The sequence below is a fragment of the Rhizobium sp. RHZ01 genome (assembly GCF_014851595.1).
Lineage (GTDB): Bacteria > Pseudomonadota > Alphaproteobacteria > Rhizobiales > Rhizobiaceae > Rhizobium > Rhizobium altiplani.
Genome location: NZ_JACUZZ010000002.1, coordinates 1 through 224,201, shown reverse-complemented (window position 1 = coordinate 224,201; position 224,201 = coordinate 1). Strand labels below are relative to the sequence as shown.

General features: G+C 61.2%; 225 protein-coding genes, 1 tRNA gene and 1 pseudogene (1 of these 227 running past the window's edge). 137 read left to right on the top strand and 90 right to left on the bottom strand.

Features of this window, described 5'->3' with window-relative positions; all coding sequences use genetic code 11:
- Both IB248_RS03895 and IB248_RS03890 read left to right on the top strand, forming a co-directional pair.
- On the top strand, positions 1-890 hold the 3' portion of the coding sequence (locus tag IB248_RS03895; RefSeq protein WP_018857666.1) for an ABC transporter permease. 85 nt of this gene lie to the left of the window's left edge; the window shows 890 of its 975 coding nt (coding positions 86-975); the start codon falls outside the window, past its left edge; its stop codon occupies positions 888-890.
- A gap of 66 nt (positions 891-956) precedes the next feature.
- Positions 957-1,976 carry a zinc-binding alcohol dehydrogenase family protein gene (locus IB248_RS03890; RefSeq protein WP_192240353.1) on the top strand — a complete coding sequence of 340 codons (1,020 nt, stop codon included), beginning with the start codon at positions 957-959 and terminating at the stop codon, positions 1,974-1,976.
- Here IB248_RS03890 and IB248_RS03885 read toward each other — a convergent pair.
- Both IB248_RS03885 and IB248_RS03880 read right to left on the bottom strand, forming a co-directional pair.
- On the bottom strand, positions 1,973-2,695 hold the full coding sequence (locus tag IB248_RS03885; RefSeq protein ID WP_192240352.1) for a copper homeostasis protein CutC: 723 nt from the start codon (positions 2,693-2,695) through the stop codon (positions 1,973-1,975). The two genes, IB248_RS03890 and IB248_RS03885, sit on opposite strands and share 4 nt — an antisense overlap.
- A 32-nt stretch (positions 2,696-2,727) precedes the next feature.
- The gene (locus tag IB248_RS03880) at positions 2,728-3,921 is read right to left on the bottom strand and encodes a LysR family transcriptional regulator (protein ID WP_025658779.1); all 1,194 of its coding nucleotides are present in this window, start codon (positions 3,919-3,921) and stop codon (positions 2,728-2,730) included.
- A 420-nt stretch (positions 3,922-4,341) separates the two neighbouring features.
- Between IB248_RS03880 and IB248_RS03875 the strand changes: the two genes are divergently transcribed.
- From IB248_RS03875 to IB248_RS03850, 6 genes are all read left to right on the top strand, one after another.
- On the top strand, positions 4,342-5,250 hold the full coding sequence (locus tag IB248_RS03875) for an ABC transporter substrate-binding protein (protein WP_169679149.1): 909 nt from the start codon (positions 4,342-4,344) through the stop codon (positions 5,248-5,250).
- A gap of 65 nt (positions 5,251-5,315) precedes the next feature.
- Positions 5,316-6,482 carry an ABC transporter permease gene (locus IB248_RS03870; protein WP_025658777.1) on the top strand — a complete coding sequence of 389 codons (1,167 nt, stop codon included), beginning with the start codon at positions 5,316-5,318 and terminating at the stop codon, positions 6,480-6,482.
- Positions 6,479-7,423, top strand: coding sequence for an ABC transporter ATP-binding protein (locus tag IB248_RS03865; protein ID WP_192240351.1), 945 nt, complete (start codon positions 6,479-6,481; stop codon positions 7,421-7,423). Before IB248_RS03870 ends, IB248_RS03865 begins: the two co-directional genes overlap by 4 nt.
- Positions 7,420-8,169: an ABC transporter permease gene (locus tag IB248_RS03860; protein ID WP_062373454.1), complete on the top strand. Its 750-nt coding sequence runs from the start codon at positions 7,420-7,422 to the stop codon at positions 8,167-8,169. Before IB248_RS03865 ends, IB248_RS03860 begins: the two co-directional genes overlap by 4 nt.
- 47 nt (positions 8,170-8,216) lie before the next feature.
- Positions 8,217-8,612: a VOC family protein gene (locus IB248_RS03855; protein WP_025658774.1), complete on the top strand. Its 396-nt coding sequence runs from the start codon at positions 8,217-8,219 to the stop codon at positions 8,610-8,612.
- Between the two features lie 9 nt (positions 8,613-8,621).
- The gene (locus tag IB248_RS03850) at positions 8,622-11,072 is read left to right on the top strand and encodes a glycoside hydrolase family 2 protein (RefSeq protein WP_192240350.1); all 2,451 of its coding nucleotides are present in this window, start codon (positions 8,622-8,624) and stop codon (positions 11,070-11,072) included.
- Between the two features lie 119 nt (positions 11,073-11,191).
- Here the strand turns inward: IB248_RS03850 and IB248_RS03845 are convergent, their stop codons facing one another.
- Positions 11,192-11,584 (bottom strand): PRC-barrel domain-containing protein, encoded by a 393-nt coding sequence (locus IB248_RS03845; protein ID WP_018857676.1) that lies wholly within the window; start codon positions 11,582-11,584, stop codon positions 11,192-11,194.
- A gap of 247 nt (positions 11,585-11,831) precedes the next feature.
- On the opposite strand from IB248_RS03845, the gene IB248_RS03840 reads away from it, so the two are divergent.
- Together IB248_RS03840 and pgi are read left to right on the top strand one after the other, a co-directional pair.
- Positions 11,832-13,532: a long-chain fatty acid--CoA ligase gene (locus IB248_RS03840; RefSeq protein ID WP_192240349.1), complete on the top strand. Its 1,701-nt coding sequence runs from the start codon at positions 11,832-11,834 to the stop codon at positions 13,530-13,532.
- Positions 13,533-13,670: 138 nt separating this feature from the next.
- A complete protein-coding gene (gene pgi / locus IB248_RS03835; protein WP_192240348.1) occupies positions 13,671-15,305 on the top strand; it encodes a glucose-6-phosphate isomerase in 1,635 nt (544 codons plus the stop codon).
- 78 nt (positions 15,306-15,383) lie between these two features.
- Here pgi and IB248_RS03830 read toward each other — a convergent pair whose 3' ends face one another.
- Positions 15,384-15,668, bottom strand: coding sequence for a BON domain-containing protein (locus tag IB248_RS03830; RefSeq protein ID WP_018857679.1), 285 nt, complete (start codon positions 15,666-15,668; stop codon positions 15,384-15,386).
- Between the two features lie 159 nt (positions 15,669-15,827).
- Between IB248_RS03830 and IB248_RS03825 the strand changes: the two genes are divergently transcribed.
- A complete protein-coding gene (locus IB248_RS03825) occupies positions 15,828-16,628 on the top strand; it encodes an alpha/beta hydrolase (RefSeq protein ID WP_192240347.1) in 801 nt (266 codons plus the stop codon).
- A 6-nt stretch (positions 16,629-16,634) separates the two neighbouring features.
- Here the strand turns inward: IB248_RS03825 and IB248_RS03820 are convergent, their stop codons facing one another.
- Positions 16,635-17,561, bottom strand: coding sequence for a carbohydrate kinase (locus tag IB248_RS03820; protein WP_192240346.1), 927 nt, complete (start codon positions 17,559-17,561; stop codon positions 16,635-16,637).
- A gap of 90 nt (positions 17,562-17,651) precedes the next feature.
- Positions 17,652-18,341 carry an orotate phosphoribosyltransferase gene (locus IB248_RS03815; protein WP_192240345.1) on the bottom strand — a complete coding sequence of 230 codons (690 nt, stop codon included), beginning with the start codon at positions 18,339-18,341 and terminating at the stop codon, positions 17,652-17,654.
- Positions 18,342-18,580: 239 nt separating this feature from the next.
- On the opposite strand from IB248_RS03815, the gene IB248_RS03810 reads away from it, so the two are divergent.
- The gene (locus IB248_RS03810) at positions 18,581-19,852 is read left to right on the top strand and encodes an MgtC/SapB family protein (RefSeq protein WP_192240344.1); all 1,272 of its coding nucleotides are present in this window, start codon (positions 18,581-18,583) and stop codon (positions 19,850-19,852) included.
- A gap of 40 nt (positions 19,853-19,892) precedes the next feature.
- Here IB248_RS03810 and IB248_RS03805 read toward each other — a convergent pair whose 3' ends face one another.
- Entirely contained in the window at positions 19,893-20,543 is a 651-nt protein-coding gene (locus tag IB248_RS03805) for a TetR/AcrR family transcriptional regulator (protein WP_192240343.1), read from the bottom strand.
- Positions 20,544-20,756: 213 nt separating this feature from the next.
- Here IB248_RS03805 and IB248_RS03800 point away from each other — a divergent pair, with 213 nt between their 5' ends.
- Complete coding sequence (locus IB248_RS03800) at positions 20,757-21,239, top strand: anthrone oxygenase family protein (RefSeq protein ID WP_026371833.1); 483 nt, start codon at positions 20,757-20,759, stop codon at positions 21,237-21,239.
- A gap of 43 nt (positions 21,240-21,282) precedes the next feature.
- Here IB248_RS03800 and pyrC read toward each other — a convergent pair whose 3' ends face one another.
- The 6 genes from pyrC to IB248_RS03770 all read right to left on the bottom strand — a co-directional run bounded on the left by pyrC (position 21,283) and on the right by IB248_RS03770 (position 26,530).
- Positions 21,283-22,323, bottom strand: coding sequence for a dihydroorotase (pyrC, locus tag IB248_RS03795; protein ID WP_192240342.1), 1,041 nt, complete (start codon positions 22,321-22,323; stop codon positions 21,283-21,285).
- An 89-nt stretch (positions 22,324-22,412) separates the two neighbouring features.
- A complete protein-coding gene (locus IB248_RS03790) occupies positions 22,413-22,763 on the bottom strand; it encodes a DUF805 domain-containing protein (RefSeq protein ID WP_192240341.1) in 351 nt (116 codons plus the stop codon).
- A 117-nt stretch (positions 22,764-22,880) separates the two neighbouring features.
- Positions 22,881-23,507 carry a nucleoside triphosphate hydrolase gene (locus IB248_RS03785; protein ID WP_192240340.1) on the bottom strand — a complete coding sequence of 209 codons (627 nt, stop codon included), beginning with the start codon at positions 23,505-23,507 and terminating at the stop codon, positions 22,881-22,883.
- Positions 23,504-24,286: an ATP-binding cassette domain-containing protein gene (locus tag IB248_RS03780; RefSeq protein ID WP_018857689.1), complete on the bottom strand. Its 783-nt coding sequence runs from the start codon at positions 24,284-24,286 to the stop codon at positions 23,504-23,506. Before IB248_RS03780 ends, IB248_RS03785 begins: the two co-directional genes overlap by 4 nt.
- Position 24,287: 1 nt before the next feature.
- A complete protein-coding gene (locus IB248_RS03775; protein WP_018857690.1) occupies positions 24,288-25,352 on the bottom strand; it encodes an ABC transporter permease in 1,065 nt (354 codons plus the stop codon).
- A 152-nt stretch (positions 25,353-25,504) separates the two neighbouring features.
- Positions 25,505-26,530: a sugar ABC transporter substrate-binding protein gene (locus IB248_RS03770; RefSeq protein WP_018857691.1), complete on the bottom strand. Its 1,026-nt coding sequence runs from the start codon at positions 26,528-26,530 to the stop codon at positions 25,505-25,507.
- Positions 26,531-26,763: 233 nt separating this feature from the next.
- Here IB248_RS03770 and IB248_RS03765 point away from each other — a divergent pair, with 233 nt between their 5' ends.
- Positions 26,764-28,011, top strand: coding sequence for an ROK family transcriptional regulator (locus IB248_RS03765; RefSeq protein WP_018857692.1), 1,248 nt, complete (start codon positions 26,764-26,766; stop codon positions 28,009-28,011).
- Complete coding sequence (locus tag IB248_RS03760; protein WP_062372941.1) at positions 27,995-28,477, top strand: RbsD/FucU domain-containing protein; 483 nt, start codon at positions 27,995-27,997, stop codon at positions 28,475-28,477. The genes IB248_RS03765 and IB248_RS03760 overlap by 17 nt, the downstream gene beginning before the upstream one ends.
- A gap of 3 nt (positions 28,478-28,480) precedes the next feature.
- Here IB248_RS03760 and IB248_RS03755 read toward each other — a convergent pair whose 3' ends face one another.
- From IB248_RS03755 to IB248_RS03740, 4 genes are all read right to left on the bottom strand, one after another.
- Positions 28,481-29,518: a 4-hydroxyproline epimerase gene (locus tag IB248_RS03755; RefSeq protein ID WP_169679183.1), complete on the bottom strand. Its 1,038-nt coding sequence runs from the start codon at positions 29,516-29,518 to the stop codon at positions 28,481-28,483.
- A gap of 760 nt (positions 29,519-30,278) precedes the next feature.
- Positions 30,279-30,647: a hypothetical protein gene (locus IB248_RS03750; protein WP_018857695.1), complete on the bottom strand. Its 369-nt coding sequence runs from the start codon at positions 30,645-30,647 to the stop codon at positions 30,279-30,281.
- Between the two features lie 197 nt (positions 30,648-30,844).
- Positions 30,845-31,168 carry a hypothetical protein gene (locus IB248_RS03745; protein WP_192240339.1) on the bottom strand — a complete coding sequence of 108 codons (324 nt, stop codon included), beginning with the start codon at positions 31,166-31,168 and terminating at the stop codon, positions 30,845-30,847.
- Between the two features lie 101 nt (positions 31,169-31,269).
- A complete protein-coding gene (locus IB248_RS03740; protein WP_112665803.1) occupies positions 31,270-32,256 on the bottom strand; it encodes a GlxA family transcriptional regulator in 987 nt (328 codons plus the stop codon).
- 118 nt (positions 32,257-32,374) lie between these two features.
- Here IB248_RS03740 and IB248_RS03735 point away from each other — a divergent pair, with 118 nt between their 5' ends.
- From IB248_RS03735 to IB248_RS03725, 3 genes are all read left to right on the top strand, one after another.
- Positions 32,375-32,947 carry a cysteine hydrolase family protein gene (locus IB248_RS03735; protein ID WP_192240338.1) on the top strand — a complete coding sequence of 191 codons (573 nt, stop codon included), beginning with the start codon at positions 32,375-32,377 and terminating at the stop codon, positions 32,945-32,947.
- A gap of 175 nt (positions 32,948-33,122) precedes the next feature.
- Positions 33,123-33,593 carry an aminoacyl-tRNA deacylase gene (locus IB248_RS03730; protein WP_026371835.1) on the top strand — a complete coding sequence of 157 codons (471 nt, stop codon included), beginning with the start codon at positions 33,123-33,125 and terminating at the stop codon, positions 33,591-33,593.
- A 518-nt stretch (positions 33,594-34,111) separates the two neighbouring features.
- Positions 34,112-35,305: a succinylglutamate desuccinylase/aspartoacylase family protein gene (locus IB248_RS03725; protein WP_192240337.1), complete on the top strand. Its 1,194-nt coding sequence runs from the start codon at positions 34,112-34,114 to the stop codon at positions 35,303-35,305.
- A 173-nt stretch (positions 35,306-35,478) separates the two neighbouring features.
- On the opposite strand, the gene IB248_RS03720 is transcribed toward IB248_RS03725, so the two are convergent.
- The 3 genes from IB248_RS03720 to IB248_RS03710 form a co-directional block, all read right to left on the bottom strand.
- Positions 35,479-35,555: transfer RNA gene (locus IB248_RS03720), tRNA-Arg, on the bottom strand.
- Positions 35,556-35,677: 122 nt separating this feature from the next.
- A complete protein-coding gene (locus IB248_RS03715; RefSeq protein ID WP_192240336.1) occupies positions 35,678-37,201 on the bottom strand; it encodes a HAMP domain-containing sensor histidine kinase in 1,524 nt (507 codons plus the stop codon).
- 156 nt (positions 37,202-37,357) lie between these two features.
- Positions 37,358-39,358, bottom strand: coding sequence for a methyl-accepting chemotaxis protein (locus tag IB248_RS03710; RefSeq protein ID WP_192240335.1), 2,001 nt, complete (start codon positions 39,356-39,358; stop codon positions 37,358-37,360).
- 447 nt (positions 39,359-39,805) lie between these two features.
- Here IB248_RS03710 and rpmH point away from each other — a divergent pair, with 447 nt between their 5' ends.
- The 4 genes from rpmH to yihA all read left to right on the top strand — a co-directional run bounded on the left by rpmH (position 39,806) and on the right by yihA (position 42,945).
- Positions 39,806-39,940: a 50S ribosomal protein L34 gene (rpmH, locus tag IB248_RS03705; protein WP_016552555.1), complete on the top strand. Its 135-nt coding sequence runs from the start codon at positions 39,806-39,808 to the stop codon at positions 39,938-39,940.
- Positions 39,941-39,961: 21 nt separating this feature from the next.
- Entirely contained in the window at positions 39,962-40,363 is a 402-nt protein-coding gene (gene rnpA, locus IB248_RS03700; RefSeq protein ID WP_007802014.1) for a ribonuclease P protein component, read from the top strand.
- The gene (gene yidC / locus IB248_RS03695) at positions 40,363-42,159 is read left to right on the top strand and encodes a membrane protein insertase YidC (protein WP_112665965.1); all 1,797 of its coding nucleotides are present in this window, start codon (positions 40,363-40,365) and stop codon (positions 42,157-42,159) included. The genes rnpA and yidC overlap by 1 nt, the downstream gene beginning before the upstream one ends.
- A gap of 126 nt (positions 42,160-42,285) precedes the next feature.
- Positions 42,286-42,945, top strand: a complete 660-nt coding sequence (gene yihA / locus IB248_RS03690; protein ID WP_018857704.1) for a ribosome biogenesis GTP-binding protein YihA/YsxC — start codon at positions 42,286-42,288, stop codon at positions 42,943-42,945.
- A 52-nt stretch (positions 42,946-42,997) separates the two neighbouring features.
- Here yihA and IB248_RS03685 read toward each other — a convergent pair whose 3' ends face one another.
- The 3 genes from IB248_RS03685 to IB248_RS03675 form a co-directional block, all read right to left on the bottom strand.
- Entirely contained in the window at positions 42,998-43,555 is a 558-nt protein-coding gene (locus tag IB248_RS03685; protein ID WP_192240334.1) for a fasciclin domain-containing protein, read from the bottom strand.
- Between the two features lie 127 nt (positions 43,556-43,682).
- Entirely contained in the window at positions 43,683-44,402 is a 720-nt protein-coding gene (locus tag IB248_RS03680; protein WP_018857706.1) for an anti-sigma factor, read from the bottom strand.
- Positions 44,399-44,938 carry a sigma-70 family RNA polymerase sigma factor gene (locus IB248_RS03675; RefSeq protein ID WP_192240333.1) on the bottom strand — a complete coding sequence of 180 codons (540 nt, stop codon included), beginning with the start codon at positions 44,936-44,938 and terminating at the stop codon, positions 44,399-44,401. Before IB248_RS03675 ends, IB248_RS03680 begins: the two co-directional genes overlap by 4 nt.
- A 134-nt stretch (positions 44,939-45,072) precedes the next feature.
- On the opposite strand from IB248_RS03675, the gene argB reads away from it, so the two are divergent.
- Complete coding sequence (gene argB, locus IB248_RS03670) at positions 45,073-45,960, top strand: acetylglutamate kinase (RefSeq protein ID WP_018857708.1); 888 nt, start codon at positions 45,073-45,075, stop codon at positions 45,958-45,960.
- Between the two features lie 33 nt (positions 45,961-45,993).
- Here argB and IB248_RS03665 read toward each other — a convergent pair whose 3' ends face one another.
- The gene (locus IB248_RS03665) at positions 45,994-46,767 is read right to left on the bottom strand and encodes an isocitrate lyase/phosphoenolpyruvate mutase family protein (RefSeq protein ID WP_192240332.1); all 774 of its coding nucleotides are present in this window, start codon (positions 46,765-46,767) and stop codon (positions 45,994-45,996) included.
- Positions 46,764-47,843 (bottom strand): trifunctional transcriptional activator/DNA repair protein Ada/methylated-DNA--[protein]-cysteine S-methyltransferase, encoded by a 1,080-nt coding sequence (locus IB248_RS03660; protein ID WP_192240331.1) that lies wholly within the window; start codon positions 47,841-47,843, stop codon positions 46,764-46,766. Before IB248_RS03660 ends, IB248_RS03665 begins: the two co-directional genes overlap by 4 nt.
- Positions 47,844-47,944: 101 nt before the next feature.
- On the opposite strand from IB248_RS03660, the gene IB248_RS03655 reads away from it, so the two are divergent.
- Together IB248_RS03655 and IB248_RS03650 are read left to right on the top strand one after the other, a co-directional pair.
- Positions 47,945-48,652: a pyrimidine 5'-nucleotidase gene (locus tag IB248_RS03655; RefSeq protein ID WP_025658745.1), complete on the top strand. Its 708-nt coding sequence runs from the start codon at positions 47,945-47,947 to the stop codon at positions 48,650-48,652.
- A 109-nt stretch (positions 48,653-48,761) separates the two neighbouring features.
- On the top strand, positions 48,762-49,385 hold the full coding sequence (locus IB248_RS03650) for an EF-hand domain-containing protein (RefSeq protein ID WP_018857712.1): 624 nt from the start codon (positions 48,762-48,764) through the stop codon (positions 49,383-49,385).
- A gap of 49 nt (positions 49,386-49,434) precedes the next feature.
- On the opposite strand, the gene IB248_RS03645 is transcribed toward IB248_RS03650, so the two are convergent.
- Entirely contained in the window at positions 49,435-50,301 is an 867-nt protein-coding gene (locus tag IB248_RS03645) for an LOG family protein (protein ID WP_018857713.1), read from the bottom strand.
- Between the two features lie 181 nt (positions 50,302-50,482).
- On the opposite strand from IB248_RS03645, the gene dapD reads away from it, so the two are divergent.
- The 3 genes from dapD to IB248_RS03630 all read left to right on the top strand — a co-directional run bounded on the left by dapD (position 50,483) and on the right by IB248_RS03630 (position 53,277).
- Complete coding sequence (gene dapD, locus IB248_RS03640) at positions 50,483-51,343, top strand: 2,3,4,5-tetrahydropyridine-2,6-dicarboxylate N-succinyltransferase (RefSeq protein ID WP_018857714.1); 861 nt, start codon at positions 50,483-50,485, stop codon at positions 51,341-51,343.
- A 157-nt stretch (positions 51,344-51,500) separates the two neighbouring features.
- Positions 51,501-52,694 (top strand): succinyl-diaminopimelate desuccinylase, encoded by a 1,194-nt coding sequence (dapE, locus tag IB248_RS03635; protein ID WP_192240330.1) that lies wholly within the window; start codon positions 51,501-51,503, stop codon positions 52,692-52,694.
- Complete coding sequence (locus tag IB248_RS03630; protein ID WP_062371269.1) at positions 52,681-53,277, top strand: hypothetical protein; 597 nt, start codon at positions 52,681-52,683, stop codon at positions 53,275-53,277. Before dapE ends, IB248_RS03630 begins: the two co-directional genes overlap by 14 nt.
- Positions 53,278-53,289: 12 nt before the next feature.
- Here IB248_RS03630 and truA read toward each other — a convergent pair whose 3' ends face one another.
- From truA to IB248_RS03610, 4 genes are all read right to left on the bottom strand, one after another.
- On the bottom strand, positions 53,290-54,090 hold the full coding sequence (gene truA, locus IB248_RS03625; protein ID WP_192240329.1) for a tRNA pseudouridine(38-40) synthase TruA: 801 nt from the start codon (positions 54,088-54,090) through the stop codon (positions 53,290-53,292).
- Positions 54,090-55,025, bottom strand: a complete 936-nt coding sequence (gene fmt, locus IB248_RS03620; protein ID WP_192240328.1) for a methionyl-tRNA formyltransferase — start codon at positions 55,023-55,025, stop codon at positions 54,090-54,092. The genes truA and fmt overlap by 1 nt, the downstream gene beginning before the upstream one ends.
- Before the next feature lie 124 nt (positions 55,026-55,149).
- On the bottom strand, positions 55,150-55,668 hold the full coding sequence (gene def, locus IB248_RS03615; RefSeq protein ID WP_025658739.1) for a peptide deformylase: 519 nt from the start codon (positions 55,666-55,668) through the stop codon (positions 55,150-55,152).
- A 97-nt stretch (positions 55,669-55,765) separates the two neighbouring features.
- Positions 55,766-57,262: a globin-coupled sensor protein gene (locus tag IB248_RS03610; RefSeq protein ID WP_018857720.1), complete on the bottom strand. Its 1,497-nt coding sequence runs from the start codon at positions 57,260-57,262 to the stop codon at positions 55,766-55,768.
- 195 nt (positions 57,263-57,457) lie between these two features.
- Here IB248_RS03610 and IB248_RS03605 point away from each other — a divergent pair, with 195 nt between their 5' ends.
- The 3 genes from IB248_RS03605 (at position 57,458) to IB248_RS03595 (ending at position 62,192) form a co-directional block, all read left to right on the top strand.
- Positions 57,458-58,684, top strand: coding sequence for a DNA recombination protein RmuC (locus tag IB248_RS03605; protein WP_192240327.1), 1,227 nt, complete (start codon positions 57,458-57,460; stop codon positions 58,682-58,684).
- A gap of 48 nt (positions 58,685-58,732) precedes the next feature.
- A complete protein-coding gene (locus IB248_RS03600; RefSeq protein WP_192240326.1) occupies positions 58,733-59,632 on the top strand; it encodes a ribokinase in 900 nt (299 codons plus the stop codon).
- 220 nt (positions 59,633-59,852) lie between these two features.
- Positions 59,853-62,192: a methyl-accepting chemotaxis protein gene (locus tag IB248_RS03595; protein WP_113470572.1), complete on the top strand. Its 2,340-nt coding sequence runs from the start codon at positions 59,853-59,855 to the stop codon at positions 62,190-62,192.
- Positions 62,193-62,265: 73 nt separating this feature from the next.
- Here the strand turns inward: IB248_RS03595 and ptsN are convergent, their stop codons facing one another.
- The 6 genes from ptsN to lptC all read right to left on the bottom strand — a co-directional run bounded on the left by ptsN (position 62,266) and on the right by lptC (position 67,459).
- Entirely contained in the window at positions 62,266-62,730 is a 465-nt protein-coding gene (gene ptsN / locus IB248_RS03590; protein ID WP_007529605.1) for a PTS IIA-like nitrogen regulatory protein PtsN, read from the bottom strand.
- Positions 62,731-62,793: 63 nt separating this feature from the next.
- Positions 62,794-63,369, bottom strand: coding sequence for a ribosome-associated translation inhibitor RaiA (gene raiA, locus IB248_RS03585; protein ID WP_025658734.1), 576 nt, complete (start codon positions 63,367-63,369; stop codon positions 62,794-62,796).
- 252 nt (positions 63,370-63,621) lie between these two features.
- Positions 63,622-65,181, bottom strand: a complete 1,560-nt coding sequence (rpoN, locus tag IB248_RS03580; protein WP_192240325.1) for an RNA polymerase factor sigma-54 — start codon at positions 65,179-65,181, stop codon at positions 63,622-63,624.
- A 156-nt stretch (positions 65,182-65,337) separates the two neighbouring features.
- Complete coding sequence (gene lptB, locus IB248_RS03575) at positions 65,338-66,120, bottom strand: LPS export ABC transporter ATP-binding protein (RefSeq protein WP_018857727.1); 783 nt, start codon at positions 66,118-66,120, stop codon at positions 65,338-65,340.
- 39 nt (positions 66,121-66,159) lie between these two features.
- The gene (locus IB248_RS03570; protein WP_192240324.1) at positions 66,160-66,780 is read right to left on the bottom strand and encodes an LptA/OstA family protein; all 621 of its coding nucleotides are present in this window, start codon (positions 66,778-66,780) and stop codon (positions 66,160-66,162) included.
- A gap of 13 nt (positions 66,781-66,793) precedes the next feature.
- Positions 66,794-67,459, bottom strand: a complete 666-nt coding sequence (gene lptC / locus IB248_RS03565; RefSeq protein WP_025658730.1) for an LPS export ABC transporter periplasmic protein LptC — start codon at positions 67,457-67,459, stop codon at positions 66,794-66,796.
- 212 nt (positions 67,460-67,671) lie between these two features.
- Here lptC and sppA point away from each other — a divergent pair, with 212 nt between their 5' ends.
- The 4 genes from sppA to IB248_RS03545 all read left to right on the top strand — a co-directional run bounded on the left by sppA (position 67,672) and on the right by IB248_RS03545 (position 70,470).
- On the top strand, positions 67,672-68,622 hold the full coding sequence (gene sppA / locus IB248_RS03560; protein ID WP_192240323.1) for a signal peptide peptidase SppA: 951 nt from the start codon (positions 67,672-67,674) through the stop codon (positions 68,620-68,622).
- 30 nt (positions 68,623-68,652) lie between these two features.
- Entirely contained in the window at positions 68,653-68,952 is a 300-nt protein-coding gene (locus IB248_RS03555; RefSeq protein WP_003544934.1) for an integration host factor subunit beta, read from the top strand.
- Positions 68,953-69,074: 122 nt separating this feature from the next.
- Positions 69,075-69,407, top strand: coding sequence for a hypothetical protein (locus IB248_RS03550; protein WP_018857731.1), 333 nt, complete (start codon positions 69,075-69,077; stop codon positions 69,405-69,407).
- A 157-nt stretch (positions 69,408-69,564) separates the two neighbouring features.
- Positions 69,565-70,470, top strand: a complete 906-nt coding sequence (locus IB248_RS03545; RefSeq protein ID WP_018857732.1) for a S1C family serine protease — start codon at positions 69,565-69,567, stop codon at positions 70,468-70,470.
- Here IB248_RS03545 and IB248_RS03540 read toward each other — a convergent pair.
- Together IB248_RS03540 and IB248_RS03535 are read right to left on the bottom strand one after the other, a co-directional pair.
- Positions 70,464-70,919, bottom strand: a complete 456-nt coding sequence (locus IB248_RS03540; RefSeq protein WP_025658727.1) for a GNAT family N-acetyltransferase — start codon at positions 70,917-70,919, stop codon at positions 70,464-70,466. The genes IB248_RS03545 and IB248_RS03540 overlap by 7 nt on opposite strands.
- A gap of 45 nt (positions 70,920-70,964) precedes the next feature.
- A complete protein-coding gene (locus IB248_RS03535; RefSeq protein WP_169679215.1) occupies positions 70,965-71,417 on the bottom strand; it encodes a carbon monoxide dehydrogenase subunit G in 453 nt (150 codons plus the stop codon).
- Between the two features lie 120 nt (positions 71,418-71,537).
- On the opposite strand from IB248_RS03535, the gene IB248_RS03530 reads away from it, so the two are divergent.
- The 5 genes from IB248_RS03530 (at position 71,538) to IB248_RS03510 (ending at position 77,306) form a co-directional block, all read left to right on the top strand.
- On the top strand, positions 71,538-72,644 hold the full coding sequence (locus IB248_RS03530) for a class I SAM-dependent methyltransferase (protein WP_192240322.1): 1,107 nt from the start codon (positions 71,538-71,540) through the stop codon (positions 72,642-72,644).
- The gene (locus IB248_RS03525; protein WP_026371839.1) at positions 72,634-73,494 is read left to right on the top strand and encodes an RNA methyltransferase; all 861 of its coding nucleotides are present in this window, start codon (positions 72,634-72,636) and stop codon (positions 73,492-73,494) included. Before IB248_RS03530 ends, IB248_RS03525 begins: the two co-directional genes overlap by 11 nt.
- Positions 73,491-73,994 carry a signal peptidase II gene (lspA, locus tag IB248_RS03520; RefSeq protein ID WP_192240321.1) on the top strand — a complete coding sequence of 168 codons (504 nt, stop codon included), beginning with the start codon at positions 73,491-73,493 and terminating at the stop codon, positions 73,992-73,994. The genes IB248_RS03525 and lspA overlap by 4 nt, the downstream gene beginning before the upstream one ends.
- A 56-nt stretch (positions 73,995-74,050) precedes the next feature.
- Positions 74,051-76,321, top strand: coding sequence for an ATP-binding protein (locus IB248_RS03515; protein ID WP_192240320.1), 2,271 nt, complete (start codon positions 74,051-74,053; stop codon positions 76,319-76,321).
- 109 nt (positions 76,322-76,430) lie between these two features.
- Positions 76,431-77,306: a GNAT family N-acetyltransferase gene (locus tag IB248_RS03510; protein ID WP_018857739.1), complete on the top strand. Its 876-nt coding sequence runs from the start codon at positions 76,431-76,433 to the stop codon at positions 77,304-77,306.
- A gap of 54 nt (positions 77,307-77,360) precedes the next feature.
- On the opposite strand, the gene IB248_RS03505 is transcribed toward IB248_RS03510, so the two are convergent.
- The gene (locus IB248_RS03505; RefSeq protein ID WP_169679223.1) at positions 77,361-79,646 is read right to left on the bottom strand and encodes an NADP-dependent malic enzyme; all 2,286 of its coding nucleotides are present in this window, start codon (positions 79,644-79,646) and stop codon (positions 77,361-77,363) included.
- 111 nt (positions 79,647-79,757) lie between these two features.
- On the opposite strand from IB248_RS03505, the gene mutS reads away from it, so the two are divergent.
- The 4 genes from mutS to murJ all read left to right on the top strand — a co-directional run bounded on the left by mutS (position 79,758) and on the right by murJ (position 87,375).
- Positions 79,758-82,490, top strand: a complete 2,733-nt coding sequence (mutS, locus tag IB248_RS03500) for a DNA mismatch repair protein MutS (protein WP_192240319.1) — start codon at positions 79,758-79,760, stop codon at positions 82,488-82,490.
- Between the two features lie 3 nt (positions 82,491-82,493).
- On the top strand, positions 82,494-82,769 hold the full coding sequence (locus tag IB248_RS03495) for a hypothetical protein (RefSeq protein WP_113470564.1): 276 nt from the start codon (positions 82,494-82,496) through the stop codon (positions 82,767-82,769).
- Between the two features lie 105 nt (positions 82,770-82,874).
- Entirely contained in the window at positions 82,875-85,784 is a 2,910-nt protein-coding gene (locus IB248_RS03490; RefSeq protein ID WP_113470563.1) for a [protein-PII] uridylyltransferase, read from the top strand.
- A gap of 10 nt (positions 85,785-85,794) precedes the next feature.
- The gene (gene murJ, locus IB248_RS03485) at positions 85,795-87,375 is read left to right on the top strand and encodes a murein biosynthesis integral membrane protein MurJ (protein ID WP_192240318.1); all 1,581 of its coding nucleotides are present in this window, start codon (positions 85,795-85,797) and stop codon (positions 87,373-87,375) included.
- Between the two features lie 3 nt (positions 87,376-87,378).
- On the opposite strand, the gene IB248_RS03480 is transcribed toward murJ, so the two are convergent.
- A complete protein-coding gene (locus IB248_RS03480) occupies positions 87,379-87,804 on the bottom strand; it encodes a D-Ala-D-Ala carboxypeptidase family metallohydrolase (protein ID WP_018855102.1) in 426 nt (141 codons plus the stop codon).
- A gap of 401 nt (positions 87,805-88,205) precedes the next feature.
- Here IB248_RS03480 and IB248_RS03475 point away from each other — a divergent pair, with 401 nt between their 5' ends.
- From IB248_RS03475 to IB248_RS03395, 17 genes are all read left to right on the top strand, one after another.
- Positions 88,206-88,601 (top strand): VOC family protein, encoded by a 396-nt coding sequence (locus tag IB248_RS03475; protein ID WP_192240317.1) that lies wholly within the window; start codon positions 88,206-88,208, stop codon positions 88,599-88,601.
- A gap of 97 nt (positions 88,602-88,698) precedes the next feature.
- A complete protein-coding gene (trpS, locus tag IB248_RS03470; protein WP_018855104.1) occupies positions 88,699-89,763 on the top strand; it encodes a tryptophan--tRNA ligase in 1,065 nt (354 codons plus the stop codon).
- Positions 89,764-89,864: 101 nt separating this feature from the next.
- Positions 89,865-90,290 (top strand): cupin domain-containing protein, encoded by a 426-nt coding sequence (locus IB248_RS03465; protein ID WP_018855105.1) that lies wholly within the window; start codon positions 89,865-89,867, stop codon positions 90,288-90,290.
- Between the two features lie 82 nt (positions 90,291-90,372).
- Complete coding sequence (locus IB248_RS03460; protein WP_007789346.1) at positions 90,373-90,864, top strand: universal stress protein; 492 nt, start codon at positions 90,373-90,375, stop codon at positions 90,862-90,864.
- 110 nt (positions 90,865-90,974) lie between these two features.
- Positions 90,975-91,541 (top strand): NifU family protein, encoded by a 567-nt coding sequence (locus IB248_RS03455; protein WP_018855107.1) that lies wholly within the window; start codon positions 90,975-90,977, stop codon positions 91,539-91,541.
- 102 nt (positions 91,542-91,643) lie between these two features.
- Positions 91,644-92,303, top strand: coding sequence for a tRNA (adenosine(37)-N6)-threonylcarbamoyltransferase complex dimerization subunit type 1 TsaB (tsaB, locus tag IB248_RS03450; RefSeq protein ID WP_018855108.1), 660 nt, complete (start codon positions 91,644-91,646; stop codon positions 92,301-92,303).
- Positions 92,300-92,800, top strand: coding sequence for an N-acetyltransferase (locus tag IB248_RS03445; RefSeq protein ID WP_192240316.1), 501 nt, complete (start codon positions 92,300-92,302; stop codon positions 92,798-92,800). Before tsaB ends, IB248_RS03445 begins: the two co-directional genes overlap by 4 nt.
- Positions 92,801-92,837: 37 nt before the next feature.
- Positions 92,838-93,266 carry a Fur family transcriptional regulator gene (locus IB248_RS03440; RefSeq protein ID WP_007789354.1) on the top strand — a complete coding sequence of 143 codons (429 nt, stop codon included), beginning with the start codon at positions 92,838-92,840 and terminating at the stop codon, positions 93,264-93,266.
- A 29-nt stretch (positions 93,267-93,295) separates the two neighbouring features.
- Entirely contained in the window at positions 93,296-94,093 is a 798-nt protein-coding gene (locus IB248_RS03435) for a lysophospholipid acyltransferase family protein (RefSeq protein WP_192240315.1), read from the top strand.
- Between the two features lie 48 nt (positions 94,094-94,141).
- Complete coding sequence (gene miaB, locus IB248_RS03430; RefSeq protein WP_192240314.1) at positions 94,142-95,551, top strand: tRNA (N6-isopentenyl adenosine(37)-C2)-methylthiotransferase MiaB; 1,410 nt, start codon at positions 94,142-94,144, stop codon at positions 95,549-95,551.
- A gap of 19 nt (positions 95,552-95,570) precedes the next feature.
- Positions 95,571-96,620 carry a PhoH family protein gene (locus IB248_RS03425; protein WP_025658708.1) on the top strand — a complete coding sequence of 350 codons (1,050 nt, stop codon included), beginning with the start codon at positions 95,571-95,573 and terminating at the stop codon, positions 96,618-96,620.
- Positions 96,620-97,135 (top strand): rRNA maturation RNase YbeY, encoded by a 516-nt coding sequence (ybeY, locus tag IB248_RS03420; RefSeq protein WP_192240313.1) that lies wholly within the window; start codon positions 96,620-96,622, stop codon positions 97,133-97,135. The genes IB248_RS03425 and ybeY overlap by 1 nt, the downstream gene beginning before the upstream one ends.
- Positions 97,132-98,283, top strand: a complete 1,152-nt coding sequence (locus tag IB248_RS03415) for a hemolysin family protein (protein WP_026371511.1) — start codon at positions 97,132-97,134, stop codon at positions 98,281-98,283. The genes ybeY and IB248_RS03415 overlap by 4 nt, the downstream gene beginning before the upstream one ends.
- 76 nt (positions 98,284-98,359) lie before the next feature.
- Positions 98,360-99,961 (top strand): apolipoprotein N-acyltransferase, encoded by a 1,602-nt coding sequence (gene lnt, locus IB248_RS03410; RefSeq protein ID WP_192240312.1) that lies wholly within the window; start codon positions 98,360-98,362, stop codon positions 99,959-99,961.
- A gap of 152 nt (positions 99,962-100,113) precedes the next feature.
- Complete coding sequence (locus IB248_RS03405; RefSeq protein WP_018855116.1) at positions 100,114-100,533, top strand: helix-turn-helix domain-containing protein; 420 nt, start codon at positions 100,114-100,116, stop codon at positions 100,531-100,533.
- 182 nt (positions 100,534-100,715) lie between these two features.
- A complete protein-coding gene (gene metK, locus IB248_RS03400; RefSeq protein WP_018855117.1) occupies positions 100,716-101,969 on the top strand; it encodes a methionine adenosyltransferase in 1,254 nt (417 codons plus the stop codon).
- The gene (locus tag IB248_RS03395; protein ID WP_192240311.1) at positions 101,966-102,667 is read left to right on the top strand and encodes a tRNA (guanosine(46)-N(7))-methyltransferase TrmB; all 702 of its coding nucleotides are present in this window, start codon (positions 101,966-101,968) and stop codon (positions 102,665-102,667) included. Before metK ends, IB248_RS03395 begins: the two co-directional genes overlap by 4 nt.
- Before the next feature lie 6 nt (positions 102,668-102,673).
- Here the strand turns inward: IB248_RS03395 and IB248_RS03390 are convergent, their stop codons facing one another.
- Together IB248_RS03390 and IB248_RS03385 are read right to left on the bottom strand one after the other, a co-directional pair.
- Positions 102,674-102,931 (bottom strand): DUF1150 family protein, encoded by a 258-nt coding sequence (locus IB248_RS03390; RefSeq protein WP_007799651.1) that lies wholly within the window; start codon positions 102,929-102,931, stop codon positions 102,674-102,676.
- Between the two features lie 49 nt (positions 102,932-102,980).
- Entirely contained in the window at positions 102,981-103,412 is a 432-nt protein-coding gene (locus IB248_RS03385; protein WP_062371331.1) for an Hsp20 family protein, read from the bottom strand.
- A 260-nt stretch (positions 103,413-103,672) separates the two neighbouring features.
- Here IB248_RS03385 and IB248_RS03380 point away from each other — a divergent pair, with 260 nt between their 5' ends.
- Entirely contained in the window at positions 103,673-104,617 is a 945-nt protein-coding gene (locus tag IB248_RS03380; RefSeq protein WP_025658701.1) for a nucleoside hydrolase, read from the top strand.
- Between the two features lie 30 nt (positions 104,618-104,647).
- On the opposite strand, the gene grpE is transcribed toward IB248_RS03380, so the two are convergent.
- Positions 104,648-105,268, bottom strand: coding sequence for a nucleotide exchange factor GrpE (grpE, locus tag IB248_RS03375; protein WP_018855122.1), 621 nt, complete (start codon positions 105,266-105,268; stop codon positions 104,648-104,650).
- A gap of 219 nt (positions 105,269-105,487) precedes the next feature.
- Between grpE and IB248_RS03370 the strand changes: the two genes are divergently transcribed.
- Positions 105,488-105,922, top strand: a complete 435-nt coding sequence (locus IB248_RS03370; RefSeq protein ID WP_018855123.1) for a GFA family protein — start codon at positions 105,488-105,490, stop codon at positions 105,920-105,922.
- Positions 105,923-105,927: 5 nt separating this feature from the next.
- Here IB248_RS03370 and hrcA read toward each other — a convergent pair whose 3' ends face one another.
- Positions 105,928-107,016, bottom strand: coding sequence for a heat-inducible transcriptional repressor HrcA (gene hrcA, locus IB248_RS03365; RefSeq protein WP_018855124.1), 1,089 nt, complete (start codon positions 107,014-107,016; stop codon positions 105,928-105,930).
- 175 nt (positions 107,017-107,191) lie between these two features.
- Here hrcA and rph point away from each other — a divergent pair, with 175 nt between their 5' ends.
- The 4 genes from rph to hemW are packed head-to-tail and all read left to right on the top strand — an operon-like array spanning position 107,192 to position 110,186.
- Positions 107,192-107,911 (top strand): ribonuclease PH, encoded by a 720-nt coding sequence (rph, locus tag IB248_RS03360; protein WP_062371335.1) that lies wholly within the window; start codon positions 107,192-107,194, stop codon positions 107,909-107,911.
- Complete coding sequence (locus IB248_RS03355) at positions 107,908-108,324, top strand: VOC family protein (protein WP_018855126.1); 417 nt, start codon at positions 107,908-107,910, stop codon at positions 108,322-108,324. Before rph ends, IB248_RS03355 begins: the two co-directional genes overlap by 4 nt.
- A gap of 7 nt (positions 108,325-108,331) precedes the next feature.
- Entirely contained in the window at positions 108,332-108,976 is a 645-nt protein-coding gene (gene rdgB / locus IB248_RS03350; RefSeq protein ID WP_025658695.1) for an RdgB/HAM1 family non-canonical purine NTP pyrophosphatase, read from the top strand.
- A 34-nt stretch (positions 108,977-109,010) separates the two neighbouring features.
- Positions 109,011-110,186, top strand: coding sequence for a radical SAM family heme chaperone HemW (gene hemW / locus IB248_RS03345; protein ID WP_018855128.1), 1,176 nt, complete (start codon positions 109,011-109,013; stop codon positions 110,184-110,186).
- On the opposite strand, the gene IB248_RS03340 is transcribed toward hemW, so the two are convergent.
- Complete coding sequence (locus IB248_RS03340) at positions 110,183-111,100, bottom strand: DMT family transporter (protein WP_192240310.1); 918 nt, start codon at positions 111,098-111,100, stop codon at positions 110,183-110,185. The two genes, hemW and IB248_RS03340, sit on opposite strands and share 4 nt — an antisense overlap.
- A 214-nt stretch (positions 111,101-111,314) precedes the next feature.
- Here IB248_RS03340 and gcvA point away from each other — a divergent pair, with 214 nt between their 5' ends.
- The 4 genes from gcvA (at position 111,315) to IB248_RS03320 (ending at position 116,391) form a co-directional block, all read left to right on the top strand.
- Positions 111,315-112,199, top strand: coding sequence for a transcriptional regulator GcvA (gene gcvA, locus IB248_RS03335; RefSeq protein ID WP_169679247.1), 885 nt, complete (start codon positions 111,315-111,317; stop codon positions 112,197-112,199).
- A 136-nt stretch (positions 112,200-112,335) separates the two neighbouring features.
- Positions 112,336-114,513, top strand: coding sequence for a TonB-dependent siderophore receptor (locus IB248_RS03330; RefSeq protein ID WP_192240309.1), 2,178 nt, complete (start codon positions 112,336-112,338; stop codon positions 114,511-114,513).
- A gap of 4 nt (positions 114,514-114,517) precedes the next feature.
- On the top strand, positions 114,518-115,267 hold the full coding sequence (fhuF, locus tag IB248_RS03325) for a siderophore-iron reductase FhuF (RefSeq protein WP_113470555.1): 750 nt from the start codon (positions 114,518-114,520) through the stop codon (positions 115,265-115,267).
- The gene (locus tag IB248_RS03320) at positions 115,264-116,391 is read left to right on the top strand and encodes an ABC transporter substrate-binding protein (protein ID WP_192240308.1); all 1,128 of its coding nucleotides are present in this window, start codon (positions 115,264-115,266) and stop codon (positions 116,389-116,391) included. The genes fhuF and IB248_RS03320 overlap by 4 nt, the downstream gene beginning before the upstream one ends.
- Here the strand turns inward: IB248_RS03320 and IB248_RS03315 are convergent.
- The 5 genes from IB248_RS03315 to mutM form a co-directional block, all read right to left on the bottom strand.
- The gene (locus IB248_RS03315) at positions 116,388-117,467 is read right to left on the bottom strand and encodes a saccharopine dehydrogenase C-terminal domain-containing protein (RefSeq protein WP_169679255.1); all 1,080 of its coding nucleotides are present in this window, start codon (positions 117,465-117,467) and stop codon (positions 116,388-116,390) included. The two genes, IB248_RS03320 and IB248_RS03315, sit on opposite strands and share 4 nt — an antisense overlap.
- A gap of 121 nt (positions 117,468-117,588) precedes the next feature.
- Entirely contained in the window at positions 117,589-119,136 is a 1,548-nt protein-coding gene (gene dnaA, locus IB248_RS03310) for a chromosomal replication initiator protein DnaA (RefSeq protein WP_026371516.1), read from the bottom strand.
- 836 nt (positions 119,137-119,972) lie between these two features.
- Entirely contained in the window at positions 119,973-120,251 is a 279-nt protein-coding gene (gene rpsT / locus IB248_RS03305) for a 30S ribosomal protein S20 (protein WP_016552476.1), read from the bottom strand.
- A gap of 185 nt (positions 120,252-120,436) precedes the next feature.
- Positions 120,437-121,210, bottom strand: coding sequence for an enoyl-CoA hydratase (locus tag IB248_RS03300; RefSeq protein ID WP_018855136.1), 774 nt, complete (start codon positions 121,208-121,210; stop codon positions 120,437-120,439).
- A gap of 14 nt (positions 121,211-121,224) precedes the next feature.
- Positions 121,225-122,115: a bifunctional DNA-formamidopyrimidine glycosylase/DNA-(apurinic or apyrimidinic site) lyase gene (gene mutM / locus IB248_RS03295; RefSeq protein WP_112641833.1), complete on the bottom strand. Its 891-nt coding sequence runs from the start codon at positions 122,113-122,115 to the stop codon at positions 121,225-121,227.
- Between the two features lie 151 nt (positions 122,116-122,266).
- On the opposite strand from mutM, the gene ubiE reads away from it, so the two are divergent.
- The 9 genes from ubiE (at position 122,267) to IB248_RS03250 (ending at position 133,184) form a co-directional block, all read left to right on the top strand.
- Positions 122,267-123,043: a bifunctional demethylmenaquinone methyltransferase/2-methoxy-6-polyprenyl-1,4-benzoquinol methylase UbiE gene (gene ubiE, locus IB248_RS03290; protein ID WP_018855138.1), complete on the top strand. Its 777-nt coding sequence runs from the start codon at positions 122,267-122,269 to the stop codon at positions 123,041-123,043.
- A 56-nt stretch (positions 123,044-123,099) separates the two neighbouring features.
- Positions 123,100-124,674, top strand: coding sequence for a 2-polyprenylphenol 6-hydroxylase (ubiB, locus tag IB248_RS03285; RefSeq protein ID WP_018855139.1), 1,575 nt, complete (start codon positions 123,100-123,102; stop codon positions 124,672-124,674).
- 89 nt (positions 124,675-124,763) lie between these two features.
- A complete protein-coding gene (locus tag IB248_RS03280) occupies positions 124,764-126,347 on the top strand; it encodes an aromatic amino acid lyase (protein ID WP_192240307.1) in 1,584 nt (527 codons plus the stop codon).
- Between the two features lie 30 nt (positions 126,348-126,377).
- Positions 126,378-127,760 (top strand): amidohydrolase family protein, encoded by a 1,383-nt coding sequence (locus tag IB248_RS03275; protein ID WP_192240306.1) that lies wholly within the window; start codon positions 126,378-126,380, stop codon positions 127,758-127,760.
- Positions 127,757-129,022: a Zn-dependent hydrolase gene (locus IB248_RS03270; RefSeq protein ID WP_192240305.1), complete on the top strand. Its 1,266-nt coding sequence runs from the start codon at positions 127,757-127,759 to the stop codon at positions 129,020-129,022. The genes IB248_RS03275 and IB248_RS03270 overlap by 4 nt, the downstream gene beginning before the upstream one ends.
- Positions 129,022-130,119 carry a DUF917 domain-containing protein gene (locus tag IB248_RS03265; protein WP_169679264.1) on the top strand — a complete coding sequence of 366 codons (1,098 nt, stop codon included), beginning with the start codon at positions 129,022-129,024 and terminating at the stop codon, positions 130,117-130,119. Before IB248_RS03270 ends, IB248_RS03265 begins: the two co-directional genes overlap by 1 nt.
- Before the next feature lie 4 nt (positions 130,120-130,123).
- Positions 130,124-130,453: a TfoX/Sxy family protein gene (locus IB248_RS03260; protein ID WP_018855144.1), complete on the top strand. Its 330-nt coding sequence runs from the start codon at positions 130,124-130,126 to the stop codon at positions 130,451-130,453.
- 54 nt (positions 130,454-130,507) lie between these two features.
- Positions 130,508-132,169: a urocanate hydratase gene (locus IB248_RS03255; protein ID WP_192240304.1), complete on the top strand. Its 1,662-nt coding sequence runs from the start codon at positions 130,508-130,510 to the stop codon at positions 132,167-132,169.
- 136 nt (positions 132,170-132,305) lie between these two features.
- The gene (locus tag IB248_RS03250) at positions 132,306-133,184 is read left to right on the top strand and encodes a DMT family transporter (protein WP_112824782.1); all 879 of its coding nucleotides are present in this window, start codon (positions 132,306-132,308) and stop codon (positions 133,182-133,184) included.
- Between the two features lie 24 nt (positions 133,185-133,208).
- On the opposite strand, the gene IB248_RS03245 is transcribed toward IB248_RS03250, so the two are convergent.
- Positions 133,209-134,489 (bottom strand): MFS transporter, encoded by a 1,281-nt coding sequence (locus IB248_RS03245; protein ID WP_192240303.1) that lies wholly within the window; start codon positions 134,487-134,489, stop codon positions 133,209-133,211.
- Positions 134,490-134,586: 97 nt separating this feature from the next.
- Here IB248_RS03245 and IB248_RS03240 point away from each other — a divergent pair, with 97 nt between their 5' ends.
- Positions 134,587-135,459: a LysR family transcriptional regulator gene (locus IB248_RS03240; RefSeq protein WP_018855148.1), complete on the top strand. Its 873-nt coding sequence runs from the start codon at positions 134,587-134,589 to the stop codon at positions 135,457-135,459.
- Here the strand turns inward: IB248_RS03240 and IB248_RS03235 are convergent, their stop codons facing one another.
- On the bottom strand, positions 135,460-136,365 hold the full coding sequence (locus IB248_RS03235) for a LysR family transcriptional regulator (RefSeq protein WP_113470547.1): 906 nt from the start codon (positions 136,363-136,365) through the stop codon (positions 135,460-135,462). It abuts the gene before it with no gap.
- A 126-nt stretch (positions 136,366-136,491) separates the two neighbouring features.
- Here IB248_RS03235 and IB248_RS03230 point away from each other — a divergent pair, with 126 nt between their 5' ends.
- Positions 136,492-137,256 carry an SDR family oxidoreductase gene (locus tag IB248_RS03230; protein ID WP_192240302.1) on the top strand — a complete coding sequence of 255 codons (765 nt, stop codon included), beginning with the start codon at positions 136,492-136,494 and terminating at the stop codon, positions 137,254-137,256.
- Positions 137,257-137,388: 132 nt separating this feature from the next.
- Positions 137,389-138,126, top strand: a complete 738-nt coding sequence (locus IB248_RS03225) for an SDR family oxidoreductase (protein ID WP_018855151.1) — start codon at positions 137,389-137,391, stop codon at positions 138,124-138,126.
- 128 nt (positions 138,127-138,254) lie between these two features.
- On the opposite strand, the gene IB248_RS03220 is transcribed toward IB248_RS03225, so the two are convergent.
- Together IB248_RS03220 and IB248_RS03215 are read right to left on the bottom strand one after the other, a co-directional pair.
- Positions 138,255-139,625 carry a PepSY domain-containing protein gene (locus IB248_RS03220; RefSeq protein ID WP_192240301.1) on the bottom strand — a complete coding sequence of 457 codons (1,371 nt, stop codon included), beginning with the start codon at positions 139,623-139,625 and terminating at the stop codon, positions 138,255-138,257.
- 63 nt (positions 139,626-139,688) lie between these two features.
- The gene (locus IB248_RS03215; RefSeq protein WP_192240300.1) at positions 139,689-140,096 is read right to left on the bottom strand and encodes a DUF2946 family protein; all 408 of its coding nucleotides are present in this window, start codon (positions 140,094-140,096) and stop codon (positions 139,689-139,691) included.
- A 123-nt stretch (positions 140,097-140,219) separates the two neighbouring features.
- Between IB248_RS03215 and coaBC the strand changes: the two genes are divergently transcribed.
- Positions 140,220-141,425, top strand: a complete 1,206-nt coding sequence (coaBC, locus tag IB248_RS03210; protein ID WP_192240299.1) for a bifunctional phosphopantothenoylcysteine decarboxylase/phosphopantothenate--cysteine ligase CoaBC — start codon at positions 140,220-140,222, stop codon at positions 141,423-141,425.
- Here the strand turns inward: coaBC and IB248_RS03205 are convergent.
- A complete protein-coding gene (locus IB248_RS03205) occupies positions 141,418-142,227 on the bottom strand; it encodes a class II glutamine amidotransferase (protein WP_192240298.1) in 810 nt (269 codons plus the stop codon). The genes coaBC and IB248_RS03205 overlap by 8 nt on opposite strands.
- Before the next feature lie 259 nt (positions 142,228-142,486).
- Here IB248_RS03205 and IB248_RS03200 point away from each other — a divergent pair, with 259 nt between their 5' ends.
- From IB248_RS03200 to otsA, 6 genes are all read left to right on the top strand, one after another.
- The gene (locus IB248_RS03200) at positions 142,487-143,398 is read left to right on the top strand and encodes a pirin family protein (RefSeq protein ID WP_192240297.1); all 912 of its coding nucleotides are present in this window, start codon (positions 142,487-142,489) and stop codon (positions 143,396-143,398) included.
- Between the two features lie 449 nt (positions 143,399-143,847).
- Positions 143,848-144,525, top strand: coding sequence for a FadR/GntR family transcriptional regulator (locus IB248_RS03195; protein WP_192240296.1), 678 nt, complete (start codon positions 143,848-143,850; stop codon positions 144,523-144,525).
- The gene (locus IB248_RS03190; RefSeq protein WP_192240295.1) at positions 144,522-145,814 is read left to right on the top strand and encodes an MFS transporter; all 1,293 of its coding nucleotides are present in this window, start codon (positions 144,522-144,524) and stop codon (positions 145,812-145,814) included. The genes IB248_RS03195 and IB248_RS03190 overlap by 4 nt, the downstream gene beginning before the upstream one ends.
- A 147-nt stretch (positions 145,815-145,961) precedes the next feature.
- Positions 145,962-147,425, top strand: coding sequence for a carboxypeptidase (locus IB248_RS03185; protein WP_192240398.1), 1,464 nt, complete (start codon positions 145,962-145,964; stop codon positions 147,423-147,425).
- An 89-nt stretch (positions 147,426-147,514) separates the two neighbouring features.
- Positions 147,515-148,309 carry a trehalose-phosphatase gene (gene otsB / locus IB248_RS03180; RefSeq protein WP_026371517.1) on the top strand — a complete coding sequence of 265 codons (795 nt, stop codon included), beginning with the start codon at positions 147,515-147,517 and terminating at the stop codon, positions 148,307-148,309.
- Between the two features lie 41 nt (positions 148,310-148,350).
- Positions 148,351-149,727, top strand: a complete 1,377-nt coding sequence (gene otsA, locus IB248_RS03175; protein ID WP_192240294.1) for an alpha,alpha-trehalose-phosphate synthase (UDP-forming) — start codon at positions 148,351-148,353, stop codon at positions 149,725-149,727.
- Between the two features lie 8 nt (positions 149,728-149,735).
- Here otsA and IB248_RS03170 read toward each other — a convergent pair whose 3' ends face one another.
- Positions 149,736-150,638: a LysR family transcriptional regulator gene (locus IB248_RS03170; RefSeq protein WP_192240293.1), complete on the bottom strand. Its 903-nt coding sequence runs from the start codon at positions 150,636-150,638 to the stop codon at positions 149,736-149,738.
- 182 nt (positions 150,639-150,820) lie between these two features.
- Here IB248_RS03170 and betC point away from each other — a divergent pair, with 182 nt between their 5' ends.
- Together betC and IB248_RS03160 are read left to right on the top strand one after the other, a co-directional pair.
- Positions 150,821-152,335, top strand: a complete 1,515-nt coding sequence (gene betC / locus IB248_RS03165; protein ID WP_018855161.1) for a choline-sulfatase — start codon at positions 150,821-150,823, stop codon at positions 152,333-152,335.
- 54 nt (positions 152,336-152,389) lie between these two features.
- Positions 152,390-152,599, top strand: a complete 210-nt coding sequence (locus IB248_RS03160) for a TOBE domain-containing protein (protein ID WP_018855162.1) — start codon at positions 152,390-152,392, stop codon at positions 152,597-152,599.
- Between the two features lie 3 nt (positions 152,600-152,602).
- Here the strand turns inward: IB248_RS03160 and tsaA are convergent, their stop codons facing one another.
- Positions 152,603-153,124, bottom strand: coding sequence for a tRNA (N6-threonylcarbamoyladenosine(37)-N6)-methyltransferase TrmO (tsaA, locus tag IB248_RS03155; protein WP_192240292.1), 522 nt, complete (start codon positions 153,122-153,124; stop codon positions 152,603-152,605).
- Positions 153,125-153,178: 54 nt separating this feature from the next.
- Positions 153,179-154,762 (bottom strand): peptide chain release factor 3, encoded by a 1,584-nt coding sequence (locus tag IB248_RS03150; protein WP_018116811.1) that lies wholly within the window; start codon positions 154,760-154,762, stop codon positions 153,179-153,181.
- Between the two features lie 90 nt (positions 154,763-154,852).
- On the opposite strand from IB248_RS03150, the gene dut reads away from it, so the two are divergent.
- Together dut and IB248_RS03140 are read left to right on the top strand one after the other, a co-directional pair.
- The gene (gene dut / locus IB248_RS03145; protein ID WP_018855164.1) at positions 154,853-155,323 is read left to right on the top strand and encodes a dUTP diphosphatase; all 471 of its coding nucleotides are present in this window, start codon (positions 154,853-154,855) and stop codon (positions 155,321-155,323) included.
- On the top strand, positions 155,320-156,222 hold the full coding sequence (locus IB248_RS03140; protein WP_192240291.1) for a GNAT family N-acetyltransferase: 903 nt from the start codon (positions 155,320-155,322) through the stop codon (positions 156,220-156,222). The genes dut and IB248_RS03140 overlap by 4 nt, the downstream gene beginning before the upstream one ends.
- A gap of 1 nt (position 156,223) precedes the next feature.
- Here IB248_RS03140 and IB248_RS03135 read toward each other — a convergent pair whose 3' ends face one another.
- On the bottom strand, positions 156,224-156,694 hold the full coding sequence (locus IB248_RS03135; RefSeq protein WP_025658657.1) for an Lrp/AsnC family transcriptional regulator: 471 nt from the start codon (positions 156,692-156,694) through the stop codon (positions 156,224-156,226).
- Positions 156,695-156,797: 103 nt separating this feature from the next.
- On the opposite strand from IB248_RS03135, the gene IB248_RS03130 reads away from it, so the two are divergent.
- Positions 156,798-157,694 carry a DMT family transporter gene (locus tag IB248_RS03130; RefSeq protein WP_192240290.1) on the top strand — a complete coding sequence of 299 codons (897 nt, stop codon included), beginning with the start codon at positions 156,798-156,800 and terminating at the stop codon, positions 157,692-157,694.
- A gap of 32 nt (positions 157,695-157,726) precedes the next feature.
- Here IB248_RS03130 and IB248_RS03125 read toward each other — a convergent pair whose 3' ends face one another.
- Positions 157,727-158,245 carry a DNA starvation/stationary phase protection protein gene (locus tag IB248_RS03125; RefSeq protein ID WP_018855168.1) on the bottom strand — a complete coding sequence of 173 codons (519 nt, stop codon included), beginning with the start codon at positions 158,243-158,245 and terminating at the stop codon, positions 157,727-157,729.
- A 206-nt stretch (positions 158,246-158,451) separates the two neighbouring features.
- Between IB248_RS03125 and IB248_RS03120 the strand changes: the two genes are divergently transcribed.
- Complete coding sequence (locus tag IB248_RS03120) at positions 158,452-159,069, top strand: LysE family translocator (RefSeq protein ID WP_018116817.1); 618 nt, start codon at positions 158,452-158,454, stop codon at positions 159,067-159,069.
- 132 nt (positions 159,070-159,201) lie between these two features.
- On the top strand, positions 159,202-160,164 hold the full coding sequence (cysK, locus tag IB248_RS03115) for a cysteine synthase A (protein ID WP_018855169.1): 963 nt from the start codon (positions 159,202-159,204) through the stop codon (positions 160,162-160,164).
- A 48-nt stretch (positions 160,165-160,212) separates the two neighbouring features.
- Here cysK and IB248_RS32170 read toward each other — a convergent pair.
- The 9 genes and pseudogenes from IB248_RS32170 to rsmI form a co-directional block, all read right to left on the bottom strand.
- A pseudogene (locus IB248_RS32170) lies at positions 160,213-161,742 on the bottom strand (YifB family Mg chelatase-like AAA ATPase).
- Positions 161,743-162,008: 266 nt separating this feature from the next.
- Positions 162,009-162,956, bottom strand: a complete 948-nt coding sequence (gene gshB, locus IB248_RS03105) for a glutathione synthase (RefSeq protein ID WP_018855176.1) — start codon at positions 162,954-162,956, stop codon at positions 162,009-162,011.
- A 96-nt stretch (positions 162,957-163,052) separates the two neighbouring features.
- Positions 163,053-163,562: a cupin domain-containing protein gene (locus IB248_RS03100; RefSeq protein ID WP_192240289.1), complete on the bottom strand. Its 510-nt coding sequence runs from the start codon at positions 163,560-163,562 to the stop codon at positions 163,053-163,055.
- A 99-nt stretch (positions 163,563-163,661) separates the two neighbouring features.
- Positions 163,662-164,759: a sn-glycerol-3-phosphate import ATP-binding protein UgpC gene (locus IB248_RS03095; RefSeq protein ID WP_192240288.1), complete on the bottom strand. Its 1,098-nt coding sequence runs from the start codon at positions 164,757-164,759 to the stop codon at positions 163,662-163,664.
- An 11-nt stretch (positions 164,760-164,770) separates the two neighbouring features.
- The gene (gene ugpE, locus IB248_RS03090) at positions 164,771-165,613 is read right to left on the bottom strand and encodes a sn-glycerol-3-phosphate ABC transporter permease UgpE (protein WP_018855178.1); all 843 of its coding nucleotides are present in this window, start codon (positions 165,611-165,613) and stop codon (positions 164,771-164,773) included.
- A 9-nt stretch (positions 165,614-165,622) separates the two neighbouring features.
- Positions 165,623-166,504: an ABC transporter permease subunit gene (locus IB248_RS03085; RefSeq protein ID WP_018855179.1), complete on the bottom strand. Its 882-nt coding sequence runs from the start codon at positions 166,502-166,504 to the stop codon at positions 165,623-165,625.
- Positions 166,505-166,580: 76 nt separating this feature from the next.
- Positions 166,581-167,879, bottom strand: coding sequence for an extracellular solute-binding protein (locus IB248_RS03080; protein WP_192240287.1), 1,299 nt, complete (start codon positions 167,877-167,879; stop codon positions 166,581-166,583).
- 87 nt (positions 167,880-167,966) lie between these two features.
- Positions 167,967-168,371, bottom strand: a complete 405-nt coding sequence (locus IB248_RS03075) for a YraN family protein (protein WP_192240286.1) — start codon at positions 168,369-168,371, stop codon at positions 167,967-167,969.
- A complete protein-coding gene (rsmI, locus tag IB248_RS03070; RefSeq protein ID WP_018116830.1) occupies positions 168,361-169,263 on the bottom strand; it encodes a 16S rRNA (cytidine(1402)-2'-O)-methyltransferase in 903 nt (300 codons plus the stop codon). Before rsmI ends, IB248_RS03075 begins: the two co-directional genes overlap by 11 nt.
- A 270-nt stretch (positions 169,264-169,533) precedes the next feature.
- Here rsmI and dnaN point away from each other — a divergent pair, with 270 nt between their 5' ends.
- The 7 genes from dnaN (at position 169,534) to IB248_RS03035 (ending at position 174,492) form a co-directional block, all read left to right on the top strand.
- Positions 169,534-170,652, top strand: coding sequence for a DNA polymerase III subunit beta (gene dnaN / locus IB248_RS03065; RefSeq protein WP_169679308.1), 1,119 nt, complete (start codon positions 169,534-169,536; stop codon positions 170,650-170,652).
- Between the two features lie 117 nt (positions 170,653-170,769).
- Entirely contained in the window at positions 170,770-171,363 is a 594-nt protein-coding gene (gene pmtA / locus IB248_RS03060) for a phospholipid N-methyltransferase PmtA (RefSeq protein WP_018116832.1), read from the top strand.
- 4 nt (positions 171,364-171,367) lie between these two features.
- The gene (locus tag IB248_RS03055) at positions 171,368-171,955 is read left to right on the top strand and encodes a histidine phosphatase family protein (protein ID WP_018855184.1); all 588 of its coding nucleotides are present in this window, start codon (positions 171,368-171,370) and stop codon (positions 171,953-171,955) included.
- A gap of 1 nt (position 171,956) precedes the next feature.
- Positions 171,957-172,649, top strand: a complete 693-nt coding sequence (pyrF, locus tag IB248_RS03050; RefSeq protein WP_113470531.1) for an orotidine-5'-phosphate decarboxylase — start codon at positions 171,957-171,959, stop codon at positions 172,647-172,649.
- A 27-nt stretch (positions 172,650-172,676) separates the two neighbouring features.
- On the top strand, positions 172,677-172,964 hold the full coding sequence (locus IB248_RS03045; protein WP_018855186.1) for a DUF1330 domain-containing protein: 288 nt from the start codon (positions 172,677-172,679) through the stop codon (positions 172,962-172,964).
- Positions 172,965-173,076: 112 nt separating this feature from the next.
- Positions 173,077-174,057 (top strand): complex I NDUFA9 subunit family protein, encoded by a 981-nt coding sequence (locus IB248_RS03040; protein WP_192240285.1) that lies wholly within the window; start codon positions 173,077-173,079, stop codon positions 174,055-174,057.
- 282 nt (positions 174,058-174,339) lie between these two features.
- Complete coding sequence (locus tag IB248_RS03035) at positions 174,340-174,492, top strand: hypothetical protein (protein WP_007799501.1); 153 nt, start codon at positions 174,340-174,342, stop codon at positions 174,490-174,492.
- Positions 174,493-174,598: 106 nt separating this feature from the next.
- Here IB248_RS03035 and IB248_RS03030 read toward each other — a convergent pair whose 3' ends face one another.
- The gene (locus tag IB248_RS03030) at positions 174,599-175,396 is read right to left on the bottom strand and encodes an undecaprenyl-diphosphate phosphatase (RefSeq protein WP_018116837.1); all 798 of its coding nucleotides are present in this window, start codon (positions 175,394-175,396) and stop codon (positions 174,599-174,601) included.
- Positions 175,397-175,645: 249 nt separating this feature from the next.
- Between IB248_RS03030 and IB248_RS03025 the strand changes: the two genes are divergently transcribed.
- Genes IB248_RS03025 through IB248_RS03015 form a run of 3 tightly spaced genes read left to right on the top strand, consistent with a single transcriptional unit; the run spans position 175,646 to position 178,371 of the window.
- Positions 175,646-176,338 carry a glutathione S-transferase family protein gene (locus IB248_RS03025; RefSeq protein ID WP_018116838.1) on the top strand — a complete coding sequence of 231 codons (693 nt, stop codon included), beginning with the start codon at positions 175,646-175,648 and terminating at the stop codon, positions 176,336-176,338.
- A gap of 12 nt (positions 176,339-176,350) precedes the next feature.
- Positions 176,351-177,499: a tRNA epoxyqueuosine(34) reductase QueG gene (gene queG / locus IB248_RS03020; RefSeq protein ID WP_062371407.1), complete on the top strand. Its 1,149-nt coding sequence runs from the start codon at positions 176,351-176,353 to the stop codon at positions 177,497-177,499.
- Entirely contained in the window at positions 177,499-178,371 is an 873-nt protein-coding gene (locus tag IB248_RS03015; RefSeq protein WP_192240284.1) for an SDR family oxidoreductase, read from the top strand. Before queG ends, IB248_RS03015 begins: the two co-directional genes overlap by 1 nt.
- A 7-nt stretch (positions 178,372-178,378) precedes the next feature.
- Here IB248_RS03015 and IB248_RS03010 read toward each other — a convergent pair whose 3' ends face one another.
- Entirely contained in the window at positions 178,379-179,593 is a 1,215-nt protein-coding gene (locus tag IB248_RS03010) for an MFS transporter (RefSeq protein WP_062371411.1), read from the bottom strand.
- Positions 179,594-180,189: 596 nt separating this feature from the next.
- Between IB248_RS03010 and IB248_RS03005 the strand changes: the two genes are divergently transcribed.
- From IB248_RS03005 to IB248_RS02975, 7 genes are all read left to right on the top strand, one after another.
- Positions 180,190-180,552: a septal ring lytic transglycosylase RlpA family protein gene (locus tag IB248_RS03005; RefSeq protein WP_018116842.1), complete on the top strand. Its 363-nt coding sequence runs from the start codon at positions 180,190-180,192 to the stop codon at positions 180,550-180,552.
- 153 nt (positions 180,553-180,705) lie between these two features.
- Complete coding sequence (locus tag IB248_RS03000; RefSeq protein ID WP_192240283.1) at positions 180,706-181,995, top strand: RsmB/NOP family class I SAM-dependent RNA methyltransferase; 1,290 nt, start codon at positions 180,706-180,708, stop codon at positions 181,993-181,995.
- 340 nt (positions 181,996-182,335) lie between these two features.
- A complete protein-coding gene (locus IB248_RS02995; protein ID WP_062371415.1) occupies positions 182,336-183,616 on the top strand; it encodes an imelysin family protein in 1,281 nt (426 codons plus the stop codon).
- A 47-nt stretch (positions 183,617-183,663) separates the two neighbouring features.
- Entirely contained in the window at positions 183,664-185,202 is a 1,539-nt protein-coding gene (locus IB248_RS02990; RefSeq protein WP_192240282.1) for a di-heme oxidoredictase family protein, read from the top strand.
- Positions 185,202-186,299 carry an imelysin family protein gene (locus IB248_RS02985; protein WP_192240281.1) on the top strand — a complete coding sequence of 366 codons (1,098 nt, stop codon included), beginning with the start codon at positions 185,202-185,204 and terminating at the stop codon, positions 186,297-186,299. Before IB248_RS02990 ends, IB248_RS02985 begins: the two co-directional genes overlap by 1 nt.
- A 4-nt stretch (positions 186,300-186,303) precedes the next feature.
- Complete coding sequence (locus tag IB248_RS02980) at positions 186,304-187,392, top strand: DUF1513 domain-containing protein (RefSeq protein WP_169679325.1); 1,089 nt, start codon at positions 186,304-186,306, stop codon at positions 187,390-187,392.
- Between the two features lie 61 nt (positions 187,393-187,453).
- A complete protein-coding gene (locus IB248_RS02975) occupies positions 187,454-187,906 on the top strand; it encodes a TspO/MBR family protein (protein WP_018855196.1) in 453 nt (150 codons plus the stop codon).
- On the opposite strand, the gene IB248_RS02970 is transcribed toward IB248_RS02975, so the two are convergent.
- Positions 187,903-188,478: a dienelactone hydrolase family protein gene (locus tag IB248_RS02970; protein ID WP_113160466.1), complete on the bottom strand. Its 576-nt coding sequence runs from the start codon at positions 188,476-188,478 to the stop codon at positions 187,903-187,905. The two genes, IB248_RS02975 and IB248_RS02970, sit on opposite strands and share 4 nt — an antisense overlap.
- A 44-nt stretch (positions 188,479-188,522) precedes the next feature.
- A complete protein-coding gene (locus IB248_RS02965) occupies positions 188,523-189,599 on the bottom strand; it encodes a GH25 family lysozyme (RefSeq protein ID WP_192240280.1) in 1,077 nt (358 codons plus the stop codon).
- A 241-nt stretch (positions 189,600-189,840) separates the two neighbouring features.
- On the opposite strand from IB248_RS02965, the gene IB248_RS02960 reads away from it, so the two are divergent.
- The 3 genes from IB248_RS02960 to guaA all read left to right on the top strand — a co-directional run bounded on the left by IB248_RS02960 (position 189,841) and on the right by guaA (position 192,581).
- Complete coding sequence (locus tag IB248_RS02960; RefSeq protein WP_025658634.1) at positions 189,841-190,290, top strand: PaaI family thioesterase; 450 nt, start codon at positions 189,841-189,843, stop codon at positions 190,288-190,290.
- Positions 190,287-190,925 carry a 5'-methylthioadenosine/S-adenosylhomocysteine nucleosidase gene (locus IB248_RS02955; RefSeq protein ID WP_018855200.1) on the top strand — a complete coding sequence of 213 codons (639 nt, stop codon included), beginning with the start codon at positions 190,287-190,289 and terminating at the stop codon, positions 190,923-190,925. Before IB248_RS02960 ends, IB248_RS02955 begins: the two co-directional genes overlap by 4 nt.
- A gap of 93 nt (positions 190,926-191,018) precedes the next feature.
- Entirely contained in the window at positions 191,019-192,581 is a 1,563-nt protein-coding gene (guaA, locus tag IB248_RS02950; protein WP_018855201.1) for a glutamine-hydrolyzing GMP synthase, read from the top strand.
- A gap of 32 nt (positions 192,582-192,613) precedes the next feature.
- Here guaA and IB248_RS02945 read toward each other — a convergent pair whose 3' ends face one another.
- Positions 192,614-193,177 carry a methylated-DNA--[protein]-cysteine S-methyltransferase gene (locus IB248_RS02945; protein WP_112666254.1) on the bottom strand — a complete coding sequence of 188 codons (564 nt, stop codon included), beginning with the start codon at positions 193,175-193,177 and terminating at the stop codon, positions 192,614-192,616.
- A gap of 260 nt (positions 193,178-193,437) precedes the next feature.
- Here IB248_RS02945 and IB248_RS31520 point away from each other — a divergent pair, with 260 nt between their 5' ends.
- The 5 genes from IB248_RS31520 (at position 193,438) to ybaK (ending at position 195,875) form a co-directional block, all read left to right on the top strand.
- Positions 193,438-193,575 carry a hypothetical protein gene (locus tag IB248_RS31520; protein WP_246779201.1) on the top strand — a complete coding sequence of 46 codons (138 nt, stop codon included), beginning with the start codon at positions 193,438-193,440 and terminating at the stop codon, positions 193,573-193,575.
- 129 nt (positions 193,576-193,704) lie between these two features.
- Complete coding sequence (locus IB248_RS31515) at positions 193,705-193,926, top strand: hypothetical protein (protein WP_246779200.1); 222 nt, start codon at positions 193,705-193,707, stop codon at positions 193,924-193,926.
- Positions 193,927-193,991: 65 nt separating this feature from the next.
- Positions 193,992-195,047, top strand: a complete 1,056-nt coding sequence (locus tag IB248_RS02935; protein ID WP_018855204.1) for a succinylglutamate desuccinylase/aspartoacylase family protein — start codon at positions 193,992-193,994, stop codon at positions 195,045-195,047.
- Positions 195,048-195,398 (top strand): ArsC family reductase, encoded by a 351-nt coding sequence (locus IB248_RS02930; RefSeq protein WP_018855205.1) that lies wholly within the window; start codon positions 195,048-195,050, stop codon positions 195,396-195,398. It abuts the gene before it with no gap.
- A 3-nt stretch (positions 195,399-195,401) separates the two neighbouring features.
- Entirely contained in the window at positions 195,402-195,875 is a 474-nt protein-coding gene (gene ybaK / locus IB248_RS02925) for a Cys-tRNA(Pro) deacylase (RefSeq protein ID WP_018855206.1), read from the top strand.
- Between the two features lie 2 nt (positions 195,876-195,877).
- On the opposite strand, the gene IB248_RS02920 is transcribed toward ybaK, so the two are convergent.
- Positions 195,878-196,327: a MarR family winged helix-turn-helix transcriptional regulator gene (locus IB248_RS02920; RefSeq protein WP_113470521.1), complete on the bottom strand. Its 450-nt coding sequence runs from the start codon at positions 196,325-196,327 to the stop codon at positions 195,878-195,880.
- A gap of 77 nt (positions 196,328-196,404) precedes the next feature.
- Between IB248_RS02920 and IB248_RS02915 the strand changes: the two genes are divergently transcribed.
- Together IB248_RS02915 and IB248_RS02910 are read left to right on the top strand one after the other, a co-directional pair.
- The gene (locus tag IB248_RS02915) at positions 196,405-197,121 is read left to right on the top strand and encodes a glutathione S-transferase family protein (protein ID WP_192240278.1); all 717 of its coding nucleotides are present in this window, start codon (positions 196,405-196,407) and stop codon (positions 197,119-197,121) included.
- A 119-nt stretch (positions 197,122-197,240) separates the two neighbouring features.
- The gene (locus tag IB248_RS02910) at positions 197,241-198,494 is read left to right on the top strand and encodes an aminopeptidase (RefSeq protein ID WP_192240277.1); all 1,254 of its coding nucleotides are present in this window, start codon (positions 197,241-197,243) and stop codon (positions 198,492-198,494) included.
- Here IB248_RS02910 and IB248_RS02905 read toward each other — a convergent pair.
- A complete protein-coding gene (locus tag IB248_RS02905) occupies positions 198,442-199,350 on the bottom strand; it encodes an EamA family transporter (RefSeq protein WP_192240276.1) in 909 nt (302 codons plus the stop codon). The genes IB248_RS02910 and IB248_RS02905 overlap by 53 nt on opposite strands.
- 100 nt (positions 199,351-199,450) lie before the next feature.
- On the opposite strand from IB248_RS02905, the gene IB248_RS02900 reads away from it, so the two are divergent.
- Positions 199,451-199,933 (top strand): MarR family transcriptional regulator, encoded by a 483-nt coding sequence (locus IB248_RS02900; protein ID WP_192240275.1) that lies wholly within the window; start codon positions 199,451-199,453, stop codon positions 199,931-199,933.
- Between the two features lie 66 nt (positions 199,934-199,999).
- On the opposite strand, the gene IB248_RS02895 is transcribed toward IB248_RS02900, so the two are convergent.
- A complete protein-coding gene (locus IB248_RS02895; RefSeq protein ID WP_112666261.1) occupies positions 200,000-201,109 on the bottom strand; it encodes an endonuclease/exonuclease/phosphatase family protein in 1,110 nt (369 codons plus the stop codon).
- 86 nt (positions 201,110-201,195) lie between these two features.
- Positions 201,196-202,785, bottom strand: coding sequence for an exodeoxyribonuclease VII large subunit (gene xseA / locus IB248_RS02890; protein ID WP_018855213.1), 1,590 nt, complete (start codon positions 202,783-202,785; stop codon positions 201,196-201,198).
- A gap of 217 nt (positions 202,786-203,002) precedes the next feature.
- On the opposite strand from xseA, the gene IB248_RS02885 reads away from it, so the two are divergent.
- Positions 203,003-203,341, top strand: a complete 339-nt coding sequence (locus IB248_RS02885) for a hypothetical protein (RefSeq protein WP_192240274.1) — start codon at positions 203,003-203,005, stop codon at positions 203,339-203,341.
- Positions 203,342-203,391: 50 nt separating this feature from the next.
- Positions 203,392-203,628, top strand: coding sequence for a hypothetical protein (locus IB248_RS02880; protein ID WP_018855216.1), 237 nt, complete (start codon positions 203,392-203,394; stop codon positions 203,626-203,628).
- A 3-nt stretch (positions 203,629-203,631) separates the two neighbouring features.
- Here the strand turns inward: IB248_RS02880 and IB248_RS02875 are convergent, their stop codons facing one another.
- The gene (locus IB248_RS02875; RefSeq protein WP_018855217.1) at positions 203,632-205,473 is read right to left on the bottom strand and encodes a hypothetical protein; all 1,842 of its coding nucleotides are present in this window, start codon (positions 205,471-205,473) and stop codon (positions 203,632-203,634) included.
- Positions 205,474-205,628: 155 nt separating this feature from the next.
- Here IB248_RS02875 and IB248_RS02870 point away from each other — a divergent pair, with 155 nt between their 5' ends.
- Positions 205,629-206,642, top strand: a complete 1,014-nt coding sequence (locus IB248_RS02870; RefSeq protein WP_192240273.1) for a glycosyltransferase — start codon at positions 205,629-205,631, stop codon at positions 206,640-206,642.
- Positions 206,639-207,016, top strand: coding sequence for a GtrA family protein (locus tag IB248_RS02865; RefSeq protein WP_018855219.1), 378 nt, complete (start codon positions 206,639-206,641; stop codon positions 207,014-207,016). The genes IB248_RS02870 and IB248_RS02865 overlap by 4 nt, the downstream gene beginning before the upstream one ends.
- Positions 207,017-207,018: 2 nt before the next feature.
- Here the strand turns inward: IB248_RS02865 and IB248_RS02860 are convergent, their stop codons facing one another.
- Positions 207,019-208,005: a Gfo/Idh/MocA family oxidoreductase gene (locus IB248_RS02860; protein ID WP_192240272.1), complete on the bottom strand. Its 987-nt coding sequence runs from the start codon at positions 208,003-208,005 to the stop codon at positions 207,019-207,021.
- A 179-nt stretch (positions 208,006-208,184) separates the two neighbouring features.
- Between IB248_RS02860 and IB248_RS02855 the strand changes: the two genes are divergently transcribed.
- The gene (locus IB248_RS02855) at positions 208,185-209,135 is read left to right on the top strand and encodes an aldo/keto reductase (protein ID WP_192240271.1); all 951 of its coding nucleotides are present in this window, start codon (positions 208,185-208,187) and stop codon (positions 209,133-209,135) included.
- Between the two features lie 12 nt (positions 209,136-209,147).
- Positions 209,148-209,591 carry a GNAT family N-acetyltransferase gene (locus IB248_RS02850; RefSeq protein WP_192240270.1) on the top strand — a complete coding sequence of 148 codons (444 nt, stop codon included), beginning with the start codon at positions 209,148-209,150 and terminating at the stop codon, positions 209,589-209,591.
- On the opposite strand, the gene IB248_RS02845 is transcribed toward IB248_RS02850, so the two are convergent.
- Positions 209,581-210,198, bottom strand: a complete 618-nt coding sequence (locus tag IB248_RS02845) for a hypothetical protein (RefSeq protein WP_025658617.1) — start codon at positions 210,196-210,198, stop codon at positions 209,581-209,583. The genes IB248_RS02850 and IB248_RS02845 overlap by 11 nt on opposite strands.
- 158 nt (positions 210,199-210,356) lie before the next feature.
- On the opposite strand from IB248_RS02845, the gene IB248_RS02840 reads away from it, so the two are divergent.
- Complete coding sequence (locus tag IB248_RS02840; protein ID WP_018855224.1) at positions 210,357-210,851, top strand: ferritin-like domain-containing protein; 495 nt, start codon at positions 210,357-210,359, stop codon at positions 210,849-210,851.
- A gap of 39 nt (positions 210,852-210,890) precedes the next feature.
- Here IB248_RS02840 and IB248_RS02835 read toward each other — a convergent pair whose 3' ends face one another.
- Positions 210,891-211,781, bottom strand: a complete 891-nt coding sequence (locus tag IB248_RS02835) for a LysR family transcriptional regulator (protein WP_018855225.1) — start codon at positions 211,779-211,781, stop codon at positions 210,891-210,893.
- A gap of 125 nt (positions 211,782-211,906) precedes the next feature.
- Between IB248_RS02835 and IB248_RS02830 the strand changes: the two genes are divergently transcribed.
- Positions 211,907-212,902: an aldo/keto reductase gene (locus IB248_RS02830; RefSeq protein ID WP_192240269.1), complete on the top strand. Its 996-nt coding sequence runs from the start codon at positions 211,907-211,909 to the stop codon at positions 212,900-212,902.
- A gap of 101 nt (positions 212,903-213,003) precedes the next feature.
- On the top strand, positions 213,004-213,363 hold the full coding sequence (locus tag IB248_RS02825) for a nuclear transport factor 2 family protein (protein ID WP_018855227.1): 360 nt from the start codon (positions 213,004-213,006) through the stop codon (positions 213,361-213,363).
- A gap of 279 nt (positions 213,364-213,642) precedes the next feature.
- Here IB248_RS02825 and pheT read toward each other — a convergent pair whose 3' ends face one another.
- From pheT to IB248_RS02790, 7 genes are all read right to left on the bottom strand, one after another.
- Entirely contained in the window at positions 213,643-216,066 is a 2,424-nt protein-coding gene (gene pheT / locus IB248_RS02820; protein WP_192240268.1) for a phenylalanine--tRNA ligase subunit beta, read from the bottom strand.
- 15 nt (positions 216,067-216,081) lie between these two features.
- Positions 216,082-217,164, bottom strand: coding sequence for a phenylalanine--tRNA ligase subunit alpha (gene pheS / locus IB248_RS02815; protein ID WP_018855230.1), 1,083 nt, complete (start codon positions 217,162-217,164; stop codon positions 216,082-216,084).
- A gap of 274 nt (positions 217,165-217,438) precedes the next feature.
- Positions 217,439-217,843 (bottom strand): 50S ribosomal protein L20, encoded by a 405-nt coding sequence (rplT, locus tag IB248_RS02810; RefSeq protein ID WP_007798644.1) that lies wholly within the window; start codon positions 217,841-217,843, stop codon positions 217,439-217,441.
- Between the two features lie 39 nt (positions 217,844-217,882).
- On the bottom strand, positions 217,883-218,086 hold the full coding sequence (gene rpmI, locus IB248_RS02805; RefSeq protein ID WP_007529267.1) for a 50S ribosomal protein L35: 204 nt from the start codon (positions 218,084-218,086) through the stop codon (positions 217,883-217,885).
- Between the two features lie 231 nt (positions 218,087-218,317).
- A complete protein-coding gene (locus IB248_RS02800; protein WP_192240267.1) occupies positions 218,318-219,670 on the bottom strand; it encodes a HAMP domain-containing sensor histidine kinase in 1,353 nt (450 codons plus the stop codon).
- A complete protein-coding gene (locus tag IB248_RS02795) occupies positions 219,667-220,332 on the bottom strand; it encodes a response regulator transcription factor (protein ID WP_192240266.1) in 666 nt (221 codons plus the stop codon). The genes IB248_RS02800 and IB248_RS02795 overlap by 4 nt, the downstream gene beginning before the upstream one ends.
- 5 nt (positions 220,333-220,337) lie before the next feature.
- The gene (locus tag IB248_RS02790; protein ID WP_026371523.1) at positions 220,338-220,883 is read right to left on the bottom strand and encodes a hypothetical protein; all 546 of its coding nucleotides are present in this window, start codon (positions 220,881-220,883) and stop codon (positions 220,338-220,340) included.
- Positions 220,884-221,136: 253 nt separating this feature from the next.
- Here IB248_RS02790 and IB248_RS02785 point away from each other — a divergent pair, with 253 nt between their 5' ends.
- Positions 221,137-221,520 carry a hypothetical protein gene (locus IB248_RS02785; protein WP_018855235.1) on the top strand — a complete coding sequence of 128 codons (384 nt, stop codon included), beginning with the start codon at positions 221,137-221,139 and terminating at the stop codon, positions 221,518-221,520.
- 251 nt (positions 221,521-221,771) lie between these two features.
- On the opposite strand, the gene infC is transcribed toward IB248_RS02785, so the two are convergent.
- Positions 221,772-222,308, bottom strand: a complete 537-nt coding sequence (gene infC, locus IB248_RS02780; RefSeq protein ID WP_025658610.1) for a translation initiation factor IF-3 — start codon at positions 222,306-222,308, stop codon at positions 221,772-221,774.
- A 179-nt stretch (positions 222,309-222,487) separates the two neighbouring features.
- On the opposite strand from infC, the gene IB248_RS02775 reads away from it, so the two are divergent.
- Entirely contained in the window at positions 222,488-223,288 is an 801-nt protein-coding gene (locus tag IB248_RS02775) for an alpha/beta hydrolase (RefSeq protein ID WP_018855237.1), read from the top strand.
- A 150-nt stretch (positions 223,289-223,438) separates the two neighbouring features.
- Entirely contained in the window at positions 223,439-224,038 is a 600-nt protein-coding gene (locus IB248_RS02770) for a transglutaminase-like cysteine peptidase (RefSeq protein WP_018855238.1), read from the top strand.
- Positions 224,039-224,201: the final 163 nt, after the last annotated feature.

Genomic DNA, 224,201 nt, shown 5'->3' with positions numbered 1-224,201 from the left:
TGGCCTTCCTCTGGATCGTTCTCGGATTCGTCACAGCCAGCTTCTGGACGCCGCTGAACATTTCCAACCTGCTGCGGCAGGGCGCAATGACGGCCATTCTGGCGCTCGGCCAGACGTTCGTAATCATCACCGCGGGCATCGACCTTTCGGTCGGCGCGATCGTCGGATTCTGCACCGTTATCCTGGCTTGGCTGCTGCAAGCAGGCGTGCCGGTCTGGGCGTCCATCCTGATCACACTGCTGATCGGCGTCGGCATCGGGGTATTCCACGGCTTCGGCATCGTCAAGATGGGACTGCCGCCCTTCATTATCACGCTGGCAACGCTGACCTCGCTGCGCGGCATCGGACTTTTGATCACCAATGGTTCGACGATCAACATCGTCAACGAGCCCTTCACGAACTTTGCCCGCGCCGACTTCCTTGGCGTGCCGAGCCTATTCTGGATGGTTATTCTTGTTGCAGTCCCGTCCTACGTCTTCCTGCATCTCAGCCGTTGGGGGCGCTATCTTTTCGCCGTCGGTTCGAACCGTGAAGCGGCCCGCCTGTCGGGTGTCCGGGTGAACGGCATCATCTATCTCGCCTACATTCTCTCGGCGACATTTGCTGCCTTCGTTGGTGTTCTGCTTGCTTCCCGTATCGCGATTGGCAACGCCACGCAGGCGGACGGATGGGAACTGCAGGCGATCGCTTCGTCCGTTATCGGCGGCACCAGCCTGTTCGGCGCCATCGGCTCCGTGCACGGTCCGCTCATCGGCGCTTTCATTCTGGCGACCATCAACAACGGTGCGAACCTGCTGAACGTCAATTCGTTCTGGCAGCGCATCATCACCGGCCTGCTGATCATCGTCATCGTCTACTTCGACCAGCTGCGCCGCCGCCGCACGCCGTAAGCCGGCAGCGAGACAGGGAGCCGGCCCAAAGGCCGGCTTCTTCCATCTAGGGAATGCGAGATCATCATGAAAGCAGTGCTCTGCCAAGAACCTGGCGTCCTCGAACTCGTGGAACGCCCCTCACCCGGCGCGCCTGAATCCGGCTGGGTACGGCTTGCGGTGAGCCATGTCGGAATCTGCGGCACGGACTACCACATTTTCGAGGGCAAGCACCCGTTCCTGGAATATCCCCGCGTGATGGGGCACGAGATCTCGGCGACGGTTGTCGAAGCGGGCGAAGGCGTTGCCATGGCGGTCGGAACGCCTGTGGTCGTCAACCCGTATCTCTCTTGTGGCACCTGCGTCGCCTGCCGCCAAGACAAGCCGAATTGCTGCACCAATATCAAGGTGCTTGGCGTTCACACCGACGGTGCTTTCTGCGACGAAATCACGGTGCCTGCCGGCAATCTCTATGCGATGAAGGGCGTGAGCCTGGAAGCTGCAGCCACAACGGAGTTTCTGGCAATCGGCGCCCATGCCGTTCGCCGTTCGATGGCGCCGACCGGATCACGCTCGCTCGTCATCGGCGCCGGCCCGATCGGGCTCGGGGCCGCAATCTTCTCGCGGATATCAGGGAATGAGGTCACATTGCTCGACACCAGTCAGGAACGACTGCAGATGGCCGTTGATCGGTTCGGCTTTTCCTCTAGCATCGTTGCAGGCGAAGGTGCCGCCGATGCTGTCAGGGCGATGACTGGCGGCGACGGTTTTGACGTCGTTTTCGATGCCACCGGCTATGGCCCATCGATGGAGAAAGCCTTCGGCTTCGTCGCCCATGGCGGCGCGCTGGTGCTGGTCAGCGTCGTGAAGGACGATATTCGCTTCTCCGATCCGGAGTTCCACAAGCGCGAAATGATGGTCATCGGCAGCCGCAACGCGACCCGCGTGGACTTCGAACATGTCGCGGATTCGATCGCCAAGGGCCTCGTACCGGTCGAGCAGTTGATCACCCACCGTACGACTTTGGAGAATGCGCCACGGGACCTGGCACGCTGGGCTCATGAAAAGAGCGGCCTGATCAAAGCGGTCATCAAGGTCGGCGCTTAAAGCGCGTCGATCGCCGCCCGCATCTGGCGAACGACGTCGGCATCCGTCCGGTTCGTTGTCGCTGCTTCGAAGCCGAAGGTAACCGCCCGTGGGTCGATGCTGTCGACCCGTGAGCTGCAGGAGGCGTGAACCTCGCTTGTGCCGGTGGCCCGCAGTATCTCAGCGACGTTGCCTGGACGCACGCCACTGCCGGGCATGATCGAGATACGGCGAGCCGCCTTGCAGGAGAGACGGCTCAGCATTTCCAGGCCGTCGATCGCCTTCGGCACACAGCCTGACGTCAGGATGCGCTCGCAGCCGAGTTCGATCGCCTGTTCCAGTGCTGCACCGGGATCAGGGACGAGATCGAAGGCACGGTGGAGGGTCGATCCAAGTCCCGCGGCACGCGCCCTTAGCCGGCTGATCAGAGGCATGTCCAGCCTGCCGTCCTGGCGATTGGCGCCGATGACGACGCCGGCAAGGCCGAAGGCGCGCACGGCATCGATATCGGCCATCATCGCCTCTTCGTCAGCCGCATCGAACACGAAAGGGCCGGCGTGCGGGCGGATCATTGCATAGACCGGAATGGGCGCAGCGGCGGCAGCTTTCATCAGCCCGGCGACCGGCGTCAGCCCGCCAAGCTCCAGCGCCGAGCAGAGTTCGATACGGCCCGCACCGCCGGCAATTGCAGCCGCAAGCCCCTGCGGGCTGTCCACGCACACTTCCAGCAAAACGCTCACGCTCGAATCTCCTTGTCCGCCGCGCCGTCCATTTAAGCGAAAGCGTTTTCTTGCGCGACGGGTTCGGCAATTATTTCGGCAACGGCGGCGACAATCACGGCACTTGCGTCAGCCGAGGCTTTCCGATGGTTGAAGGCGACGTGATAGGACATCGGGATGGACTCCTCAAGTTCGACGATGCGAACCTTGTCGGCAATGGGCATGGCGCTGACGCGGCCAAGAAACGAGATATAGCCATGGTTGGCGACAAGGTCGACGATCACAGGCAGAGAGTCGGCGGCAGTGATATCCTGGTTGCGGTGCCTGCGATTGGCAGTGCGCTCGTGGCTTAGCGCCATCGTGGCGTGTCCAAGCCCCGTCCTCGAACTCGGCGTGCAGATCGCGTGACCCTCGACAAGCTCGGCCACTGTCCGCTCTCGGCTTTGCAGCGGTGCTATCAGGACCATCTCGGTCTTCAGCAACTCGCGATGCTGGAAGCGCTCAAGACCAAAAACGGAGTCGAGAATGGCAACGTCGATCCGGCCGGATTTCAAAGCTTCCCGCAAGTCATCCGCCGTCATCAACACCAGAGACAGGGCATTCTTGCTGCGGCGGGCGTTCCATTCGGCGACGAGAGCGCCAAGGCATCGTGCAACCCAACTTTCCGATCCTGTCGGAATGATCGAACCGATGCGCAGCGCCCGCGCCGTGCGCTGATAGCGTTCGTCAGCGGACGCTTTCAGATCATTCCACTCCTGCGTGATGGCCTGCAAGATGGCATAGATCCGGCTACCCTGCTCTGTCAGCGCGGAGCCATTAGCCTGCCGCTCGAAGAGGCGATGACCGAGCGCCTTCTCCAAAGTCGCGATCTGAAGCGAAAGCTGCGGCTGACCGAGCTTCAGCCGTCGCGCCGCCCGGTTGATGCTGCCTTGGTCAGCGACCTCAAGGAACCGCTCCATCGTGGTGATCTTGATCGGCAGACGCGACGGTTCGTTGGTCCCCATCCAGTTCGCGAGCTCTTCAGCTGCCCGCACGATCGGGGCGAGCTTTTCGCGCACGTCGTTGCTGGCGAGGAGCGTCGCAAGCTCGCCGGAGCTGCGCTCTGTCAGCTTCAGGGCAAGCTCCGTTTCGAGATTGCGGACGGCGGTCGAGACTGTCGATGCTGCAAGCGAAAGGCTTCGTGCCGTCTCTCTGACCGAACCCGATGTGAGCACGTGACTGGCGACAAACAACGTGCCGAGCTGCAATCGCTGTCTCCGTAACAATATGAAAAATCGAACGATATGATGTGTTCGCGAAAAAAGATATCCCTGTCGGGAAATCCGGCGGCTATCGTTCCCGCCAAGAACAAAACCGGGCTGGACAGCAGGAGTGCTGAAGAGCACCGGACATCTGCGGAAACACGCAAGGGAACAAAAACAAATCGCGACAGCGATGGAAAAGGAAATGCATTTTCGCGCAAGCATTTGCATTCACCGCCATAATCGCGCCGCGACCGCAAAACTGGAGAGGCTTGCATCGATTTTTCGAACGCGAACGCTATTTCCATGACGCACGTATTTCCGGCATGATCGCAGCCAGACTGCTTTCGCCGGTGATTTTATACGTGGAAGGCTCCCGCCAGGGCCTGCCACGAGGTCAAACGGTGTAAATCAAGGGGACAATCCATGTTGAAGAAATTCGCTCTTGCCGTCACGCTTTCCGCCTTTGCGGCAGGGGCGGCCCATGCTGCAGACGTCGTCGTTTCATCGAAAATCGATACTGAAGGCACGCTGCTTGGCAACGTGATCGTGCTCGCGCTCAACGCAAACGGCATCAAGACGCAGGACCGTGTTGCGCTTGGGACGACGCCGGTTCTTCGCAAGGCAATCACATCAGGCGAAATCGACATCTATCCGGAATATACCGGCAATGCCGGCTTCTTCTTCAACAAGGCCGACGATGCAGCCTGGAAGAACCTCGAACAGGGCTACGAACTGGCCAAAAAGCTCGATTACGATGCCAACAAGATTGTCTGGCTGGCGCCTTCCCCCGCCAACAACACCTGGGCGCTCGCGGTCCGCAACGACGTCGCCGGCCCGAACAACCTGAAGACCATGTCGGACTTCGGCAAGTGGGTCGCAGGCGGTGGTGCGGCGAAGCTCGTGGCTTCCGCCGAGTTCGTCAACTCGGCTGGCGCGCTTCCGGCATTCCAGACGACCTACGGCTTCACGCTGAAGCCAGACCAGGAAATCGTCCTTTCGGGCGGTGACACGGCCGCGACCATCAAGGCGGCAGCCGACCAGACGAACGGCGCCAACACCGCCATGGTCTATGGTACAGATGGTGCGATCCAGGCCGCGGAACTGACGGTTCTCGAGGACGACAAGAACGTCCAGCAAGTCTATGCGCCGACCGCGATCATCCGCGAGGAAGTGCTGAAGGCAAACCCGAAGATCGAGGAAGTGCTCGCACCGATCTTCAAGAGCCTGAACGCCGATGAACTGCGCAAGCTGAACGGCAAGATCCAGGTCGACGGCGAACCGGCGAAGTCGGTTGCCGAAGGCTTCCTGAAGGAAAAGGGCTTCCTGAAGTAATCTCGTTGCCCGATGCTCCGCCTGCCCACGGGCGGAGCATCCTTTCGACCGGACAGGATGGATCGATGGAAGAAACCTTAGCGGTCCGCAAACTGGACCGGCTCGGCGTGGTGCTGGTGACAACAGGCGTTGTCGCAACTGCGCTCCTGCCTTTCATCTATGTGAAGGCAAACCGCATCGCCGCCGGAAAGCCCATGCTGCTGACGCAGCTACTCAATCAACCCTCCGCCCTCATCCTGACGATCCTCCTGCTGGCCACGGCCTTTGCCGTACTTTTTCTTCAAAATGCGCTGCTGCGGCTGGTTATCGCCACCCTTTGTTTTGCTGCGCTGCTCGCGACCATTGGATTTGCAGCTTCGGCATTCACGCCACCGGCCAGCAATGCCGCGCGCATGACGCCGGGCGGTGGGTTCTGGGTGCTGTTTGCGGTGATCGGGCTCGTCGTTTCGGACGCGCTCGTGAAGATCAAGCTTACGCCGTGGATGCGTATTGCGGCCCTTGTCGCCTACACCGGATTGCTCGGCATCTTCCTGGCTTCCGGACTGCTCGACGATCTCTCGATCATGAAGGAATTCGCGACCCGATCCGCGCAGTTCTGGACGGAAGCGGTCGCCCATTTGCTGTTGGCACTCGGCTCACTGGCGATCGCCATCGTCATTGGCCTGCCGCTCGGCATCCTGTGTTTCTGGGTTCCAAAGTTGCGTGCCGTCGTCCTGCAGGGCCTCAGCCTCATCCAGACGATCCCGAGCCTTGCGCTCTTCGGCATCCTGATGCTGCCGCTCGGCTATCTCGCGACGCACCTGCCCGCCGCCGCCTCGATCGGCATTCGCGGCATCGGCGCCGCGCCGGCGCTGATCGCGCTTGTCCTTTATTCTTTGTTGCCGATCGTGGCCAACACCGTCGTCGGTCTGCAGGGAGTCGATCCCTCGGTACGTGACGCAGCGGCTGGCATGGGATTGACGCGTCGCCAAATTCTGACCGGCATCGACTTGCCGCTTGCCTTTCCCGTCATTTTGACGGGCATTCGTATCGTCCTGGTGCAGGCGATCGGCTTGGTGACGGTCGCGGCTCTGATCGGCGGTGGCGGCTTCGGCATCTTTATCTTCCAAGGGCTCGGTCAAACAGCCATGGACCTCGTTCTGCTCGGCGCCGTGCCGACCGTCTTCTTCGCCTTTTCTTCGGCCGTCATCCTAGATGCGGTCATCGACAGCATACGGGGATCCGCCGCATGAGCATGATCGAAATCAGGAACGTCACCAAGCGCTACGGCACGGCGGCCGTCGTCGACAACGTCTCGATGGAAGTCGAAAAAGGTTCGATCACGGCTATTGTCGGCACCTCCGGCTCGGGCAAATCAACGCTGATGCGGATGATCAACCGTCTCGTGCCGATCACGTCGGGCGAGATCTTCGTCGGCGGGCGGAACATCATGGACGTCCCGGTGACAGAATTACGCCGCAAGATCGGTTACGCGATCCAGGGGCACGGCCTCTTTCCGCATCGAACCGTTTCGCAAAACATCGCGACGGTGCCGCAGCTTCTTGGCTGGGATACGGCGAAAATCAAGAGCCGCGTCGAGGAACTGCTCGGTCTGTTCAACCTCGATCCCGCGGCCTTTGCCGAGAAATATCCGCATCAGCTGTCCGGTGGCCAGCAGCAACGTGTCGGCGTTGCGCGGGCGCTGGCGGCGGAGCCGGAACTGCTGTTGATGGACGAGCCCTTCGGCGCGCTCGATCCAGTCATCCGCGGCAAGGCGCAAGACGATCTGCTGGCGATCCAGAAGCAGTTCGGTACGACCGTCGTCCTCGTCACGCACGACATGGACGAAGCCTTCCACCTCGGCAACCAGATCGCCGTGATGAGCGCCGGCAAGCTGCTGCAATGCTCGACGCCGGAAAAGATCCTGACCGAGCCAGCCGATCCCTTCGTGCAACAATTGACCGGCACCTCCGACCGGGCGCTGAAGCTGATGTCGCTGCTGCCGCTGAAGGAAAGCATGGAGCCGGCAAAGTCAGGCCTCGCTTACGCATTGCCGCAGTCGCTCAGCCTGCGAGATGCCCTGGCAGAGATGATCTGGCAGGGCGTTGGCGAAGCCGCCGTCCAGAATGCGGACAAGGCGCCTGTCGGCTCGATCTCGATGACGCGATTGCTCGAACTGGGCCGGAAGGCATGAAGCTCGTCCTTGCGAACCTCTTCCGTGCTGCCGCACTGGTACTGCTGCTGATCCTGTTGTTCCGGACGGAGTGGCTGTCCTTCCTGCTCGTACCATTGACGAGCAACAATGCGCCGGCGGTCTATACCCAAAACAGCCTTCCGCATCTTGCCGCCTCGCATCTGTTTCTCGTGGCGATCTCGATCGTCGGCAGCGCCGTTCTCGCGATCCTCGGCGGGATATTCGTCACCCGCAAAAGCGGCGAGGACTTCCTGCCGCTGTCCCGGGCGATCGCCAATGCCGGCCAAACCTTCCCGCCGGTGGCAGTGCTCGCCCTTGCCGTGCCTGCAACCGGCTTCGGCGCCGGGCCAACGTTGATCGCGCTCTTTCTCTACGGCCTCCTGCCGATTTTCGAAAACACCGTCTCCGGCCTCAAGCAAGTCTCTCCCTCCGTGCTGGATGCCGCCGACGGCATGGGCATGAATGGCACGCAGCGGCTCTTTCAGGTGGAATTGCCGCTTGCCCTGCCGCTGATCCTCGAGGGTCTGAAGGTTGCGACCGTCATCAACATCGGCACGGCAACGATCGGCTCGACGGTGGCCGCCAAGGGCTTGGGCGAAGTCATCATTGCCGGGCTGATCTCCGACAATACCGCCTTCATCCTGCAAGGCGGCCTGATCGTCGGCCTGATGGCGGTGTTGATCTATGATGCGATGGGGCTGATCGAAAACGCCATCACTGAAAGAATTGGCTTGCGCCCGGCATGAGGCGACGGCTACCAAGGCTGCCGTGATATCGGCAATGGGAGGCAGCCTTGGCCAAGATGATCCACTCCATGATCCGCGTTCTCGACGAGGCGCGCTCGGTCGAGTTCTACGGCAAGGTCTTCGGCCTCAAGGTCGCCGATCGTATCGATTTCGACACCTTCACCCTGATTTACATGAGCAATGACGAGACCGGCTTCGAGCTGGAGCTGACGGTCAATAAGGGGCGCATCGAGCCTTATGACCTCGGCAACGGCTACGGGCATCTTGCCCTCTCGGTTCAGGAAGTGGAGATGGAGCACAAGCGTCTGACGGAGGCGGGATTGAACCCCGGCAAGATCGTCGAGCTCAATCGCGACGGCAAGTTGCTGGCGCTGTTCTTTTTCATCACAGATCCCGACGGCTACAAGATCGAAGTCCTGCAGCGTCACGGCCGTTATCTCTAAGAGCTTCACATGATTGAAAAGACCGAATTGAACCGTGGCTGGACGCTCTCCTGCAACGTTGCCGGTCGACGCGACCTGCCGGCCGAAATTCCTGCACAGGTGCCGGGTTGCGTACATCTCGACCTTCTGGCCAACCGTCTGATCCCGGACCCCTATCTCGACGTCAACGAGATCACCAACGACTGGATCGGCAAGGAAGACTGGACCTATCGCTGCAGCTTCGATGCAGCGCCGGATGCCGGAAAAGTCCAGGGACTGGTGTTTGAAGGCCTCGATACGGTCGCGACGATCGTGCTGAACGGCGAAGAGTTAGGCCGCACCTTCAACATGCACCGCACCTATCGCTTCGACGTGTCGGAGCGGCTGAAGCAGGGCGCGAATGAACTCGTTGTGACCTTCCGCTCCCCTTATGCCTACGGCGCCGAGATGGAGGCGCATTACGGTTACCGGCCGAATAACTATCCCGGCCCTGGCAACCTGATGCGCAAGATGGCCTGCAACTTCGGCTGGGACTGGGGTCCGACGCTGGTGACCTCGGGGATCTGGAACCCGGTGCGGCTGGAAAGCTGGGAGCGGGCGCGGCTTGCGGAGACGCGGGTTTCGGCGACGCTTGCAGGCGGCGAGGGGCTCGTGACGGTTCGCGCTCGTATCGAGCGCCGCGACGGCGCTGGCGCGAAGATCGTCGCGAGCATTGCCGGCGTCAGCCACGTCGCCGAGTTGGCGGAAGGAGCCGATGCGGTCGAGTTCCAGCTGACTGTTCCAGCGCCGCAGATCTGGTGGCCGCATCACCTTGGCGCACAGCCACTCTACCCGCTGCAGGTCGAATTGCGGAATAACGTAAGCGACGACTTACTCGACAGCTACTCTAAGCAGATCGGCTTCCGCTCCGTCAGACTCGACACAGCACCCGATGAACACGGCTCCGCCTTTACCTTCGTCATCAACGACGTGCCGCTTTTCCTCTGCGGCGCCAACTGGATTCCGGACGACTGCTTTCCGCCACGGGTAACCGCCGAGCGTTATGCTTCCCAGATCGAGGAGGCGAAGGCTGCAAACATCAATCTGCTGCGCGTCTGGGGCGGCGGCATCTTCGAGCGAGACGAGTTCTACGAGACCTGCGACCGCGCGGGGATGCTCGTTTGGCAGGACTTCCTGTTTGCCTGCGCCTCCTATCCGGAAGAAGAACCGTTGCACAGCGAGATCGAGGCGGAGGTGCGCGACAATGTGGTGCGCCTGATGCCACATCCGTCGCTGATTGTCTGGAACGGCAACAACGAGAACATCTGGGGCTTCGACGAATGGGGCTGGCGCCCGATCATCAAGGAGGGCGTAAGCTGGGGGCTCGGCTACTATCTCGATGTTCTGCCAAAGCTCTGCGCCGAGCTGGACCCAGATCGGCCGTATTATCCGGGCAGCCCCTACTCCGGGACAATGGAGATCGAGCCGAACGCGGACGAGCACGGCTGCAAGCATATCTGGGATGTCTGGAACGATGTCGGCTACGAGGTCTATCGCAACTACATCCCTCGCTTCTGCTCGGAATTCGGCTGGCAGGCGCCTCCGAACTGGGCGACGATCGAGGAAAGCGTCCATGACACGCCGCTGACACCTGTTTCGAACGGCGTATTCCATCATCAGAAGGCGACACAGGGCAACGACAAGCTGATCCGCGGTCTCGCCGGGCATCTGCCGGTGCCACGGACGATGGACGACTGGCATTTCGCGACGCAGCTCAACCAGGCACGCGCCATCCGCTTCGCGATCGAGCACATGCGCTCGCACCGCGCCATCTGCAAGGGCGCCGTCGTCTGGCAGTTCAACGACTGCTGGCCAGTGACCTCATGGGCGGCGCTCGACTCGGCAGGACGGCGCAAACCGCTCTGGTATGCGATGCAACAGGCATTCGATCCCAGACTGCTGACCATCCAGCCACGCAATGGCGGGCTGGCAGCCGTCGCCGTCAACGAGCGCACGCTGTTCTGGCGGGCGAAGATATCGGGCAAGCGCCTGCGGCTTGATGGTACGGTGCTCGCCGAATTCGAGTTCTGGCGGCTGCTCTGCGACCGCTTCGAAGCGAAGGAGTTTCCGCTGCCGGCGGATATCGCAACGCCGGACAATGCCGGTGACGAGCTGATCGTCGTGCAGATGCTCGACCGGCGCGCATTCCATTATTTTGTCGAGGACATCGATTTGAAGCTCCCGGCACCGCGGGCGTCAATCGAGCTAACTGCCACGACGGATGGATATGCGGTGAAGGTGACAGCGGAGACCCTGCTGAAGGACCTTTGCCTGATGGCCGACCGGCTCGATCCTGATGGCGTCGTCGATTCGATGCTGGTAACGCTGCTGCCGGGGGAAAGTCACATATTCGCGCTACGGACTGCAAAAGCGATGTCGGTAAGCGACATCAGCATTGGCACCGTGTTGCGCTCCGCCAACGATCTCGTCGCCACACACTGAAAAGGCCCCGTCTGCGACGGGGCCAATCCAGGTCGTTTTACCACGCCGCGCGCCAAGTGGGCAGAGTGCGGCGCAGCGCATCTACGCGCGATCAAGGGACCGCGCGTGTGCGGACGACGTTACATCCAGTAGGGAGGCACGCCGTAGTAGTCGTAAACTCGGCGGCCATTATCGTTGTACCAGGTGTCGTCATCGTCCGCATAGCTCGGCGCGCCCTCGATCTGATCCTTCGTCAGATCGATGCGATAGCCGTCCAGCTGGGTATCGTAGGTCAACTTTTCCCACGGCAGCGGATAGTGATCGTGGCCGATGCCCAAGAAGCCGCCGAACTCGAGTACGGCATAGGCAACGCGGCCATCCTGCTTGCCGAGGATCAATCGTTCAATAGAGCCAATATGCTTGCCATCGGCTCCATAGACGCGGGTGCCTTCCACGCGGTCGCTGGCAATCAGTGTCGGTGTGTCCTTCACATTTGGGTCACGGCGGGTTTTGTCAGCGTCCTGATGCAGCATGGTGCACCTCCTTTTGTTTCCTCGTGGTTGGCCCACGGAGAAAAAACGCTGCCCCGCACTCGATGTTCCCAATTTACTCACAGCAACCGCCAATACATGATTATTGACGTTTACGTTAAGGTTAGTGTAGCTCTATTCTCAGCTTGAACCATTCAGGCGATGACATAAGCTGCCGCGTTGGAAGATGGAGGATCGTCCAATCGGCTTGCCGGTGGGACCGGCCGGCAGCGACAGGGAGAGAGACCATATGAATAGCATTTCCGTCCATCCAGGCGGTGCGAAGCCCGAAAAGCCCTGGCTTGCGACCTATCCCAACAGCGTGCCGGCAGAGCTTCCACCGCCGGAATACGAATCGCTTGCGGAACTGCTCGAGAAATCCTGCGCGCGCTATGCCAATCGCATCGCCTTTTCCAGCATGGGCAAGACGCTGACCTATGGCGAGCTTGAGAGCCAGACCCGCAAGATTGCAGCGTGGCTGCAGAGCATCGGCCTCGAGAAGGGTGACCGCGTTGCCGTCATGATGCCGAACGTTCTGCAGAATCCGGTCGCCGTTTACGGGATCCTGCGGGCCGGCTTCGTGGTCGTGAATGTCAATCCGCTCTACACACCCCGCGAACTGGAACATCAGCTGCGCGACTCGGGCGCCAAGGCCATCTTCGTGCTCGAAAACTTCGCGCGAACGGTCGAGCAGGTACTGGTCAAAACCGATGTGCGCCATGTCGTCGTCACGTCGCTCGGCGAGATGCTGGGCGCCAAGGGGCTGATCGTCAATCTGCTCGTGCGCAGGGTCAAGAAGCTCGTTCCTTCATGGTCTATTCCGCAGCACAAGACCTTCAAGCAGGTGCTCGCGGAAGGTGCCGGCCAACCTTTCAAACTTGTAAGCCTGACGGGGGGCGACATCGCCTTTCTGCAATATACCGGTGGCACGACCGGCATTGCCAAGGGCGCGGTGCTGACGCACCGGAACCTGCTCTCCAACAAGCTGCAGCTCGAACTGTGGCTGCGATCGGCTTTCGACAAGAAGCCGCGCCCAGAGGTTCTGAACTTCCTGTGTGCCCTGCCGCTCTATCATATCTTCGCACTGACGGTGAATTCGCTGATGGGCATGTCGCTCGGCGCCCACAATATCCTCGTCGCCAACCCGCGCGATATTCCGGCGCTGGTCAAGGAATTCGGCAGGGTGAAGGTCCACATCTTCCCCGGCCTCAACACACTCTTCAACGCGCTGATGAACAACGCCGATTTCGCCAAGCTCGACTTTTCCTCCATCGTGATGTCGCTCGGTGGCGGCATGGCGGTGCAGCGACCGGTCGCCGAGCGCTGGATGAAGATCACCGGCTCCCATATCACCGAAGGCTATGGTCTCTCCGAGACATCGCCGGTCGCCACCGCCAACCGCTTCGATTCGGCAGAGTTCACCGGTTCCATCGGGCTACCGATTCCATCCACCGATCTCGACATTCGCGACGAGGACGGCAATTCGCTGCCGCTTGGTGAGATCGGCGAGATTTGTATCCGCGGCCCGCAGGTGATGGCTGGTTACTGGAACAAACCGGAGGAGACCGCCCGCGTGATGACGCCGGACGGCTATTTCCGCAGCGGCGACATGGGCTTCATGGATGCGCGCGGCTACACCAAGATCGTCGACCGGAAGAAGGATATGATCCTTGTCTCCGGCTTCAACGTCTATCCGAACGAGATCGAGGAAGTGGCGGCGATGCATCCCGGCATCCTCGAGGCGGCGGCTGTCGGCATCCCCGACGGGCATTCCGGCGAAGCCGTGAAGCTCTTCGTGGTTCGCAAGGACCCGGCGTTGACGGAGGCAGACGTCAAGGCGCATTGCGCGGCAAACCTCACCAACTACAAGCGGCCGCGCTTCGTGGAATTCCGCACCGAACTGCCGAAAACGCCAGTCGGAAAAATCCTGCGCAAGGATCTGCGCGGCTAAGTTTGACGGTCGCGTGAAATTATGAGCCATCCGTTTGTTCAGATGGCTTTTTTGCGTTCCGAGAGGTCGCCGAACTTGATTTGCGCCCTACAAAGCGAATAGTTTCCGCGACCCTCTCGCCCTGCAAAGGAGCCTCCCATGAATGCCATCGTCGAACAATTGAAGAGCACTGCAGCCGCCACCAAGGCAACCGATCTGCGCGCCGCCTTTGCCGCCGACCCGCAGCGTTTCTCGCGCTTCAGCGTGTCGCTCGACGACCTCCTGATGGATTATTCCAAGACGGCCGTGAACGACGAGATCCTGGCTCTCCTGGTCAAGCTCGCGGAGACGGGCGGCGTTGAAATCAAGCGTGACGAAATGTTCGCCGGCAAGGCGATCAACTTCACCGAAAACCGAGCCGTTCTGCACACGGCGCTACGCAACCGCTCCAATACGCCGGTGCTTGTCGACGGCAAGGATGTCATGCCTGATGTCAACGCCGTGCTTGCCGCCATGGGCAAATTCGCCGATGGCATCCGCTCCGGCAGTCTTAAGGGCGCGACCGGCAAGGCCATCACCGACGTCATCAACATCGGCATCGGCGGCTCTGACCTCGGCCCCGTGATGGCAACGCTGGCGCTGGCGCCCTTCCATGATGGACCGCGCGCGCATTTCGTTTCCAACATCGACGGCGCCCATATCGCCGACACGTTGAAGCTCGTTCAGCCCGAGACGACACTGTTCATCGTCGCCTCCAAGACCTTCACGACCGTAGAGACGATGACGAACGCGCAAACGGCGCGCAAGTTCATCGCCGACGCGCTCGGCGAGGCCGCCGTCCAGCATCATTTCGCTGCCGTTTCGACCGCACTCGACAAGGTCGCGGCCTTCGGCATCGAGAGCGAACGCGTCTTCGGCTTCTGGGACTGGGTGGGTGGCCGCTACTCCCTCTGGTCGGCGATCGGCCTGCCGATCATGATCGCCATCGGCCCGGAAAATTTCATCAAGTTTCTCGAGGGCGCCCATGCCGTCGACAACCACTTCCGCACCGCACCGATCACCAAGAACTTGCCCATGCTGCTCGGCCTGATCGGCTTCTATCACCGCAATGTACTCGGCTATCCGACCCGTGCCGTCCTGCCCTACGACCAGCGCCTGTCGCGCTTCCCGGCCTATCTGCAGCAGCTCGACATGGAATCGAACGGCAAGGGTGTCACGATCGACGGAACGCCCGTCGAGGGTAATTCCGGTCCTGTTGTCTGGGGCGAGCCCGGCACCAATGGCCAGCACGCCTTCTACCAGCTGATCCACCAGGGCACGAGCGTCATCCCGGCCGAATTCATGATCGCGGCGAACGCCTTCGAGCCAAATCTGCGCCACCAGCACGAGCTTCTGATATCGAATGTGCTTGCGCAGTCCGAAGCGCTGATGAAGGGCCGTACCTTCGACGAGGCGAAGAAGCAGCTGACCGACAAGGGCATGGACGACAAGAAGGCCGACTTCATCGCACCGCATCGTGTCTTCACCGGCAACCGCCCGTCGATCACCTTCGTCTACGACAAGCTGACGCCCTACGCGCTCGGTCGCCTGATCGCGCTCTATGAGCACCGAGTCTTCGTCGAAGGCGTGCTGTTCCGCATCAACTCTTTCGACCAGTGGGGCGTCGAACTCGGCAAGGAACTGGCGACTGGTCTGCTGCCTGTCGTGGAAGGCAAGGAAAGCGCTGCCGGCCACGACTCCTCGACGCAGGGCCTCGTTGCCGCACTGGCAAAACTTGCCAAAACAGAGCATTGAGATCAGAAAGCTCCCGCGGCTGGCCGCGGGAGCTTTACACAGTCTGGAAACTGGCTTGAGGGCTTAAAAGCCCGTCCTCTAGTTCGACCTCTTCGGGAAGCCTCGACATATCAGTCGATTGTGAACCTGGGTCGATCCGACGATGGCAGCGGCGACATCCGCGGCTAGTTCGTCATCTCCGCGACAGCGGACGAAGCCTTCAAGCACCACGAAATCGCCAAGCATTGAAACAACGATCTGCGTGCTGTCGAACTCCGATGACGCTTCCAGTGCGCACTTGACCGCGGCTTTAGTCGCCGCCGAACAATGTCCGGCTTCGACGCTGCTGAGCGACCAGCCTTGACCATCAACGCGTAGAACCATTTCTTCTCCTCCAACGTTAAACGCTGAAGCTACAGGCCGTAATATTAGCAGTCTATTAAGTATGACATGCGCCGGCATTTGTCTTGTGGTAGCGCTTGGTCAATGTCGAAATTCGGCTTCACGATGCGTCTTAGGTACATCGCTATGGGGAGAGGTTGAATGGATGTGACGGACGACGAGCTTCTGAATTTCGAAACACATGGCGCAGCGCCCCTGCCAAGGCCGCAGCGAGAAGGCTTCGTCGAGAACGACGGCGCTCGCATCTGGTATGCGACCTACGGTTCCGGCCCAGCCGTGATCCTGCTGCATGGCGGGCTCGGCAATGCGGGGAACTGGGGCTATCAGGTGCCGGCACTGGTCGCCGCGGGCCGACAGGTCGTCGTTATCGACAGTCGCGGCCACGGCCGCAGCACGCGCGACATGCGCCCCTATCACTATGCCCAGATGGCAGGCGACGTTCTTGCGGTGATGGATTGCCTTGAGCTTACGAAGTCCGCCCTTGTCGGCTGGAGCGACGGGGCCTGTACGGCGCTGATCCTCGCCGACCAGCGGCCAGAGCGGGTACCCGGTGTGTTTTTCTTCGCCTGCAACATGGATCCCAGTGGCACGCTTGAATTCAAGCCGACACCGGTCATCGATCGCTGCTTCAGTCGTCATCGGAAGGATTATCAGGCGCTATCCGCCACGCCCGATGCCTTCGAGAGCTTCGTGGGCGATGTGTCGAAGATGATGGCAAGCGAGCCAAACTATACGGCTACCGATCTCGCTGGCATCAAGGTGCCGGTCGCGGTCGTGCTCGGAGACAATGACGAGTTCATCAAGCGCGAGCACGCCGATTATCTGGTCCGCAGCATTCCCGATGCCGAACTCATCCTGCTTCCGGAGGTCAGCCATTTCGCGCCGCTGCAGCGGCCAGAGCACTTCAACCGCGAAGTGCTCGCCTTTCTCGATCGGCTATAGCCTGTCTCAGAGGCCGATTTCTTTCGCCCAGGGCGGATTGGCGCCGGCGCGCGAGACGGTGACGGCAGCGGCCTTGGCACCAAGCGAAAGCGCGTTCTGCAGCGCCTTTTCGCTGAGCGAGGCGACCTTTTCCTTGGTCAGGAGATCGTCGATCTTCAGCGAGGCAAGCACGCCGGCATCGAAGGTGTCGCCAGCGCCGACGGTATCGACGACAGTGACGCGCTCGCTCGGCACGGTGACCTTGCGCTCGTTGGTGTAGCCCGATGCGCCCTCGGCACCCTTGGTGATGACCACGAGCTTGGCGCCCTGCTTCAGCCAGTAGGCCGCCAGGTCGTCATGGCTGCCTTCGAGGCCGAACCATTCCAGATCCTCGTCAGAGAATTTCAGGATGTCGGACTTGGACGCCATGCGCTTGATGCGCTCCATATGGGCGTCCTTGTTCTTGATGAAGCCCGGGCGGATGTTCGGATCGAGCGAAATCACCCGCTTGTCGCATTCGCGGTCGAGCAGCGCCTCATAGGTCTCGCCGCAGGGGCTCGGGATGAGACTGATCGCGCCGAAATGCAACGCCTCGCAATCGTCGCCGAGGACAGGCAGATCGTCGGTCGTGATCATGCGCCCGGCCGTGCCTTCGTCGTAGAAGGCATAGGTTGCCTGGCCGTTGACCAGCTTGACGAAGGCGACCGTCGACGGGCGTGGGGTGATGGCGCAGAGGCTGAAGTCGACATTGCTCGCCTGCAGCGTATCGCGCAGGATTTCGCCCATCATGTCGTCGGCGAGGCCGGTGAAGAAGGCTGTCGGAATGCCGAGGCGTCCGAGTGCGATCGCCGTGTTGAAGATCGCGCCCCCTGCGTATGGGGCAAAGCCCTTCTCGCCCAGAGTCGTCTCCCGCGGCAGCATGTCAATCAGCGCTTCGCCACAGCACAAAATCATTCCGGCCTCCCAAGCATTACGATCCATCGATGCTCAAATCGATTAGATAATTTCGTGGCAAAAGCAAAGCGCCGCGACGCAATTCTTCATTCAAAGTGATGAAATGCCGCCATTGCGTCCCGACCAGGCGAGCGGCGCATCGAGGAAGGCTTCGACTTCGCTCAAGGTTTTCTCGTCGAACAGCTTCTGCGCCTTGGCGACGGCCAGCACATCGCGCCAGGTGGCGATGTAGTGCAGCTTCACCTTGCCATCGGCAAAGCGCAGCGCGCCTTCATCGAAAATGCCGTAATAGAACAGGGCGATACCATGATCGACCACGCCGCCAGCAGCCCTGACGGCATCGATGAACTTGAACATGCTGCCGCCTGCCGTCGTCAGGTCCTCGATGACGAGGACGCGTGAGCCCTCCGGCATGTTGCCTTCAATCTGCGTGTTGCGGCCATGACCCTTCGGCTGCTTGCGGACATAGATCATCGGCAGGCTGAGGCGATCGGCGAGAAGGGCTGCAAATGGGATGCCCGCAGTCTCGCCACCGGCCACGCAATCGAACTGCTCGAAACCGGCTTCGCGCAGAACGACGCTGGCGGCGAAATCCATCACGGTCGAGCGCACGCGCGGAAAGGAGAGCAGCTTGCGGCAATCGATATAGACCGGGCTCGCCATGCCGGAGGCGAATTTGTAGGGCTGCGCTGCATTGAAGTGCACCGCCTTGATCTCCCAGAGCATCTTCGCCACGAGTTCCGCCATCACGGCGCGGTCGGTGAATGTCGTCTGGATCATCGCTCTCTCCTTTGGTCATATTTATGGGCCAATAGCAGCAAGCGCGGCAGTTTTCCAGAACGGCGAGCGATTCCACGCCGTCGATGAGGGCAAAAAACGCGACAGCGCTTGAAGACGTCGGCCGGGCATCCGTCCAGAGGTGCCTGAAGGCACCGCCTTCGTTGCGCTGAGCCAGCAATGCATCAATTCTTTCAGTTATTTGCGCTTGCGCGCCGGCGCGGCGGCGATATCGTCACGTCATGGAGCATATTGAGGTTTTTCAGCGGCTCGGCGTCGCCCTTGCTATTGGCCTGCTCGTCGGGGTCGAGCGGGGATGGCAGGAGCGCGACATTCGCGCTGGCGGCAGAGCGGCGGGCATCCGGACGTTCGGCCTTACCGGTTTTCTCGGCGGAATAGCCGGAACGCTTCAAGCGATGACCGGCCCATTTTTGCCTGCGACGATCGCCGTGCTTCTGGGGGCCATTTACATTGCCGGCAAGTGGCAGGAGACGAAGGAAAACGAAGACTACAGCATCACCTCGGTCGTGGCCGCCCTGGTGGTGTTCGGGCTCGGCTTTCTGGCAGCTGTCGGCGACATCGTTACCGCGGCAGCCGGCGGTGTCGCAACGACGGTCATTCTTGCGGCTCGCCATAGCCTGCATGGCTTCCTCAGAGGATTGACGTGGGTGGAGCTCCGCTCGGCGCTGGTGCTGCTTGCAATGACCGTCATCGCCTTGCCGCTGTTGCCTAACAGGGCGTTGGATCCCTGGGGCGCGCTCAACCCCTACTCGCTCTGGCTGCTGACGATCACCATCGCAGCCCTGTCCTTCGCCGGCTATGCCGCCATTCGATTGATGGGCCCGGGCCGTGGCGTTCTGCTGGCAGGTGCCGCGGGCGGGCTTGTCTCGTCCACCGCCTTGACGCTTTCCTTCGCCCGCTATTCGGCGCAGGCGCCGGAGGGCGCACGCCACCTTGCGGCAGGGGCAGGCATTGCCGGCGCCCTCTCCTTCGCCCGCGTTCTCGTCATCGCCAGCGCGCTTTCCTTCACCTTGCTGGCGCCCCTCGCCGCCGCGCTGGTCCCTGCAATCATCGGTTTCCTGGCAGCGGCGCTGTTTTCGGTCTGGCGTTCGGAGACCGCGACAAAGGCGCCGGAGATCGACCTCAAGAACCCCTTCGAGCTCACCACGGTCATTTCCTTTGCTCTGCTGCTCGGCCTGATCAGTCTCGTGTCGAAGATCGCGATCGAATATGTCGGCCCGTCCGCGCTCTTCGTCGTGGCGGCGATCTCCGGCCTCGTCGACGTCGATGCCATCACGCTATCCACCGCGCGCCTCGCCGGCTCGACGATCGACGTGATTAAGGCGGCTGACGTCATTCTGATCGCCGTCGCGGTCAACGCGGTGACAAAGGTGGTGCTTGCCTTCACCGCCGGCCGGCGGGAGTACGCGATGGCGCTCGGGCTGGCTTCGGTCGTGGCGGTCGCGCTCGGAGCCATCGGCTATTTCGCGGCGCGCAGCTTTTTGCCGGCCTGAACAATTGGACCGGCGTGACCAGTTCCACCAGTCGCCGTGACTACGACAACCGGCCGATATCGATCGGGAGCATTCGCTGGTAAAGCACAATCGCAGCCCGTCCCTCGGTATCATCCAGCGAGATCGCATAGCGGACGGCGGCTGCCAGCAGCTGCATGGTCAGCCTGGCAATGGCGACAAGTTCGCCCTTGCTCCGCCCTGGTTCCAGCGTGGCGAGAACCGAAAGCAACGCCTGGGCATGAAACTCCATGTCCTCGGCATCGATCTGTTGCAGTAGCCGATCGGCCTGGGTGGCGACCCAGATATCGCGCATCGCCGGCTCTTGCCGGAAGAAGTCGTAATACTGGTCGGCGATGTTGCAGAGTGCCTGCCGCAGCGTCGCCGCGTCCCTTACCGCCGCAAGCTCGGCTTCGACGCAGGCCCTGCCCTGCTCGTTGAAGCGTCCGGCCAGTGTGCGGATGATCGAGCTTTTGTCCGGGAAATACTGGTAGAGCGCCCCGAAGGATAGCTCTGCCTTTTCAACGATCTCGCTCATCTTCAGCGCATCGCTGCCATTCATTTCGATGAGCTCGAGCGCCACCGAAAGGATCTTCTCGAAGCGCTCCCGCCCGCGCTTCTGCTGCGGAATCCGGCGCGGTTGGCCGGTTGATTCCGGCTGTCTTCTGCGGCTCACGGAAACCTCTTCGCCCATTCCACTCTCCGTTTTTCCTTGACGACGAAAATAAGAGAGCTTATCTCATTTTACAAATGAGAGACTTTCTCTTGTTTTTGCCGGAGGAGTATTCTTATGCGGCATTCCATTCTCATCGACGCGCGGGACCCAGTAATTTTTCGACCGCCCCGCCAAGGATTTTCGGCCCCATCTGCGTGATGCTGCCGCCAATGGCCCGTGGAGGATATGAACATGACACTGGTTCTCTGGATCGTTCTGGCGGCTGCTGCGATCGGTAGCGGCCTCGTCGCCGGCATCTTCTTTGCCTTTTCGACCTTCATCATGACGTCGTTCGCCCGCATTCCCGCCGAACAGGGCATAGCGGCCATGAACTCCATCAACGTCACGATCGTGCGCTCGCCCTTCATGCTGCTTTTCGTGCCGACCGCGGTCCTCTGCCTTGTGATCGCTGCCTTCGCATTCTTCAACTGGCGCGAAGGCATCAGCGTCTGGATGCTGGCCGGAGCGGTGCTCTATATCTTTGCATCGTTCCTCTCGACGATCGTCTTCAACGTGCCGATGAACGACGCGCTGGCGAAAGTCGGTGGTGGCGGCGCCGAGGCGACCGCGCTCTGGGCGAGCTATCTCAAGGATTGGACGTGGTGGAACCATGTGAGGACAATCGCCTCGCTGCTCGCATCCATGGCCTTCGTCCGCGCCTTGATGCTCATCTAAGCGGGAGGGACTGCAGTCCGCGCAAAATTGCCAATGGAAAGCTTTAGCGTTCGACATCCCAATGGAGCGGGAACATCGGATCGAAAACCGTAACGGAGCCAGCGCCGGTTTCGATCTTGGCGGGAAAACTGACGGGTTCGTTACGCTTGACCAGCGTTATTTTCTCTTCATTGACCGGCAGGTCATACCAGGCAGGGCCGTTCAGCGACGCGAAGGCTTCGAGCTTGTCGAGCGCATTCTCCTGCTCGAAGACATGCGCAAGGCAACTCATCGTATTGATCGAAGTATAGATGCCGGCGCAGCCGCAGGCACATTCCTTCAAGGGATCGACATGCGGCGCCGAATCCGTACCGAGGAAGAAGCGCGGATCGCCGCTTGTTGCAGCGGCACGCAGCGCAAGACGATGGTTTTCGCGCTTGGCCACCGGCAGGCAATAGTAATGCGGGCGAATGCCGCCGACGAGGATGGCGTTGCGGTTGATGATCAGGTGGTGGGTGGTGATCGAGCCTGCGAGACCACCCTTCGCGGACTTGATGTAGTCGATGCCGTCCTTCGTGGTGACGTGCTCCATCGTCACCTTGAGTTCGGGCAAGCGCTTGCGGATCGGATCGAGCACCGTCTCGATGAACACCGCTTCACGGTCAAAGATGTCGACCTCAGGCGTCGTCACCTCCCCGTGAACGCAGAGCGGCAGGCCGATCTTGGCCATGCGCTCCAGCACCGGCATCGCCTTTTCGATATCACGCACCCCGCCATGTGAATTGGTCGTGGCACCGGCCGGGTAGAGCTTGACCGCCGTGATCAGCCCACTCGTCTTACCGGCCTCGACATCATCGGGATTCGTATGTTCCGTCAGATAGAGCGTCATTAACGGCTGGAATTTGTCGCCTTTCGGCAGCGCCGCCATGATGCGGCCGCGATAAGCTTCGGCATCCGCCGTGGTCACCACCGGCGGCACGAGGTTCGGCATGATGATCGCGCGGGCAAAGTCGCGGCTGGTATCGCCGATCACACCTTCCAGCATGGCGCCGTCCCGCAGGTGCAGGTGCCAATCATCGGGGCGACGGATGGTGATCGATTGCATGCGCTGGACTCCGGAGGCTGGCCTATAAGGTTCAGCCCTGCGCATTATCACCCCGAAGCGGGCCATGGCAAACACTTTGCCCGCGACACTCAGGCTGGTGCTGCACCATATTCGTTGGAGCCGGGCGTGCCGGGGGTAAGATACCACGCGAGCAGAACGATCCAGCCCACCAGCGGAATGATGCCGACGAGAATCCACCAGCCGGAGCGGCCGATATCATGGAGGCGGCGGACCGCCACGCCGAGACCCGGAAGCAGCACGGCAAGCCCATAGACGGCGCCGAGTATTTCGCGGCCGAAGAGAAGATAGTCGACGGCGCCCAGAACCAGCGAGGCGATGACGTTGAAGAGCACAAACCACCAAAATTCCGGGCGACCGGCGCGGCCGCTGAAAACCGCGTATTTAGAGAAGACCGATGAGACTGCTTCCGTGAAACTCATGCGCTCTTCCTTCATGTCCACACAGGGTGCCAAACCGCAAAAGTTGTATGAAGGTGAGCCTGCAACGATTCCATCAGGCGATGCAAGTCCCGGCATTCAGCCAGACCGCCAGACAGGTCAGGCGATCTCGAGCGTCACATCGGCCCTGCGGCGATTGCCAAGGATCAATCGACCATTAGGCAAATCGTTGCCGTAAACCTTGGCGCTCGCTTCTTCCTCTGTCAGCTTGTAGCCGCGCCAACGCGCCCACAGCCGTTCCTCGAGCACCTCGATCGGCGGGGCGAGCATGACAGAGTAGTCGAAGATACCTTCGAGCTCTGCCCATTTGCCCTGGCTGAAGAGCAGGTAATTGCCCTCGACGATAATGAAGCGATGCTCCGGCGAAACCACACGCGCCGAGGCGATGGCGATTTCCCTGGACCGGTCAAAGACAGGGATCAGCACGTCCTGGTCGGCGGGACGCACGGCCCGGATGACATCGAGAAAGCCCCTGACGTCGAAGGTTTCCGGGATACCCTTGCGCGCCAGAAGACCGCGTTCAATGAGGATGGCATTGTCCATGTGGAAGCCATCCATCGGCAGGACCTCGGCCGTTTCGCCCCTGGCTTTCAGGGCGTCGGCGAGGTTGTCCGCCATGGTGGACTTGCCAGCGCCGGGCGGGCCGGCGATGGCGATCAGGAAGCGCTTGGTGTCACCGGCGCGATCGATGACCTCGCCGGCGATTTCATCGATCGTTGCACTCATGCGGCAACCGGCTCCGTCGGAGCGGCTTTGGCGCCGGTCATGAAGGCGACCGCATCGGACATCGTGTATTCCTTCGGATTGATGACCGTCAGGCGACGACCGAGCCGGTGGATATGGATACGGTCGGCAACCTCGAAGACATGCGGCATGTTGTGCGAGATCAGCACGATCGGCAGACCGCGCGAGCGCACGTCCAGGATCAGTTCCAAGACCTTGCGGCTTTCCTTGACGCCAAGGGCAGCCGTCGGCTCGTCCATGATGACGACCTTGGAACCGAAGGCTGCAGCACGCGCGACCGCCACACCCTGCCGCTGACCGCCCGAGAGCGTTTCGACGGCCTGGTTGATATTCTGGATGGTCATCAGGCCAAGCTCGGAAAGCTTGGTGCGGGCGCGATTCTCCATCTCCGGGCGATCGAGCATGCGAAACCAACTGCCAAGGATGCCCGGCCGACGAATCTCTCGGCCGAGGAACATATTGTCCGCGATCGAAAGCGCCGGCGATAGAGCGAGGTTCTGGTAGACCGTCTCGATGCCGGCATCGCGCGCCTCCATCGGAGACTTGAAATGCACAGGCTTGCCTTCCAGCGTGATCTCGCCCTCATCGGGGCTGATGGCGCCCGAGATCGCCTTGATGAGCGAGGACTTGCCGGCTCCGTTGTCGCCGATGACTGCCAGGATCTCGCCGGGGTACAGATCGAAATCGGCATGATCGAGTGCGGTAACGCGTCCGTAGCGCTTGACCAGACCGCGTGCCGAGAGGAGAGGTTCGTTCGCCATATTACACCGACACCTTTCTGATCCACTGGTCGATTGCGACCGCGGCGATGATAAGCACGCCGGTGAGCAACACCTTCCATTGCGGATCGGCGCCGAGCATGTTGAGGCCCATAGAGACGACGCCGACAATCATCGCGCCGAAGAGTGTTCCGAGGATTGAGCCGCGGCCGCCGAAGAGCGAGATACCACCGATCACCGTCGCCGTGATGGCCTGCAGGTTATAATCCGTTACCGCAGACGAGGGAGAAATCGAGCCGTTGCGGCCGATGGAGACCCAGGCTGCGAAGGCGGCGATGATGCCAGAGACGGTGTAGACGGTGAGCAGCACGCTCTTGGTCTGAATACCTGAAAGCTTTGCCGCTTCCGGATCATCGCCGACGGCATAGACGTGGCGGCCCCAGGCGGTGTGATTGAGGATGTACCAGAGCGCAAGGACAAGTAGCACCATGGCAATGACGCCGAGCGTCAGGACTGCACTGCCGAGCCTGAAGCTGATCGCAAAGAAATGCAGCAACGGCGCCTGCGCGTCGACATCGGTGTCGCGGATCGTTTCGTTGGCGGAATAGATGAAGTTCGTGGCCATCACGATGTTCCACGTACCGAGCGTCACGATGAACGGCGGCAGTTTCATGAACGCGACGAGGAAACCGTTCAGGAGACCGCAGAGGCCGCCTACCAGCATGCCGGCCAGCACGGCGATCGGTGTGGGGATGCCATAGGTGATGGCACAATTGCCCATGATGACGGCCGAGATGACCATGATCACACCGATCGAAAGATCGATGCCAGCGGTCAGGATGACCAGCGTCTGCGCGGCCCCCAGGATACCGACGATGGCGATCTGCTGGAGAATGAGCGTCAGCGTGTAGGACGAAAAGAACCGCCCGCCAATCGCGATGCCGAAAATGATGATCGACAGCACCAGCACGATCAGCGGCACAGCGGCCGGTGTCGAGTGCAAGAAATGCTGCGCACGCTTCACAAATGGTACGGCTTGATGCTCGAACGACGCGACATTCTTGTCGCTGCCGTCAAGAACCCGTTCGAAGTCCTGTGCTCCGGTCATTGTTCCTCCTCCGCTTTCGCGCCAAACCGCGCGCGGAAGCCCTGCCCCATATCACACCGGTCTTTGTTTGCCGGTTCCCGAGACAGCAGCCATGGTCGGTCGAAACCGACCGGGGATCAAGCCCCGGCCGGCAGTAAGTTATATCGCGGGATTTAGCCCCAGCACTTGTCGGTGCCGACCTTCGTGTCGATCGACTCGAGGCCTGAGACCGGCTTGTCGGTCACCAGCGAAACGCCGGTGTCGAAGAAGGACTTGCCTTCGGTCGGCTTCGGCTTTTCACCGCTGTCCGCAAACTTCTTGATCGCCTCGATGCCGAGCGAAGCCATCAGCAGCGGATACTGCTGGGAGGTGGCGCCGATGACGCCGTCCTTGACGGACTTGACACCCGGGCAACCGCCATCAACCGAAACGATCAGCACGTTCTTTTCCATGCCGACAGCCTTGAGGGCCTGATAGGCGCCGACAGCAGCCGGCTCATTGATCGTGTGGATGACGTTGATGCTCGGATCCTTCTGCAGAAGGTTTTCCATAGCCTTGCGGCCGCCTTCTTCGTTGCCGTTCGTCACGTCGTGGCCAACGATGCGCGCATCGTCCTCGTCGCCGATCTTGTTCGGATCCTTGGTGTCGATGCCAAAGCCCATCATGAAGCCCTGGTCACGCAGAACGTCGACGGTTGGCTGCGACGGCGTCAGATCGAGGAAGCCGACCTTGGCATCCTTTGCCTTATCGCCAAGCGTTTCCTTGGCCCACTGGCCGATCAGCTTGCCGGCGAGCAGGTTGTCGGTCGCGAACGTTGCGTCGGCAGAATCGGCGGGATCGAGCGGCGTGTCGAGGGCGATCACCAGGAGGCCCGCATCACGTGCCTTCTTGACGGACGGGACAATGCCCTTCGTGTCGGATGCGGTGATCAGGATACCTTTCGCGCCGTCGGCAATGCAGCTTTCGATCGCGGCAACCTGGCTTTCGCTGTCACCGTCGATCTTGCCGGCGTAGGACTTCAACGTCACGCCGAGTTCTTTTGCCTTTGCTGTCGCGCCTTCCTTCATCTTGACGAAGAAGGGGTTGGTGTCGGTCTTGGTGATGAGGCAGGCGGAAACATCCGCGGCCATTGCCGGCGCCGAGAAGGCGACACCGAGGGCGAGCGCGCCAAGCGCTGCGGAAAGCACTGATTTCTTCATTTAATCCTCCCAGAAATAGCCGACCCACCCCCTGGCGGTGCCGGAATTGACGAGCACGAGAACGCTGCAGTCTCGCCGACGGGCCTCCTCCAAGCCGTTCTGTGCCGTTTGACGAGGGTAATTAAGAGCGAAAGAAATCGCCTTGTCAATAAATAAATCCAATTGAATTATTAATTCGCTATGGCATGCTGAGCAAAAATAGCGCATAGGCCACGAGACGGGAGGAGCGGCCAATGTCGTCTTTAGACGGTCCGGTTCACACACCGGCCCAACCGCCTATATCGAGTCCCGCGGGCGGCGCGAACCAGATCAGGGTCCGCGCCTATAACGAGCGGCTTGTGCTGTCGCTGGTGCGCCTTTACGGCTCCCAGTCGAAGGCGGATATCGCACGCCGCACCGGCCTTTCGGCACAGACGGTGTCGGTCATCATGCGGGCACTGGAGAAGGAAGGGCTGCTCTCTCGCGGCGAGCCGGTGCGCGGGCGCGTCGGTCAACCCTCGATCCCGATGCGCCTCAATGCCGACGCCGTTTACTCGTTCGGCGTGAAGATGGGCCGACGCAGTGCCGACCTGGTGCTGATGGATTTCGTGGGCAATATCCGCCTGCAACTTCACCAAACCTATGCCTATCCGCTGCCCGAGGTTTTCCTGGACTTCATTACGTCAGGCATCCGCGAGCTTGAAAGCCGGCTCGACGAGCAGCAGCGCAGCCGCATTGCCGGCATCGGCATCGCAGCACCCTTCGAGCTTTGGAACTGGGAAGAGGAAGTGGGATCGCCCAAAGGCGCGATGGACGTGTGGCGCGACTTCGATCTCCACGCAGAAATCGCCGCCCGCGTGCCCTACCCCGTTTACCTGCAGAACGATGCGACAAGTGCCTGCGGCGCCGAACTCGTGTTCGGTATCGGGCCGTCCTATCCCGATTTCGTTTATTTCTTCATCGGCTCCTTCATCGGCGGTGGTATCGTTCTCAATTCGGCAATCTTTTCCGGTCGCACGGGCACAGCCGGAGCCATCGGCCCCCTTCCCGTTCGCGGCAAGAACGGCGAAACACTGCAGTTGCTCGAAGTTGCCTCGATCTTCGTGCTGGAGAACATGCTGCGCGAGCGCGGCATTGACCCGCAGCCGCTCTGGTATTCGGCCGACGACTGGATCGACTTCGGTGAGCCTCTTGAGACGTGGATCCAGGACACCGCCAAAGCGCTCGCACAGGCAATCGTCGCCGCGGCCTCGATCATCGACTTCAGTGCGGCCGTCATCGACGGTGGCTTTCCCGGATGGGTACGGGAACGGATTGTGCAAGCGACGATCCATGAAGCAGCGATGCTCGATCTGCAGGGCGTTGTCATGCCGGACATTATCGAAGGCGCGGTCGGCGCTCATGCGCGCGCCATCGGCGGCGCCAGCCTGCCGATCTTCGCGCGCTACCTTACGGACCAGAACGTTCTATTCAAAGAGGTCGAATATGCTGAAGGGACTTAACCCGCTTCTGAGCCCGGACTTGCTTTCGACCTTACGCGCCATGGGGCATGGCGACGAAATCGCCATCGTTGACGGCAACTATCCCGGTGTCGAACATGCAAGGCGGCTGATCCGCCTCGATGGCCACGGTATCGTACCCGTGCTCGATGCCGTTCTCAGCGTCCTGCCGATCGACGACTTCGTTCCGGATGCGATTTTCCGGTCGACCGTGAAGGCCGAGCGCGACAAGCTCGACCCTGTTCATGAAGAGATAATCGATTGCTGCGCCCGCCACGAGCCACACCGGCAGGTCGTGCCGCTGGTCGGGGCTGACTTCTACAATCGCGTTCGGGCCGCTCACGCCGTCATCCAAACAAGCGAACCGCGACTTTACGCCAACGTCATCCTGCGGAAGGGCGTCATCTACCCAGAGCAGGCGGGCGACCACGCCGTTGAAAAGGCAGAGGTCGACCCCTTTACCTATTGAGCGTCAGATTTCCCCTGCCAATGGCCCCCAGACATCAGTTAGGGCAAAGCCACCCGGATGCGGATCGAAGGGATCGAGCGCGACCTGCGAAAGACCAAAGGTAAAGCCACGCCCGGCGATCGTCGGAATGATCGCGGCACGGCCGGCGACTTCGGTTTCCGCCAGCAGACCGACCTCGAACTCCGAACCAATGATCGAGCGCGACTTGAAGATGTCGCCGACCTTTGCCTCGCCACGCGCATGGCGTGCTGCGAGGTTGGCGGAATTGCCCGTGCCGCAGGGCGAGCGGTCGGCGCGCCCCGGCCACATGGTCGTGCAGGTACGAACGGTGCCGTCCGGCTCGAGGTCGCGGAACATGACGTAGGCAACGCCCGAGATCGCTGGAATTTCCGGATGGACAACCTCGATGCTGCGGTTGATCAGCTCCTTCAGCACCATGCCGGCCTGCACGAGCGCCGCGGCATTGCCCTTCTCGATCGTCAGGTTGATCTGTCCGACATCGACCAGCGCGTAGAAGATGCCGCCGTAGCAGATATCGACCTTGATCTTGCCCCAGTGCGGGGTGTCGACGTCCACGTCGAGCTCATGCACGAAGGACGGAACCATGGTGAGCTTGACCTTCTCGCAGCGCCCGTCGCGGCAGGTCGCCGTCGCCTTGACGAGGCCCGCGGCCGTCTCCAGCGTGACGATGGTTTCCGGCTCCTTCATCTCGACGATTCCGGATTCCAGCAATGCAGTGGTGACGCAGATCGAGTTCGAGCCCGAGCTTGCATGCGCCTGGTCAGGCTGCAGGATGATGAAGGCCGCATCGGCAGCCGGATGCTTCGGCGGCAACAGCAGATTGACGGAGCCGATCGGCGCGCCGCGCGGCTCGAGGCAGAGAAAGCGGCGCAGTTCCTGGCCCTTCGGATCGGTGTTCAGCCAGTTCAGCTGTTCGGCGACCGTATTGCCGGGGATCTTCGGCACACCGCCGATCGCGACCTTGCCGATTTCACCTTCCGCGTGGACATCCAGAAGCTGGATCGTGCGCTTCCATCTCATTCGTCAACTCCTCTCAAGCGCGTGATCTCGCCATCACGCGAATATTGTCCGGCAATATTGTCGACACCCTCCGGCAGCAATCTAGCATTTCGCCGATGAGCTTGGTTCAGATCTCGCCTATCCGCAGGCGCGTGAGTGTCGTTGCAGCCAGTCCTGATATATCAGATCGCAGTCGATTGCCTACGGGGAATCTTCGCCGGTGAAAAACTTCCAGGCGACACTGCGGCTGACGGCATTAAGCCAGCGTACCGCAGCTCCGAAAAACTGGGCCGGCACAGCGCTGATGATTTGCAGGAAGGACCGAAAAAGAAAAGAGCCCGGTGCGGGAGGAGGTGCACCGGGCTCTTGATCCTGACTGACAACTGGGAGGAGGAGTGTTGTCAGTCCGATGAAGGAGCGCTGGGAGGAGGAGTGCGCTGCCTTCGAGGTAATAGATAGCCCATTGTTTCGATCAGGAATAGGGAGATTACCGCAATGCAGCATTGCGGTGTCCGCATAGCTCCGCGAATCTTGCAGCCTCTTTTTGCGGCATATTTGATCGACTGATCAATTTTTCTTAAACAACGTCGGCCGTGAGATTGTGCCTGCGGCGGCGAGAGACGGCAATCGGGTAACGCCGTCCCGAAACGATCTCGGGGCACCGCAGATCTCCTGGTTGGCCCGGAGACCCCGCCAGCACAGAAAAACATCACCAAAGGTTGAAGGAAGAAGATGACGGAAAGGCGAGAATTCGCCTCGCCTTTCCCTCGGCCCAACCCCATCAATAGCCGTTATCGCATGGCATGCTGCCATCGCCATTGGTGCCGCCAAATGTGTTCTGACAGTAAGTTTGCCGCTGCATCGGCCGTGCCGGTTGAGTGCCGATCGAGCCGGTCGTACCGCCCTCGACACCGAAGGCTGCCAGCGGATACCAGTAGCCATCCGGACCGCGGCGGGTGCCGGGGCGCTCGGTGCGCGAGCCACGATAGCCGTTCAAGTGACCTGCCCGCTGATTGTACTGCACCATCTCAACGTTCGAGGCACTTGGGAGAGGAACCTGCTGCACAGGTGCCGCCTCGACGGGAGTGATTGATGCCAGTGCGAGGAGAGTTCCGGCCGAGAGAGTGGAAGCGAAGCTGAACATTTTCATGATAAATCCTCCTTCTGGATTTACCTTAGAAAAATGCGTTCTACCGTAGCAAAGTTCCGCCATCACACGCGGGTTCCTGCATTCGTGATCGGCAGCGACTGCGCGTGATGTGTGAGTCCTGATTTTTTACAGCGCGCACTCGATCGTGGCATGGCGGATCAAGCGATCCGGCCTCGGACCTCAGCAGGCCCGCAAACTCATCTATTTGCGATTCGGTATCCCTGGCTCGACAGGCACGCGACATACTGCCGGTGCGCGGCAGCGGTCGCATTCGCTTCCTGTTGGGCCGGATCGATCGGAGCGCCGGCCATTCCGACGCGCAGTTCGTATTGCTTCTTCGCCTCGCGATACATGAAATTGCCATCGGCGGCGCAGATGTGATGCGCGATGCCCGGCGGATTGAGCGGTGGATCGAAAGGCGTGGCCACGGGCACGAGGGTCGGCGCATTGGCGTCGACGCAACCGGCAAGCGCCGCAACGACCACGCACAACGCAAACGCTCGCCCCATACCCCTCAACATATTCCCTCCGGCCATGCGCCACGAACCGCTGCACGCAGCGCCAAGTTCACCATGGCGTCGCAATATTGCGCCAAGCTAGCGCGTCAGCTCTGCAGCAGCCTTCATGCCCGCCCGGTCAATCCGAAGCGGTTGCGGTAGTCTCCGGGCGATAGCCCCGTGATCTTGTGGAACACCTTTCGGAACGCGCCCGGATCCTCGTAGCCGGCCGCACCCGCAATCTGCTCGACCGTGCGGTTGGAAAACTCCAGCATTTCGCGCGCCTTGCCGATCCGCAGATGCTGGCAATACTCAGTCGGGCGAAGGCCGGTCGCCCTGCGGAAACGACGCAGGAACGTACGCTCCTCCAGGCGGGCACGCTCCGACATCGCCGCAAGCGTCACTTGGCGCGCACCACTCGCGTGCAGCCAGTGCTGCACCTTGAGGATCTGCTCGTCGCCATGATTGAGACGCGGCGAGAAATTGCTGTAGTAGCGCTGCTCCCTGCCCGGCGGATCGACGAGAAGATAGCGCGCGGTCTCGAGCATGATCGTCGATCCCAACAATCTGTCGACGAGTTTGAGGCCGAGATCGGTCCAGGCCATCAGGCCGCCCGCGGTAATCACGTCGCCATCGTCGATGATAAGCTTGTCGGCGTCGACCCTCACCTCGGGAAAGCGCTGAGCCAGCGCGTCCGCGCAGACCCAGTGGGTCGTCGCCAAACGGTTCGCCAGAAGGCCCGTTTCAGCAAGAAGGAAGGCGCCGACGCAGACGGAACTCAGCGTCGTTCCCTCGGCATGCCGCGCACGAAGCCATTGCGCCAGCGGAGCGGCTTGCTCTGACGTCATCGGGTCGCCGAAGCTCGGCGGCAGGATGAGCACGGCCGGCGATCCGGGAGTGCCGGGTGCCGTATCGAAGACGCGCTCGACCGCTGCCGAGGTTTCTGCCCCTTGCCAATGGCTGACGCGCAGGGCGGGGCCTCCTGACGGCTGCCGGGCAGTTGCGAACCGATTGGCCAGGTGGAAGAGATCGGTCAGACCGTGGACGGCTGCGAGTTGGGCGTTCGGATAAAGCAGGATGCCGATCTCGGCCGGCGCGTCGGTTTGGCTCATTTGTCAGTTTTCGCCTCGATAATGTCAATTTCGCCAATCCACACCATGCCGATTCAGACATAGTTTGTCCATCAACGGCCGGGGATCGCCCCCGGAAGAACCGAAAGGACACAAGCACATGAGCAAGCGAGCCCTCATCGTCGTCGACATTCAGAACGACTATTTTCCGGACGGCAAATGGCCGTTGAGCGGTGCCGAGGCGGCTGCCGACAATGCGGCGCGGATCATCGCGGCTGCTCGAGATGCAGGCGATCTTGTCGTTCACGTCAGACATGAGTCGGCGAGCGAGAATGCCGCCTTTTTCATGGCCGGCTCAGAGGGCGCCCAGATTCATCCGAAGGTGCTGAACCGACCCGGCGAGTCCGTCATCGTCAAGAACCATATCAACTCGTTCCGTGAAACGGATCTGAAAGCGACACTCGACCGCCATGGTATCGAGGACGTCACGGTCGTCGGCAGCATGAGCCACATGTGCATCGACGCCGTGACGCGGGCCGCCAACGATTTCGGCTATCAGGTGACGGTCATCCATGACGCTTGCGCAACGCGCGACCTCGAATTCAACGGCACGCTCGTCCCTGCCGCGCAAGCGCATGCGGCCTTCATGGCGGCACTCGCCTTCGCCTACGCCTCCGTGCTCTCGACCAACGAGGCACTCGCCATGCGCGGCGAATTGAGAGCCTCTGCTTAGGCAGGCGGCATCGGGCGCGCCTGCGACGCGGGCTGACCACTGAAGAGCCCAGATGACCGCCATCGTCCCGTGGCGGCGACCAACGGACCGACTGGTCCCGTTCGCCGTTGACTTCACAGATGATGAGAGGAGAATGCCTGTTATGCCTCCCCACGCAATATAAGGGGTGCCCACGATGACGATCGCAAGGAAACTTCAGGATTATATCGACGGTGAGGGTATCGCCTATGATACCGTCCCGCATCATCGCACAGCGACAACCAGCCAATCGGCGCAAGCCGCGCATGTTCCGGGCAGCCGGCTGGCGAAATCCGTCGTCGTGCATCACGAGATGGGCTACGTCCTGGCCGTCGTTCCCAGCACGCACCGGATCGAGCTCAGCACGTTGCAAGATGTCATGGACAGGCGCCTCGGCCTCGCCTCGGAAGATGAGGTTTGCTCGCTCTTCGCCGACTGCGACATTGGCGCTGTCCCACCGATCGGATCGGCCTACAACGTACCTGTGATCCTCGACGAAAGCCTCGGCGATGCCAGTGACGTCTATTTCGAGGGCGGCGACCACACGACGCTGGTACATATGAGCGGCCCCAGCTTCCGGAACCTGATGAGGGACGCGCAAATCGCCCGCTTCAGTCACCGGCCGTAAGGTCGGGTTAAAGAACCGTTCGCGATTCGATTGCTCTGGCAAGGCAATGCGCTTGACGCATGCCAAGAAGGCAACATTTCGCCGTAGGCAGGCTTGCCCGAAGCGAGCACTGTGGGCGTGACCGATTTTGGAATGTGGCGCCCTTCGATCCGATTCCCTTTGATCTGCAGCGTCTCGACACCCTCCCCATGACAAAATTGCGAGCCACACCAGGACTACTGGCCGGGATCGGATCCGACATCTTGTGAGTACGTTGCCTGTAGCACTCGAGGGACATGAACGCAGCATCGGGCGAGATGAAACTGAGAACTGGCACGTGATTGTTATCGCTGTCGATGTCCAGGCATGCCCGCTTCATCTTACTTTCGGATCTTGCCGAGTGAAGCCGCAAGATCGCGAGCCCCGCAAACCTTGCGAGTTCAGCAGCGCACCCTAGTTTGAAATCGTGCGCGACCTTTGCAGTCGATGTGTATGCCGTTGTTCTAATGTAACTTTTCAAACCACAAAGGGCTTCCATCATGCCGGACGAATCTAAAGAAGGCCTCGATCGCCGCCATTTCCTGGTAGCATCCATCGCGACGGTCGGCGCATCCGCCGCCCTTGCCGTCAACGCTGGCGCTGCAAATGCCCAGCAAGCAGCGGCACCCTCTACCAATCCGTCATCAGGAACAGCCTACACCGGCGACGTCATCGACGGGAAGAAAGTCGTCAGCGCGCTTGACGTCAACGACCTGGAGCCCGGCAAGAAGCATGCCCTCTATTTTCAGGGCGTTGAAATGCCCACCGGACAGCACTGGCATGTCTCTGTGGTGGTCGCCAAGGGAACAAAGCCAGGTAAGCGCGCCATCCTTGTCAGTGGTGTGCATGGCGACGAAATGAGTTCTATCCATACAGTCCAGACGGTGATGAACCAGCTCGATCCGGCGGAAATGTCGGGCACGGTGATGGCGGTCGCGGACGTGTCCCGCCCAGCCGTCGAAAGCATGCAGCGCAGATGGCCCAATCAGGGCAGAGGCATTGATCTGATCGACATGAACAGGGAGTGGCCCGGGAATGAGAACGGCGCCACCGCGCCCAGCCGGCACGCCGGGCTCCTGTTCAACCGGCTGCTGCGGCCGAACGCCGACTTCGCGATTGACTTCCACACCGGAACAACCGGATTCGAAGTGACAGCGTTTAATATTGGCGGCATGGATCTGCCCGAGGTCAAGGCAATGCTGGAGCTTTATCCGGTCGGCCAGATCTTCGACAACCATGTCTATCCCGGTGTCCTGCATAACGCGTTCATCGACGTGGGAATTCCGGCCTTTACGCCGGAGATCGGCGCTGCGCGGGTGCTGGACCTCGACATGATCTCTCTGTTCGTGGAAGGCACGATGAATGTCCTCAAGCATTACGGCATCGTCGCCGGGTCGATGGGACGCACAGGCAAGGACGTGAGTGTCTTTGTCGGAAACAGCGCCTTCCCGATTCTTGCCACCGCGGGCGGGATCGTCGAGCATCTGGTCAAGCTGAACGACAAGGTCGAAGCCGGGCAAAAGGTGGCCATACAGCGCAACAGCTTCGGCGAGGTAGTTGCGGAGTATACAAGCGGTGTGGCTGGCGAGATAACGGGTCAACGCAGCGATGCAATGTCCGAGCCCGGCAACCCCTTGGTATTCATCCTTTTCAACAAGCCAACGCCTGAAGGCTCCGAGGTCTATCCCGAATAGTTCACCGTGTAGGCGATCCTTGCTCGTCTTCCCAGGACAAGCATTTGCGACGCTCTTGCGCGCACGCCAAGGGTTTGGCGTGTCCACCTTGCTAGCTGCCACACGGCGAGACGCAGAGGCTCTCGTCGAAACAAAGCCGCAGCTTCACGGCATTTTCGTCTTAATGATGGGAATGGCGCACCCGAAGAGATTCGAACTCCTGACCCCCAGATTCGTAGTCTGGTGCTCTATCCAGCTGAGCTACGGGTGCGTGCCGGAAGCGGTCAAACCGCTTGCGTGGGCGGTTCTCTAAAGGGTCCTTTGAGGGATTGCAATAGGCATTCTGAAAAAATCGCGACTTTGGTGGTGCAGAGCTGAAATGCGAAAAATGCATCACTTTTCTGGGAGTGCTCGGCCGCGATAATCGTCCAGGGATACCGGGCGGTCCGGAATTTCGATGCGGAACTGCGTTCCGACCGATGGTTTTTCCACAAGAGCGATCGTGCCGCCGTGGGCCAGCACCAGTTCGCGGGCGATTACCAGGCCGAGGCCCGTGCCGCCGGAGCGGGCTGAGCCGCGGAAGGCTGCGAAGAGATTCTGTCTGGCTTTCTGCGGCATGCCGGGGCCAGTGTCGTCGACTATGATGCTGACGACGCTGCCGACACGTTGGGCCGAAACCGTGATTCGCTTGATGCCATCCGGTCCCCTCCCCGCGCCAGGCACGCTCAACGCCTGCACGGCGTTGCGGCAGAGATTGTGGATAACCCGGAACAGTTGCTCGCTGTCTGCATCGACCTCAAGGTCGGGCGCCATCTGTTCGACGAATTCAATGTCGCTCTGGGCATCGACAGCGAGCATGTCCTTGACGTCCTGTGTCAGGTCGAAAAGCCGGACGCGGCGCCTGCGCGGAGCGGCCTCGCTTGCCTGGCCATAGGACAGGACCTCGGTCGTATAGCCGACAGCGCGGTCGATCGTGCGCAGCAGCTTTGGCGCGAAGGCCTTCACCATAGGATCGTCGACGTCCACGAGGCGGTCCGACATCAGCTGCGCCGAGGCCAGGATGTTGCGCATGTCGTGATTGATCTTGGAGACGGCAAGCCCCAGGGCAGCAAGGTTCTTCTGCTGCTTCAGCGTCTTCTGCAGCTCCATCTGCATCGAGGTCAGGTGTCGGCCGGCAACCGCAAGCTCATCGCGCCCGCCATCGCCGACAAAGACGTTCTGCGGATTTTCCGGATCGGAGGAGAATTGCTGCATGCTGCCCGTCAGCTTGCGAATCGGCCGGATCAGGATCCGGTTGATCGCGAAGAAAACCAGTGTCGCGGTGAACATCGAAATCAGAATGGACAACAGAAAGACGTTGCGGGAATAGACCAGCATCGCATTGCGGAGGTGCTTGTCCTTCATCAGCACTTCCACGCCGGTATTGGTGTCCTGCACCGGGCCATAGACGCGGATCATGCGATTGCCGCCGAAAATCATCGTATCGAGCGCATCGCGGATCGCGATCATCGGCGGCACGTCGGTCAGATCATACTGTTCGTCAACGGAGGTCGGCATATCCGTCGTCGCAAGCAGACGCGAGGTGCCCTCTTTCCGCAAGACGATCGCCTTGGTGCCGGTCGCCTCCAAAGTTTCCTTCTGTAAGGCGCGCGGCAACTCCACCGGCTGCAGGCCATCGATAACGATCGCGGCCGCGGCCGCGGCGTTCAACCGCTCATCCAGCCAGCGCAGACGCATACTGGCAACCGAGGGGAAGAAGATCAGAACCTCGGCTAGCATGATGCAGACAACCGTCAGCCACAGCAGCTTGCCGGAAAGCCCGCCGAACTTTCCGGACGGGCGGTGCTCCGCCCTGTTGGTCTCGTTCCCTGCAGCACCGCTCTGGGGAAGATTCTCGCCTTGATCGTTGGCTTGCATCGTCTTTCGTCCGCTCGGCGCCAGGCGCCCTTCGCGACTTCTATATTAGCCGATGGCGGTCCGCTTTCAAATCTTTGAGAGCAACGCCGCTTGCGACAAAAGGAAACGCCGCCCCGAGGCGGCGTTTCCGATCGGTCGAAAGAGGAAGAGGGCTGATCAGAACTCTTCCCAATTCTGCTCGGCGACGGCGGCATTGCCGGCGAATGCGCGTGCGACGGTCCCCATGGCGCGGCGCGCTGGTGAGGCCACCGGACGATGCTCCTGTTGGCGCGCAACGGCGACAGGAGCCGCGGCCGGCACGTTCGAAACCTTGAAGCGCGAGATGAGGCGGACGAGGCCGTCGGCTTCGCCGGAGAGCTTGTGCGTTGCCGCGGAGGTTTCCTCGACCATGGCGGCGTTCTGTTGCGTCACCTGGTCCATCTGGTTGATGGCCGTGTTGACCTCCTTGAGGCCGGTCGACTGCTCCTTCGCGGCAGTCGCGATCGAGTGAATATGGTCGTTGATCGCGTTGACGCGGCTTTCGATCTGGGACAGCGCCTCGCCGGTGGCCTGAACGAGCTTCACGCCGACCTGGACTTCGTCCCCCGACTTGGTGATCAGGCCCTTGATGTCCTTTGCGGCGGTTGCCGAGCGCTGCGCCAGTTCGCGGACCTCCTGGGCGACGACGGCAAAGCCCTTGCCCGCCTCGCCGGCACGCGCGGCTTCGACACCGGCATTGAGGGCGAGCAGGTTCGTCTGGAAGGCGATCTCGTCGATGACGTTGATGATCTGGCTGATTTCGCGCGAGGCCTGCTCGATGCGGCCCATGGCGTCGACGGCATTGCGGACGACAACGCCCGATTTGCCGGCATCGTCCTTGGCCTCGGACACCATGACGCTGGCCTCCTGCGCGCGCTCTGTCGAATTGTTGACCACGGCCGTGATCTCATCGAGGGCTGCCGAGGTTTCCTCGAGAGCCGCTGCCTGCTGCTCGGTGCGCTTTGAGAGGTCGTCGCTTGCGGCGCGCAGCTCGTTGGTGTTTCCGTGGAAGCCTTCTGCCGTTTCGCGGACTTCGCGTATGGTCGTCTGAAGGGTGGCGAAGGTGCTGTTGACGTTCTGCTGCAGTTCGGCGAAGGCGCCGTGGAAGCTGCCGCGCATCGTCTGCGTCAGGTCGCCTTCCGCCAGGCTTGCAATTACGCGGCGTGTTTCGCCGACACCGGCATCGATACTCGAGAGCAGCTGGTTGATGTTGGTGGCGAACTGGTTGAGGTTCTCGTCACCATAGTCCTTTTCGATGCGGCGGCTGAAGTCGCCGGCAGCTGCGGAAGCCACGACCACGGACATGCTGGACTGCAGATCGTCGCTCTTGGCACGCATGGCGGCCTCCTGCGCGTTCATGCGGCGGACGGCGAGACCGTTTTCCTTGAAGACGGCAACGGCCGCAGCCATCTCACCGATTTCATCCTGACGGCCGGCAAACGGCACTTCGGCATCAAAATTGCCGTCAGCCACTTCCTTGATCGCCTGGGTAACCTTGTTGATCGGACGGCTAAGCTGGATCGTGCCGATGTAGAAGCCCATGCCGATGCCAGCCGTGACGCCGACAACACTGATCGCGATCACGAGCCACAAGATTGAGGTGCGCGAGCTTTCGACGAGAGCATTGACAGCGTCCAGCGTCGCCTTGTCGGTGGCCACGACAGCGTCGATTTCGGCCTGGAAGGCTTTGCGGTTGGCGCGGTTGGCATCGTTGTTGCCTTGCTCGCTGGCAGCCTGCGGGCTCACTTCCGTGCCGAGACGCGCTGTTTCGGTGCGGAATGTCCGGAATTCCTTGGCACGTTCAACCAGCTTGGCAAAAGCACCCTTCTGACTTTCGGGAACGAGCGGGGTCCAGGAGGCGATCACATTGTCGATCTGGTCGAGGTTCGCAAGCAGTCCCTTGGCGAAGGTAGCAGCCTCCTTCGTCGTGGGCGCACTGTAAATTCCGCGTGCTTCCATGACCGTCGCCGTCACAAAACGGTTAAGGCGCTCACCGGCGTAGGCGCGATCAGATGCGTCTTCGTAAGCCGACAGATTAGTATCGTATTGATGCACGGCCCAAAGCGCCGTCGCCCCGATCAGCAATGCAACGCCACACATGGCGGAAACAAGCAGATTGATCTTACCTCGAATTTTCAAAGGAAAAGCCCCCCAAAGACTGATGACAAGCCGGGAAAGCATTCCGGCCGATAGCTAAAATTGGCCCAAATAAATTAACGTTAGATTTCGGGTGTTTGGCTGCAGCACTACAAAAAATTACCCGTACTTAATCGCCGCCGCTTCGCTTTTTGCGCGCAGAAGCGTTAGACGCTGGGCAGGATGCGTGCTGTAGTTGAAACTTGAGAAAAATATTACGCCAGCGCATGGCTCACTGCTTGTCACAATGATTAATGCGCTTCACTAAATCTTGTACTCCGGGCGCAAACTCGGAAATTCCCGGCGATAATTGACTTTGGGGGCCTTCATCCGTATAAGCCGCCGCACGTCCGGTCATATAAGGCTTTCGTTAGCCTCGCCCGTTCGAAAAACAACGCTCCTTGCAATATGCAAATTCAAGAAGGGCCGCACTCCGCGGTGTTTAAATAAATGAAGCGTACCTACCAACCATCCAAGCTTGTCCGCAAGCGCCGCCACGGTTTCCGTGCACGTATGGCCACCAAGGGCGGCCGTAAGGTCATCGTTGCTCGCCGCGCACGCGGTCGCAAGCGTCTTTCGGCCTAAGGCCGAATTGCCCGATAAGAGATGGCGGGCGAATTGACGACCAATAACAAGAAAATGACTGCCGGGCGGCTGAAAAGCCGCCCGCAGTTTCTTGCTGTCCGCCAGGGCGAAAAACGAAAAGGCGGTTTCTTCCTGCTTGAGGTGCTCGACCGGAAGGAGCCGGAGACAGAAGCCCGCGTCGGCTTCACCGTCACCAAGAAACACGGCAACGCGGTCGAACGAAACCGCATGCGGCGGCGCCTGAAAGAGGCGGTGCGACTTCATGCAGGGTTTGCAATGCAGCCCGGACACGACTATGTGGTTGTCGCGCGAAGGGACGTGCTGAAAGCATCCTTCAAAGAATTAGCCGCAGAGCTCAAAACTCGCGTCGAGACCAAGCCGAAACACAAGCGGTCCGGAGACGGCCGCCCCAGGAACGTATGATGCAAAACAACCGCAATTATTTCATTGCGATCGCTCTCTCAGTGCTGATCGTTCTCGGCTGGCAGTTCCTCTATATGAATCCGCGCATCGAGGCTCAGCGCAAGGCGGAGCTTGCCCAGAAGGCACAGCAACACACCGAGCAAGTGCAGACGCCTGCGCCCGGCGGCGCAACGACGGCGCAGCCGAACGGGGCGGCTCCCACCGACCAGGTTCCGGCGGTGGCGTCGATTGCAGATGCTCTTGCGAAGAACCCGCGCATCACGATCGATACGCAGGCACTTTCCGGTTCGATCAACCTTGTCGGCGCCCGTCTGGACGACCTCCGGCTCAAGCGCTACCACGAGACAGTCGACGACAGCAGCCCGATCATCACCCTGCTCAGCCCCTCCGAAACGAAGGACGGGTACTTTGCCGAACTCGGCTATATCGGTGGCGACGCGACCGGCAGCGTGCCGGGTCCCTCGACGGTGTGGACAGCGCCGGCTGACGCAAAGCTGACCGAAAAGACCCCGGTCACGCTTACTTACACCAATGACAAGGGCGTCACCTTCGCGCGCACCATTTCCGTTGACGAGAACTACATGTTCACGGTCACGGACAAGATCACCAATGCCGGTCAGGCTCCGGTCGCGCTTTCCGGCTACGGGCGCATCACGCGCTACAACAAGCCGGCTGTCGCCTCCACCTATGTTCTGCATGAAGGTTTCATCGGTGTTATCGGCGAAGATGGACTTGTCGAAAGCAAGTATACCGCCGTTGAAAAAGAAGCCGTCAATATGGCGAACGCAACCGGCGGCTGGCTCGGGATCACCGACAAATATTGGGCAGCGACGCTCATCCCGCCGCAGCAGACCCCCTTCGACGCCCGCTTCAGCCACTTCACGGACGGACAACCGCGTTTCCAGGCGGACTACAAGCAGAATGCGGTCACCGTCGCGCCCGGACAGTCGACTGAGCTCAAGAACCTGATTTTTGCCGGCGCCAAGGTCGTTCCTGTCATCGACAACTACAAGGATACGTATCAGATCCCTCGCTTCGATCGCCTGATCGACTGGGGCTGGTTCTACTTCCTGACGAAGCCGATGTTCAGGCTGATGGACTTCTTCTTCCATTACTTCGGCAACTTCGGCGTCGCGATCCTGCTGACCACCATCGTCGTCAAGGCGCTGTTCTTCCCGCTCGCCAGCAAGCAGTACGCTTCGATGGCGAACATGAAGCGTGTTCAGCCGAAGATGGAAGAGCTGAAGGCCAAGTTCGGCGACGACCGCATGGGCCTGCAACAGGCGACGATGGCGCTCTACAAGGAAGAGAAGATCAATCCGATCGCCGGTTGCTGGCCGATCGCGCTGCAGATCCCGATCTTCTTCTCGCTCTACAAGGTGATCTACATCACCATCGAGATGCGCCACGCGCCGTTCTTCGGCTGGATCCAGGACCTTTCGGCGCCCGATCCGACCTCGTTCATCAACCTTTTCGGCCTGTTGCCGTTTGCCGCTCCGACCTTCCTGCATCTCGGCGTCTGGCCGCTGATCATGGGTGTGACGATGTTCCTGCAGATGCGCATGAACCCGACCCCGCCGGATCCGACACAGGCGATGATCTTCAACTGGATGCCGCTGGTCTTCACCTTCATGCTGGCAAGCTTCCCGGCTGGCCTGGTCATCTACTGGGCCTGGAACAACACGCTTTCGGTCATCCAGCAGGGCGTGATCATGCGCCGCCATGGCGTGAAGATCGAGCTCTTCGACAATCTGAAGGGGCTCTTCAAACGAAAGCCGGCTCCGACAGAGAAATGACGAAAGCCCCGCTCCGGCGGGGCTTTTCATTTGTACCCCGCCGCGGTGTCCGACGACTGTGCGGTTGACAAAATCGCCTGGAACCTGAATGCCATAGGCACACTGGATTTTGCTGGAAAAGGCCGAATGACCGACAATAAGAACGACAAGCCGCTGTTCGGGCGCCCCTGGACCTTTATCCGCGGTGTTCCCTCCCTGAAATTCCTGCCGCCGGAAGGACCGCTGGAAGTGGCTTTTGCCGGCCGTTCGAACGTTGGCAAGTCTTCTTTGATCAACGCGCTCGTCAGTCACAAGGGGCTGGCGCGCACCTCCAATACGCCAGGCCGGACGCAGGAGCTCAACTACTTCGTGCCGGAAGGCTATTCGGGCGAAAGCGGCGACCTTCCGCCGATGGCTCTAGTCGACATGCCGGGCTACGGCTACGCGCAGGCGCCGAAAGACCAGGTCGACGCCTGGACGAAGCTCGTCTTCGATTACCTGCGCGGCCGCGCGACGTTGAAGCGCGTCTACGTGTTGATCGACAGCCGCCACGGAGTGAAGAAGAACGACGATGAGGTGCTGGATCTACTGGATAAGGCTGCCGTCTCGTACCAGATCGTTCTGACCAAGACCGACAAGATCAAACCACCGGCTGTGACCAAGTTGCTCGCGGAGACCGCGGAAAAGATCAAGAAGCGGCCCGCCGCCTATCCGGCCATCATCGCCACGTCCTCGGAAAAGAGCGAGGGTCTCGATGACCTGCGCGAGGCAATCGCGCAAACGGTCGGTATCGCCAACTGGAAATGAAAGAAGACGCCCCGGTGGAACGGGGCGCCTTCTATTGACCGCCTGAACTAATTTACATCTTCGGCAGCAGAACCTTGTCAACGACGTGAATGACACCGTTGGATTGCTTCACATCGGCAATCGTGACGTGGGCGACGTCGCCGTTTTCATCGGTGATCGTGATCTTGCCCCTGCTTTCCTTGGCCTTCAGCACGCAGCCGCCGACGGTCTTGATGTCGTGTTCGCCGCCGTCGGCCTTGATCATCTTGGCAACGGTCCTGGCCATCGCATCGGCCGCGACGACGTGGCAAGTCAGAACCTTCGTCAGCGTGGCCTTGTTTTCAGGCTTCAGCAGCGTGTCGACCGTGCCGGCGGGCAATTCGGCAAAGGCCTGATTGGTGGGAGCGAATACGGTGAAGGGTCCCTTGCTTTCCAGTGTCGACACGAGACCGGCAGCCTTGACGGCAGCAACCAGCGTCGTGTGATCCTTCGAGTTCATCGCATTCTGCACGATGTCTTTCGTCGGATACATCGCAGCGCCACCGACAATCGGATTCTTGGCCTCAGCGACGAAAGCAAATGTGGAAACGGCAACGGCAAGCGCACTCAAGCGCAGGGCGGACTTCATCATGACGGTTCTCCTCTAGCATCCGCTTATGAGACCGGCCGAATGCCGGCATTCCCTTGCGGACATGAGGAGCTACGGAAGGCTCGCAGGAAGAGTTTCAGCGCGAACGCAGGTGTGCCGAAAAAAAGTGTTAGCGGCGGTGCGTCGTGCCGCTCGCCACGATGGGGCCCGTGGCCTGGCCTGTCGGAGAGCCGCCAAAGGGCTCGAGGCTGACGGCAAGGGACGCGCCCTCGCCTATGTTGCCGCGCATATCAACCGGTATGACCAGCTCGCCGGTCTGATCCGAAGGAAACACGCCAAGCGACCTTGGTGTGCCGGTTGCCGGAACGAGCCAAAGCTCCAGTGACTTCTCCTGAGGCTTGCCAATAGCTACGGGCACGATCCTCAGCCTTCCGCTCTGCCGCTCATAGGAGGCGAGCAGGTTGACCTGGCTGTTGGCAGCGGTCAGCTCGGCGACGAGCGGTGCCGGTGTTTGAGGCGGCGTGACCGCGACGGTCGCGATTGTCAGTGCACCCGCCGTGATCAGCAGCGAGACGAGCGCAAGACAACGCCAGAAAACGATAGAGCTCCATAGACCGCGCGACGGCACCGCGACAGCTTCCGGCTCACCGAACAAACGTGCTTCGATCTGCTTGAACGTTTCCTGACCGGGGCTGACGACGTCGTAATCGTCGTTGAAAGCGGAAAGGTTGGTCTCCCAGCGGCTGACGATGGCTGCGAACTGCCTGTCGCGGCGCATCCGCTCTTCCACAACCCGCCGATCCTTGAAGGAAAGAACACCAAGAACATACTCACCGGCGAGTACCTCGTCGCGGGAGCGGCCTCCCTTGCTCTGATCCGGCGATGTCATCGTTCCATGCACTCTCTCAGTTTCAAGAGGCTGCGACGCAGCCATGTGCGCATCGTGTTCAAGGGGACGCCAAACTGATCGGCCAGTTCCTGATAGCTCTGCCCTTCGACGTAAGCTTTCTTCACCGCCGTTGCCCGATCAGCTTCCAACTCTTCCATGCAGGTGTCAATCCGCCTTCCCTCATCCTTGATCACAGTCTGTATCTCGGGAGAAGGATCGTCATCCGCGAGGTCGTATGCACTGTCCAGTTCGTCGGCGATTGGCTTGCGCGCGCGCATGATGTCGATCGCCTGGTTACGCGCAATTGCAGCGAGCCAGGAAGACGGTGCCCCCGATACGGCAGCAAAAACGCCGGCGCGTTGCCAGATCTTGACGTAGACCTCCTGGGTCGCCTCCTCGGCGTCCGTTCTGTCTCTCAAGATACGCAGGCAGATGGAAAGGAGTTTCGGGCTCGTCTCGCGATAGAGCACAGCGAATGCCTTGCGGTCCCCGATCGCAACGAGGCTTATCAAATGTGCGATTTCGTCGCTGGTCATCCCATGCCTCTAGCCAAAGCGCCGATCTTCTCGAGCGCGGTTGCCAGCACATACGGCAAACTATTGGCCTCTGGATTATTCCATCTGTCAAAAACTTGAGATAAAAGGCCGCGATCAATTCCACGGGGTATCCCATGAACCAGTCCGAAAGCGAAACCCAGGCACGCCTCCTAGCGCAGGCCCTGCCCTTCATGCAGCGTTACGAAAACAAGACGATCGTCGTGAAGTACGGCGGCCATGCCATGGGCAATCCCGAGCTCGGCAAGGCCTTCGCGAGCGACATCGCGCTGCTGAAGCAGTCCGGCGTCAATCCGATTGTCGTCCACGGCGGTGGCCCGCAGATCGGCGCGATGCTGACGAAGATGGGCATCGAATCGAAGTTCGAGGGCGGCCTGCGCGTCACCGACGCCAAGACGGTCGAGATCGTCGAAATGGTTCTCGCCGGCTCGATCAACAAGGAGATCGTCGCGCTCATCAACCAGACGGGCGAATGGGCGATCGGCCTTTGCGGCAAGGACGGCAACATGGTCTTTGCCGAAAAGGCGCAGAAGAAGGTCAAGGATCCGGACTCGAACATCGAGCGCGTGCTCGACCTCGGCTTCGTCGGCGAGGTGGTCGAAGTCGACCGCACGCTGCTTGATCTGCTTGCCCGCTCCGAGATGATCCCGGTCATCGCACCGGTCGCGCCCGGCCGCGACGGCGCAACCTACAACATCAACGCCGACACTTTTGCCGGCGCGATCGCCGGGGCGCTGAGTGCAACCCGTCTGCTCTTCCTGACGGACGTCCCCGGTGTTCTCGACAAGCAGGGCAATCTGATCAAGGAACTGTCCGTTGCCCAGGCGCACGCGCTGATCGCCGACGGCACGATCTCCGGCGGCATGATCCCGAAGGTCGAGACCTGCATCGATGCGATCAAGGCCGGCGTCCAGGGTGTCGTCATCCTGAACGGCAAGACCGCGCATTCCGTGCTGCTCGAGATCTTCACCGAGCACGGCGCGGGAACGCTGATCGTTCCCTGAGCCGCGGCTCTGCGCTTTTCCGGGAGTTGTGCTTTAGCCTGCGGCGGCATAGACCGCCGTGGCTGCCTCTTTCAGCTTCTCCATCATCATCCGATAGGGTCCTGGCCCATAGCTGACGCGGCTGACGCCAAGCCTCGCCAGCGTCTTAACATCGGGAGCGCCCGGTCGCATCATGATGTTGACCGGCAAGTCCGAGGCGGCTGAGATTTTCTCGATCAGGCCCTCATCGATTAACCAAGGCACGAAGAAGCCGTTGGCACCGGCAGCGGCGTAAGCCTTGCCACGCTCGATCGCTGCATCGACCAGTCCTGCGTGCTTTGAGAGATCACCTTCGCGCAGAAACAGATCGGTGCGGGCGTTGATGAAGAAGGTAATGCCACGGCGATCCGCCATCTCGCGAATGGCGCGGATGCGGGCGGCCTGCTTCTCAACCGGGTGCAAGCCTTCACCGCCGACCACCTGATCTTCGAAATTGATGCCGATGGCGCCGGCGTCGATCAGCTTTTCGACATTGGCGGCGGCACCGTCCGGTTCCGTCGAATAGGCGCCCTCGAAATCGACCGAGAGCGGCAGGTCATTCACCGTGGTGATCGACCGCGTGGTGGCAACCAGCGCTTCGAGCGGAATCTTTTCACCATCCCCATAACCCTGCGCGGCGGCGACTGACCAGCTTCCCGTCGCAAGAGCCTTGGCGCCGGCCTCGGTCACGGCCTTCGCCGTTCCGGCGTCCCATATGTTGTAAAGGACGACAGGGTTGCCCTTCTGATGCAGCGCACCGAATGCCTTTGCCTTCTCGGCCTGATTCATTGGATCTCCTCCACAAACAATCCCTTGGTCTTCATCTCATCTTCGTGCCGCAAAAGCCATTGCTTGCGCCAGAGCCCGCCGCCGTAGCCGCTCAGAGATCCGTCGGCGCCAATCAGGCGATGGCACGGGATGACGATTGCCATCTGGTTCGCGCCATTGGCGCGCCCGACGGCCCGCACCATCTGCGGGTTCTCCATGTCACGCGCAATATCACCATAAGCGCGTGTCTCGCCGACGGGTATCTCCATCAGCTTCGACCAGACCTGACGTTCGAAGGCTGTGCCGAAGCCCAGCGCAAGCGGCGTCCGGAACGCAGCAGACCGGCCATCGAAATAGTCCTTCACCTCAGTATCGATCTGATCGATCGCAGGTGTGCGGCCGGCCGCAACCGAGGAGCGCGTCTTGCGCTGCAGCTTATCCAGTTCGGCCGGCAGCGCCTTGCGGTCGTGGAATTCAAGGAGATGCAGATGTGTCTGGTCCGCGACCGCCACCATGGGCCCGAGAGGCGTTTCGAACCAATCGGCAAACAGGAGATCACGCTTCTGCGACATGACAGGCGCCTTGCCGATCAGCCGCTGGAATGCGGCGCGAAAGCCGCTGCCGGACTCATACCCAGCCTCAATCTGAGCATCGATGACACGAGCGCCATTCGCCAGTTGCTTCTCCGCCTCGCCAAGACGGCGATAGCGGGCGATATCGAGGAACGTCACGCCTGTTGATCGCTTGAAAGCCCGCCGCACGGTCGAGGGGTCGTAGCCGCGCGCGATAAGATCGTCCTCCGTCCATCGCGCTGCCGGATTGTTGTCGAGTGCCTCGAGGAGTTCGTCAACGATCGGCTCGCTGCCCGCCTCTTCCAATGGCCGGCACCGCTGGCACGGCCGAAATCCGGATCGCATGCAGGTGGCGATGGAATCGTAGAAGAGGGTATTTTCTCGCTTCGGCTTGCGAGCCGGGCAGGTCAGCCGGCAGAAAATGCCGGTTGTCTTGACGCAAACGTAAGCGCGGCCCTCATAGGCAGGGCTTCGGGTAATCAGCGCGTCGTAGAGCGCATCGTCATTGGGCAGATCGAAGAGCATGAGGCGTTCTAACATCCCTTGCCGGCTGCGTCCGCCGCAAATCGGGCGTCTATTTTTTCTTGCCGATTTCCTTGCGCGGCAAGCCGTGCCATAACGCCCCCATGACCAAGATAGATCGCACGCCGACCAAGGCGGACTTCTCGCATGTGACCGAGTGGGTTTTCGACCTCGACAACACGCTCTACCCGCATCACGTCAACCTGTTCGCGCAGATCGACAAGAACATGACGGCCTACGTCTCGACTTTGCTGCAGATGGAGCGGGACGAGGCGCGCAAGCTGCAGAAGCAATATTATCACGATCATGGCACGACGCTGCAGGGACTGATGATCCACCACGGTGTCGATCCGAACGACTTCCTCGAGAAGGCGCATGCGATCGATTATTCCAGCCTGACGGCGCAGCCCGAACTGGGCGCGGCCATCAAGGCCCTGCCGGGTCGGAAGTTCATCTTCACCAATGGAAGCGTCAAGCATGCCGAGATGGCGGCGGGCGCGCTGGGCATCCTCGAGCATTTCGATGACATCTTCGACATCGTGGCGGCGGACTTCGTGCCGAAGCCGGCGCAGGCGACCTACGACAAGTTCGCAGCGTTGAAGCGGGTGGAGACCGGCAAGGCGGCGATGTTCGAAGACCTGCCGCGCAATCTCAAGGTTCCAAAGACCCTTGGCATGCAGACAGTGTTGCTGGTGCCAAACAATCTCGAAGACACGGTTGTCGAATGGTGGGAAAAGACCAGCGGCGAGGACGATCATATCGACTTCGTGACCGACGATCTCACTGATTTTCTTGCGAAGATTACCGGTTAGGTTACGAAAGTTTTATCCAGCTTACCGATCTTTAATTGGGCGTTTTGCCACACCAGCCCTACCCTCTCATCTGTAATCCGATTGCGATTGCATATTGAAAGGAGCTGAAATGTCTCGGAACAAGCTGATACTGGCCGCACTCTCCTCCGTCTTGATCGTTGGTGCCGCAGGCACCAGTTTTGCAGCATCTCACGACAAGAAGCCTCATCGGCCTCGCCCGCAGCACAGCATGGGCATGATGATGGGCCCGCGCATGGGCGCGATCCGCGAAGTCATCTTCGTTCGCATGCTGAAGCAGTTCGACACCAACAAGGACGGCCAGATCTCCAAGCAGGAAGCCAAGGACGGCATGGAGGCAATCTTCGTCGCGATCGACACCGACAAGGACGGCTCGCTGACGCCAGGGGAAATCCGCAAGCACCGCGAAGCCATGATGGCCAAGATGAAGGCACCTGCGGATGATACCGCGGATGACGATGCAATGCCGATGGCACCGCCGGCCGATGCCGACAGCGCCCAGCCAGCACCACCGCAGGCCACCCCTGAAGGCCGCGGCATGCGTGGCGGAATGATGCGAGGCATGATGATGATGCAGCGCTTCGATACCGACGAGAACGGCCAGATTTCCAAGCAGGAAGCCGAAGCCGCCTTCGACAAGTTCTTCACCTGGATGGATCGCAACAAGGACGGGGTAATCTCGCTCGACGATATGCCGGATCGTCCATTCCCGTAAGTTTGGACTTACCGATCGATCGCAAGGCCCGTCGTTCTGGCGGGCCTTTCTATTCGTGGTGTTCGTAGAAGTCCTCGATAATCTTCCAGGCGGCATCCGCGGTGTCGACGAAGCTGATCAGATCGACATCGTCAGGCGCGATCGTGCCGAACTCGGCCAGTGCCTCGAAATTGATGATGCTGCGCCAGAACTTCTCTCCGAACAGGATGAGCGGCATCTTCTCCATGCGGCCTGTCTGAATCAGCGTCAGGCACTCAAAGAATTCGTCCAGCGTGCCGAAACCGCCGGGAAAGACCGCAATCGCCTTGGCGCGCACCATGAAGTGCATCTTGCGGATGGCGAAGTAGTGAAAGTTGAAGCTGAGCTCCGGCGTGACGTAGACGTTCGGCGCCTGCTCGTGCGGCAAAACGATATTGAGACCGATCGACGGCGCGCCTTCATCGGCGGCACCACGATTGCCGGCCTCCATGACACCAGGCCCGCCACCGGTGACAATAACGTATTCGTGGAAATCGAAGCTCGCCGAATACTTCGAGCAGAGCCGCGCAAACTTGCGTGCCTCGTCGTAGTAGACGGACGCGGCCTCGAGATTGGCCCGCTGCACCTCGTTGCGCGCCGCCCATGCGCTCTGGCCGGGAGCAGGAATACGGGCGCCACCAAACATCACCACCGTTGACTTGATGCCGCGCTCGGCGAGCAACATCTCCACCTTCAGCAGTTCGAGCTGCAGCCGGATCGGCCGCAACTCCTCGCGGCACAAAAAATCCTCGTCGACATAGGCAAGACGATAGGCCGGTGACAGGGTCTGCGGCGTCTTTGGGACGGACTCGGCTCGATGCTTGTCGACCGCACTCGTCTTGAGGGGGGCCCATACGCCATCCTTGCGCCGCAGTCTGCCGTTTCGTGCCTTTGCCATGCCTAATGCCTTTCAATACCGCCGGCTTTAAGAGCCGGTATGTCGTCCCGAGGCGTTGAAACGCCGCGGGAAAAATCATTCCATTTTACCCGTTCATGCGATAGAGCAGATCGCACCCTGCCAATCACAATTCCGGAGGCTTCGGTCTCCAACGATAAAGATCGAAGTTTAAGGAATTCCCATGAGCGCCAGCGACCTTTCCTCCCTCGAAAAGACCATCGAAGCCGCCTTCGACAACCGCGACAATGTGAATACGTCGACGAAGGGCGAAGTCCGCGACGCCGTCGAAACAGCGCTCGAACTCCTCGATGGCGGCAAGGCACGCGTTGCCGAGCGTGGCAACGACGGCGTCTGGAAGGTCAATCAATGGCTGAAGAAGGCCGTCCTCCTCTCGTTCCGCCTGAACGACATGGAAGTCGTCAAGGGCGGTTCGGGCAACTCGACCTGGTGGGACAAGGTGCCATCCAAGTTCGAAGGCTGGGGTGAAAACCAGTATCGCGCTGCCGGCTTCCGCGCCGTGCCGAACTGCGTCGTGCGTCGCTCCGCCTACATCGCCAAGAACGTCGTGCTGATGCCGTCCTTCGTCAACCTCGGCGCCTTCGTCGACGAAGGCACGATGGTCGATACCTGGGCGACCGTCGGTTCCTGCGCTCAGATCGGCAAGCATGTGCACCTCTCCGGCGGCGTCGGCATTGGCGGCGTTCTTGAGCCGATGCAGGCCGGACCAACGATCATCGAGGACAACTGCTTCATCGGCGCGCGTTCGGAAGTCGTCGAAGGCTGCATCATCCGCGAGGGCTCGGTCCTCGGCATGGGCGTTTATATCGGCAAGTCGACCAAGATCGTCGATCGCGCCACCGGCGAAGTGATGTACGGCGAAGTGCCGCCCTACTCCGTCGTCGTTGCAGGCTCGATGCCGTCGGGCAATGCCACCATGGCCAACGGCCAGCCGGCGCCGCACCTCTACTGCGCCGTCATCGTCAAGCGCGTCGACGAAAAGACCCGCTCGAAGACCGGCATCAACGAACTGCTTCGCGACTGATCAAGTCTTGAGGTTCCGGCGATCTCGTCTGAAACGATGGGTGCCTCCGAAACGCTGACGGTCGGACTTGATCCGGCAAAATGAACGGCACATTTCAACAAGGCGGTACCGCCGCCTTGCCTTTTCTTTGCCACTACCGCTGGATAGTTCCACTCCCATGACCGCTACCGATCCCGTTGCCAATCTTCAGACTCTGATTCGCTGCCCGTCCGTCACGCCCGCTGAAGGCGGCGCGCTTTCGGCGCTCGAGGCAATGCTGTCGCCGCTTGGCTTCAAGGTGGATAAGGTGAAGGCGACCGAGCCGGGAACGCCCGATATCGAGAACCTCTATGCGCGGCTCGGCGGCGAAGGCCCGCACCTGATTTTTGCCGGGCATACCGACGTCGTGCCGGTTGGCGACGAAGCCGCCTGGACGCATCCGCCCTTCGCCGCCGAGATTGCGGACGGCGAACTCTTCGGACGCGGCGCTGTCGACATGAAGGGCGGGGTCGCCTGCTTTGTCGCGGCCATTGCCCGCTATATCGAAAAGCATGGCGCACCGAAGGGCTCGGTCTCGTTCCTGATCACCGGCGATGAGGAGGGCCCGGCGATCAACGGCACGATCAAGCTGCTGCAATGGGCGGCCGAGCGCGGCGAGCGCTGGGATGCCTGCCTCGTCGGCGAGCCGACCAATCCGGACAAGCTCGGCGACATGATCAAGATCGGCCGCCGTGGCTCGCTCTCCGGCAAAATCACCGTGCATGGCGTCCAGGGCCATGCCGCTTACCCGCATCTTGCCGACAATGCGGTGCGCGGCATCCTGCAACTCACGCAAGCGCTGATGGACCCACCTTTCGACGCTGGCACCGACAATTTCCAGCCGTCCAACCTGGAAGTGACGACCATCGACGTCGGCAATCCGGCGACGAACGTCGTACCCGCCAAGGCAACGGCGAGCTTCAACATTCGCTTCAACGACACGTGGACCGCCGCGAGCCTGCAACAGGAGATCCTGCGCCGCCTCGATGCCGCGGCAGCGGAAGGCATGCTGCGCCCCGGCCGTGCGCCGCTCAAATACGATATCGTCTGGGCCGAGCGCCCGAGCCACGTCTTCCTGACCCGCAACAACGCGCTGATCGCCTCGCTGTCTTCGGCCGTCGAAAGCGTCACCGGCCAGTCCCCGAAGCTCTCCACGACGGGCGGCACGTCGGACGCCCGCTTCATCAAGGATTACTGCCCGGTCGTCGAGTTCGGCCTTGTCGGCCAGACGATGCACATGGTCGATGAACGCGTCGCAATTTCCGACCTCGAGCGACTCACGGTAATCTATGAAACCTTCATCGAGCGCTGGTTCGCTAATGCCGGGCTTTAGGGAAGTTCAGTACTATCTTGCCGGGATCTGGCTGCTGATCCGCATGGATCCGCGCGGCTTTCGCTTCCTCGACATGTCGGATCGCGGCGTCAACCGCTCGTTCTGGGCGATCTTCTGGTGCCTGCCGCCAATGGGCATCTCGTGGCTATGGTGGCGCCAGGCCTTCCTGCAAACGATGCCGCCGCATACCGACGTCGGCGCACTCTTCTATTTCAGACTCGGGCTCGTCGAGGCCGCCAATTGGTTCGTGCCGCTGGTCTTTGCAGGCTTGCTGCTGCTGGCCTTCAAGAAGGGCGAGCGTTTTGGGCCTGTTATCGTCAGCGTCAATTGGCTCGGCGTGCCGCTGTCCTACGTCAATGGGATGCTGCTCGCGCTCGTCTTCTTCCTGCCACAGCTGGTTGGCCTCGTCTCGGTGCTGCTGCTGGCCTTCATGCTTGCGCAGGTCTTTGCGATCGCACGCATCCTGAGGATGATCTTTTACGGCCAAGGCCTGATGGTTGGGGCACTCACGCTGGTGCTGCTCGTGCCATCACTGATGCTGTCGGAATACCTGCAGCGCTTTCTCGGCATTTATCCCGTCTGATCAGCGAAAAAATCAGAAGTCCTCGCCGTCGTCGCCTTCCACCGGCGAGCGCCGGTCGACGATGACGTCGGGATAGTCCACCTGCATGAAATAGAGTCCATCCGGCGGCGCGACCGGGCCACAGGCCTTGCGGTCTCGCGCATCCAACGCGGCGCGGACGTCGGCCGGCGTCCATTTGCCCTCCCCCGCGAGCTTGAGTGTTCCCGCGAAAGAACGGATCTGGTTGTGCAGGAAGCTTTGGGCCGTAGCACGAATCTCGATCAGTTCGCCGTTTCTCGTCACGTCCAGCCGATCAAGTGTTCGATTCGGACTGTTGGCCTGGCAATGTGCGGAGCGGAAGGTGGAGAAATCGTGCTTGCCGACGAGCGTCTGCGCCGCCGCATGCATGACCTCATGGTCAAGCGCTTTTGGGACCCACCATGCCTTCCCGGCCTCCAGCGCCAACGGCGCCCGGCGGCTGATGATGCGATAAAGATAATGGCGCCGCAGCGCCGAGAACCGTGCGTCGAAGAACTCGCTCGCCGCTTCCACGCTGACGATCGCGACCCGCTCCCCGGCCATCTTGAGGTGGGCGTTCAGCGCATTCTGCAATTTGAAGGCCGACCACTCCCTGGCGAGATCGGCATGGATGACCTGGCCCATTGCATGAACGCCGGAATCGGTGCGCCCCGCGCCGCGGATCGACACCGTCTCACCGCTTGCCGACAGAATCGCCTTCTCGATCGCCCCTTGGACAGACGGTCCGTTCTCCTGCCGCTGCCAGCCAACGTAAGGACCACCGTCATATTCAACGATCATGCGGTAACGATGCATCAGGGAAGCCTCGTGCCCGATGGAAGCGGTGTCCCGCGCAGGAAATCAGCGGCCGGCAACGGCTTGCCACCGGCTTTCTGCAGTCTGGTCAGGCGAACGGCGCCGGTTCCACAGGCAACGACCAGATCATCGGTCAGCAACTCGCCAGCGCTGCCGAGGCCTTGTGCGATTTCCGAGGCCAGCACCTTGACGCGCTCAGGCTTGCCGCCGATTGCCACTTCGAACCACGCGCCCGGAAACGGCGCCAGACCGCGAATGTGATTATGGATGTCAGCGGCGTCCCGCGAGAAGTCGATCCGCGTCTCGCCCTTGTCGATCTTGGCGGCGTAGAGCACACCGTCCGACGGCTGCGGCGTCAGGGGAAGATCGCCCATCTCGAGCTTGACCATTGCCTCAGCCATTGCCCTGGCCCCGACATGCATCAGCTTGTCGTGCAATTCCCCGGCCGTGGTGTCGGGGCCGATCTCGACTTCACCGGTGAGAGCCACCGGGCCGGTATCGAGCCCCTTGTCCATCTTCATCACCATCATGCCGGTCTTTTCGTCGCCGGCCATGATCGCCCGCTGAATTGGAGCAGCACCCCGCCACCGGGGCAGGAGTGAGGCATGACCATTGTAGCAGCCGTGGCGCGTGCCGGTCAGAATCGCCTCCGGCAATAGCAGTCCATAGGCAACCACAACAGCGACATCTGCATCATGCGCCCTGAAGCGCTCGCGCTCTTCCGGATCCTTGAAATTCACCGGCGTAAAGACGGGAATGCCGAGCAGCTCAGCCGCCTGGTGCACCGGCGACTTCTGCAGGTCCAACCCGCGCCGTCCGCCCGGCCGTGGCGGCTGCGTGTAGACGGCAAGAATCGTGTGACCCGCGTCGATCAGCGCTCGCAGGGTCGGGACGGAGAATTCGGGCGTGCCCATGAAGATGATGCGAAGCGACATTTCTATCCCGCCATGTTTCCGGTCAGACGTCTTCAAACGGGCTTGCGAGCTTCAGATCAAGCCCCTTCAGGCATCCGGCCCGCGAAATCGCCTGTCCAGCGAGGCTGCGTCAGCAAAGGTCCGGTTAGAGCGCCTTCGCCGACTTCGCCGCCTTTGTGAACTTCTTGATCACCATGTCCCGCTTCAGGCGAGAAATGTGGTCGATGAAGAGTACGCCGTTCAGGTGGTCAATCTCGTGCTGCAGGCAGGTCGCGAGCAGGCCGTCGGCTTGCACCGTCTGCTCCTTGCCATCACGGTCGAGATATTTGACGGTGACGGTCGCCGGGCGTTCGACTTCGGCATAATAGTCAGGGATCGAAAGGCATCCCTCCTCATATACCGAACGCTCGTCTGTCGATGCCACGACCTCCGGATTGACGAATACGAGGGGCTGCTTCTCTTCGCCCTCGCGGGAAACGTCGATGACCAGCATGCGGCGCGGCACGCCGATCTGGATGGCAGCAAGGCCGATACCGGGCGCGTCGTACATGGTTTCAAGCATGTCGTCGGCAAGTCGCTGAAGATCGGCGTCGACGCGCTCGATCGGCTTGGAAACCTGACGAAGCAGCGGATCGGGGAGAATGATGAGTGGCTTGATGGTCATGGCGTTCCCATAACGCATCTTTTTCCAGGATGGAATTATCCGGTGGGCTGGCGGAGCGCTTTTTTACGCCCCAGCCCGGAATTTCGCCGCATTCCCGTCATGCGGCGCGGCGTGTCGTGGTCATCGAACGTTGCTCGACGCCGGTACGGAAGCGCTGCAGCAGTGCAACCAGATTATCGACTTCGCCGCGCAGGCGCCGCGTCTCGGCAGAGGTGTTCTCGACCATTCCCGAGTTCTGCTGCGTGATCGTGTCCATGTTGCGGATGGCGACACTGACCTCGTTGACCCCGGTTGCCTGATCGCGCGCGGCAGCGGCGATATCGGCAACGAAGCTGTTGATGATATCGATGCGGTTGATCATGTCGTTCAGCGCCTCGCCGGTGCTGCTGACGATGTCCACTCCTTCGTTCACCTGGACCGAGCTTTCCGAAATCAGGTTCTTGATCTCCTTGGCGGCGTCGGCGGTGCGCTGCGCCAGTTGGCGGACCTCTTGCGCCACGACGGCAAAGCCCTTGCCCGCTTCGCCGGCACGCGCAGCCTCCACGCCGGCGTTCAACGCCAGCAGGTTCGTCTGGAAAGCAATCTCGTCGATGACGCCGATGATCTTGGCGATCTCGGTCGAGGATTTTTCGATGCCGGCCATCGCGGAAACGGCGCTGGTGACGAGTTCGCCGGAGTTCTTGGCCTTCTGCTGCGTCTCACGGACCGCACCGGATGCCTTTTCGGCGTTTGCGGCAGTCTGTCCGACACTGACCGAAAGCTGTTGCAGCGCCGCCGAGCTTTCCTCGACGCCAGCTGCCTGCTGGGCCGTCCGCAAGGCAAGGTCATCGGAGGCCTTGGCGATCACGTCCGTACCCCTCAGGATCTCGCCCGAGGTTGCCCGCACCGAGCCAAAGGACGCGCGAAGAGCGGCGACGGCGCGGTTATAGTCGTCGGCCATGGCTTTGAAATTACCGGGGAGATCTGGCGGCAGCGTGGCCTCGAGATCGCCGTTCGACAGCGCCTCCAGACCGCGGCGAAGATGATCGAGCGCAACGGCCTGATCCTGCTCGGCCTTTACGCGCTCTTCTTCCAGCTTGCGTCGCTTCTCTTCGAGCGCTTCCAGATAGACCGAGATCGAATAGTCCATATCGAGCATCGCGGCCTTGATGACCGCTGAAAGCTTCTCGGCCAGCACCTTGCCCTGCTGCCTGGCGAACATGGAGGGCCACTGCTTGGCCATCAGGCCCTTCACGAGTTCGCTCATCAGCAGCGCGTAGCCACCGATATACCAGCGAGGCTCGAGGCCAATACGGGCATGGGTCTTGCCCACCGTGACCACGCCTTTGACGTAGGTTTCGTCGAAGTTGCCGCCAGCCAGATTGGCCCAGTGGTCTTCCTGGCGCTTCTTGGCATGTCCCATATGCGCTTTATCGGCAAAGAAGCTTGCGACCTCAGACGTCCTTGCCAGCTTCGCGTAAAACTTGTCGAGAGCGCCGCCGAGCAACTCCGAGATTGCCGGGCGCATCTCACGCAGCGCCGCGCGGGCTCCGTCGTCCAGCTCGATGAAATCGAGGCGTTGCTTGAGCGTGCTGTCGGACTGCTGGCTGGTCATGATCTCTCTGCTTTGTAATTGATGCAAAAGGGAATTTGACCTGACCTTTTACGCAATATGGTTGAGCAAAGGTTAAATGAACTTGAGATTTGTCAACTGTCGTTTGTTCCCTCTACGAGCCAATCCTTTGGGAAGGCTTGCGAGTTGTTCACGTTTTGATCTAGCCATCCCACACGAGTTTGTTATGGTGGCGAAATGAACACCAGCTCTGAGTCGTTTCTCCTCGCCCTTTCCCGTATCAGTCCTGCCACGCTGGCGCTCGCCGGAGGCGCGATCGCGGCTCTGGTCTTGTTGCTGATCCTCCTTCTCGTCCGCAGCGGGCAGGTGCGGCGCGAGCAGGCCGAGGTAGCGAGCCTCCGTGCCGCCGAGACGGATGCTCGAATGGCCGAACTTCTGAAAATCCAGGCGGAAATGCACGGGCGCATGTCGACAATGGCCGAAGTGTTCGGCTCGAGGCAGTCCGAGCTCAACCAGGCGATCAACCAGCGTCTCGATGGTATGTCGCAGCGCGTCAGTTCGACGATCAGCGAGCAGACCAAATCGACGCACGAGAACCTGCAGCGGCTGCAGGAGCGTCTCGCCGTCATCGATGCCGCCCAGAACAACATCCAGACACTGGCGAAAGATGTCGTCGGTTTGCAGGCGATCCTCTCCAACAAGCAGACACGCGGCGCTTTCGGCCAATCGCGCATGGAGACGATTGTCGCCGACGGCCTTCCGATGGGGGCCTATGCCTTCCAACAGACGCTTTCCAATGGCTCGCGCCCGGACTGCACCATTCGCATGCCCAACGGCGCACCACCGCTGGTGATCGACGCGAAGTTCCCGCTTGAGGCCTGGAACGCGATCCGGGACGCCGGCGGACCTGACGGAGCCAAGGTCGCCTCGCAGCAGTTCCGCCGCGACATGGAAACGCACATCCGCGATATCTCCGAGAAATATCTGATCCAGGGCGAGACGCAGGACACGGCCTTCATGTTCGTGCCGTCGGAATCGATCTTCGCGGAGATCCACGAGAATTTCGAAGCGATCGTGCAGAAGGCGCACCGGTCGCGCATCGTCATCGTGTCGCCTTCGCTGCTGATGCTCTCCATCCAGGTTATTCAGGCAGTCCTGAAAGATCAGCGGATGCGGGCCCAGGCACACGTCATCCAGGGCGAAGTCGCGAACCTGATGGACGATCTCGGCCGTCTCGACGAGCGTGTTCGCAAGCTGCAGAGCCATTTTTCCATGACCCAAAGAGATGTCGACCAGATCCTCACCTCCACCGATAAGCTCACCAAGCGCGGCGCGAAAATCGAAGCTCTGGAGTTCGAGGGCGGCGACAACAGCAAGGCCGCGGCGCGGGACGGTGATGGCGCGCCAAAACCCGTCGACAGCCGCAGCGGGCTTCTGAAGCTCAGAGTGGTTGACGACGAGTAAGCCCTTCAGGCAGTGTCGCGCTCAAGAAAAGCATTGGACAGGACACTCATGATCACAGTCTTCGGCTCCATCAACATGGACCTCATCGCCACCACCGCGCGCTTGCCGAAGCCCGGCGAAACGGTTGCCGGCAACGGCTTCTCAACGGCAGCAGGCGGCAAGGGCGCCAATCAGGCACTTGCGGCGCGACGCGCCGGCCGAACCGTTCACATGGCGGGAGCCGTCGGCCGCGACGGCTTTGCGGAGCCGGCGGTTGCTCTCTTGAAGGACGCCGGCACTGGACTTGAAACCGTCAAGCAGGTCGACGAGCCGACCGGAACCGCACTGATCCTCGTCGGCGGTGACGGCGAGAACATGATTGCCGTTGTGCCTGGCGCAAACGGCACGATGACGCCGGCCGATGCCGACGTCGCGATCGACGCGATGAAGGAGGGCGACATCCTGATGCTGCAGCTCGAGGTGCCCGTTCCGGCCGTCGAGCGGGCGCTGGCCGCGGCGCGCGCCAAGAGCGTCACGTCCATCCTCAACCTGGCCCCACTGATCGAAGACGCTCCACGCCTCGGCCGCCTTGCCGACATCGTGATCGCGAACGAAACCGAGTTCGAGCGTCTTGCCGGCCAGGAAAACATGGGCACGGCGGATCGCGAGGCCGCGCTGAAACGACTCAATGCGGAGACGGGGCAAACCCTGATCGTGACGCTCGGCGCAGACGGCGTCATCGCAATCCGCGACGGCGTCATCTCCCGTGCGAAGGGATTGAAGATCGAGCCTGTCGATACAGTCGGTGCCGGCGACACCTTCTGCGGCTATTTCGCCGCGAGCCTGGACGAAGGCCTCGATTTCGAGGCATCGCTGCGGCGGGCCGCCGTCGCAGGATCGCTCGCCTGCCTCAAGCAAGGCGCTCAGCCATCGATCCCATCAAGCGCCGAAGTCGCAAACGAGCTATAGGGCAATTCGCCCCGCGACATATCGGGGCGGTTTGCCGTATGCAGCGTCTGTTTTCATTAGATTTCATTCAAATTTAATAGGTTTCCGGCGATGTTCCAGCCATCGCCGGCCTTCGCCAAGGGGTCGGCTTCTGTCACGGCTGCTCCATGAGGGGGCGACGCCCTCGTCCCCTGTGCCGATGAATGCCCCGTACGGCACATCCTTGCTTCCCGAGGAATCCATGTTCATCTTTCGCATGAAATCGCTTGCAGCCAAGCTTATCCTCATTACGGGCGTTGCCATCGCCCTCGTCCTCCTCATTTCCAACTTCTTCCTCATCGGCGAGACGCGCAACCGCGTGCGGACCCTCACCATGGACCAGGCTAATCTCGAGGCGAAGGCTATCGCCAACGAGGTTGCCTCATCCGTCGGCGAGCTGGCAGGGGCCGCGCGCTCGATGGCCGGCACGATCGGTCATGGTCAGGAGGGCAAATATCTCGACCGCAAGGCCGTTCTGGACATGCTGAAGGCAAACGTCGAGCGCAACCAGTTTGCCTTCGGCAGCTGGTTTGCCGAAGAGCCGAACGCCTTCGACGGCCAGTCGCCGTCCATGGCCGGCAAGGCCGAATTCGGCGCAGCCAAGGATGGCACATTCAACCCGTACTGGACGAAGAGCAAGGACGGCGGCTTCAGCTTCTCCACCTTCGATTCCGACTATAAGGCTGCCTGGTACGCGCTCGCCGCAGAAAGCAAGAAGGGCGCGCTGTCGCCGCCTTATGCCGAGACGACGACCGGCGAGAATACCGCGATGACGTCCATTGCCTATCCGGTGTTTTCGGGTGGCAAGATGATCGGCGTCAGCGGCGTCGACATCTCCCTCAAATCGCTCCGCGATAAGCTTTCGACGCTCCACCCCTTCGGCTCTGGCCGCGTTACGCTGCTCTCGCAGACCGGCAAATGGATTGTCTCGCCGATTCCCGAGCTTTCCATGAAGGACTATGACGGCGAAGGCACAGATGCCGTGAAGAGCGCGCTTTCGACGCTACAGCCAGCCGTCGTCAAGGACCTGAGCTACGATAGCTACGAGCCCTTCGACCGCGTCGTCTATCCCTTTGCCCTGCCCGACGTGAACACGACCTGGGTCATCCTCGTCGACGTCCCGCACTCGGCCATCAACGCGCCTGTTCAAGATCAAACCTCCATGATGGTTGTCGCCGGCATTCTCGTGCTCGCAGCCGTCATGATTGCCCTCTACCTAGCCGTCCGTTCCCTCGTCCAGCGTCCGATCGGCGGTCTCGTCGCCAGCGTCAAGGCACTCAGCGACGGCAAGTACGAGCAGCCGGTAGCCGGTCAGGATCGCGCTGACGAGATCGGCGCCGTGGCCAAGGCTCTTGAGGGCTTCCGCTTCGCACTCGCCGACACGCAGCGTCTTGAGGCCGAGGCAAACAACCAGCGCGATGCAGCCGAAACCGAGCGTGGCCGCTCGGAAGCCGAGCGGCATCAGTCGATCACGCTGCAGCGTCATATCGTGTCGATCGTCGGCTCCGGCCTGTCCGAATTGTCCCAGGGCAACCTCGGCCATCGCATCACCGAGGACTTCCCGGGCGAATACGCCAAGCTGAAGCAGGACTTCAACGCGGCTCTCGAAAGCCTCGAGGAAACCATCAACACGATGAACCTCAGCGTCGTGAACATCGGCTCCGGTACAAGCGAAATCAGCGGCAGCGCCTCCGACCTCGCCAAGCGTACGGAACAGCAGGCAGCAAGCCTGGAAGAAACGGCAGCCGCGCTCAACGAGCTCACCGCACAGGTCAACTCCAGCGCCGACAACGCCCGCACGGCGGCTGATAACGTCAACCTCGCCTGCGAGGATGCCGAAAAGTCAGGCGAAGTGGTGCGCAAGGCAATTGCTTCGATGCAGGGCATCGAGCAGTCCTCCACCGAGGTCTCGCGCATCATCGGCGTCATCGACGAGATCGCCTTCCAGACCAACCTGCTGGCCCTGAATGCCGGCGTTGAAGCCGCACGCGCCGGCGAAGCCGGCAAGGGCTTTGCCGTCGTCGCGCAGGAAGTCCGCGAGCTGGCCCAGCGTTCCGCGAACGCCGCCAAGGAGATCAAGACGCTCATCAACACTTCGGCCGTACAGGTCAAGGAAGGCGTCGATCTGGTCGGCCGCGCCGGCGATACGCTGCATAAGATCTCCGAGCAGGTCATGGGCATCAACGGCCTTATCCGCCAGATCTCCGCATCGGCCAGTGAACAGGCGATCGGACTGAAGGAGATCAACCAGGCCATGAACCAGATGGACCAGGTTACCCAGCAGAACGCAGCCATGGTCGAGGAGACGACGGCAGCCAGCATCACGCTGAACGACGAGGCCCAGACGCTGAAGCAACTCGTGACACGCTTCCGCGTATCCGGCATGAGCCACGCTTCCGCACTACGCTCGACGGCTCAGCAGATGCGCGCGCCGACTGCTGCACCGACGTATCGCCAAGCTGCAGCACCGGCACCGCGCCGCGCAGTTCCGCAGACTCAGGGCTCGGCAGCGCTCGCTCAGGACAACTGGGAAGAGTTCTAAGCCGAACTCGACGGCTTGAATGAAGAAAGGCGCCTGAGCAATCAGGCGCCTTTCTTACTGGCATATTGAATGCTCAGGCTGCGTTCGAGGTCTGCTCCTCATTGAGGAACGCATAGATCGCCGAGGCGGAGTCGGTCGCACGCAGCTTGGCGACGAGATCGTGGTCGCGCAGCACGCGGGCGATGCGCGAGAGGGCCTTGAGGTGATCAGCGCCAGCGCCTTCCGGTGCGAGGAGCAGGAACACCAGATCCACGGGTTGATCGTCCAGGGCCTCGAAATCGACGGGCTGATCGAGACGCGCGAAGATGCCGACGATGGAATGGACGCTTGCCAACTTACCGTGCGGAATAGCGATCCCGTTACCGACGCCGGTCGAGCCAAGGCGTTCGCGCTGCAGGACAACATCGAAAATTTCCCGCTCCGAAAGCCCTGTGACTTTCGACGCCTTTGCAGCCAATTCCTGGAGGAGCTGTTTCTTGGAATTTACCCTAAGGGCGGGAATGATCGCATTTTGCTGCAGCAAATCTGCCAAAGCCATTTTATTTTCCTTCTGCGCCAAGAGAGGAGAGCGGCAGCCTAACTGCCGCCCTTCGCCTTGATCTCAGCTTTTGATACTGGCTGCATCGATCCAGCCAATGTTACCGTCGTGCCGACGATAAACGATGTTCAGTTGTTCCTTGCCTGGACTGCGGAATAGCAGCAGCGGCTCATCCGTCATGTCGAGCGCCATCACGGCGGTCGCGACAGACATTGTTTTTAGTTGCTTGGTGCTTTCGGCGACGATCGCCGGCGCGAAGTCATCCGGGATCTCGTCTTCGTGGTCCGACATGCCATCCATGACGGTGTAGGCAACTTCCGCAGAACCATTCTGGTGATTTCCGGCGTAGTGATCCTTCAGCTTGCGCTTGTAGCGGCGAAGGCGCTTCTCGATCCGCTCGGAAGCGGCATCGAAGGCCAACTGCGGGTCCATCGCCTCTCCGGCGGCATGCAATACAACTCCGCTATCGAGATGAAGCTTGCAGTCGGCGGAAAAACGGGCGTTGGCCTTATGCACGATCACTTGACCAGAATACCCTCCGTCGAAGTATTTCGTGACGGCGACACCGATTTGGTCCTCGATCCGCTGACGGAACGAGTCACCAATTTCCATATGTTTACCGGATACACGCACACTCATGGAGTTTCCCTTCTTACAGTGTTTGCGGGTACCAGTTTACGCCAAGGCTCACCCTCATCCAAGCACTTCGCGCGATCCCAAGCAAGATCGGCCGAAGTTGCCGGCTTCAGGCGCCCTGAGGATGATGGGGATAACTTCCAACGCTGTCCACAGCGCCAATTGCGGCGCGCTTCTAGCCAGAAGTTACCAAAATGTCAACAGACGCATGAATTAGAATTTATGAATACACGTATCGGTAGCTCCAGGCAGCAATCAAAAACCCGCAACCTTGGCCAAAGCGCGCTTCTCCCGCCGGCGCTGGACCGAGGATGCGATGTTCATCGCTTCCCGGTATTTAGCCACCGTGCGACGGGCCAGGTCGATGCCGCCCTTCTTGAGAATAACCACGATATCGTCGTCGGAAAGCACGGATTCCGGGCTTTCCTGCGAAATCAGCGTCCGGATCTTGTGGCGTACGGCCTCGGCCGAATGGCTGTCACCGCCTTCGACGGCGCTGATCGAAACGCTGAAGAAATACTTGAGCTCGAAGAGCCCCCGCGGCGTCAGCATGTACTTGTTGGATGTGACGCGGCTGACGGTGGATTCGTGCATCTTGATGGCGTCGGCCACCGTCTTGAGGTTGAGCGGCCGCAGGTGATCGACCCCATGCATCAGGAAGGCGTCCTGCTGCCGAACGATCTCACTCGCCACCTTCATGATCGTCTTGGCGCGCTGGTCGAGGCTCCGGGTCAGCCAGTTGGCGGTCTGCAGGCATTCCGACAGAAACGCGTGATCCTCACCACTCTTGGTGACTTTTGAAAAATACGCCTGGTTGACCAGAACGCGCGGCAACGTGTCGGGATTGAGCTCGATCAGCCAGCCGCCGTCGGAGCCTGCCCGCACGACGACGTCAGGCATGATCGCTTCCGACATTCCGGTTTCGAAGCCGGCACCTGGCTTGGGATTGAGCTGCCGGATCTCGCCCAGCATGTCGAGCAGATCTTCCTCGTCCACGCCACACAGCCGCTTCAGCGTCGCGAAGTCACGCCGGGCCAGGAGCTCGAGATTGCTGACCAGCGCCTGCATGGCAGGGTCAAAGCGGTCTTTCTGCCGAAGCTGGATCGCCAGGCACTCCGCCAGATTGCGGGCGAATACACCGGGCGGATCGAGCGCCTGCAAGGCGGCGATTACACGCTCGACATCGTCGACACCCGCGCCCAGCCTGTCGGCTGCTTCCGCCGCATCGCCCTGGAGATAGCCTGCCTCATCCAGCTGATCGACGAGATGTTGAGCGATCAGGCGATCGGCCATATCGGGCAGGACAAAGGGCAACTGCTGGGCAAGATGATCGCGAAGCGAGATTTGACCGGCAACGAAATCATCGAGATCGTAACTCTCCGCCCCTTCGCCGCTGCCGGGCATCGACTTCCACTGGCTGATCAGCTCCGGAGCATCGGCGCGCTGCGGGACGCCGTCATCGGGAAACACGTTGGCATAATTGGCGTCGAGTTCGTCGCTGAGGCGGCTTGCCCCACCGCTGTTGCCACTCTCGTACCAATCGCCCGACAAGACCTCGGTTCGGCTATCGTAGCCGTCATCGGAGGGGTCTTCAGCCTGATGCGCGTAGGCCTCATCCTCCGCGCCCCCGCGCTCGCTGCCCGATTCCGCATCATTTGACGGAATCTCGAGCAGCGGGTTCTTTTCGACTTCCTGGGCAATAAACTGCGTCAGCTCGAAATGCGTCATCTGCAGCAACTGGATGGACTGCATCAGTTGCGGTGTCATCACCAGCGACTGGTTCTGGCGCAGGAAAAGATTGGCCGACAGTGCCATAGCGGACGCGAAACTCCCGTTCGTCTCCTCCGGGAAACCGCGTCCTGCCACGGGCTCAGGCCACGGAAATCCAAGTTGGCCCAAAAATTGCTTTTTTATTCTATTTGGTCAAGCGGAACTGTCACAGAAGGTGAATTTCCGCGGCGCGAGAGCGCGTCAGAGGCTGAAATTATCGCCGAGGTAAAGGCGCCGCACTTCCGGGTTGTTGACGATGTCGTTGGCACGACCGTGCGTCAGCACTTCGCCGGCATGGATGATATAGGCGCGGTCGATCAGGCCCAACGTCTCGCGCACATTGTGGTCGGTGATCAGCACGCCGATGCCGCGCGCCGTCAGATGATGCACAAGATGCTGAATGTCGGCGACGGAGATCGGATCAACGCCCGCAAACGGCTCATCGAGGAGCATGAAGGTCGGATCGGTCGCCAGCGCGCGGGCAATTTCGAGGCGGCGACGCTCGCCACCGGAAAGCGACACGGCAGCGCTCTTGCGCAGCTTGCGAATGTGAAACTCATCGAGCAGTTCGTCGAGCTTCTTCTCGCGCGCAGCCTTGTCGTTGATGTGCACTTCCAGGACGGCGCGAATATTCTCTTCGACGGTCAACCCCCGAAAGATCGACGCTTCCTGCGGCAGATATCCGACGCCCAGCCGCGAGCGACGGTACATCGGCATCGTCGTGACTTCGTTGCCGTCGATCTCGATCGTACCTTCATCAACGGGCACAAGCCCGGTGATCATATAGAAGCAGGTTGTCTTGCCGGCGCCGTTCGGACCCAGCAGGCCAACGGCCTCGCCGCGTCGAACGACCAGCGACACGCCGTTCACGACACGGCGGGTGCTATAGGTCTTGGTCAGACCGCGCGCAATCAGCGTGCCTTGGTAACGGCTTTTGTCGCCGGCGGGGGCTTCAGCAGCTTGCTGCCCGGACCTGCCGAACATGGTCGATAGCGAGAATAACTTCACGTGGTACGGCCGGGGTCAGTTCTGTTTCTGCGATTTCGGATCAAGCTGAATCTGGACGCGCCCCCCGCAGCTCTCCAGCTGTGCCTGTCCCGTCTCCATGTGCACAGTCAGCTGGCAACCCGTAAAGACGTTGGGCCCATCGGTGAGGACGACCCTGTCACCCTTGAGGATGAAAAGCTGCTTGGCCATGTCGAACGAACCGTTGTCGGCGGTAGCTGTCTGCGTGCCCGAGGTCAGGTACACCTTGTCCGTCACCACGATGTGATCAATATCGGCGTTTCCGGATGAAATCGATGCCGAAGCATTCTTGGTGTCGGCGGGCTTGGCGTCGGCGGCAGGCGCGTTCGCGTCGCCGGCCTTCGGCTTGTAGTAGACCGTCATGTGGCCGGCCTGCAGCGTCGTCTTGCCCTGCACGACCTTCACATTGCCAGTGAAATCGGCCGTGTGCTCCTTATCGTGGATCTCCAGCTTGTCGCTCTCGATCTGGATCGGTTCGTCACTGCTGAGCTTCAGCCCATCCATCTGACTGGTTGTTGCCTGCGCCAGGGCGCCTCCGGTCAACACAAGCAGCGCAACCGCGCCACTCAGAAATACTGCTCCCGCCTTGCGGGTAGAAATGCGACAAGCGTTTGTCATGGTGACCCGGCTGTTAAGTGCCCTGTTTGTGAATAGCTGAGGGATCGACGTTCATGCGTACATTTCCCTCGAATGTGATCGTCTGCCCCTTATCCGTCATCTTGACCGACTGCGCAACAATAGAGGCACCATCTTTCTGAATGCTTACGGGATCCTCGCTGGTGAGCTTCCCGCCCTTGATGTCGACCTTGGCGCTCTGGAAGTTGGCCGTCAGCCCATTGCTCAAAAGGATGGCAAAGGGAGATTTGACATCGAGATTGTCGGTCGCACGATCGTAGTCTGCGGCCGTCGCCTCGACGCGGGCGATCAGATCGTCCTTCATCGGGACGGCCGCCTTGATATTCTCAAGCGTCATCAGGTTGGGATTTTTGATATCCTGAAGCGCGCGTTCCGCCAGCATCGAATAGTTGATGCCATCCGAGTTGCGGCCGGAGATGGCGGGCTTTTCCATCACCACCTTGCCATTCTCGATCTTGGCGCCCTCGATCTTGATGTTCTCCGGCAGGTAGGTGCGGATCACGGATACACCAATGAAGATCAGCGACACCACAACGGCCGCGATCGGAAGAATGACCTTCAGGCGGCGCACCCGTGCCGAATGGAAGCGCGCAGCGACATAGGCGCTTCGCTCCGGCGTCACATAGTCAGCCTGTCCCGTGGTGTTCAAAGTATTGAGCATAACCTGGTCCATGTAGGTGATGGAGCAGCGTATATAAGCATTCTCGCGCTCGATCACAGTTCGTTTCGCATTATTACACTGACTTGCCAATATGGATTTTTTTCTGCAACAAGCAACAAAGGCGCCGACGCGTGCGAAATCTACGTGTCCGAACGGCGCAGGAGCCCTAGATTTGCGGGATCACGCGTGCTCCCCACCCCCTGGAGGAATGTATGGACAGTTCCATGATCGCCGATCGCCGCAGGCTTCGCCGCAAGGTCGGTTTCTGGCGCGTCGTCGCGGTGCTGCTGCTCGTGCTATTGGGTTACGCTGCTTACCGGGCACTCATCGGCGATATCGCGACCAGTCGGCCGCACGTCGCCCATGTGACCATTTCCGGGCTGATCACCGATGATGACGAGCTGCTGGAGCGGCTGAAGAAAATCGAAAAGAGCGATGCGGTGAAGGCCGTCATCGTCTCGATTTCCTCACCCGGGGGCACGACTTATGGCGGAGAGCGGATATTCAAGGCAATCCGCGCCATTGCCGCCAAGAAGCCTGTCGTATCCGACGTGCGCACGCTGGCCGCTTCCGCCGGCTACATGATCGCGACCGCCGGCGACATGATTATTGCCGGCGACAGCTCGATCACCGGCTCGATCGGGGTGATCTTCCAGTATCCGCAGATCAGGCCGCTGCTCGACAAGATCGGCGTTTCGATGGAAGAAATCAAATCGTCGCCCTTGAAGGCCGAACCGTCGCCATTCCATCCGGCGAGCGAAGAGGCCAAGGCCATGATCAACAACATGATTCTCGACAGCTACGGCTGGTTCGTCGATCTCGTCGCCGAGCGGCGCAAGCTGCCGCATGATGAGGTGCAGAAGCTTGCGGACGGCTCGATATTCACCGGCCGTCAGGCGCTCAAGGTCAAGCTGATCGACCAGATCGGCGGAAATGACGAGATCAGAGCCTACCTTGAGACGCGCAAGGTCAGCAAGAACCTACCTGAGGTCGATTGGGACAAGAGAAGAAACACAGCTTTCCTGCTCGCGGACAGCGCGTCTCATATCCTCACGCTGCTTGGTTATGACGATCTTGCCAAGGCGCGTGACCTCGGCGGAATCGTGCCGCAGAAGTTGCTCCTTGACGGGCTCCTTTCAGTTTGGCAGGTTGGCAATGATTGATAAGAAATCAATAATTTAAGGGGGACGAAAGTGATCAAGTCCGAACTGGTGCAGATCGTTGCAGCCCGCAACCCGCATCTTTATCATCGTGACGTCGAGAATATCGTCAACGCGGTTCTCGATGAGATAACCGACGCGCTCGCGGCCGGCAATCGCGTCGAGTTGCGCGGCTTCGGCGCCTTCTCGGTGAAGAACCGCCCGTCCCGCTCCGGCCGCAACCCGCGTACCGGCGATACCGTTTTCGTCGAGGAGAAGTGGGTTCCCTTCTTCAAGACCGGCAAGGAGCTGCGTGAGCGCCTCAACCCGGGACAGGCCGACGAAGAGGATTGATCCTCTCCCTGATGCAGCCTGCGGCAAGCCCGCACTTGAACTTGGCTCTCGGCCCACTATCCTGCTGACCAGATAAAAGCGCTGCGTCAAAGTCGACGGGCGTTGATATACGGAGGCCGAGCATGGCGAAGAAGATCACCAACCTTTTGATTTTTTTACCACTCGGAATCATTTTGATCATCTTCTGCGTCGCCAACAGGCAGGTGGTGACGCTCGCCTTCAACCCGTTTCGGCCGGACGACCAAGTCCTTTCCTTGTCAGCGCCGTTCTTCGTGTTTCTTTTCATCACGCTGATCATCGGCATGCTGGTCGGCTCGGCAGCCACCTGGCTCAATCAGGGCAAATACCGCAAGCGCGCGCGAACCGAAGCGAAAGCGGCCGTTCGCTGGCAGGCCGAGGCGGACCGCCACAAGACCCACGCCGAGGAAATTGCGGGCCATCTGCCGTCGAGGTGACGCGCACGCCAAGGGCGGACAGCGGGCCGAAATTCAGCTATGCAACCACTTGCAGCCATAGATCCGGGTTCATAGCTATATAAAATGCGACCCACTGCACATCTGCTAGGCACAGTCGTTTCGCGGCATACGAGCCCTGCCTTGCGAGGATGAGACCATGAATATCGACGAAATCCTGCGGTCAGTCGTGGCCGTTCGCTCCTCAATTCCTGATGATGCCTTTACGGCCGGCACACTCGGCACGCGCCGGGAGGGAAGTGGTGTCGTCATCAAGCCATCCGGACTGGTCCTCACCATCGGCTACCTGATCACCGAGGCCGAGGAAGTCTGGCTGACCACGCTAGACGGGCGCGTTGTCGCGGCCCATCCTCTCGCCTACGATCAGGAGACCGGGTTCGGCCTGCTTCAAGCACTGGGTGACCTCGGCCTGCCGGCATTGGAATTCGGCGACGACATCGGCGCTAACCTCGGTGATCCCGTCGTGCTGGCGGATGGAATCGGCCAGTTCGTGGAAGCCAGGATCGTGGCAAAGCAGGAATTCGCGGGTTATTGGGAATATCTGCTTGATGAGGCGATCTTCACCACGCCTGCGCATCCCTCCTGGGGAGGCGCGGCACTCATTAATGGCGACGGCAAGCTGCTTGGCATCGGGTCACTGCGGCTGCAGATGAGTCAGGGCGGCGACGCCGTCGATATCAACATGATCGTGCCGATCAATCTGCTTCCGCCAATTCTGGACGACCTGATGACCCAGGGCCGCGTCAACAAGCCACCGCGTCCATGGCTCGGCGCGTTCTCCGCAGAAAGCAACGGCGATGTGATCGTTATGAGCGTCGCCGACGGAAGTCCTGCGGACGAGGCCGGCCTGCGCCGAGGCGACATCATTTCCGAGATCCGCGACGGCGAGGTCGATGGACTTGCCGATTTCTATCGCAAGGTCTGGAGCAGCGGCCCAGCCGGCGCGGAAATCCCGATGCGGGTGGTGCGCAATGGACGCGAGGCGTGGCTGCGCATCAGGTCCGCCGATCGCAATGCTTTCCTGAAGAAGCCGCAGCTTCAATAGGCCTGCGCATCCCGGGCGGCTGGGTAGAAACTCATCTCTTCGTAGTCGCCTTCCGCCGATGAGCCGGATCCCGTGACGATGAACCCCTTGGATCGATAGAAGGCGTTCGCACGCTCATTCTTGACCAGGCATTTCAGCCGATACTTCCTGAGCGGCCAGTTCGGCAGCGTAGCGAGCAAGGCGGCGCCCGCCCCCTGCCCTTGCCAGGACTTGCTGATATAAAGCATGTGAATGAAATCGTCCGGCGGCCACAGGGTCATGAAGCCCGCGGTCTCACCGTTCGGCGCTTCTGCAATCCATAGGTCTTCGCCCTGTGTGTGGACGCTGAAATCCTCGTGGCGGAAGCTGGCCGGATCGACCCATGTGAATGTTTCGCGGCGGACGGCCAGATATATGTCGGCCAGCCTTTCCAACTCCGATTGAAGTGGCGATCTGATGGTCCACTTCACGGATGGTGACGTCGTCTGAATGGAGAAATCTGTCAATTCCGACCCTTATTCTGCGGCTTTGGCACTGACGGCGGCGTTGAAGCTGGAGAAGAACTGCTGCGCCAGCTTAGCGGAGGTTGAGTCGATCAACCGCGCGCCGAGTTGGGCAATCTTGCCACCAACCTGGGCCTTTGCTTCATACTGCAGGACCGTCTCCCCGCCCTCATCCTTCAATACGACATCAGCGCCGCCCTTGGCAAAGCCGGCAATACCGCCCTTACCTTCACCCGAGATCGTGTAACTTTCCGGCGCCTGAATGTTGGAGAGCAGGACCTCGCCGTTGAACGTCGCCGAAACCGGACCGATCTTGACCTTCACCACTGCCGTGAGCTCCGTCGGGGACTTCATCTCCAGGTTCTGACAACCCGGAATGCACTGCTTCAATATCTCGGGATCATTGAGTGCCGCCCATACGACATCCCGGGGTGCGGCAATCCGTTCTTCGCCGGTCAAGTCCATCCGAAAATCCTCCCCTTTTCGACGTGGCTCAATTTATCACAGCCCGAAAGCGCTTTGCCAAGATGAAACGGAATGCTATTTGCACGGGCTCTATCGAATTGAAGCACGCGGAAGATTACGTTGAGACAGAAAGAACGCCGGCCAGGCCAGAAACCCGCCGCCGGCCCCTCCGGCGGACGCCGCGCCGACGATCGAGGCCCGCGCCCGGCAAAGCCCGCGGCGAAGCCGGCGCCGGCCCGTGAAAGGATGCGCGAACCTGCCTCCGTGCCTACGGCAATCGACCGGCCGCTGATGGTGCGGACTGGCGAGCGTCCGGCTGAACGCGTGCCCGTCATCCTCGAATCCCTTGGCGCAGGCGACTTCCATCTGATCGACAGCGGCAACGGCGAGAAGCTGGAGCAATACGGCCCCTACCGGATCGTGCGCCCGGAGGGCCAGGCGCTCTGGCAACCGTCCTTGCCAAAGCAAACCTGGGAAAAGGTCGATGCCGTCTTCACCGGCGATACCGACGAGGAAGGCACCGGGCGCTGGCGCTTTCCCAAGGAAGCGCTCGGCGAGACCTGGCCGCTCAATCTGCTCGGCGTGGATTTCCTCGGCCGCTTCACCTCTTTCCGCCACGTCGGCGTCTTTCCCGAGCAGATCGCCCACTGGACCTGGATGAAGCAACAGGTCGAGGCCGCCAAGCGGCCATTGAAGGTTCTGAACCTCTTTGGCTACACCGGTGTTGCCTCCCTGGTTGCCGCCGCTGCCGGCGCCGAGGTTACGCATGTCGATGCTTCCAAGAAGGCGATCGGCTGGGCGCGCGAAAACCAGGCGATGAGCCGGCTGGAGAAGGCGCCGATCCGCTGGATCTGCGAAGACGCGATGAAATTCATCCTGCGGGAAGAACGCCGCGGCAACACCTACGACATCATCCTCACTGATCCGCCGAGTTTCGGCCGCGGCCCGAACGGCGAGGTTTGGCATCTTTTCGCGCACCTGCCGCTGATGCTCGATATCTGCCGTGAAATCCTGTCTCCGAAGGCGGTTGGACTTGTGTTGACGGCCTATTCGATCCGGGCCAGCTTCTATTCGATCCATGAACTGATGCGCGAGACCATGCGCGGGGCCGGCGGTGTCGTCGAATCCGGCGAGCTCGTCCTTCGCGAGGCAGGGCTGGACGGCAAGGCGCCGGGCCGCGCACTCTCCACCTCACTCTTCTCCCGTTGGTACCCAAATGAGCCATGAACACAGGGGCCACGGCCCGCATAAGGTCGGGCACGTGAAAGAGGTTACCTCGCTCGCCAATCCGATCATCAAGGACATTAAGGCGCTCAGCGACAAGAAGACCCGCGAGCAGAGCGGCACCTTTATGGCCGAAGGCTTGAAGCTGGTCATCGACGCGATCGAACTCGGCTGGACGATCCGCACGCTTGTCTATGCCAAAGCGGCCAAGGGCAAGCCGCTGGTCGAGCAGATGGCGGCAAAGACGGTCGCCTCCGGTGGGCTGGTGCTCGAGGTCAGCGAGAAGGTGATTTCCTCGATCACCCGTCGCGACAATCCGCAGATGGTGGTCGGCATCTTCGAAAGCCGCTGGAAGCCATTGCGCGAGATCCACCCAAGGCCGGGTGAAACCTGGATCGCCCTCGATCGCGTGCGCGATCCCGGCAACCTCGGCACGATCATCCGCACAGCCGACGCTGCCGGCGCCTCTGGCGTCATCCTTGTCGGCGAGACGACCGATCCCTTCTCGCTCGAAACGGTGCGCGCCACCATGGGCTCGGTGTTTGCCGTTCCCGTTGCACGCGCCACGGCGGAAGAATTCATTGCCTGGAAGAAGCACGCTGGAGCTTCCGTCGTTGCTACGCATCTGGCAGGGTCAGTTGACTACCGTACCATCGACTACAAGAAGAAGCCGGTGGTGATCCTGATGGGCAACGAGCAGTCCGGGCTGCCCGAGCATCTTGCCAAGGAAGCCGATGCGCTTGCCCGCATTCCGCAGCAGGGCCGTGCCGACTCGCTCAATCTTGCCGTCGCCAGCGCCGTCATGCTGTTCGAGGCGCGCCGCCACCTCCTCTCACTCGACGAGGCCAAATGACCGAACAGACGCTAGAACGACCGACGCTGCTTGCCCGGCCGCTGCCAATCCTGATCTTCATCGTCATCGCCGTCGCACTCGACCAGATCGTCAAGATCGTTGTCGACCACACCCTACCAATGCAGGAGCCGGTGCATCTTTTACCGATGCTGGCGCTTTACCGAACCTACAATCTCGGCGTCGCCTTCTCGATGCTCTCCGGCATGGACGGCTGGTTCATCGTCGGCATGCGCCTCATCATCGTCGCTTTCGTCATCTGGCTCTGGCACCGCACCAACAAGCAGCGCACCTTCGCTCACCTCGGCTACGCGCTGATCATCGCCGGCGCGCTCGGGAACCTGATCGATCGCTTCCTCTACGGGCATGTGATCGACTACATCCTGTTTCACACCGAGACATGGTCGTTCGCCGTCTTCAACTTGGCCGACAGTTTTATCACGATCGGCGCGGGATGCGTGATTCTGGACGAGCTGATACAACCTAAAAACGCAGACCGTTAAAATCTTAGCGGTTTGCTGAAGGCATTTGGAACCGCCGCCATGCTATTCCGGCGGGCATGCAAGGTCTCGGTCAATTGCACGACAGACTTGCCGCCGCGTTCGGGCGGCATACCGCTCATCGCCACGGTGAGCGGGACTCGGATATTGTTGCCTATCAAGCCGAGTTCGTTTCACCGCAATTCCAACGCAGCCGCGTCGGCCGCAAGCTTCTATCCTGGTGGTTGGGCGGTCTCGGCCTTGTTGGCGGCTTTCTCCTTGTTGTCGTGGCGCAGGCGGGCGGCCCTCTGCTGCCATCGATGGGGCTCGGCGTTGCCGCGCTGTCCTTCGTTGTCCTGCTCGCGATGCTCGCAACCACCAGACAACGCCCGTTGCGGAAACACCCCACCGGCGTTTCATCCGCATGGAGCCAGAGGGCGGCTCTCTTTGCGGAGATCCACGACGCGCTTGGCGACATTACCGTCACACGGAACATGGATCGGCGCATCGTTGGCGCCAACGAGGCATTTCGTCGGCTGACCGGCAGGCTCAATCCAGAGGGACTGACGTGTGAGGAGATTGGCATCGCCTTTCGACCGGGCTCGGCACCGCATCGCTTCGAGGTGGAGATCTCGACGCCGGAAGGCCAACGCATCTTTTTCTGGCGTGACGTCGTTACCCGCGACCCCGCCGACGGACGGCTCCTGCTGCAGAGCATCGCTCGCGATATCACCGACGAACGGCTGACCGCACAAGCCCGCGAGGAGGCCCGGCAGAAGGCCGAGTACAACAGCGCAGCCAAATCACGCCTGCTTGCCACGGTCAGCCATGAAATCCGCACTCCGCTGTCCGGCATCCTCGGCATGACGCATCTGCTGACCGAGACACGGCTGACGCAGGAACAGCAGAACTATCTGACGGGCATCCGCCAATCCGGCTATGCGCTGACGCAGCTGGTCGAGGACCTCCTAGACTTCTCGACCATCGAGGTCGGTCGTTTCCAATTGCGCCCCCGCGCAGAATCGCTGCGCAAACTCCTTGAAAGCGTCGTCGAAATGCTGGCCCACCGCGCCCATGAAAAGGGCATCGAGATTGGGACAACGGTATCCTCCGACCTTCCAGACATGATGAGCTTCGATCCGGCGCGCCTGCGTCAGGTCCTGTTCAACGTGATCGGCAACGCCGTGAAATTCACGCAGGCGGGCGGCGTTTTCGTCCAGGCATCGCTGCAGGCGAACACCGTGCTGATCAGTGTCACCGACACCGGCCCCGGCATGACCGAGGAAGAACAAAACCGCATCTTCGGCGAATTCGAGCAGGGCGGAACGCTGGTCGAGAAGAGCGCCGGGACAGGGCTTGGTCTCTCCATCTCCGCCCGCATCATGCGCGAATTTGGCGGCACACTTACGGTGACAAGCGAAAAGGGAGCCGGTAGCGAGTTCAGCATCCGCTTTCCGATCGCCATTCCGGAGGAACGCCGCAGTCGCCACAAGGCCGTGCTTGCAGGCAGCGTCGTGCTGCTGCTGGCACCGGCCGGTTCGGCGCGCAAAGCGATATCGGAGACGATCGCAACGCTCGGCGGCGATTGCCACCTGGTCACCGACGGTGCGAGCGCCCATGACATGTTGCTCGCCATGGCTGCGGGCGACCGCAGGCCAACCGACATCATCGTCGACCACCGGATGTCGACGGAGTTCGCCGAGCACCTTGCCGACCGTGGCGAAATCGCGGCACTGGGACTGCGCAAAATCTTCCTGGTCAACCCCGAGGAGCGCAACGCCCATCCGCTCGACCTATTCGACGCGTGGCTGATACGGCCGCTGCGCGAGCAATCGCTGATCGACGTGCTGCGTGGACGGATGCGCGGCATGGAGAAGCGCGATGCGTTGAACGATAACCAGCCCGGTTTCAGCGTTGCCATTCCGGAAGCGGGAATCCAGAGTGGGCTGCGTATCCTGCTGGCGGAAGACGACCCGATCAACGCGATGCTCATTCGCGCCATGCTCGAAAAAGCCGGTCATACCGTCGAGCACGTCGAGCACTTCGAGACGCTGCTCGACGCCGCGCTGTCGGAGGGAAGCGTGCGCCCTGACATTGTCATCAGCGACCTTTCCATGCCAGGAGGCGACGGCATCGACATGCTTGGCCGGCTACGCGGGCACGAACGCCGGCTCGATCTTCCGCCTGTTCCGATCCTCGTGCTCACCGCCGACAAGCGCGATGAATCCCGTAGACAAGTCTTGCTGAATGGTGCAAACCGCGTCATGGTAAAGCCGGTTGACCCGATAAGGTTGCTGACGGAAGTCCAAGCTGTTGCTGCGCTTTCGGCCCGCCGCGCGGAAGCGCGGTAGCCATCAAATAACCGGCACGCTTCTTGCGTATGGCGGCTATATGATGTCACTTTCCTGTCGCATATAAGTGTTTTATGGCGTGTCAAAAGCCGGCAACGGGAGAATCGCCATGTCAGCAGACGCCCTCAACTGTGACGCTGTCGCCGAGACCCCCCGGCCATCGACCACGCTTGCGCTAAAGGAAGGCGACGTTCTCGGCCGCATCGGCAATCTCGAAACTCGCCTTGCCCGAACGGCCAGCGAGATCGATGCCGCCCAGGCCGTCCGCTTCCGCGTCTTCGTCGAAGAAATGGGGGCACAGCTTTCGCCGGAGGCCATGCGCCGCAAGCGCGATTTCGATTCCTACGACACGTTCTGCGATCATTTGCTCGTGCTCGACCGCTCGATCGAGGGTGACAGCGAGGACCAGATCGTCGGCACCTATCGCCTGCTGCGACAGGAAGTCGCCATGGCGAACGGCGGCTTTTACTCGGCTTCGGAATTCGCCATCGACGAGCTGCTTGCTCGCCATCCGGACAAACGGTTCATGGAACTCGGCCGCTCCTGTGTGCTGCCCGACTACCGCACCAAGCGCACGGTCGAGCTTCTGTGGCAGGGCAACTGGGCCTATGCGCTGAAGCATGGCATGGGCGCCATGTTCGGTTGCGCCTCCTTCCCGGGCATCCACCCGGAAAGCCATGCGCTGGCACTGTCCTTCCTGCATCACAACGTCGCCGCGAAGGATGAGTGGGCCGTCGCCGCTCTTCCGCACCTTGCGCGCGACATGGATCTGATGCCGGCCGAAGCCGTCAACCCGAAGCGGGCGCTGATGGCACTGCCGCCGTTGATCAAGGGTTACCTGCGCCTCGGCGCCATGGTCGGTTCGACCGCCGTGGTCGACAAGGCCTTCAATACGACGGATGTCCTGATCGTGTTGCCGATCGCCAGCATTTCCGATCGCTACCTGAACTACTACGGCGCCGACGCCGGTCGTTTCGCGAGCTGACTTTCAAGCAGATGGAAGACGGAGCGGGAGGATGCCTCCCGCTCCGTTTTTATTTCACGATCCAGCCGTATAGGCGGCGATCGCCGCCATGTTGACGATGTCGGAATCCTTTGCGCCCATCGAAGTGATCTGAACGGCCTTGTCGAGGCCGACGAGGATCGGGCCGATGACAGTCGAACCGCCAAGCTCCTGCAGCATCTTCGTGGAGATCGAGGCTGAGTGAAAGGCCGGCATGACGAGCACGTTGGCCGGGCCGGACAGGCGGCAGAACGGATACTGCTCCATGACCTTGCGGTTCAGCGCCACGTCGGCCGCCATCTCGCCGTCATACTCGAAATCGAGGCGGCGCTTGTCGAGGATTTTCACCGCCTCGCGCACACGCTCGGAGCGTTCGCCCGACGGATGACCGAAGGTCGAATAGGCAAGCATGGCGACGCGCGGCTGATAGCCCATGCGGCGCGCAAAGCCTGCGGCCTCGACAGCGATATCGGCGAGCTCCTCGGCGTTCGGCATATCGTGAACCGCTGTATCGGCGACGAACACCGTCCGGCCGCGGCACAGCGCGATCGATACGCCGATGACCCGGTGGCCGGGTTTCATGTCGATGCAGCGGCGCACATCTTCCAGGGCCGTCGAATAGTTGCGGGTGATACCAGTAACCATCCCATCGGCGTCACCAAGCGCCACCATGCAAGCGGCGAAGTGGTTGCGATCCTGATGGATCAGACGCTGTGCGTCACGATGCAGGTAGCCTTTGCGCTGCAGGCGCGCATAGAGGTAGTCGATATAAGTTTCGACGCGGGTGGAGATACGTGCGTTGACGATTTCCAGCCCCGGCCGATTGAGGTCGATGCCGGCGCGCTCGGCGGTCTGGTGGATCAGGTCTTCGCGGCCGAGCAGGATCGCCGTGCCGAGCTCCTGGTTTGCGTAGGACATTGCCGCACGCATGACCTGCTCTTCTTCGGCCTCGGCAAAAACCACCCGCTTTGGACGGCGGCGAACGCGTTCGTAGAGGCTCGCCAGCGTCGAGGCGATGGGATCGCGGCGGCCGGAAAGTTCGCGGGCATAGGCCGTCATATCTGTAATCGGCTTGCGCGCTACGCCGCTGTCAATCGCTGCCTGTGCCACGGCAACCGGGATCGCCGAGATCAGGCGCGGATCGAACGGCACCGGAATGATGTATTGCGCACCAAAGCGCGGGCGGTTGCCCTGATAAGCGGCAACAACATCGTCAGGAACGTCCTCGCGGGCGAGATTTGCCAGCGCCTCAACAGCAGCGATCTTCATGGCGTCGTTGATGGTGGTCGCACGGACGTCCAGCGCGCCACGGAAGATATAGGGAAAACCGAGGACGTTGTTGACCTGGTTCGGATAATCGGAGCGACCCGTTGCCATGATGGCGTCGTCGCGGATGCGGGTAACCTCTTCGGGCGTAATTTCCGGATCGGGATTGGCCATCGCAAAGATGATCGGGCGATCAGCCATGGAGCGGATCATGCTCTCGGAGAACGCGCCCTTCTGCGAGAGGCCAAAAACCACGTCCGCGCCCTTCATCGCCTCCTCGAGCGTGCGCGCCTTGGTCTTGACCGCATGCGCCGACTTCCACTGGTTCATGCCCTCGGTGCGGCCCTGGTAGATCACGCCCTTGGTGTCGCAAAGGACGATATTCTCGGGCGCGAAGCCCATGGCCTTGATGAGCTCAACGCAGGCGATGGCTGCTGCACCCGCGCCATTGCAGACGAGTTTCGTCGTTTTCAGGTCGCGACCGGTCAGTTCCAGCGCATTGATGAGACCAGCGGCAGCAATGATCGCCGTGCCGTGCTGGTCATCATGGAAAACCGGGATGTCCATCAGTTCGCGCAGACGCTGCTCGATGATGAAACAGTCGGGCGCCTTGATGTCTTCGAGATTGATGCCGCCGAACGAGGGACCGAGGAAGCGGACGCAGTTGATGAACTCATCGACGTTTTCGGTATCGACTTCGAGATCGATGGAGTCGACGTCGGCAAAGCGCTTGAATAGCACCGACTTGCCTTCCATAACAGGCTTGGAGGCCAGTGCACCGAGATTGCCGAGACCGAGAATTGCGGTACCATTCGAGATGACCGCGACCATGTTGCCGCGCGTCGTATAATCATAGGCGGTGGCGGGATCGGCGGCGATTGCCTTCACCGGAACGGCAACGCCAGGCGAATAGGCGAGCGACAGATCGCGCTGGGTCGCCATAGGCTTCGTGGCGTTGATCTCCAGCTTTCCGGGCCGCCCCATGGCGTGGAACTCAAGAGCCTCGTTGTCGGTCACTGATGTAACCGGCCGCTGCTTCTTCTCGGTGTCGGGCATTTTTCCTCCAACGTCTTGTGGGTGACGCCTTGCTCTTCCTCAATCGCGGTTGTCATCTATAGCGGCGGGCGGCTAGGGTTGGCACCTCTTTTTTGGAAAAAATGCATCTCCGTGAACGAACGAATAGACACTGGAATAGAAGCCTTTTCGGCTGCCGAGCTGGCCACGGAAGAAAGCCGCGCCTCGGCAACGCCGATGATGGAGCAATTCATCGAGATCAAGGCCAACAACCCTGACTCGTTGCTGTTCTATCGCATGGGCGATTTCTACGAGCTGTTCTTCGAGGATGCTCTGGAAGCCTCCCGTGCACTGGGCATCACGCTGACCAAGCGCGGCCAGCACATGGGGCGGGACATTCCTATGTGCGGCGTGCCTGTTCATGCGGCCGACGACTACCTGCAGAAGCTGATCGCCCTCGGTTTCCGGGTTGCCGTCTGCGAGCAGGTCGAGGACCCGGCCGAAGCCAAGAAGCGCGGATCCAAGTCCGTCGTGAAACGCGACGTTATCCGCCTGGTGACGCCGGGCACAATTACCGAGGAAAAGCTGCTTTCGCCGTCGGAATCGAACTATCTGATGGCACTTACCCGGATTCGTGGCAGCGCCGAGCCGGTATTGGCGCTGGCTTGGATCGACATCTCGACCGGAATCTTCCGCCTGGCCGAGACCGAAAGCTCGCGGCTGCTTGCCGATATCCTGCGGATCGATCCGCGTGAACTGATCGTGCCCGATACGATCTTTCACGATGCCGAGCTGAAACCTGTTTTCGACGTACTCGGCCGCACCGCCGTTCCGCAACCATCCGTGCTCTTCGACAGCGCCACCGCCGAGGGGCGGATCGCGCGCTATTTCAATGTCTCTACGCTTGATGGGTTCGGCACCTTTTCGCGCGCCGAGCTTGCCGCCGCCTCTGCAGCCGTCGCCTATGTCGAGAAGACACAGATCGCCGAACGGCCGCCGCTCGGCCGGCCGGAGCGCGAAAGCGGCGCGTCAACGCTGTTCATCGATCCCGCCACCCGTGCCAATCTCGAACTTGCCCGCACGCTTTCAGGCGATCGCAACGGCTCGTTGCTGAAGGCGATCGACCGTACCGTGACGGGCGGCGGGGCACGCTTGCTGGCCGAACGGCTGATGTCGCCGTTGACCGATCCCATCCGGATCAATGAGCGGCTGGATTCGATCGGTTTCCTGATGGAGGAGCCTTCGCTTTGCGGCGACCTGCGCCACCATCTCAAGCATGTTCCCGATATGCCGCGCGCGCTTTCGCGTCTTGCACTCGACCGTGGCGGGCCGCGTGACCTTGCCGCCATCCGTCAGGGCCTGAGTGCTGCGGGCGATGTCGCCCGGCTGCTGTCGGAAGCACTGCTGCCGGAAGAGCTGAAGCTCGCGCTTTCGCGCCTCGAGGCCCTCCCGGCCGGCCTCGCAACGCTGCTTTCCGAAACACTGGGCGACGAGCTGCCGCTGCTGAAGCGCGACGGCGGCTTCTTGCGGGACGGCGCCAACACCGAACTGGACGAGGTCAGGGCGCTGCGCGATCAATCGCGCCGGGTGATTGCCGGCCTGCAGCTGCAATATGCCGAGGAAACCGGCATCAAATCGCTGAAGATCAAGCACAACAATATCCTCGGCTACTTCATCGAAGTTACTGCCGGCAATGCCGGGCCGATGACAGATACGCCGGAGGCCAAGGGTCGCTTCATCCACCGCCAGACGATGGCGAACGCGATGCGCTTCACCACCACCGGGCTTGCCGATCTGGAAAGCCGGATCGCCAACGCCGCCGACAAGGCGCTTGCTATCGAACTGGCGGCATTCGACCACATGACCTCGGCCGTCGTCGCCGAAGCGGAAGCAATCAAGGCAGGCGCTCGCGCGCTCGCCGTTATCGACGTTGCCGCCGGCCTTGCGCTGCTTGCAGACGAGCAGGCCTATTGCCGGCCGCTGGTCGACGGCTCGAAGATGTTTGCGATCGAAGGCGGACGCCACCCTGTCGTCGAACAGGCGCTGCGGCGGCAATCATCTGGCCCGTTCGTTGCCAACAACTGCGATCTCTCTCCCGTCTCCGGCGGAAAGGATGGCGCGATCTGGCTGCTGACCGGCCCGAACATGGGCGGTAAGTCGACCTTCCTGCGTCAGAACGCACTGATCGCGATCCTCGCGCAGATGGGGTCCTTCGTGCCGGCGACGTCAGCCCATATCGGCATCGTCGATCGGCTGTTCTCGCGCGTCGGCGCTTCCGACGATCTTGCGCGCGGCCGATCGACCTTCATGGTCGAAATGGTCGAAACGGCGGCGATCCTCAATCAGGCGACCGACCGGTCCCTTGTCATTCTCGACGAGATCGGCCGTGGTACGGCTACCTTCGACGGCCTTTCCATCGCCTGGGCCGCCGTCGAACATCTGCACGAAGGGAACCGCTGCCGCGGCCTCTTCGCCACCCACTTCCACGAACTGACGGTGCTGTCGGAAAAGCTTGCACGGTTATCGAACGCGACGATGCGCGTGAAGGAATGGGACGGCGACGTGATTTTCCTGCACGAGGTCGGCCCAGGTGCTGCCGACCGCTCCTACGGCATCCAGGTTGCCCGGCTTGCCGGCCTGCCGGCCTCGGTGGTGGCGCGTGCCCGCGACGTGCTGACACGCCTCGAGGACGCCGACCGCAAGAACCCGGCGAGCCAGCTCATCGATGACCTGCCTCTGTTCCAGGTGGCGGTTCGGCGCGAGGATGCCAGCCGTGGCACATCGAAGGTGGAAGAAGCGCTAAAGGCCATGAGCCTCGACGACATGACCCCGCGCGAGGCGATGGGCGCGCTCTACGACCTCAAGAAGAAGCTGAAGCAGGGCTAGCCGATGTTCATGGATCGGCTGTTCAACGAGACCCAGAGGCTTGCGGCGATCTTCAACGCGCTTGAAGCGCTGCGGCTTGCGGATGAGCACGGCACCCCGCGCGGCTGGGCTTCGCCCTTCGGCCTGCTGCAGATCATCCGCTGCTGCGCCCGGATTCTGGAACTTTCCTCGTGTGTTGCCAAAGCCGGCTACCGCGAGTGCGACCAAGAGACGCTGGAGGCGATCACCAGCGAAACGCGGCAGGTGCTCTATTCCGTACAGGCTCAGATCGCTGCCTGATCGCCCGATGCCGCCGCTTTCGCGCGCGGCAACACCTTTTCGCCAAAATTAAAGGTTCTGCAGTATGAAAGCCCGTGTCATCGGCGGGCAAAGAGGCTATAGCGCATGCAGACGAAACGAGAGGAGCAGCAGCACACGGCTGCGCCACGCGAACAGGAAGCCGCCCCGCGCATGGCGACGACGAACGACATCGATTTCTCCGATATCCTCGACACCGATCATCTCTCGAAGACGTGCGACGCGGTGGCCGAGGCCAACAAGACGCGGCCCGACGTCATGCGGTCCGATCTGCTGGCGATCCTCAAGAAGGCGAGCAGCGAAGGTAGACAGATAGCGCGCGAGTTGCTTTCTGCCGATGGCAGCGGCATCAATTGTGCCCGCCGTATTTCCTGGCTGCAGGACCAGATCGTCACGGTCCTCTACGAGTTCGTCTGCACCCACGTCTTTCCGAAGCAGAAGGACAAGTTCGCCGTCACCGCCGTTGGCGGCTATGGCCGCGACACGCTGGCGCCAGGCTCCGATATCGACCTTCTGTTCCTGTTCCAGCCGAAGCCGGCGGAGGAGACGCACAAAGCAGTCGAATTCATGCTCTACGTCCTCTGGGACATGGGCTTCAAGGTTGGCCATGCAACGCGCACCCTGGAAGAGTGCATTGCGCTGTCGAAGTCGGACATGACGATCCGCACGGCGATCCTCGAGATGCGCTACATCTGTGGCCTGCGATCGCTGGAAACGCAACTGGAGACGCGCTTCGACAAGGAAATCGTCACCGGCACCGGCCCCGAATTCATCGCCGCCAAGCTTGCCGAGCGTGACGAGCGCCACCGCAAGGCGGGCGACACGCGCTATCTCGTCGAGCCGAACGTCAAGGAAGGCAAGGGCGGCCTGCGCGACCTGCACACGCTCTTCTGGATTTCGAAATACTACTACCATGTTCGCGACACGGCGGAGCTGGTGCCACTCGGGGTTCTCTCCAAGCACGAGTATCGCGTTTTCGAGAAGGCCGACGACTTCCTCTGGGCGGTGCGCTGCCACATGCATTTCCTGACCGGAAAGGCCGAGGAACGGCTGTCCTTCGACATTCAACGCGAGATCGCCGAAGCGCTTGGATATCATTCGCGACCCGGCCTTTCGGCCGTCGAGCGCTTCATGAAGCACTACTTCCTCGTCGCCAAGGACGTCGGCGACCTGACGCGCATCCTCTGCGCGGCGCTCGAGGATCAGCAGGCGAAGTCGACGCCCGGCCTCACCGGTGTCATCAGCCGCTTTGCGCACCGCAGCCGCAAGATCGCCGGCAGCACGGAGTTCGTCGAGGACCGCGGTCGTATCGCGCTTGCAAGCCCGGATGTCTTCAAGCACGACCCGGTCAACATCATCCGCCTGTTCCATGTTGCCGACATCAACGGGCTGGAATTCCATCCCGATGCGCTGAAGCGGGTGACGCGCTCGCTCAACCTCATCGACAGCGATCTGCGCGAAAACGATGAGGCCAATCGCCTCTTCATGTCGATCCTGACTTCGAAGGGCGACCCCGCGCTCATTCTGCGGCGCATGAACGAGGCCGGTGTGCTCGGCCGCTTCATTCCCGAATTCGGCAAGATCGTCGCGATGATGCAGTTCAACATGTACCACCACTATACGGTGGACGAGCATCTGATCCGCACCGTCGACGTCCTGTCGGAAATCGACAAGGGCAAGGCCGACGACCTGCACCCGCTCGCAAACAAATTGATGCCCGGCATCGAGGACCGCGAGGCGCTCTACCTTGCCGTGCTGCTGCACGACGTTGCCAAGGGCCGCCAAGAAGACCATTCCATTGCCGGCGCCCGTGTCGCCCGCAAGCTGTGCGCCCGTTTCGGCCTGTCGCAGAAGCAGACAGAGTTGGTCGTCTGGCTGATCCAGGAGCATCTGGTCATGTCGATGGTGGCGCAGACGCGCGACCTTACGGACCGCAAGACGATCACCGACTTCGCCGATGTGGTGCAGTCGCTCGACCGGCTGAAGATGCTGCTGATCCTGACGATCTGCGACATCCGCGCCGTCGGTCCCGGTGTCTGGAACGGCTGGAAAGGCCAGTTGCTGCGCACGCTTTACTATGAAACGGAACTGCTGCTTGCCGGCGGCTTCTCGGAGGTTTCGCGCAAGGAGCGCGCCAATTTCGCAGCCGAAGCGCTCTACAACGCGCTCTCCGACTGGAGCCAGAAGGATCGCAAGATCTATAGCAAGCTGCACTACCAGCCCTATCTGCTCTCCGTTCCCCTGGAAGATCAGGTCCGGCACGCCGGCTTCATCCGGCAGGCGGACAAGGCCGGCCAAGCGCTGGCGACAATGGTGCGGACCGACAGTTTCCACGCGATCACCGAGATCACCGTATTGTCGCCTGACCATCCGCGCCTCCTGGCCGTCATCGCCGGTGCCTGTGCCGCTGCCGGTGCCAACATCGTCGACGCGCAAATCTTCACGACGTCGGATGGGCGCGCGCTGGACACGATCCATGTCAGCCGCGAGTTCAAGGACGATGCCGACGAGCTTCGCCGCGCCGGCACCATCGGGCGGATGATCGAGGACGTGCTTTCCGGCCGCAAGCGGCTGCCCGAGGTCATCGCGACCCGCACCAAGAACCGCAAGAAGAGCAAGGCCTTCGTCATCCCGCCATCGGTCAACATCTCCAACAGTCTGTCGAACAAGTTCACGGTCATCGAAGTCGAATGCCTTGACCGACCCGGCCTGCTGTCGGAAATCACAGCGGTTCTATCGGATCTCTCGCTCGACATTCAGTCGGCCCGCATCACCACCTTCGGCGAGAAGGTCATCGACACCTTCTACGTGACCGATCTCGTCGGCCAGAAAATCTCGGGCGACAGCAAGCGCTCGAATATCACCGCGCGCCTCAAGGCCGTGATGGCCGAGGAACAGGACGAGCTGCGCGAGCGCATGCCCTCCGGCATCATCGCGCCGCCTGCTACGGCCAGCGCCGCGATGCAAACAGAAAAGAAGGCGGATTCGCCCGCATGAGCCCAAACGCATGAGCCTCGTTAGAAAATTCGCCACCGTCGGCGGCGCCACGCTCGGCAGCCGCATCTTCGGCTTCGCCCGTGAAACGCTGATGGCGGCCGCACTCGGCACCGGTCCGATGGCCGACGTCTTTTATGCCGCCTTCCGTTTTCCGAACCTCTTCCGGCGGCTCTTTGCGGAAGGCGCTTTCAATGCCGCCTTCGTGCCGCTCTTTGCCAAGGAAATCGAGGCGAACGGCACCGATGGTGCCAAGCGCTTTTCTGAAGAAGTGTTCGGCGTGCTGTTTTCGGTGCTGCTGCTCATCACCATCGTGATGGAGCTCTCCATGCCCCTGCTCGTGCGCTTCGTCATCGCGCCGGGCTTTACCAACGATCCGGACAAGTTCGACATTACCGTGCGCATGGCGGCGGTCATGTTCCCCTACCTCATGTGCATGTCGCTGACGGCGATGATGAGCGGCATGCTGAATTCGCTCCATCATTTCTTCGCCGCCGCGATTGCGCCCGTTTTCCTCAACGTCGTGATGATCGGCGCGCTGTTCTACGCGCTCTATATCGACGCGGAGCCCGTGCAGACCGCGTGGTATCTCTCCTGGGGCGTGCTCGTCGCCGGTATCCTGCAGCTCGCCGTCGTCTACTTCGGCGTGCTCCACGCCGGCATGAGCATCGGGTTGCGTTTCCCGCGCTTCACGCCCAACGTCAAACGACTGCTGATCCTCGCGATCCCCGCGGCGGTGACTGGCGGCATTACCCAGATCAACCAGATGATCGGCCAGGCGATTGCGTCCTCGCGCGAAGGCGCCATTGCAGCCCTCCAGTATGCCGACCGTATCTATCAGCTGCCGCTCGGCGTCGTCGGCGTCGCCGTCGGCGTGGTGCTGCTGCCGGAACTCGCCCGCGCCCTGAAGGGCGGCAATCTGCGCGAGGCCGCAAACCTGCAGAACCGGTCGATGGAATTCGTACTGTTCCTGACCATCCCCGCTGCCTTCGCGCTCTGGATTCTCTCCGACGAAATCATCCGTGTGCTCTATGAGCGCGGTGCCTTCCATCAGGAAAACACCTCCATCGTCGGCTCCATCCTCGCCATCTACGGCATTGGCCTGCCGGCTTTCGTGCTGATCAAGGCGCTGCAGCCGGGATTCTACGCGCGCGAGGACACCAGGACGCCGATGCGCTTTTCCGCCATCGCCGTTGGCGTCAATTGCGCCACGGCGCTGACGCTCTTCCCGTTCCTCGGCGCTCCCGGCATAGCAGTCGCGGAAGCGACGGCAGGCTGGATAAGCACCGTACTGCTCTTCACCACCCTGCTGCGTCGTCGCCATCTCACCTGGGAATGGGCCTTGGCGCGGCGCACGGCGCTGCTCGTCGTGTCGGCGGCCGTCATGGGCGGCGTGATCATGTACCTGCAGCACCGCTGGGAGCCGTGGCTTGCCTCAAGCGCGCACCTGACGACGAAGGTCGGCACGCTCGGCCTTCTGATCGTGATCGCCATGGCTGTCTACTTCGCGACCGCATTCCTGATCGGTGGCGCAAAACTCGGCATGATCCGGCGCAATCTCAATCGCAAGCCGGCTGCAAAGGTAGACGGTTGAGCCTCAGCAATAGGTCCATCGTCGTTTGGCGCCTACGTCCACATGGACGATGCCGTTGCAGTAACGGCCGATCCCGCCGATTCCTGGTGCCGATTCAGCGATCGCAATGATGGTGCGCTCCGAAACGCCGGGGATCCGGATATCGGCGGCTGCGCAGTAGCGATGCTGGGAATGAGATCGACCGTGCGCCCGGAACCCCGAGGTTACCATTGGACGGCGACCGGTCTTGGCGGCGATATAAGCAAGAACGCCGCGTAGCCGCGGCGGGAAGCAGTTCGCCTGGACGCTGACGGTCTGCAGCGAGTAGGCAAGCGTTTCCTTATGCTTGAGCGGCGGTATTGCAACTCTTCTGACGTTCTGGGCGTCGGCACTGTCGAAACACGACAGACTGAACAGGCCGGCGAGTGCGATGGAAAATGCCGAATGCATGGTTCCCTCCCCTCGAAATGCGCCGGCATCGCCGGCGCAGTTTTTGGCGAATGGAACGCTCACCCCAAAAATGGCCTTTTTGTGAAATTCTTTACCTACCGTTACGGAACCGTAACACAATTTACGGCCAATTGATGAATTAGCTCTACCTCAGAGGTGGTATAAATTTCCAAGCTGCGTAAATTTTCTTGACATATTCACAGCAAGCAATTCATCGCCAATCTCCCGTTCATAGCGTTTCTCGTGCAAATACCACCGCCAATCCCCGCCGGGTGCAATGTGTGTCAAAACGCTTGCTAGACCTCACGGTCGCGAAGGCGCTCCCGTCGGCGCGAGGAGCATGATCCTTGACCGAGCCCCCGCAACCGGCAACAACACGACACGACAAATCGGAGCCTGCAATGTCCCAATCGCTCTTCCTCGTAACGCTCGTCGTCGACGACTACGATCGCGCCAAGGACTTCTACTGCGGCGCGCTCGGCTTCGATTGCCTCCAGGATGACGTCCAGCCGGATGGCAAGCGCTGGGTCGTCGTCAGACCGAAGGGCAGCGACGGCGCAGCCTTTCTGGTCGCGCAGGCGGCCAACGATCGGCAGATGGCGGCAATGGGCAACCAGACGGGCGGGCGTGTCGGCTTCTTTCTCAAGACCGACGATTTCGCAGGCGACCATGAGTCGATGCTGGCCAAGGGCGTGCAGTTTCTCGAGGCGCCGCGGCACGAAAGCTACGGGACCGTCGCCGTGTTTGCGGATCCTTACGGCAACACCTTCGATCTGATCGAACACGCCGCAGGCTGAACCCCTTGATTGCGGGAGCGCGCGCGTGCATAAGCGCGCCCGTTAGCAACATGGGTTACAGACCCTGGGGCCCTCCACCAGCCTAATCGAGGACATAATGAACGAATTCAGGAAAGTCGTTTTTTCCGGCGTCCAACCGACCGGCAATCTCCATCTCGGCAACTATCTCGGCGCGATCCGCAAGTTCGTGGCACTGCAGGAAGGCAACGACTGCATCTACTGTGTCGTGGATATGCACGCGCTGACGGCGCAGCTCGTCCATGAGGATATGCCGAACCAGATCCGCTCGATCGCCGCCGCCTTCATCGCCTCCGGCATCGATCCGGAAAAGCACATTGTCTTCAACCAGTCGGCCGTGCCGCAGCATGCAGAACTCGCATGGATCTTCAATTGCGTAGCGCGCATCGGTTGGATGAACCGCATGACGCAGTTCAAGGACAAGGCCGGCAAGGACCGCGAGCAGGCCTCGCTCGGTCTCTACGCCTATCCGAGCCTGATGGCTGCCGACATCCTCGTCTATCGCGGGACGCATGTCCCCGTCGGCGACGACCAGAAGCAGCACCTTGAACTCGCCCGCGACATTGCCATGAAGTTCAACCTCGACTACGCGGAGCATATCCGCAAGACGGACTATGGCATCGACATCACCGTCGGCAACGAGCCGGTGCATGCCTATTTCCCGATGGTCGAGCCGCTGATCGATGGCCCGGCGCCGCGTGTCATGTCGCTTCGCGACGGTACCAAGAAGATGTCGAAGTCGGATCCATCAGATCTTTCGCGCATCAACCTGATGGACGACGAGGAGGCGATCTCGAAGAAGATCCGCAAGGCCAAGACCGATCCGGACGGCTTGCCCAGTGAAGTCGACGGTCTCAAGGGTCGCCCGGAAGCGGACAACCTTGTCGGCATCTACGCGGCGCTCGCTGACAGGTCGAAAGCTGACGTGCTTGCCGAATTCGGCGGGCAGCAGTTCTCGGTCTTCAAGCCGGCGCTCGTCGATCTCGCCGTCAATGTGCTCTCGCCGATCACCGCCGAGATGCGCCGCCTGATGTCGGACACCAGTCACATCGACGCGACCCTGCGCAACGGCAGTGAACGGGCTCGGGCCCGCGCCGAGGTGACGATGAAGCAAGTGCGCGACATCGTCGGCTTCTTGTACTGAGATAGGCCTCAAGAGCTTACCCGGGGCGACCTTTGCCGCCCCGGGCTTGTCGAAGCCAGACCTGCGGCGTAGTCTGTTGAAACGACCGTCAGGAGGCTTCGATGCGAGATCGCAACCTCATCCAGATCGGCACGATGGAGATCCGGTTTCTGATCGACGAGGATCAGAGTGCCGGCGGTCTCGTGATGTTCGAATTCACGGTCCCGCCCCAGGCACGCGTCCCCGCCCCCCATTACCACCGGGACGTCGACGAAGTGATCTACGGATTGTCCGGCACGATGTCGACGACGCTGGACGGGCGCAAACACGAGATCGCAGCAGGGGAAACCCTGTTCATTCCGCGCGGTTACGTCCACACCCACGAGAACCTGCATGGCGAAACCGCCAAGGCGTTGATCACCATGACGCCCGGCCTGATCGGCAGGCGCTATTTCGAGGAGATGGCGTCGGCCATCAATGTTCAGGGCAAGCCTGACATCGAACATGTGAAGGCGATCATGCGTCTCTACGGACTGGTTCCGGCCTGACTACACAGCACGCAGGCGATCCTTCGAGGGCGACCAAACGAGGGCTTGCAAATCTTCAGGTTCAGGTGTCAGAGTCCGCCCCATGGTATCAAAACGACTCTCCCGGCTCGAAGGTCATCGCCGCAAATTCATGGCTGTCATTGACGATACGCCCGAATGCTCCCGCGCCGTCCACTACGCCGGTCGGCGCGCCAAGAACTCGAATGGCGGCCTTGTGCTGATGTACGTGATTCCGGAGGGCGACTTCCAGCAGTGGCTGGGTGTGGAGGAAATCATGCGCGCCGAGGCGCGCGAGGAAGCGGAAGCAGTAGTCGCCAAGGCGGCGCATGTGGTTCGCGAAACGATCGGCATCGACCCTGAGATCGTCATCCGCGAGGGAAGCGCCACGGAACAGATCAACGCCGTCATCGAAGAAGACCGTGATATCGCCATCCTGGTGCTGGCCGCAAGCTCGGCAAAGGAGGGACCGGGGCCGCTGGTGTCGTCGATCGCCGGGCGTGGCGCGACATTTCCGATCCCCGTCACTGTCCTGCCGGATACATTGACCGACGAGGAGCTGGATGCCCTCGCATAAAGCCATTTCTTGAGTGCCAGTCTCTTGAATAGAGTTGCCAATCGGCTTATTTTCTTTTTTGAAGAATTCTAAAGACGGCCTGGGCCACTGCCCGCCGCACGGAGAGCGACATGTTTATTCAGACCGAAGCCACACCGAATCCCGCCACGCAGAAGTTCCTGCCGGGTCGGGTCGTGATGGAAAACGGCACGGCCGAGTTTCGGAGCGCCGACGAGGCCCAGGCATCGCCGCTCGCGGCTCGTCTGTTCGAAATCCCGGGCGTGACCGGCGTCTACTTCGGTTATGACTTCATCTCCGTCTCCAAGGACAATGCCGAGTGGCAGCACCTGAAGCCGGCGATCCTTGGCTCGATTATGGAACACTTCATGTCGGGCAAGCCTGTCATGGGCGATGCATCGATTCTTTCCGAAGATCTCGATGCCGGCGGCGAATTCTTCGACGAAGCCGACGAGTCGATCGTGCTGACGATCAAGGAGCTGCTGGACACACGCGTGCGGCCGGCCGTTGCACAGGATGGTGGCGACATCACCTTCCGCGGCTTCAAGGACGGCAAGGTTTATCTCAACATGAAGGGCTCTTGCTCCGGCTGCCCGTCCTCGACGGCGACGCTGAAGCATGGCGTGCAGAACCTGCTTCGCCATTTCGTTCCGGAAGTCGAGGAAGTCGTCGCCGCCTGACGGCGACGCCCCTGTTCCGGCATTCGTCCTGGCGCAGCAATTGCAAGCGCGGCAGGGTGATTGTATGGACGCTGAGGAACGCTTTATTCGGAAATTGATGCCATGATCATACTGGCGCTCGACACCGCAGGTGTGGATTGCGCTGCCGCTCTCTATGACAGCGGCAGGAATACGATGCTGGGGGAGGCATCGGACATGATCGGCAAGGGGCATGCTGAGCATCTGATGGGGATCGTCGACCGCGCGATGGATAAGGCGGGCCTGGCGCTTTCGGCCGTCGATCGTATTGCCGTCACCATCGGTCCTGGCTCCTTCACGGGCATTCGCGTCGGCGTCGCCGCTGCCCGCGGCTTTGCGCTGTCGCTCGGCGTTCCGGCCGTCGGCATCACCACGCTTGCGGTGATGGCTGAAGCGCAGCGGCAAAAGACGCCCGGGCGCCCGGTGCTGACAGCCATGGATGCCAAGCGAAACGAGATCTACTTGCAGGCCTTCAATGCCGATGGCGAACCGCTCGACGAAGCGCGCGCCGTGACTGTCGAGGAAGCGCAGACGGTTGCTGCGGCATTCGATGGCGAAATAACCGGTTCGGCCACGCCCCTCCTGAAGCCGGACGCTACCGGCGACCATGCCAACCATTTCCCGATTTCTTTGGTGGCGCGCCTCGGTGCCGACGCCGATCCGTCTGCTGGAAAGCCTAAACCTCTTTATCTGCGCGGACCCGATGCCAAGCCGCAGGCCGGATTCGCAATTGCGCGAGTATGACGATGTTGGAATCCTATTTGACCTTGAAGCCGGAATTTGAAATCGTCGCGATGGATGCCGATGATTGCCGCGCGGTCGCCGCGCTGCACGGCGAGCGTTTCGCCCGCCCGTGGGGCGATGGCGAATTCTACAGCCTGCTCAGCCAGGATACCGTCTTCGGCTTCGTGGCCCGCCAAACCAATGCATTCCTCAAGAAGCCGTTGCCGGGCTTCGTGCTGGCGCGCCAAGTCGCCGGCGAAGCGGAAATCCTGGCGATCGCCGTGCAGACAAAGGTCGCGCGCGCCGGCCTCGGCTGGCGGCTGATGCAGGCTGCCATGCGCGAAGCGAAACTGCGCGGTGGCGAGAGCATCTTTCTCGAGGTCGACGACGGCAATGCGGCCGCACTCGGGCTCTACGGCAAGCTCGGCTTCGAGAAGGTCGGCGAACGCCGGGGATACTACAAGGATGCCAAGGGCGCGGTTTCCACAGCGCTTGTCATGAAGCGCGTTCTTCGCTAGTTCCGTTGCTTGAACGTTGACTATCGGAAGGCAGCCCATGACTGACGTCGCCAAGACCCTCGAGGAGCTTTGCGCTGAACGCGGCATGCGCATGACCGAGCAGCGCCGTGTAATCGCACGCATACTCGAAGAATCCGCCGACCACCCCGACGTGGAAGAACTCTATCGCCGCTCGGTGAAGGTCGATGCGAAGATTTCGATCTCGACAGTCTACCGCACCGTGAAGCTGTTCGAAGACGCCGGCATTATCGAGCGTCATGACTTCCGAGACGGCCGCTCGCGCTATGAGACGGTGCCGGAAGAGCATCACGACCATCTCATCGACCTCAAGTCGGGTGTCGTGATCGAGTTTCACTCGCCCGAGATCGAGGCATTGCAGGAGCGCATCGCCCGCGAGCACGGCTTCAAGCTGGTCGACCACCGGCTGGAACTTTACGGCATCCCGCTCAAGCCGGACGAGCGCTGAGACATGATCGCAGCCATGGAGTCTTCGTCTTGATCGCCTGGCTGCGCGTCGCCTTTGCGGGTATCGTCATTTTCGTCGCCAGTCTCCTGCTCATGCCCTGGCAGCTTTTGGCGCTCCGCTTCGACTGGAAGCTGCGGCGCTGGCTGCCCCGCGTCTGGCATCGCATCGTCTGTTTCTGTCTCGGCATCCGGATTCGCGTCCATGGGAAGATGGAAACGCACAGGCCGTTGATGCTGTGCGCCAATCATTCGTCGTGGATGGACATCATGGTGCTCTCCGCGGTTGCCGACGTTGCGTTCATCGCCAAGATCGAGGTGCGCGACTGGCCGATTTTCGGCACGCTGGCGAAGCTGCAGAAGAGCGTCTTCGTCGTGCGCGAGGAAAAGCGCAAGACCGGTCATCAGGCGAACGAGATAGCGACCCGAATGGCGGATGGCGAGATCGTCGTCCTGTTTCCGGAGGGCACGACGTCGGATGGAAACCGGCTTCTGGAGGTCAAATCGTCGCTGTTTGGCGCCGCCGCCATGGCGGTTCCCGCTTCGCCGACCGGAGCCGTCGTCGTCCAACCGGTCGCGGTGGCCTATACCGGCGTCCACGGTCTGCCGATGGGGCGCTATCATCGCCCGCTTGCCTCGTGGCCGGGCGATGTGGAGATGTTCCCGCATCTGAAAGACATGCTGCGATGCGGCGCCTTTGAGGTGGAAGTCTGTTTCGGCGAAGCCGTCGAATATCGTGCGAACAGCAACCGCAAGGAAGTCAGCACGACCATCGCTCGTCGCATCCGCTCGATGCTTGGCGCAGCATTGCGCGGTCGCAAAGCGGCCTGAGGCAAGATTTCCTTTTCTCGCGCATGAAAAACCACTAAATAGCCGCCCATGACCCAGGACAGTGCCCTTCTTCATGCCCCGGAGACCGATCTCCGTGATGGCAGCAACAGCCGCAAGGTGTTCATCAAGACCTATGGCTGCCAGATGAACGTCTATGACTCGACACGCATGAGCGATGCCCTCGCGCGTGACGGATACGAGTCGACGGAAGTCTTGGAAGAGGCAGACCTTGTTCTGCTGAATACCTGTCATATCCGCGAAAAGGCTGCCGAAAAGGTCTACTCGGCGCTCGGCCGCCTGCGCGACATGAAGAAGGAGCGCAACAAGGAAGGCCGGGAGTTCATGATCGGCGTCGCCGGTTGCGTGGCACAGGCGGAAGGCGAGGAAATCCTGCGCCGGGCGCCCGCCGTCGACGTCGTCATCGGTCCGCAGACCTATCACCGCCTGCCGGAAGCGCTGCGCAAGGCGAAGGAAGGGCAGCGGATCGTCGACACGGAATATGCCCTCGAAGACAAGTTCGAGCATCTGCCGATCGCCGAGAGCAAGAAAATCCGCTCTCGCGGCGTAACCTCCTTCCTGACGGTTCAGGAAGGATGCGACAAGTTCTGCACCTTCTGTGTCGTGCCCTATACGCGCGGTTCGGAAGTATCTCGGCCTGTCAGCCAGATCGTCGAGGAAGCACAGAAGCTCGTGGAAGGCGGCGTGCGCGAAATCACGCTGCTCGGCCAGAACGTCAACGCCTGGCATGGTGTCGGCCCGAATGATCAGGAATGGACGCTCGGAGACCTGCTCTACCGGCTGGCCGAGATCCCCGGACTTGCACGTCTGCGCTACACCACCAGCCATCCTCGCGACATGGACGATCGCCTGATCGAGGCGCATCGGGACCTGCGCGCGCTGATGCCCTACCTGCATCTGCCGGTGCAGGCCGGCTCCGACCGCATCCTGAAGGCGATGAACCGGCGCCATACGGCCGCCGAATACCTGACCCTCGTCGAGCGCATCCGCGCCGCTCGCCCAGACATTGCCCTTTCCGGAGACTTCATCGTCGGTTTTCCGGGGGAGACAGAGCAGGATTTTGAAGATACACTCCGTCTCGTGGAGGAGGTGCGCTATGCGCAGGCCTTCTCCTTCAAGTACTCGACACGGCCGGGCACGCCCGGTGCGGAACTGAAGGACCAGGTGCCGGAAGAGATCAAGGCAGAACGGCTAGAACGCCTGCAGGCGCTTCTTCTGAAGCAACAGCAGGAATTTGCCGAATCCCGTGTCGGGAAAACGATCGAACTGTTGCTCGAAAAGCCCGGTCGCATGCCAGGACAGCTTATCGGCCGTTCTCCGTGGCTTCAGTCCGTGAATGTTGATGCAAAAGCATTGCAAATCGGTGACATTATTAACGTGCGAATCACCGGAACCGGAACCAACAGCCTGTTTGCCGAGATAGCAGAGGCTGAGGTCTAAACCCTAGGAGCTCGACCGCTTGAACGGACAAGAATTGGTTTCTTCACCGCGCCACCCACGCATTGCGAGCGACGCCAATCACTTTATTCTGACGTTCGAGAACAATCGGTTCGCCAGTGAGTTGTTCGGTCAGTTCGACCAGAACCTCAAGCTGCTTGAAGAGCGTCTCCACATCGACGCTCGAGCGCGCGGCAATTCCGTCGTTATCTCGGGAGACATTGTCGCCACCAACCAGGCGCGGCGTACACTCGATTACCTCTATGAGAAACTCCAGAAAGGCGGCAGCGTGGAGCGATCCGACGTTGAAGGCGCGATCCGCATGGCGGTCGCCGCAGACGATCAACTGAGCCTGCCGACGATGGAGCGCAAAGCCAAGCTCACCATGGCGCAGATTTCGACCCGCAAGAAGACTATCGTCGCGCGAACGCCGACCCAGGACGCCTACGTGCGCGCTCTGGAACGGGCCGAACTGGTTTTCGGCGTCGGTCCGGCGGGTACCGGCAAGACCTATCTCGCCGTCGCTCATGCGGCCCAGCTCCTCGAACGGGGTCTCGTCGAGAAGATCATTCTTTCCCGCCCGGCGGTGGAAGCCGGCGAGCGGCTCGGCTTCCTGCCCGGCGACATGAAGGAAAAGGTCGATCCCTATCTCCGCCCGCTCTATGACGCGCTCTACGACATGATGCCCGCCGACAAGGTCGATCGGGCAATCACGGCCGGTGTTATCGAAATCGCTCCGCTCGCCTTCATGCGCGGCCGGACGCTCGCAAACGCCGCCGTCATTCTCGACGAAGCGCAGAACACGACCTCGATGCAGATGAAGATGTTCCTGACGCGTCTTGGCGAGAATTCCCGCATGATCGTCACCGGCGACCCGAGCCAAATCGACCTGCCGCGTGGTGTCAAATCCGGACTGGTGGAGGCCCTTCAACTACTGAATGGCGTCGAAGGCATTTCGATCGTCCGCTTCCGGGATACGGATGTCGTACGTCATCCGCTTGTTGGCCGCATCGTCAAGGCCTACGACTCGACCTATATCGCGGAAGCAGAGGAAGCCAGCCGGCAGGATTGATGGCCGAACTCGACATTCAGATCAGCATCGAAGAGGGCGACTGGCCCTCCGAGGATGCGCTGCATGCATTGGCGGATCGGGTGCTGGAAACAGCCGCCACCTATCTGCGTGAAACGGTCAAGCAGCCCTTTCCGAAGATGGTGCCCGAGGTTTCGCTTGTTTTCACGGATGATGCCTCGATCCAGGACATCAATGCCGAGTGGCGCGGCAAGGACAAGCCGACCAATGTGCTTTCCTTTCCGGCCTTCCCGGTCAAGCCGGGCAACGTGCCGGGACCGATGTTGGGCGACATCATTATCGCAAGAGAGACCGTTGAGCGGGAGGCAGTCGAGCTCGAAAAGATCTTTGACGACCACCTGACCCACTTGATGGTGCATGGTTTCTTGCATCTCTTCGGCTACGATCATAATAATGACGCTGAAGCCGAGATAATGGAGGGGCTCGAGACTCGCATTTTGGCGGTACTCGGCCTATCTGACCCATACGAGGGTCAAGACCTTAAAATGGAACCATGAGCGACTTTACGACGAGACCGGCCGCGGAGGCCAAGGACGCCGACCAATCCTCCTCTTCTGACGAGGGTGGCAGTAGTAGTAGGCAGTCTGGACGACCCCAATCCTTCTGGACGCGCGCCGCGCGTATCTTGAGACCACAGCAGGGCTCGCGCCTTCGCGAGGACATCGCCGATGCGCTGCTGACCGACGCTGCCGACGGTGACGTCTTTTCGCCCGATGAACGGGCAATGCTGCACAACATCCTTCGCTTCCGGGAAGTGCGCGTTGCTGACGTGATGGTGCCGCGGGCCGATATCGAAGCCGTCGATCAGAACATCACGATCGGCGAACTGATGATCCTGTTCGAGGAATCTGGCCGTTCGCGCATGCCTGTTTATGCGGATACGCTCGATGATCCGCGCGGCATGGTGCATATCCGCGATCTCCTGTCCTACGTCGCCAAGCAGGCGCGCAACAAGCGCCGCGGCAGCACCAAGACAGTCAAGTCGACAGAGCCTCTGGTCGAGGTTTCACCCGAACACTTGCAGAAGCCTACACGCGCTGCGAAGCCGAATTTCGACCTCAGCCGCGTCGACCTACAGAAGACGCTGTCGGAGGCCGGGATCATCCGCAAGATCCTGTTCGTTCCGCCGTCGATGCTTGCGTCGGACCTCCTTCGCCGCATGCAGGTCAACCGCACGCAGATGGCGCTGGTCATCGACGAGTACGGCGGCACCGATGGATTGGCCTCGCACGAGGACATCGTCGAGATGGTCGTCGGTGACATCGATGACGAGCACGACGACGATGAAGTCATGTTTAAGCGCGTCTCCGAAGACGTCTTCGTCGCGGATGCCCGTGTCGAACTGGAGGAGATCGCCGAGGCGATCGGGCCGGACTTCGACATCACCGAACAGGTCGACGAAGTCGACACGCTGGGCGGCCTGATCTTCTCCGAGCTCGGGCGTATTCCGGTGCGTGGCGAGGTCGTGCAGGCTCTGCCCGGTTTCGAGTTCCATATCCTCGACGCCGATCCGCGCCGGATCAAGCGCGTGAGGATCACCCGCAAGCGTCAGGCCATCCGTCGCCGCGTCAAGATCGACGGCGACAGCACGCCCGGTTCGGATCACGGCGAGGAGAGGCAAACCGACGCCTCCACGTCGACCTGATGCCGCAACGCACGACAAACGGCGGCTTTTTTGAAAGACTGCGAGCGGGTTGATTCGCAGCTTGATGGGAGTGCGCATGGAGCGGCTTGCGGACAGGGTTATCCTTGCCTGGGGGTTCAAGAGGGTTGCGTTGGCGGTCCTTGCTGGCGCCGTCGGCGTTCTGGCCCTGCCTCCATTTGGCTTCTTTGCCGCAATGTTCGTGTCGTTCACGCTGCTCGTCTGGCTGATCGACGGCTCGGCTGCCGCTCCGGAAAGCGGGCTCATTGGGCGACTGTGGCCATCTTTTACCGTCGGTTGGCTCTTCGGCTTTGGCTATTTCGTCGCGGGTCTCTGGTGGCTTGGCCACGCCTTGATGATCGACGCGGAGGCCTTCGCTTGGGCGCTGCCGCTGGCGATCCTCGGCCTGCCTGCCGTGCTCGCCATCTTCTACGGCATTGCTGCGGCGCTGGCGCGAACCATGTGGTCCGATGGCATGGGGCGGATTGCGGCGCTTGCGGCGAGCTTCGGGTTGCTGGAGTGGCTGCGGAGCGTGCTTTTCACCGGCTTCCCCTGGAACGCTATCGGCTACGGCATGACGCCCGTGCCGCTCATGATGCAATCGGGGCACGTCATCGGCATCATGGGCATCACGTCGCTCTCGGTCTTCATCTTCGCCGCACCCGCACTCCTCGGCACCCGGCAGGGCGCAAAGCTCGGGCTCTCGCTGGCAGCCCTGCTCTTCGCCGCACATATCGGCTATGGCGCCTATATCCTCTATGGCCCGCAACCCGCGCCTGCATCCGACTCCCCGAGCCCGGTCATTCGCCTGGTTCAGCCGATGATCGAGCAGACGGCGAAGATGGACAGCGACGCCGACCGCGCAGCTATCTTCGAGAAGCACCTGAAGCTTTCCGTCGAGCCTCCGAAGGACGGCGGGCGGAAACCGGACATCATTGTCTGGCCGGAAACGTCCATTCCCTTCATCCTGACCGACAATCAGGATGCGCTCAGCCGGATCGCGGACACGCTCGACGACAATCAGATCCTGATTGCCGGCGCTGTCAGGGTGGAGGACATGGGGCCTGGCAATCCGCCTCGCTACTACAATTCGATATACGTCATCGACGGCCGTGGGCAGATTGCCGGCGCGGCCGACAAGGTGCATCTCGTGCCGTTCGGCGAATACGTGCCGTTCGAGAATATCCTCGACGATTTCGGCATCCAGAATGTGGTCGAGATGCCAGGCGGCTTCTCACCCGCCGCCACGCGCCAGCTTCTGAGTTTGCCCACGGGGATCAAGTTCTATCCCCTCGTCTGCTACGAGATCATTTTCCCCGACGAGATGACCGGCGACCTAGGCGCCGCCAATGCCATTCTCAATGTTACGAACGACGCGTGGTTCGGTGCAACACCCGGCCCCTACCAGCACTTTCAACAGGCTAGGTTGCGTGCCGTGGAGACCGGCTTGCCGCTGATTCGAAATGGCAATAGCGGAATTTCAGCCATCGTGAACTCCCGTGGCGAGGTCATTGCGGGTCTCGGCCTCAATGAAACTGGCTTTGTCGACGCAACCATCGAGCGTTTCGACGCCCAGCGCGATCCGGGTTACCCGCGCCAAACTTACTTCCGGTTGATCGAGATACTTCTGTTTGCAATTGCGCTGGTTTCGCGTTTTGGTTTAGTTTTCAAGCAGAATTGACCGAAAACCCCTAAAATTGCATAGTGGTTCGGATCGGCGTTCTTAGCGTATGTTTCAAGGTGGTTAATCAAGACTTTGCAACGTGGCGTTTTGGGGATGGGTTTGGGCATGCCGGTTTGAACAAGGTTGAAAATTTTTGTTAGGGCAGGACCATGATTGAGAACAAGAAGCGGCCGAACCCCATCGACGTACACGTTGGTAGTCGCATTCGCCTTCGGCGAACGATGCTCGGAATGAGCCAGGAAAAGCTCGGAGAGAGCCTCGGCATCACCTTTCAGCAGATCCAGAAATACGAAAAAGGCACCAACCGTGTCGGTGCCAGCCGCCTCCAGAATATTTCCAGCATTTTGAACGTTCCGGTTTCCTTCTTCTTCGAGGACGCGCCGGGCGAACAATCCTCCGGCCTGTCCGGCATGGCGGAAGCCTCCAGCTCCAACTATGTGGTCGACTTTCTTTCGTCGTCCGAGGGGCTTCAACTCAACCGCGCCTTTGTAAAAATCACCGATCCCAAGGTTCGCCGCAAAGTCGTCGAGCTGGTGAAGGCACTCGCCGCCGAAGCCGACAGCGAATAACCGCCATTCAAAATTCGGAGCAGAGACAAAAGCGGTCGCAACGGCCGCTTTTGGCATTTTTGGGGCAAAATTTGCCACTTTGCAGCAGATATAAAGATATATTTATGTCCTTCTACGCTTGTTTTTCTGATGCGAACTGAGTACCTACTAGGCAGCTTTTGTTCTTTGAGGGGAATCCCGGAATGCGCGCGAATTACCTTTTCACCAGCGAGTCAGTTGCCGAAGGTCACCCGGACAAGGTGTGTGACCGGATCTCCGACGAGATCGTGGATTTGGTCTACCGCGAAGCCGCCAAGACCGGCGTCAACCCCTGGGGCGTGCGCATTGCCTGCGAGACCCTGGCAACCACCAACCGCGTCGTGATCGCCGGTGAAGTGCGCCTGCCGCCGAGCCTGATGAAGAAGGACAAGAACGGCAACGACGTCATCAACCCTTCGAAGTTCAAGGCCGCTGCCCGCCGCGCCATCAAGGACATCGGCTATGAGCAGGACGGGTTCCACTGGAAGACGGCGAAGATCGACGTGCTCCTGCACTCGCAGTCCGCCGACATCGCCCAGGGCGTCGATAGTGCCGCCGACCAGCAGGGTGACGAAGGTGCCGGCGACCAGGGCATCATGTTCGGCTACGCCTGCAAGGAAACGCCTGACCTCATGCCGGCGCCGATCTATTACTCCCATAAGATCCTGCAGCTGCTCGCGACTGCCCGCAAGAAGGGCGACGGCGAAGTTGCAAAGCTCGGCCCGGACGCCAAAAGCCAGGTGACGGTGCGCTACGTGAACGGCAAGCCTGCCGAAGTCACGTCGATCGTTCTCTCCACCCAGCATCTCGACGAAAGCTGGGATTCGAAGAAGGTTCGCGCGGTGGTCGAGCCCTATATCCGCGAAGCCCTCGGCGATCTGCCGATCGCCGACGATTGCAACTGGTACATCAATCCGACCGGCAAGTTCGTCATCGGCGGTCCTGACGGCGACGCCGGCCTCACCGGCCGCAAGATCATCGTCGACACCTACGGCGGTGCTGCTCCGCACGGTGGCGGTGCGTTCTCCGGCAAGGACACGACCAAGGTCGACCGCTCGGCCGCTTACGCTGCCCGTTACCTCGCGAAGAACGTCGTTGCCGCCGGTCTTTCCGACCGCTGCACGATCCAGCTGTCCTACGCTATCGGCGTCGCACAGCCGCTGTCGATCTATGTCGACCTGCACGGCACCGGCAAGGGCGTGACGGAAGACCAGATCGAAGCCGCGATCCGCAAGAACATGGACCTGTCGCCAACAGGCATCCGCCGTCACCTCGACCTCAACAAGCCGATCTATGCCAAGACTTCGGCCTACGGCCATTTCGGTCGCAAGGCTGGACGCGACGGCTCGTTCTCCTGGGAACGCACCGACCTCGTCAAGGCGCTCAAGGACGCCGTCAAGGTCAAGGAAGCAGCATGACCGACATGGAGCGTCGCGGACGCGCGACCGAAGCCTTCTTCGGTCGCCGCAAGGGAAAGGCTCTGCGCGAACATCAGGCAGAGCGACTGAACACCCTGCTTCCGGCGTTCCTCATCGATCTTTCAGCGGCTCCGCCCGAGCCGCTGAAGACCCTCTTTCCGGTGCCGACCGAAAGGCTGCGCCTGGAAATCGGTTTCGGCGGCGGCGAGCATCTGATCCATCGCGCCGTGGAAATACCCTCGACCGGCTTTATCGGGGTCGAGCCTTTCATCAATTCCATGCAGAAGCTGCTGACGAGCGTCGACAAGGCAGGCGCCAGGAACGTTCGTGTCTACAACGATGATGCGACGCAATTGCTGGATTGGTTGCCGGACGCCTCGATCGACCAGATCGACCTGCTTTACCCGGATCCGTGGCCAAAGCGGAAGCACTGGAAGCGCCGCTTCGTGTCGAAGACGAACCTCGACCGATTCCACCGCGTGCTGAAGCCGGGCGGGCTGTTCTGCTTTGCGTCCGATATCGATACCTACGTCAACTGGACGCTGCTCAAATGCCGCGACCATGGCGGCTTCGAATGGCTAGCACAGAATGCGGCAGACTGGCTGACGCCCTACGAGGGCTGGCCGAGCACACGCTACGAGGCCAAGGCACGGCGTGAAGGCAGATCTTCCGCCTATCTCACATTCAAGCGCGTCTGAGCCTGCCTAGTGCAGGCTCACCGTTTTCAGCTCATCCTCAGCGGCCTTGAAGAAGGTGCTGGAGCGATTATCCGTCAAAAGGATCGGCGTGCCATCGGCGCCGAATAGCGCCCAGAGGTCAACGCTCGGATCGATGTCTGGCGCTTCCGGGAAGCACTTGGCAACTTCTTCGTTGCGCATCTTGCGGATATAGGCGACCTCGCCGTTGCCGATGCCGGCAAGTTCGGTTTTGGTCAGGTGCGAATTGGCTTCTTTCATCAACATTCCTGTACCTCCAAGAGAAGGGACCAACGGCTCAACATGCGCCGTTGTCCTACTGTGAGACCGAAATGTTAATTTTCTTCACCATGCGGCTCGGTTCGGGGCGGATGAGATCCACCGACAGCAACCCATTCTTGAGGCAAGCGCCCAAAACCTGCATGCCGTCGGCCAGAACAAAGGTCCGCTGGAACTGACGCGCGGCGATGCCGCGATAGAGATAATCGCGCTCTCCCTGCTCTGCCTGACGGCCGCGGATCGACAGCTGATTTTCCTCGACGGAGACATCGAGGTCGTCCTCAGCGAATCCCGCGACGGCAAGGGTTATGCGCAGCCTTTCCGGATCGCCGGAAGCGCGGTCAGGAGCAACGCGCTCGATATTGTAGGGGGGATAGCCATCACTCGCCTTGGAAAGGCGCTCCAGCGTCTTCTCCATGGCGTCAAAGCCCAAAAGCAGCGGGCTCGCGAAAGGCGTCATGCGGCTCATCTTTCAAGTCCTTGATTCAAGCGACCTTGCCGGACCTGAAATGCAGCATCCGACTGTCGACAATATGGGAATTGCCGAGCCCGGGCGCAAGGCGGACGTCCATGCTCGCTCCCGGGAAGCCAGCAAGGGTCCGACCTTGACAAAGCAGGCGCCGACTCGCATCAAATCCTGCCTGCGCCGGCTGTGCCGATTTGCGACGGGAATATAAACAAACGGTGCATGCCACGAAGACGCGCACCACGAGGATGGGAACGATCGGAATGGCAAACCCTAGAAAGATCATCATCGACACTGACCCCGGTCAGGACGACGCAGCCGCCATCATGCTGGCCTTTGGCAGCCCGGAAGAGCTCGACGTACTCGGCATCACCACGGTCGCCGGCAACGTGCCACTGTCCTACACCAGCCGCAATGCGCGCATCGTCTGCGAGCTCTGTGGTCGCACCGATACGAAGGTCTTTGCCGGCGCCGACAAGCCGATTGCGCGCAAGCTGGTGACCGCGGAGCACGTGCATGGCAAGACCGGCCTCGACGGTCCGGTTCTCGACGAGCCCACGATGCCGCTGCAGACGCAGCATTCGGTGGATTTCATCGTCGAGACGCTGCGCAGCGAGCCGGAAGGCGCAGTGACGCTCTGCACGCTGGGGCCGCTGACCAATATTGGCCTGGCCTTCCAGCAGGCGCCCGACATCATCCCGCGCGTCCATGAACTGGTCATGATGGGCGGCGGCTTCTTCGAGGGTGGCAACATTACGCCGGCCGCCGAATTCAACATCTACGTGGATCCCGAGGCAGCCGACATCGTCTTCCGCTCCGGCGTTCCGATCGTGATGATGCCGCTCGACGTCACGCACAAGCTTCTGACACGCAAGGACCGCGTCAAGCGCATGGCTGATCTCGGCACACGCCCGGCCATCGCCATGGTCGAGATGCTGGAATTCTTCGAACGCTTCGATGTCGAGAAATACGGCTCGGACGGCGGCCCGCTGCACGACCCGACGGTTATCGCCTATCTGCTGAAGCCGGAGCTTTTCAAGGGGCGGACCTGCAATGTCGAGATCGAGGTGAAGTCGGAACTGACTGCCGGAATGACCGTCGTCGACTGGTGGCACGTGACCCACCGCAAGCGCAATGCGCAGGTCATGCGCGATGTCGATGCGGACGGATTTTTCGATCTGCTGATCGAGCGTTTCGCCCGCATCTGATTTCGGATTGTTTGACGGGCGCCTGAGGGATCAGGCGTCCTTCTGGTCGAAAACCGAATTGGTTTCGGGTTCGACCAGCTTCGGTCCGCCCTTGGCGACGCCGACCATGGCCGGGCGCAGAACACGCTCGCCAATCGTGTAGCCAGCCTGAACGACCTGAACAACGGTGTTGTTCGGCACCTCAGGGTTCGGTACTTCGAACATGGCCTGGTGGAAATTCGGATCGAACTTCTGGCCAACCGGCTCCAGCTTTCGGACACCGTGGCGCTCGAGCGCCGCCAACATCGAGCGTTCCGTCATCTCGACACCCTCGATCAGCGTTGTCAGGCCGGCATCAGCGGCAGCCCTTGCTTCCTCCGGAATCGCATCGATGGCGCGGCGCAGGTTGTCGGAAACGGCCAACATGTCGCGGGCGAAGCCAGCAGCCGAATAGGTCTTGGCGTCCTTGATTTCCCGCTCGGTGCGGCGGCGCAGGTTATCCATCTCGGCAGCAAGCCGCAGATAGCGGTCGCGCAGCTCTGCGTTCTCGCCCTTCAGAAGTTCCAGCGGATCGGGCTGTGCGGTGGCTTCGTTCTCGACGTTTGCGGCGGCGTCCGCTGCGGCTTCGGCCGCGGCTGCGTCAGGTCCGTTCTTCGTCGTTTCGTCAGTCATGACGTTCTCCGGTGATTGGTGTCTTTTAGGATGTGCCCGATATCGAGCTTTGACGGGCAAAAATCAAGTCTGCGTGACTGAAAAGCGCGCGATGCGGGGCAACTCATGCCGGGTTGAGCGAGAGGGCCAGCTTGACTTGCTCGCGCTAAAGTTCTTTTATTTTAGAGCTACCTAAACCTTTCTTGCTTCGGCCTAATCCTGGGTCAGGGAGCTGCTACCATGAGCGATCAGAAAAGCTATTCCGGGCGCTGCTTCTGCGGCGCCGTGGAGATTGTTGCTACCGGCGAACCGGTGGCGATGGGATACTGCCACTGTGCCTCCTGCCGGCATTGGTCCGCAGGGCCGGTCAATGCCTTCACGCTCTGGCAGCCGCAGGCTGTCCGGGTCACTAAAGGCGGAGAGCATGTCGAGGGCTATCAGAAGTCCGATACCAGCGTGCGGAAGTTCTGCGAGCTGTGCGGTGGGCATCTCTACACCGAGCACCCGACCTGGGGCGTCACCGACGTCTACGCGGCACTTCTGCCGGATCTCGACTACACCCCGGCGCTGCACGTGAACTATCAGGAGAGCGTGCTGCGCATTCGTGACGGCCTGCCCAAATATAAAGACATGCCCGCGGAGATGGGCGGCTCGGGCGACACGTTGCCTGAGTAGCCGCGCTACTTCGCGCCGCGTGACAGTCGCGTCATAAGCTGAGCGGTATAATCGACCATCGGGACGATGCGCGAGTAGTTGAGACGCGTCGGCCCGATCACTCCCACGGCACCGACAATGCGGTCGTCATCGTCACGATAAGGCGCAACGATCAACGACGAGCCGGAGAGCGAGAAGAGCTTGTTCTCCGAGCCGATGAAAATGCGCACACCTGGCCCGCTTTCGGCCAGATTGAGGAGTTCCAGCAAGCTGTCTTTTTTCTCGAGGTCGTCGAACAGCATGCGCAGGCGGTCGAGATCGTCGGCACCGGCGAGACCGGCGAGCAAATTGGCGCGGCCGCGAATGATGAGCTGAGCCGGTTTGCCTTCGTCCGCGCTGCCGGACCACACAGCGATGCCGCGCTCGACGAGATCCTGCGACAGCGTGTCGAGTTCGCGGCGGACATCGTCCTTCAGTCGGCTCAGCTGATTGCGCAGTTCCGGCAGCGTCTGGCCGGTCATATGCGCGTTGAGGAAGTTTGCGGCCTCGGTCAATTGCGATGATGTGACGCCTGCCGGAAGCTCGATGATGCGGTTTTCCACCTGGTCGTGATCGCCAACGAGCACCGCAAGCGCCTTGGTCGGCTCGAGGCGAATGAACTCGACATGCTTGAGCACAGGATCGCTTTTCGAGGTGATGACAAGTCCGGCGCCGCGCGAAATGCCCGAGAGCATTCGGCTCGCCTCGTTCATCATCAATTCCATCGGATTGTCGCGGCTTTCGGCGCGCACCTGCCGATCGATGTTGGCACGATCCTCGGCCGAGAGATCGCCCACCTGCATGAAGGCGTCGACGAAGAAGCGCAGGCCGATCTGCGTCGGCAGACGCCCGGAACTGACATGCGGTGAATAGATGAGGCCGAGTTCTTCCAGATCGCTCATCACATTGCGTACGGACGCCGGCGACAGCGACATCGGCAGGATTCGCGAAAGGTTGCGGGAACCGAGCGGTTCGCCCGTTTCCAGATAGCCCTCCACGATGCGGCGAAAGATTTCCTTGGAGCGTTCATCCAGCGCAGCCACTGCCTCTGAAACCGACGTCGATCTGAACTCCATGAAACCTTGCGTACCCGTGCTGACGATGATCCGACAAAATATAGCCAATCTCTCCGCAGCGGCAAAAGGGAAATTGCAAATGGACGCTGCCAATCGTAGAAGCTCTCAACACCATAGCACGCATGATCTACCCGAAGCCTGCTCACGCCTTCGGCACGATGATTAGGAGAATAGTATGCGGCCCTCAGGCAGAAAAACCGACCAGATGCGCAAGGTCTCTTTCGAGCGCAATTTCTCCAAGCACGCGGAAGGCTCCTGTCTGGTGAAGTTCGGCGATACGCATGTGTTGTGCACGGCGAGCGTCGAGGAAAAGCCGCCGGCATGGCTGCGCAACACCGGCAAGGGCTGGGTTACGGCCGAATACGGCATGCTGCCGCGCGCCACCGGCGATCGCATGAAGCGCGAAGCTGCGGCCGGCAAGCAGGGCGGTCGCACCCAGGAGATCCAGCGCCTGATCGGCCGCTCGCTGCGCGCCGTCGTCGACCTCAAGGAGCTCGGCGAGCGCCAGATCACCCTCGATTGCGACGTCATCCAGGCGGACGGCGGAACGCGCACCGCCTCGATCACGGGCGCCTGGATTGCGCTCTACGACTGCCTGAAATGGATGGAGAGCCGCAACATGCTCAAGGTCGAGCGCGTGCTCAAGGACCATGTCGCGGCCATTTCCTGTGGCATCTTCGCAAACCAGTCGGTCCTTGACCTCGACTATCTCGAAGACTCCTCGGCCGAGACCGACGCGAACTTCGTGATGACCGGCACTGGCGGTATCGTCGAAATTCAGGGCACCGCCGAAGGCACGCCCTTTACCGACGAGGAGTTCGCTTCGCTGATGACGCTCGCCAAGGGGGGCATTGCCGAACTCGTGGCGATGCAAAAGCAGGCGATCGCCGGATGAACGACGTGCTGGAAGGCATGCTGGAGACGGCGCTCTATGCTGAGGATCTCGACAAGGTCGAAGCCTTCTATGAAGGCGTTCTCGGTCTTTCGAAGATCTCGCGGAGCGGCAACCGGCATGTCTTCTTTCGCTGCGGCCCCGGCGTGCTGCTGATTTTCAATCCGAAAGAAACGATCAAGCCGCCCTCACCGACCGCGCTGCAGGTGCCGCCTCATGGCACAAGCGGTGCGGGACACGCCTGTTTCCGCGTCTCGGGCGAAAATCTCGATGCGATTGCCACCCGGTTGATGTCCGAGGGTGTCGCCATCGAATCCGAAGTCACCTGGCCGCAGGGCGGCCGATCGATCTATTTCCGCGATCCAGCGGGCAACAGCCTTGAATGCGCTGAAGCCCGTATCTGGGGCCTCGAATAGGACAATCATGCGCAAGCTCGAAACCAAGACCATTGTCGTTGCCAGCCACAATGCCGGCAAGATCCGGGAAATCCAGGACCTGATCGGCCCCTTCGGCTTCACCGCGAAGTCGGCGGCTGAATTGAACTTCGTGGAGCCTGACGAAACCGGCACCACCTTCGAGGAAAACGCAAAGATCAAGGCGCTCGCTTCTGCGGAAGCCGCTGGACTTCCGGCGCTGTCGGATGATTCCGGCCTCGCCATCGATGCGCTCGGCGGCGATCCTGGCGTCTATACCGCCAACTGGGCCGAGAAGCCCGACGGGACCCGCGACTTCGCGATGGCGATGGAGAAAGTCGAGGCGGCGCTGGACAAGGCCGGCGCTTCAAAGCCGGAACAGCGTACCGCCCGCTTCGTAAGCGTGCTCTGCCTTGCCTGGCCGGACGGCCATACGGAGCTCTTCCGCGGTGAAGTCGAGGGCGCTGTCGTCTGGCCGCCGCGCGGCAGCCAAGGCTTCGGCTACGATCCGGTCTTTCAACCCGAGGGCTATGACACTACCTTTGGAGAGATGAGCGGGGAAGAAAAACACGGCTGGAAGCCGGGCGACGCAGAGGCCCTGTCGCACCGCGCCCGCGCCTTCAAGATTTTCGTCGAAACCTGCCTGGAAGCCTAAGGGCAACGTGGACACTTTGGAACAGCCTGACCTGATGCGCTATGCCGCTCTTCTGCCCGATACCGGCGAACCCGGCTTCGGCGTCTACGTGCATTGGCCGTTCTGCGCTGCCAAGTGCCCCTATTGCGATTTCAACAGCCATGTCCGCCACCAGCCGGTCGATCAGGAGCGCTTCACTGCGGCCTTCCTGAAGGAAATGGCAACGGTGCGCCAATTGAGCGGGCCGAAGACGGTGACGAGCGTCTTCCTCGGCGGCGGCACGCCCTCTCTGATGAACCCTTCGACGGTTTCGGCCATTCTCAATGGTATTGCCAAGCATTGGCATATGCCAGACGGTATCGAGATCACCATGGAGGCGAACCCCTCCAGCGTCGAGGCGGAGCGTTTCCGGGGCTATCGCGCCGCCGGGGTCAACCGCGTCTCGCTTGGCGTCCAAGCCTTGAATGACCGCGACCTGAAGTTTCTCGGACGGCTGCACGACGTTGCCGACGCGCTGAAGGCGATCAAGCTGGCACGCGACATCTTTCCGCGCATGTCCTTCGACCTGATCTATGCTCGCCCGAACCAGACTGTCGAGGAATGGGAGCGCGAGCTGAAGGAGGCGATCTCCTACGCGGTCGATCACCTCTCGCTCTACCAGCTGACGATCGAGGAAGGCACCCCCTTCTACGGCCTTCACAAGGCGGGCAAGCTTGTCGTTCCGGACGGCGATCAATCGGCATTGCTCTACGAAGCGACGCAGGAGATCACGGCTCGCGAAGGAATGCCGGCCTACGAGGTGTCCAACCACGCGCGCCCCGGCGCGGAGAGCCGCCACAACCTCACCTATTGGCGTTACGGCGACTATGCCGGTATCGGCCCCGGCGCCCACGGGCGGCTGACGCGCGGCGCGATGAAGATCGCGACGGCGACCGAGCGGAAGCCGGAAAGTTGGCTCGATCTCGTCGAGCGCGACGGCCACGGCATCCTCGATCAGGAACAACTCGGCTACGAGGAGCAGGCGGACGAACTGCTGTTGATGGGACTACGCCTGAAGGAAGGTGTCGATCTCGCCCGCTGGCAACAGCTTTCAGGCCGCGATCTCGACCCAAAGCGTGAAGAATTCCTGCTGGAACACGGCTTCGTCGAGCGGATCGGCAATTCCCGGCTTCGCTGCACGCCGTCGGGTATGCTGATCCTCGATTCCGTCGTAGCCGACCTCGCCTGCTAGGCCGGCCGCTTTCGTCCCAGGGAAAACAACCGCCCGTCGATCGCCGCAAGGCCGATCGCGATCATCGCCATGCCGATCAGATGCTTGGCTTGCAGTTGCTCGCCGAGAATAGCTGCGCCGAGCAGGATGGCGCTGACCGGGATCAGGAAGGTCACGAGCATGAGGTTTGTCGCCCCTGCCGTTGCCAGGATGCGGAAGAACAACACATAGGCGATCGCCGTCGACAGCAAGGCCAGGCCCAGCAAGGCCATCCAGGTCTCGAGTGACGGGGCGGCCAAAGTCCAAGGTTGATCCACGACGAGCGCGATCGGCAGCATCAGGATGGTCGAAGCGGTAACCTGTCCGGCGGCGGGAATGAGCGGCGCCATGCCCATCTGGCGGAAGCGTCGGCCGAAAATCCCGGCGAAGGAGTAGGAGAGCGCAGCACCGAGCACGGCAAGCTGCGCCAGCACGTTCGAGCCGAGATCACGCAACACGTCGAAGCCAATCATGTAGGCAACACCAGCAAAGCCAACGAGGACGCCGAGCAGGCGGTTGCCGGTCATCTTTTCGTCCGCTGTCAGGAAATGCGCGACGACGACACCGAAGAGCGGCGTCGTGGCATTCAGGATCGAGGCAAGGCCGCTTGCGATGTGCGTCTGGCCCCAGACGATGAGGCAGAAGGGGATCATGTTGTTCAGGATGCCCATGCCGAAGAACGCAGCCCAGGACCTAGCGTCGCGCGGCATCGCATGGCCGGTGGCTCGGACGATAAGGTTCAGCGCAAGTGCGGCAACCAGGACCCGGCCCGCGACGATCGTGAACGGCGGCAGGGTCTTCACCAGAATACCGTTGAAGAGGAAGGAGCCGCCCCATAACAGGGACAACACCAGCAGCATTCCCCACTCGGCAAGGCCCATTTGTTTCTGCTGCATTATCTTCTCCCTAGTCAGCCTGACCGGAATACATCCAGCCGCTGGCTGCCACCACCCGATTGTTGCGCGTCTCGAACGCGGCCATTCTCGATTAATTCTCGCTCATCGCGCAGCTTGAATCAGCTTTTTCGACAGCTTTCATGCTGATATTATTGCGATGCCTGGCAGGAGACAAACGAGTCTTTCTCGATCCATGATATAGCTGAGCTAAACCATGAGCGACTATCTTCCCTCTCTTTCAGCACTTAGGGCCTTCGAAGCCGCCGCGCGACACCTCAGCATGACGCTTGCGGCAAAAGAGCTCAACGTCACGCCGGGCGCCGTCAGCCTGCAGATCCGTGACCTGGAAGCATCGCTTGGCGTCAAGCTCTTCGAGCGCAAGACGCGCGCGCTGGCCTTGACGGTTGAGGGCGCGGATTATTTTTCGACGCTTAGGGCAGCATTCCGTCTGGTCCGGGAGGCGACGGCGGCAATCACGGCACGGGGACGCGGCGCCGTCCTCAACGTCACCTGCACGGCGGGATTTGCGACCTACTGGCTCGTGCCGCGTCTCGGGCGCTTCGAGGCGATGCACCCTGAAATCGACGTTCGCATCAGCGCATCGCACCGCGTGCTCGACTTTCAGCGTGACGGCATCGACCTCGCAATCCGCCACGGGCTCGGCGGGTATGACGGCCTGATCAGCGAGCGGCTCGTCGATGACGAACTCGTGCCGGTCTGCACGCCAAAGCTTGCCGCTGAACTGGGGAGCAATCCGTCGCCCGGCGCCCTCGCTGGTTTCCAACTGATCCATGACGTCTATCGCCATGACTGGCAGCTCTGGCTGGAAGCGGCCGGCGCAACGGGGGTCGATCCGTCGCGCGGGCCGATCTTCATGCATGGCAACGGAGCCTATGACGCGATGAAGGCCGGGCTCGGCTTTGCCTTGATGCGACGCTCGTTTCTGGAGCGGGACCTGAAGGAAGGTGCGGTGATCACGCCTTTCCCGCTTGGGATCGCAAGCCGCCTTGCCTTCCACCTCGTCTATCCGGGCCCCGCGCTCGAGCGACCGGCAGCGGCGGCCTTTCGCCGCTGGCTGCTGACCGAGGCACAGGCCTGACCTGACTGTGGCTGATTTGTCATGCTGATTAAAAAGTGGAGCATTTTAATCATAAAATAGGGTTTTCTTCGGGCTTTTTCTTGACTATTACACTCCAGATAAAATTCTGCAATGAGCCTTCCGGTGTGATAAGCCAATGAATAATCTTCAATTTTCTTCTCGATTCCTTTCCACATCAGCTTTGACGGGCGTGGTGCTCGCCCATCTTCTCGCGCCGGCTGCGGCACAGGATGCCGCGGGGCACCAAGACGGAGCGACGGTTCTTGAAGATATCATCGTCAATGGCGGCAGCGGCGGCGTGATCCAGGCTGACGGCTATGTCGGCAAGAGCAGCGCGACAGGCACGAAGACCGACACGCCGTTCATCGAGATTCCTCAGTCGATTTCGTCCGTAACCGAGCAGCAGTTGAGGGACCGCAATCCGCAGAGCCTGCTCGATACGGTCGCCTACACACCGGGCACTCGTGTCGGTGCTTACGGCTTCGATCCGCGCTTCGATTCATTCTCGGTACGCGGCTTCGACGTGACCTATACGGGGATCTTCCGCGATAACCTTCGTCAGCCCGGCGCAGGTTCGTCACTCTTCAAGACCGAGCCTTACGGCCTCGAAGGTGTCTCAATCCTGCGTGGACCATCCTCAGCGCTGTATGGAGCAACGGGCGCCGGCGGTCTCTACAACCTCATCACCAAGCGGCCGACGGAAGACGCTTTTCACGAAGTTCAGCTGCAGTATGGTACCGACCAACGCTATCAGACCCAGTTCGACCTCTCAGGTCCCGTTAACAATGAGGACCCCTTCTATTATCGCCTGACTGGCCTCTACCGCGATGCCAACACGGAACAGGTCAGCGTTCCCGACGACCGCGTCTATATCGCGCCAGCCTTCATGTGGAAGCCGGACGAGGATACCAAGCTTACCATTCTCGGCGAGTATTCCCGAACCAAGACCGGTGGGACGGCGGCCTACTACAATGATCCGGCCGGCAACGTAACCGACATTTTCGCAGGCAATCCGGCCTTCAACGATTCAGTCCAGAACCAGGCGCGCATCGGCTATGAATTCGAGCACCGGCTGAACGACGTCTTCGTGTTCCGCCAGAACGCCCGCGCATCGACGCTCAACATCGACGCCGACTGGGCCTTTGCCTACGCCCCCAACGCGGTCGATCCAAGTCTCCTCGACCGCAGCGCCGGCACGTTCGACGAGCGGCTGACGGCCTTCGTCATCGACAATCAATTGGAAGCCAAGTTCGAAACGGGGGCGATCGACCATACGGTGCTTGCGGGCCTGGACCTGACCAAGCTGCGCTGGCGTTCGCTCGATGGTCGGGGCGTGTCGCCGCCGCTCGACACCAACAATCCGACCGCGGGAGCGCCCGTTGCACCGATCGACTTCGACACGCGCACCATCCAGGATCAATGGCAGGTCGGCACCTACCTGCAGGACCAAATCCGCTATGACGCATGGATACTCACCGTCGGCGGGCGTTACGACTGGGTTTCGACCGACACCGACAATACCGACCTCAGCACGAACGCTCTGACCAGCCTCTCGCAAAAGGACAAGGCATTCTCCGGCCGTGTCGGCTTGGGCTACGAGACCGATTTCGGCATTGTACCTTATGCCAGCTACTCCACCGCCTTCGCACCCAATGCCGGTATCAACCAGGAGACGGACCAGCCCTTCAAGCCGACGGAAAGCGAGCAGGAAGAGATCGGCGTCAAGTACCTGCTCCCGAACAGCAACACGCTGCTGACGGCTGCGCTGTTCAATATCGACCAGAAGAACAGCCTCTACTACGAGGTCGTGAACCTGCCGACAGGACCGGCGAACATTCAGGTGCAGCGCGGCAAGATTCGCTCCCGTGGCTTGGAACTCGAAGCGACCACGAGCCTCGACAACGGCCTGTCGCTGGTCGCGTCTTATACCTACACCGATACCGAGATCCTGGAAGGAACGACCGGGACCGTTGGCAATTCCGTCTCGTCGGTTCCGAGGCACATGGCTTCGCTCTGGGCGAATTACACATTCCAGGAGAGCAGCCCGGTCTACGGCCTCGGCATCGGCTTCGGCACCCGTTATCTCGGCAAGAGTTACACCAGCGACGCCAACACGGCGCAGAACGGCTCACGCGTCCTCTTCGACGCCGCCATCAGCTATGATTTCGCGGCGCTGGACAAGAAATACGACGGCCTGAGCCTGCAGGTGAACGCCACCAACCTCTTCGACCGCCGGGAGGCCGTCTGCTCGGCGGGCTTCTGCTATCGCGACCAGGGCCGCGCCGTGATCGGCAGCCTGCGCTACACATGGTGAGCTGATGGCGAGCGCACAGCACCATGTCGCCGATCGAGGCCAGAGCGCCTCGATTCTCTCGCCGGCTTTCGCCGGCGAGCATGCGTGGTGCAGCGAGAAGATGGTACTCTCAACCGAGCTATCGGACGGGGTACCGCTGCCGCGCTTCTTCGGTGACGGCGGGTTCAGGCAGGCGATTGATCGTTATGCCGAGGCATGTGGAGACAGCGACAGGCGCGCCGTCGTCTCGATGTGGTCGTTATATTACTTCTCCACTCTTTCCATCCCCTACGTGCTGGCGCGCCGCCTCGCCGCGCAGGCGCTGCCGATCGCCTTCGATGAGATGACCATCGCATTGCAGGAGAACGGGCTGCCACGGGCGTTCGGCGTTCCACACCGGGGCGGGCATGCCGCGGTCGAGGAGGACGACGGGTTCGGGGCGATAGGTCCATTGTTGGAGCAACATCTTCCCGAGGCGGTCGCGAAACTCAACGCTTGCGGTATTTCGGCCAAGCTGTGCTGGAACAATGCCGCTGTCTATCTCGACTATGCGCTGCGATTGACCCGGCCAGCTGAAGGCCCCGATCTCACGGTGTTCGTGCGCGGCTGCCTGCCGGATGGCGGCGTCAATCCTCTTTGCGGCAGCGTCCGATATGTCGAGGAGGATGGTGAGCGCGTCGCCCGGCGGAAGATATGCTGCTTGCGCTACATGCTGCCCGACGTGCCGAGCTGCGGCAAGCCTTGCGCTCTTCCGAGCCAAAGGAACGTACAATGACCCTTTCCACGATCACGAGACGTGGCTTTCTCGCCGCCGCGTCCACGACGCTCTGCGCGCCGGCTCTCTTGAAGGCCGAGACGCGCTGGCCGCTGACCGTGACCGACGCGGTCGGTCGAACGGTGACGATTTCAAGGAAGCCGAAGTCGATCATCCTCGGAACGGGATTCAATCTTTTCGCGCTGTCGCTGATCCATCCGGATCCGGTCAGCCTGCTTGCTGGCTGGGCGACCGACATGAAGACGGACAATCCGTTCATCTACGACGCCTTTCGCAGCAAGTTTCCGGCCCTCGACAAGGTCCCGCTGGTCAGCAATGGGCAGGCGGATGGCATGAACTTTGAGGCCGCACTCTCCTTGGAGGCGGACCTTGCAATCATGGGCAGGTGGCAGGCCGATGGCGAACAAGGCGAACGTGCCATCGACTATCTCCAATCGATCGGCGTGCCTGTCATCGTCGTCGATTTCAATCTCGATCCACTGAAGAACACCCCGCGAGACATTCGCCTCCTCGGCCGCGTTCTGGAATGCGATCGGCAAGCGGAAGATTATGCGCAGTTCTTCGAAAAGCGGGTGCAGCGCATCAAGGCAGAGTCGGCAGGGAGAGGCGAGGATGCGCCGCTGGTGCTGATGGACGCCTTCCCGAGCGCAACACGGGGCAGCTGGGCGATCGGCCGGACCGGCCTCGGCGAGTTGATCACGCTTGCCGGCGGACGCAACATCGCGGACAAGAACCTACCGCCGCAGGGCGGGCCGGTGACGGCGGAATACATCATCGCGGCGGAGCCGGACGTCTATATCGCCACAGGCTCGCCGGGTGGCGTCTACACCGTCTTCTCGATTGGCCCTGGCGTCGATCCCGCAGAAGCCCGTCGGTCGCTCCAGGAAACCGTTCAGGCACCCGCCCTTGCCCCACTGAAGGCTGTGCGCGAGGGAAATGTGCATGGCATGTGGAACTTCTTCAACGCCGTGCCGCTGAATGTGCTGGCGGCGGAAGCCGTGGCATCCTGGGTAAGGCCTGACCTGTTCGGCGATCTCGATCCGGCGGGCGGCCTCGCCGAAATCAACGAGCGTTTCGCTGCGGTCCCGTTCGAGGGGGCATACTGGACTAGCTTGGCGGGCTAGCGTCCAGGCGCACCGGTCTTGAAAAGACTGCCGGTCGGCGTGTTGAGGAACATCTCCAGCGGAATGTATTCCTGATGCAGGAAGCCGGTGGACGGCAGCAGGTCCTCGCGCACCATCTCGATCACGGCAACCACCGAGGCCGATGTCGTCCAGGCAATCGCCGTGCGGCGAGCGCCTGCTATCTCGATCGGATAGTAGGCGCGCACAAACTCCTTGCGGCGCAGGTTGCCGTTCTCCGTGCCCTCCGCTGCCACGTGGACATACACAACATCGTCCTCGACCGGCGGCTTGGCGTTGGTGAGGATTTCACCGGCAAGCTTGCGCCTGTCGCGCATCAGGAGTTCGTGAAAGAAGAAGTTCATCAGATCCATGTGTCCGGGATAGCGCATCGTCTTGTAGTCGAGGTTCTCGACCTTGCCGAGCATGGTGTCACACATGGTGCCGAGGCCGCCTGATGTCGTGAAGGCCTCCAGCTTCACACCCTCGACGTAGATCGTCTCGTGCCATTCCATCGGCGAGACGAGCTTGCGAATGCCCCCCTCGATCACTTCGCAGTCGTTCAAATACTCATTGACCACGCCTTCGGGCGACCAGTTGAAGGCGTAGCCGAGGAGACCGGTCGGATGCTGCGGCAGGGCGCCGACGCGCATGCGAATGGAACGGCATTTGTCGAATCCATCCGCAAGGCTCGATCCGACAATACCGACGAAGCCGGGGGCGAGGCCACATTGCGGCGCCATCAGCCCGCGCGCGGTCTTGGATAGTTCGATGATGAAATTTGTGGTCGGCACGTCTTCCGTGAGGTCGAAATAATGGATCCCCGCAAGATGGGCAGCGCGCGCCAGGCCGATGTTGAGGTGATAGGGCAGGCAGGAAAGCACGGCCTCGACACTCGACAGCAGTTCGCCGATGGTGGTGGGGTCGGAAACGTCCCCACTCCTGCACTGGAACGGAAGGCTCTCTGTCGGCGCCTGAATATCGATGCCGAGAACGTCGAAGCCCCCCTCGTGCAGGAGCGTCGCTGCCAACCGCCCGACCTTGCCCAGCCCGAGAACGGCAATCCTGTCGAAACTCATCAACTCCCTCCCCTTTTGTGCACGCGGCACACGCTCCTCACAGCCAGCGTACAGAAGATTGTGCGCAAAAGAAAACGGCCGGAGCAATGCCCCGGCCGTCAAAGCACAGAAGGTTTCCCGACTATTCGTTGATCAGGCGCTTCAGCAACTCGATCTCATGCGAGAGCTTCGTATCCTCAGCAATCAACTCCTCGATCTTGCGAACGGCATGCAACACGGTCGTATGATCGCGACCGCCGAAGCGACGGCCGATTTCCGGGAAGGACCGCGGCGTCAGCGTCTTCGACAGATACATGGCGATCTGGCGCGGCTTGACGATGACACGGGTGCGGCGGTTCGAGACCAGCTCCTGGCGCGACACGTTGTAGTGCCGTGCGACGATGCGCTGGATATCCTCGATGCGGACGCGACGTGGCTCACCCGAACCAACAAGGTGGGCAAGAAGCTCGTCCACGCGCTCTACCGTCAGGTTCGGCTCGAAGGAGCGACGGAAGAGCAGCTGGTTGAAGGCGCCTTCCAGTTCGCGGCCGCTCGCAGTGATGTTGCGGGCAACATGGTTGAGCAGTTCCGCCGGGATTTCCAGTGACGGATCCTCGACGCGAGCTACGGCGAGGCGACGCTTCAGGATTTCGAGGCGCATTTCGTAGTCCGGCGCATCGAGCTCGATGGCAACGCCGCCCTGCAAACGCGAGCGGACGCGTGGATCGAGCGATTCCAACTCCCAGGGAGCGCGGTCGGCAGCGACCACGACCTGCTTGGCGCTGTCGAGCAGCATGTTCAGCAGGTGGCAGAACTCGTGCTGGATCATCTTCCCCTGCAGGAACTGCATGTCGTCGATGATCAGAAGGTCGATGTTGCGCAGCGAGTCTTTGAGCGTCAGAGCATCATTGTCGCGGATCGCGGTTGCGAAACGCCACATGAAATACTCTGCCGTCAGATAGACGACGCGCAGTGCGCGCGGGTTCTGAACCGCGGCATTGGCGATCGCCTGCAGAAGATGCGACTTGCCGAGGCCGACGCTGGAATGGACGAACAGCGGATTGAAACGGACAGCGCCCTGTCCGGCTTCCGCAATCGTCTTGGCGGCGGCAAGTGCCACGCGGTTCGAGCTGCCTTCGACGAAGGTGTCGAAGGTGAAGCGGGAATCCAGAGGCGAGCCGAAGAGCGGCTGGCCGGAGGTGGCAGGACGGGCTGCGGCAGCGGACGAAACCGCCTGCTGCGCAATCTGGCCGGCATGCTGCGCCACAGGGCGGCGCGTCTGCGCAGCGGCAACAGGCTCCGGGGAAACCGGCTCTTCAGCCGGCTTACCAACGCCACGCGTTGCCGTGCGAACAAGAATTTCGACTTTCAGGATTTCAGAGTCTTCGGCCCGGAACAGGCTGGTGATCAGCTCAAGATACCGATTGTTGATCCAGGACTTCAGGAAAGTCGTCGGCACCGTCAGGCGCACGACGCTCTTTGAAACCGAATGCAATTTCAGCCGTGCAAACCAGCTTGCATAAACATCCGGACCGACCTGCGCCTTCAGACGGGCGCTGACACGCTCGAAAAGTACACCATGCTTCATGTCTCCCTTTTCCCCTGCCGCCTCGGCGCAAATAGAGCCAAACGCCTGCGGTTCATTGTCCCCACTCTCCAGGACATCCGCCGTCATTGTATTCATCTGCATCATGCCGCCTTCCATTCGTCGGCCGACTTTGTTTCGTCGCCCGATTATTTCCCCGCTATGGCTAGAAAGTGGCACCCTCATGAGCCACTCGCCTGCCGGTTCACTCAAATACTGCCCCACTCGCAAGATGCTCCCGGGAAAGTGCGCGCCGCATCATGCGGTTCGACTGCGTTCCCTCGGACTGGATGCCGTTCCTCGTAACACCGGCGTCCAATCGTCCTGCCACGACTTCTCTTCCCAATTCGGCTTCACGCAACGCGTGCAACCAACACACAAAACATCACCGTTCCGCGACAGCCACATCGCGGTCAAAAATGCCTAACTGCGTGAAAAACCGAAGACTTTGACTCTCCGTAACAAGTGGCACAGGATCATCGCCCTGCCGACGTGGCAGTTTCAGACCAAGCCTTTACAGGTGATGTCTGGACCCCTTGTTGATCGGCATTTAGGCAGGATCGAATGCGGGAATCAACGATGAATTTTACGCAAAATTAAGAGCGGGCCGTTGACTCCGGCTGCAGTTTTTGAGCGTCACATCGATGTCAAAAAAGAATCGCTTTTGAATCAAGGGGATTCCGATTCTGGGCATTTTTGACACGCATAAAAAGAAAAAAATAAAAAAGCTTCTTGACTCTGCTCAGACCGCAGATTGTAGGGCCTGAGTCGAGCACACCTGAAGTATCCTACAACAAGTATTTGTTTTCATTGCATTTTTCATGTCACACGCCCGACATGAAATCGTCGCCGAATTAACCATACGGAAGCTAGTCGGCGGAATCGAAAAAGCCCGACAAAGTTGCCGGGCTAATCATAATGCTGCGTTTATTAACGAAAGATTATGCGGTCGCAGAAACCGACAGAGCCTTCACACGAGCTGCCAGGCGCGAAACCTTACGGGAAGCCGTGTTGGCGTGCACAACGCCCTTGCTTGCGGCGCGAGCCAGTTCCGGCTGCGCGGCCAGGAAAGCTTCCTTAGCCTTGGCAGCATCACCAGATGCGATTGCCTCTTCGACCTTGCGAACGAAAGTACGAACGCGCGAGCGACGAGCCTTATTGACGTCGGTACGGCGGGCGATCTTGCGGGTCGCTTTTTTCGCCGAAGTTGTATTGGCCATGGATGCCTCTCTAAGAATTCGAACAAACTCCGTCATCACCGCGGGCCTTGCGGCCACTTCATACAGCAATGCGGGAGCATAATCGGAAAACCGGAGTGGCTTCCCGAACCGTGGGCGGGCATATAACCCTAAAGCCGACCCACGTCAACGCGCATTTTCAAGGAAACGCCGCCTTTCTCCAAGGCTCAGCGGTTCTTAAAGGCAGGCTTACGCTTTTCGATGAAGGCCGTCATCCCCTCTTTCTGGTCTTCGGTGGAAAACAGGCTATGGAAAAGCCGGCGCTCGAAGCGCAGACCTTCGTCCAGGGTCGTCTCCAAGGCGCGGTTGACCGCTTCCTTGGCCATCAGAACGGAAGGACGCGACAGCGAGGCAATCCTGGCGGCCGCCTCCAGCGCCTCGTCCAACAGGCGCTCGGGCGCCACCACACGTGAAACGAGTCCTGCGCGCTCCGCTTCGGCGGCATCCATCATCCGGCCGGTGAGGATCAGATCCATGGCCTTATATCTGCCGACGGCGCGCGTCAGCCGCTGAGAGCCGCCCATGCCGGGGATGACGCCGAGGGTGATCTCGGGTTGGCCGAACTTGGCAGTCTCCGAAGCGATGATGATGTCACACATCATCGCGAGTTCGCAGCCACCGCCAAGCGCAAAGCCGCTGACGGCAGCGATGACAGGCTTGCGCACCTTGGCAACGTCGTCCCAGCCGCTCATCAGATCGCGGCTATAGACATCGACATAGCCGAGAGGCTGCATTTCCTTGATGTCGGCACCGGCGGCGAATGCGCGCTCGGAGCCAGTCAAAACGATCGCACCAATAGCGTCGTCGGCCTGGAAGGCTTCATGAACCTGTAGAAGCTCCTTCAGCACTGTCGAATTCAGCGCGTTCAGCGCCTGCGGGCGATTCAATGTGATGAGCCCTACCGCCCCGCGAGTTTCGACGATCAGCGTTTCGTAGGCCATGGACAATCCTCCCGTTATTTTTGGCAGTCAGGGCAGTAGAAGGTCGAGCGCCCCGCCTGAACGATGCGCGCGACCGTACCGCCGCAACCGGGCGTGCGGCAAGGTAGACTTTCGCGATCATAGACCGAGAAAGAGTGCTGGAAATACCCGAGAGACCCATCCGTCTGGATATGATCCCGCAGGGACGAGCCCCCCGCCTTGATGGCGTCGGCGATGACGTCGCGGATCGACGCAACGAGGAGGTCCATCTGCTTGCTCGGCTTACCGGTCTTGGTGACGACAGTCGCCGCTGCCCGGGTGGGGCGCAAATGCGCGCGCCACAGCGCCTCGCAGACATAGATATTGCCGAGCCCGGCAATATTCTTTTGATCGAGCAGCGCGCTCTTCAGCGGCTGCGCCTTGCCCATGAATCGTTCCGCCAGATAGGCAGCGCTGAGTTCGTTGCCGGTAGGCTCCGGCCCGAGGCCGAAGAGGAAGGGATTGAGATCAAGCTCGGAGCGCTGCGCCATATCCATGAAGCCGAAGCGGCGCGGGTCATTATAGATGACGCGGCTGATGCCATTCGGTCCTTCCAGGTGGAAGATCGCGTGGTCGTGCTTTTCATCCTTCGAACGGGCATGATGAAACTCGCCGGGAGCATCGGATAGCGGTCCTGCCTCGATGCGGAAGGAACCTGACATGCCGAGATGCGAGATGATCGTCGTGCCGTCATCGAGATCGATCAGCAGATATTTGGCGCGGCGACCGAGCGCGACGATTTCGCGACCGGTTGCCCGCGCCTCCAAACCGTCCGGAAAGGGAAACCGCAGGTCCTTGCGGCGCAGTTCCAGGCGGGCGATCCGCGCGCCTTCCATGGTGGGGGCAAGCCCGCGTCTGACGGTTTCGACTTCTGGCAATTCCGGCATCTTAACCCATCTATATCTAACATGTTTCAACCACGGGCGTTGTGCGCTATAGCGCCAAGGTGCCGCAGCTTTGACCGTGGCCCACAGATAGCGCTGCGCGGGTCCGTTCGCTATGGTCGCCGCGCCGATTTCAGATAGATGGAGTATTTCGATGTCAGAAAGCCGTACCTCCGCCGAAGGCGGCATGGAAACATCCTACGGCTTCCGCGAAGTGGCGGATGGTGAAAAGCAGGGCCTCGTCAACGAGGTCTTCCATAAGGTCGCCAAGCGCTACGACATCATGAACGACGTCATGTCGGTCGGCATGCACCGCGTCTGGAAGGATGCGATGATCTCAGCCCTCAATCCGCGCAAGGAACCCGGCTACAAGGTTCTCGACGTTGCCGGCGGCACCGGCGATATCGCGTTTCGCATCGTCGAGGCCTCGAACCGGCAGGCCCATGCAACCGTGCTCGACATCAACGGCTCGATGCTCGCCGTCGGAGCCGAACGCGCCGCCAACAAGAAGCTCTCCGACAACCTGACTTTCGTCGAGGCCAACGCCGAGGACTTGCCGTTCGAAGCAAACAGCTTCGACGCCTATACGATTGCCTTCGGCATCCGCAACGTGCCGCGCATCGACGTGGCGCTCAGCGAAGCCCATCGCGTGCTGAAGCGCGGCGGCCGGCTGCTCGTGCTCGAATTCTCCGAAGTGGACATGCCACTGCTCGACCGCGTCTATGACAGCTGGTCGTTCAACGCCATTCCGAAGTTCGGCAAGGCGATCACCGGCGAGGCCGAGCCCTATCAGTATCTCGTCGAATCCATCCGTAAGTTCCCCAACCAGGAGAACTTCGCCGAGATGATCCGCAATGCCGGCTTCTCGCGCGTGAGCTTCACGAATTATACCGGCGGCATCGCAGCCCTTCATTCCGGCTGGAAGCTCTGACGCATGGTTGAGGGCACATCGTTCACCCGCTGGCTTTCGCAGGCAGGCAATCCGGCATGAGCACTCTGGGGGCATATTTCCGGCTCTCTCGCGTCGGCTGGATTCTGGTGCGCGAAGGTGTAATTTCGGCCCTGCCGTCGGAAGATCTTCCGCCGTCCGTCGGCATCGCCAAGTCGTTTGTCGGCTTGTTCGCGCGCAATCGTTCGAAATCGAAGAAGCGCAGCGACCGGCTGGCGCAGGCGGTGGAGCGGCTCGGCCCCTCCTACGTGAAGATCGGCCAGTTCCTGGCGACGCGTCCGGATGTCGTCGGCGTCGAGTTTGCCGACGATCTGTCGCAGCTTCAGGACCGCATGGCATTCTTTCCGCTCGCAGCGGCCAAGGCGAGCATCGCCGGGTCTCTCGGCCGCCCGATCGAGGAGCTTTATGCGAGCTTCGATGAGCCGATTGCAGCGGCTTCGATTGCCCAGGTGCACCCCGCCGAGGTCGATACGCCTGCCGGACGCAAGAAGGTTGCGGTCAAGGTCGTCCGCCCCGGCGTGCGCCAGCGGTTCACGCATGATATCGAGGCGATGTACCTCGTCGCTCACATGCAGGAGCGCTTCATGCCTTCTAGCCGGCGCCTGAGGCCGGTGGAGGTCACGAAGACACTGGAGCAGACCACCAAGGTCGAAATGGACTTGCGGCTGGAGGCCGCGGCCCTTTCCGAGATTGCTGAAAACACCGAGAAGGACCCGGGCTTCCGTGTGCCGAAGGTGGATTGGGAGCGCACCGGCCGCGACGTGATCACAATGGAGTGGATCGACGGCGTGAAGATGTCGGATGTCGAGGGCCTGCGCGCCGCCGGCCACGATCTCAACCTGCTCGCGGACACGTTGATCCAGTCGTTCCTCCGCCACACGCTGCGCGACGGCTTCTTCCACGCCGACATGCATCCCGGTAACCTCTTTGTCGACGAACACGGCGATATCGTCGCCGTTGACATGGGGATCGTCGGACGCCTGGGGAAAAAAGAACGCCGCTTCCTCGCCGAAATTCTCTTCGGCTTCATCACCCGCGACTATATCCGGGTCGCGGAGGTCCACTTCGAAGCCGGCTACGTGCCGGGCCACCACAATGTCGAGAGCTTCGCGCAGGCGATCCGCGCGATCGGCGAGCCGATTCATGGCCAGCCTGCCGAGACGATCTCGATGGGCAAGCTGCTGACGCTGCTATTCGAGGTGACTGAACTCTTCGACATGGCGACGCGGCCGGAACTGGTCATGCTGCAGAAGACCATGGTCGTTGTCGAAGGCGTGTCGCGCATGCTCAATCCACGCTTCAACATGTGGAAGGCGTCCGAACCCGTCGTCGGCGATTGGATCCGCAACAATCTCGGTCCGAAGCGCATCGTCACCGATCTCAAGGACGGGCTGAAGGCGGCTGTGAAGCTTGCCGAAGCGGCGCCGGAGATTGCCGCCAAGACCGAGAAGTTTCACCATCAGCTGCTACAGATGAGCGAGAATGGATTGCGGTTCGACGCGGAAACGGCCGAGGCGATCGGCAAATCCGAGGCGCGCCACAATCGCTCTGGTCGGGCCGCCCTCTGGATTATCGCTCTTGCTCTTCTCTATATAGCCTGGGTGATCACCTGATCCATCGCAATGCATGCTGTGTTCGATATTTGGGATATCCCATTCAGTAGCGCCGTCGCATACTCTCACTTTTCAAGGAGATATGGCAGATGAAGCATGAACGCCCCCGCATCGAACTTTCCGGGCAACCGCTCAGCTTTGCTGAGATGGTGAGGGTCGGATCGGGCAAGGTGGCGCTGTCAGCTTCCGCGACCGGAATGGCCCGCATCGAGATTGCCCGCGGGATCGTTGAGGACGCGATCAAGGCCGGGATGCCCGTCTACGGGGCGACCACCGGCGTCGGCGCCATGAAGGATGTCGAGTGGTCTCCGGAGGACCTAGACGCTTTCAATCTCGGGCTGGTACGTGCGCATCACTTCGGCACCGGGACACCGTTTTCGAGCTCCGTGGTGCGCAACGCGATGGCCATTCGCATCAACACCGCATTGACGGGACAGGTCGGCTGCACGCGTGAACTCGTCGATGCCTATATGCGCATGCTGGAGGCCGACATCATCCCGGTCGTCCGCCGCACCGGCTCCATTGGTTGCGCCGACATCGGTCTCATGGGCCAGATCGGCGCCGTGCTGACCGGCGTCGGGGAAGCGATTTACCGTGGCAAGCGCATGCAGGCGGCCGATGCCTTCGCCGCGGCCGGCATGAAGCCCTTCACCATGGCTCCGCGCGACAGCCTGGCGTCGCTCAGCGTCAACGCGGTGAGCTTTGCCGCGGCGGCGGACGCGACCCGCAGCGCCGCGGCCTCCATACGCGTGCTGCTGGCCTCGGGGATGATGGCGTCAGGCGCGCTCGGCGCCTCCCGCGACCCGTGGCTTTCCGTCCGCCATGTCGGCACCTCCCGGGAGGCCCTGATCGGCTCCTGGCTCTGCAATGCGTCGGACGCCTGGCAATGGCCAGTCAAGACCCACATCCAGGACCCGTTGAGCTTGCGCATGATCGCGCAGGTCTTCGGGGCGGTGATCGAGAACCTGCTGACGACGGGCCACAAGATTTTGGCCGCCACCGGACGCTCCGACGACAACCCCGTCGTCGTCGAGGGGCGGGTGATGACCTCGGGCGGGTCGCTACCGCTCGACGTGACGATCCTTCTCGAATCGGCTGCTCTCTGCATGGCGCATGCCGCCCGCAATGCCTTCAACCGCTGCGTCCTGCTCGGCAACGGCCAGCGCCGCGACCTGCCGGTCAATCTCGTGCCGCCCGGCCGTATCGCCACCGGTTTCGGCCCGATTATCAAGCTGGCCGGCGAAATCTTCTCCCGCGTGCTGTCGATGTCAAACCCGGTTTCCGCGCAGTCGCTGGTGGTCGCAGCCGGGCTTGAGGACGAGGCCGCGTTCCTGCCGCTGGTGATCGAGCGTTTCGAGCGTCAGATGCGGGCACTGATGCGCCTCGCCGCTCTCGAGGCGCTGCTTTCGGCCCAAGCCGTGGACATCCTCGGCGACAAGCCGAAAGGTGTCGGCGGAATGCTCTATGACGTCGTTCGCAAGCATGCGGACTTTTATACGGTCGACCGGCCACTTTCTGCCGAGGTGGAAGCGATCGAGGAAGAATTCGGCTCCGACGCCTTCATGTCCAAGCTGATCGAAGAGGTGCCTATCGCATCCTTCGACGATTTCTTTGCGCTCGGCTCGCTGGCGCGCATCGAGCAGCGCCTGACCCAGGAGCCGGTCGCCATCTGATCCTTCAATATTCGCCACGGAGCAAGCGGCATGGCTGATTTCGATCTCGTTCTGCAAGGCACGGTCGTTTTGCCGGAGCGCATTCTGGAAGCCGGCTACGTTGCCGTCCGCGATGGCAAGATTGCGGAAATCGGCCTCGGCGTACCGCCTGCCGCCCGCGAACGCAATCTCCTCGGCAAGGCATTGATCCTGCCCGGAGCAATCGACGCCCAAGTTCACTCTCTGTCGCAGAAGAACCAGGAGGATTTCATCTGGTCGACGCGCTCGGCTGCTGCCGGCGGCGTGACGACGATCGTCGACATGCCCTATGATGAAGGCAATCTTGTTTGTTCGGCGGAAGCGGTAAAGAAGAAGATCGCCTCTGCCGGCCCGCAGGCGCGGGTCGATTTTGCGCTCTACGGCACCGTGGATCCCGAGGAAGGCGCCAAGCGGGTCGCCGAAATGGTGGATGTCGGCGTTGCCGCCTTCAAGTTCTCGACGTTTGGCACGGATCCGAAACGTTTTCCGCGCATTCCCCCTGCCCTGTTGGACGAATGCTTTGCCGCAATTGCGCCGACCGGGCTGACCGCCGGCGTCCACAACGAGGATGACGAGGCCGTCCGCACCTACATGGAGCGCGTGAAAGCAAGCGGGATCACCGATTGGCGGGCGCATGGGCTGTCGCGGCCGCCGATCACCGAACTGCTGGCAATGCACACCATCTTTGAAACCGGCGCCAATACGGGATGCCCCTCGCATGTGGTCCATTGCTCGCTCGGACGCGGCTATGACATCGCGCGCGCCTATCGCCGTGACGGTTTCGAGGCGACGGTGGAATGCTGCATTCACTATCTGACGCTGGACGAGGAAAACGACGTCAAACGCCTCGGCGGCAAGGCGAAGATCAATCCGCCGATCCGGCCGCGTGCCGAGGTCGAGGCGCTGTGGCGCAGGGTTGCCGAGGGCAATGTCTGGCTGGTTTCGACGGATCACGTCAGCTGGTCCGAAAATCGCAAGACCAATCCTGACATGCTGGCGAACGCGTCCGGTGTGCCCGGGCTCGAGGTGATGGTGCCGCTCTTCATCAAGGGTGCCGCCGAGCGCGGTATCCCGCTGACCTGGGCGGCCAAGCTGATGGCAGAGAACCCGGCAAAGCATTTCCGCCTCGACCACGTGAAGGGAGCGCTCACGCCAGGCAAGGACGCCGATATCGTCGTGCTTGAGCCGCGCGAAACGGTCTATGACGCAGCTGCGAGCGGCAACAACGTGGTCGGCTGGAGCCCTTATAACGGCATCCGCCTTCCCTGGACGGTCGCCGCGACCTATCTGCGCGGGGAGAAGATCACCGATGGCGCGACGGTGCTGGCTGAACCGGGGACCGGCCGATTTGTCCGTCCGCTGCCGAGGCAGGTGATCGCCGGAGCCGCAGAATGACCAGAAACCTGCCGGTCAACGCAGGTCGTATCGCCGAGGATATCGACGCTCTGGCCGGGATCACCGAGCCCGGCCGTCCCTGGACCCGTCGTGCCTTCTCGCCGCTCTTTCTCGAGGGGCGCGCCTATATCGAAGCGCGCATGCGAGCGGCTGGCCTTGAGACGCGGATCGATGCCGCCGGCAATCTGATCGGCAAGCGGCGGGGCGCCATCGACGGGCGCGGCACGATCATGCTCGGTTCGCATTCAGACACCGTGCCGGATGGCGGGCGTTTCGACGGCATTGCCGGCGTGGTGGCGGCGATTGAGGTCGCGCGTGCGCTCAGCGATCGGGGCATCGAGCTCGATCACGACCTGGAGATCGTCGACTTCCTTGCGGAGGAGGTCAGCATCTTCGGCGTTTCCTGTATCGGCAGCCGGGGCATGACCGGGCAACTGCCGGAAGCCTGGCTTTCGCGCGCGACGGAAGGACGCGACCTCGCCGAGGCCATTGCCGAGGTCGGCGGGCGCCCGGGCGTGCTGCAGCAGCAAAACAGGCCCGATATTTCGGGCTTTCTCGAACTGCATATCGAGCAGGGTCCGGTCCTTGAGAACGACGAGAAGAACGATATCGGCATCGTCACGGCGATCGCCGGGATCACCCGCATTGAGATCATCGTCGAAGGCCGCGCCGACCATGCCGGCACGACGCCGATGGATAGCCGCTCGGATGCGCTGGTCGCCGCCGCACAACTCGTCCTCGATATCCGCAATGCCGCAGCCGCCCGGGCGAAGACGCCGGGGCATTTTGCGGCGACGGTCGGCGAGTTCCGGATCGAGCCGAATGCCGCCAACGTCGTTCCCTCGAAGGTCGTCCTGCTGATCGATGGGCGCGCCGAGATTCGCAACGACATGGAGGCCTTCTGCGAGTGGCTGGACGAACATGTCATAAAGTTAGCCATCGCTTACGGAGCGTCCATCAAAAGCCCGATGCGCGTCTCCGACAACTATCCGACGCCGAGCGATGCCGGGCTATTGAAGACGCTCGAAAGGGCTTGCGAAACCGTCGGCGCCAGGCACCGGCGAATGGCATCGGGCGCCGGTCACGACATGGCCTGGATTGCCAAGGTGGCGCCCGCCGCGATGATCTTCGTACCCTGCAAGGAGGGGCGCAGCCACTCCGCTGACGAGTGGGCCGAGAACGACGACATCGCGCTTGGGGCGGCCGTGCTTTTCGAAGCCGTCATGGACATGGACAAGAGCTTGAAGCAGGAGAATGCCTGATGGGACGCATACTCGTTGAGAAGGACGTCGAAGCAGCGGTCAAGGGCGGGTCGGTCTATGCCGCCGGCGGCGGCGGCTGGGCGGATCACGGACGCATGCTCGGCTATGCAGCGGTCAACGTCGGCAAGCCGGAACTTGTGTCGATCGACGAGCTGAAGGACGACGACTGGATCGCGACGGCCGCCGCGATCGGCGCGCCGGCTTCCACGACACCCTGGGAGATGCAGGGCATCGACTATGTGAAGGCGGTGCAGCTGCTGCAGGACGAACTCGGCGAAAAACTGTCCGGCCTGATCATCGGCCAGAACGGCAAGTCGTCGACGCTGAACGGCTGGCTGCCCTCCGCCATTCTCGGAACAAAAGTCGTCGATGCCGTCGGCGATATCCGCGCGCATCCGACCGGCGACATGGGCTCGATCGGCATGGCGGGCTCGCCCGAGCAGATGATCCAGACGGCGGTCGGCGGAAACCGCGCCGAAAGCCGATACATCGAGCTTGTCGTGAAGGGGGCGACGGCGAAGATCTCGCCGATCCTGCGGGCGGCTTCCGACCAGTCGGGCGGCTTCATCGCCAGCTGCCGCAATCCGCTGCGCGCCTCTTATGTGCGGACCCACGCAGCACTTGGCGGCATCTCGATGGCGTTGGCGCTGGGCGAGGCGATCATTGCGGCTGAGAAGAACGGCGGTTCAGCCGTGATCGATGCCATCTGCAAGACAACAGGCGGGCACATCCTGGCCGAAGGCATCATCACCAAGAAGAACGTCGTCTATACCAAGGAGGCCTTCGACATCGGCACGATCGTCGTCGGCTCCGGCGACAAGGCGGTGACCATGCATGTGATGAACGAATACATGGCCGTCGACGACATCGAGGGCAAACGGATCGCCACCTTCCCCTCGGTTATCACAACGCTCTCGCCCGAGGGCGAGCCGCTGAGCGTCGGTCAGTTGAAGGGTGGGATGCATGTCTTCATCCTGCATGTGCCGATGAGCATCATTCCGCTGTCGGCAAGCGTTCTCGACCCGACCGTCTATCCCCCGGTGGAGAAGGCGATGGGAATAGAGCTTGCCCGCTACGCGCTCGCGGCAAAGGCCTGATCGCATGGCGCGGGACGTCGGCCTCGAGGAATTGCTGAGGGAAGAGCTGGGTACTATGTCCGGTCTCAGCGAGAAGCCGATGTTCGGTGGTTTGGCCTTTCTGCTCGACGGCAATCTCCTTTGCGGCGCCCGACAAGACGGCATGCTGGTCCGCCTCGGCAAAGGCAATGACGGCTGGGCGCTCGATTTGCCCGGCGCGGTGCAGATGCTTTCCGGCGGTCGCGCCATGCACGGCTGGATCCGGGTCGGCGCGGAGATTTACGGCGATGACGATTTGCGGCGCCGCCTCCTGGAGACCGCGACGGCCTTTGTGCGCTCACTGCCCGCCAAGTGAACGGAGCTTGGGCCCAAGAGACCCAAAAAAGACAGAGATAGAGGAACGACCAAGATGCCGAAGCCCAATCCACGTCACCCGAAATTTCCGATACCGGGCGGGCCGGAGCTGCGCGCCAAGGGTTGGCGGCAGGAGGCGCTGCTGCGGCTCCTGGAGAACGTTCTCTCCGTCGGTGAGGATCCGGACAATCTCATCGTCTATGCCGCGCTCGGCAAGGCAGCGCGCAACTGGGCGGCGCACAAGGGCATCGTCAAGGCACTGACCGAAATGGACGAGGACCAGACGCTGCTGATCCAGTCCGGCAAGCCGATCGGCCTCGTGAAGACGCATCCGAAGGCGCCGCTTGTCATCATGGCGAACTGCAACATCGTCGGGCAATGGGCGAAGGCCGAGGTCTTCTACGAGCTGCAGCGCAAGGGGCTGATCTGCTGGGGTGGGCTGACGGCTGGCGCGTGGCAGTATATCGGCAGCCAGGGCGTCATCCAGGGCACCTATGAAATCTTCATGCGCATTGCCGAGCGCCGGTTCGGCGGTGATCTCTTCGGACGCTTCGTGCTGACGGCGGGGCTCGGCGGAATGGGCGGCGCGCAGCCGCTCGCCGGCCGCATGGCGGGGGCCGCCATCCTCTGCGTCGACATCGATCCCGAGCGCGCGAAGAAGCGCCAGGAGATCGGCTACTTGCAGGAAATCGCGCCGGATCTCGATACGGCGCTTGCGATGATCGATGCTGCCGTGAAGGACAAGCGGGCGCTTTCGGTTGGTCTCGTCGGCAATGCTGCGGAAATCTATCCCGAGATCGCGCGGCGCGGCATCGTGCCGGATATCGTCACCGACCAGACCTCCGCGCACGACCTCGTCTACGGCTACGTGCCGAAGGGCATGAGCCTTGCGCAGGTTCGCGAACTGCGCGAGGACGGTCAAGGACAGCTGATGGCGGCAAGCCGAGCTTCGATCGTGCAGCACGTCACTGCCATGCTGGACTTCCAGAAGAAGGGCTCCGAGGTCTTCGACAATGGCAACCTTATCCGCACACAGGCCAAGGAAGGCGGCGTCGCCAACGCTTTCGACATTCCGATCTTCACCGAAGCCTATCTGCGACCGCTCTTTGCCCGGGCAATCGGCCCTTTCCGCTGGATGGCACTGTCAGGCGCGGAAAGTGATATCGCCCGGATCGACGTTCTGCTGCTCGAAATGTTCCCAGACAACAAGATCATCACCAACTGGATCCTCTTGGCGCGCGAGCACGTGCCCTTCGAAGGACTGCCGGCGCGTATTGCCTGGCTCGGTCACGGTGAACGCACGATGCTTGCCCGCCGGGTCAACGAGCTCGTAGCAAGCGGTGAACTGAAAGGGCCCGTCGCCTTCTCGCGGGATCATCTTGATGCCGGCGCGATGGCGCATCCGAACATCATGACCGAGCGGATGAAGGACGGCTCCGACGCGATCGCCGACTGGCCGCTGATCGACGCGATGATGCTCTGCTCGTCGATGGCCGATCTCGTCGTCGTCCATTCCGGCGGCGGCGGCTATGCCGGCTACATGACGAGCTGCGGCGTCACCGTCGTGGCCGATGGCACCGACGCTGCCGACGAGCGGCTCGACCATGCGCTTACCAACGACACGGCGCTTGGCGTCATGCGCTATGCCGATGCCGGCTATGACGAGGCGCTCGACGAGGTGGCCAAGAAGGACGTTCCCTACATTAGGCTCGGATAGCGCTAAGGCACCTGTCTCGGAAACATTTCTGTCCGATTACGCTATGGCGTGGCGCAACCGATCGATCGCAGGTCGTGCGCCTCTGATAGAGATCGAGTGTTGATTCGACGCTGCCCTTCCAAAGAACGGACCCGCCATGCAGCCCCGCACCTACGGTATGCTCCTCGTCAGCATTGCTACGATCATGTGGAGCACCGCGGGGCTCTTCGTCCGCGCGCTCGATCTCGATGTCTGGACCGTGCTCGGATGGCGCTCGCTGTTTGGCGGTCTGGCGCTGACGATCATCATTCTGGCAAAGAAGCGGATCAGTGCGGAACCCGGCAAGGTACCGCTCTATTTCTATCCGCTGTTCGGTCTCATGGCCGCTATATCGATGTATGGCTACATCGGCGCGCTGAAGCTGACGACCGTCGCCAACGTGCTGGCGATCTATGCGACCGTCCCGTTCGTCGCGGCAGCCATCGCTTATGTCTGGTTGAAGGAGAAGATCAGCAGGCGTGTGCTCATCGCCAGTATGATCGCCTTCGTTGGCGTTCTGATCGTTGCAGGTTTCGGCGCGAGGCCCCAGGACATCGCCGGCAACGCGCTGGCGTTCTTGATGACGCTGACCTTCAGCATCCTGCTCGTCGCGGCGCGGCGCTACCCCGCACTGCGCTTGGCGCCGGTCAATGCGCTTGGATCCGGCTTCTGCGTGCTGCTCTGCCTGCCACTGATGTCGCACGCGATACCGAGCCTGCAGGAGATCCTCGTGCTTGCCGTCTTCGGGTCGACGACATCGGGAATCGCCTATCTACTGTTCATGACCGGCGGCCGCTATATTCCCTCGAGCGAGGCCGGGTTGATCGGTCTGCTCGACGTCGTGCTCGGCCCGCTCTGGGTCTGGCTCGCCTTCTCCGAGACGCCAACGCTTTCCACGATCATCGGCGGCGTGATCATCCTGATCTCGGTCTTCTGGTATCTCTGGAGCGGCATGGCGCGGTCACAGCAGCCACGCCGCACCTTGAAGAACGTTTAGCCGACCCATTATTTTTCGCGAAGATTACCACTTCGCCAGCTTGGCGGCGGTGAGCGCCGCGACCATGCCAAGCGCCAGCAGCGACAGCGTGAAGGCAACGACGGCGTTCCAGCCATCGGCACCCCAGAAATAGCCACCGACCGAACCGGCAACACTGGAGCCGATGTAGTAGGACAACAGATAGAGCGCGGACGCGTGCCCCTTGGTGCCGCGGGCAAGGCGACCAACGAGGGCGCTCGCCACCGAGTGGGCGACGAAGAAGCCCGATGTCAGCAACACGATGCCAAAGACGATCAGCGGCAGCGAGGATGACAGCGTGACCGCGACGCCGACCGCCGCAATCGCAATGCCGGCCGGCAGCACGATGAAATGGCCGATGCGATCTCCAAGCAGGCCGGCGATCCAGGATGCGGCGATACCGAACAGATAGACCGTGAAGATCAGGCCGAGCTCCGTCTGGTTGAGATTGTATGGCGGCTGAACGAGGCGGAAACCGATGTAGTTGTAGACGGTGACGAAGCTGCCCATGGCGAGAAAGCCGATGGCGAAGAGCAATGGTAGCGCCGGGTTGCCTATATGGCCAACCCAGGCCCTCACGTGAAAGCGGACATCGAAACCCTTGCGCGGCGCAAAATTGCGCGACGCGGGCAGCAGCAGGAAGAAGCCGATTGCCGCGGCAAGGCCGAGCACGCCAAGCGAACCCAATGCAATGCGCCATGAGAAGAACTCAGCCAATGTGCCGGTGACGACGCGGCCTGCCATGCCGCCAAAAGCATTACCGGCGATGTAGAGACCCATCGAGGCGCCAAGACCGCGGGGATCGATCTCTTCCGAGAGATAGGCCATCGCCACGGCCGGCACGCCGCCAAGCAGCAGCCCTTCAAGCGCGCGGATGACGAGCAGCGCGTGCCAGCTCGACACGAGGGCGCAGGCGATCGTGCAAAGGGCAGCCCCGAGCAGCGAGGCGAACATCAGGATGCGGCGGCCGAAGCTTTCGGAGACGGCAGCGGCACAGAAGATCGCGACGGCGAGAAAGCCGGTCGACAGAGATAACGACAGAGAGCTCGCGGCCGGGCTCACGCCGAAGTCCGCGGCAAAGATCGGCATCAGTGGCTGCACGCAATAGAGCAGCGAGAAGGTAGCAAAACCGGAAAGGAAGAGGGCGAGGCTGGCACGTCGATAAGGTGACGTGCCGCGCAGCAAGAACTGCTTTTCCTGCATTTCCGCCGTCGTTCGCACGAGGTGGAGATTCGGACGGGGATGGGTTTCGGAGGCGTCTGGCGAGCTGTTTGCGGCGCGTTGCATTGGGGGTACCAACCTTTCACGCCTTTTGATCTAGCCAGCAGCGCGCCATTTGTCCAATATATGAAAATACCATTCTTCATAGCTTCTGGAGATACCGATGGAGTTGCGCCATATCCGCTATTTTCTCGCCGTCGCCGAAGAGGGAAATTTCACCCGCGCCGCAGCAAAACTCGGCATCGGCCAGCCGCCACTCAGCCAACAGATCCGCGATCTTGAAAACGAGATCGGGGCGGCACTGTTTCATCGCGTCCCACATGGCGCGGAACTGACGGAGGCGGGGAGCGCCTTTTTGCCGGAGGGTCGCGCTGCCATCGCGGCCGCCGAGAAGGCGAAGCTCGCCGCCCAGCGCGCCACCCGAGGCGAGACCGGTCGGCTGGCGCTCGGTTTCACGGCGTCCTCAGCCTTCAACACGGCGGTCAGCGGCACGATCCGTCGCTTTCGCGGGCAGTGGCCAGAGGTGAGCCTCTCCTTGACCGAGATGAACAGCAACTGGCTGATGGAGAAACTGCTGCGTGAGGAAATCGACGTTGCCTTCATCAGGCCCGGCCTGGAGGATCCGAAGAACGTCACGCTGAAACGCCTGGCGGATGAGCCGATGCTGATTGCCTTGCCGGCGCACCACCCGCTTGCGAAATACGAGAAGGTGCCCGTGTCGGCGCTTGCCGGCGAGCCGTTCATTCTGTTTCCGCGGACGGTTGGCCTCAGTCTCTATGATGATATCGTGCGTGGCTGCCGCGATGCCGGTTTCGAGCTTGTCGTGACGCAGGAGGCGCCGCAGATCCCATCCGTCGTCAATCTGGTCGCCGCCGATCTCGGCGTATCGATTGTGCCAGCCTCGATTGCCCACCTGACACTCGACGGGGTCGCCTATCGCCAGATCGAGGGACCGCCGCTGGTGGCGCGTCTCGGGCTTGCGATGCTGAAGGCGCAGCGGTCGCGCGTTGCCGCAAACATGATGAGCCTCGTCTGATCAGCCGGCAGGATCCCAATAGGGCGGATCGCCGAAGGTCTTGCGCAGGTGGTCGGCGACAGCGCGCAGCTTGGCGGACGGATTGCGCCCCTCCGGATGCGCCATGTAGATGAACTCGGCTTCCGGCCTGTAGCCGACATCGATCTCCTGCAGCTGTCCCGCACTGATCGCAGGCCCGGCAATGAAGGCTGGCAGAAGCGCGATACCGAGACCCGCAGCCGCGGCATCGCGGATCATGTCTCCATTGTTCATGCCGACGGCCTGGCTTGCCCGCACGACGATGGCTCCATCCGGCGTCTGGAACCGCCAGTCCGCAACGCCCCGGTTGGTGTAGAAGATGCCTTTATGGCCATCGAGATCGGCAAGGGTCTTCGGCACACCATGGCGGCTGAGATAATCCGGTGACGCGACCAAAAGCCGACGGCTGCGACTGAGTTTCCACACGACCAACCGGGAGTCGACGATCGGACCGTGCCGGACCACGGCATCATACCCTTCCGAGGAGACATCGACGCGGCGGTCGTCGATGTCGAGCACCAGTCGGATTTCCGGATGCGCGGCCAGAAACGGGTATAGCGCGGGGCCAAGATGCATGCGCCCGAAGGTAACGGGGGCGGCAATGCGCAGCGGGCCGGACAACGTGCCTCGGCGCACCGCCATCTCGGCGGTGGCTTCCTCGATTTCCTGAACGATCCGCGTCGCGCGCTCCAGAAAGGCCGTGCCGTCTTCTGTCAAAGTGAGTTTTCGCGTGGTGCGATGCAGAAGCACACCGCCAAGCGACTTTTCAAGCTCCGCAAGCCTCTCGCTGACGACAGACTTCGATAGGCGCAGGCGTCGGGCAGCCTCGCTGACCGAGCCGGATTCCACGATCGCCACGAAGGACGTTATTCCCTCAACCCTGATCATCGTTCGGCAAATCCGAATTCGAGTTCCACCATTTGGAGGCTAACCCGAACGAAAAGAAAATGCCATCTTCTGCCCATCGAAAGGGACGGCAATCGCCATCCCAACCCCCATACTGGAGATGCAACAATGAACCGCTTGAATGGAAAAGTCGCCATCGTCACTGGCGCAAGTGCCGGCATCGGTCGCGCAACGGCAAAGCTCTTTGCGGCCGAAGGCGCCAAGGTCGTCGTCGGCGCCCGCCGCCAGGCTGAACTCGAAAGCCTGGTCGCAGAGATCAAGGCAGCCGGCGGATATGCCGTTGCTGTTGCCGGCGACGTCCGCTCGGAAGACTATCACAAGGCGCTGGTCGCCACCGCCGTCGAGCGCTACGGTAAGCTCGACATTGCCTTCAACAATGCCGGCATCATTGGCGAAGCCGGCCCGAGCACCGGTGTTTCCGAGGCCGGTTTCACCGAAGCGCTGACGATCAACCTGACGGCCTCCTTCCTGGCTGCCAAGCATCAGATCGCGCAGATGGAAAAGGATGGCGGCGGCTCCGTCATCTTCACCTCGACTTTCGTCGGCTACAGCTTCGCCTTTCCCGGCGTTGCCGCTTATGCCGCCAGCAAATCCGGCCTTATTGGCCTGACGCAGGCGCTCGCCGCCGAATTCGGCCCGAAGAACGTGCGCGTAAACGCGGTTCTGCCGGGTGCGGTCGATACCGACATGTATCGCGAGATGAACGACACTGAGGGCAAGCAGAGCTTCATCACCAACCTGCATGCGCTGAAGCGTGTCGCAGCGCCTGAGGAACTTGCGCGCTCCGTACTCTACCTCGCATCCGACGACTCGAGCTTCGTCACCGGTACGGCCTCGTTGGTCGATGGTGGCGCATCGATCACCCGGACCTGATCCTGCGTTCGACTATCCGCTCTGACTGGACAAGCTTTCCGGAAAAGAGCGGATTATCGCGACGGCATTTTCATCACATCATCCAAGGCAGCAACGGGCGCTCGCCCAACGGGAACACAGGAACTCACGACAATGGCACGCTTACAGAACAAGACAGCCCTGATCACCGGCGGCACCAGCGGCATCGGCCTCGAAACCGCCCGTCAATTCATCGCCGAAGGCGCTCGCGTTGCCATCACCGGCAGCAGCGAAAAGAGCGTCGCGGCGGCCCGTGCCGAATTTGGCGACAAGGCGTTGGTCATCCAGGCGGATGCCGGCAACGCAGCCGGCCAGAAGGTCGTCGCCGGCGCGATCAAGGAGAGCTTCGGGCATCTCGACATTCTTTTCGTCAACGCCGGCGTGGCGGAGTTCGGTGCGCTCGAACAATGGAGCGAGGAAGCCTTCGACAGGTCGGTCGCGATCAACGTCAAGGGACCTTTCTTTCTGATCCAGGCCCTTCTGCCGCTGTTTTCGAAGCAGGCTTCGATCGTTCTCAACACGTCGATCAATGCCCATATCGGCATGCCGAATTCGAGCGTCTACGCCCTAACCAAGGGCGCGCTGCTGACGCTTGCAAAGACGCTCTCCGGTGAACTGATCGGCCGCGGCATTCGCGTCAACGCCGTCAGCCCCGGGCCCATCGCGACACCGCTCTATGGCAAGCTCGGCATGTCGGAAACCGACACCAAGGCAAGGGCGGCACAGATCCCGGTCGGCCGGTTCGGCGATGCCGGCGAAGTCGCCAAAACCATCATCTTCCTCGCCTCCGACGAGGCTCCCTACATCGTCGGCAGTGAGCTCGTTATCGATGGCGGGATGAGTAACCTCTGAGGACCGAGACCCATCAGAGGATGCCTGAGAAGGCCGCGGACCCCTCTCCTCCGCGGCCTTTCCGTGTTCGTCAGCCGGCATCATGAGGACGACGGCGGGGAGGAGAAGCACCGGATCGCGGCCCGCACTTACGCCGAACGCTTCGTCCTGCTCCTGATATAGACCCAGTCCGCTGCCAGCATGACGACCAGCGACAGGCCAACGAGCGGGAAGAACACTCCGCAAACAGCGAGCATCGCGATCAGGCCGCGGACAACACGCTTGTCAGCAGGCATCGGCGGGACGCCGAGCGAGCCCGCTGGGCGTCGCTTCCACCACATAACGGCCGCCGAAACCGCAAGCAGGATGATCGCCGCGCAAGCGGCAAGCAGCACCAGTTGGTTCGCAAGCCCGAACTGCTGACCGAGATGAGTGTTGATGCCCCATTCGAGCGATTTGCCGAGCGGACCGTAGTCGGCATAGCTCATGTCGATCAGCGGCGTCCCGGAATATTGGTCGAGATGCACGACCCGCTGCTTGGAAAGATCGTCGGGATAGACCGATCCGGTAAACACCCCATCCGCTGTGGTTGGTATGTTGACGGCGTAACCCCGATGCAGGCCAAGACGATCAAAGGTGGCTACGGCGTCATCGAGGCCAATCGCCTGTGCATGATGGGCGTGCCCTGACGAGTGCGGTACTTGCGCCTGCTCCAGCGACCAGGATGTCTTGGCGACGTGGTCGAGATGCTCGTCGGACATAGGCACGGCAACCCGCACGCCCGCGGGATAGCCGAAGTTGTTGCCATTGGCCCATTCGTTGACCTTGCCGCCCCAGACCCCCGACCAAGGCATGCCTGTGATGGCCAGGAAGACGATGAAGAAGCCGACGAAGATACCGGTGACCGCATGAGTGTCCCGCCAGAAGACCCGCCGCTTAGGGGTGCCGCGAACGGAGAGAACACCGCCTGTCTGTAGGCGTGGCCACCAGAGGTAGACGCCGGTGGCAACCAACAGGATCGACCATCCGGCGGCGATCTCGATCAGCATACGCGCGTAGTTGCCGAAATATTTGAGGCTGTGGAGGTAGCGGATCGTCCACATGACAGTGCCGCGATCCGGCAACGCGCCCAGCACCTTAGCGGTATACGGATTGACGTAGACGGCAAGTTTGCCTTCCGCCTCGGTGCCGATGGTGACTTCGGCAGAGGCATCGCGCGTGGCAGGGTCGGTAAACTTGACTGCAATTCCGGGGTAAACAGCAAGGGCAGCAGCCACCATCGTGGAAGGTGCCGCGCGGTTTGCGCCTTGCTGCACTTCGACGCGCTTGAGTTCGGAATGGATCACCGCGTCAATCTCATCCTGGAACAGGTAGAGGCCGCCGGTGATCGCCAGCGTGATCATGAAGGGCAGGACAAGAAGGCCTGCGTAAAAATGCCAGCGCCAGACGGCGCGATAGAGGTCGGAGGCGGAGCGCGCGGAGGCGCTGACGCTCTCGCGACCGATGGTAAGATCGGACATGGAGGACTCCCAACGTAGGAAAATCGAACCTCGGCGTGACGCGCGCGAGGTCGAGCGATGACGTCAGGCAGTAATGGGAGGTGCTCGCGGTTCAGCGATCCGCCCGCGTAAAGCGGGCGAAACGTCAGCATCGGTTCGGATCGCTGCGTCGATTGCAGTTTCGACTGCGACGTAGAGGACCGCCGCCTGCGCGGCGAGAACTGCCGGCATGGCAGCCGATGCCAGACGGCAGAGCGTGCCGCACGGGCACTCGGGCGCCTTCTTGGCCGGCAAGTTGCCATGTCCGGTATCGTCGATGGAACCGTGTCCGCTTGAAGAGCAGATGATTGCGAAGGGATCGACGGCGGACGCCGCCATGGAACCCTGCACAGTGCCGCTCAGCAGTCCTTGGATCAGGAATAGACAGGCGACCAGCAGCGCGACGGCGCTGGCCGATACCCGATCCCGCAAGATGCTTCGCATGGTCCCCATGCTTCGCTCCATGCCACAAGAGGGCAGCATTGTCACTGCGACCAACGCGCTTCCGGTGCCGATTGCTTATTATTCCCCAAAGGCTTAGGGTTTGATGCAATCAGATAATCGATGGGAAAAGCCATGGTTCTCAGCGGCAAACGCATCCTCCTCATCATTTCAGGCGGGATCGCGGCCTATAAAAGCCTGGACTTGATCCGACGGCTCAGGGAGCGGGGTGCGTCCGTGCGACCGCTGATGACGACGGGGGCGCAGGAATTCGTGACGCCGCTTGCCGTCGGCGCGCTCGCCGCCGATCATGTGTTCACCGATCTTTTCTCCCGCCAGGACGAGCAGGATGTCGGCCATATCCGGCTGGCGCGCGATTGCGACCTCGTGCTGATTGCGCCGGCGACGGCGGACCTGCTCGCCAAGATGGCGAATGGGCTTGCGGACGACCTTGCCTCGACGGTGCTGCTTGCGACCGACCGTCCGGTACTCGCCGCCCCCGCCATGAACCCGCACATGTGGGCGCATCCGGCAACCAAGCGCAACGTCGAGACCCTGCGCGGCGACCATATCCGTTTTATCGGACCGATGTCAGGCGAGATGGCGGAGAGCCGCGAAGCGGGCGTCGGCCGGATGGCTGAGCCGCTCGAGATCGTCGCGGCCGCGGAAGCGCTGCTCAACGATGGACCGAGGCCGCTTAGCGGCCGCAAGGCGATCGTCACCTCGGGGCCGACTCATGAGCCGATCGACCCTGTGCGCTACATCGCCAATCGCTCTTCCGGCCGTCAGGGGCACGCGATTGCCGCCGCCCTCTCCGCCCTTGGGGCAGATGTGACACTCGTTTCCGGGCCAGTCTCGGTCCCTGATCCCATGGGTGTGAAGGTCATTCACGTCGAGCGCGCAGACCAGATGCGCGACGCCGTTCTCGCCGCGCTTCCCGTCGATGTCGCGGTGATGGTTGCGGCCGTCGCCGACTGGCGTGTTGCCTCGGCCGCCGACCAGAAGATCAAGAAGCATCCGGGCGAATCCATCCCGACGCTCGCGCTGACTGAAAATCCCGATATTCTGAAGACCGTCGGTCATCACACGCTGCGGCCGAAGCTGGTGATCGGCTTTGCGGCGGAGACCCAGGATGTCGAGAGCAACGCCATGGCGAAACTCGAACGCAAGGGGGCTGACATCATCGTCGCCAACGACGTTTCGCCCGCAACCGGCATCATGGGCGGCGTTCGCAACAGGGTGAAGATCGTCGCTCACAGCGGCATCGAACAGTGGCCAGACCTTGCGAAGGAAGAGGTTGCGACGAAGCTCGCGGCGATGATCGCCGAACGGCTCAAGTAGTAATCGCGACCGGGGCGGTCTTTGCCACGGCCAGCGCCGGACGAAACGGTGCGATATCGAGGCCAATGTCGGCAAGCGTAACGGCACTGCCATCCGGGATCTCCGCCCAGGCATCGACATCGTCGTTGAGCGGCTCGGACACCAGGCAATAGCCCCTGCCGACAGGAGACGCGTAGAGCGTCGGCGCCTTGCGGTCGGTCGCATAACGGATCGCATAGAGTAACTTGCCATCGGAAAAGGCGGCCGTGTAGCGCACCAAGACTGAACCCAGGACGTTTTCGGCAAGGCCCTCTACGAAGCGTATCATCTCCGCCATGGCTGCCATCGGCGTCTGGCGCAGGCCAAACTGCAGGGCGAGCAGGAACATCAGTTCGGAATCGGTGGTCCCGCCGCGCGCGTTGAAAAGCTCATCGTCTAGCATGGCCTCCATGGGACGGCGCAGCCGTTCGAAGCCTGAGATCTGGCCGTTGTGCATGAAGGACCAGTTGCCGAAGGTGAAGGGATGGCAGTTGTCGCGCCGCGTGCCGCCGCCGGTGGCGGCCCGCACATGCGCCAAGAACAACGGCGACCGGATCTGCCGCGCAAGGCTCTTCAGGTTGCAGTCGGACCAAGCCGGCAAGGTATCGCGGTAGCGCCCTGGCTCCAGCCGGTCGCCATACCAGGCGATGCCGAAGCCGTCGCCATTGGTGGGGGTTTTGGCGCGGGTGGCGCAATGCGACTGCTCGATCAAGGAGTGCGCGGGCGAGGACACCAGTTCCTCCAGATAGAGGGGGTCTCCACGATAGGCTGCCCAGCGACACATGCTCTTTCCACTCCCGAGCCCGCCCTGAGGCGGGAGAATGCCGAAACGCGACAGTGATTGTCGAATCCGATGGTTAATAAGACCTGAACGGCCTCGTGGCTTGCAAGCAGAAGATGACAAATTTCCGGCGGCGGACGCGATCACATTGCGCAATGGCGCATCTTCTTTTGTGAACAGTGCGTTGCCGGGCAGGCTGATTTCGCGGATGCCGGTCAGGCGGCTATAGTCCCGGGCAAGTTGAACCCTTCGAGAGGATGCCATGTCGATCCGTCCCGTAAAGCATATGAGCACTGCAACTCCGACGATAGAGGGCGCCGGCGTGAAGCTGCATCGCGTCTTCGGCTTCGGGGATCCGTCAATGACCGACCCGTTCCTTATGATGGACGATTTCCGCAATGACAATCCGGCCGAATACATCCGTGGCTTTCCGTGGCATCCGCATCGCGGCATCGAGACGATCACGTACGTGCTCGCCGGCACGGTCGAGCACGGCGACAGCCTCGGCAATCGCGGCCTGCTCGGCGCCGGCGACATCCAGTGGATGACGGCCGGCAGCGGCATCATGCACCAGGAAATGCCGAAGGGCGATTTCGCCGGACGGATGCACGGCTTCCAGCTTTGGGCCAACCTGCCCTCGTCGCTAAAGATGACGGCGCCACGCTATCAGGACGTCAAATCAGCCGACATTCCTGTCGTGGTCGACGACGACGGCACTGCCGTACGCGTTATCTGCGGCGACTTTTGGGGCAAGGCGGGCCCGGTTGACGGCGTGGCTGCCGAACCGATCTATCTCGACGTCTCGGTGCCGCCGGGCAAGAAGAAGCGCCTGCCCGTCGACACCTATCGCAACGCCTTTGCCTATATCTTCGTAGGCTCCGGCACGTTCCGCGACGCCTCCAAGCCGTTTGGCGTCCGCGTCGAGAAGGAGGTCAACGGGGAGGAGTTGAACATTCGCGATATGTCCGGCAACCGCACGCTCGTCGTCTTCGACAGCGGTGATGAAGTGACCGTGCAGGCCGGCGACGAAGGCATCCGCTTTCTGCTCGTTTCGGGCAAGCCAATCGAGGAGCCGGTCGCCTGGCATGGGCCGATCGTCATGAACTCGCGAAAGGAGATCATGCAGGCGATGCGGGAACTGCAGAACGGCACCTTCATCAAGGCCGCACATTGAGCCGGCTTATCCACAGGCGCTACCACTAAATCTGTATATCGACACAACGAAACAACATTTCATTGTAAACGTTGGCGTATTCCCGACAGCGAGGAAATGAAATCGGGCATTCCTGAAGATGTGGCAGCGACTCGGCCGAGGTTTTTTCTTGCATCGCGGACGAATCATCCTACCTTCTTTCCATCGACAACAGAACGAAAGGAAGGTGATCCAATGTCTAATGAGATTTCAGACCTCGTAAAAGGCATGGAAGTGGTGATGAAAGCGAGGCAGCCCTCGCTCTAAGCCCCACCTTCCTAGGATCGCTTTGACGGTCCGGCCATTTACAGGCCAGAACTCATGGAAAGGGTCGCCTCGAGCGGCCCTTTTCATTTTCCATCACAGGATTGACGACGCCCACGATCTTGGCGTATTCGTAAAGTCATCAAATGACTTTACGAATACCGACGATGCAACCACTCGCAAAAACGAAGCTTGCCGACACGGCCATCGAGGCAATCCGCGCCGAGATATTGGGTAAGCGTTGGGCCGTTGGGGAAAAACTGCCCAACGAGGCAACGCTGTCGTCCATGCTCTCCGTCAGCCGCGGCACCATACGGGAAGCCGTCCGCGTGCTGGTGTCGCAGGGCCTTCTCGAAACCAGGCAGGGCTCCGGAACCTACGTGCTGTCTACCACCGATACGAGGCTGCCGCTCACCATGGCGCGTCGTGCCGGTCTGCGTGATCTCTTCGAGGCCCGGTGTGCACTCGATGTCGAGGCGGCGCGGCTGGCCGCGGTACGACAAACTCCGCAAACCATTGCGGAATTGAGGGCGCTTCTCGCCAAGCGGGGCAATTTCGAAGGCGGCGACAAAAGCGGCTTCGTCGAACGCGACCTTGCCTTCCACCAAGCCGTCATTGCGGCTTCCGGCAACCGCGCGATGGTTGAGATCTATCAGTTCTTCTCCGCCTCGATCGCCGAAACGATCGCGGCGACTTTGGACAATGAGATTCCCGAGCCTGATCTGCAGGCGCATACCGACATCATCGACGCGATCGCCACCGGCGATCCGCAACAGGCCGACGCGGCCGTTCGCCGCTTCATGGCTCCCATCATCAGCGCTCTCGACCGGATGCTCCATTCATGACCACCCCCCTTCAGGACTCCGCGGAGGTCTACGACCTCGCGGACGAGCAACTTATCGATGCCGAAGCCGATAGCGTTCCCCAACCACAACCCCCAGTGGGCAGCAGTGCAGCGGCACGCTTCCTTCTCGGGATTAGTCTCGTCCTGATCGCCTTCAATCTGCGGCCGGTCTTCTCCAGCGCCTCCGCGCTGCTGCCCGAAATCAAGACGGAACTCGGCCTCTCGTCGCTCGGCGCCAGCTTGCTGACCACCCTGCCCGTCGTCTGCCTCGGTGCTTTTTCGCCAGTGGCGCCGCGGCTTGCCCAACGAATCGGAGCAGAGCGTACGCTTCTGGGGGTACTCATCCTGCTGGCCCTCGGGACAGCGCTCCGGGGCCTTTCATCCGTTCCGCTACTGTTTATCGGCACCGCGCTCGCCGGCGCTTCCATTGCTGTCGGCAACGTGCTGCTGCCTGGCTTGGTCAAGCGTGACTTTGCCGATCGCGCCGCGCTGATGACCGGCTTCTACACGATGGCGCTCTGCGCGGGCGCGGCAAGTGCTGCGGGCTTCACGTTGCCGCTCGAGCACGTTCTCGGCGACTCGCTCTCCAGCGCACTGGCCGCCTGGGGGCTGCCCGCGCTGATCGTCGGGATCATCTGGTTGCCGCAAGTGCTGTCCACCAAGAGCCAGGTCAAGCGCAGCGGCTTTTCCGTCCAAGGACTCTGGCGAGACCGGCTGGCATGGCAGGTCACGCTCTTCATGGGCCTGCAGTCTGCTCTGGCTTATTGCGTATTCGGCTGGCTCGTTCCCATCCTGCGCGAGCGCGGCGTTGACGGTGTCACCGCGGGAGCGATCGTTTCGGTATCGGTGATGGTTCAGGCCGCGGCTTGCCTTGTAGCTCCGCAGATCGCCGTGAGGGGCAAGGATCAGCGACTGATCAACGCGTCGCTCTGTGCCGTCGCCGTCGTCGCCTTGCTCGGCCTACTGTTTGCGCCGCTCTCGACGATCTGGGTCTGGGCCGTGCTGCAGGGCATCGGCCAGGGCGGCCTGATCGCCGTCGCCATGACGACAATCGTGCTGCGCTCCCGCGATCCGCATGTGGCGGCCCATCTTTCCGGCATGGCGCAATGCGTGGGCTACCTGCTTGCGGCGATTGGCCCGCTGGTCGTCGGGCTCATCCGCGGCTGGACCGGCAGCTTTGCGTGGTCGGCCGTGCTTTTCGTCGCGCTTGGCGCCGGGGCTGCGATCAACGGCTGGAACGCCGGCCGCGCGGAATATGTGAATGCGCAGACGATCGAAAAAATGGACTAACGCCCCCCTCACCATCTGTTGATTTCTCCCGCCAGACGGCGATGTTTAGGTTACGCCTCCAATACCGCTTCCGTCGGAGGACAAGTTTTGCGTTTCCTATCCGCCATCCTGCTTGCAACAGCCTTGCTGGCGCCACTCGCACCCGCCATGTCGCAGGAGGGTCGAGGCGAACCTGCCACACGGGCCTCATCGAGCGACGGCGTACTGAAGCTGCTGCCGGAGGACTCGGTCACCCAACACGCACTGAAGATCGGCGACCGGACGCTCGACTATGTGGCCACGGCCGGAACGCTTGATCTCTTCGCGCAAGACGGCACCAAAACAGGCGCTATATTCTACACGGCCTATGTCGCCAAGAAAGGCGCCCCCGACCGCCCGCTGACCTTTGCCTTCAATGGCGGCCCCGGTGCGGCGTCGGCATTCCTGCATCTCGGCCTGATGGGGCCGCGTATCCTGGACTTCGGCCCGAAAGGCGACGATGGGGCCGCCGCGAAGTTGGTCGACAACCCGCACACCTGGCTCGACTTTACTGATCTTGTTTTCATCGATCCGATCGGAACTGGCTGGAGCCGGACCGCCAAGGCCGACGACGCCTCCAAATACTACAACGTCAATTCCGACGCAGAGAGCATCGCGAAGGCGATCGCTCTTTATGTCACTCACAACAATCGATCCGGTTCGCCCAAGTATCTTCTCGGCGAGAGCTATGGCGGCTTTCGCGCCGCCAAGGTGGCCGGCGCCCTGAAGGACAGCCAGGGCATTATCGTCTCGGGCGCGATCATGCTTTCGCCGCTGCTCGAGGGGCAACTGATGTTCAATGCTGATCAGTTTGCGCTCGGCGCGGCACTCGAATTCCCCTCGCTTGCAGCAGCGCACATGGACAGACGCAGCGCTTTCGATGAAGGGCAACAGCGCGATGCGGAGAAATTTGCGCTTGGCGACTATCTCACGACACTCGCCGGCCCGACGCCAACAGGCGAAGCCGCTAAGGCCTTTTACGAGAAAATTGCCGGCATGACCGGGATCCCCTCAGATGTCGTTGAGAAGAACCGTGGCTTCCTCGGAAATGCTTACGCCAAGCAATCAGAAGGGCAGGACGGGCGCGTTGTCAGCCCTTACGACGCGGCGTTCTCGACGCCCGATCCTTATCCGGAATCAGACTCCGATCGCGGCGACGACGCCATCCTCGACGGCTTCACCCGTGCCTATGGCGGGGCCTTCGCCGACTATGCGCGCAGTGAACTCGGATTCAAGACCGAGATGACCTATTCGCTGCTCGACAGCGATATCAATCGCAAGTGGGAATGGGGCGGGCGTGGCGGCGGTTCCATGCGGCAGGCGAGCGTTACCGACGATATCCGCCAGCTTCTCGCCTCCAATCCGAAATTCCGCCTGCTGATCGCCCATGGCTATAGCGATCTCGTGACGCCCTATGGGGTGAGCCGCTATGTTGTCGACCACCTGCCGGCGTCGCTTGCCGGCGAGCGCGTGGCGCTGAAGGTTTATCGTGGCGGCCACATGTTCTATACGCGGGCCGACCAGCGCGCTGCCTTCACCGCCGGTGCCAGGGCCTTCTTCGCCGGACGTTCCGCTGCAATGCCGGCTGAATGAACTGGTATCCAACGCGAAAACCTGAGATTTTCTCGCGTTTTACGCCAAAATGGGTTGCCTTCGGCCGATGCCGACATAGGTAAGTCACCATGTCATACCCCAGTAAGCCATTTCCTGCCACGATGCCGCAACCGGCCTCGGGGCAGACGGAATTGCTGAGCGCCCTTTCGTCCTCCCCTCAAGACTGCGCTCTTTTTCTCGATATCGATGGGACGGTGCTTGACCTGGCCGAGATGCCGGACGCGATTGTCGTGCCGCCGTCTTTGCCGGCGGCGCTTGACGCGGTCTCGCGAAGGCTTGGCGGTGCGCTTGCCTTGGTAACAGGGCGAGCGCTTGCCTATGCCGACGCGCTGTTTGCGCCATTTCGTTTTCCGATCGCCGGCTTACACGGCGCCGAACTCCGTCGACCTGATGGCAGCGTCGCGAAAGCCGAGACCACTGGCGCATTCGAAGCGATGAAAGCGGATCTTCGCAGGGCGGCTGAAAGCCTGGACGGTGTCATCGTGGAAGACAAAGGCGCCGCCGTTGCCGCTCACTATCGCCTTGTGCCGCAGAGGCAGGCAGAGGTGGAGCCGATCATGGAGGCGATGCTGTCCAAGGTAGGGCCCGACTGGACCTTGCAGCGCGGCAAGATGGTTCTCGAAATCCGACCGGCCAGCGCCGACAAAGGTCAGGCCATAGAGGCGTTTCTTTCGATGCCGCCATTTGCCGGCAGGCGTCCGATCACCATCGGTGACGACGTCACGGATGAGGCGATGTTCCGTGTCGCCAATCGCCAGGGCGGCCTCTCCGTTCGGGTCGGCTCGCCCTCCGACACCACCGCCGCCTTGACGCTGCCTTCGGCGTCGGCGGTGCGGGAACTGATCGCGCAGCTCGCCGTTTGATCCCAAGCACCAGGTGCTGCCCTCCCAGGAAAGGAATTTTCGTGTCCCGTCTCGTCATCGTTTCCAATCGCGTGCCAGCTCCCGTGAAGGAGGGCGCAGCCTCGGCCGGCGGACTGGCGGTGGCGCTGAAGGCGGCGCTGGAAGACCGCGGCGGTATCTGGATGGGTTGGTCCGGCAAGTCGAGCGAAAACAACGAGCCCGGCCCGCTCTCCCTGACGGAGGAAGGCAAGATCACCTATGCACTGACCGATCTCACCGGCAAGGACGTCGAGGAATACTACTTCGGCTTCGCCAATCGCGTGCTTTGGCCGATCTGTCACTATCGGCTGGACCTTGCGGAATACGGCCGCAAGGAGATGGCGGGATATTTCCGCGTCAATCGCTTCTTCGCGCATCGGCTGGCGCCGTTGCTCAAGCCTGACGACATCATCTGGGTACATGACTACCATCTGATTCCGCTGGCCGCGGAATTGCGGCAGATGGGCTTCAAGAACCGCATCGGCTTTTTCCTGCACATTCCCTGGCCGCCCGCCGATGTGCTCTACACCATGCCGGTTCACGAGGAGATCATGCACGGACTTGCGGCCTACGATCTTGTCGGCTTCCAGACGGACCACGATCTGGAGAACTTCGCCGGTTGCCTTCGCCGCGAGGATATGGGCGATGCCATCGGCGACGGCCGCTTCACGGCGAATGGTAAGGTCTTCAAGGGCGGAGCCTACGGCATCAGCATCGAGACGGCCGCCTTTGCCGAGTTCGCCAAGAGGGCCGGCAGCCATCACATGGTGCAGAGGGCGCGGCAGAGCATCAAGGACCGCGACCTGATCATCGGCGTCGATCGGCTGGATTACTCCAAGGGCATCACGCAGCGGCTGGATGCCTTCGAGCGCTTCGTCGTCAACAATCCGGCCCACCAGCGCAAGGTCACCTATCTCCAGATCACCCCGAAATCGCGGTCGGAGGTGCCGGAATACGAACAGATGCAACGCACCGTCGCGGAGCAGGCAGGCCGCGTCAACGGTGCCTTGGGAACCGTGGACTGGGTGCCGGTCCGCTATATCAACCGCTCCGTCAGCCGCCCAATCCTCGCCGGTCTCTATCGGCTCGCCAAAGTCGGACTGGTCACGCCGCTTCGCGACGGCATGAACCTCGTGGCAAAGGAATATGTCGCAGCGCAGGACCCGGAAGATCCCGGCGTTCTGGTGCTCTCCCGCTTTGCAGGCGCGGCGCGCGAATTGAAGAGCGGCGCGCTGCTGGTCAATCCCTATGATATCGAAGGAACGGCCAACGCGCTGGCGCGCGCCCTGAACATGCCGATGGAAGAGCGCCGCGAGCGCTGGCAGCGGATGATGGACTATCTGCTTGAGCACGACGTGTCGCGCTGGTGCGACGACTTCCTCAATGACCTGGCTGCCTGAGCGCGAGTTCAGACGATTCCCGCCTCTGCCATAAGCCATGCCGTGAGCAGATCGCTTTGAGCGTCGCGTGTTCGCGGCGGCAACAGCCAGTAACCCCGGTCCGGCGCCTCCAGCGTCGGGCCTGCGGTTCTCAGCATCCCCGACGCGAGCAGCGGATCGACGAGGCCCATCCATCCGATTGCAACGCCCTGCTCACCGATAGCGGCCTGCACGACCAGAGAGTATGTGTTGAAGCTCAGATCGCCCTGCCCCGCGTTAGGATTGCGACTGACCCCGAGTTGCGCGAAGTACCGCCGCCAATCGAACCAAGGCGAAGGCTCCGGCGCATCGAGATGGATCAGGCGTGCGCGGGCAAGGTCAGCCGGCGTGACGATAGCGCCATGGCGATCAAGGAAGCCCTGCGTACAGACGGGCGTGACCCTTTCCGGCAAGAGCAGAACGGCCTGGCGCTCGAACTCCGCGCGCGTACCAAAGACAACGGCAACGTCGCCGTCATCAGAGCGGCCGCCCTGCACTCGCTGCGTCGCGACAATCTGAATATCGACGTTCGGGTAAAGGGCGCGGAACGCATGCATGCGCGGAATCAGCCATAGCGCGGAAAACGCATAATCCGTGCGCAACCGGATGATCGGCCGATCTGCTTCGTTGCGGAATCGCCGCGCCAGTTCATCGATGTCGCTGACACTCTTTGCCACGACATCGAGGAGACGCTGGCCTTCCGGCGTCAACTCCACTCCCCGATGCTGCCGCTTCAACAGGCTGACGCCGAATTGCTCCTCCAAACGACGGATCTGATAGCTCACGGCCGGCTGAGTCAGGCCAAGAACACTTGCCGCCGCCGACAGGCTCCCAGTCTTGCCAATTTCCGCGAAGATGCGCATCCACCCAAGATCGAGACGACGGCTTTCCATAAAAATTCCTTAGAGGAGACGTCAAAAAATGCCTACTTCACAGGTCATGCGATATTGATAATCAATAAATCAAACAGATGGCAAACATGAGGGATTCTCGAACTCTAAGCAGTCGATGCCAACTAGAAGACCTCCGCAGACGCGGCTAAGTTCCCGCTCTCGCAAACTGAAGGACGATACGCATGGCGCGCCCGAATATTCTCATTCTGATGGTCGATCAGTTCAATGGCACGCTGTTTCCAGACGGACCGGCTGATTTTCTTCACGCGCCTCATCTGAAGGCCCTGGCAGCGCGTTCGGTGCGCTTCGCCAACACCTATACGGCAAGTCCGCTTTGCGCCCCGGCACGGGCATCCTTCATGTCCGGGCAGTTGCCGAGCCGGACTCGCGTTTATGACAATGCCGCCGAGTTTGCGTCCGATATCCCGACCTTCGCGCACCACCTGCGGGCGGCGGGCTATCATACCGCCCTGTCGGGAAAGATGCATTTCGTCGGCCCCGACCAGCTGCATGGCTTCGAGGAACGTCTGACGACCGACATCTATCCCGCCGATTTCGGCTGGACGCCTGACTACACCAAGCCCGGCGAGCGCATCGACTGGTGGTACCACAATCTCGGCTCGGTGACGGGCGCCGGCGTTGCAGAAATCACCAATCAGATGGAGTATGATGACGAGGTCGCCTACAACGCGACCCGCAAGCTCTACGACCTCTCGCGCCGTCACGACGACCGCCCCTGGTGCCTGACGGTGAGCTTCACGCATCCGCACGACCCCTATGTCGCGCGCCGCAAGTACTGGGACCTCTACGAGAATTCCCCAGCGCTGGATCCTGAGGTCGGCACAATTCCGTTCGACGAGCAGGATCCGCACTCGCAGCGTCTGTTGAAAGCCTGTGACTATGATGCCTTCGACATCACGCCGGAACAGATCCGGCGCGCGCGACAGGGCTACTTCGCCAGTATCTCCTACATCGACGACAAGATCGGCGAGATCCTTGACGTGCTCGAGCGCGGGCGGATGGCGGACAATACGATCGTTCTGTTCGTTTCCGACCACGGCGACATGCTTGGCGACCGCGGCCTCTGGTTCAAGATGTGCTTTTTCGACGGTTCATCGCGGGTGCCTCTGACGATCGCGGCGCTGGGCTGGACACCGGCCTCTATCCGGCAGCCTGTCTCGACGCTTGATGTGACCCCGACGCTGGCGGCACTGGCGGGCATCGACATTGCCAAGCTGGCGCCATGGACGGATGGCGAGGACCTGACGCCACTTGCAACAGGCACTGGCGGTCGTGGCCCGGTGCCCATGGAGTATGCCGCGGAAGGGTCGGAAGCGCCGCTCGTCTGCCTGCGGGATGGCCGCTTCAAGCTGACGCTCTGCGACAAGGACCCGCCGATGCTATTTGATCTGGAGGCGGACCCGAAAGAGCTGATCAACCTCGCCGGCGATACCGGGTATGCCGACGTCCTGGCGAAGCTCACAGCCCTGGCCGAGAAACGCTGGAACCTGCAGAATTTCGATGCCGCCGTGCGCGAAAGCCAGGCACGCCGCTGGGTGGTCTACGAAGCGTTGCGGAATGGGGCGTACTATCCTTGGGACTACCAGCCACTGCAGAAGGCGTCAGAGCGTTACATGCGCAACCACATGGATCTGAACGTACTAGAGGAAAGCCAGCGCTATCCGCGCGGCGAGTAGATTGCAGCAGCACACCTCAGCCACTACACTCCGCACGCAAAACAGGAGGCGTCGATGCAGATCAGTGCACGCAATCGCTTGAAGGGAAAGATCGTCGAGGTGAAGAAGGGTGCGACCACGGCGCACGTCCGGATCGATATCGGCGGCGGCTCCATCGTCACGGCCTCAATCACCAACGAAGCGGTCGACGAACTCGGGCTTGCCGCAGGCGGCGACGCCTATGCGGTCATCAAGGCCTCTGATGTCATGATCGCCGTCGACTGACCGTCAGGCTTTCCTGCAATAATGTACCACGTCGTCGCCGGTCTGGAAATCGCCAGGCTGCGGCGGCGCGATCGGCTTGAACAGCGTGCGATCGGGCTTCAGATCGAGAAGCGGTGTCCCGTCCAGGCAATCCATCCCCCGCACCAGCAAGACGCCGTCTTCGACCCCTTCCAGCTTGACGATCGAGGTACCGATCGGATTTGGCCGCACCGGCGAGCGAAGCGAAAACGTGCCATGGACTTTTCCGCTATTGGCGGGGCTTTGCAGAACAAGATCGCGCCGCGCCCGATCCAGCCAATAAAGTATTTCCAGCCGCTCGAAGGCTTCCACGCCCTGGAGAGCCTGTTTCCAAGGCTCGAATATCTCGATTTTGCAGAGCGGACCGTCGTGCCGCCCCTGGCGCGGTGTCTCCATGCGCGAGGTCCAGGGCGTCGAGATACGCCCGATGAACACTAGTTCAGCGTCGGTCGTCGGGGGCACTTCAACCGCGACCTCATTTTCCCTGATTTCATTCTCGCAACCCATGAACCGCTCCCTTTCGGAACGGCATCATGGCAGATCGTTGTATCCAATCCAATATCACGCCGCCTTGACGGCGTGATATTCCTTGAGGGCGGCCATCTTGATCGCCGGATAGCGCTCGGCCTCGTAACGCAGCGAGAAGCTGTCCTGCGCCAGGAACACCGGATCATGATCCAGATCCCGCGCGATATCGCCGCGACGCGCGGTGATGAACTTTTCGAGCTCCGCCGGCTGATCGGCCGAAATCCAGCGGCAGACGGAAAAGCGCGACATTTCAAAGGAAACCGGCAGGCCATATTCGGCCATCAGGCGCTCCTTCAGAACATCGAGCTGCAGGGCGCCGACAACGCCAACGATAGCCGGCGAACCATCTTCCGGCGAAAACAGCTGGACAACGCCTTCTTCAGCCATCTGTTGCAGCGCTTCCTTGAGCTTCTTCGCCTTCATGGCGTCTTCCAGACGTACGCGGCGCAGGATTTCCGGCGAGAAGTTCGGCACGCCCTGGAACACCAGCGACTCTCCTTCCGTCAGCGTATCGCCGATGCGCAGCGTGCCGTGGTTGGGAATGCCGACGACGTCGCCGGCGTAGGCCGTATCGGCCAGCTGGCGCTGCGAGGCGAAGAAGAACTGCGGCGCGGTGAGACCGAGCTGTTTGCCGGTACGCGACAGGCGAGCCTTCATGCCGCGCTCGAGCTTGCCGGAGCAGATGCGGGCAAAGGCGATGCGGTCGCGATGGTTCGGGTCCATGTTGGCCTGGATCTTGAAGACGAAGGCGGTCATCTTGTTGTCGGTCGCCTGCACGGTGCGGATATCGGCCACCTGGTCGCGCGGCGGCGGCGCAAACTCGCCGAGCGCGTCAATGAGGTCGCGAACGCCGAAATTGCGCAGCGCCGAACCAAAGAAAACCGGCGTCAGATGGCCTTCGAGGAAGGCCTTCTTGTCGAAGGGTTTGCAGGCCTCGATCGCCAGCGTCGTCTCCTCGACGAACGCGTCGCGCTCGTTTTCCGGCAAGCGATGGGCAACCATCTCGGGATCGGTGACCTTCGTCATGATCTCCTGCGTGTCGGCACCGCGCACCTCGTTCGTTGCGAGGTGATAGGAGCCGCAGAAGGTCTTCGACCGTCCGATCGGCCACGTCACCGGCGCGCAATCGAGCGCCAGCTTTTCCTCGACTTCATCCAGGATTTCGAACGGGTCGCGGCTTTCGCGGTCCATCTTGTTGATGAAGGTGATGATCGGAATGTCGCGCATGCGGCAGACTTCGAACAGCTTCAGCGTCCGCGGCTCGATACCTTTGGCGGCGTCTATCACCATGACCGCGGCATCGACGGCCGTCAGCGTGCGATAGGTGTCGTCGGCGAAGTCTTCGTGGCCGGGCGTATCGAGAATGTTGAAGACATTGTCCTTGTACTCGAACGTCATGACCGAGGTGACGACGGAAATGCCGCGCTCACGCTCGATCTTCATCCAGTCGGAGCGCGTCTGCATGCGATCCTTCTTTGCCTTGACTTCGCCGGCAAGCTGGATGGCGCCGCCGAACAGCAGCAGTTTTTCGGTGAGCGTGGTCTTACCCGCGTCCGGGTGCGCGATAATAGCGAATGTGCGGCGGCGGGAGACCGCCTCGGCGAGACTTTCGGCCATGATGTGAATCCTGTGGAATTGCGGCGTATCTAGCGATTAAAGCCCGGCATTGCAATTGACCTTGGCGCATCGGGCGCAAACTAATGCCCCATGACAATCCATACCGATACGCGCCCGACGCTCAACATCATCCGCCTCGCCAATGGCCAGGGCCTCGATCTGCCCACTTACGAAAGCAAGGGGGCGGCCGGCATGGACCTGCGCGCCGCCGTTGATGCCGACGCGCCGACCATTCTACAGCCTGGCAAGCGTGCGCTGGTGCCGACGGGCTTCGTCTTCGAAATTCCGGAAGGATTCGAGGGCCAGGTACGCCCGCGCTCCGGCCTTGCCTTCAAGCACGGCCTCACCTGCCTCAATACGCCGGGAACGATCGACAGCGACTATCGCGGCGAGGTAAAAGTCCTGTTGATCAATCTCGGCGAAGAGCCGTTTGAGATCACAAGGGGCATGCGCATCGCGCAGATGGTGATTGCGCCGGCAATCCAGGCCCATATCTGCGAAATCTCCGAGGCGAGTGCCACGGCGCGCGGCGCTGGTGGCTTCGGCTCGACCGGCGTATGACCTCCAAGGGTATCGATCATTCCGGCCTGACCTTCCGCCGAGACTATTTCGGCGACCTCAAGGCCTGGCAGGCACTGGTCGATCTCCTGAAGGACACATTCGCTATCGATATCGGCCCGTTGCAGCAAATGGGCGGGCCGGACCCGAGCAGCATGCCCTTCGGCTGGTTTGACGGCGATGGCCTGCTTGCCGCCAATCTTTCGACCTTTGCAATGCCGCTTGTTATCAACGGTCGACCGCTGAATGCTGCCGCCTTCCAGTCCGGTGCGGTTCGCCCGCCTTGGCGTGGGCGCGGCTTGTATCGCGACCTGACCCAAAAGGCGCTCGCCTGGTGCGAGGAGAAGGATTTCGAAGCCATCGTGCTCTACACCGACAAGCCGGCGCTCTATGGACCTTACGGCTTTCGCGTGCTGCCGCTGCACGCTTATTCCGGCAAGGCACCGACGGTACCGAAAGCACAGAGGTCGGCCCGGCGTCTCAATCCGCGAGAAACGGCAGACCTGGAGATGTTAAGCGCCGCCTTGAAGACGCGTCAGCCGGTCTCGGACGTGCTCGGCGTTTGCGAGAGCGCCGCGATGTTTCTGATCAACACCCAGCTCGATCCTGGCGTCAGGATCAGCTGGCTGGAACGGGAACGGGCCGCAGTTGCATGGAAGATGGACGCACCGCGACATGTCATGCTGCTCGACGTCGTCGGCGGCGGTATCCCGTCGCTCGCGACGATCATTGGTGCACTCGACGTCGAGGCTGAGATCGTCGATGTGCTGTTTTGCCCGGACAAGCTTGACTGGAGTGGACAGGCGAAGCCTCTTGAGAGCCACACGCGTCTGATGATCCGAGCGCCCGGCACCATCGCCTTCGATCGACCAGCCATGCTCTCGCCGATGGCCGACTTCTGAGCTACCGCTCGCGCGAAAGCGGAGGCAGACGCCGCTTGACCGGCGATGCCTTGACCATCGAGGTGCTTGTTTCGGCCTTCTCCGCAACCTTGTCGAGGATCGTGTCGAGTTCCGGCATCGAGCGGACGACGAGCCGGGCAATGAAACAGTCATCTCCCGTCACCTTGTCGCATTCCACGAACTGAGGCGTCTCCTGGATGATCCGCTGAACGACATGCAATTGCCCGGGCAGCGGCCGAACGCGCACGATCGCCTGCAGCGGATATCCAAGTGCGGCCGGGTCGATGTCGATCGTGAAGGCGGCGATTATCCCGCGCTCTTCCAGGCGGCGGAGGCGTTCAGCGGCACTGGGCGAGGACAGCCCGGCAGCCTGGGCCAGTTCCTTCAACGAGATGCGGGCGTTCTCCGCCAACGCCTCCAGGATCTTCTGGTCGACATCGTCGATCACATTATCATTAGGCGAAACAGACATTATACCTCACAATGATAGGAAATAGCCGCAACCAACCTAATGAAAACTATATAATGCAGCGCACTGCCGCAATAGTCTTCATCCATCGAGATGGAGAAATGTGATGCAGAGCGAAATCCGCGCCGGCACGACCCAGATGACCGCCGCAATGCTGATATCGGGGACAATCGGTTGGTTCGTGGTGATGTCGGGCCAGCCGGTGAGCGGCGTGGTGTTCTGGCGCTGCCTCTTTGGCGCGATCAGCCTGCTTGTCGTATGCGCGGCAATGGGGCTGCTGCGACCGGGCGTCATCAGCCTGAAATCGGCAGGCATCGCTGTCCTCGGCGGCGTGGCCATCGTGCTCAACTGGTTGCTGCTCTTTGCATCCTACGGCCACGCATCGATTTCGATCGCGACGACCGTCTACAACACGCAGCCTTTCATGCTGCTTGCGCTGGGCGCCCTGTTCCTCGGCGAAAAGATCACCGCCGCAAAGCTGTTTTGGCTGACGCTGGCCTTTGCCGGCATGGCGGCGATCGTCGAGGCCAAGCCGGCCGCGGCGGGTGGCCATGAGGGATATGGCCTCGGTATCCTGCTGGCGCTCGGTGCCGCCTTTTTCTACGCTCTCGCGGCGATCGCGGCAAAATGGCTCAAAGGAACGCCGCCGCATCTTATCGCGCTGATCCAGGTGGCGACCGGCGTGCTGATGTTGCTGCCGACGGTGAATTTTTCTGAGCTGCCCACAAATGGCCAGTCATGGTCGATCCTGATTACCCTGGGTGTCGTGCATACCGGTCTGATGTATGTGCTGCTTTATGGCGCGATCCAGAAGCTGCCGATCCATCTGATCGGAGCGCTGTCATTCATCTATCCGATTGCGGCGATCCTGGTGGACCGTTTGGCCTTCGGACACGCCTTGCAGCCGCTGCAGCTCGTCGGCGCTGCCGTCATTCTGGTCGCTGCGGCCGGAATGAACCTTGGCTGGACGCCCGCGCAGCTGTTGCGTGCGCGGGCGGGCTGATGATTTAGAGCCTTTCAGGTTTAAAGGACCGGCTACTTCTGCTGCCGGGTCGTTTCGAACAGGAACCAGGTGCGGCGCTCAGCCTCGTCGATCCAGACCTCCAGCAGGCTTGTCGTCGCGAAATCATTATGCTCTGAGCAGACGTCGTGCGTCTCGCGCAACAGCGAGACCAGCTGCTTGTTGTCATCACGCAGTTCCGCCAGCATGTCCTCAGGCGTGACGTAGTCTGCATCGTTGTCGTTGATGCGTTGCAGGCGGCCGATATGGCCGATCGAGCGCAGTGTCGTGCCGCCGATTTTGCGGGCGCGCTCGGCGATCGCATCGGTGGTGGCGAAGATCTGCTCGGCCTGCTCGTCGAGCATCAGGTGATAGTCGCGAAAATGCGGCCCCGACATGTGCCAGTGGAAATTCTTGGTCTTCATGTAGAGCGCAAAGACATCCGCCAGCAGCGCCGCCAGGGCGGCCGAAATATCCTGAATGGCATTGCTTTTCAGGTCGGTGGGGGTGGCGAGCGGGGCGAGTTTGCGCTTTTCGGCGGCAGTGGGGCTCATCAGTGTCTCCTTTGGCGAGCGGCGGGTGGCAGGTGTCGGCGCGGTTGGGGGATGCAGGCTCCACCAGCCATAATCACCGCCTTGGAACTAGAACCGCGACAGGCAGCGTCAATAGCGACAAGCGACCGCAGCATGATGACAGAACGACGCTCCTTGAATGGAGCGAGCCGCAGGCGTAGAAGGCGGCTGAAGCAGGAGTCCACATCATGTCATTCACCGCCCTTTTAGCTTACGCTGCGGCGCTGTTCATCGCGGCGGCAATTCCGGGACCGGGCATCACGGCGATCGTCGCGCGCGCGCTCGGTTCGAATTTTCGCGAGACGTTTTTCATGGGCCTCGGCCTCGTGCTGGGCGACATGACCTATCTGACTGCCGTCATCCTCGGGCTCGCCTTCGTGGCACAGACCTTCACCGAGGTCTTCATCGTCATCAAGGTCGCCGGTGCGCTCTATCTCTGCTACATCGCCTACAAACTATGGACCGCCGGGCTGCTGCCCCAGGACATCGCGGCCAAGAAGGCAAGCAGTGCCGGCATGAGCTTCCTGTCCGGACTGCTGGTCACGCTCGGCAACCCCAAGACCATGCTTTTCTACGTCGCCCTGGTGCCGACGCTGATTAATATCAACAGCGTCGGACCTCGCGAATACTGCACCCTCCTGGCAACCACCTTCGTCGTCCTGCTCGTGGTTCTGGTGCCCTATATGCTGCTGGCGTCGCGGGCGCGCATCATGCTCAAGCAGCCCCGCGCGCTGCAGGCGCTGAACAAGACAGCGGCAGGCATTCTGGCCGGTACGGCAGCCTTTATCGCCACCCGTACGGCGTGAAAAATTCAACCGGCAAAGTTCGGTTCTTAAAGGTTTTTTTCTCAAAGGATGGCCTCAAGCGGGTGAAGCCAGACTGGTTTCCATGCGCCTTTGACCCTATTCTCTCCGCACATTTCACCCAGGGAGAGCCTAATGTCGAAGAAACCTGGCCGCGGCCGCATCTATTCCTCGATCACCGAAACCATTGGCGACACACCGATCGTGCGGCTCGACAAGCTCGCCAAGGCGAAAGGCGTAAAGGCGAACCTGCTGGCCAAGCTTGAGTTCTTCAATCCGATCGCGTCCGTAAAGGACCGCATCGGCGTCGCGATGATCGAGTCTCTGGAATCGCAGGGCAAGATTTCGCCCGGCAAGACGACCCTCATCGAGCCGACATCGGGCAATACCGGGATTGCGCTGGCTTTCGCCGCTGCGGCGAAGGGATACAAGCTGATCCTGACCATGCCGGAAACCATGTCCGTCGAACGCCGCAAGATGCTGGCGCTGCTTGGCGCCGAGCTCGTGCTGACGGAAGGTCCGAAGGGCATGAAGGGTGCGATCGCCAAGGCTGAGGAACTGGCTGCGACGCTCCCGGATGCGATTATCCCGCAGCAATTCGAAAACCCGGCCAACCCGGAAATCCACCGCCGCACGACGGCCGAGGAGATCTGGAATGATACCGACGGTACGGTCGACATCCTGGTTTCCGGCATCGGCACAGGCGGCACCATTACGGGCGCCGGCCAGGTGCTGAAGTCGAAGAAGCCCGGCATCAAGGTGGTCGCCGTCGAGCCGACAGAATCTCCGGTCCTTTCCGGCGGCCAGCCGGGACCGCACAAGATCCAGGGCATCGGCGCAGGCTTCGCGCCGGCAATCCTCGACACCCATATCTACGACGAGATCGTTACGGTAAGCGGCCCCGAGGCGCTGGACCTTGCCCGCGAAGTCGCCAGGCTCGAAGGCGTGCCCGTTGGCATCTCCTCCGGCGCAGCACTGGCCGCTGCTATCCAGGTCGGCCAACGAGACGAGAATGCTGGGAAGAATATAGTTGTGATCATTCCGTCCTTTGCCGAGCGCTATCTCTCGACCGCGCTGTTCGATGGCCTTGGAAGCTAGGCAACGCCTTTTCTGCAGCATCTGGGGCGCCTCGGCGCCCCTTTCTGTTCAGGCAGCCGTGCTTAGCCGCTCACCGGCGATGCGATAGGAAATTGCCTCGGCGAGGTGAATGCGGCCCACCGTCTCGTTACCGTCGAGATCCGCGAGAGTGCGCGCCACCTTCAGTAAACGATGGTAGCCCCGAGCCGAAAACCTCATTTTCTCGGCCGCGTCACGGAGCAATTGCAGGCCGGCAGGTTCGGGCGCGGCGTAATTTCTCGATCATGGCGGTTGAGCAGCGAGCGTTGGTGCCGACGCCTCCAAGCCCGGCCGCCTCAAAACCGCTACGCTGGATATCGCGGGCACGGCCGACGCGGCGGGCGACATCCGCGCTCCTTTCAGCCGGCATCGGCCGGATGAGATCGACAGCGGAAACGGCGAGCACATCGATGCGGATGTCGATACGATCCATCAGCCGACCTGATATGCGCGCCTGATAATCCGGCATGCAGCAAGGGCCGCGGGCGCAGCTGTGGCCGGGTTCGCCGGCCATGCCGCAGCGGCACGGATTCATGGCCGCAACCAGCTGGATGCTGGCGGGGTAAGCCACGCGATGATTGGCGCGTGCGATGCTGCACTCGCCCGTTTCCAGAGGTTGGCGAAGGGCATCCAGCGCCTGCGGCGAAAACTCCGGGAACTCATCGAGAAACAATACGCCATGGCGGGCAAGCGACGCCTCGCCGGGCTTCGCTCGAAGACCACCTCCGATCAGTGCCGCCATGTTGCCGAATGATGGGGGGTCCGGAAGGGGCGTCGATCCGAAAACTTTCCGCCGGACAATTGTCCGGCCACCGAATGGATCATCGAGATTCGAGCAGTTCGGCAGCCGAAAGCGATGGCAAAATCGAGGGCAGCCGAGCGGCGAGCATCGATTTTCCCGAGCCGGGAGGACCGACCATCAGCAGATTGTGGCCACCAGCCGCAGCCACCTCGAGCGCCCACTTGGCACTCTCCTGCCCTTTGATATCGGCTAGATCAGGCAGGTTCGCCGTATTCGCGCGGATCCCCGGTTACGGACGAGCGGAACCTGGGTGCCACAAAAGTGATTGGCAAGCGCGATGAGGCTGCGCGGCGCGAGGATGTCGATATCGGGACCGGCCCAGGCTGCCTCCGCACCGCTCTCGGCCGGACCGATCAAGCCCTTGCCGATCGCGTTGGCGCCAATGGCCGCCGGCAGTGCCCCGGCAACGGGAGCGATCGTGCCGTCGAGATTGAGCTCGCCGATAACCACGTAGCCGGAGAGCGCGTCCGCGGGGATCGCGCCGAGAGCGGCCATCAAGCCGAGGGCAATCGGCAGATCGAAGTGGGAGCCCTCTTTCGGCAAGTCAGCGGTGCCAGATTGACGGTAATCTTCTTGGCTGGCAGAGCCAGGCCGGAGGCGTGCAATGCCGCGTGAACGCGCTCTCGACTTTCGGCAACGGCCTTGTCCGGAACCCCAACGATCTGGGTCACGACCCGCCCGGGCGCGACCATGACCTGAACTTCGACCGGAACACCCTCAATGCCCTGAAATGCAACCGTGCTGACGCGTGCGACCATGCCCCAATCCCCTGTGCCGCAACCCACTACACTACAGTTTAACGACGTATCATTGTCGACAATTACAATCTTTCATAGAAAACAGAATGGAACAAGAACAATAAAAGAACGAATTCAAGCCTGCGCTGTAGTCAGGTTGTGGTTGGTTGCACTAGCAGAACAAAGTAAGGAAACGCCCGGATCGATGCCAATCCGGGCGCTCACAAACTCATTATAATTTTGCGGAAGAGCTCTCCTCACCGCGCATGAGGCGGCGAAGCCAAGCGCTAGGCGCGCTTGCGCTCAATCGCGTCCCAAAGAAGGGCTGAGATGTCGGCGCCGCCAAATTTGCGGACCTCCCGAATGCCCGTCGGCGACGTGACGTTGATCTCCGTCATGTAGTCGCCGATGACATCGATGCCGACAAAGAGGAAACCGCGTTCCTTGAGCGCAGGGCCGATACGCTTGCAGATTTCGATTTCGCGGGCCGTCAGGTCAGTCGCCTCGGCGCGGCCGCCGACATGCATGTTGGAACGGCTGTCGTGCTCGGCGGGGACGCGATTGATGGCGCCGACCGGCTCGCCGTCGACGAGCAGGATGCGCTTGTCGCCCTTGCGGACATCCGGGAGATATTGCTGCGCGATGAAGGGCTCGCGGAACAGCTGACCGAACATTTCGAGCAGCGACGACAGGTTGCGGTCGTCCCTGGTCGAATGGAAAACGCCGGCGCCGCCATTGCCGTAGAGCGGCTTCAGGATGATGTCGCCCATCTCGTCCCTGAACCGGCGAATTTCGGCCGCGTCCTTGGTGATCAGCGTCTTCGGCATCAGATCTGCAAATTCGGTGACGAAAATCTTCTCGGGCGAATTCCGGACCCACGCCGGGTCGTTGACGACGAGCGTCTTCGGGTGGATTCGCTCCAACAGGTGCGTCGAGGTGATATAGGCCATGTCGAACGGCGGGTCCTGGCGCAGCAGGATCACATCCATCGTCGACAGATCCACGCGTTCCGGCGCCCCCAGCTCGAAGTGATCGCCCTTGACGTCGCGCAGCACCATCGGCTCCACGGTGGCGTACAGATTGCCATCCCTGAAGCTCAGGCGCTCAGGCGTGTAATGGAAGAGCTTGTAGCCACGGGTCTGGGCTTCCAGGCTCATCGCAAAGGTGGAATCGCCTGCAATATTGATGCCGGCAACATGGTCCATCTGGACCGCTACATTCTTGATCTTGGCCATTTCCGTCCCTTAGCTGATGCCGGACAGATGTAGGCTGCAGATGCCTTGAAAGCAACGCCAATCAATGGCGTCCGGGGCGACGAGCGGGCGAATTCCTCAGGCCGCGATGCCGCTCTTCGGCGCCTCGCCGCGCAACAGGCTGCGAAGCCGGTAGACAAGCGCGAGCGGCTTCGGAAACGGCTTTCTCAGGAATGCGACCTTGCGCACATAATTGTCGACGCGCCAGCAGGCCCAGGTGCCCGCCGCGAAGAACGCAACGTCGCCGGCCTCCAGCGTCCGCTCCGTGCCATCCTCGGCAACAATATGGACGCCGCCTTCAAGGATCATCACCGTTTCGTCCCAGTAGAAGTGCCAGCGGAATTCGCCGGCTGTGCAATCCCAGATCGCCGTATATGCCGCATCATCATTGCTGCGCGAATGCTCGCCGGTGCGGGCCTGTGGCTCGCCGCCGATGATCCAGTCCGGGTTGATGGGCGTCGCGTGCATGACGAAGTTATCCCCGGACTTCGCCACGAAGGTCTTTGCTGCCGGTTGCGGAAGACTCGGAAGGGGCACTACCCGCGCGGCCATCGCGACCACGCTCGCCAGCATCACATGAATACCCATGAGCAACCCCCGCTGCTATCCAGTCCTTGTCGGGATAGCAGAGAGTCGTAAAGGCACCGTACAGGCGGTCGGTACAATTTGAGTGATCAGCCCAAGGCGTCAGGCGATTTCCGTTTTCACCTGGACGACCTGCGGAGACACGGTATCGCCGATGCGCTTCCCCGTTTCCTGATTGAAGAAATGCAGCTTCTCGGTGGCCACCACCAGCCGCAACTCCGACTTCAGCTCTGTCTCAGGGGACAGGACTGCCGTCAGCGATTGATCGCCCAGATTTCCGTGCACGAGACGCTGGGAACCGAGCTCTTCTACATAGTCTACCGCAACGGTCATGGCGTGTTCGCCGGGACCGGCAAGGCGGAGGTCCTCGGCGCGAATGCCGACGGTGACCGGCCCCGATGTAGGAGCAAGCCCCGCAAGGTCGATCATGCTTGGCCCCAATGCGAGCTTGTCGCCATGCAGTTCGCCCTTGAGCAGGTTCATGGCCGGCGAGCCGATGAAGCTCGCGACGAAGGTCGAGGCCGGGGTGTGGTAGACCTCGAGCGGCGCGCCGATCTGCTCGATCTCGCCGCCGTTCAGAACCACCAGGCGATCGGCCAGCGTCATGGCTTCCAGCTGGTCGTGGGTGACGTAGATCGAGGTGGTGCCGAGCCGGCGTTGCAGGCGCTTGATCTCGCCGCGCATCGAGACGCGCAGCTTGGCGTCGAGGTTGGACAAGGGCTCGTCGAACAGGAAGGCCGCCGGCTTGCGCACGATCGCGCGGCCCATGGCAACGCGCTGACGCTGGCCGCCGGACAAGGCGCGCGGCTTCCGCTCGAGGTATGCTTCGAGCTGCAGCATGCGCGCGGCTTCCGCGACGCGGGCGTCGATCTCGGCCTTCGGCGTCTTGCGGTTGCGCAGGCCGTAGGCAAGGTTTTCATAGACCGACATATGCGGATAAAGCGCATAATTCTGGAAAACCATGGCAATGTCGCGCTCAGCCGGATCGATCTTGTTGACGACGCGATTGCCGATCTTCACGTCACCCTTGGAGACCTCCTCCAGTCCCGCGACCATACGAAGCAGAGTGGATTTTCCGCAGCCGGAGGGGCCGACGAGGACGATGAACTCGCCGTCCTTGATGTCGATGCTCACGGATTTCACCGCATGCACGTCCCCGGTATAGATCTTGGAGACCTGATTGATTTCGATGGCGGCCATCGGCGTTTCCTTTACTTGTCGCTTTCGGTGAGGCCCTTGATGAACCAGCGCTGGAACACCACGACGATGATGACAGGCGGTAGCATCGCGAGGATCGCGATCGCAAAGGCTTCGTTGTAATCGGGGATCTGAGCGCCGACCCAGACCAGCAGGATCTGCTTGATGCCGCGCACCAACGTGTAGAAGCTCTCGTCATTGGTCATCAGCATTGGCCAGAGATACTGGTTCCAGCCATAGACGAACATGATGATGAAGATGGCTGCCACCATCGTCTTCGAGAGCGGCACGATGACGTCGAAGAAGAACTTGATCGGGCCGGCGCCGTCGATGCGCGCCGCCTCGAGCAGCTCGTCCGGGATCGATTTGAAGAACTGCCGGAAATAGAAGGTGCCGGTTGCCGATGCGAGTAGCGGCACGATCAGGCCGGTATAGGTGTTGATGAGGTGCAGTTGGTGCATCACCTCGTAGGAAGGAAGGATGCGGACCTCGAGCGGCAGCAGCAAGGTCGTGAAGATCATCCAGAAAAACAGCGTTCCAAGTCGAAAGCGGAAATAGACGATCGCATAGGCGGCGAGCATCGACAGCACGATCTTTCCGACGGCAAAGCCGATACCGAGGATCAGCGAGTTCATCAGCATCCGCATGCCGGTCACCTGTCCGGTGAAACCACCTTCGCGGTTCAGAACCGCATTGTAGGTCTCGACGAAATGGTTTCCCCACCTGAGCGTCAAACCGTTGCGGTGAATTTCGGCCGCCTCGTGCGTCGAGGTGAAGAAGGCGACGACGACGGGCGCCATCATGACGAAGACGCCCAGGAGCAGGATAATGTGATCGGTTATCTTGAGACGATACATTGCGCCCCCTCAATTGTAGTGAACGCGCCGCTCAAGGAAGCGGAACTGGAAGACCGTGAGCACGAAGACGACAATCATCAGGATTACCGACTGGGCCGAGGAGCCGCCGAGGTCGTTGCCACGGAAGCCGTCCATGTAGACCTTGTAGACAAGGGTGATCGGATTGTTGGCGGCCTTGTCCTTCACCATCACGTCGACGATGCCGAAGGTATCGAACAGCGAATAGGTGACGTTGATGACGAAGAGGAAGAAGGCGGTCGGCGCCAGAAGCGGCAGGATAACTGTCCAGAAGCGGCGGAAGCCCGAGCGGCAGTCGAGCGCCGCAGCCTCGCGAACGGAAACGGGAATGCCCTGAAGGCCAGAAAGAAAGAAGATGAAATTATACGGGATCTGCTTCCAAACGGAGACGACCACCATCGCAAAGGCCGTGTCGAAGTAGTTCAGGCCGATCTTCATGTCCCAGCCGAACAAGGCGGCGAAACGCACGAAGGGGCCTATGTGCTGGTCGAAGAACATCATGCCGATCAGGCCGGCGACCGGCGGGGCGATCGCATAGACCGAAATTAGCACGGTCTTGTAAGCCGAGCTGCCGCGAATAACAGCGTCCGCCTTGACCGCCAGCAGGAGGCCAAGCGACAGCGAGAAAAACGTGACAAGCGCCGTGAAGATCGCCGTAAAGCCGGCAATCGAGCGGTACTCCGCGCTTTCGAGGATGCCCTTGTAATTGTCGAAGCCCACGAAGCTGGAGCCGAAGCCGAAGGGATCCTCAAGGAAGAACGAGGACTTCACCGCCTGAACGGACGGCCAGTAGAAGAAAATGAAAATCACCGCCATCTGCGGCAGCAGGAAGAGATAAGGCAGCGTTGGCGACGAAAACTGCACGCGCTTCATGGCGAGACCTTTTTGCAAAGCGGTTCCGGAGACGGCCAACGCCTCCGGAACCGTTGTTTTTCAGCAATGGCCTAAATCAGCCGGCAGTCTTGGCAAAACGCTCGAGGAGCTGGTTGCCTTCCTTCTCGATGGTGTCGAAAGCGTCCTTGACGGAGGTTTCGCCCGAGAAGATGCGGCCGTATTCGCGTTCCATTATTTCGCGGATCTGCGGGTAGAAGCCGAGGCGGTAGCCCTTCGACCATTCGCCATCATCCAGCTTCAGCTGCTTGATACCGACTTCGGCAACCGGCTCCTTGTCGTAGTAGCCTTCCTTCTTGGCGAGCTCGTAGGCTGCCTCGGTGATGGCGACGTAACCGGTTGCCTGGTGGTAGAACTTCTGGATCTCAGGCGAGGTCAGGAACTGGAAGAAGTCGGCAACGCACTTGTTCTCCTCAGCCGACTTGCCGGACATTGCGAAGAGCGCCGCGCCGCCGATGAAGCTGTGGGTGCCGGCGCCCTTGATCGCACCCCAAAACGGCAGGAAGGTTGCCGAGAAGGGCATCGTTGCCGTCTTCTTCAGGCCGCCGAAGGAGCCCGAGGAACCGATCCAGAGAGCGACCTTGCCTTCTTCGAAGGGCTTCTGGTTGTCGTTCCAGCCGGCGCCGTAGTACTTGAAGTAGCCTTCGTCGGACCAGGCCTTCAGCTTGTCGAACATCATGATGAGGTTCGGATCGGTGACCTTGAGCTTGGTGTCGACAACGCTGTCGTAGCCGTTGTTGTTGGTGGCGAACTGGATGTTGTTGCGCGAGAAGAAGTTCTCGGTGAATTCCCAGGTCAACTGCGACTGGACGAGCGGGATATAGCCGGCCTCCTTGAGCTTCGGAGCAATTGCTTCGAACTCTTCCCAGGTCTTCGGAGCTTCGACGCCAGCCTTCTTCAGCGCTTCCGGATTGATGTACATAATCGGTGCGGAAGAGTTGAAGGGCATGCCGACGAACTTGCCGTCAGCGGCGGCGTAGAAATAGCGAACGCCGGGAATGAAGGCATTGCGGTCGAACTTGTAGCCGGCGTCCTTGATCAGGTCTTCGGCCGGAACGACAGCTCCCTTGGCGTTGATGATGGTTGCTGCACCTGCGTCGAAGACCTGCAGAATGTTCGGCTGTTCGCCCGAACGGAAGGCCGCGATGCCGGCGGCAAGTGCTTCTTCATATGTGCCCTTGCTGACCGGGGTCAGGGCGCAGGCGGACTGCGCAGCGTTGAACTTCTGTGCAACCTCATTGATGACTTCGCCGTTGCGGCCGCCCATGCCGTGCCACCAGGTGATGTTGGTCGCAGCAAAGGACGACGACGCCGAAAAGCTGACCGCCATGGCGGCCATAGAAATTTTCTTGAACATGGCTAATCCCTCTCCACCAATTGTTGGGGTGAGGAGTGCAATAGAGGCCTTCCATGACGCCTCCTTGATGGTTTCATGACAGGACTGTTACAGCCGGATTCTTTTGCACGCGATTGCAATGACGTCAGAAGGCATTCGGAAAGTTCGCGGCAGGCGGCCGGGCAGGATGGCCACGATGTCGTAACGCCGCGAAAGCAAAGCATAATCGCGTTGTCGCTGTAGCCACAGATCGCTGGCCGCTCTGATGCGGTTTTGCGCTGTAGGAGACACGGCGTCGATCGCGCTCATCTCCTCGCGCCGCGCCTTCACTTCAACAAAAATCGCCAGGTTGCGCTTACGTGCAATGATGTCTATTTCCTCGAGCTTGGTGCGATAGCGCAGCGCGACGATGCGATAGCCCTTCAGCATACGATAAAGAGCAGCGAGATACTCGGAGACCTGGCCCCGGCCGAGCGCCCTGCGGCGGTCGGCAGCAGCAGCCCTATCGCCCATCGCCGCCCTTCATGTCGAGAAGCCGCTGGTAGAGTTCCTTCTTGGAGACGCCAGTCAGCTTCGATGCCTCGGCTGCCGCTTTGGAGGTCGGCAGGGTTCTTGCCAGATAGGCCAAGATCGCATCGACATCGGCAGCTTCGACCACCCGTTCGGGAGGAGGACCTATGACCAGCACGATCTCGCCTTTGACGTTGTCGACATCGGCGTAGTGGGCAGCCAGCGTCCCTAGGGTACCGCGGCGAAACTCTTCGAAGGCCTTGGTCAGTTCGCGACAGACGCAAGCCGACCGGTCTGCACCGAGCACATCGGCGGCGGCGGCAAGGGTCGCAGCAATGCGATGCGGCGATTCAAAGAACATCAGCGTCGCGGGGGCCGCCTCTAACTCCGCCAGCCGATCGCGACGGGCCTTGTCCTTGGTCGGCAGAAAACCGGCGAACAAGAATGCATCATTCGGCAGGCCGGAACCCACGAGAGCCGCAAGCGGTGCCGAGGCACCGGGGATTGGCACGACGCGATAGCCGGCCTCGATGGCGCTCTGTGCGAGGCGATAGCCGGGATCGGAGACCAGGGGCGTTCCGGCGTCCGAGACGAGAGCGACTGACTTGCCGGCCTCCAGCGCCTGCAGGAGCCGCGGACCAGCCTCGTCGGCATTGTGTTCGTGATAGGCATAGGGGCGGTTCTGAATGCCAAAACGGTCGAGCAAGACGCGGGTGACGCGCGTGTCTTCGCAGGCCAGCACATCGGCGCCGGCAAGCGTTTCCAACGCACGCAGCGTGATGTCGCCGAGATTGCCGATCGGCGTCGCAACGAGGTAAAGCGCCGGCTCCAACGGTCGTGCCGGAACGGACATATTGTGCAGGCGGAAGCTGCGTTGCCTGCCGCCATCGGCCATCACATCGTCATTGCTCAAGGTATCGATACTCTCCTCTGGTTTCCGCTTTTATGGGCGAGACCCCGCCGTTCGGCAAGGCCGCAGCAATTTCTGTGTGCATTGCACCGGAAAACGGCAAATGCACTGGCGCGGCCATTCGCGCCTCTTGCAATCGGTCTCAAAATCCTGCCATTTTGCCTATCCACTCTATGGTCCCTTTTGGGCAAAGGCATTCCTTGCGGCGCGCAACATGCGCGCTCAAGCAGTAACGGTCGAAAGCGGTAGCATCCCATGCGTATTACAATTGAGCGGTCCAACCTTTTGAAGTCGCTGAACCACGTGCATCGCGTGGTCGAACGCCGGAACACGATCCCGATTCTGTCCAACATCCTGCTGCGCGCCGACGGCCAGAATCTGGACATGAAGGCGACCGACCTCGATCTCGAAGTGACCGAAGCGACGCCTGCGAATGTCGAACAGGCCGGCGCCACTACGGTCCCCGCCCATCTTCTTTACGACATTGTGCGCAAGCTGCCTGATGGCTCCGAAGTTCTGCTGGCGACCAGCACCGACGGCGGCTCGATGACCGTCCAGTCCGGTCGTTCCAAGTTCTCGTTGCAGTGCCTGCCGGAGTCGGACTTCCCTGACCTCACCGCCGGCACCTTCAGCCATACCTTCAAACTGAAGGCGACCGATCTCAAGATGCTGATCGATCGCACCCAGTTCGCGATCTCGACCGAGGAAACCCGCTACTATCTGAACGGTATCTTCTTCCACACCATCGAGAGCAAAGGCGACCTGAAGCTGCGTGCCGTCGCAACCGATGGCCACCGCCTCGCCCGCGCCGACGTGGATGCACCATCCGGCTCGGAGGGCATGCCCGGCATCATCATCCCGCGCAAGACCGTCGGCGAACTGCAGAAGCTCGTCGATGTGCCTGATGCGATGGTGACCGTGGAAGTCTCGGACGCCAAGATCCGCCTCAGCATCGGCTCGATCGTCATGACCTCGAAGCTCATCGACGGCACGTTCCCGGACTACCAGCGCGTCATCCCGACCAACAACGACAAGGAAATGCGCGTCGATTGCACGACGTTCGCTCAGGCCGTCGACCGCGTGTCGACGATCTCCTCTGAGCGCGGTCGCGCCGTCAAGCTCGCCCTCTCCGACGGCCAATTGCTGCTCACCGTCAACAATCCGGATTCCGGCAGCGCAACCGAAGAAGTCGCGGTCGGCTACGACACCGACTCGATGGAAATCGGCTTCAACGCCAAATACCTGCTTGATATCACCGCGCAGCTTTCCGGCGATGAAGCGATCTTCCTGCTCGCCGACGCCGGCTCGCCGACGCTCATTCGCGACACGGCTGGCGACGATGCCCTTTATGTGCTGATGCCGATGCGCGTCTAGCCGCGCGTCGCATCTACGGTGCAAACTTTGCCAATTGCGACGTCAGGCCTTGTTTTTCGGCGGAACTGACTGCAATTAGAGAGCGGGCTGTTTTGTTGCATATCTAGGAGGACGGGCATGGCGTTGCGCCTAAAGGAACGGCTGGGCAAAAAATTCGATGAAGAAATCCGCTTCTTCAAAGGAATGATGCAGGGGCCGAAGACTGTCGGTTCGATTGTTCCCACCTCCTCCATAACGGCCCGCAAGATGGCAAGCGTCATCAACCCGCATTCGGGACTGCCGGTCCTTGAGCTCGGCCCGGGTACCGGCGCAATCACCAAGGCCATTCTTGGTCGCGGCGTGAAACCCGAGAAGCTGGTCGCCGTCGAATATTCGACGGATTTCTACGAGCACCTGGTCCGGCTCTATCCGGGCGTGAACTTCATCAACGGCGATGCGTTCAATCTCGACAAGACGCTCGGATCGATGAAGGATCAGACGTTCGATTCCGTTGTATCCGCCGTCCCGCTTTTGAATTTCCCGATGCAGGCGCGCATCGCGCTGCTCGAAAGCCTGCTCGACCGCTTGCCGGCAGGCCGCCCCGTTGTCCAGATCTCCTACGGCCCGGTGTCGCCGATCATCGCGCGGCCGGATCGCTACCATATCCAGCACTTCGACTTTATCGTCCGCAACATTCCGCCGGCACAGCTCTGGATCTACCGACGCGGCTGACCCGGTGTTCGGCCTCTACGTCACCCATCCGCAGGTGAGGATCGACGCAGCGGTTCCCGTGCCGAAATGGGGGCTGTCGGAGATCGGCGCCGCACGCGCCCACAAGGCCGCTGAACGCCGCTGGGCAAAGCAGCTGCGCCGCATCGTTTCCAGCGACGAGACAAAGGCGATCGAGACTGCCGAGATCCTTGCAGCCGCAGCGGAGGTGACCGTCGAGATTGTCCACGACATGCATGAGAACGACCGCTCGGCGACCGGTTTCATGCCGCCCCCCGAGTTCGAGAAGGCCGCAGATTGGTTCTTTGCGCATCCCGAGGCAAGCTTCAAAGGCTGGGAGCGCGCGATCGACGCCCAGCGGCGTATCGTTTCCGCCGTCACAGATATCCTCGCGTCGCACAATCCCGCCCTTCCCATCGCATTCGTCGGCCATGGAGGCGTCGGCACGCTGCTCAAGTGCCACCTTGAGGGCCGCCCGATCCGGCGTGATGGCGATCAACCGGGAGGCGGTGGCAATCTCTACTGTTTCAGCCTTGCGGATCGACGCCCGTCGTGCGACTGGACGCCTATCGAAGAATGGCAGGGATGGATGTGAGATGGACGTACGCGAACGCCTGATCGTCGGGCTGGATGTTCCAACACTTGGCGAGGCCGAAAGGATCGTCCATACGCTCGGCGACGACGTCGTCTTCTACAAGATCGGATATCAGCTGGCTTTTGCCGGCGGCCTGGAATTTGCGCGCGATCTTGCCAAGAGCGGCAAGAAGATCTTCCTCGACATGAAGCTGCTCGACATCGACAACACGGTTGCATCGGGTGTCGAGAACATCGTCAAGATGGGCATGTCGATGCTGACGCTGCATGCCTATCCGAAGGCGATGAAGGCCGCCGTCGAGGCCGCCAAGGGCTCCGACCTCTGCCTGCTCGGCGTGACCGTACTGACGTCGATGGACGAGCAGGACCTGGTCGCGGCCGGCTACGAATACGATCCGCATACGCTGGTTTTGCGCCGCGCCGAACAGGCCCACCTCGCCGGTATGGGCGGCATCGTGTGCTCCGCAGAGGAATCGGCGGCCGTGCGCAAGATCATCGGCCCCGATATGGCGCTGGTCACGCCGGGCATTCGCCCTGCCGGCGCCGACAAGGGCGACCAGAAGCGCGTGATGACGCCGGCTGACGCACTGAAGGCCGGCTCCAGCCATCTGGTCGTTGCCCGCCCGATCGTGAAGGCACCCGATCCCCGCGAAGCGGCTCGCGCAATCCTCGCCGAAATGTCGGCGGCCCTTTAATAACCTGACAAACAGGGAGGACCTGAAATGGCAAAGGCATATTGGATCGCACGCGTCGATGTTCGTGATGTCGAGCGCTACAAGGACTACGTCGCAGCAGGAAAGCTGGCCTTCGATAAGTATGGCGCCAACTTCCTCGCCCGGGGCGGCGCGATCACCGAGCTCGAGGGCAAGTCCCGCGCACGCAACGTTGTGATCGAGTTTCCCTCGATGCAGCACGCTGTCGATTGCTATAATTCGCCGGAATACCAGATCGCTGCGAAAATCCGCCAGGAAATCGCCGACGCCGAAATGGTCGTCGTCGAAGGCATCTAAGACGAGTTCTCAGCCGTGAGATCTGCGGCGCGATGACCCTTTTCGTCGGGTCGCGATTGGTCTAAGACGAAACCAGATCGACCACACAACCGAGCCTTTCGAGGAGCCTGTCATGACCCTTGCCAACCTGCCGCCACTCGTTACCGTGTTCGGAGGGTCCGGCTTCATCGGCAGGCACGTCGTCCGTGAACTCGCAAAGCGCGGCTATCGCATCCGCGTCGCCGTTCGCCGCCCGGATCTCGCCGGCTTCCTGCAGCCGCTCGGCAATGTCGGCCAGATCTCCTTCGTTCAGGCAAACCTTCGCTACCGCAACTCCATCGACCGTGCCGTCGACGGAGCCGACTTTGTCGTGAACTGCGTCGGCATTCTGCACGAAGCCGGCCGCAACTCCTTCGAGGCGGTTCAGGAGTTTGGCGCACGTGCTGTCGCTGAAGCCGCTCGCGGCGTCGGCGCCAAGCTGATCCACATCTCAGCAATCGGCGCAAACGCGCACTCCGATTCAGCCTACGCCCGCACCAAGGGCCGCGCAGAGGCAGCGATCCACGCGATCAAGCCGGATGCCATCATCTACCGCCCGTCCGTCGTCTTCGGTCCCGAGGACAGCTTCTTCAACAAGTTTGCCGACATGGCGCGCATCGCGCCGGCGCTGCCGCTGGTCGGCGGCGGCAAGACGAAGTTCCAGCCAGTCTATGTCGTCGACGTGGCCGAAGCCGTGGCAAAGGCAATCGAGGGCAAGGTGACCGCGGGCCAGGTTTACGAGCTTGGTGGCCCCGAGGTGCTGACCTTCCGCGAATGTCTCGAGGTCATGCTCAAGACAACCTGGCGCAAAAATCGTCTGGTTTCGCTTCCCTTTGGCATTGCCTCGCTCATCGGCAGCATCGCCTCGCTCATTCCGTTCGTCACACCGCCGATCACCTCCGACCAGGTGCGTTTGCTGAAGAAGGACAATGTCGTTTCGAAGGAAGCGGAAACCGAAGGCCGGACGCTGAAGGGTATCGGCGTCACACCGACGCTGGTGAACTCGGTCATCGGCTCTTACCTCGTGCAGTACCGTCCGCACGGGCAGTACACCGGATCGGGCAAGGCGGCCTGAGAGCTGCGACCTTCCCAAAGCAACACGCCGCTCGCGACCTTCACGGGCGGCGTTTCTCGTGGAAGGTTTTTTCAGAATCGCAGAAGTTGTGAACGCTTTTTTCCCTGTAGCAGACCGGCACTCGTTGCATAAAAGTCGCACGTAAAAATTAGCGGAATTAACACCAAATTTAGCAGGAACATTTATTGCTATTTGTCATTCCACTGACTACACACCCCGCGCGTTTCCCAATGGACTCAGCGCCTTGACGGCGCACTAACGACTTTTGAAAGGCTTTCTTCAATGGGTAGGTCAATCGCGCTCCTGTTTGCGTGTGCGGCGCTGGTTATTCTGGCAGGCTCCTTCATTGCGCCCGGATCGGTTGCAGCGGTGAAGGGTGAGTGCTCGCCGGCCTACGGTGTCGATCCCTGCGAGACCGGCTCGATTAGCCGATAACAAAAAACCGGCGCTCTTCACGCCGGTTTTTTCTTGCCTTGCTTTCGGTAGTGGAACTGATCCGCATCCGCGCCACAAGGACTCGGATGCGTCGATCAAGTGCGTCTCAGGCGATCATGCCTAATGCCGCCATGCCGAGCAGGATAGCGCCGAGAATGATGCGGTAGATTGCAAACACCGTAAACCGGTTGCTCCTGATGTAGGACAGCAGCCATTTCACGGCGATAAACGCAACAATCGTCGAGACGATGAAAGCGATGCCGAGGCTCGTCCAATCCTCGTTTGCAGCCCCGCCATCCTTGAACGTCTTCAGCAGTTCGTAGCCGCTTGCGGCATACATGGTCGGGATGCCGACCAGGAAGGCGAATTCGGTCGCTGCTGCGCGATTGCCGGTGCCGGCCAGCATGGCAACGAAAATCGTGGCGCCGGAGCGCGACGTTCCCGGGAAGACGCCGGCCACCACCTGGGCAATACCGACCAAGATGGCGACGAGCCAGGTAATCTCCTTGTGAGGCGGTCGACGAGCGGCGGCCCATTCGGCAAAGATCATCCAGATACCGCCGATGATCAGCGCCCAGGCAATCGGCGTCGCATTCTCCGGCAGTTGGAAGCCGAGCTTCTTGACGACCAGTCCGAGGATCGCCGTGATGAGAAACGCGACGATCAGCTTGGCCGCGTAAGTGCGATTGCGCGGATCACGCCAGCCCAGGACGAGATCCAGGAGGCGACGCCAGTAAATAATGGTGACGGCGAGAATCGCGCCCGCCTGAATGACGATGTTGAACATGTCCGACCGGTGGCCGAGCCATTGCTCAGCGATGATAAGGTGGCCGGTGCTCGAAATCGGCAGAAACTCGGTAATTCCCTCTATTATGCCTAGAATTATAGAGTTCACATAATCCATACATTCTCTCCGTGGAGTTTGGTCGGGCTTTGATTGGGGTTATGGCGTCCGGAAATGACGAAGGCAGGGCGGGAAAACAAAAATCCGTTTTTCGAGCACGCCCACCTCCTTTGTCAGGGAGTTGGCTACCCGACTCGCTTGTATTGAAAGGGCCAAGCTCCTATAGCTTCAACGAATAAGTCATGACTAGGGCGCTATGATCATCGCGCTCCCGCAACATGCCACACACCTCAAAAAATCCGAGAATCAATGCCCACGCTCTATCATCATCCCATGTCATCCGCATCACGCTTCGTTCGGCTGATCCTGACGGAGTACGGCTATCAGGCGGACCTGATCGAGGAGCAGACCTGGGAAAAGCGCCGGGATTTCCTCGCGCTCAACCCGGCCGGAACCCTGCCGGTTTATGTCGATGACAGCATGCGGGCGTTGTGCGGCGCGGCTGTGATCTCCGAGTATCTCGACGAGACGCACGGCGTGCTCAAGCGTGATCGCCGGCTCCTGGCGGAAGATCCATTCCAGCGCGCCGAGATTCGCCGGCTGACGGAATGGTTCATGCAGAAGATGGAAACAGACGTGACCAAGCCGCTCGCCCGCGAGCGGGTCTACAAGCTGCAGATGACGGCGGACCAGGGCGGCGGCGCGCCTGATTCCAAGATCCTCCGCACGGCGCGGGCGAATATCCGCCAGCACATGAAATATCTGGGCTGGCTTGCCGGCTCCCGACAGTGGCTGGCCGGCGACCGCATGAGCTATGCAGATCTCGCTGCTGCCTCGGCCGTTTCCATTCTCGACTATCTCGGTGAAATCGACTGGTCGGAAGCTCCTCTCGTCAAGGAGTGGTATCAGCGCCTGAAGTCGCGTCCATCCTTCCGGCCGTTGCTCACCGAGCGCGTGCGTGGCCTGACCCCGGTTTCGCACTACGCCGACCTGGATTTCTGACGAGGGCCTTCAATGGCCATGGAAAACAAGGACCAGAAACGCCGCGATACCCTCACCGCCTTCGTTCGGTCGGAGGCGAAGGCCTTGGGTTTCGACCTCTGTCGCATCACGCGACCCGACGCCATACCGGAAGCCAAGGAGCGGCTCGGCGAATTCATTGACGCCGGGCGGCATGGAACGATGGAGTGGATGGCGGAGACCCGCGACAGGCGCGGCGATCCACGCACGCTCTGGAGCGACGTCCGGTCGATCGTCGTCTTCGGCCTCAATTACGGACCGGATGAAGATCCGCGCGAGATTCTGACAAAACCCGACAAGGCTGCAATCTCGGTCTACGCGCGCAATCGCGACTATCACGACATCATCAAGGGGCGATTGAAGGAGATCGCAACACGCTTTGCGGCGCGCGCCGGGGCGGATGTGAAGGTCTTTGTCGACACGGCTCCGGTGATGGAAAAACCGCTCGCGGCAGCGGCCGGCCTCGGCTGGCAGGGCAAGCATACGAACCTCGTCAGCCGCGAGCACGGATCATGGCTTTTCCTCGGCTCGATGTTCACGACCGCGGATCTGAACATCGATGCGCCGGAGATTGACCACTGTGGCTCCTGCCGCGCCTGTCTCGATATCTGCCCGACGAAAGCCTTTCCCGGTCCCTACCAGATCGACGCACGGCGCTGCATCTCCTACCTGACCATCGAGCACAAAGGACCGATCGACCCGGCGTTGCGGTCCCTGATCGGCAACCGGATCTATGGCTGCGACGACTGTCTCGCCGCCTGCCCATGGAACAAATTTGCCCATGAGGCCTCCGAGATGAAGCTGCAGGCCCGGGAGGACTTGAAGGAGCCATCGATCGAGTATCTGCTCGGCCTCGATGATGCCGCCTTTCGCACATTCTTCAGCGGCTCGCCCGTCAAGCGTATCGGCCGCGATCGGTTCATCCGCAATGTGCTCATTGCCGCCGGCAATTCGAACGATCGCCGATTTGTCGAGCAGTGTCGGAAACTGTCAGAGGATCCCTCCCCGGTCGTACGCGGTATGGCAATTTGGGCCTTGTCGCGCCTTCTCGAGGCTGGCGAATTTTCTGCCTTTGCGGCACAAAGGCCAGATGAGTCGGATAGCGATGTCCTGAGTGAATGGCGCCTGGCGGGAGCAGTTTGATGCAAGTGATGATTTTCGGCTGCGGCTATTCGGGCACGGCGATCGCCAAGGCTTTCATGGCGGACGGCGCGCGTGTCTCCGGTACGACGCGCTCGGAAGACAAGGCAGCTGCCCTGCGTGGCCAGGGCATCGACGCTTTCGTGTTTGACGGCGACGTGCTGGACGAGAAATTGAGCGAGGCGATGCGGGGCGCGACCCATCTCGTCCAATCCATTGCGCCGCGCGATAATGGTGATGCGCTGATCAGGCTCGCTGGCGACCGTCTGAAGGAGATGATGCCCAAGCTCCAGTGGATCGGCTATCTCTCGACGGTCGGCGTCTATGGCGATCACAAGGGAAATTGGGTCACCGAAGAAATGCCCTGCACGCCGGTTTCCGGCCGCTCGAAGGAGCGGCTGGAAGCAGAAGACGGCTGGATGGCCATCGGCGCCGCCATCAATGTTCCGGCGGCGGTTCTCCGCCTCTCCGGTATCTACGGGCCAGGCCGCAATGCCCTTTGCAATCTGGAACGCGGTACCGCACGGCGATTGATCAAGAAGGATCAGGTTTTCAACCGGATCCGGGTTGAGGATATCGGCGCGGCGACGCGGTTCCTCGCCGACCGTGGGCTCGGCGGCATATATAATGTGACCGACGATCTGCCCGGCCCGCCTCAGGACGTCATCGTCGAAGCAGCCCGGCTGCTGGGCGTCGAGCCGCCGCCGGAGCAGCCCTTCGAAACTGCCGCGCTCACCCCGATGGCGCGGTCCTTCTACGGCGAGAACAAGCGGGTCTCGAACGCCAAGCTGAAGGCGGCGGGCTTTATCTTCGCCTTCCCGACCTATCCCGCCTCGCTCGCGCAGCTGATGCAGAACAACAGCTGGCGAGGATAGCGACGCCTCAAATCGAGACGCCGAGCGCCGGCTCGGCCTTTACCCGTGCGAGCGGCGGGAATGCGAGGGCTATTGCGGCTGCGCCGAGCCCGACCAGAGCGGATCCGATGAAGAGCCACGAGTAGTTGTCAAAGGTGTCGAAGATCCATCCGCCGATCAGAGGACCGAAGGCCATCCCGAGACTGGAGAGCATCGTCGCCGCGCCGAACACCGTACCGATGATGCGCGGCCCGAAATATTCTCGCGCCAGAACAGCATAGAGCGGCATCACGCCGCCATAGGCGCTGCCGAAGATAATGGCGAGGGCGTAGAATTCGCCGAGCCTGCTGACGAAGAGGTAGGTCGCAAGCGCAATCGCCTGGACGAGCAAACCGGCGACGAGGACCGGCTTCACCCCGACCCTGTCGGCCAGCCCGCCATAGAGAAGCCGGCCGCCGAGCCCCGCAAGTCCCTCGACGCTATAGATGCTGACGGCGGCCATTGGCGCTATGCCGCAGATCGTCGCGTAACTGACCATGTGAAAGATCGGACCGGAATGCGCAGCGCAGCAGGCGAAGAACGTCAGCCCCAACACAATGAATTGTGGCGATCGGAACACCCGCGAGAGCGAAGGCTGTTCCCCGCTTGTTGCAGTGGCGGTCGCGCCGTCCCCTGCCTCTGCCGGCGGGCGCCGAACCAGCAAGGCTGCCGGAAGCAGCAGGACCCAGGCAGTGATGCCGATCAGCAGCATCGCGGTTCGCCAATCATAGGCAGAAATGAGCCAGCGTGCGAAAGGTGAGATCGTCATGGGCGCGACACCCATGCCGGCAGAGACAAGGGAGACGGCGAGGCTGCGGTTCTCCTCGAACCACCCGGTCGTCGTCGCGATCATTGGCGCGAAGAAGGTGCTGGCGGCAAGCCCGACCAAAATCCCGTAGGTCAGCTGAAACTGCAGAAGCGATTCCGCGCGGCTTGCCAACACAAGGGCCAGGCCAAGGCCGGCAGCACCGATCAGAACGACAACCCGCGCGCCGAAGCGATCGCTCGCAGTGCCCCACAGGAAACCGCCAATCCCCATGACAATGAAATTAAGTGTCATCGCGCTCGCAATGCCAGCGTGCGACCAGCCGGTCTCGGTCGCGATTGGCTCCTGGAAGATTGCCAGGGAAAACATCGCGCCGAGTGCAACGCAGGTCATCAACGCCCCGGCAGAAACAATGATCCAACGATAAGGTATGCTCATGATTTCGCAGCCTCCCTGCCCAATTTGAACGAGGCGCGCACTGCTTGCGCGCTTGCAAGCTAAAGACGTTTGAATGTCACCGTTTTGGACACGCCCGAGGCGTTTTTATGCTATGCCGCAGCGACTTCCGTCGACTTGCATATCACGACTTGCCTGCGGGGCGAGAGCGGGCGGCAGACTTTTCGTCTTGCGATTGTATTTGTCGATCACAAATAGCGCGGTTTCAGGGTAGGAAATTTCTACTTCCTGCATTCGGCGCATATAATATAGCGCCTGATTATGGTTAACGGCCTCTGAATTTGCGCAAATGAGGCACTAATTATGGCAATCGCGCAAAATTATTTTCGTTAATTTTGTGATCTTTGGTTGCGTGGATCAGGCCTTGCAAAAAACGTTCTAATTTTACTTGATTTCATTATCTTTTTTCCCAATCATTCGATTTTCTGTGGCGCAGATGCCGCGCATCTAGCCATCACGTATATTACACTTTGTAATATTCCGTGATAATTGGGGGCACTTTTTCGCCACACTTGGCCGGATTCAACCCTCCCACCGCCCACAAGGCGTGAGTTCAACAATTGAGGGGACAATCCGTTTTGAAGAAAATCTGCCGTTCTGTCATCGCCGCAGCAACAATTGCAGCTTGCTCTACTATCCTTCCCGTTGAAGGATTTGCTGCAAATGGTTGCGGTGGCGCTTCATGGTACGCACTTCGCTCCAAAACCGCCTCCGGGGAACGTATGAACCCGACCATCAATACTGCAGCACATCGTTCGCTGGCATTTGGCACGAAGCTGAAAGTTACCAACAGCAAAAACGGACGCAGCGTCGTCGTCCGCGTCAATGATCGTGGCCCATTCATTCGCGGCCGCGTCCTCGATCTCTCCCGCGCTGCCGCCCAGAACATTGGCATGGTCAGCAGTGGCACGGCAAAGGTCTGCTACGAAGTCATAGGCTAAGCGTTCGCCCGTACACGAACGGGTCGCTTGCTCTTGCCGCCAATCGCGTCTACGACGCGGTCTAGACTTGTGTACTATCCGCTGCGTCTGTCGCGCTTCCTGCGGATTGTTCACAAGCCCGGTATTTTGATCCAGGCGATAGGAGCTGTTTGAATGCGGTTGGGCGGTCGGCTCGAAGGGGCGATTTCGGTTCTTGCAGATATCGATGCCCGCAGACGGCCTGTCGCCGATGCATTGAAGGACTGGGGTCTTGCCCATCGGTTTGCCGGATCGGGCGATCGCGCCGCGATCGGCAATATCGTCTACGATGCCCTTCGCATGCGCCTCTCCCACGCCTGGCTGATGGACGATGACAGCGCATCCGCTATCGCCCACGCCGTGATGTTCCGGCAATGGGGTTTCACGCCAGAAAGCCTCGCCGCGGAACTCGCAGACGACAAGTTCGCACCAAGCCCGCTTTCGCAAGCTCAGCTTTCCGCTTTCAACAGCCGCCAGCTGGCCCACGCGCCCGCTCACATCCAGGGCGATATTCCCGAATGGGTCCAGCCCTCGTTTGAAAGCGCCTTCAACGATCACTGGATCGTCGAGGCGCAGGCCCTCGCCGGGCGTCCGACCCTCGATCTGCGCGCCAACATCCTGAAGGCGACCCGCGACAAGACAGTCAAGGCGCTCGAAAGAGCCGGTGCACAAGAGGCGGCGATCGCGCGTTACGGCGTCCGGATTCCCGCCGGCGAAGGCGCCTCAAGGCTGCCAAACGTGACCGCCGAGCTTTCGTTCCAGAAAGGCTGGTTCGAAGTGCAGGACGAGGGGTCGCAGATCGTTGCCGATCTCGTGCTCCCAAAAGATGGCGAACAGGTTCTCGACTACTGTGCCGGTGGTGGCGGCAAGACGCTCGCCATGTCGGCGGCGATGCACAACAAGGGCCAGGTTCACGCCTATGATGCCGACCGCAAGCGGCTCGCGCCGATCATCGAACGGCTGAAGCGTGCCGGAACGCGCAATGTCCAGGTGCACGATGACGCCAAGGCTCTGAAGAGCCTGAGCGATCGCTGCGACAAGGTGCTCGTCGATGCGCCATGCACGGGAACCGGGACCTGGCGGCGGCGGCCCGACACCAAGTGGCGCCTGACCGCGAAGAACCTCGACGAGCGCACGACCCAGCAGCAGGACGCGCTCAAGCAGGCGAGCGCCTTTGTCCGTCCGGGCGGAGAACTGATCTACGTGACCTGCTCGGTGCTGCCGCAGGAAAACGAGGCGCAGGTCCGGCGTTTCACCGCAGAAAACGGCGACTACGAGATTGTCAGCGCCCTGCCTGCGTGGGATGGACTGTTCGGAAAGGACAGCCCACGTCCTCGTTCGTCCGACGGCAAGACCATCACGCTGACACCCGCCTCCACCGATACGGACGGTTTCTTCTTCTGCCGCATGCAGAGGAAAGGCTGAGCCCTCGCTCAGCCGGCAGACTTCTGACAAAGCCGTCAACTCAATTGATTTTCTGGGGGCGAGATACCCATCGCCGTCATACCGGCCTCGAGCCGGTATCCAGCGCGATCAAGTCCTTGATCGCGAAAAACTCTTCAGCCCCGCAGACGCGCGGCGGGCTGGGTTCCGGCTCAAGGCCGGAATGACGGAGAAGCAGGGGGTGTCAAAACAACAAGAGGTTCGTCAGACCGCGCGAATACACTTAAAATCATTCCAAACTAGAGTGTTTGACACCAGTTTGCTTTTGGGCGAAGAGATTTTTCGTCGGACCTCAGACGGAAAGTCCGCACAGGAGAGGATCATGAAACTCAACAAGAATTTCCGCGCAGCCGTGGCGCTGGCGCTGGCCCCAGCCGCTCTGCTGGCCATTCCCGCTTACGCGGCCCCGGATGCTGCTGCAGTTGTAAAACACTACGCCGACGTTGCGCATGCCAAATACGAAGACTCGCTGACGACGGCCAAGGCCCTCGACGCGGCAATCGACGCCCTGCTCAAGGACCCGACCGACAAGACATTGAAGGCTGCCCGCGCCGCGTGGATCAAGGCACGCATCCCTTACCAGCAGACGGAAGTCTATCGCTTCGGCAACCCGATCGTTGACGACTGGGAAGGCAAGGTCAACGCCTGGCCCCTCGACGAAGGCCTGATCGATTACGTCGATGCGTCCTACGGCACCGAGAGCGACGAGAACGCGCTCTACGTCGCCAATGTCATCGCCAACAAGACGATCAAGATCGACGGCAAGGATGTCGACGCGTCCAAGCTGACTCCTGAATTCCTGTCCGGCACGCTGGCCGAAGCCGGCGGCGTCGAAGCCAACGTCGCAACGGGCTATCATGCCATCGAATTCCTGCTCTGGGGCCAGGACCTGAACGGCACCGGTCCCGGAGCTGGCAACCGCCCTGCCACGGACTACGACCTGAAGAATTGCACGCACGGCAATTGCGATCGCCGTGCCGAATATCTGAAGTCCGCCTCGACGCTGCTGGTCTCCGACCTTCAGGAAATGACCAACAACTGGGCTCCGGAGGGCGAAGCCACCAAGCATGTCGAAGCCGATCCGAAAGCCGGTCTCGTTGCCATTCTGACCGGCATGGGCTCCCTCTCCTACGGTGAACTGGCCGGCGAGCGCATGAAGCTCGGCCTGCTGCTGCACGATCCGGAAGAAGAGCATGATTGCTTCTCGGACAACACCTTCAACTCGCACCTCAACGACGCGATCGGCATCGCCGCTGCCTACACGGGCGACTACACCCGCGTCGACGGCACGAAGATGAAGGGACCGTCGCTGCACGATCTCGTCGCAGCCAAGGACGAGAAGCTCGACAAGGAAATGCAGGCCAAACTCGACGCGACGCTCAAGGCAATGAATGTCATGGCGAAGCGTGGTCTGAACGTCGAGAAGTACGACCAGATGATCGGCGAAGGCAACAAGAAGGGCAACGCCGTCGTTCAGGCCGCCATCGACGGTCTCGTCGACCAGACCAAGACGGTGCAGCGCGTTATTGCCGCACTCGATCTCGGCACGGTGAAGCTTGAAGGTTCCGACAGCTTGGATAATCCTGGCGCGGTCTTCCAATAAGTGAAAAGGCGGGCCGCTTCGTTCGACGCAGCGGCCCGAACTCTCGAATGCCTCCCAGACCGGCTCGTCGTCTTCTCAGTTGCGCAGCATTTTGCGCCGCGATTGCCGGATTCTCCGTTGCGCTGGCATCCGGGTTCGATCTTCCGACGAAACGAAGCGACCTTTCCGACGCGGATATGAAGCGCGTCGCCGATGTCACGCGGCCGACCACGGATTTTTCCAAGGCCGAGCAATACGAAGCGATGCAGGCCGGCGGCGCCACCTCCATCGATCCGGTCACGCAGGATTCCTTTTCGCATATCTCGGCGACAATCCCCTTTGAAGAAGAACAGCCGTTCCGGCTCGGAAATGCCCTTTTCAAGAAGCTCTGGGTCTCCGCCCCTTCCTCGACGCAGGCCTCAGATGGTCTGGGGCCGCTCTTCAATGCCCGCTCCTGCCTGAGTTGCCACTTGAACGACGGCCGCGGCAAGCCGCCGGAAGGTGGCGTCAGTGCCACCTCGATGTTCCTGCGCCTGTCGCGCCCGGCGACAACGCCTGATGAGCAGCGGGCGATTGCCAGCGCCGAAGTCGTCAATTTCCCGGACCCAATCTACGGCCAGCAGTTGCAGGATCTTGCGATTCCAGGGCTTCCCTCAGAGGGCAAGATGGCTATCCGCTACACCGAGGAGCCCGTGACGCTCGGCGACGGCGAGACCATCTCGCTCCGCCGTCCGACATACGAAGTGACCGACCTCGGCTATGGGCCACTCGACCCAACAACGACGATCTCGCCGCGCGTTGCGCCGGCGATGATCGGGCTCGGGCTGATCGAGGCCATCCCTGAAGCGGACATCCTTGCCCACGCCGATCCGGACGATGCGGACGGCGACGGCATCCACGGCAAGGCGGCCATCGTACGCGACCATCGCACCGGCAAAGTTGCGCTCGGGCGCTTCGGTTGGAAGGCACAGAATGCGAGCCTGCGCGACCAGAGCGCGGATGCCTTCTCCAATGACATTGGCATTTCGACGCCGGACCGACCCGACCCGCATGGCGATTGCACAGAAGCCGAAGCCAAGTGCGGGAAGATGCCGACCGGCGTGCAGAAGCGGCTTGGCAAGGAGGAGGCCCCCGGCCCGATCCTCGACCTCGTCACCTTCTATTCGGCCAACCTTGCCGTTCCTGCCCGCCGCAAGACGAGCTTCCCCGCGACCCTTCAGGGCAAGAAAATCTTCTACCAAAGCGGCTGCATTTCCTGCCACGTGCCGAAGTTCGTCACGCGGCGCGACAGCGCCGACAAGGCTCAAGCCTTCCAGCTGATCTGGCCCTATTCCGACTTCCTGCTGCACGACATGGGCGAGGGTCTCGCGGACGGACAACAAGTCGGGAGCGCGAACGGACGTGAATGGCGCACGCCGCCGCTATGGGGTATAGGTCTGACCCAGACTGTCAGCGGGCACAGCTTTTTCCTCCACGACGGCCGCGCCAGAAATCTCACCGAAGCGATTCTCTGGCATGGCGGCGAGGCTGAAAAGGCGCGTGACGCTTTCGCATCCCTGCCCGGGGATGACCGGCAGGCACTGATTACATTCCTGGAGTCCCTTTGATGCGCCTTTGGCAACCTCTTGTCCTCTCCCTTGTCCTTGCTACTTCTGCCTTCGCCCAGACTCCTCCCGCACCGCAAGCCGGTCTGAACGAGGAGGCGGTCTCCGGAGTCATGCAGCGGGCGGTCGATGAGGTGATCCGCCCAGGCTATCGCAATGCCCAGCAATCGGCAGCACGCCTGACAACGGCGATGAAGGACCTCTGCGAGGACGCGACACAGCAGAAGCTGGACAAGGCGCGGTCAGCACTCGACGACATGATCCGCTATTGGTCGGTCATTGAAATCGTTCAGACTGGACCAGTGATCCAGGACAATCTCTTCGAGCACATCCTGTTCTACCCCGATCGCAAGGGCGTCGCCCTGAAGCAGGTTCAGGCTCTGATCGCCAAAGCCGATCCCAAGGATACGACTGTCGATGCAATCGCCGGCAAGAGCGTCGCGCTGCAGGGGCTGACTGCGCTCGAATACGTGCTCCACGGCACCGGTACGGAAGACCTGACGACGCAGAAGAACAGCTTCCGATGCCTCTATGGCGCTGCGATTGCCGGTAACATCCAGCGTGAGGCGGGCGAGGTCGTCGCGGCTTGGGAAAAGCCCGACGGCGTGCAGGGAAGCTGGAAGCATCCCGGCCCGCAAAGCGAAGACTTCATGGACAACAAGGAGGCCATAACCGCTTTGCTCGGCATCCTCGTTCATGGCGCGGAGACCGTTCGCGATCAGCGGCTCGAGCAGTTCTACAAGGGCAAGGACGCCACGCCTCGTCCACGCATGGCGATCTACTGGCGCTCCGGGAACACCTGGAAGTCGATGACGGCCAACGTCGAGGGACTTCGCACACTCTGGCAAAAAGCCGGAATGGCCGAGCTCTTGCCAGCCGACAAGAAGCCGATCGCCGACACGATCGATGCCAATTTGAAGTCGCTGCTTGAGGCGTTGCAGAAGCTCAACCCCGATATCGAAGTTGCAACAAGCGACGCCGAGAGGGCAAAGCTCGATGCTCTTCTGGTCAGCACGCGCGAGCTGATCACCAAGATCAGCGATGACTATGGCGCGGCAATCGGCCTTTCAGCGGGCTTCTCCTTCTCGGACGGCGACTGAATCCATGTGGAATAGCTCCGCGATCGATCGGCGCAGTTTCGTCAAGGCGGCCGGGCTGACTTTCCTGGCTGCCCTACAGCCGCGAGCGCTCATGGCACTTGAGCGCGCGGATGCGATCTATGCGTCAGGGATGCGGACCGCGAACGGATCCTACGCCGTTGCGACGGTCACGGAGCGCGGCGAGATCGTCGATCAAATCGCCCTTCCGGCACGCGCCCATGGCATGGCCTTCAGCAACGCGACGGGAAAAACCGTCGCCTTTGCGCGCCGCCCCGGCACCTATGCGATGATCTTCGATCCCCGCGGCAAAAACGAGCCGATCACCATTGCAGCCGCCGAGGGGCGCCACTTCTATGGCCATGGCGCCTTCTCGCCGGACGGCCGGATTCTCTATGCCAGCGAGAACGCCTTCGACGCCAACCGCGGCATGATCGGCCTCTACGATGCGACCGGGCGTTTTGAGCGCATAGGAGAGTTCGAGACCTACGGTGTCGGTCCGCATGACATGACCGTGTCCGACGACGGGCGCATGCTGATCGTTGCCAATGGCGGCATTGAAACGCATCCGGATTTCGGCCGCGCCAAGCTCAACCTCTCCAATATGCAGCCTTCGCTGACGCTGATCGATGCGGCAACCGGAGCCCTGATCGAAAAGCACTCCCTCCCATCGCAGTGGGCGCAGCTCTCCACCCGACACGTCGATGTCGACGCGAGGGGCCGCATCTGGTTTGCCTGCCAGTATGAAGGGCACCGCAACGACCTGCCGCCGCTCGTCGGCTCCTTTGCCAAAGGCGAAGACCTGCGCTTCGTCGATCTGCCGGAGGAGACGACGCGCCGGCTTGCCAACTATGTCGGCGCGATCGCAATCAATCGCGGTGAAGGGCTCGTCGGCGTCACGTCTCCCAAGGGCGGCGCGTCCGTGACGATCGATGCGAAGAGCGGACGCGTGCTTCGTGAAGAGATTGTGCCGGATGCGGCAGGGATTGCCGCAGCCAAGGCCGGCTTTGCCGTGTCATCCTATGAAGGCGGATTTTTGTCGACGCAGAGCGACGTTACCTGGGACCAGCATATCGTGCGCATTGCGGCCGTCTGAATTGTGCGCAAAAGATCGCTAGCGATCTGGCTGGAGAGTCCAGCCGCCCTATTTCCGGCGAATGAGCAAAGCCCTGACCTACGTCGTCTTCGTCGCCATCGCGCTCGGCGGGGGGCTCGCCATCGGCGTCAACAATCTGCCGGAGGAATGGTATCAATCTCTCGCCAAGCCGCCGTTCAATCCACCTGATTGGATATTCGGGCCTGTCTGGCTCACCCTCTATGTTTTGATTGGTATTGCCGGGGCACGGACGTGGTTGCGCGGGCATTTGTCTGTCGGCATGCTTATCTGGGCCTGGCAGATGGTGCTGAACTTTCTATGGTCGCCGTTCTTCTTCGGCCTGCGAATGCTGTCGGCCTCGCTCGTCGTCATTGTGCTGTTGCTCGGACTAATCCTCGCCTTTGCCGCAAACCGCTGGAATTCGGATCGGACCGCCGCCCTGCTCTTCGTGCCCTATGCAGCCTGGGTTGGCTTCGCGACCTTGCTCAACGCCGCGATCGTCTATTTGAACTAGCGATCAGCGAGAAAATCGAGCACGCGCCGTTCGAGAACGGCTGCCGCCGCTGGATCGAAGGCGGCGAGCGACCGATCGGAAAAAAGATGCGCGTCCCCCCGATAGAGGAAAAGCCTGACATCCGCCGACTCGGCAACCAACGCCTTCGCCGCCTCGATATCACCGTCTCCAACGAAGAACGGGTCGGCGTCCATGGCATGGATCTCAGCCCGCAAGCCTTTCGGCCAGGCCGAGCCGAATTCCGAACGCGGCAAGCAGGCGTGAAGGAAGATCGCACCCCGCGCACCGGCACGCGTCTGAGCCAGATATTGTGCCGGGAGCACTCCCAGGGAAAACCCGACATAGACGAGATCGGCTGCAAGGCCATCCACGGCGCGGGCTCCACGCTGGATGATCTCGCCGAAGCCGGTCTCCTGGGCGTGCTGCACGCCCTGCTCCAGCGTGTCGAACGTCCGGCCGGCAACCAGGTCAGGCGTATGTACGACGTGCCCGGCGGCCCGCAGATCGCCAGCAAAAGCGATGACGCCTCGAGTCAATCCAAGCGCGTGGTGAAACAGCACAACCTCTGCCATGGCGAACCTCCCGGTTGTTTCGCGCGGGCGAGACGAGCAGCACCTCAGTCCGATCTGGCGACCCAGGCGTGCCAGTCGGCTTCGCTGCCGTGGAACACATTCAGGTCAATGCGGCCATCAACGCCGTGCGAGATGCCGGAGCCCGAATACTGCCAGAATACCCACCGGCGTCCGGGATAAACCTTCGACGGGTGGGCTGCAACCGAACGCAGCCAGAAGGGATAGTTCAGGAAGGCGCCCTTGAGGTTGTCGCGATAGAAGTCCGGCGCGGTGTAGATGATCGGCCGCTGGCCATAGTGCTGCTCGAGCTTGTCCATGAAGACCTGCATCTTCTCGCGAACCTTCTCGGGCGAGACCCGCCGCTTGCAGCTCGACTCGCCGTTCCATTCGACGTCGATGACCGGTGGCAGAGCCCCGGCTTCGCGGGGAACGTTGCGGATGAACCAGTCCGCCTGTTCGCCCGCCGTGCGGCACCAATAGAAGAAGTGATAGGCGCCCCGCCTCATCCCAGCTTGCTTGGCGTCGCGCCAGTTCTTCCGGAACATCGGATCGAGATGGTCACCGCCGTCGGTCGCCTTGATGTAGACGAAATTCGCACCCTGCGTTCTCAGCTTGTCCCAGTCGATGTCGCCCTGCCAGCGCGAAACGTCGACGCCATGGACGGCAAGCTTTCTGGGCGAGGAAGAGCCGAAATTGATCGGTTTGACGTCGCGGAAACGATGACTGTAGATCCGCGAACGTGTGCGCGGCGTCTCGTCAATTTCGGGCGCTGCGGGCGTCAGGACGGCTGGCACTGCCGTTGCCATCGGCCTTTCCGACGGCACGGGAGCGGTGGCCACTCCGGCCTGTTGTGTGAAGGCTTGCGGCTGAGACGCCGGGCCGGCCCAGGCCAATTCCTCCTGTTGCGGCGCGGCTGGCGTTGGCGCCTCGGCGACATCAGGTGAGGGAACAGGGCTCGCCGGCATGACGCTGGCCGGCACGGGCGCGATTGGGCGTGCGACCGAGCTGGTCGTCTCCCGCGACGGGATTCCCGCGACGAGGCTGTCCGGTCCCAAACTGGACGTGCAGCCCGACAAGGCGAGACAAGCAAGGAAGAAAGCTGGCGCAGCCAATAGACGCATAAGAACCCGCACGCAAAACAATTGTCGACGACAGATTCGCTGCCGCCAGGGACCCATCGAAAAGCAATGGCTAACGGAGATTTACCAAAAAAGACTGAATCCAATCTTTACGCCCGGCACTTGCATGCGCGTCAGACAAGCGACCGCATGGCACGGGAGCACTCTGCCAACAGATTTCCGGGAAGCGCTTGTCTGATGCGGCGCAGCATGCCACTTTCGCGATCGCAAGAAAGGCGCGATGATGACCGACAACGACAGCGGCGATTTCCACGAGCGAATCCGCCAGAACTTTACCCGCCAGGCGGCGTTGCATACGCTCGGCGCCGAACTGACCCGCGTCGGGCGGGGGTTGGTGGAGATCGAACTGCCTTTCGACGTCAAGCTCACCCAGCAGCACGGAATTCTGCATGCCGGCGTGATCTCCGCTGCCCTCGATTCCGCTTGCGGCTTGGCGGCCTACAGCGTCATCGACGCCGAGGCATCCGTTCTGACGATCGAATTCAAGGTCAACCTGCTGTCGCCAGGCCGTGGCGATCGCTTCCTCTTCAGGGGCGAAATCACCAAGCCGGGATCGAACATCATCGTTGCGGACGGGCGCGGCTATGCGATCGGCGACGGACCGGCAAAGCTGATCGCTTCCATGACAAGCACCATGATGATCATCCGTGGCAGAGAGGGCATTTCGGGATGAAGTTTGAGCTGAAATCGGTCGCCGGCAAATCCATTCTCTTCGTGATGGCGGCGGAGGCCGAGTACGGTCCGTTCCTACGCTCCCGCTTCGAGCCGCTGATGACGGGGGTCGGTCCCGTCGAGGCGGCAATCGTCCTCACCCGGGCGCTGGCGCAATTAGCGCAGGCCGATGAGTTGCCCGACCTCGTCGTTTCGCTCGGCTCGGCGGGCTCGGCAAAGCTCGAGCAGACCGAGGTCTATCAGGCCACCTCCGTATCCTATCGCGACATGGATGCATCGCCACTCGGTTTCGAGAAGGGGCGCACGCCGTTCCTCGATCTCCCTGCCACCATCGACCTGCCGCTTAGAATCCCAGGCATTCCGGAGGCAAGCCTGTCGACCGGCGGCAACGTCGTGTCCGGGCAGGCCTATAATGGTATCGCCGCCGATATGGTCGACATGGAGACCTTCGCAATCCTGCGCACCTGCCAGGCTTACGAACTGCCGCTGATCGGCCTGCGCGGGATTTCCGACGGTGTCGAAGAGTTGCAGCACATTTCCGGCTGGACAGAATACCTGCATGTCATCGACCGCAAGCTTTCCTATGCCGTCGACAGCCTGTTTACGGCTCTGGAAGACGGCGTATTCTGGTTCTAACCCCTGCGGGATAGGGACAATCAGCACAATAAAATCCTCGGCCGGGGGATTTCGCGCATTGCAAGACCGGGTGCTTTTCATTAAAGGCTCGCCATGACCCAGACAGCACATCCAGACAGCGTCCTCATCGTCGATTTCGGCAGCCAGGTAACCCAGCTGATCGCACGCCGCGTGCGCGAAACGGGTGTCTACTGCGAGATCGTTCCCTTCCAGTCCGCCGAAGAAGGCTTCAAGCGCCTGCAGCCGAAAGCCGTGATCCTGTCCGGCAGCCCGGCCTCGACGGTTGATGAAGGCTCGCCCCGCGCGCCCCAGATCATCTTCGACAGCGGCCTGCCCGTTTTCGGCATCTGCTACGGCCAGCAGACGATGTGCATGCAGCTCGGCGGCAAGGTCGAGAGCGGTCATCACCGCGAATTCGGTCGCGCCTTCCTCGAAGTCGACGAAGACAACCAACTGTTCGAAGGCCTCTGGTCGAAGGGCTCCCGCCATCAGGTCTGGATGAGCCATGGCGACCGCGTGACGGCGCTGCCTGAAGGCTTCAAGGTCGTCGCGACTTCGCCGAACGCGCCTTACGCCTTCATCGCCGACGAGAAGCGCAAATATTATGGCGTGCAGTTCCACCCGGAAGTCGTGCACACGCCCGATGGCGCCAAGCTGATCGGCAACTTCATTCACAACATCGCCGGCATCAAAGGTGACTGGTCGATGTCGGCCTATCGCCAGAAGGCGGTCGAAGCGATCCGCGAGCAGGTCGGCGACAAGCGCGTCCTCTGCGCCCTTTCGGGCGGCGTCGACAGCTCGGTCGCAGCACTACTGATCCACGAAGCGATCGGCGACAAGCTCACGTGCGTGCTCGTCGACCACGGACTGATGCGCAAGGACGAGGCGGCCAACGTCGTCGCCATGTTCCGCGAACACTACAATCTGCACCTCATCCACGTCGACGCATCCGACAAGTTCATCGGCGAACTCGAGGGTGTTTCCGATCCAGAGACCAAGCGCAAGATCATCGGTCGCCTGTTCATCGAGACCTTCGAGGAAGAGGCCAAGAAGCTCGGCGGCGCCGACTTCCTCGGCCAGGGCACGCTCTATCCTGATGTGATCGAAAGCGTTTCCTTCACCGGCGGACCGTCGGTGACGATCAAGTCGCACCACAATGTCGGCGGCCTTCCCGAGCGCATGAACATGCAGCTCGTCGAGCCGCTGCGCGAACTCTTCAAGGACGAAGTGCGCGTGCTTGGCAAGGAGCTCGGCCTGCCCGACTCGTTCATCGGCCGCCACCCCTTCCCGGGTCCGGGTCTCGCGATCCGCTGCCCGGGTGGCATCACCCGCGAAAAGCTGGAGATTCTCCGCGAAGCCGACGCCATCTATCTCGACGAGATCCGCAAGGCCGGCCTCTACGACGCCATCTGGCAGGCCTTCGCCGTGCTGCTGCCTGTCCAGACCGTCGGCGTCATGGGCGACGGCCGCACTTACGAGTTCGTCTGCGCGCTCCGCGCCGTGACGTCCGTCGACGGCATGACTGCGGATTTCTATCACTACGACATGGAATTCCTCGGCCGCGCCGCAACCCGCATCATCAACGAGGTGCGCGGCATCAATCGTGTCGTGTATGATGTGACCTCGAAACCGCCCGGCACCATCGAGTGGGAATGACTTGAGAGTCGCCTCAATCGAGGCGACATCCATCAGAAATCAAGTGACTGCTGCACCGGCTTTGGCGGCGCCAGGCTAACGCCTTCGAGCTCCAACATCCTCTGCTTGGACGTTGAGCCGCCGGGCGCGGAGAAGCCTCCGATCTTGTTTCCGGCCGCTAGCACGCGATGGCAGGGGATGATCAAGGCGACCGGATTTTTCGCCATCGCCTGGCCGACGTCGCGGGCGGCCTCCGGCCCTACGCCGAGTTGTTTCGCAAGCGCACCGTAGGTGGTCGTGTGGCCCCAGCCAATCTGGCGGGCAGCATCGTAAACCTGCCTGAAGAAGGCATCCTGACCAGCGAGATCGACCTCCACGGTTGAGAAGTCCGTCGGCTCTCCGCTGAAATAGCGCTTCACTGCGGCAACAGCTTCGGCAACGGCAGCCGTCGGCTTCGCCGGCTCGGCGCCGGGAATGCGGCGAAGGAGCAATCGCTCGGTTGCCTCGGCACTCGACGTCGGCAGCTGAAACCGCGTAATGCCGACATCATTCCAGGCGATGCCGCAGAAGCCACCGCTCGTCTCGAAAATCAGATAGTGATGCATTGCCTGTTGCATGGGTCATTGCCTCCCTGCTGCTCTTCTCCGAAGATCGTGCCGTCGCGGCCCGAATTCAACCCGTTTCTTGCGTAGCACGAGCTTGCTCCGGTCGATCGCTCGCCCGTATGTTCTTTTTTTGTTCTTGCCATTTCAAGATCAAATGTTAGCAGGCATCTTTCGATTTCGCTTCGCCGAAGACGCGCCAACAACCATCGCGCTTCGCCAGAGAGAGTCTTTTCTTTGCGATATTGCCGGATCCGCAATCGCTCGACGAATGCGTGTCGATCCAGCAGTGGCTACAGCGGGAACACCTTCCCCTCGCATCGCCGCGTCCGCCGGCGGCCGTGCATGTCTCGCTCTATTGTGTCGGCAAGCGCGCCCGCATTCCCGAAGGGGTCATCGCGGCGGCACGCTAGGCAGGAACGGCGATCGAGGCGTGTCAGTTCGAGCTCGTCTTCGACCATATCATCACCTTCCTGCTGCCGCAGGACAACGCGATCGTACTCGCCGGCAATGGCGGACGGGAACTGTTACGGCAACTGCATGTGCAAATCGCGATCGAGATACACCGGTTGGGCGCAGACGCCAATCTGAACCCGAACTTTCAACCTCACGCCACGCTCCTCTACGACAAGGACGTGGTGCCGCGGATCGCCCTGCAGAGGCCGGTCGTGATGGCTGCGCGCGAATTCGTTCTGCTGCACAATCGCCGGGGTCAAGCAGGCTACGAAGAGCTCGGGCGCTGGCCGCTTCATGCGCGCGGATAACACCTTGCCTCCGGCTATCGAACTCGCTTAAAGCTCCTGCGACAAGGCATCAAGCGGAGAACGACATGAACACGTCCGAGATCATTATTGCCGGTGACACGGCGGGTATCGAGTGGCGTTTGCCGGTTCTTCATTTCAATGGCAGCGATCCCAAGGCACCGAAGGTCTACATTCAGGCGGCTCTCCACGCCAACGAGCTGCCGGGCACGGCGTTGGTTCACTTCCTGTGTGAAAGACTGCGCCAGTCGGAAAACGCCGGTCAGATCAAGAGCGACTTCATCGTCGTCCCGCATGCCAATCCGATCGGGGCGGCCCAGTCGCATTTCGGCGAACTTCAGGGCCGCTTCGATCTTGGATCGCGCACCAATTTCAACAGGGAGTTTCCGCTGATCTCGGTGAAAGATCGCGACGGGTTGCTTGAGGACCTCGAGCGCCGTTCGGCCGTCGAGAAACTGAAGCGCCAGCTGCTGCATATGGCGCTCGGCTGCGATCTGGTGATCGATCTGCATTGCGATGATGAATCCCTGCAATATGCCTATATCGACGAGGCATTCTGGCCGGAGGCGGCCGATCTGGCCTCTGCGATGGAGATGGAAGCCGTTCTTCTCTCCGATGGCGAGAGTTCCGCCTTCGAGGAGGCCGTCGGTTTTGCCTGGAAATACGAGACCCTAGAGAAACAATCGCGCCTGCCCGGCAAGCTGTCTGTCACCGTCGAGCTTCGCGGCCGGCGTGACGTCTATCCCGAGATGGCGAAGAAGGATGCCGAGGGATTGTGGAAATTCCTGGCAAGCCGCGGCGCAATCGATGCCCCGGTCTCGCTGCCCGCTTTCGACGGCCCCGCTGTCCCGCTCGACAATATCGAGGTGGTCCGCGCGCCGGAGGCCGGCACGGTTCTCTTCCAACGCAACATCGGCGAATGGGTTGGCGAAGGCGATGTGCTTGCCACGTTGATCACCCGCCCCGGCATGGCTGACGGCAGCATCGAGATTTGTGCACCACAGGCCGGCCTGATCGTGACGCGCAGCTCCGAACGGCTGGTTCGCCGCCGCGCCGACCTGATGAAGATTGCTTGCAAGACCGCCAGCAAGGCAACACGCAAGCCTGGAACGCTGGAGGACTAAGTGACCGTCACCATCTACGGCATCAAGAACTGCGACACCATGAAGAAGGCCCGAACCTGGCTGGAAGAGCATGACGTCGCCTACCAGTTCCATGACTACAAGGCTGTCGGGATCGATCGCGCGCATCTGCAGGCCTGGACGAAGGAAGCCGGGTGGGAAACGGTGCTCAACCGAACAGGCACGACCTTTCGGAAGCTGCCCGAGGCCGAGCGCGAAAATCTCGACGAGGGCAAGGCGATCTCGCTGATGCTGGAGCAGCCATCGATGATCAAGCGGCCGGTTGTCGAGGCAGACGGCAAGTTGCTCATCGGCTTCAAGCCCGAGATCTACGGCAGCTTCTTCAAGGCCTGATCGATGTCGAAAACCACACGCGCCACGCAGGTTCTGAGCCAAGCCGGAATTGCCTTCACGGTCCATACCTACGACTATGATCCGAATGCGGAGCGCGTTGGCCTGCAGGCGGCAGAAGCGCTTGGCGAGGAGCCCCATCGCGTGTTGAAGACGCTGATGGCGGAGGTCGACGGCAAAGCGGTCTGCGTCGTCGTGCCGTCGGATCGTGAAGTCAGCATGAAGAAGCTCGCAAGCGCCTTCGGCGGAAAGTCCGCCAACATGATGAAGCCCGCCGATGCCGAGCGCCTGACTGGCTACCACGTCGGCGGTATCAGCCCGTTCGGCCAGAAGAAGCTCGTCCCGACAGCAATCGAGGAAACAGCGCTGACGGAGGCGCAGGTCTACATCAACGGCGGGCAACGCGGCCTGCAGGTTCGGCTGGACCCGAAGGACGCGTTGAAGACGCTGAAGGCTGCCGCCGCGCCCCTCATTGCCTGATCTCAGCTGAAGCGTGACAGCAGCGAGGTCAGCGTCGCGACATCAACCTCGCTCAGCTTGGCGCCGAAGTTTTCCTCGATGGCTCTGGCATAGACCTTCCACATGCGCTTCTGCAGCGCGCGTCCCTCCTCGGTAACGACCACCCACTGCCCGCGCCCGTCCTGATCGAAGCTCTGGCGCTGCACCAGCCCTGCCTTCTCGAGGCGGTCGATCAGTCGCGAAAGATTGTATTGGGCTAGCAACGTTCGTTCTTCGATCTCGAATGGCCGCAACTTGCCCTGCGGCGACCGCACCAGTTCCCAGAGCACGTCGTACCAGCCGAGCGCTGGGTGCCCGGCCTGCTTGAGATCCGCTTCGATCTGACCGAGCAGTCGCTGCTGCGCGCGCATCAGCCCGATCCAGGCATCGATCACCGCATCGGAGGGCGTGGCTCTATTCGTCTTTTCACTCATACATGTATTTACATCTATCTTGAATCCTGGCGCAACAGCTATTACATGCAATTGCATCTACAATGGAGATTGCCACGATGGATCATTTGCCACCTCAAGTATCCGGTTCCGCTCTGCTGCTCGTCAGCCACCACCTTTGCCCCTACGTACAGCGCGCCGCGATCGCGCTTGCGGAAAAAGGAGTGCCGTTCGAGCGCGTGAATATCGACCTCGCGGACAAACCGCGCTGGTTCCTTGAGGTCTCGCCGCTCGGCAAGGTGCCTCTGCTTTGCATTCGCCTCAGCGACGGCAGTCAGGACGTGCTCTTTGAAAGCAGCGTAATCTGTGAATACCTGGAGGAGACGCAGGACGGCCGCCGCCTTCATCCATCCGACCCGCTGACACGCGCCCGCCACCGCGGCTGGATGGAGTTCGGCTCTTCGATCCTCTCCGATCTCTGGGTCTACGAAACGACGCAGGATCGCGCGCAGCTGGAGGCGAAGCGGCAGGTGCTCGCATCAAAGTTCGCCACCATCGAGGCGGAACTGAAGGATGGCCCCTACTTTGCGGGCGTGGACTTCAGCCTGGTCGATGCCGTGTTTGCGCCGATCTTTCGCTACTTCGACGTCTTCGACGCCATCGGCGGCAGCGGCATTTTTGCCGGCCTGCCCCGCGTCCAGGCCTGGCGGACAGCGCTGTCCGAGAGACCGAGCGTGAAGGCCGCCGTCGGACCTGACTATGCCGACCGGCTGATGGCCTTCCTGAAGCGCCACGACGCGGTGCTGTTGCAGCAGCCATCCGTTTCGGCGGCCTAATCCCGCGTGTGGGCCGATGGCGGCAAAGAGCTGCCATCGGTCGACAAGCGAGCTTCAATTTCGCCGTAAAGGGGTCTAAGTCTACCGGCCAATCCGTTTTGTTCGAGGAGTGACCGATCATGAATTTCATGCCGCAAAGCCAGACCTCCGTGGATCCCGTAAAGCTTGAGAAACTGGCGGAGGTGGCCGTCAAGGTCGGGCTGCAGCTGCAGACGGGCCAGGATCTCGTGATCACGGCCCCGGTCGTCGCCCTGCCCCTCGTGCGCCTGATTACCCAGCATGCCTATATGGCAGGTGCCGGGCTGGTGACAGCGTTCTATTCGGACGAGGATTCGACGCTGGCGCGCTACCGATATGGCAGTGATCAGAGCTTCGATCGCGCCTCCGACTGGCTCTACGACGGCATGGCCAAGGCCTATGCCAAAGGCACTGCACGCCTTGCGGTTTCTGGCGACAATCCGATGCTGCTTTCGGAACAGGATCCGGCAAAGGTCGGCCGTGCCAATCGGGCGAACTCGGCGGCCTACAAGCCGGCGCTGGAAAAGATCTCGAATTTCGACATCAATTGGAACATCGTCTCCTACCCCAACCCGTCCTGGGCAGCGCTCGTCTTCCCTGACGATCCGGAAGCAATCGCCGTTGCCAAGCTCGCCAAGGCGATCTTCGCGGCGTCGCGCGTCGATGTCGAAGACCCGATTGCGGCCTGGGCCGAGCACAATGCCAATCTCGCCAAACGCTCGCACTGGCTGAATGGCGAGCGCTTCGCCTCGCTGCACTTCAGGGGACCTGGCACCGATCTGACGGTCGGTCTTGCCGACGGTCACGAGTGGCACGGCGGCTCGTCGACGGCCAAGAACGGCATTACCTGCAATCCGAACATTCCGACCGAGGAAGTCTTCACGACCCCGCATGCGTTGCGCGTCGAAGGCCATGTTTCGAGCACCAAGCCGCTGTCCCATCAGGGCACGCTGATCGACAACATCCGGGTTCGCTTCGAAGGCGGCCGGATCGTCGAAGCGAAGGCTTCGCGTGGCGAGGAAGTGCTGAACAAGGTGCTGGATACCGATGAGGGCGCGCGCCGCTTGGGCGAAGTGGCGCTGGTGCCGCATTCCTCGCCGATCTCGGCCAGCGGCATTCTCTTCTACAACACGCTGTTCGACGAGAACGCGTCGTGCCACATCGCGCTCGGCCAGTGCTATTCGAAGTGCTTCGTCAACGGCGCAAGCCTGACGCAGGAGCAGATCAAGTCGCAAGGCGGCAACTCGAGCCTGATCCACATCGACTGGATGATCGGCTCCGGCCAGGTCGATATCGACGGCATCAAGCCGGACGGCTCGCGGGTTCCGGTGATGCGTCAGGGCGAGTGGGCCTGACCGACATCGTGCGCTGACTGAGCCAGACGCTCGCGAGCACCATCGCGAAGCCGAAGAGCTGCGCGGGCGTCAGGCTTTGCCCGAGAGCCAGCCAACCGATAAGGGTGGCGGTGACCGGGCTCATGAAGCCCAACGAGGCCGCAGCTGACGGTTCGATACGCGCGAGCCCCCGGAACCACAGCAGATAGGTGAACGCTGCGCCGATCAGGCCAAGATAGGCGATGCCCAGCACATTGGCCGCGGTCGGCACCGGCAGTGTGGGTTCGACGAAGAAGGCGACGGGCGCGAGCAGGATGCCGCCGGCCGTGAGCTGCCATGCGGTAAAGGCCAGATTCGAAACCGGCGGAACCCAACGTCGCGTCAGCACCGTGCCGAATGCCATCGAAACCGCCCCCGCAATGCCGGCGGCAACGCCGATCGGTTCGAGCGCCGCATTGGGTGTGAGCACGAGAAGTGCCACACCTGTCATCCCGACCACGCCGGCCCCAACGGCAACGGCGTGGATCGGCCGGCCGAGGAAGATGCGCGACAGCAGGATGACGATGAGTGGCTGAATGGCTCCGACGGTCGCGGCAACACCGCCCGGCAGACGATAGGCCGACACGAACAGCATTGCCCAGAAGAACGAGAAATTCAGGCCGCCGAGCACGAAGGCGCGAAGCCACCAGATTCCCTGCGGCAGCTGCCGGACGATCGCAAGCAGCAGAAGCCCGGCCGGCAGAGCCCGCAGGAAGGCGACCGTCAGCGGATATCCGTGCGGAAGAAAGGATGTCGTAACGAAATAGGTGCTGCCCCAGATCGTCGGCGCCAACGCCGTGATCAGCACCTCGGAAAGCGGTGCTTGAGTTTTCTTCATCTCAAGAATCTCTATATCAAGATAAATCCAATGTAGCGCCATTTATCTTGACGTCAAGATACGCGATGATAACAGTCTTCGCAGAAGAACGGGCTGACCGATGGATCGCGTCGACAAGATACTTGCGCAATGGAAAAACGAGCGCCCCGACCTCGATACCGAGGCGATGGGCATCATGGGGCGACTGAAGCGGCTGACGACGCACCTCGCCCGCGAGGTCGACCAGGTGCTGCAGCAGCAGGGGCTCTCCTCCTCGTCCTTCGATGTGCTGGCAACCCTCAGGCGTTCAGGCGCGCCATATCGGCTCTCCCCCGGCGATTTGCTCTCCATGACGATGGTCAGTTCCGGCACCATGACCAACCGGATCGACCAGTTGGAGAAAGCGGGCCTGGTCGAGCGCGTTCTCAATACAGCTGATCGGCGAAGTGTTCTCATCGCCCTGACCGAAGCCGGATTTGCCGCCGTGGAAAGTGCCGTCGGCCTCCACGTCGCCAATCAGCAACGCTTGACGCAGGGTTTCAGCGCGGAGGAGAAGGCCCAGCTCGACGCCCTGCTGCGCAAGTTTCTGGCGACATTCGAGTAGCCGGGCCAGCGGCCCTCCTCGTGTGTGCCGTGGCATCGACGGACGGCAGCCTCCCTGTCTTTGGCCTCAGATGTGCAGGTCAACCCAGATGGCGGCATGATCCGACGCCGCGTGTTTCGGCTCGGTGAGTTCCGGATAGGTCTCCCAGCGTTTCGGCCGGCTTCCGGGCCAGGCGCCCTTGCGGAAGACACCGCCTCGCTCGACCTTGTCAAAAAGCTTCGGCGACAGGAACAGGTAGTCGATCTTGTTTCCGGCGTTGCCAAGACCGAAGGTCCCAGGAAAGCCGCCGTCATCGAACGCGGGATGCGTAAAGGCATCCTTCAACGTGCTCTCCTTCAACGGCGCCAGCGGGGCGCTATCCGGCGTGTCGTTGAGGTCGCCGATCAGTGCGATGTGGTCGAATCCTTCCGCGAGACGCTTCTCGTAGATCTCGCGCGCCCGCTGCGCTTGCGCGTGCCGGCGAGCATCGGAGGACTGAGCGCTGCCGAAACCCTTGCTCTTGAAATGATTGACCATGACAAGCAGCGTCGTTCCCCCGGGCGTCGTCACGTAATATTCGGGGCAATCGCGCGAGAAGATCGGGTTGCTTGCCGCGTCCCTGTCATCGACGTGGCTGCGCATGATGTCGAGCGCTAAACCCTTTCGGGTCATCAGCCCGACATCGATGCCCCGCTCGTCATTTCCGTCGATCACCATGACCTGCGTGAAGGGGTTGCCGCCAACGGCCGGCAGCACCTGGGTGTTGAAAGCGGTGAGCACAGGCCGACTCTCGACTTCAACGATGCCGAGAATATCGGCCTCGAGATCACTCATGACGCGCGCCGTGTTCTGCATGGCGATCTCGTTGATCGGCTCGTCACGCAATTCCAGCGATCCGACCCAGTCGATGCGACCGTTGGCGGTGATGACCACGCCGCCGGCTCTCGGCCGTTTCAGAAGACTGCCCCTGTTGCGCCGAAGAATGACGAAGGGACCCGTATCACTCTCCTCCATGCCGAGCTCGATGATCAGCGTGGCCATGCGCGCCTTGTCGGCTTCGCTGTAGGTCACCTGCCCCAGCAATTTCTCCAGTTCGGCAAAGCGGTCGAGAACAACCCGGCCGTCGGCCCAGGTTTCCAGGTTCATCGCCTTTGCGCGGTCGAACAGGTTTTCGACATTGAAGGATGCAAGTCTCATGTCACGTCCTCCCGTTTATCGGGGATAATGACACGTATATGTTGCATTTCAATGATGTCGCCCAGGATTGGGTCGTCAGCACCTATCTAGAAGAGAGTGCCTTGCTTTGGCGGCGCCTGCTCATCCTGTGGTTTTTGTGCTCGTTTCTTCGGCGTGGATGAAGACGGGAGCCCCTCGGTGGTCACCGCGCCGACGCGACCATCCGCGAATTGGATTGAGATACCCGAGCCTGCGGACAACATTGCAGCCTGTGACACCGGCCTATTCTCATCGTCCCGGATAACTGCAAAGCCGCGCTTCAAGACATTCTCGTAGGACAACGACTGCAGCACGCGATACTGCGCCGCGACCTCGCCGCGTGCCCGCGTCAGCTGATGCGCCACCGCTGTGTCGGCGTGACGCGATAGATTGGCGAGACGGTCGCGCAGCCGCGATGTCTGCGTCTTCAGACGAGCCGGCAATGTCGCAAAAATAGCATCCGCACGACTGACTGGAGCTCTGGAACGCTCGATAAAACGCTCGATCGTGCGCTCCGCACGCGTGATCCGTTCGTTGAGATACTGGCGGCGCTCGGTGATGCGGTTCGAGAGGACATCGGGCCGCAAATGCGCCGCCGTTCGCTCGAAGCTGCGGCGCTTGTTGATCGTGTTGAGTTCGAGGCCGCGGCCGAGACCGGCGGCAGCCTCGTCGAACCGGCGACGCGGCAGCGCCAAGAGCTGATCCAGCGACGGCAGCGCGCGGACCAGCGCCCGGACGGACTGGCGATGGTGATCCATGCGGCGGCTCATGCAACCCTGTAGGCGGGCGCCAAGAGCGGCCGTCTGCGCCTCCAGTTCGGCCTTCACGGGAACGGCCATTTCAGCCGCACCGGTCGGGGTCGGTGCACGCACATCGGCAGCGTAGTCGATCAGCGTCCAATCCGTTTCGTGGCCGACCGCAGAGATCAGCGGAATCTGGCTTTCGGCCGTCGCGCGAACGACGATTTCGTCATTGAAGCTCCAGAGATCCTCGAGGCTGCCGCCGCCACGCGCGACGATCAGGACATCAGGGCGGGGCATGTCCCCACGCGTCTCGAAGCTATTGAAGCCTCGGATGGCATTGGCGACTTCCTCGCCCGAGCCTTCGCCCTGCACCTTTACCGGCCAGACAATGACATGAACCGGGAAGCGATCGGAGATGCGGTGGAGAATGTCGCGAATGACGGCGCCTGTGGGCGACGTCACGACACCGATCACCTTTGGCATGAAGGGAAGCCGCCGCTTGCGGGACGGGTCGAACAGGCCCTCGGCGCCAAGCCGGCGCTTGCGCTCTTCGATCAGCGCCATCAGCGCGCCGGCGCCGGCCGGCTCCAGCGTCTCGATGACGATCTGATATTTCGATGAACCCGGGAAGGTCGTGATCTTACCGGTGGCGATTACCTCCATCCCTTCCTCGGGACGGAATTTCAGCCTTGAGAAGTTGCCCTTCCAGACGACGGCATCGATACGGGCACGGTCATCCTTCAAGGAAAAATAGGCGTGACCGGAAGAGTGCGGGCCCCGGTATCCGGAAATTTCGCCGCGCACGCGCACCTGGTCGAAGGCTGTCTCGACCGTGCGCTTGATCGAGCCGGACAGCTCCGAAACCGAGTACTCGGTAAGATTGCTCGGCGAATCATTCTCGAAGACGTTGCTCATGATCCTGTTCTAGCCGATGAGGCGGCAAAGAGCAGCCTCCAAAGGGGGATGATTTTATGCGCTCTTCCGTAGCCAAAGCCGGCGGCACCCTTATTTTTCGTTCAGCATCAACAGCTTAGATCGGCCGAACCGGAAAGCAGGCGAATCGATCACCTCTCCGTTTCCCCCGGCAATCCTTGCGGAGCGAAGATCGGACAACCGACAAGAGGAGTTTTCCATGTCCGACCGTTTCGCCTCCCATGGCCCTTCGCTCACCGGTCCCGCGAGCGCCGGTTTCGCCATCATCCCCAACGACAGTCTTGACCTCGTTGAGATCACGAGGGCAGTCTATGTCGGCATCGGTGGAGACCTTGTCGTGACCGTGGCGTCTGGGCAGGCGCTCACCTTTGCTTCGGTTCCAGACGGCTCGGTCCTGCCACTTCGAATCTCTCGGGTCCACGCCACCGGCACCACGGCAGAGAGCATTCTTGGGCTGACCTCGCTTGCCTTTGTGCTGCAGGCCGGAATCGTGCCGGTTGCAACCACTGGGGAAAAAGGTAATAAGCCGCGAGATTAATTGTTCGGTAAGATGGACACGCCTATGCTGCCGCGACTCAGGAGAGGCTGATGATCGCTCTGACGACCACAACACTTGGTTTCGCTACCGCGCCAATGCGCTCGATCTTTTCGATGGTGTTGGTCGGCTGCCTCATCTGCGTCGCCTATGCTGGTGCGGCCTGGGTCTCATCCACATCCATTCTTGATCTTGCGGCCGCCATCGTCTGCTATGACGCTGGTCTCATGATCTGCCTGCTTGGCCTCTACGCCTTCGATCGCAGCCGGGACCGCCGACGCTTCATCTAGGCCTTACGAGCCGGTGGGCATGTAACGGAAGAGCCGGATGGGCGCGCCCCCGGGCGTCGGTATGGATTGCAGGTAAGCCGGAACGACGCCCTTCGCCAGTTGCGCATAGAGGCCGTCCGGCTTCATTTTCGTAAGCTCCCTGGTCTGCGGATTGTCGGCGCAATAGGCAAGGACCGTAGCCCCGACCCCCTTCAGGAAGGCCTCGGCTTCCTGCGGTTCTGCCAGGCCAATATGTATTTCCGTCAGCATGCCGCCCTGGTTTCGATGATACGGCGCCGCCAGTATGCGATTGCCGGTAAAGCGAAGGATCGACACACCGACGTCCGACGGCGCGACCACCAGGCCGGCCGGCAAATCGGCCAAAGGCGCGATGGACGACTTCGACGAGCAGGACGGTTTTGCCGGTGCGGTCTGCAGGATGCTTTCACCATTCCCCATCTGCATGCCGATAAGCCCCCCCGCTAACCCCCACACCGCCGCCACGCTTAAGAGAACCGTGGAAAGGTAGCAAAAGGCGGCCGCGACATCTTCGCTGTCACTGGCCGATAACCGGCGCATGTCGATGATCAGCAATGTCAGCGGCAGGATTGCAAGAAGATTGGAAAACGCGGTGCCGCGCACTTGCACCGCGGCGATTGTCCAACTGACGGCGAGAAGGGACAGCAGAACAAGATGGACCCGCACGCGATCGCCGTAAGCGAGGCGGAACACGCAGACGGCAAGCGCAAAAGCCCCAGTCGAATAGTAGAAGCCAAGCGTAAAAGGGTCCTGCCAATTGGCGCCAAGGATCGACTGTGCCTCCTGCACGCGGTCCAACCAGAGCTCGACAAGAAGCGGATCGAGGTCGGCCAGCGGACTATGAAGGCACTGCGGAGCGATCGTGACGGCGGAGACGAGCACGACCGCGCCGATCCCGCCGACGGCCGCAAATCGCAGCAGTCGGCTCCGTCCGCTCGCGAACGTGGCGGCAAAGAGCAACAGCCCGCCGCCGATGGCCGCAAGACTGTAATAGCCGAGCGACAGGTTATCGCAGGTCACGGCCGAATAAAGCCTTGGCGGAACGGTTCCGACGAAAAGCAGGCTGATGGACAGAGCCAGGGCGAGCCCGAAAGCCTTGGCAGCGCGCGCGAACGGCTCGCCTTCCCAAGCCCACGAAACGGCGACGACAACGCATACCACCGCCACGAACGGCGTCGTTTCGGCCCCAATCGCGATCGCCATCGCGGCCGCCAGCCCGGCGACGGCGTAGCTGAGCGGCCGATGGTTTTCGTCGAGCAACATCGCCGTCATGATGGCGACCAGTGCAAACTGGACGTTATGGTGGTCGATGGCGCCCGGCAGAAAGCGGTTGTTCGGAACCAGGAGCAGAGCGGTGAGCCCCAAGGCGACATGCATGCCGAACGTGCCGCCGATGCGGCGGCCGGCAAGTCCCATGGCCCACAGGCTCGGAACGATCAGCGACAGCGGCCAGACGGCCAGCGCAACCGCCTCTGCCCGCTCTTGCGGGAAAAAGAAGCCGAAAAACCGGATCAGCGTCGCGATCGGAAGGTCGATCAGCCGGGACCAGTGCATCAGCGTACCATCACCGAGTCCCATGCGGTATTGCATGAGGTCGAACCAGCCCTGCCCGTTCAGGAAATCACGCACTTCGACAAGCCGCATGCCGTCATCATTATCGGCGCCGACATAGTCGGTCGCGCTAGGCAGCTTCAGAGCGAGGATCGCGGCAATAAGGACAGCGCTGTAAAAAAGCACCGATGGCCATAACCGGGTCATCATGGCGCGCAGCTTGGCGATCGGCGATGCCGATGTGGAACCAGGGATCATCTGGGCTACATTCGTCATGAAGCGGATCTCACCGTTTGAGTGCCAAGATCCTACCGTTCGCCGGTCAAGAAACCGTAAAAGTCCTGCTCACGCGCAGTTTTCGCCGGCTCCATAGCCACTTGTTAACGCGCGCCGTCTATTCTTGCCGAGATTTCTTCGCCGCGGGTGTGATCATGACCGGATCGCGTATCGACAATCTGAATATTGCCGTGCTCCTGCCCTGCTACAACGAGGCCTCGACGATCGGCGCCGTTGTCCGGGGATTCAAGTCTGCGTTGCCGGGCGCCCCCATCCACGTCTACGACAACAACTCCACGGATGGCACGGCACTCCACGCGATGCTTGCCGGTGCCCACGTGGTGCGCGAACGTCGGCAGGGCAAAGGCCACGTTGTCCGGCGCATGTTCGCCGACATCGACGCCGACATCTACATCATGGCCGATGGCGACGGCACCTACTCGCCCGACGATGCTGAGGAACTGATCCGCACCCTGCTGACGGAGCGCGCCGACATGGTCGTCGGCACACGGCGCGGCGTCCATTCGGATGCCGGCAGGCAGGGGCATGCCTTCGGCAACAAGATCTTCAACATGATGTACCGGACGATCTTCGGTACCGATTTCACCGATATCTTCTCGGGCTACCGCGTCTTCTCGCGACGCTTCGTCAAGAGTTTCCCTGCCGTCTCGGGAGGCTTCGAGATCGAAACGGAAATGTCCGTGCATGCGTCGCGTCTGAAGCTGCCTGTCAGCGAGCTGGAACTGGATTACGGCCGTCGGCCGGAAGGTTCTCACTCGAAGCTTTCGACCTTCAAGGATGGCGCCAAGATCCTCTGGATGTTCGCGATGCTGATGAAGGAAACGCGGCCCTTCGTGTTCTTTGGCATCATCAGCGCGATTTTTATGTCAGCGAGTCTCGGATTCATGACGCCCGTCCTCTTCGAGTATTTTGAAACGGGTCTCGTCAGCCGAATGCCGACATGGGTCCTGTCTATGGCACTGATCATGGTGTCGTTCATGATGTTTACCGCCGGCGTGATCCTCGATTCCGTTTCGCGCGCCCGCGCAGAGCAGCTTCGCATCCACTATATGAGCCTTATGGCTCCGCGCCCGCGCGAGCAGACACCCTTGCTGGCTGATGATCTCGACGATTATCATCAACAGTCGGCCAAGATCAGCACCAGATGAAGAAGCTGCTCCGCTTCGGGATTGCTGGCGGCCTTGGCTTTATGGTCGATGCGGGCGTTCTTGCGCTCTTGCTGCATATCACGCCGCTTGGCCCATTCATTGCTCGCGTGATCGCGATCGCTCTGGCAATGGCAGCGACGTGGATCTTCAACAGAACATTCACCTTCGATCGCTCGGGACACTCGCTCGCCGTCGAGGGATTTCGCTACGGCTCCGTCGGGGTGACGGCGGCGCTGGTGAACTATGGGCTTTATTCGGCGCTGCTGCTGCGGCTACCTGACTTGCAGCCACTCGCGGCGATGGTTCTTTCCACCGCCGCGTCCACGGTCTTCAGCTTCGTCGGCTATTCCCGCTTCGTTTTTCGAGGCGACTGAGCTCAGACGGGCTCCCAGCCGTCCTTCTCGCTGGCGCGGTAGATCGCATCGATGAACTTCTGGCTGAGCTTCGAGCTCTCCAGCGTCACCACCTCTTCATTCTCACCCTTGGCAGCGCGCGCAAAGGCCTCGGCTTCGCGCTTGTACTGGCGGCTGTCGGGGAAGCGGAAGATCGTTGATTCATTGTGGCTGCGGTTGGTGAGTTCGATCTCCTCGGCGCCCCAGCGGTCAGCATTGAACGGTGACTTCACCTCGATGAAGCCGTCGGTGCCATGGAAAACCATGACCTGGCGGTTCGCCATCTGGGTAGCGACATAGAAGGTCAGTTCAAAATCGCCGAAATCGGCCTTGACGCTGGAATAGATGTCGGTGCCGAATTCCGGGTCGCGGCGGGTGACGGCCTGGACGCGCAGCGGCTCCTTGCCGGTGGAAAAGCGTGTGCCGATCGTCGGATAGACGCCGATATCAGGCAGCGCGCCGCCGCCGAGTTCGGGAATGTTGCGCATGTTGCCGGGGTCGCGGTTGAAATAGGTGAAGGCGCCCTGAACATGCAGGAGTGTGCCAATCGCGCCGTCCGTTATCAGCGAGCGAACCTTCCGCCAGACCGGTGCGTAGGTGACCATGTAGGCTTCGGTGATGAGAACCTTGTTGCGGTCGCGGGCGGCAATCAGGCTGTCGATCTCGTCTGCCTTGAGCGCGATCGGCTTTTCGCAGAGCACGTGCTTGCCGGCATCGGCGGCCTTGATCGTCCACTCGACGTGCTGCGAGGTTGGCAGCGGAATATAGACGGCATCGATCTTGTCGGAAGCGAGCATCTCCTCGTAGGAGCCGAAGGCGTGCGGAACGGAAAAACGATCCGCCATCTCGCGAGCCCTCGCCAGATCGCGGCTCGCAACGGCCGTCACGACGCAGTTTTCCGCATCCTGAATGGCGGGTACGACGAGTTCACGGCCGATCTTTGCGGTCGAAAGAATACCAAAACGCAGCATAGCCTGGGTCCTTCTGGTTCGATTTTTGCGCACCTTAGTAAGCCGGCCACGGCGGCGCAATGGCGCGATCACAAATCGCGGAGTTGGTTTCCATTCGTTCGAAGCCACGCTAGGTTAGACTTCGGCGGTGTTCTGCCGCGTCAACGATTTCAATCAATCCTGCACTTTAGGAGAGCGCTATGGATATGCGCCGTCTTGGAAAAACCGGCCTTTCGATCGCCCCGATCGTCTTGGGCGGCAACGTCTTCAGCTGGACCGCCGACGAGAAGACGTCCTTCGATATTCTCGATGCCTTCTTCGACGCGGGCTTCAACACGATCGACACGGCCGACGTCTATGGAGCGTGGGTGCCGGGCAACAAGGGCGGCGAGTCCGAGGAGATCATCGGCAAGTGGCTGAAGCGCGGCAAGGTGTCCCGCCACAAGGCTGTCGTCGTCACCAAGGTCGGCTCCGACATGGGTCAGGGCAAGACGCTGAAGGAAACCTATATCCTGAAGGCGGTTGAGGATTCGCTGCGCCGGCTGCAGACCGACTATATCGACCTCTATCTCTCGCATTGGCCGGACGAGAACACGCCCTATGAGGAGACGCTCGGCGCCTTCGCCAAGCTGAAGCAGCAGGGCAAGATCCGCGCGATCGGCTGCTCCAATCTCGACGCCACGCAGCTTCAGGCGTCCTTCGATGCCGCCGAGAGGGCCGGCGTGCCGCGCTACGATGTCATCCAGCCGGAATACAATCTCTATGCACGCGCGAGCTTCGAGGGACCGCTGGCTGATCTCTGCGTCAAGGAAGATATCGGCGTCATCACCTATTTCAGCCTTGCCGCCGGCTTTCTCTCCGGAAAGTATCGCACGAAGGCCGATACGGAAGGCCGCGCCCGCGAAGGCCGGGTGGCGCAATATCTCGACGACAAGGGACTGCGCATTTTGGCAGCGCTCGACAAGGTCGTGGCGGAAACCGGCGCCAAGCCGGCAGAGATCGCGCTTGCCTGGCTGCTCAGAAAGAAGGGCGTGACGGCGCCGATCGCCAGTGCTACCAGCCTGTCGCAGCTTGAGAGCTTGACCAAGTCAGTGACGCTTTCACTCTCCGATGACGCGATGGCGCTGCTCGACAGGGCCGGCGCCGCCTGACGGGAGGGACCGATGACCGTGACGATCCGCGATGCGAAGCCCGAGGACGAAGCGCGCTGGCGCGAGCTTTGGGCCGGCTATCTCGCCTTCTACGAGGTCACGGTCGATCCTGACATCACCGATGCGACATGGCGCCGGGTCTTCGATCCGGCGTCTGCGATCTTCATGCGTGTCGGCGAGGTGGACGGCAAGATGATGGGTTTCACCCTCAGCCTGACGCATGAGGGCACCTGGATCCGTGGCAAGGACTGCTATCTCGAAGACCTCTTCGTCGATCCGGCCGCACGCGGAAAGGGTGTGGGCCGCGCTTTGATGGACGATCTCGTTTCGCTCTGCAAGAAGAACGGCTGGTCGCGGCTCTACTGGCACACCAGCGAACAGAACAAGACGGCGCGGGCGCTCTACGACAGCTATGTCGAGAACGACGGGCACATCCGCTACCGCATCAATTTCTGAGCGGCGGGAAGCCCTCATACAAGCCGGCGTGGCTGCCCTCCCAGTTCCCCATGCCCGGCTTCGTCAGGATGCCGCGTGGCCTCACATAGCTCTGGATGACCCGGCGCGGCCGTTCGTGCCATTGGATGTTGAAGGCCCAGAGCTTCGGGAAGAAGCAGAGCGAGGCATAGGGCAGATGATCGTGGATCCACCATGCCAGCCTCTGCCAGTCCTCTTCGTTGCTGTAGTTGTCGACCATCCACGGGACGACGACACAGGCGGTGGCACCCATGCAGCCATCGAAATCGCGCAGGTCCCAGATGTGATCGGCGGCCGTCGCGGCATTTAACGAGCAGTTGAGGTTGTTGCGGTTGCCGAACTGGTTGACCTCAGGCGAGCGATAGCCGGAACGGATGTGCAGCCGGCCGAACGTCGCCTGCAGCGGTTCCAGCAACTCCTCGCAGAGCCGCCTTCCCGCTTCGATCGCCAGATCGGGATTTTCGGGGATATTCGGAATGCGATAGAAATCGGCGATTTCGGAATGCAGGAAATCACGGAGGAAGAAATTCTTCGAAAGGCGCGCACGCCCGAGTTCCTCCAGGCCCTTCATCGATCCAGGTTTCTTCACGAAAAGCTCCCGTTGGTTGAACGTCTCACTCTGCCTCCCCCGGCGATCAACGCAACCCGAAAACGACCGGAACAATTAGCTACCTCTTGTCTTTCCCTAGCGTCCGTAGCTCCCCACCAAGGAAGCGCGGATCCCCCACACCCAGGAAGGTAGAGACAATGGCCAAAGAAAAGACCCTCGACGATCTATTCTACGATACGCTCAAGGACATCTATTTTGCCGAGCGGCAAATCCTGCGCACCCTGCCGAAAATGGCGCGGGCGGCTCAATCGCAAGAGCTGAAGGCCGGCTTCGAAAAGCATCGCGAGCAGACCGAGGGACATGTCGAGCGCCTGCAGCAGGTCTTTGACCTCGTCGGCAAGCGCGCCCAGGGCAAGACCTGCGAGGCGATCCAGGGCATCATTGCCGAGGGCGAAGAGATCATCGATGAGTTCAAGGGCTCGCCGGCTATCGATGCCGGTCTCATCTCCTCTGCGCAGGCAGTGGAGCACTACGAGATCGCCCGCTACGGCACGCTGAAGACCTGGGCGCAGACCCTCGGCAAGAAGGACGTCGTTGCCCTGCTCGACAAGACGCTGCAGGAAGAAGCGGCAACCGACAAGACATTGTCGAAGCTGGCCATGACGGCTGCCAACCAGAAGGCCGCGGCCTGACCGTCGATCCGGCGGGATGCCCAACGGCATCCCTCCGCTTCACCCGACATAACGGAAGAAGTCGATGAAGGCACGCAGAGCTGGCCGCATCTGGCGCCGGCTCGGATAGTAGATGAATGGCCCCGGATAGGGCGAACACCAGTCCTCCAGCACACGGACGAGCTTGCCGCTTGCCAGTTCGTGCTCGACGCGCAGGTCGAACAGATAGGCGAGCCCCACGCCATTCAGCGCCGCGATCAATCCCAGCCTGTCCTCACTGACGATCAAGGGACCATCGACTCCCACAACCAGCTCCTGGCCGTCCTTTTCGAATTCCCAGCGATAGATCGTGCCGTTTGTAAAACGCCGCTTGATGCAGCGGTGGTGAACCAGATCGGAGGGATGCAAGGGTTTCGGGTGCCGCTCAAAATAGTCGGGAGAACCCGCAATCACCGTGGTCAGATTCGGCGAGGCCCGCACGGCGATCATGTCCGCCTCAAGGCTCTCCTCCAGGCGAATGCCGGCGTCGAAACCTTCCCGAACGATATCGGTGAACCCATCCTCATTGGCGATTTCGAGCGTGATATCAGGATAGCGGTTCAGGAATTCGCCAAGCCGCGGCGCAAGCAGGATATCCGAGGCAAAACGCGGCGCGGAGATGCGCAGATTTCCGGCCGGCCTTCCGCCCGCCTCGGTGACCGCTTCTAGCGCGATCCCGATTTCATCAAGCGCCGGCTTCAGGCGCTGCAGCAGCAGACGCCCCTCCTCCGTCGGCGCGACACTGCGCGTCGTCCGTGCCAGCAGCCGGACGCCGAGGCTTTCTTCCAGGCGCGAGATCGCGTGGCTGACGGCAGATGGCGCAATTTCCAGCTCCTTGGCGGCCGCGCGAAAACTTCGTCGTTCGGAAACGGCGGCGAGAACGACGAGTTGGGCAAGCTGCGTGCGGTTCATTGATCGAACGATTAGAACAGCCTGTTACGGATTGCACCTATTTTTTGAAGGCTGATGGGGCGCTAGGTTTCATCAGTACCCGGCATCGACCGTGGTTTGACCTTTCGCTCACAAAGGAGCCCCGCATGAAAACCCGCAAACTCGGAAACGACCTTGAAGTCTCTGCCGTCGGCCTCGGCTGCATGGGCATGAGCTTCGCCTATGGCGCCAGTGACGAAAACGAGTCGATCAGGACGCTGAACCGTGCCGTCGATCTCGGTATCACCTTCTTCGACACGGCCGAAATGTACGGTCCCTACACCAATGAAGAGCTCCTCGGCCGGGCATTGAAGCCCGTGCGCGACCGCGTCGTCATCGCCACCAAGTTCGGCTTCAAGCTGGATCCGAATAAATCCGGCGCCGCAGCCCTGACCGGGGTCGACAGCCGCCCGGAAAACGTGAAGCGAGTGGCAGAAGCCTCTCTGAAACGGCTCGGCGTCGAAACGATCGACTTTTTCTACCAGCATCGTGTCGACCCCAATGTGCCGATCGAGGAGACCGTCGGCGCGATGGCCGAGCTGGTACGCGAAGGCAAGGTTCGCGCACTCGGCCTTTCGGAAGCCGGCAGCGCCACGATCCGCCGCGCCCATGCCGTCCACCCCATCGCAGCACTGCAGAGCGAATATTCGCTCTGGACCCGCGACCCGGAAAACGGCGTTCTCCACACCTGCCGCGAACTCGGGATCGGCTTCGTGCCCTATAGCCCGCTTGGCCGTGGCTTTCTGACGGGCGCGATCCAGAAGCCGGAGGATCTTGGCGCCGACGATTTCCGGCGCCAGCTGCCGCGCTTCCAGTCGGACAATTTCGACGCCAATGTCGCGCTCGTGGCCAAGCTCGAGGCACTCGCTAAGGAGAAGGGCGTGACCACCGCACAGCTGGCGCTCGCCTGGGTCCTGCACCAGGGCGACGACATCGTGCCGATCCCGGGCGCTCGCAAGGTGAACCATCTCGAGCAGAACGCCGCCGCAGCCGATATCGTGCTGAGCAAGACGGAGCTGACCGAACTGACAGAGACCATCTCGCTCGATAAGATTGCCGGCAAGCGCTACTCCGACGCGTCGCTCGCGATGACCAACCTCTAGCCGAAAGGCGGAGGCATCGATTGCCCCCTGCCGCATCCGGCGATCTTGCCGCACCCATTCGCTGCACTATGCTATTGGGCATGTTCCTGGCGAGGTGAGACATGTCGGACCAGCAGGCAATCGAAGCAGTCGTCCATCTCTACGTCGAGGGCATGACCTTCGCCAACGAAGCTGCATTGCGGAAGGCCTTCCATCCGCAGTGCGACATCATCGGGCACTACGAGAACGCGGTCGAGTGGCTGAACCGGGAAGAATTCATTGCCGCGATCGTCGCCGAAGGTTCGGCACCACCCACAACACAGCCGCACATGGACATCCAGATGCTTGACATCGTCGGCGATGCGGCGTGCGTGAAGGTCAGCGACGATTTCGCCGGCATGCGCTTCACCGATTACCTCTCGATGCTGAAAATCGACGGCCGCTGGACGATCGTCAACAAGCTCTACTATCTCCACACATAAAAAAGCCGGCGAGACGATCGCCGGCCCAGCTTGCTGACAAAGCCTTATAGCATATTGGGATGGAAGCTCTCTCCGTCGTCACCCCGGCCGATGAGCCGGGGTCCAGCGCGCGCAAGTCCTTGCGCGCAAGAGGCCTTTCGCACCGCAGACGCGGTGCCGCTGGATGCCGGCACAAGGCCGGCATGACGGAGAAACCGAACGTTCCGCAAAAAGAACACTTCGTCAGCAGTCGGAGCCGGCGAAATGATCGCCGGCCCTTTGCTAAGGGAGATCTTGGCCTCAGGCTCTGAGAACACCACCGGTGAACTTCGTCACGCTGGCAACGATCTTCTCAGTCAGCGCCTCGAAATCCTCGTCGGTCAGCGTGCGCTCGACCGGCTGGATCTGCACTTCGATCGCTACCGACTTCTTGCCTTCACCGAGTGACGGACCCTCGAAGATGTCGAAGACATTGACTGATGTGACCAGCTTGCGGTCGGCACCGGTCGCGGCCTTGATGATCGCGCCGGCTTCCACCGACTTGTCGACGACGAAGGCAAAGTCGCGCTTGACGGCCTGGAAGGCAGACAGTTCCAGCGCCGGCTTGGTGCGGGTGGCTTTCTTCTTCGGCTCGGGCATGGCGTCGACATAGACCTCGAAGCCGCAGAGCGCGCCCGAGACATCGAGCGCTTCCAGCGTCGAGGGATGGAACTCGCCGAAATAGCCGAGCACGACCTTCGGACCCATCTTGATCGTACCGGACCGGCCGGGGTGGAACCATTCGGGACCGCCCTGCTCGATCTGGATGTTGCCCATCGGCAGGCCGCAGGCTTCGATCACGGCCAGCGCATCGGCCTTGGCGTCGAAGACGTCCACCGGCTTGCCGCCGCCCTTGGCAGCGTTCGACCACATGCGGCCTGCGCCTGACATCGATGCCGTGCCGCGACGGACGCCGCCGGCAACGCGGCGCTGGCCTTCCGGCCGGTCGTTCTCATAGGTGCCGGACACCTCGAAGATCGCAACGTCGCCATAGCCCTTGTCGCCATTCCGCTGGGCAGCCGTCAGCAGGCCGGGGAGCAGCGAGGGGCGCATGTCGGACATATCGGCAGCAATAGGGTTGGCAAGCTTGAGTGCCGGCAAGCCGCCGCCGAAGAGCTTTGCCTGATCCTCTGAGATGAACGACCAATTGACGGCTTCCAGCATGCCGCGCGAGGCAAGCGCGCGCTTGGCGATGCGAGTGCGGATCTGCAGCGTCGTCAGGATCCTGCCGTTGACGGCTGCATGGCTTTCCAACGGCGCCGGCTTGATGTTGTCGACGCCGTGGATGCGCATGACCTCTTCGACGAGGTCGGCCTTGCCATCGACATCGGGACGCCAGGAGGGAACGGCGACGGAAACGCGTTCGCCCGAACCGGTAACCTTGAAGCCGAGGCGCGTCAGGATCTCGGTGCTTTCCTGCGTGGAAACCTCAAGACCCGTCAGGCGCTTGACCTCGGAGAAGGGGAAGTCGACGATCTTTGCGTCATAACCCATGTAGCCGACGACCTCTGCCTTGGCGGCCGTGCCGCCGCAGAATTCGAGCACCAGCTCGGTGGTGCGCTCGAGACCGGGAACCATATACTCCGGATCGACCCCGCGCTCGAAGCGGTAGCGGGCATCGGTGATGATGCCGAGGCCGCGGCCTGATTTCGCGATGTTCATTGGATCCCAGAGAGCGCTCTCGATCAAGACGTCGGTGGTGTTCTCGTCGCAGCCGGAATGCTCGCCGCCCATGATGCCGCCAATCGACTCGATGCCATCGGCATCGGCGATCACGACATTATTCGGCCCAAGCTTGTACTCGCGCTGATCGAGCGCAAGCACCGTCTCGCCGTCCTTGGCGCGACGGACGGTCAGGTTGCCCTTGACCTTGGCGGCGTCGAAGACGTGCATCGGGCGACCCTGGTCGAAGGTCATGTAGTTGGTGATATCGACGAGCGCGTTGATCGGGCGAAGACCGATAGCGAGCAGACGCTGTTGCACCCATTTCGGGCTCGGGCCGTTCTTGACGCCGCGTACGAGACGCAGCGCAAAGCCCGGGCAGAGCTTCGGATCGTCAAGGTCGAGCGTCAGCCTCACCGGCGTCTCGCCTTCAACAGTGAAGGACGGTGCCGGGCGTGTCTTCAGCGTGCCGAGGCCGGAAGCAGCCAGGTCACGCGCGATGCCGTAGATCGAAGTGCAATCCGGACGGTTCGGCGTCAGGTTGATCTCGATCATGGGATCGTCGAGATGCGCGTAGGCGGCGTAGCTTTCACCAACCGGCGCATCCTCGGGGAGATCGATGATGCCATCGTGGCTGTCGGAGATCTGCAGCTCCTTCTCCGAACACATCATGCCGTGGCTTTCGACGCCGCGGATGTTGCCGACGGCGAGCGTCACGTCGATGCCGGGAACATAGGTGCCGGGGGCCGCGAAGGCGCCGATCAAGCCGGCGCGCGCATTGGGAGCGCCGCAGACGACCTGGACGGGGGCGCCCTTGCCGGTATCGACGGAGAGAACCTTGAGGCGATCGGCCTGTGGGTGTTTCTCGGCGGTAAGGATCTTGGCGATGACGAAGGGCTTGAACGCCGCCTTGTCATCGACGTCCTCGACCTCGAGCCCGATCTCGGTCAGGCGGGTGCAGATTTCATCGAGGGTCGCATCCGTTTCCAGATGATCCTTCAGCCAGGAGAGTGTGAACTTCATAATCTCTATCCTCCCTTACGCGCTCAGGCCGCCGAACAGCGTCGGCATGTCGAGCGGGCGGAAGCCGTAATGGGTCATCCAGCGGACGTCGGCGTTGAAGAAGTCGCGCAGATCAGGCATGCCGTATTTCAGCATGGCGATGCGGTCGAGGCCCATGCCCCAGGCAAAGCCCTGGTATTCATCGGGATCGAGACCGCCGGCGCGGAGCACGTTCGGATGCACCATGCCGCAGCCAAGGATCTCCATCCAGTCGGTGCCTTCGCCGAACTTGACGATCGGACCGGAGCGGTCGCACTGGATGTCGACTTCGAAGGACGGCTCGGTGAACGGGAAGAAGGACGGGCGGAAGCGCATCGTCACACTGTCGACCTCGAAGAAGGACTTGCAGAACTCTTCGAGCACCCAGCGGATGTTGGCGACATTCGCCTTCTTGTCGACGACCAAGCCTTCGACCTGGTGGAACATCGGCGAGTGCGTGGCGTCCGAATCCTGGCGGTAGGTCTTGCCGGGGATGATGATGCGGATCGGCGGCTTCTGCGCTTCCATGGTGCGCACCTGTACCGGCGAGGTGTGCGTGCGCAGCACCTTGCGCTCACCGTTCTCATCCGGATTGAAGAAGAAGGTGTCGTGCATCTCGCGGGCCGGGTGGCCTTCCGGGAAGTTCAGCGCCGTGAAATTGTAGTAGTCGGTCTCGACATCCGGACCTTCGGCGATCGAGAAACCCATGTCGCCGAAGATCGCGGTGATTTCGTCGATGATCTGGCTGATCGGATGGATACGGCCGCGCTCGGCTGGCGAAGAGCGTACCGGCAGGCTGACGTCGACCGTCTCGGCCTTCAGGCGCGCATCGATCGCGGCCTTCTTCAGCTCCGCCTTGCGGTCGGTGATTGCGTCGGTGACGGCGTTCTTCAGTGCGTTGATGGCAGCGCCGCGCGTCTGGCGCTCTTCCGGCGTCATTGCACCGAGCGTCTTCAGGAGCTCGGAGACCGAACCCTTCTTGCCGAGCGCGCCAACACGCACGGCTTCGATCGCCGGCTCGTCGGCAGCGGCTGCCACATCAGACAGAAGTTGCTTTTCCAGGGTTTCGAGTTCGGTCATCTTTTCCTGCCTCACAGGGCGTCAGTCTTGTCGATAATTCACGAAAACATGCATCGAATAGCTCAAGCGCCACGATGAAGCGTCGCAGATCACTACCCATGTGCACGCGGCCAATCAACCGGGCACACCACAAAAAGCCCGCGACGTCGAGAGAGGAACGGCCCATCGCGGGCAATGCCGTCTCAATCGCCATCGCGCCAAATGCAAAGAACCCGCGCAAGCCTGGCCAGCGCGGGTCCTAAATCATCGAAGCAAAAGCTCTGACAGCGCCGGCTTAGTTGACGGCTGCTTCAAACTCGTTCTTCGTACCGGCGTCCTTCAGGTACTCGAGAGCCTTCTTGGAGGCAGCAACGAGTGCACCGAATGCTTCAGGCTCATGGATTGCCATGTCGGAGAGAACCTTACGGTCGACTTCGATGCCAGCCTTGTTCAGGCCGTCGATGAAGCGGCCGTAGGTCAGGCCGAATTCGCGGACAGCGGCGTTGATGCGCTGGATCCAGAGGGCGCGGAAGTTGCGCTTGTTGATCTTGCGGTCGCGGTAAGCGTACTGCTTCGAACGATCGACAGCAGCCTTCGCAGCGCGGATGGTGTTCTTGCGACGGCCGTAAAAGCCCTTAGCGGCCTTCAGAACCTTCTTGTGCTTGGCGTGGGCGGTAACGCCTCTTTTTACACGTGCCATTTCATGATCTCCTTAATCTAAAGCGTTCGCGGAATAGTCTTAGAGACCGTTCGGCAGGTAGTTCTTCACGACCTTGCGGCCATCGGGTTCTGCGAGAACCATCGTGCCACGTGCATCGCGGATGAACTTGTTGGTACGCTTGATCATGCCATGGCGCTTGCCAGCAGCTGCAGCCTTGACCTTGCCGGTCGCGGTGATCTTGAACCGCTTCTTGGCAGCAGACTTCGTCTTCATCTTGGGCATTTTGCTACTCCGTTTCTGGACCCCCTGCTCTTCATCAAGGAAGCCTTCTTGCGATGCCCGGTTTCCGGCCGTCGCAACAAGGTGCGGGAGCGTTTGTTGTTGATCTGCGGCCCCGGTGATGAACCGTTCCGCAAGCATTCGAAACCGCCACGGCATGCCCTGCCGGTCAGTTCGGACGCGCGCTTATAACCGCAGCGTCATAAAAGTGCAACGGGGCGGCCAATGAATCTTCTAAGCAATGGCGGGAGGCCGGCTCGCCATGGCCGGAAGCATCAGTTTCACCTGCAGCCCGCCCCACCGCGAGGCGGAAAGATCGAGCCTGCCGCCGTAAGCCTCAAGGATATCGCCCGAGATCGCCAGCCCTAACCCAGTTCCTGCCGTGCCTTCATCGATCCTGACACCGCGCTTCAGCATCAGGTCGTAGCTACCAGGATCGGCGCCGGGTCCATCGTCGGAAACGCTGAGCACGACATCATCCTGTAAGCGACCGGAGGAAAGATCGATGCGCGTCCTGGCAAAGCGCACGGCATTGTCGAGTACGTTGCCGAGTGCCTCGGCGATGTCCGCGGGGTCCGCCTGAACCGTCAGGGCGGGGTCGATATCGAGATGCCAGTCGATCCCTTTCTCTTCGGTGAAAGGCGTCAGCACATTGACGAGCTTTCCTGCAATGCCGAGCAGCGACGTCGTGGCCATTTGCTCCACTCCCATGCGGGCGGCCTGCAGTTGTCGGTCGGCGCGCTGGCGGACCAGCTCGATCTGTTGCAGAGCCGTTTCGCGCTGGTCCTCGGGCAAGGCTTCAACCAGGTGAGACAGCACCGTGAGAGGCGTTTTCAAACCATGGGCGAGGTCGCTGGCACGCGCGCGGGCGCGCTCGATCGCCGTCTCCCGCTCGCTGAGCAGCAGGTTGATTTCACGAACCAGTGGCTTGACCTCGCTCGGCCCCTGCGTGCCGATATGTGAGCTGCGGCCGGCCCTGATATCCGCAACGCGCTCGCGAAGCCGCACCAGCGGGCGCAAGCCCACCCACCCCTGCAAGAACGCCGCGAGGAGCAGCATGCCGCCGGTCGAAAGCAGCATCAGCCGCAACGGCCGGTGATAGCTTTCAAGCGCCGCTTCCATCTCGGGCTTGGAGAAAGCCGCATAGACGGTGAAATTCTTCTTTGCGGCGCCTTCGCCAAGCGCCATCGTCTTCATCGACACCAGCAGCGGCGAGCCATCCGGCCCGTCCGTTTCCCGGAACCCGCAATACATGTCCTTCGACAGGTCATCCGCGGTGATCTCCTCGTCCCACAGCGAGCGAGACCGCAGCGGCTCCTCGTTGCCATCGGGAGAGATCTGCCAGTAGCGGCCGCCGGCGGGGATCTGGAAGCGCGAGTCGGCAGGCTCGTTCTTCAATTCAAGAGCGCCATTCTCCACGCTGAGCCGCGCCGCCAGCGAATCCATCACCGACGTCATTTCGTTGGAATACTGGTCGGCCAGATAATCCGCGAACAGGTGGCTAAGCACCGCCCAGACGAGCATCAACGCCAGCGCGATCGCGACAAGCGCTCCGGCAGCGAGGCGAAAATGCAGCGAGTGGATCACCGAGGTCGCCCCGGAAGAACATAGCCGAAGCCGCGCCGGGTCTCGATGGCGTCGCTGTCCGTCTTCTTGCGCAGCCGCGCCACCATAGCTTCCACGGCATTCTTGGCGGCATCGTCATCACGGCCCTGAACCTGGCTCGCCAGTTCGGTCGGGCTCAGGACCTCACCGGGCTTGCCGATGAAAAGCGCTATCATCCGGTATTCGAGCGGACTGAGATCAAGTTCGCGTCCATCGAAGGTGACGCGCCTTGCGCTTTCATCGAGAGTGAAGCGGTTGGCGGATTTGACGCGCGATGCGATGGCGCCGGTGCGCCGCAGGAGCGCTCTCAGGCGAGCCAGCAGCTCCTCGGTACGAAACGGCTTCGGCAGATAGTCATCGGCTCCCGCATCAAAGCCGTCGACACGCTCCATCCACGAGCCGCGGGCAGTGAGAACAAGAACCGGCGTGTTGATGCCCGCGCCGCGCCAGCGTTTCAGGATCGACAGGCCATCCATGCCGGGCAATCCGAGGTCTAGGATGATGGCTGAGTAATCGCCCGTCTCGCCCTCTTCCCATACAGCAGGCCCGCTTGCAAATACCTCGACGCGATAGCCTTCCCGCCCAAGCTGTTCGACCAGATGGCCGGAAATATTGGGATCGTCCTCCGCCAACAGGATACGCATAGCCCCTACCCTCCCAGCAATGCTCCGTTGCGGGCGTCGACTCGCAATGTCCTGATCGCGCCCGTCCCGTCGCGAACTTTCACTTGATACACATCGCCGAACATGGATCGATGGAGATTGACGTCGATGACCCGACCGTAGCGTTTTGCGTCGATCCGCTGCAGAACGGTCTTCAGCGGCAGGATCCGGCCCTCGCGAACGGCGTCGCGCGCGCGATCGGAATCGGTGTTCCGGCCGCCACTGCCGCGGCCGCTGCTACCGCCGCCTCCGCCTCCGCCGTGGTCGTCGCCGCCGTCATCATCCCCGTGATCGTCGTGGCCGCCACGACCGGAATTGGAACTGCCGCTGCCCGAGTTGGAACCCGAGGATCCGGACGAACCAGAGCCCGACGAGCCGCTGCCTCCGCTCGAACCGCTCCCACCGCTGCTGCCGCCGCCATCATCGCTGCCACCATCCTTGGCCTCAGCATGGGAAACGAACATCGGGCCGGCCGCAGAGAGCGCTATGGCCAGCATCAACATCGTCATGAAACTGCGACGGCTTCTATTCATTGAACTTCAATGTACCTCAATGCTTCTGCAATCGCGGAACCTACACTGAACACTTTATCGCGACCAGACAAGGCTCCGATAAACCAGGAACTCCGCCGGGGCGCGGCGGAGTTCCTTCTTCCGAAGGGGTGGCCGGAAGACCGCGCCGGGCAGATTATTGCGCCGAAGCGGGAAGTATGTTGACGCTGGTGATTGCGCCAGGATTTCGAATAAAGTCACCTCTGTGAGGATGCGCGATCACCTCGTGTGCCCCATGCTCAAGCTCAACCTCGACCTCGAGGCGCCGGCCGAGTTGATCGACGGCGACAAGCGAACCGTTCAGCAGTCCCGTCAGGCTCGCTTCGGACACCGAAAGGGTCACTTCCGGGCGATTGTCGTTGCGGCCGCCGCGGTGCTCGCCAGGATTGTCGTCATTGGCGTCATGGTTGGCTCCGTCATCGCGTCCACGTCCACGGCCGTGATCGTCATCGCCGTCGTCATGACCGCTGCGACCGCTATGATCATCACCGCCACGCCCGCTGCCGCTGTTGTCATCACTGCCACCGCTATGGCTGGATCCACTGTTGCCGCTGCTGCTGCTTCCACCGCCATCATCGCTGCCGCCGCGAGCGAATGCCAACGACGAAAAATGGCCTGACGTGAACGTCTGCATTGTCGGGAGCGACAAGGTCACCGTGATTGCGGCGACGGAAGCCAATAACGCGTGTGAAATGGTCTTCTTCATGATCTTTGCCTTCTGCTCTCTTCTTGTTGAGAACAGATTGCCAAAGTCTCTCTGACAGACTGTTGAGTGCGTTTGTCAGCATCCTGTCAGATTGGTCCGACCACAGCCCCAAAATACAAAAGCCGCCCTTACGGACGGCTTTGATTGGAGAGTGGCGACGCGCCTCACTTCGGCGCGAGTACCATCATCATCTGGCGGCCTTCGAGCTTGGGCTCGGCTTCGACCTTGGCATATTCGGTCGTGTCGGCCTTCACCTGCTGCAGCAGCTTCATACCAAGTTCCTGGTGCGCCATTTCACGGCCGCGGAACTTCAATGTCACCTTGACCTTGTCACCGTCTTCAAAGAAACGGCCCATCGCCTTCATCTTCACCTCATAGTCATGGGTGTCGATGTTAGGGCGCATCTTGATCTCTTTAACTTCGACAATCTTCTGCTTCTTGCGCGCCTCGGCAGCCTTCTTCTGGTTGGCATATTTCAGCTTGCCCAGATCGAGGATCTTGCATACAGGCGGTTCGGCATTGGGGGAGATTTCCACCAGGTCGAGGCCGGCTTCCTCAGCCATTTTCAGGGCCTGGTCGGTGGGCACAACACCCAAGTTCTGTCCTTCAGCATCAATCAGCTGAACTCGGGGGATGCGAATTTCCCGGTTCGAGCGCGGCCCTTCCTTTACGGGCGCGTCGGCTTTAAAGGGTCTGCGAATGGTCGTATTCTCCTCGCGTTGTTTCGGATCGCTGCAGCCCGGGCACTCCCGATGACGGAAGTACAAATGTCGTTTCACCATTGCTGCAACGGAGTCGGTACCATCCTTTAGCGGAAAAATCACCTGCTGTCAGCCTGTCAAGAATCTGTTTTATAGGCCAAAACAACTGGAGTTCCGCGATGTCTGACGCAAATCTCACTTACAACCAACAATATCTTACCGTCGGACAGGGCGAAGCTGCGCGCGAGATCGCCTATATTGCGCGTAGCCAACCTGGCCAAACGGCCGGCCCAACCCTCGTCTGGCTCTCCGGATACCGCTCTGACATGAGCGGCAGCAAGGCGGTGGAGCTGGACAGGTTCGCGGCCGAAAACGGCCTTGCCTGCCTGCGCCTCGACTATTCCGGCCACGGCCTGTCCGGCGGCAAATTCACCGACGGGACGATCTCGCGCTGGCTCGAGGAGGCGCTTGCGGTAATCCTCCACGCGGCGCCCGAGCGCATCCTCGTCGTCGGCTCGTCGATGGGCGGATGGATTGCGCTCAGGCTGGCGCAGGAACTCGCCAAGCGGCAGGACGGGCCGAAGCTCGCGGGCATGGTGCTGATTGCGCCGGCTCCCGACTTCACCTCCGATCTGATCGAGCCGAACCTCACGAAGAAGGAGAAGGCCTCGCTGGCCGAGCGCGGCTACTTCGAAGAGCGGTCGGCCTACAGCCCCGAGCCAAACATCTATACGCGAACCCTGATAGAGGACGGGCGCGACAACAGCGTGCTCAACGGCATCATCGAGACCGGCTGCCCGGTCCATATCCTGCAGGGGATGAAGGATCCGGACGTTCCCTATCAGCACGCTATGAAGCTCGTGGAGCATCTCCCCGCCGACGACGTCGTGCTGACCTTCGTGCGTGATGGCGATCACCGGCTGTCGCGGCCCCAGGACATCGAGCGCATGCTCGCCGCCGTCAAAGGGCTTATCCGCTAGGCCAAACGATCCATGTGTGCCAAATCCTAACGGATTTTAACCATATTGGCGGGTAGTGGCACCTTCCCCAGAAGTAACGATTGACTCTCCGAGCCTCCGTCCGTTAACTTTTTGTTAACAATACATGGGCGATGCAAGGGAACAGCGGGCGTGCGGATCAAGGGTTTCGTCGTGGCCATGATGGCCATGTTTGCTATGTCTACAGCCGCAACGCCGGCTTCCACCAACAATCTCTCGATGGTTACCGGCGCTGCGACGTCCCAGCCGATCGGCCATTACGACTTCTGCCAGAGCCATCGCAATGAATGCGGCCCAAACCGCAACGTCTCGCCGGCCGAGATGTCGGAAGGGAAATGGGGAATGGTGCGGTCCGTCAACACGATGGTCAACAACAACATCACGCCGATGACCGACAAGGAAATCTACGGCAAGGATGAGGTCTGGGCTTATCCGACGACCGCAGGCGACTGCGAGGACTTCGCCCTGCTGAAGCGCCGCATCCTGATACAGCGCGGAATTTCGCCGGCTAATCTTCTTCTCACGGTGGTCCGCAAGCCCGATGGCGAAGGTCATGCCGTGCTGACGCTGCGCACCAGCAACGGCGACTTCGTGCTCGACAACCTGGCGTCCAACATCAAGCCATGGTTCGACACGCCCTACTCCTTCATCAAGCGCCAGTCGAGCAACAATGCCGGTCGCTGGGTCACCATCGAAAATGGCCGCGACGTTCTGGTCGGTGCTTTGCGATAAGCGATAGTAGATTGAACGAAAAAGGCCGGCGAAACGCCGGCCTCAGATTGCTGACAAACCCCTGGCACCGTCTGGGGGTTTGTGATTCATTGGGACATGTTGAAGAAACCTGCCCCCACCCAGACGGCTCTTGAGATGGTGACGCTCGACAGTCTGGTGCCGA

What these genes read in the sequence shown, in the direction of transcription:
- IB248_RS03480 (WP_018855102.1), bottom strand. Translation starts at nt 87,804, where the DNA reads ATGCATTCGGCATTTTCCATCGCACTCGCCGGCCTGTTCAGTCTGTCG.
- rpmI (WP_007529267.1), bottom strand. Translation starts at nt 218,086, where the DNA reads ATGCCCAAGATGAAGACGAAGTCTGCTGCCAAGAAGCGGTTCAAGATC.
- pgi (WP_192240348.1), top strand. Translation starts at nt 13,671, where the DNA reads ATGAATGCCATCGTCGAACAATTGAAGAGCACTGCAGCCGCCACCAAG.
- IB248_RS02985 (WP_192240281.1), top strand. Translation starts at nt 185,202, where the DNA reads ATGCGCCTTTGGCAACCTCTTGTCCTCTCCCTTGTCCTTGCTACTTCT.
- IB248_RS03735 (WP_192240338.1), top strand. Translation starts at nt 32,375, where the DNA reads ATGAGCAAGCGAGCCCTCATCGTCGTCGACATTCAGAACGACTATTTT.
- ybaK (WP_018855206.1), top strand. Translation starts at nt 195,402, where the DNA reads ATGTCGAAAACCACACGCGCCACGCAGGTTCTGAGCCAAGCCGGAATT.
- IB248_RS03840 (WP_192240349.1), top strand. Translation starts at nt 11,832, where the DNA reads ATGAATAGCATTTCCGTCCATCCAGGCGGTGCGAAGCCCGAAAAGCCC.
- rpoN (WP_192240325.1), bottom strand. Translation starts at nt 65,181, where the DNA reads ATGGCACTGTCGGCCAATCTTTTCCTGCGCCAGAACCAGTCGCTGGTG.
- IB248_RS03745 (WP_192240339.1), bottom strand. Translation starts at nt 31,168, where the DNA reads ATGTTGAGGGGTATGGGGCGAGCGTTTGCGTTGTGCGTGGTCGTTGCG.
- IB248_RS03850 (WP_192240350.1), top strand. Translation starts at nt 8,622, where the DNA reads ATGATTGAAAAGACCGAATTGAACCGTGGCTGGACGCTCTCCTGCAAC.
- IB248_RS03150 (WP_018116811.1), bottom strand. Translation starts at nt 154,762, where the DNA reads ATGGCCGAAAGTCTCGCCGAGGCGGTCTCCCGCCGCCGCACATTCGCT.
- IB248_RS02830 (WP_192240269.1), top strand. Translation starts at nt 211,907, where the DNA reads ATGAAAACCCGCAAACTCGGAAACGACCTTGAAGTCTCTGCCGTCGGC.
- IB248_RS03865 (WP_192240351.1), top strand. Translation starts at nt 6,479, where the DNA reads ATGAGCATGATCGAAATCAGGAACGTCACCAAGCGCTACGGCACGGCG.
- IB248_RS03785 (WP_192240340.1), bottom strand. Translation starts at nt 23,507, where the DNA reads ATGAGTGCAACGATCGATGAAATCGCCGGCGAGGTCATCGATCGCGCC.
- IB248_RS03770 (WP_018857691.1), bottom strand. Translation starts at nt 26,530, where the DNA reads ATGAAGAAATCAGTGCTTTCCGCAGCGCTTGGCGCGCTCGCCCTCGGT.
- otsB (WP_026371517.1), top strand. Translation starts at nt 147,515, where the DNA reads ATGTCATACCCCAGTAAGCCATTTCCTGCCACGATGCCGCAACCGGCC.
- IB248_RS03095 (WP_192240288.1), bottom strand. Translation starts at nt 164,759, where the DNA reads ATGGCCGCCATCGAAATCAATCAGGTCTCCAAGATCTATACCGGGGAC.
- IB248_RS03015 (WP_192240284.1), top strand. Translation starts at nt 177,499, where the DNA reads ATGCAAGTGATGATTTTCGGCTGCGGCTATTCGGGCACGGCGATCGCC.
- rpmH (WP_016552555.1), top strand. Translation starts at nt 39,806, where the DNA reads ATGAAGCGTACCTACCAACCATCCAAGCTTGTCCGCAAGCGCCGCCAC.
- IB248_RS03845 (WP_018857676.1), bottom strand. Translation starts at nt 11,584, where the DNA reads ATGCTGCATCAGGACGCTGACAAAACCCGCCGTGACCCAAATGTGAAG.
- IB248_RS03730 (WP_026371835.1), top strand. Translation starts at nt 33,123, where the DNA reads ATGACGATCGCAAGGAAACTTCAGGATTATATCGACGGTGAGGGTATC.
- IB248_RS03645 (WP_018857713.1), bottom strand. Translation starts at nt 50,301, where the DNA reads ATGGCAAAGGCACGAAACGGCAGACTGCGGCGCAAGGATGGCGTATGG.
- pheT (WP_192240268.1), bottom strand. Translation starts at nt 216,066, where the DNA reads ATGAAGTTCACACTCTCCTGGCTGAAGGATCATCTGGAAACGGATGCG.
- IB248_RS03675 (WP_192240333.1), bottom strand. Translation starts at nt 44,938, where the DNA reads ATGACCAGCGACGAAATCGCACATTTGATAAGCCTCGTTGCGATCGGG.
- IB248_RS03260 (WP_018855144.1), top strand. Translation starts at nt 130,124, where the DNA reads ATGGCGCGGGACGTCGGCCTCGAGGAATTGCTGAGGGAAGAGCTGGGT.
- IB248_RS02835 (WP_018855225.1), bottom strand. Translation starts at nt 211,781, where the DNA reads ATGAACCGCACGCAGCTTGCCCAACTCGTCGTTCTCGCCGCCGTTTCC.
- IB248_RS03255 (WP_192240304.1), top strand. Translation starts at nt 130,508, where the DNA reads ATGCCGAAGCCCAATCCACGTCACCCGAAATTTCCGATACCGGGCGGG.
- IB248_RS03630 (WP_062371269.1), top strand. Translation starts at nt 52,681, where the DNA reads ATGCCGGGCTTTAGGGAAGTTCAGTACTATCTTGCCGGGATCTGGCTG.
- IB248_RS03185 (WP_192240398.1), top strand. Translation starts at nt 145,962, where the DNA reads ATGTCGCAGGAGGGTCGAGGCGAACCTGCCACACGGGCCTCATCGAGC.
- IB248_RS03875 (WP_169679149.1), top strand. Translation starts at nt 4,342, where the DNA reads ATGTTGAAGAAATTCGCTCTTGCCGTCACGCTTTCCGCCTTTGCGGCA.
- IB248_RS02840 (WP_018855224.1), top strand. Translation starts at nt 210,357, where the DNA reads ATGGCCAAAGAAAAGACCCTCGACGATCTATTCTACGATACGCTCAAG.
- dnaN (WP_169679308.1), top strand. Translation starts at nt 169,534, where the DNA reads ATGCGTATTACAATTGAGCGGTCCAACCTTTTGAAGTCGCTGAACCAC.
- hrcA (WP_018855124.1), bottom strand. Translation starts at nt 107,016, where the DNA reads ATGGAGTTCAGATCGACGTCGGTTTCAGAGGCAGTGGCTGCGCTGGAT.
- IB248_RS03680 (WP_018857706.1), bottom strand. Translation starts at nt 44,402, where the DNA reads ATGACATCGCCGGATCAGAGCAAGGGAGGCCGCTCCCGCGACGAGGTA.
- IB248_RS03780 (WP_018857689.1), bottom strand. Translation starts at nt 24,286, where the DNA reads ATGGCGAACGAACCTCTCCTCTCGGCACGCGGTCTGGTCAAGCGCTAC.
- IB248_RS03245 (WP_192240303.1), bottom strand. Translation starts at nt 134,489, where the DNA reads ATGCAACGCGCCGCAAACAGCTCGCCAGACGCCTCCGAAACCCATCCC.
- IB248_RS03190 (WP_192240295.1), top strand. Translation starts at nt 144,522, where the DNA reads ATGACCACCCCCCTTCAGGACTCCGCGGAGGTCTACGACCTCGCGGAC.
- rph (WP_062371335.1), top strand. Translation starts at nt 107,192, where the DNA reads ATGCGGCCCTCAGGCAGAAAAACCGACCAGATGCGCAAGGTCTCTTTC.
- IB248_RS03100 (WP_192240289.1), bottom strand. Translation starts at nt 163,562, where the DNA reads ATGGGTATTCATGTGATGCTGGCGAGCGTGGTCGCGATGGCCGCGCGG.
- IB248_RS02960 (WP_025658634.1), top strand. Translation starts at nt 189,841, where the DNA reads ATGACCGACAACGACAGCGGCGATTTCCACGAGCGAATCCGCCAGAAC.
- IB248_RS03300 (WP_018855136.1), bottom strand. Translation starts at nt 121,210, where the DNA reads ATGGCCTACGAAACGCTGATCGTCGAAACTCGCGGGGCGGTAGGGCTC.
- IB248_RS03860 (WP_062373454.1), top strand. Translation starts at nt 7,420, where the DNA reads ATGAAGCTCGTCCTTGCGAACCTCTTCCGTGCTGCCGCACTGGTACTG.
- IB248_RS03505 (WP_169679223.1), bottom strand. Translation starts at nt 79,646, where the DNA reads ATGCCCGACACCGAGAAGAAGCAGCGGCCGGTTACATCAGTGACCGAC.
- IB248_RS03510 (WP_018857739.1), top strand. Translation starts at nt 76,431, where the DNA reads ATGTCAGCAGACGCCCTCAACTGTGACGCTGTCGCCGAGACCCCCCGG.
- metK (WP_018855117.1), top strand. Translation starts at nt 100,716, where the DNA reads ATGCGCGCGAATTACCTTTTCACCAGCGAGTCAGTTGCCGAAGGTCAC.
- pyrF (WP_113470531.1), top strand. Translation starts at nt 171,957, where the DNA reads ATGGACGTACGCGAACGCCTGATCGTCGGGCTGGATGTTCCAACACTT.
- IB248_RS03045 (WP_018855186.1), top strand. Translation starts at nt 172,677, where the DNA reads ATGGCAAAGGCATATTGGATCGCACGCGTCGATGTTCGTGATGTCGAG.
- lptC (WP_025658730.1), bottom strand. Translation starts at nt 67,459, where the DNA reads ATGCTCAATACTTTGAACACCACGGGACAGGCTGACTATGTGACGCCG.
- IB248_RS03340 (WP_192240310.1), bottom strand. Translation starts at nt 111,100, where the DNA reads ATGCAGCAGAAACAAATGGGCCTTGCCGAGTGGGGAATGCTGCTGGTG.
- IB248_RS02870 (WP_192240273.1), top strand. Translation starts at nt 205,629, where the DNA reads ATGACCGGATCGCGTATCGACAATCTGAATATTGCCGTGCTCCTGCCC.
- IB248_RS03040 (WP_192240285.1), top strand. Translation starts at nt 173,077, where the DNA reads ATGACCCTTGCCAACCTGCCGCCACTCGTTACCGTGTTCGGAGGGTCC.
- IB248_RS03515 (WP_192240320.1), top strand. Translation starts at nt 74,051, where the DNA reads ATGCAAGGTCTCGGTCAATTGCACGACAGACTTGCCGCCGCGTTCGGG.
- IB248_RS03010 (WP_062371411.1), bottom strand. Translation starts at nt 179,593, where the DNA reads ATGAGCATACCTTATCGTTGGATCATTGTTTCTGCCGGGGCGTTGATG.
- IB248_RS03685 (WP_192240334.1), bottom strand. Translation starts at nt 43,555, where the DNA reads ATGATGAAGTCCGCCCTGCGCTTGAGTGCGCTTGCCGTTGCCGTTTCC.
- lnt (WP_192240312.1), top strand. Translation starts at nt 98,360, where the DNA reads ATGGAGCGGCTTGCGGACAGGGTTATCCTTGCCTGGGGGTTCAAGAGG.
- IB248_RS02895 (WP_112666261.1), bottom strand. Translation starts at nt 201,109, where the DNA reads ATGAGACTTGCATCCTTCAATGTCGAAAACCTGTTCGACCGCGCAAAG.
- IB248_RS02860 (WP_192240272.1), bottom strand. Translation starts at nt 208,005, where the DNA reads ATGCTGCGTTTTGGTATTCTTTCGACCGCAAAGATCGGCCGTGAACTC.
- trpS (WP_018855104.1), top strand. Translation starts at nt 88,699, where the DNA reads ATGAACGAATTCAGGAAAGTCGTTTTTTCCGGCGTCCAACCGACCGGC.
- IB248_RS03445 (WP_192240316.1), top strand. Translation starts at nt 92,300, where the DNA reads ATGACGATGTTGGAATCCTATTTGACCTTGAAGCCGGAATTTGAAATC.
- IB248_RS02995 (WP_062371415.1), top strand. Translation starts at nt 182,336, where the DNA reads ATGAAACTCAACAAGAATTTCCGCGCAGCCGTGGCGCTGGCGCTGGCC.
- IB248_RS02970 (WP_113160466.1), bottom strand. Translation starts at nt 188,478, where the DNA reads ATGGCAGAGGTTGTGCTGTTTCACCACGCGCTTGGATTGACTCGAGGC.
- IB248_RS03225 (WP_018855151.1), top strand. Translation starts at nt 137,389, where the DNA reads ATGGCACGCTTACAGAACAAGACAGCCCTGATCACCGGCGGCACCAGC.
- IB248_RS03135 (WP_025658657.1), bottom strand. Translation starts at nt 156,694, where the DNA reads ATGTCTGTTTCGCCTAATGATAATGTGATCGACGATGTCGACCAGAAG.
- IB248_RS03415 (WP_026371511.1), top strand. Translation starts at nt 97,132, where the DNA reads ATGAGCGACTTTACGACGAGACCGGCCGCGGAGGCCAAGGACGCCGAC.
- IB248_RS03220 (WP_192240301.1), bottom strand. Translation starts at nt 139,625, where the DNA reads ATGTCCGATCTTACCATCGGTCGCGAGAGCGTCAGCGCCTCCGCGCGC.
- IB248_RS03030 (WP_018116837.1), bottom strand. Translation starts at nt 175,396, where the DNA reads ATGGATTATGTGAACTCTATAATTCTAGGCATAATAGAGGGAATTACC.
- IB248_RS03460 (WP_007789346.1), top strand. Translation starts at nt 90,373, where the DNA reads ATGGTATCAAAACGACTCTCCCGGCTCGAAGGTCATCGCCGCAAATTC.
- IB248_RS02785 (WP_018855235.1), top strand. Translation starts at nt 221,137, where the DNA reads ATGCTCAAGCTCAACCTCGACCTCGAGGCGCCGGCCGAGTTGATCGAC.
- IB248_RS02825 (WP_018855227.1), top strand. Translation starts at nt 213,004, where the DNA reads ATGTCGGACCAGCAGGCAATCGAAGCAGTCGTCCATCTCTACGTCGAG.
- IB248_RS03600 (WP_192240326.1), top strand. Translation starts at nt 58,733, where the DNA reads ATGATCACAGTCTTCGGCTCCATCAACATGGACCTCATCGCCACCACC.
- IB248_RS03655 (WP_025658745.1), top strand. Translation starts at nt 47,945, where the DNA reads ATGACCAAGATAGATCGCACGCCGACCAAGGCGGACTTCTCGCATGTG.
- IB248_RS03205 (WP_192240298.1), bottom strand. Translation starts at nt 142,227, where the DNA reads ATGTGTCGCTGGGCAGCCTATCGTGGAGACCCCCTCTATCTGGAGGAA.
- IB248_RS03195 (WP_192240296.1), top strand. Translation starts at nt 143,848, where the DNA reads ATGCAACCACTCGCAAAAACGAAGCTTGCCGACACGGCCATCGAGGCA.
- IB248_RS02850 (WP_192240270.1), top strand. Translation starts at nt 209,148, where the DNA reads ATGACCGTGACGATCCGCGATGCGAAGCCCGAGGACGAAGCGCGCTGG.
- IB248_RS03200 (WP_192240297.1), top strand. Translation starts at nt 142,487, where the DNA reads ATGTCGATCCGTCCCGTAAAGCATATGAGCACTGCAACTCCGACGATA.
- betC (WP_018855161.1), top strand. Translation starts at nt 150,821, where the DNA reads ATGGCGCGCCCGAATATTCTCATTCTGATGGTCGATCAGTTCAATGGC.
- IB248_RS03475 (WP_192240317.1), top strand. Translation starts at nt 88,206, where the DNA reads ATGTCCCAATCGCTCTTCCTCGTAACGCTCGTCGTCGACGACTACGAT.
- ptsN (WP_007529605.1), bottom strand. Translation starts at nt 62,730, where the DNA reads ATGGCTTTGGCAGATTTGCTGCAGCAAAATGCGATCATTCCCGCCCTT.
- miaB (WP_192240314.1), top strand. Translation starts at nt 94,142, where the DNA reads ATGACCCAGGACAGTGCCCTTCTTCATGCCCCGGAGACCGATCTCCGT.
- IB248_RS03830 (WP_018857679.1), bottom strand. Translation starts at nt 15,668, where the DNA reads ATGGTTCTACGCGTTGATGGTCAAGGCTGGTCGCTCAGCAGCGTCGAA.
- pheS (WP_018855230.1), bottom strand. Translation starts at nt 217,164, where the DNA reads ATGACCGAACTCGAAACCCTGGAAAAGCAACTTCTGTCTGATGTGGCA.
- dapE (WP_192240330.1), top strand. Translation starts at nt 51,501, where the DNA reads ATGACCGCTACCGATCCCGTTGCCAATCTTCAGACTCTGATTCGCTGC.
- IB248_RS03740 (WP_112665803.1), bottom strand. Translation starts at nt 32,256, where the DNA reads ATGAGCCAAACCGACGCGCCGGCCGAGATCGGCATCCTGCTTTATCCG.
- gcvA (WP_169679247.1), top strand. Translation starts at nt 111,315, where the DNA reads ATGAGCGACTATCTTCCCTCTCTTTCAGCACTTAGGGCCTTCGAAGCC.
- tsaA (WP_192240292.1), bottom strand. Translation starts at nt 153,124, where the DNA reads ATGGGTTGCGAGAATGAAATCAGGGAAAATGAGGTCGCGGTTGAAGTG.
- IB248_RS03085 (WP_018855179.1), bottom strand. Translation starts at nt 166,504, where the DNA reads ATGAAGCGCGTGCAGTTTTCGTCGCCAACGCTGCCTTATCTCTTCCTG.
- IB248_RS03490 (WP_113470563.1), top strand. Translation starts at nt 82,875, where the DNA reads ATGCAGACGAAACGAGAGGAGCAGCAGCACACGGCTGCGCCACGCGAA.
- IB248_RS03890 (WP_192240353.1), top strand. Translation starts at nt 957, where the DNA reads ATGAAAGCAGTGCTCTGCCAAGAACCTGGCGTCCTCGAACTCGTGGAA.
- IB248_RS02880 (WP_018855216.1), top strand. Translation starts at nt 203,392, where the DNA reads ATGATCGCTCTGACGACCACAACACTTGGTTTCGCTACCGCGCCAATG.
- rdgB (WP_025658695.1), top strand. Translation starts at nt 108,332, where the DNA reads ATGCGCAAGCTCGAAACCAAGACCATTGTCGTTGCCAGCCACAATGCC.
- IB248_RS03535 (WP_169679215.1), bottom strand. Translation starts at nt 71,417, where the DNA reads ATGGACTTGACCGGCGAAGAACGGATTGCCGCACCCCGGGATGTCGTA.
- IB248_RS02935 (WP_018855204.1), top strand. Translation starts at nt 193,992, where the DNA reads ATGAACACGTCCGAGATCATTATTGCCGGTGACACGGCGGGTATCGAG.
- fmt (WP_192240328.1), bottom strand. Translation starts at nt 55,025, where the DNA reads ATGTCGCTTCGCATCATCTTCATGGGCACGCCCGAATTCTCCGTCCCG.
- IB248_RS03465 (WP_018855105.1), top strand. Translation starts at nt 89,865, where the DNA reads ATGCGAGATCGCAACCTCATCCAGATCGGCACGATGGAGATCCGGTTT.
- IB248_RS03440 (WP_007789354.1), top strand. Translation starts at nt 92,838, where the DNA reads ATGACTGACGTCGCCAAGACCCTCGAGGAGCTTTGCGCTGAACGCGGC.
- IB248_RS03570 (WP_192240324.1), bottom strand. Translation starts at nt 66,780, where the DNA reads ATGACAAACGCTTGTCGCATTTCTACCCGCAAGGCGGGAGCAGTATTT.
- IB248_RS03775 (WP_018857690.1), bottom strand. Translation starts at nt 25,352, where the DNA reads ATGACCGGAGCACAGGACTTCGAACGGGTTCTTGACGGCAGCGACAAG.
- IB248_RS03650 (WP_018857712.1), top strand. Translation starts at nt 48,762, where the DNA reads ATGTCTCGGAACAAGCTGATACTGGCCGCACTCTCCTCCGTCTTGATC.
- IB248_RS02910 (WP_192240277.1), top strand. Translation starts at nt 197,241, where the DNA reads ATGAATTTCATGCCGCAAAGCCAGACCTCCGTGGATCCCGTAAAGCTT.
- IB248_RS03395 (WP_192240311.1), top strand. Translation starts at nt 101,966, where the DNA reads ATGACCGACATGGAGCGTCGCGGACGCGCGACCGAAGCCTTCTTCGGT.
- dnaA (WP_026371516.1), bottom strand. Translation starts at nt 119,136, where the DNA reads ATGCAGATGAATACAATGACGGCGGATGTCCTGGAGAGTGGGGACAAT.
- IB248_RS03140 (WP_192240291.1), top strand. Translation starts at nt 155,320, where the DNA reads ATGACCTCCAAGGGTATCGATCATTCCGGCCTGACCTTCCGCCGAGAC.
- IB248_RS02790 (WP_026371523.1), bottom strand. Translation starts at nt 220,883, where the DNA reads ATGAATAGAAGCCGTCGCAGTTTCATGACGATGTTGATGCTGGCCATA.
- IB248_RS02920 (WP_113470521.1), bottom strand. Translation starts at nt 196,327, where the DNA reads ATGAGTGAAAAGACGAATAGAGCCACGCCCTCCGATGCGGTGATCGAT.
- IB248_RS03455 (WP_018855107.1), top strand. Translation starts at nt 90,975, where the DNA reads ATGTTTATTCAGACCGAAGCCACACCGAATCCCGCCACGCAGAAGTTC.
- fhuF (WP_113470555.1), top strand. Translation starts at nt 114,518, where the DNA reads ATGGCGAGCGCACAGCACCATGTCGCCGATCGAGGCCAGAGCGCCTCG.
- coaBC (WP_192240299.1), top strand. Translation starts at nt 140,220, where the DNA reads ATGGTTCTCAGCGGCAAACGCATCCTCCTCATCATTTCAGGCGGGATC.
- IB248_RS03125 (WP_018855168.1), bottom strand. Translation starts at nt 158,245, where the DNA reads ATGAGCCCCACTGCCGCCGAAAAGCGCAAACTCGCCCCGCTCGCCACC.
- IB248_RS03035 (WP_007799501.1), top strand. Translation starts at nt 174,340, where the DNA reads ATGGGTAGGTCAATCGCGCTCCTGTTTGCGTGTGCGGCGCTGGTTATT.
- IB248_RS02795 (WP_192240266.1), bottom strand. Translation starts at nt 220,332, where the DNA reads ATGCGTATCCTGTTGGCGGAGGACGATCCCAATATTTCCGGCCATCTG.
- IB248_RS02965 (WP_192240280.1), bottom strand. Translation starts at nt 189,599, where the DNA reads ATGCGTCTATTGGCTGCGCCAGCTTTCTTCCTTGCTTGTCTCGCCTTG.
- yidC (WP_112665965.1), top strand. Translation starts at nt 40,363, where the DNA reads ATGCAAAACAACCGCAATTATTTCATTGCGATCGCTCTCTCAGTGCTG.
- IB248_RS03275 (WP_192240306.1), top strand. Translation starts at nt 126,378, where the DNA reads ATGGCTGATTTCGATCTCGTTCTGCAAGGCACGGTCGTTTTGCCGGAG.
- IB248_RS03025 (WP_018116838.1), top strand. Translation starts at nt 175,646, where the DNA reads ATGCCCACGCTCTATCATCATCCCATGTCATCCGCATCACGCTTCGTT.
- queG (WP_062371407.1), top strand. Translation starts at nt 176,351, where the DNA reads ATGGCCATGGAAAACAAGGACCAGAAACGCCGCGATACCCTCACCGCC.
- IB248_RS03545 (WP_018857732.1), top strand. Translation starts at nt 69,565, where the DNA reads ATGAATATCGACGAAATCCTGCGGTCAGTCGTGGCCGTTCGCTCCTCA.
- guaA (WP_018855201.1), top strand. Translation starts at nt 191,019, where the DNA reads ATGACCCAGACAGCACATCCAGACAGCGTCCTCATCGTCGATTTCGGC.
- IB248_RS02855 (WP_192240271.1), top strand. Translation starts at nt 208,185, where the DNA reads ATGGATATGCGCCGTCTTGGAAAAACCGGCCTTTCGATCGCCCCGATC.
- xseA (WP_018855213.1), bottom strand. Translation starts at nt 202,785, where the DNA reads ATGAGCAACGTCTTCGAGAATGATTCGCCGAGCAATCTTACCGAGTAC.
- IB248_RS03120 (WP_018116817.1), top strand. Translation starts at nt 158,452, where the DNA reads ATGTCATTCACCGCCCTTTTAGCTTACGCTGCGGCGCTGTTCATCGCG.
- rpsT (WP_016552476.1), bottom strand. Translation starts at nt 120,251, where the DNA reads ATGGCCAATACAACTTCGGCGAAAAAAGCGACCCGCAAGATCGCCCGC.
- mutM (WP_112641833.1), bottom strand. Translation starts at nt 122,115, where the DNA reads ATGCCGGAATTGCCAGAAGTCGAAACCGTCAGACGCGGGCTTGCCCCC.
- raiA (WP_025658734.1), bottom strand. Translation starts at nt 63,369, where the DNA reads ATGAGTGTGCGTGTATCCGGTAAACATATGGAAATTGGTGACTCGTTC.
- IB248_RS02875 (WP_018855217.1), bottom strand. Translation starts at nt 205,473, where the DNA reads ATGACGAATGTAGCCCAGATGATCCCTGGTTCCACATCGGCATCGCCG.
- pyrC (WP_192240342.1), bottom strand. Translation starts at nt 22,323, where the DNA reads ATGCAATCGATCACCATCCGTCGCCCCGATGATTGGCACCTGCACCTG.
- IB248_RS03810 (WP_192240344.1), top strand. Translation starts at nt 18,581, where the DNA reads ATGGAGCATATTGAGGTTTTTCAGCGGCTCGGCGTCGCCCTTGCTATT.
- IB248_RS03765 (WP_018857692.1), top strand. Translation starts at nt 26,764, where the DNA reads ATGTCGTCTTTAGACGGTCCGGTTCACACACCGGCCCAACCGCCTATA.
- ybeY (WP_192240313.1), top strand. Translation starts at nt 96,620, where the DNA reads ATGGCCGAACTCGACATTCAGATCAGCATCGAAGAGGGCGACTGGCCC.
- IB248_RS03800 (WP_026371833.1), top strand. Translation starts at nt 20,757, where the DNA reads ATGACACTGGTTCTCTGGATCGTTCTGGCGGCTGCTGCGATCGGTAGC.
- lptB (WP_018857727.1), bottom strand. Translation starts at nt 66,120, where the DNA reads ATGTTCGGCAGGTCCGGGCAGCAAGCTGCTGAAGCCCCCGCCGGCGAC.
- IB248_RS03715 (WP_192240336.1), bottom strand. Translation starts at nt 37,201, where the DNA reads ATGCAAGCCAACGATCAAGGCGAGAATCTTCCCCAGAGCGGTGCTGCA.
- IB248_RS03665 (WP_192240332.1), bottom strand. Translation starts at nt 46,767, where the DNA reads ATGAATCAGGCCGAGAAGGCAAAGGCATTCGGTGCGCTGCATCAGAAG.
- IB248_RS02915 (WP_192240278.1), top strand. Translation starts at nt 196,405, where the DNA reads ATGGATCATTTGCCACCTCAAGTATCCGGTTCCGCTCTGCTGCTCGTC.
- IB248_RS03390 (WP_007799651.1), bottom strand. Translation starts at nt 102,931, where the DNA reads ATGTTGATGAAAGAAGCCAATTCGCACCTGACCAAAACCGAACTTGCC.
- IB248_RS03595 (WP_113470572.1), top strand. Translation starts at nt 59,853, where the DNA reads ATGTTCATCTTTCGCATGAAATCGCTTGCAGCCAAGCTTATCCTCATT.
- IB248_RS03270 (WP_192240305.1), top strand. Translation starts at nt 127,757, where the DNA reads ATGACCAGAAACCTGCCGGTCAACGCAGGTCGTATCGCCGAGGATATC.
- IB248_RS03495 (WP_113470564.1), top strand. Translation starts at nt 82,494, where the DNA reads ATGTTCATGGATCGGCTGTTCAACGAGACCCAGAGGCTTGCGGCGATC.
- IB248_RS02975 (WP_018855196.1), top strand. Translation starts at nt 187,454, where the DNA reads ATGAGCAAAGCCCTGACCTACGTCGTCTTCGTCGCCATCGCGCTCGGC.
- dapD (WP_018857714.1), top strand. Translation starts at nt 50,483, where the DNA reads ATGAGCGCCAGCGACCTTTCCTCCCTCGAAAAGACCATCGAAGCCGCC.
- IB248_RS02980 (WP_169679325.1), top strand. Translation starts at nt 186,304, where the DNA reads ATGTGGAATAGCTCCGCGATCGATCGGCGCAGTTTCGTCAAGGCGGCC.
- argB (WP_018857708.1), top strand. Translation starts at nt 45,073, where the DNA reads ATGAACCAGTCCGAAAGCGAAACCCAGGCACGCCTCCTAGCGCAGGCC.
- cysK (WP_018855169.1), top strand. Translation starts at nt 159,202, where the DNA reads ATGTCGAAGAAACCTGGCCGCGGCCGCATCTATTCCTCGATCACCGAA.
- IB248_RS03660 (WP_192240331.1), bottom strand. Translation starts at nt 47,843, where the DNA reads ATGCTCTTCGATCTGCCCAATGACGATGCGCTCTACGACGCGCTGATT.
- IB248_RS03405 (WP_018855116.1), top strand. Translation starts at nt 100,114, where the DNA reads ATGATTGAGAACAAGAAGCGGCCGAACCCCATCGACGTACACGTTGGT.
- IB248_RS02905 (WP_192240276.1), bottom strand. Translation starts at nt 199,350, where the DNA reads ATGAAGAAAACTCAAGCACCGCTTTCCGAGGTGCTGATCACGGCGTTG.
- grpE (WP_018855122.1), bottom strand. Translation starts at nt 105,268, where the DNA reads ATGACTGACGAAACGACGAAGAACGGACCTGACGCAGCCGCGGCCGAA.
- truA (WP_192240329.1), bottom strand. Translation starts at nt 54,090, where the DNA reads ATGCATCGTTACCGCATGATCGTTGAATATGACGGTGGTCCTTACGTT.
- IB248_RS03755 (WP_169679183.1), bottom strand. Translation starts at nt 29,518, where the DNA reads ATGAGATGGAAGCGCACGATCCAGCTTCTGGATGTCCACGCGGAAGGT.
- IB248_RS03240 (WP_018855148.1), top strand. Translation starts at nt 134,587, where the DNA reads ATGGAGTTGCGCCATATCCGCTATTTTCTCGCCGTCGCCGAAGAGGGA.
- murJ (WP_192240318.1), top strand. Translation starts at nt 85,795, where the DNA reads ATGAGCCTCGTTAGAAAATTCGCCACCGTCGGCGGCGCCACGCTCGGC.
- IB248_RS03355 (WP_018855126.1), top strand. Translation starts at nt 107,908, where the DNA reads ATGAACGACGTGCTGGAAGGCATGCTGGAGACGGCGCTCTATGCTGAG.
- IB248_RS03160 (WP_018855162.1), top strand. Translation starts at nt 152,390, where the DNA reads ATGCAGATCAGTGCACGCAATCGCTTGAAGGGAAAGATCGTCGAGGTG.
- IB248_RS03080 (WP_192240287.1), bottom strand. Translation starts at nt 167,879, where the DNA reads ATGTTCAAGAAAATTTCTATGGCCGCCATGGCGGTCAGCTTTTCGGCG.
- IB248_RS02885 (WP_192240274.1), top strand. Translation starts at nt 203,003, where the DNA reads ATGTCCGACCGTTTCGCCTCCCATGGCCCTTCGCTCACCGGTCCCGCG.
- IB248_RS03315 (WP_169679255.1), bottom strand. Translation starts at nt 117,467, where the DNA reads ATGAGTTTCGACAGGATTGCCGTTCTCGGGCTGGGCAAGGTCGGGCGG.
- ubiE (WP_018855138.1), top strand. Translation starts at nt 122,267, where the DNA reads ATGTCAGAAAGCCGTACCTCCGCCGAAGGCGGCATGGAAACATCCTAC.
- IB248_RS03790 (WP_192240341.1), bottom strand. Translation starts at nt 22,763, where the DNA reads ATGAGTTTCACGGAAGCAGTCTCATCGGTCTTCTCTAAATACGCGGTT.
- IB248_RS03130 (WP_192240290.1), top strand. Translation starts at nt 156,798, where the DNA reads ATGCAGAGCGAAATCCGCGCCGGCACGACCCAGATGACCGCCGCAATG.
- IB248_RS03280 (WP_192240307.1), top strand. Translation starts at nt 124,764, where the DNA reads ATGAAGCATGAACGCCCCCGCATCGAACTTTCCGGGCAACCGCTCAGC.
- IB248_RS02865 (WP_018855219.1), top strand. Translation starts at nt 206,639, where the DNA reads ATGAAGAAGCTGCTCCGCTTCGGGATTGCTGGCGGCCTTGGCTTTATG.
- IB248_RS02990 (WP_192240282.1), top strand. Translation starts at nt 183,664, where the DNA reads ATGCCTCCCAGACCGGCTCGTCGTCTTCTCAGTTGCGCAGCATTTTGC.
- IB248_RS02775 (WP_018855237.1), top strand. Translation starts at nt 222,488, where the DNA reads ATGTCTGACGCAAATCTCACTTACAACCAACAATATCTTACCGTCGGA.
- dut (WP_018855164.1), top strand. Translation starts at nt 154,853, where the DNA reads ATGACAATCCATACCGATACGCGCCCGACGCTCAACATCATCCGCCTC.
- IB248_RS03605 (WP_192240327.1), top strand. Translation starts at nt 57,458, where the DNA reads ATGAACACCAGCTCTGAGTCGTTTCTCCTCGCCCTTTCCCGTATCAGT.
- IB248_RS03725 (WP_192240337.1), top strand. Translation starts at nt 34,112, where the DNA reads ATGCCGGACGAATCTAAAGAAGGCCTCGATCGCCGCCATTTCCTGGTA.
- IB248_RS03215 (WP_192240300.1), bottom strand. Translation starts at nt 140,096, where the DNA reads ATGGGGACCATGCGAAGCATCTTGCGGGATCGGGTATCGGCCAGCGCC.
- def (WP_025658739.1), bottom strand. Translation starts at nt 55,668, where the DNA reads ATGACCATCAAGCCACTCATCATTCTCCCCGATCCGCTGCTTCGTCAG.
- gshB (WP_018855176.1), bottom strand. Translation starts at nt 162,956, where the DNA reads ATGGCCAAGATCAAGAATGTAGCGGTCCAGATGGACCATGTTGCCGGC.
- yihA (WP_018857704.1), top strand. Translation starts at nt 42,286, where the DNA reads ATGACCGACAATAAGAACGACAAGCCGCTGTTCGGGCGCCCCTGGACC.
- IB248_RS03525 (WP_026371839.1), top strand. Translation starts at nt 72,634, where the DNA reads ATGAGCCATGAACACAGGGGCCACGGCCCGCATAAGGTCGGGCACGTG.
- IB248_RS03380 (WP_025658701.1), top strand. Translation starts at nt 103,673, where the DNA reads ATGGCAAACCCTAGAAAGATCATCATCGACACTGACCCCGGTCAGGAC.
- IB248_RS03805 (WP_192240343.1), bottom strand. Translation starts at nt 20,543, where the DNA reads ATGGGCGAAGAGGTTTCCGTGAGCCGCAGAAGACAGCCGGAATCAACC.
- rnpA (WP_007802014.1), top strand. Translation starts at nt 39,962, where the DNA reads ATGGCGGGCGAATTGACGACCAATAACAAGAAAATGACTGCCGGGCGG.
- IB248_RS03330 (WP_192240309.1), top strand. Translation starts at nt 112,336, where the DNA reads ATGAATAATCTTCAATTTTCTTCTCGATTCCTTTCCACATCAGCTTTG.
- IB248_RS03170 (WP_192240293.1), bottom strand. Translation starts at nt 150,638, where the DNA reads ATGGAAAGCCGTCGTCTCGATCTTGGGTGGATGCGCATCTTCGCGGAA.
- IB248_RS03250 (WP_112824782.1), top strand. Translation starts at nt 132,306, where the DNA reads ATGCAGCCCCGCACCTACGGTATGCTCCTCGTCAGCATTGCTACGATC.
- IB248_RS02945 (WP_112666254.1), bottom strand. Translation starts at nt 193,177, where the DNA reads ATGCAACAGGCAATGCATCACTATCTGATTTTCGAGACGAGCGGTGGC.
- IB248_RS03370 (WP_018855123.1), top strand. Translation starts at nt 105,488, where the DNA reads ATGAGCGATCAGAAAAGCTATTCCGGGCGCTGCTTCTGCGGCGCCGTG.
- sppA (WP_192240323.1), top strand. Translation starts at nt 67,672, where the DNA reads ATGGACAGTTCCATGATCGCCGATCGCCGCAGGCTTCGCCGCAAGGTC.
- IB248_RS03870 (WP_025658777.1), top strand. Translation starts at nt 5,316, where the DNA reads ATGGAAGAAACCTTAGCGGTCCGCAAACTGGACCGGCTCGGCGTGGTG.
- ugpE (WP_018855178.1), bottom strand. Translation starts at nt 165,613, where the DNA reads ATGTATCGTCTCAAGATAACCGATCACATTATCCTGCTCCTGGGCGTC.
- IB248_RS03760 (WP_062372941.1), top strand. Translation starts at nt 27,995, where the DNA reads ATGCTGAAGGGACTTAACCCGCTTCTGAGCCCGGACTTGCTTTCGACC.
- IB248_RS03820 (WP_192240346.1), bottom strand. Translation starts at nt 17,561, where the DNA reads ATGATTTTGTGCTGTGGCGAAGCGCTGATTGACATGCTGCCGCGGGAG.
- tsaB (WP_018855108.1), top strand. Translation starts at nt 91,644, where the DNA reads ATGATCATACTGGCGCTCGACACCGCAGGTGTGGATTGCGCTGCCGCT.
- hemW (WP_018855128.1), top strand. Translation starts at nt 109,011, where the DNA reads ATGCGCTATGCCGCTCTTCTGCCCGATACCGGCGAACCCGGCTTCGGC.
- IB248_RS02900 (WP_192240275.1), top strand. Translation starts at nt 199,451, where the DNA reads ATGGATCGCGTCGACAAGATACTTGCGCAATGGAAAAACGAGCGCCCC.
- IB248_RS03235 (WP_113470547.1), bottom strand. Translation starts at nt 136,365, where the DNA reads ATGATCAGGGTTGAGGGAATAACGTCCTTCGTGGCGATCGTGGAATCC.
- IB248_RS03825 (WP_192240347.1), top strand. Translation starts at nt 15,828, where the DNA reads ATGGATGTGACGGACGACGAGCTTCTGAATTTCGAAACACATGGCGCA.
- IB248_RS03385 (WP_062371331.1), bottom strand. Translation starts at nt 103,412, where the DNA reads ATGAGCCGCATGACGCCTTTCGCGAGCCCGCTGCTTTTGGGCTTTGAC.
- IB248_RS03610 (WP_018857720.1), bottom strand. Translation starts at nt 57,262, where the DNA reads ATGACCAGCCAGCAGTCCGACAGCACGCTCAAGCAACGCCTCGATTTC.
- IB248_RS03550 (WP_018857731.1), top strand. Translation starts at nt 69,075, where the DNA reads ATGGCGAAGAAGATCACCAACCTTTTGATTTTTTTACCACTCGGAATC.
- rsmI (WP_018116830.1), bottom strand. Translation starts at nt 169,263, where the DNA reads ATGGCCGATGGCGGCAGGCAACGCAGCTTCCGCCTGCACAATATGTCC.
- IB248_RS03230 (WP_192240302.1), top strand. Translation starts at nt 136,492, where the DNA reads ATGAACCGCTTGAATGGAAAAGTCGCCATCGTCACTGGCGCAAGTGCC.
- IB248_RS03750 (WP_018857695.1), bottom strand. Translation starts at nt 30,647, where the DNA reads ATGAAAATGTTCAGCTTCGCTTCCACTCTCTCGGCCGGAACTCTCCTC.
- IB248_RS03815 (WP_192240345.1), bottom strand. Translation starts at nt 18,341, where the DNA reads ATGATCCAGACGACATTCACCGACCGCGCCGTGATGGCGGAACTCGTG.
- ubiB (WP_018855139.1), top strand. Translation starts at nt 123,100, where the DNA reads ATGAGCACTCTGGGGGCATATTTCCGGCTCTCTCGCGTCGGCTGGATT.
- IB248_RS03320 (WP_192240308.1), top strand. Translation starts at nt 115,264, where the DNA reads ATGACCCTTTCCACGATCACGAGACGTGGCTTTCTCGCCGCCGCGTCC.
- IB248_RS02955 (WP_018855200.1), top strand. Translation starts at nt 190,287, where the DNA reads ATGAAGTTTGAGCTGAAATCGGTCGCCGGCAAATCCATTCTCTTCGTG.
- rplT (WP_007798644.1), bottom strand. Translation starts at nt 217,843, where the DNA reads ATGGCACGTGTAAAAAGAGGCGTTACCGCCCACGCCAAGCACAAGAAG.
- lspA (WP_192240321.1), top strand. Translation starts at nt 73,491, where the DNA reads ATGACCGAACAGACGCTAGAACGACCGACGCTGCTTGCCCGGCCGCTG.
- pmtA (WP_018116832.1), top strand. Translation starts at nt 170,770, where the DNA reads ATGGCGTTGCGCCTAAAGGAACGGCTGGGCAAAAAATTCGATGAAGAA.
- IB248_RS03000 (WP_192240283.1), top strand. Translation starts at nt 180,706, where the DNA reads ATGCGGTTGGGCGGTCGGCTCGAAGGGGCGATTTCGGTTCTTGCAGAT.
- IB248_RS03265 (WP_169679264.1), top strand. Translation starts at nt 129,022, where the DNA reads ATGGGACGCATACTCGTTGAGAAGGACGTCGAAGCAGCGGTCAAGGGC.
- IB248_RS03075 (WP_192240286.1), bottom strand. Translation starts at nt 168,371, where the DNA reads ATGGGCGATAGGGCTGCTGCTGCCGACCGCCGCAGGGCGCTCGGCCGG.